This is a genomic window from Agrobacterium vitis, assembly GCF_013337045.2.
Taxonomy (GTDB): Bacteria; Pseudomonadota; Alphaproteobacteria; order Rhizobiales; family Rhizobiaceae; genus Allorhizobium; species Allorhizobium vitis_B.
On sequence record NZ_CP118259.1, the window covers coordinates 461374 to 689900 of the forward strand.

At 58.3% G+C, this 228527-nt stretch carries 215 protein-coding genes, 2 tRNA genes, 1 pseudogene and 1 riboswitch (2 of these 219 only partly in view); of the genes and pseudogenes, 106 read left to right on the forward strand and 112 right to left on the reverse strand.

Going from position 1 to position 228527, the window contains the following annotated elements:
- The 4 genes from G6L01_RS02100 to G6L01_RS02115 all read left to right on the forward strand — a co-directional run.
- Nucleotides 1-1594: the 3' portion of an acyl-CoA dehydrogenase gene (locus G6L01_RS02100; protein WP_070167615.1), read on the forward strand. 182 nt of this gene lie to the left of the window's left edge; only the last 1594 of its 1776 coding nucleotides appear in the window; the start codon falls outside the window, past its left edge; it ends in the stop codon at nucleotides 1592-1594.
- A gap of 3 nt (nucleotides 1595-1597) precedes the next feature.
- Nucleotides 1598-2362: a crotonase/enoyl-CoA hydratase family protein gene (locus tag G6L01_RS02105; RefSeq protein WP_070167616.1), complete on the forward strand. Its 765-nt coding sequence runs from the start codon at nucleotides 1598-1600 to the stop codon at nucleotides 2360-2362.
- A gap of 106 nt (nucleotides 2363-2468) precedes the next feature.
- The gene (locus G6L01_RS02110; protein WP_070167617.1) at nucleotides 2469-2912 is read left to right on the forward strand and encodes a hypothetical protein; all 444 of its coding nucleotides are present in this window, start codon (nucleotides 2469-2471) and stop codon (nucleotides 2910-2912) included.
- A gap of 109 nt (nucleotides 2913-3021) precedes the next feature.
- Nucleotides 3022-3336 carry a hypothetical protein gene (locus tag G6L01_RS02115; protein WP_156584290.1) on the forward strand — a complete coding sequence of 105 codons (315 nt, stop codon included), beginning with the start codon at nucleotides 3022-3024 and terminating at the stop codon, nucleotides 3334-3336.
- Between the two features lie 15 nt (nucleotides 3337-3351).
- Here G6L01_RS02115 and G6L01_RS02120 read toward each other — a convergent pair whose 3' ends face one another.
- Nucleotides 3352-4608 carry a class I SAM-dependent RNA methyltransferase gene (locus G6L01_RS02120; RefSeq protein WP_070167619.1) on the reverse strand — a complete coding sequence of 419 codons (1257 nt, stop codon included), beginning with the start codon at nucleotides 4606-4608 and terminating at the stop codon, nucleotides 3352-3354.
- Nucleotides 4605-5411, reverse strand: a complete 807-nt coding sequence (locus G6L01_RS02125; protein ID WP_070167620.1) for a TlyA family RNA methyltransferase — start codon at nucleotides 5409-5411, stop codon at nucleotides 4605-4607. The genes G6L01_RS02120 and G6L01_RS02125 overlap by 4 nt, the downstream gene beginning before the upstream one ends.
- 496 nt (nucleotides 5412-5907) lie before the next feature.
- Here G6L01_RS02125 and G6L01_RS02130 point away from each other — a divergent pair, with 496 nt between their 5' ends.
- Together G6L01_RS02130 and G6L01_RS02135 are read left to right on the forward strand one after the other, a co-directional pair.
- Entirely contained in the window at nucleotides 5908-7857 is a 1950-nt protein-coding gene (locus G6L01_RS02130) for a methyl-accepting chemotaxis protein (protein ID WP_070167621.1), read from the forward strand.
- A 1140-nt stretch (nucleotides 7858-8997) separates the two neighbouring features.
- Nucleotides 8998-10938, forward strand: coding sequence for a methyl-accepting chemotaxis protein (locus G6L01_RS02135; RefSeq protein ID WP_070167622.1), 1941 nt, complete (start codon nucleotides 8998-9000; stop codon nucleotides 10936-10938).
- Between the two features lie 124 nt (nucleotides 10939-11062).
- Here the strand turns inward: G6L01_RS02135 and dxs are convergent, their stop codons facing one another.
- The 3 genes from dxs to G6L01_RS02150 all read right to left on the reverse strand — a co-directional run bounded on the left by dxs (nucleotide 11063) and on the right by G6L01_RS02150 (nucleotide 14465).
- Nucleotides 11063-12982: a 1-deoxy-D-xylulose-5-phosphate synthase gene (dxs, locus tag G6L01_RS02140; RefSeq protein ID WP_070167623.1), complete on the reverse strand. Its 1920-nt coding sequence runs from the start codon at nucleotides 12980-12982 to the stop codon at nucleotides 11063-11065.
- Between the two features lie 293 nt (nucleotides 12983-13275).
- Nucleotides 13276-13527 (reverse strand): exodeoxyribonuclease VII small subunit, encoded by a 252-nt coding sequence (locus tag G6L01_RS02145; protein ID WP_070167624.1) that lies wholly within the window; start codon nucleotides 13525-13527, stop codon nucleotides 13276-13278.
- Between the two features lie 2 nt (nucleotides 13528-13529).
- The gene (locus G6L01_RS02150) at nucleotides 13530-14465 is read right to left on the reverse strand and encodes a histone deacetylase family protein (protein WP_070167625.1); all 936 of its coding nucleotides are present in this window, start codon (nucleotides 14463-14465) and stop codon (nucleotides 13530-13532) included.
- Between the two features lie 83 nt (nucleotides 14466-14548).
- On the opposite strand from G6L01_RS02150, the gene G6L01_RS02155 reads away from it, so the two are divergent.
- Nucleotides 14549-14950: an acyl-CoA thioesterase gene (locus tag G6L01_RS02155; RefSeq protein ID WP_070167626.1), complete on the forward strand. Its 402-nt coding sequence runs from the start codon at nucleotides 14549-14551 to the stop codon at nucleotides 14948-14950.
- On the opposite strand, the gene G6L01_RS02160 is transcribed toward G6L01_RS02155, so the two are convergent.
- From G6L01_RS02160 to G6L01_RS02175, 4 genes are all read right to left on the reverse strand, one after another.
- On the reverse strand, nucleotides 14935-15798 hold the full coding sequence (locus G6L01_RS02160; protein ID WP_337696142.1) for an aminoglycoside phosphotransferase family protein: 864 nt from the start codon (nucleotides 15796-15798) through the stop codon (nucleotides 14935-14937). The genes G6L01_RS02155 and G6L01_RS02160 overlap by 16 nt on opposite strands.
- 89 nt (nucleotides 15799-15887) lie before the next feature.
- The gene (locus G6L01_RS02165) at nucleotides 15888-16451 is read right to left on the reverse strand and encodes a biotin transporter BioY (RefSeq protein ID WP_070167628.1); all 564 of its coding nucleotides are present in this window, start codon (nucleotides 16449-16451) and stop codon (nucleotides 15888-15890) included.
- Between the two features lie 13 nt (nucleotides 16452-16464).
- A complete protein-coding gene (locus G6L01_RS02170) occupies nucleotides 16465-17085 on the reverse strand; it encodes an energy-coupling factor transporter transmembrane component T family protein (RefSeq protein WP_081344261.1) in 621 nt (206 codons plus the stop codon).
- Nucleotides 17079-17759 (reverse strand): energy-coupling factor ABC transporter ATP-binding protein, encoded by a 681-nt coding sequence (locus tag G6L01_RS02175; protein WP_070167629.1) that lies wholly within the window; start codon nucleotides 17757-17759, stop codon nucleotides 17079-17081. Before G6L01_RS02175 ends, G6L01_RS02170 begins: the two co-directional genes overlap by 7 nt.
- Before the next feature lie 136 nt (nucleotides 17760-17895).
- On the opposite strand from G6L01_RS02175, the gene speB reads away from it, so the two are divergent.
- On the forward strand, nucleotides 17896-18852 hold the full coding sequence (speB, locus tag G6L01_RS02180; RefSeq protein WP_070167630.1) for an agmatinase: 957 nt from the start codon (nucleotides 17896-17898) through the stop codon (nucleotides 18850-18852).
- Between the two features lie 61 nt (nucleotides 18853-18913).
- Nucleotides 18914-20107 (forward strand): winged helix-turn-helix domain-containing protein, encoded by a 1194-nt coding sequence (locus G6L01_RS02185; RefSeq protein WP_070167631.1) that lies wholly within the window; start codon nucleotides 18914-18916, stop codon nucleotides 20105-20107.
- A gap of 25 nt (nucleotides 20108-20132) precedes the next feature.
- Here G6L01_RS02185 and G6L01_RS02190 read toward each other — a convergent pair whose 3' ends face one another.
- Nucleotides 20133-20732, reverse strand: a complete 600-nt coding sequence (locus G6L01_RS02190; protein ID WP_070167632.1) for a LysE family translocator — start codon at nucleotides 20730-20732, stop codon at nucleotides 20133-20135.
- A gap of 94 nt (nucleotides 20733-20826) precedes the next feature.
- On the opposite strand from G6L01_RS02190, the gene G6L01_RS02195 reads away from it, so the two are divergent.
- Both G6L01_RS02195 and G6L01_RS02200 read left to right on the forward strand, forming a co-directional pair.
- On the forward strand, nucleotides 20827-21282 hold the full coding sequence (locus tag G6L01_RS02195) for an Lrp/AsnC family transcriptional regulator (RefSeq protein WP_070167633.1): 456 nt from the start codon (nucleotides 20827-20829) through the stop codon (nucleotides 21280-21282).
- A gap of 69 nt (nucleotides 21283-21351) precedes the next feature.
- Nucleotides 21352-21525 carry a hypothetical protein gene (locus G6L01_RS02200; protein ID WP_156584294.1) on the forward strand — a complete coding sequence of 58 codons (174 nt, stop codon included), beginning with the start codon at nucleotides 21352-21354 and terminating at the stop codon, nucleotides 21523-21525.
- On the opposite strand, the gene G6L01_RS02205 is transcribed toward G6L01_RS02200, so the two are convergent.
- The 6 genes from G6L01_RS02205 to G6L01_RS02230 form a co-directional block, all read right to left on the reverse strand.
- Nucleotides 21515-21973 (reverse strand): cupin domain-containing protein, encoded by a 459-nt coding sequence (locus G6L01_RS02205; protein ID WP_070167634.1) that lies wholly within the window; start codon nucleotides 21971-21973, stop codon nucleotides 21515-21517. The two genes, G6L01_RS02200 and G6L01_RS02205, sit on opposite strands and share 11 nt — an antisense overlap.
- Nucleotides 21974-22075: 102 nt before the next feature.
- The gene (locus tag G6L01_RS02210; RefSeq protein ID WP_070167635.1) at nucleotides 22076-22381 is read right to left on the reverse strand and encodes a hypothetical protein; all 306 of its coding nucleotides are present in this window, start codon (nucleotides 22379-22381) and stop codon (nucleotides 22076-22078) included.
- A gap of 238 nt (nucleotides 22382-22619) precedes the next feature.
- Entirely contained in the window at nucleotides 22620-23198 is a 579-nt protein-coding gene (locus tag G6L01_RS02215) for a nucleoside 2-deoxyribosyltransferase (protein WP_156584296.1), read from the reverse strand.
- A gap of 90 nt (nucleotides 23199-23288) precedes the next feature.
- Nucleotides 23289-24389 (reverse strand): 3,4-dihydroxy-2-butanone-4-phosphate synthase, encoded by a 1101-nt coding sequence (gene ribB / locus G6L01_RS02220; RefSeq protein WP_070167637.1) that lies wholly within the window; start codon nucleotides 24387-24389, stop codon nucleotides 23289-23291.
- Between the two features lie 10 nt (nucleotides 24390-24399).
- Nucleotides 24400-25494, reverse strand: a complete 1095-nt coding sequence (aroC, locus tag G6L01_RS02225; protein WP_070167638.1) for a chorismate synthase — start codon at nucleotides 25492-25494, stop codon at nucleotides 24400-24402.
- Nucleotides 25495-25636: 142 nt separating this feature from the next.
- On the reverse strand, nucleotides 25637-28762 hold the full coding sequence (locus tag G6L01_RS02230; RefSeq protein WP_234891935.1) for an EAL domain-containing protein: 3126 nt from the start codon (nucleotides 28760-28762) through the stop codon (nucleotides 25637-25639).
- Between the two features lie 716 nt (nucleotides 28763-29478).
- Here G6L01_RS02230 and G6L01_RS02235 point away from each other — a divergent pair.
- A complete protein-coding gene (locus G6L01_RS02235; RefSeq protein ID WP_070167640.1) occupies nucleotides 29479-29739 on the forward strand; it encodes a DUF1344 domain-containing protein in 261 nt (86 codons plus the stop codon).
- 10 nt (nucleotides 29740-29749) lie between these two features.
- Here G6L01_RS02235 and G6L01_RS02240 read toward each other — a convergent pair whose 3' ends face one another.
- From G6L01_RS02240 to G6L01_RS02255, 4 genes are all read right to left on the reverse strand, one after another.
- On the reverse strand, nucleotides 29750-30340 hold the full coding sequence (locus G6L01_RS02240) for a histidine phosphatase family protein (RefSeq protein WP_070167875.1): 591 nt from the start codon (nucleotides 30338-30340) through the stop codon (nucleotides 29750-29752).
- A 46-nt stretch (nucleotides 30341-30386) separates the two neighbouring features.
- Entirely contained in the window at nucleotides 30387-31205 is an 819-nt protein-coding gene (fabI, locus tag G6L01_RS02245) for an enoyl-ACP reductase FabI (RefSeq protein ID WP_070167641.1), read from the reverse strand.
- Nucleotides 31206-31395: 190 nt separating this feature from the next.
- On the reverse strand, nucleotides 31396-32673 hold the full coding sequence (locus tag G6L01_RS02250) for a DnaJ C-terminal domain-containing protein (RefSeq protein WP_071206261.1): 1278 nt from the start codon (nucleotides 32671-32673) through the stop codon (nucleotides 31396-31398).
- A gap of 399 nt (nucleotides 32674-33072) precedes the next feature.
- Nucleotides 33073-33525 carry an RT0821/Lpp0805 family surface protein gene (locus tag G6L01_RS02255; RefSeq protein ID WP_234891934.1) on the reverse strand — a complete coding sequence of 151 codons (453 nt, stop codon included), beginning with the start codon at nucleotides 33523-33525 and terminating at the stop codon, nucleotides 33073-33075.
- Between the two features lie 62 nt (nucleotides 33526-33587).
- Between G6L01_RS02255 and pdxH the strand changes: the two genes are divergently transcribed.
- Nucleotides 33588-34208 (forward strand): pyridoxamine 5'-phosphate oxidase, encoded by a 621-nt coding sequence (pdxH, locus tag G6L01_RS02260; protein WP_070167644.1) that lies wholly within the window; start codon nucleotides 33588-33590, stop codon nucleotides 34206-34208.
- A 28-nt stretch (nucleotides 34209-34236) separates the two neighbouring features.
- Here the strand turns inward: pdxH and G6L01_RS02265 are convergent, their stop codons facing one another.
- Both G6L01_RS02265 and G6L01_RS02270 read right to left on the reverse strand, forming a co-directional pair.
- Entirely contained in the window at nucleotides 34237-35286 is a 1050-nt protein-coding gene (locus G6L01_RS02265; RefSeq protein ID WP_070167645.1) for a polysaccharide deacetylase family protein, read from the reverse strand.
- Nucleotides 35287-35531: 245 nt separating this feature from the next.
- Nucleotides 35532-36986: an MFS transporter gene (locus tag G6L01_RS02270; protein ID WP_081344263.1), complete on the reverse strand. Its 1455-nt coding sequence runs from the start codon at nucleotides 36984-36986 to the stop codon at nucleotides 35532-35534.
- Nucleotides 36987-37076: 90 nt separating this feature from the next.
- On the opposite strand from G6L01_RS02270, the gene soxR reads away from it, so the two are divergent.
- The 3 genes from soxR to G6L01_RS02285 all read left to right on the forward strand — a co-directional run bounded on the left by soxR (nucleotide 37077) and on the right by G6L01_RS02285 (nucleotide 39643).
- Nucleotides 37077-37556, forward strand: a complete 480-nt coding sequence (soxR, locus tag G6L01_RS02275; protein WP_070167646.1) for a redox-sensitive transcriptional activator SoxR — start codon at nucleotides 37077-37079, stop codon at nucleotides 37554-37556.
- A gap of 180 nt (nucleotides 37557-37736) precedes the next feature.
- The gene (locus G6L01_RS02280) at nucleotides 37737-39053 is read left to right on the forward strand and encodes a D-alanyl-D-alanine carboxypeptidase (protein ID WP_070167647.1); all 1317 of its coding nucleotides are present in this window, start codon (nucleotides 37737-37739) and stop codon (nucleotides 39051-39053) included.
- 272 nt (nucleotides 39054-39325) lie between these two features.
- The gene (locus G6L01_RS02285) at nucleotides 39326-39643 is read left to right on the forward strand and encodes a pyrophosphohydrolase domain-containing protein (protein WP_070167648.1); all 318 of its coding nucleotides are present in this window, start codon (nucleotides 39326-39328) and stop codon (nucleotides 39641-39643) included.
- 76 nt (nucleotides 39644-39719) lie between these two features.
- Here the strand turns inward: G6L01_RS02285 and G6L01_RS02290 are convergent, their stop codons facing one another.
- The 5 genes from G6L01_RS02290 to G6L01_RS02310 form a co-directional block, all read right to left on the reverse strand.
- Entirely contained in the window at nucleotides 39720-40484 is a 765-nt protein-coding gene (locus tag G6L01_RS02290) for a hypothetical protein (protein ID WP_070167649.1), read from the reverse strand.
- Nucleotides 40485-40648: 164 nt separating this feature from the next.
- Complete coding sequence (locus G6L01_RS02295; RefSeq protein ID WP_070167650.1) at nucleotides 40649-41302, reverse strand: HAD family hydrolase; 654 nt, start codon at nucleotides 41300-41302, stop codon at nucleotides 40649-40651.
- 6 nt (nucleotides 41303-41308) lie between these two features.
- A complete protein-coding gene (locus tag G6L01_RS02300; protein ID WP_070167651.1) occupies nucleotides 41309-41740 on the reverse strand; it encodes a bleomycin resistance protein in 432 nt (143 codons plus the stop codon).
- Nucleotides 41740-43155: a metalloprotease TldD gene (tldD, locus tag G6L01_RS02305; RefSeq protein WP_070167652.1), complete on the reverse strand. Its 1416-nt coding sequence runs from the start codon at nucleotides 43153-43155 to the stop codon at nucleotides 41740-41742. The genes G6L01_RS02300 and tldD overlap by 1 nt, the downstream gene beginning before the upstream one ends.
- 79 nt (nucleotides 43156-43234) lie before the next feature.
- Nucleotides 43235-43774 carry an invasion associated locus B family protein gene (locus G6L01_RS02310; RefSeq protein ID WP_141747328.1) on the reverse strand — a complete coding sequence of 180 codons (540 nt, stop codon included), beginning with the start codon at nucleotides 43772-43774 and terminating at the stop codon, nucleotides 43235-43237.
- A gap of 626 nt (nucleotides 43775-44400) precedes the next feature.
- Between G6L01_RS02310 and coxB the strand changes: the two genes are divergently transcribed.
- The 10 genes from coxB (at nucleotide 44401) to ispH (ending at nucleotide 52901) form a co-directional block, all read left to right on the forward strand.
- Nucleotides 44401-45294, forward strand: a complete 894-nt coding sequence (coxB, locus tag G6L01_RS02315) for a cytochrome c oxidase subunit II (protein WP_070167877.1) — start codon at nucleotides 44401-44403, stop codon at nucleotides 45292-45294.
- A gap of 14 nt (nucleotides 45295-45308) precedes the next feature.
- Nucleotides 45309-46988, forward strand: coding sequence for a cytochrome c oxidase subunit I (gene ctaD / locus G6L01_RS02320; RefSeq protein WP_071206255.1), 1680 nt, complete (start codon nucleotides 45309-45311; stop codon nucleotides 46986-46988).
- Nucleotides 46989-47061: 73 nt separating this feature from the next.
- Nucleotides 47062-48018, forward strand: a complete 957-nt coding sequence (gene cyoE / locus G6L01_RS02325; protein ID WP_070167655.1) for a heme o synthase — start codon at nucleotides 47062-47064, stop codon at nucleotides 48016-48018.
- Nucleotides 48018-48155, forward strand: coding sequence for a hypothetical protein (locus tag G6L01_RS02330; protein ID WP_060719083.1), 138 nt, complete (start codon nucleotides 48018-48020; stop codon nucleotides 48153-48155). Before cyoE ends, G6L01_RS02330 begins: the two co-directional genes overlap by 1 nt.
- 143 nt (nucleotides 48156-48298) lie before the next feature.
- Nucleotides 48299-48916 carry a cytochrome c oxidase assembly protein gene (locus G6L01_RS02335; protein ID WP_070167656.1) on the forward strand — a complete coding sequence of 206 codons (618 nt, stop codon included), beginning with the start codon at nucleotides 48299-48301 and terminating at the stop codon, nucleotides 48914-48916.
- A 139-nt stretch (nucleotides 48917-49055) separates the two neighbouring features.
- Complete coding sequence (locus G6L01_RS02340) at nucleotides 49056-49931, forward strand: cytochrome c oxidase subunit 3 (protein ID WP_070167657.1); 876 nt, start codon at nucleotides 49056-49058, stop codon at nucleotides 49929-49931.
- Nucleotides 49932-50222: 291 nt separating this feature from the next.
- Nucleotides 50223-50603 carry a DUF983 domain-containing protein gene (locus G6L01_RS02345; protein ID WP_015915167.1) on the forward strand — a complete coding sequence of 127 codons (381 nt, stop codon included), beginning with the start codon at nucleotides 50223-50225 and terminating at the stop codon, nucleotides 50601-50603.
- 1 nt (nucleotide 50604) lies between these two features.
- Nucleotides 50605-51330, forward strand: a complete 726-nt coding sequence (locus G6L01_RS02350) for an SURF1 family protein (protein WP_081344264.1) — start codon at nucleotides 50605-50607, stop codon at nucleotides 51328-51330.
- 162 nt (nucleotides 51331-51492) lie between these two features.
- Nucleotides 51493-51864 (forward strand): DUF1304 domain-containing protein, encoded by a 372-nt coding sequence (locus G6L01_RS02355; RefSeq protein WP_070167658.1) that lies wholly within the window; start codon nucleotides 51493-51495, stop codon nucleotides 51862-51864.
- Nucleotides 51865-51878: 14 nt separating this feature from the next.
- On the forward strand, nucleotides 51879-52901 hold the full coding sequence (gene ispH / locus G6L01_RS02360; protein ID WP_070167879.1) for a 4-hydroxy-3-methylbut-2-enyl diphosphate reductase: 1023 nt from the start codon (nucleotides 51879-51881) through the stop codon (nucleotides 52899-52901).
- An 18-nt stretch (nucleotides 52902-52919) separates the two neighbouring features.
- Here the strand turns inward: ispH and blaOXA are convergent, their stop codons facing one another.
- The 5 genes from blaOXA to G6L01_RS02385 form a co-directional block, all read right to left on the reverse strand.
- Nucleotides 52920-53726, reverse strand: a complete 807-nt coding sequence (gene blaOXA / locus G6L01_RS02365; protein WP_070167880.1) for a class D beta-lactamase — start codon at nucleotides 53724-53726, stop codon at nucleotides 52920-52922.
- 136 nt (nucleotides 53727-53862) lie between these two features.
- Complete coding sequence (locus tag G6L01_RS02370; protein ID WP_070167659.1) at nucleotides 53863-55626, reverse strand: NAD(P)/FAD-dependent oxidoreductase; 1764 nt, start codon at nucleotides 55624-55626, stop codon at nucleotides 53863-53865.
- 30 nt (nucleotides 55627-55656) lie between these two features.
- Nucleotides 55657-56259, reverse strand: a complete 603-nt coding sequence (locus G6L01_RS02375) for a LysE family translocator (RefSeq protein WP_070167660.1) — start codon at nucleotides 56257-56259, stop codon at nucleotides 55657-55659.
- Nucleotides 56260-56325: 66 nt separating this feature from the next.
- A complete protein-coding gene (locus G6L01_RS02380; RefSeq protein WP_070167661.1) occupies nucleotides 56326-57528 on the reverse strand; it encodes a pyridoxal phosphate-dependent aminotransferase in 1203 nt (400 codons plus the stop codon).
- Between the two features lie 105 nt (nucleotides 57529-57633).
- A complete protein-coding gene (locus tag G6L01_RS02385; protein ID WP_081344265.1) occupies nucleotides 57634-58104 on the reverse strand; it encodes a gamma-glutamylcyclotransferase family protein in 471 nt (156 codons plus the stop codon).
- Between the two features lie 311 nt (nucleotides 58105-58415).
- Here G6L01_RS02385 and G6L01_RS02390 point away from each other — a divergent pair, with 311 nt between their 5' ends.
- Genes G6L01_RS02390 through G6L01_RS02400 form a run of 3 tightly spaced genes read left to right on the forward strand, consistent with a single transcriptional unit; the run spans nucleotide 58416 to nucleotide 60177 of the window.
- Entirely contained in the window at nucleotides 58416-59381 is a 966-nt protein-coding gene (locus G6L01_RS02390; protein WP_070167663.1) for a homoserine kinase, read from the forward strand.
- Nucleotides 59378-59842, forward strand: coding sequence for a ribonuclease HI (gene rnhA / locus G6L01_RS02395; protein WP_070151936.1), 465 nt, complete (start codon nucleotides 59378-59380; stop codon nucleotides 59840-59842). The genes G6L01_RS02390 and rnhA overlap by 4 nt, the downstream gene beginning before the upstream one ends.
- Before the next feature lie 26 nt (nucleotides 59843-59868).
- Nucleotides 59869-60177, forward strand: coding sequence for a Dabb family protein (locus G6L01_RS02400; protein ID WP_070151938.1), 309 nt, complete (start codon nucleotides 59869-59871; stop codon nucleotides 60175-60177).
- A 68-nt stretch (nucleotides 60178-60245) separates the two neighbouring features.
- Here the strand turns inward: G6L01_RS02400 and G6L01_RS02405 are convergent, their stop codons facing one another.
- The 6 genes from G6L01_RS02405 to G6L01_RS02430 form a co-directional block, all read right to left on the reverse strand.
- The gene (locus G6L01_RS02405; RefSeq protein WP_202032378.1) at nucleotides 60246-61142 is read right to left on the reverse strand and encodes a metal ABC transporter substrate-binding protein; all 897 of its coding nucleotides are present in this window, start codon (nucleotides 61140-61142) and stop codon (nucleotides 60246-60248) included.
- Nucleotides 61143-61157: 15 nt separating this feature from the next.
- On the reverse strand, nucleotides 61158-62030 hold the full coding sequence (locus tag G6L01_RS02410; RefSeq protein ID WP_070151942.1) for a metal ABC transporter permease: 873 nt from the start codon (nucleotides 62028-62030) through the stop codon (nucleotides 61158-61160).
- Nucleotides 62027-62791 carry a metal ABC transporter ATP-binding protein gene (locus G6L01_RS02415; RefSeq protein ID WP_070167664.1) on the reverse strand — a complete coding sequence of 255 codons (765 nt, stop codon included), beginning with the start codon at nucleotides 62789-62791 and terminating at the stop codon, nucleotides 62027-62029. The genes G6L01_RS02410 and G6L01_RS02415 overlap by 4 nt, the downstream gene beginning before the upstream one ends.
- Nucleotides 62788-62913: a hypothetical protein gene (locus tag G6L01_RS02420; RefSeq protein ID WP_267889551.1), complete on the reverse strand. Its 126-nt coding sequence runs from the start codon at nucleotides 62911-62913 to the stop codon at nucleotides 62788-62790. Before G6L01_RS02420 ends, G6L01_RS02415 begins: the two co-directional genes overlap by 4 nt.
- Nucleotides 62914-63129: 216 nt before the next feature.
- Nucleotides 63130-63615 carry a peroxiredoxin gene (locus G6L01_RS02425; protein WP_070151946.1) on the reverse strand — a complete coding sequence of 162 codons (486 nt, stop codon included), beginning with the start codon at nucleotides 63613-63615 and terminating at the stop codon, nucleotides 63130-63132.
- A gap of 71 nt (nucleotides 63616-63686) precedes the next feature.
- Nucleotides 63687-64568, reverse strand: a complete 882-nt coding sequence (locus G6L01_RS02430; RefSeq protein ID WP_081344266.1) for a protein-disulfide reductase DsbD domain-containing protein — start codon at nucleotides 64566-64568, stop codon at nucleotides 63687-63689.
- Between the two features lie 239 nt (nucleotides 64569-64807).
- Here G6L01_RS02430 and G6L01_RS02435 point away from each other — a divergent pair, with 239 nt between their 5' ends.
- Entirely contained in the window at nucleotides 64808-65413 is a 606-nt protein-coding gene (locus tag G6L01_RS02435; RefSeq protein WP_070167665.1) for a YqgE/AlgH family protein, read from the forward strand.
- On the opposite strand, the gene G6L01_RS02440 is transcribed toward G6L01_RS02435, so the two are convergent.
- Nucleotides 65414-66346, reverse strand: coding sequence for a DMT family transporter (locus G6L01_RS02440; RefSeq protein WP_070167666.1), 933 nt, complete (start codon nucleotides 66344-66346; stop codon nucleotides 65414-65416). It lies immediately after the preceding gene.
- Between the two features lie 149 nt (nucleotides 66347-66495).
- Between G6L01_RS02440 and G6L01_RS02445 the strand changes: the two genes are divergently transcribed.
- On the forward strand, nucleotides 66496-67179 hold the full coding sequence (locus tag G6L01_RS02445) for an ArsR/SmtB family transcription factor (protein WP_070167882.1): 684 nt from the start codon (nucleotides 66496-66498) through the stop codon (nucleotides 67177-67179).
- A 45-nt stretch (nucleotides 67180-67224) separates the two neighbouring features.
- On the opposite strand, the gene G6L01_RS02450 is transcribed toward G6L01_RS02445, so the two are convergent.
- The 4 genes from G6L01_RS02450 to thrC form a co-directional block, all read right to left on the reverse strand.
- Nucleotides 67225-70182 (reverse strand): sensor domain-containing phosphodiesterase, encoded by a 2958-nt coding sequence (locus G6L01_RS02450; RefSeq protein WP_234891933.1) that lies wholly within the window; start codon nucleotides 70180-70182, stop codon nucleotides 67225-67227.
- A complete protein-coding gene (locus G6L01_RS02455; RefSeq protein ID WP_070167667.1) occupies nucleotides 70179-70793 on the reverse strand; it encodes a GNAT family N-acetyltransferase in 615 nt (204 codons plus the stop codon). Before G6L01_RS02455 ends, G6L01_RS02450 begins: the two co-directional genes overlap by 4 nt.
- A gap of 148 nt (nucleotides 70794-70941) precedes the next feature.
- A complete protein-coding gene (locus G6L01_RS02460; RefSeq protein WP_070167668.1) occupies nucleotides 70942-72246 on the reverse strand; it encodes a M16 family metallopeptidase in 1305 nt (434 codons plus the stop codon).
- Between the two features lie 20 nt (nucleotides 72247-72266).
- Nucleotides 72267-73664 (reverse strand): threonine synthase, encoded by a 1398-nt coding sequence (gene thrC / locus G6L01_RS02465; protein ID WP_070167669.1) that lies wholly within the window; start codon nucleotides 73662-73664, stop codon nucleotides 72267-72269.
- A 248-nt stretch (nucleotides 73665-73912) separates the two neighbouring features.
- On the opposite strand from thrC, the gene G6L01_RS02470 reads away from it, so the two are divergent.
- Both G6L01_RS02470 and G6L01_RS02475 read left to right on the forward strand, forming a co-directional pair.
- Nucleotides 73913-74581: a hypothetical protein gene (locus G6L01_RS02470; protein WP_337692718.1), complete on the forward strand. Its 669-nt coding sequence runs from the start codon at nucleotides 73913-73915 to the stop codon at nucleotides 74579-74581.
- A 179-nt stretch (nucleotides 74582-74760) separates the two neighbouring features.
- The gene (locus G6L01_RS02475) at nucleotides 74761-75687 is read left to right on the forward strand and encodes a diacylglycerol/lipid kinase family protein (RefSeq protein ID WP_174089179.1); all 927 of its coding nucleotides are present in this window, start codon (nucleotides 74761-74763) and stop codon (nucleotides 75685-75687) included.
- Between the two features lie 38 nt (nucleotides 75688-75725).
- Here G6L01_RS02475 and G6L01_RS02480 read toward each other — a convergent pair whose 3' ends face one another.
- Nucleotides 75726-76415, reverse strand: a complete 690-nt coding sequence (locus G6L01_RS02480) for an HAD family hydrolase (protein ID WP_070167884.1) — start codon at nucleotides 76413-76415, stop codon at nucleotides 75726-75728.
- 154 nt (nucleotides 76416-76569) lie between these two features.
- On the opposite strand from G6L01_RS02480, the gene G6L01_RS02485 reads away from it, so the two are divergent.
- From G6L01_RS02485 to G6L01_RS02510, 6 genes are all read left to right on the forward strand, one after another.
- Nucleotides 76570-77238: a GntR family transcriptional regulator gene (locus tag G6L01_RS02485; protein WP_070167672.1), complete on the forward strand. Its 669-nt coding sequence runs from the start codon at nucleotides 76570-76572 to the stop codon at nucleotides 77236-77238.
- Nucleotides 77239-77343: 105 nt separating this feature from the next.
- Complete coding sequence (locus tag G6L01_RS02490; protein ID WP_070167673.1) at nucleotides 77344-77775, forward strand: DUF1284 domain-containing protein; 432 nt, start codon at nucleotides 77344-77346, stop codon at nucleotides 77773-77775.
- 184 nt (nucleotides 77776-77959) lie between these two features.
- Entirely contained in the window at nucleotides 77960-79093 is a 1134-nt protein-coding gene (locus tag G6L01_RS02495; RefSeq protein WP_070167674.1) for a site-specific DNA-methyltransferase, read from the forward strand.
- Between the two features lie 336 nt (nucleotides 79094-79429).
- Nucleotides 79430-81286: an O-linked N-acetylglucosamine transferase, SPINDLY family protein gene (locus tag G6L01_RS02500; protein WP_070167675.1), complete on the forward strand. Its 1857-nt coding sequence runs from the start codon at nucleotides 79430-79432 to the stop codon at nucleotides 81284-81286.
- Between the two features lie 82 nt (nucleotides 81287-81368).
- A complete protein-coding gene (locus G6L01_RS02505) occupies nucleotides 81369-81977 on the forward strand; it encodes a pyridoxamine 5'-phosphate oxidase family protein (protein ID WP_070167676.1) in 609 nt (202 codons plus the stop codon).
- A gap of 25 nt (nucleotides 81978-82002) precedes the next feature.
- Complete coding sequence (locus G6L01_RS02510; RefSeq protein WP_070167677.1) at nucleotides 82003-83703, forward strand: O-linked N-acetylglucosamine transferase, SPINDLY family protein; 1701 nt, start codon at nucleotides 82003-82005, stop codon at nucleotides 83701-83703.
- A 36-nt stretch (nucleotides 83704-83739) separates the two neighbouring features.
- Here G6L01_RS02510 and G6L01_RS02515 read toward each other — a convergent pair whose 3' ends face one another.
- The 3 genes from G6L01_RS02515 to mutY are packed head-to-tail and all read right to left on the reverse strand — an operon-like array spanning nucleotide 83740 to nucleotide 85793.
- The gene (locus G6L01_RS02515) at nucleotides 83740-84015 is read right to left on the reverse strand and encodes a putative quinol monooxygenase (protein ID WP_070167678.1); all 276 of its coding nucleotides are present in this window, start codon (nucleotides 84013-84015) and stop codon (nucleotides 83740-83742) included.
- On the reverse strand, nucleotides 84015-84623 hold the full coding sequence (locus G6L01_RS02520) for an HAD family hydrolase (protein WP_070167679.1): 609 nt from the start codon (nucleotides 84621-84623) through the stop codon (nucleotides 84015-84017). The genes G6L01_RS02515 and G6L01_RS02520 overlap by 1 nt, the downstream gene beginning before the upstream one ends.
- 12 nt (nucleotides 84624-84635) lie before the next feature.
- Nucleotides 84636-85793 (reverse strand): A/G-specific adenine glycosylase, encoded by a 1158-nt coding sequence (gene mutY, locus G6L01_RS02525; RefSeq protein WP_081344268.1) that lies wholly within the window; start codon nucleotides 85791-85793, stop codon nucleotides 84636-84638.
- A 72-nt stretch (nucleotides 85794-85865) separates the two neighbouring features.
- Between mutY and G6L01_RS02530 the strand changes: the two genes are divergently transcribed.
- The 6 genes from G6L01_RS02530 (at nucleotide 85866) to mhpT (ending at nucleotide 93480) form a co-directional block, all read left to right on the forward strand.
- Complete coding sequence (locus tag G6L01_RS02530; RefSeq protein WP_070167885.1) at nucleotides 85866-86414, forward strand: DUF721 domain-containing protein; 549 nt, start codon at nucleotides 85866-85868, stop codon at nucleotides 86412-86414.
- Nucleotides 86415-86597: 183 nt separating this feature from the next.
- Nucleotides 86598-87281, forward strand: coding sequence for a DsbA family protein (locus G6L01_RS02535; protein ID WP_060719058.1), 684 nt, complete (start codon nucleotides 86598-86600; stop codon nucleotides 87279-87281).
- Nucleotides 87282-87614: 333 nt separating this feature from the next.
- The gene (locus G6L01_RS02540; RefSeq protein WP_070167681.1) at nucleotides 87615-91076 is read left to right on the forward strand and encodes a chromosome segregation SMC family protein; all 3462 of its coding nucleotides are present in this window, start codon (nucleotides 87615-87617) and stop codon (nucleotides 91074-91076) included.
- Nucleotides 91077-91142: 66 nt separating this feature from the next.
- Nucleotides 91143-91439, forward strand: a complete 297-nt coding sequence (locus G6L01_RS02545) for a hypothetical protein (protein WP_337692719.1) — start codon at nucleotides 91143-91145, stop codon at nucleotides 91437-91439.
- Between the two features lie 87 nt (nucleotides 91440-91526).
- Nucleotides 91527-91943, forward strand: coding sequence for an Ivy family c-type lysozyme inhibitor (locus G6L01_RS02550; protein WP_070167683.1), 417 nt, complete (start codon nucleotides 91527-91529; stop codon nucleotides 91941-91943).
- A 286-nt stretch (nucleotides 91944-92229) separates the two neighbouring features.
- Complete coding sequence (gene mhpT, locus G6L01_RS02555) at nucleotides 92230-93480, forward strand: 3-(3-hydroxy-phenyl)propionate transporter MhpT (RefSeq protein WP_234891932.1); 1251 nt, start codon at nucleotides 92230-92232, stop codon at nucleotides 93478-93480.
- A 51-nt stretch (nucleotides 93481-93531) separates the two neighbouring features.
- Here the strand turns inward: mhpT and G6L01_RS02560 are convergent, their stop codons facing one another.
- Complete coding sequence (locus tag G6L01_RS02560) at nucleotides 93532-94251, reverse strand: SH3 domain-containing protein (protein ID WP_081344269.1); 720 nt, start codon at nucleotides 94249-94251, stop codon at nucleotides 93532-93534.
- Nucleotides 94252-94268: 17 nt separating this feature from the next.
- Complete coding sequence (locus G6L01_RS02565; RefSeq protein ID WP_015915210.1) at nucleotides 94269-94772, reverse strand: invasion associated locus B family protein; 504 nt, start codon at nucleotides 94770-94772, stop codon at nucleotides 94269-94271.
- A 476-nt stretch (nucleotides 94773-95248) separates the two neighbouring features.
- Between G6L01_RS02565 and ppdK the strand changes: the two genes are divergently transcribed.
- From ppdK to G6L01_RS02580, 3 genes and pseudogenes are all read left to right on the forward strand, one after another.
- Nucleotides 95249-97933 (forward strand): pyruvate, phosphate dikinase, encoded by a 2685-nt coding sequence (ppdK, locus tag G6L01_RS02570; RefSeq protein WP_174089180.1) that lies wholly within the window; start codon nucleotides 95249-95251, stop codon nucleotides 97931-97933.
- Between the two features lie 243 nt (nucleotides 97934-98176).
- A pseudogene (locus G6L01_RS28095) lies at nucleotides 98177-98224 on the forward strand (hypothetical protein); the annotation flags it as partial.
- A gap of 1508 nt (nucleotides 98225-99732) precedes the next feature.
- Nucleotides 99733-100776 (forward strand): acetyltransferase domain-containing protein, encoded by a 1044-nt coding sequence (locus G6L01_RS02580; protein WP_070167688.1) that lies wholly within the window; start codon nucleotides 99733-99735, stop codon nucleotides 100774-100776.
- A 6-nt stretch (nucleotides 100777-100782) separates the two neighbouring features.
- Here the strand turns inward: G6L01_RS02580 and G6L01_RS02585 are convergent, their stop codons facing one another.
- On the reverse strand, nucleotides 100783-101733 hold the full coding sequence (locus tag G6L01_RS02585; protein WP_234891931.1) for a LysR family transcriptional regulator: 951 nt from the start codon (nucleotides 101731-101733) through the stop codon (nucleotides 100783-100785).
- A 115-nt stretch (nucleotides 101734-101848) separates the two neighbouring features.
- Here G6L01_RS02585 and G6L01_RS02590 point away from each other — a divergent pair, with 115 nt between their 5' ends.
- From G6L01_RS02590 to thrH, 3 genes are read left to right on the forward strand one after another with little or no spacing between them, the layout of a single operon-like run.
- Nucleotides 101849-102607 (forward strand): 2OG-Fe dioxygenase family protein, encoded by a 759-nt coding sequence (locus tag G6L01_RS02590; protein ID WP_070167888.1) that lies wholly within the window; start codon nucleotides 101849-101851, stop codon nucleotides 102605-102607.
- Between the two features lie 60 nt (nucleotides 102608-102667).
- Nucleotides 102668-103297: a LysE family translocator gene (locus G6L01_RS02595; RefSeq protein WP_015915216.1), complete on the forward strand. Its 630-nt coding sequence runs from the start codon at nucleotides 102668-102670 to the stop codon at nucleotides 103295-103297.
- Nucleotides 103294-103965 carry a bifunctional phosphoserine phosphatase/homoserine phosphotransferase ThrH gene (thrH, locus tag G6L01_RS02600; protein WP_070167689.1) on the forward strand — a complete coding sequence of 224 codons (672 nt, stop codon included), beginning with the start codon at nucleotides 103294-103296 and terminating at the stop codon, nucleotides 103963-103965. Before G6L01_RS02595 ends, thrH begins: the two co-directional genes overlap by 4 nt.
- Nucleotides 103966-104081: 116 nt before the next feature.
- Here thrH and G6L01_RS02605 read toward each other — a convergent pair whose 3' ends face one another.
- The 3 genes from G6L01_RS02605 to G6L01_RS02615 form a co-directional block, all read right to left on the reverse strand.
- Nucleotides 104082-105467, reverse strand: coding sequence for an HlyD family type I secretion periplasmic adaptor subunit (locus tag G6L01_RS02605; protein WP_081344270.1), 1386 nt, complete (start codon nucleotides 105465-105467; stop codon nucleotides 104082-104084).
- Nucleotides 105468-105477: 10 nt separating this feature from the next.
- On the reverse strand, nucleotides 105478-107289 hold the full coding sequence (locus tag G6L01_RS02610) for a type I secretion system permease/ATPase (RefSeq protein WP_234892417.1): 1812 nt from the start codon (nucleotides 107287-107289) through the stop codon (nucleotides 105478-105480).
- Nucleotides 107290-107711: 422 nt separating this feature from the next.
- Nucleotides 107712-107788, reverse strand: a tRNA-Pro gene (locus G6L01_RS02615).
- Nucleotides 107789-108147: 359 nt separating this feature from the next.
- Between G6L01_RS02615 and G6L01_RS02620 the strand changes: the two genes are divergently transcribed.
- The 5 genes from G6L01_RS02620 to cysN all read left to right on the forward strand — a co-directional run bounded on the left by G6L01_RS02620 (nucleotide 108148) and on the right by cysN (nucleotide 114839).
- On the forward strand, nucleotides 108148-108567 hold the full coding sequence (locus tag G6L01_RS02620; RefSeq protein ID WP_070167690.1) for a hypothetical protein: 420 nt from the start codon (nucleotides 108148-108150) through the stop codon (nucleotides 108565-108567).
- Between the two features lie 505 nt (nucleotides 108568-109072).
- On the forward strand, nucleotides 109073-111058 hold the full coding sequence (locus G6L01_RS02625; protein WP_070167692.1) for a methyl-accepting chemotaxis protein: 1986 nt from the start codon (nucleotides 109073-109075) through the stop codon (nucleotides 111056-111058).
- Between the two features lie 377 nt (nucleotides 111059-111435).
- Entirely contained in the window at nucleotides 111436-112185 is a 750-nt protein-coding gene (locus tag G6L01_RS02630; RefSeq protein WP_070167693.1) for a phosphoadenylyl-sulfate reductase, read from the forward strand.
- Between the two features lie 157 nt (nucleotides 112186-112342).
- Entirely contained in the window at nucleotides 112343-113299 is a 957-nt protein-coding gene (gene cysD / locus G6L01_RS02635; protein WP_070167694.1) for a sulfate adenylyltransferase subunit CysD, read from the forward strand.
- Nucleotide 113300: 1 nt separating this feature from the next.
- A complete protein-coding gene (gene cysN / locus G6L01_RS02640; protein ID WP_081344271.1) occupies nucleotides 113301-114839 on the forward strand; it encodes a sulfate adenylyltransferase subunit CysN in 1539 nt (512 codons plus the stop codon).
- Between the two features lie 237 nt (nucleotides 114840-115076).
- Here the strand turns inward: cysN and G6L01_RS02645 are convergent, their stop codons facing one another.
- Nucleotides 115077-115661, reverse strand: coding sequence for a bifunctional transcriptional activator/DNA repair enzyme AdaA (locus tag G6L01_RS02645; RefSeq protein WP_070167695.1), 585 nt, complete (start codon nucleotides 115659-115661; stop codon nucleotides 115077-115079).
- A 112-nt stretch (nucleotides 115662-115773) separates the two neighbouring features.
- Between G6L01_RS02645 and G6L01_RS02650 the strand changes: the two genes are divergently transcribed.
- Both G6L01_RS02650 and G6L01_RS02655 read left to right on the forward strand, forming a co-directional pair.
- Nucleotides 115774-116706, forward strand: a complete 933-nt coding sequence (locus G6L01_RS02650; protein WP_070167696.1) for a DMT family transporter — start codon at nucleotides 115774-115776, stop codon at nucleotides 116704-116706.
- Nucleotides 116703-117209, forward strand: a complete 507-nt coding sequence (locus tag G6L01_RS02655; protein WP_070167697.1) for a methylated-DNA--[protein]-cysteine S-methyltransferase — start codon at nucleotides 116703-116705, stop codon at nucleotides 117207-117209. The genes G6L01_RS02650 and G6L01_RS02655 overlap by 4 nt, the downstream gene beginning before the upstream one ends.
- Nucleotides 117210-117411: 202 nt before the next feature.
- Here the strand turns inward: G6L01_RS02655 and G6L01_RS02660 are convergent, their stop codons facing one another.
- Entirely contained in the window at nucleotides 117412-118443 is a 1032-nt protein-coding gene (locus G6L01_RS02660; RefSeq protein ID WP_337692747.1) for a LacI family DNA-binding transcriptional regulator, read from the reverse strand.
- 837 nt (nucleotides 118444-119280) lie between these two features.
- Between G6L01_RS02660 and G6L01_RS02665 the strand changes: the two genes are divergently transcribed.
- Nucleotides 119281-120180 carry a DUF1499 domain-containing protein gene (locus G6L01_RS02665; RefSeq protein WP_070167699.1) on the forward strand — a complete coding sequence of 300 codons (900 nt, stop codon included), beginning with the start codon at nucleotides 119281-119283 and terminating at the stop codon, nucleotides 120178-120180.
- Between the two features lie 40 nt (nucleotides 120181-120220).
- On the opposite strand, the gene G6L01_RS02670 is transcribed toward G6L01_RS02665, so the two are convergent.
- The 3 genes from G6L01_RS02670 to G6L01_RS02680 all read right to left on the reverse strand — a co-directional run bounded on the left by G6L01_RS02670 (nucleotide 120221) and on the right by G6L01_RS02680 (nucleotide 122217).
- Complete coding sequence (locus G6L01_RS02670) at nucleotides 120221-121129, reverse strand: MBL fold metallo-hydrolase (protein WP_420359854.1); 909 nt, start codon at nucleotides 121127-121129, stop codon at nucleotides 120221-120223.
- Nucleotides 121130-121215: 86 nt separating this feature from the next.
- The gene (locus G6L01_RS02675) at nucleotides 121216-121512 is read right to left on the reverse strand and encodes a cupin domain-containing protein (RefSeq protein WP_070167701.1); all 297 of its coding nucleotides are present in this window, start codon (nucleotides 121510-121512) and stop codon (nucleotides 121216-121218) included.
- A gap of 144 nt (nucleotides 121513-121656) precedes the next feature.
- Nucleotides 121657-122217: a type 1 glutamine amidotransferase domain-containing protein gene (locus tag G6L01_RS02680; protein WP_070167892.1), complete on the reverse strand. Its 561-nt coding sequence runs from the start codon at nucleotides 122215-122217 to the stop codon at nucleotides 121657-121659.
- 204 nt (nucleotides 122218-122421) lie between these two features.
- Between G6L01_RS02680 and G6L01_RS02685 the strand changes: the two genes are divergently transcribed.
- Nucleotides 122422-122495: transfer RNA gene (locus G6L01_RS02685), tRNA-Gln, on the forward strand.
- 19 nt (nucleotides 122496-122514) lie between these two features.
- Nucleotides 122515-122802 carry a hypothetical protein gene (locus G6L01_RS02690; protein ID WP_345799419.1) on the forward strand — a complete coding sequence of 96 codons (288 nt, stop codon included), beginning with the start codon at nucleotides 122515-122517 and terminating at the stop codon, nucleotides 122800-122802.
- 410 nt (nucleotides 122803-123212) lie between these two features.
- Here the strand turns inward: G6L01_RS02690 and G6L01_RS02695 are convergent, their stop codons facing one another.
- Together G6L01_RS02695 and G6L01_RS02700 are read right to left on the reverse strand one after the other, a co-directional pair.
- A complete protein-coding gene (locus G6L01_RS02695) occupies nucleotides 123213-123602 on the reverse strand; it encodes an ester cyclase (protein ID WP_070167702.1) in 390 nt (129 codons plus the stop codon).
- Nucleotides 123603-123710: 108 nt separating this feature from the next.
- Nucleotides 123711-125105 carry a voltage-gated chloride channel family protein gene (locus tag G6L01_RS02700; RefSeq protein WP_070167703.1) on the reverse strand — a complete coding sequence of 465 codons (1395 nt, stop codon included), beginning with the start codon at nucleotides 125103-125105 and terminating at the stop codon, nucleotides 123711-123713.
- Nucleotides 125106-125187: 82 nt separating this feature from the next.
- Nucleotides 125188-125264, reverse strand: a riboswitch (Fluoride riboswitch).
- A 477-nt stretch (nucleotides 125265-125741) separates the two neighbouring features.
- Here G6L01_RS02700 and G6L01_RS02705 point away from each other — a divergent pair.
- Entirely contained in the window at nucleotides 125742-126707 is a 966-nt protein-coding gene (locus tag G6L01_RS02705; RefSeq protein WP_070167893.1) for a flagellin N-terminal helical domain-containing protein, read from the forward strand.
- Between the two features lie 3 nt (nucleotides 126708-126710).
- On the opposite strand, the gene G6L01_RS02710 is transcribed toward G6L01_RS02705, so the two are convergent.
- Nucleotides 126711-128057 carry a chloride channel protein gene (locus G6L01_RS02710; protein ID WP_071207213.1) on the reverse strand — a complete coding sequence of 449 codons (1347 nt, stop codon included), beginning with the start codon at nucleotides 128055-128057 and terminating at the stop codon, nucleotides 126711-126713.
- A gap of 285 nt (nucleotides 128058-128342) precedes the next feature.
- Here G6L01_RS02710 and G6L01_RS02715 point away from each other — a divergent pair, with 285 nt between their 5' ends.
- From G6L01_RS02715 to G6L01_RS02725, 3 genes are all read left to right on the forward strand, one after another.
- A complete protein-coding gene (locus G6L01_RS02715) occupies nucleotides 128343-129632 on the forward strand; it encodes a phosphatidylglycerol lysyltransferase domain-containing protein (protein WP_070167705.1) in 1290 nt (429 codons plus the stop codon).
- 69 nt (nucleotides 129633-129701) lie between these two features.
- A complete protein-coding gene (locus G6L01_RS02720; protein ID WP_234624788.1) occupies nucleotides 129702-129917 on the forward strand; it encodes a ribbon-helix-helix domain-containing protein in 216 nt (71 codons plus the stop codon).
- Nucleotides 129911-130276, forward strand: coding sequence for a type II toxin-antitoxin system VapC family toxin (locus G6L01_RS02725; RefSeq protein ID WP_070167706.1), 366 nt, complete (start codon nucleotides 129911-129913; stop codon nucleotides 130274-130276). Before G6L01_RS02720 ends, G6L01_RS02725 begins: the two co-directional genes overlap by 7 nt.
- A 4-nt stretch (nucleotides 130277-130280) precedes the next feature.
- Here the strand turns inward: G6L01_RS02725 and betA are convergent, their stop codons facing one another.
- Genes betA through betI form a run of 6 tightly spaced genes read right to left on the reverse strand, consistent with a single transcriptional unit; the run spans nucleotide 130281 to nucleotide 136633 of the window.
- Nucleotides 130281-131933 carry a choline dehydrogenase gene (gene betA / locus G6L01_RS02730; protein ID WP_070167707.1) on the reverse strand — a complete coding sequence of 551 codons (1653 nt, stop codon included), beginning with the start codon at nucleotides 131931-131933 and terminating at the stop codon, nucleotides 130281-130283.
- Nucleotides 131934-131936: 3 nt separating this feature from the next.
- A complete protein-coding gene (locus G6L01_RS02735; protein ID WP_139190250.1) occupies nucleotides 131937-132398 on the reverse strand; it encodes a hypothetical protein in 462 nt (153 codons plus the stop codon).
- An 11-nt stretch (nucleotides 132399-132409) separates the two neighbouring features.
- Nucleotides 132410-133873 carry a betaine-aldehyde dehydrogenase gene (betB, locus tag G6L01_RS02740; protein WP_071206281.1) on the reverse strand — a complete coding sequence of 488 codons (1464 nt, stop codon included), beginning with the start codon at nucleotides 133871-133873 and terminating at the stop codon, nucleotides 132410-132412.
- Nucleotides 133873-134514, reverse strand: a complete 642-nt coding sequence (locus G6L01_RS02745) for a glutathione S-transferase family protein (RefSeq protein WP_070167708.1) — start codon at nucleotides 134512-134514, stop codon at nucleotides 133873-133875. The genes betB and G6L01_RS02745 overlap by 1 nt, the downstream gene beginning before the upstream one ends.
- 2 nt (nucleotides 134515-134516) lie before the next feature.
- Nucleotides 134517-136034 carry a choline-sulfatase gene (betC, locus tag G6L01_RS02750; protein WP_070167709.1) on the reverse strand — a complete coding sequence of 506 codons (1518 nt, stop codon included), beginning with the start codon at nucleotides 136032-136034 and terminating at the stop codon, nucleotides 134517-134519.
- Nucleotides 136031-136633: a transcriptional regulator BetI gene (gene betI / locus G6L01_RS02755; protein ID WP_070167710.1), complete on the reverse strand. Its 603-nt coding sequence runs from the start codon at nucleotides 136631-136633 to the stop codon at nucleotides 136031-136033. The genes betC and betI overlap by 4 nt, the downstream gene beginning before the upstream one ends.
- A gap of 233 nt (nucleotides 136634-136866) precedes the next feature.
- Between betI and G6L01_RS02760 the strand changes: the two genes are divergently transcribed.
- Complete coding sequence (locus tag G6L01_RS02760; protein ID WP_139190249.1) at nucleotides 136867-138678, forward strand: GGDEF domain-containing protein; 1812 nt, start codon at nucleotides 136867-136869, stop codon at nucleotides 138676-138678.
- Between the two features lie 13 nt (nucleotides 138679-138691).
- On the opposite strand, the gene G6L01_RS02765 is transcribed toward G6L01_RS02760, so the two are convergent.
- Complete coding sequence (locus tag G6L01_RS02765; RefSeq protein ID WP_070167712.1) at nucleotides 138692-139822, reverse strand: DUF1963 domain-containing protein; 1131 nt, start codon at nucleotides 139820-139822, stop codon at nucleotides 138692-138694.
- 144 nt (nucleotides 139823-139966) lie between these two features.
- Here G6L01_RS02765 and G6L01_RS02770 point away from each other — a divergent pair, with 144 nt between their 5' ends.
- The 6 genes from G6L01_RS02770 (at nucleotide 139967) to G6L01_RS02795 (ending at nucleotide 150759) form a co-directional block, all read left to right on the forward strand.
- Nucleotides 139967-140965 carry an NAD(P)H-quinone oxidoreductase gene (locus tag G6L01_RS02770; protein ID WP_070167713.1) on the forward strand — a complete coding sequence of 333 codons (999 nt, stop codon included), beginning with the start codon at nucleotides 139967-139969 and terminating at the stop codon, nucleotides 140963-140965.
- 257 nt (nucleotides 140966-141222) lie between these two features.
- A complete protein-coding gene (locus G6L01_RS02775; RefSeq protein WP_070167714.1) occupies nucleotides 141223-143232 on the forward strand; it encodes a methyl-accepting chemotaxis protein in 2010 nt (669 codons plus the stop codon).
- Between the two features lie 490 nt (nucleotides 143233-143722).
- Nucleotides 143723-145660 (forward strand): O-linked N-acetylglucosamine transferase, SPINDLY family protein, encoded by a 1938-nt coding sequence (locus G6L01_RS02780; protein WP_070167715.1) that lies wholly within the window; start codon nucleotides 143723-143725, stop codon nucleotides 145658-145660.
- The gene (locus G6L01_RS02785; protein WP_070167716.1) at nucleotides 145647-147545 is read left to right on the forward strand and encodes an O-linked N-acetylglucosamine transferase, SPINDLY family protein; all 1899 of its coding nucleotides are present in this window, start codon (nucleotides 145647-145649) and stop codon (nucleotides 147543-147545) included. The genes G6L01_RS02780 and G6L01_RS02785 overlap by 14 nt, the downstream gene beginning before the upstream one ends.
- A gap of 115 nt (nucleotides 147546-147660) precedes the next feature.
- Nucleotides 147661-149574: an O-linked N-acetylglucosamine transferase, SPINDLY family protein gene (locus tag G6L01_RS02790; protein ID WP_174089181.1), complete on the forward strand. Its 1914-nt coding sequence runs from the start codon at nucleotides 147661-147663 to the stop codon at nucleotides 149572-149574.
- Between the two features lie 177 nt (nucleotides 149575-149751).
- Nucleotides 149752-150759 (forward strand): asparaginase, encoded by a 1008-nt coding sequence (locus tag G6L01_RS02795; RefSeq protein ID WP_070167896.1) that lies wholly within the window; start codon nucleotides 149752-149754, stop codon nucleotides 150757-150759.
- Between the two features lie 30 nt (nucleotides 150760-150789).
- Here G6L01_RS02795 and G6L01_RS02800 read toward each other — a convergent pair whose 3' ends face one another.
- Nucleotides 150790-151545 (reverse strand): DeoR/GlpR family DNA-binding transcription regulator, encoded by a 756-nt coding sequence (locus G6L01_RS02800; RefSeq protein ID WP_070167718.1) that lies wholly within the window; start codon nucleotides 151543-151545, stop codon nucleotides 150790-150792.
- 113 nt (nucleotides 151546-151658) lie between these two features.
- On the opposite strand from G6L01_RS02800, the gene G6L01_RS02805 reads away from it, so the two are divergent.
- Both G6L01_RS02805 and G6L01_RS02810 read left to right on the forward strand, forming a co-directional pair.
- Nucleotides 151659-152018: a DUF4406 domain-containing protein gene (locus G6L01_RS02805; RefSeq protein ID WP_070167719.1), complete on the forward strand. Its 360-nt coding sequence runs from the start codon at nucleotides 151659-151661 to the stop codon at nucleotides 152016-152018.
- A gap of 356 nt (nucleotides 152019-152374) precedes the next feature.
- Nucleotides 152375-152593, forward strand: a complete 219-nt coding sequence (locus G6L01_RS02810) for a hypothetical protein (RefSeq protein WP_234891930.1) — start codon at nucleotides 152375-152377, stop codon at nucleotides 152591-152593.
- Nucleotides 152594-152716: 123 nt separating this feature from the next.
- Here G6L01_RS02810 and G6L01_RS02815 read toward each other — a convergent pair whose 3' ends face one another.
- The 4 genes from G6L01_RS02815 to G6L01_RS02830 form a co-directional block, all read right to left on the reverse strand.
- Nucleotides 152717-153346 carry a hypothetical protein gene (locus G6L01_RS02815; protein ID WP_081344274.1) on the reverse strand — a complete coding sequence of 210 codons (630 nt, stop codon included), beginning with the start codon at nucleotides 153344-153346 and terminating at the stop codon, nucleotides 152717-152719.
- Nucleotides 153347-153600: 254 nt separating this feature from the next.
- Complete coding sequence (locus G6L01_RS02820) at nucleotides 153601-155274, reverse strand: phosphoethanolamine transferase (RefSeq protein ID WP_070167722.1); 1674 nt, start codon at nucleotides 155272-155274, stop codon at nucleotides 153601-153603.
- A 203-nt stretch (nucleotides 155275-155477) separates the two neighbouring features.
- Nucleotides 155478-155978, reverse strand: coding sequence for a GNAT family N-acetyltransferase (locus G6L01_RS02825; protein WP_070167723.1), 501 nt, complete (start codon nucleotides 155976-155978; stop codon nucleotides 155478-155480).
- A 3-nt stretch (nucleotides 155979-155981) separates the two neighbouring features.
- Entirely contained in the window at nucleotides 155982-156635 is a 654-nt protein-coding gene (locus G6L01_RS02830) for a glutathione S-transferase family protein (protein ID WP_070167724.1), read from the reverse strand.
- Between the two features lie 294 nt (nucleotides 156636-156929).
- Between G6L01_RS02830 and G6L01_RS02835 the strand changes: the two genes are divergently transcribed.
- A complete protein-coding gene (locus tag G6L01_RS02835) occupies nucleotides 156930-157454 on the forward strand; it encodes a DUF2087 domain-containing protein (RefSeq protein WP_070167897.1) in 525 nt (174 codons plus the stop codon).
- 37 nt (nucleotides 157455-157491) lie between these two features.
- Here the strand turns inward: G6L01_RS02835 and ggt are convergent, their stop codons facing one another.
- Together ggt and G6L01_RS02845 are read right to left on the reverse strand one after the other, a co-directional pair.
- The gene (gene ggt, locus G6L01_RS02840; RefSeq protein WP_420359853.1) at nucleotides 157492-159180 is read right to left on the reverse strand and encodes a gamma-glutamyltransferase; all 1689 of its coding nucleotides are present in this window, start codon (nucleotides 159178-159180) and stop codon (nucleotides 157492-157494) included.
- Nucleotides 159181-159511: 331 nt separating this feature from the next.
- On the reverse strand, nucleotides 159512-160081 hold the full coding sequence (locus G6L01_RS02845) for a MarR family winged helix-turn-helix transcriptional regulator (protein WP_234891929.1): 570 nt from the start codon (nucleotides 160079-160081) through the stop codon (nucleotides 159512-159514).
- A gap of 293 nt (nucleotides 160082-160374) precedes the next feature.
- Here G6L01_RS02845 and G6L01_RS02850 point away from each other — a divergent pair, with 293 nt between their 5' ends.
- Together G6L01_RS02850 and G6L01_RS02855 are read left to right on the forward strand one after the other, a co-directional pair.
- Nucleotides 160375-161847 carry an MDR family MFS transporter gene (locus tag G6L01_RS02850; protein WP_070167900.1) on the forward strand — a complete coding sequence of 491 codons (1473 nt, stop codon included), beginning with the start codon at nucleotides 160375-160377 and terminating at the stop codon, nucleotides 161845-161847.
- 63 nt (nucleotides 161848-161910) lie between these two features.
- The gene (locus G6L01_RS02855) at nucleotides 161911-162936 is read left to right on the forward strand and encodes a hypothetical protein (RefSeq protein WP_070167725.1); all 1026 of its coding nucleotides are present in this window, start codon (nucleotides 161911-161913) and stop codon (nucleotides 162934-162936) included.
- A gap of 15 nt (nucleotides 162937-162951) precedes the next feature.
- Here G6L01_RS02855 and G6L01_RS02860 read toward each other — a convergent pair whose 3' ends face one another.
- The gene (locus tag G6L01_RS02860; protein ID WP_070167726.1) at nucleotides 162952-163584 is read right to left on the reverse strand and encodes an NAD(P)H-dependent oxidoreductase; all 633 of its coding nucleotides are present in this window, start codon (nucleotides 163582-163584) and stop codon (nucleotides 162952-162954) included.
- A gap of 261 nt (nucleotides 163585-163845) precedes the next feature.
- Here G6L01_RS02860 and G6L01_RS02865 point away from each other — a divergent pair, with 261 nt between their 5' ends.
- The 3 genes from G6L01_RS02865 (at nucleotide 163846) to G6L01_RS02875 (ending at nucleotide 165659) form a co-directional block, all read left to right on the forward strand.
- Nucleotides 163846-164418 carry a hypothetical protein gene (locus tag G6L01_RS02865; RefSeq protein ID WP_139190247.1) on the forward strand — a complete coding sequence of 191 codons (573 nt, stop codon included), beginning with the start codon at nucleotides 163846-163848 and terminating at the stop codon, nucleotides 164416-164418.
- Complete coding sequence (locus G6L01_RS02870; protein ID WP_174089184.1) at nucleotides 164400-164810, forward strand: DUF2000 family protein; 411 nt, start codon at nucleotides 164400-164402, stop codon at nucleotides 164808-164810. Before G6L01_RS02865 ends, G6L01_RS02870 begins: the two co-directional genes overlap by 19 nt.
- Before the next feature lie 243 nt (nucleotides 164811-165053).
- Nucleotides 165054-165659 carry a LysE family translocator gene (locus G6L01_RS02875; RefSeq protein WP_337692727.1) on the forward strand — a complete coding sequence of 202 codons (606 nt, stop codon included), beginning with the start codon at nucleotides 165054-165056 and terminating at the stop codon, nucleotides 165657-165659.
- A 154-nt stretch (nucleotides 165660-165813) separates the two neighbouring features.
- Here G6L01_RS02875 and G6L01_RS02880 read toward each other — a convergent pair whose 3' ends face one another.
- From G6L01_RS02880 to G6L01_RS02890, 3 genes are all read right to left on the reverse strand, one after another.
- Nucleotides 165814-166704: a thermonuclease family protein gene (locus tag G6L01_RS02880; RefSeq protein ID WP_070167729.1), complete on the reverse strand. Its 891-nt coding sequence runs from the start codon at nucleotides 166702-166704 to the stop codon at nucleotides 165814-165816.
- A 79-nt stretch (nucleotides 166705-166783) separates the two neighbouring features.
- Nucleotides 166784-167428 (reverse strand): hypothetical protein, encoded by a 645-nt coding sequence (locus G6L01_RS02885; RefSeq protein WP_070167730.1) that lies wholly within the window; start codon nucleotides 167426-167428, stop codon nucleotides 166784-166786.
- Between the two features lie 58 nt (nucleotides 167429-167486).
- Nucleotides 167487-168068, reverse strand: coding sequence for a hypothetical protein (locus tag G6L01_RS02890; RefSeq protein WP_070167731.1), 582 nt, complete (start codon nucleotides 168066-168068; stop codon nucleotides 167487-167489).
- A 208-nt stretch (nucleotides 168069-168276) separates the two neighbouring features.
- Between G6L01_RS02890 and G6L01_RS02895 the strand changes: the two genes are divergently transcribed.
- Both G6L01_RS02895 and G6L01_RS02900 read left to right on the forward strand, forming a co-directional pair.
- Nucleotides 168277-169110: a L,D-transpeptidase gene (locus G6L01_RS02895; RefSeq protein ID WP_070167732.1), complete on the forward strand. Its 834-nt coding sequence runs from the start codon at nucleotides 168277-168279 to the stop codon at nucleotides 169108-169110.
- A gap of 192 nt (nucleotides 169111-169302) precedes the next feature.
- Nucleotides 169303-170016 carry a L,D-transpeptidase gene (locus G6L01_RS02900; protein WP_041696321.1) on the forward strand — a complete coding sequence of 238 codons (714 nt, stop codon included), beginning with the start codon at nucleotides 169303-169305 and terminating at the stop codon, nucleotides 170014-170016.
- Nucleotides 170017-170019: 3 nt separating this feature from the next.
- Here G6L01_RS02900 and G6L01_RS02905 read toward each other — a convergent pair whose 3' ends face one another.
- Nucleotides 170020-170466 carry a MarR family winged helix-turn-helix transcriptional regulator gene (locus G6L01_RS02905; RefSeq protein WP_141747330.1) on the reverse strand — a complete coding sequence of 149 codons (447 nt, stop codon included), beginning with the start codon at nucleotides 170464-170466 and terminating at the stop codon, nucleotides 170020-170022.
- A 184-nt stretch (nucleotides 170467-170650) separates the two neighbouring features.
- On the opposite strand from G6L01_RS02905, the gene G6L01_RS02910 reads away from it, so the two are divergent.
- Both G6L01_RS02910 and G6L01_RS02915 read left to right on the forward strand, forming a co-directional pair.
- On the forward strand, nucleotides 170651-171073 hold the full coding sequence (locus G6L01_RS02910) for an organic hydroperoxide resistance protein (protein WP_070167735.1): 423 nt from the start codon (nucleotides 170651-170653) through the stop codon (nucleotides 171071-171073).
- Nucleotides 171074-171456: 383 nt separating this feature from the next.
- Entirely contained in the window at nucleotides 171457-171996 is a 540-nt protein-coding gene (locus G6L01_RS02915; protein WP_070167736.1) for an NYN domain-containing protein, read from the forward strand.
- Between the two features lie 168 nt (nucleotides 171997-172164).
- Here the strand turns inward: G6L01_RS02915 and G6L01_RS02920 are convergent, their stop codons facing one another.
- Nucleotides 172165-172563: a hypothetical protein gene (locus G6L01_RS02920; RefSeq protein WP_139190245.1), complete on the reverse strand. Its 399-nt coding sequence runs from the start codon at nucleotides 172561-172563 to the stop codon at nucleotides 172165-172167.
- A 351-nt stretch (nucleotides 172564-172914) separates the two neighbouring features.
- On the opposite strand from G6L01_RS02920, the gene G6L01_RS02925 reads away from it, so the two are divergent.
- Nucleotides 172915-173967, forward strand: a complete 1053-nt coding sequence (locus G6L01_RS02925; RefSeq protein ID WP_070167738.1) for a sensor histidine kinase — start codon at nucleotides 172915-172917, stop codon at nucleotides 173965-173967.
- 167 nt (nucleotides 173968-174134) lie between these two features.
- Complete coding sequence (locus G6L01_RS02930) at nucleotides 174135-174527, forward strand: response regulator (protein ID WP_070167739.1); 393 nt, start codon at nucleotides 174135-174137, stop codon at nucleotides 174525-174527.
- On the opposite strand, the gene G6L01_RS02935 is transcribed toward G6L01_RS02930, so the two are convergent.
- A complete protein-coding gene (locus G6L01_RS02935) occupies nucleotides 174520-175053 on the reverse strand; it encodes an AAA family ATPase (protein WP_070167901.1) in 534 nt (177 codons plus the stop codon). The genes G6L01_RS02930 and G6L01_RS02935 overlap by 8 nt on opposite strands.
- A 203-nt stretch (nucleotides 175054-175256) precedes the next feature.
- Here G6L01_RS02935 and G6L01_RS02940 point away from each other — a divergent pair, with 203 nt between their 5' ends.
- The gene (locus G6L01_RS02940; RefSeq protein WP_139190244.1) at nucleotides 175257-175985 is read left to right on the forward strand and encodes a class I SAM-dependent methyltransferase; all 729 of its coding nucleotides are present in this window, start codon (nucleotides 175257-175259) and stop codon (nucleotides 175983-175985) included.
- Nucleotides 175986-176015: 30 nt separating this feature from the next.
- On the opposite strand, the gene pyrE is transcribed toward G6L01_RS02940, so the two are convergent.
- From pyrE to G6L01_RS02960, 4 genes are all read right to left on the reverse strand, one after another.
- Nucleotides 176016-176552, reverse strand: a complete 537-nt coding sequence (pyrE, locus tag G6L01_RS02945; protein WP_070167741.1) for an orotate phosphoribosyltransferase — start codon at nucleotides 176550-176552, stop codon at nucleotides 176016-176018.
- A gap of 154 nt (nucleotides 176553-176706) precedes the next feature.
- Entirely contained in the window at nucleotides 176707-178890 is a 2184-nt protein-coding gene (locus G6L01_RS02950; protein ID WP_070167742.1) for a methyl-accepting chemotaxis protein, read from the reverse strand.
- 205 nt (nucleotides 178891-179095) lie between these two features.
- Nucleotides 179096-181273, reverse strand: a complete 2178-nt coding sequence (locus G6L01_RS02955; RefSeq protein WP_070167743.1) for a methyl-accepting chemotaxis protein — start codon at nucleotides 181271-181273, stop codon at nucleotides 179096-179098.
- Between the two features lie 224 nt (nucleotides 181274-181497).
- Nucleotides 181498-181887: a hypothetical protein gene (locus tag G6L01_RS02960; protein WP_015915280.1), complete on the reverse strand. Its 390-nt coding sequence runs from the start codon at nucleotides 181885-181887 to the stop codon at nucleotides 181498-181500.
- Nucleotides 181888-182176: 289 nt separating this feature from the next.
- Between G6L01_RS02960 and G6L01_RS02965 the strand changes: the two genes are divergently transcribed.
- On the forward strand, nucleotides 182177-183760 hold the full coding sequence (locus G6L01_RS02965) for a helicase HerA-like C-terminal domain-containing protein (RefSeq protein WP_070167744.1): 1584 nt from the start codon (nucleotides 182177-182179) through the stop codon (nucleotides 183758-183760).
- A gap of 271 nt (nucleotides 183761-184031) precedes the next feature.
- Nucleotides 184032-188093 (forward strand): HigA family addiction module antitoxin, encoded by a 4062-nt coding sequence (locus G6L01_RS02970; RefSeq protein WP_139190243.1) that lies wholly within the window; start codon nucleotides 184032-184034, stop codon nucleotides 188091-188093.
- Nucleotides 188094-188312: 219 nt separating this feature from the next.
- On the opposite strand, the gene G6L01_RS28100 is transcribed toward G6L01_RS02970, so the two are convergent.
- Both G6L01_RS28100 and G6L01_RS28105 read right to left on the reverse strand, forming a co-directional pair.
- Complete coding sequence (locus tag G6L01_RS28100; RefSeq protein ID WP_420360664.1) at nucleotides 188313-189119, reverse strand: methyl-accepting chemotaxis protein; 807 nt, start codon at nucleotides 189117-189119, stop codon at nucleotides 188313-188315.
- 62 nt (nucleotides 189120-189181) lie between these two features.
- Nucleotides 189182-190129: an MCP four helix bundle domain-containing protein gene (locus tag G6L01_RS28105; protein WP_420360665.1), complete on the reverse strand. Its 948-nt coding sequence runs from the start codon at nucleotides 190127-190129 to the stop codon at nucleotides 189182-189184.
- 349 nt (nucleotides 190130-190478) lie between these two features.
- On the opposite strand from G6L01_RS28105, the gene G6L01_RS02980 reads away from it, so the two are divergent.
- A complete protein-coding gene (locus G6L01_RS02980; RefSeq protein ID WP_070149978.1) occupies nucleotides 190479-191351 on the forward strand; it encodes an undecaprenyl-diphosphate phosphatase in 873 nt (290 codons plus the stop codon).
- Between the two features lie 9 nt (nucleotides 191352-191360).
- Here G6L01_RS02980 and G6L01_RS02985 read toward each other — a convergent pair whose 3' ends face one another.
- The 3 genes from G6L01_RS02985 to xylF all read right to left on the reverse strand — a co-directional run bounded on the left by G6L01_RS02985 (nucleotide 191361) and on the right by xylF (nucleotide 194846).
- Complete coding sequence (locus tag G6L01_RS02985) at nucleotides 191361-192146, reverse strand: ATP-binding cassette domain-containing protein (protein ID WP_070167746.1); 786 nt, start codon at nucleotides 192144-192146, stop codon at nucleotides 191361-191363.
- Nucleotides 192147-192163: 17 nt separating this feature from the next.
- Entirely contained in the window at nucleotides 192164-193477 is a 1314-nt protein-coding gene (locus tag G6L01_RS02990) for a sugar ABC transporter permease (protein ID WP_070167747.1), read from the reverse strand.
- 328 nt (nucleotides 193478-193805) lie between these two features.
- Nucleotides 193806-194846, reverse strand: a complete 1041-nt coding sequence (gene xylF, locus G6L01_RS02995) for a D-xylose ABC transporter substrate-binding protein (RefSeq protein WP_070167748.1) — start codon at nucleotides 194844-194846, stop codon at nucleotides 193806-193808.
- Nucleotides 194847-195243: 397 nt separating this feature from the next.
- On the opposite strand from xylF, the gene G6L01_RS03000 reads away from it, so the two are divergent.
- Nucleotides 195244-196449, forward strand: a complete 1206-nt coding sequence (locus tag G6L01_RS03000) for an ROK family transcriptional regulator (protein ID WP_070167749.1) — start codon at nucleotides 195244-195246, stop codon at nucleotides 196447-196449.
- A 40-nt stretch (nucleotides 196450-196489) separates the two neighbouring features.
- On the opposite strand, the gene G6L01_RS03005 is transcribed toward G6L01_RS03000, so the two are convergent.
- The 7 genes from G6L01_RS03005 to G6L01_RS03035 form a co-directional block, all read right to left on the reverse strand.
- On the reverse strand, nucleotides 196490-196783 hold the full coding sequence (locus G6L01_RS03005) for a hypothetical protein (protein ID WP_234891928.1): 294 nt from the start codon (nucleotides 196781-196783) through the stop codon (nucleotides 196490-196492).
- A 113-nt stretch (nucleotides 196784-196896) separates the two neighbouring features.
- Nucleotides 196897-197145: a type II toxin-antitoxin system Phd/YefM family antitoxin gene (locus G6L01_RS03010; RefSeq protein ID WP_070167751.1), complete on the reverse strand. Its 249-nt coding sequence runs from the start codon at nucleotides 197143-197145 to the stop codon at nucleotides 196897-196899.
- Nucleotides 197146-197295: 150 nt separating this feature from the next.
- On the reverse strand, nucleotides 197296-197793 hold the full coding sequence (locus tag G6L01_RS03015) for a hypothetical protein (RefSeq protein WP_070167752.1): 498 nt from the start codon (nucleotides 197791-197793) through the stop codon (nucleotides 197296-197298).
- A gap of 179 nt (nucleotides 197794-197972) precedes the next feature.
- The gene (locus tag G6L01_RS03020; protein ID WP_070167753.1) at nucleotides 197973-198728 is read right to left on the reverse strand and encodes an ABC transporter ATP-binding protein; all 756 of its coding nucleotides are present in this window, start codon (nucleotides 198726-198728) and stop codon (nucleotides 197973-197975) included.
- The gene (locus tag G6L01_RS03025) at nucleotides 198722-199801 is read right to left on the reverse strand and encodes a FecCD family ABC transporter permease (RefSeq protein ID WP_070149987.1); all 1080 of its coding nucleotides are present in this window, start codon (nucleotides 199799-199801) and stop codon (nucleotides 198722-198724) included. Before G6L01_RS03025 ends, G6L01_RS03020 begins: the two co-directional genes overlap by 7 nt.
- Nucleotides 199801-200952, reverse strand: coding sequence for an ABC transporter substrate-binding protein (locus tag G6L01_RS03030; protein ID WP_070167754.1), 1152 nt, complete (start codon nucleotides 200950-200952; stop codon nucleotides 199801-199803). The genes G6L01_RS03025 and G6L01_RS03030 overlap by 1 nt, the downstream gene beginning before the upstream one ends.
- A 62-nt stretch (nucleotides 200953-201014) precedes the next feature.
- Nucleotides 201015-202103, reverse strand: a complete 1089-nt coding sequence (locus G6L01_RS03035; RefSeq protein ID WP_139190261.1) for an ABC transporter substrate-binding protein — start codon at nucleotides 202101-202103, stop codon at nucleotides 201015-201017.
- A 229-nt stretch (nucleotides 202104-202332) separates the two neighbouring features.
- On the opposite strand from G6L01_RS03035, the gene G6L01_RS03040 reads away from it, so the two are divergent.
- Nucleotides 202333-203151, forward strand: coding sequence for a class I SAM-dependent methyltransferase (locus G6L01_RS03040; protein WP_070167756.1), 819 nt, complete (start codon nucleotides 202333-202335; stop codon nucleotides 203149-203151).
- Nucleotides 203152-203190: 39 nt separating this feature from the next.
- On the opposite strand, the gene G6L01_RS03045 is transcribed toward G6L01_RS03040, so the two are convergent.
- Entirely contained in the window at nucleotides 203191-203787 is a 597-nt protein-coding gene (locus G6L01_RS03045) for a hypothetical protein (protein ID WP_070167757.1), read from the reverse strand.
- Between the two features lie 436 nt (nucleotides 203788-204223).
- Between G6L01_RS03045 and G6L01_RS03050 the strand changes: the two genes are divergently transcribed.
- From G6L01_RS03050 to G6L01_RS03060, 3 genes are all read left to right on the forward strand, one after another.
- Nucleotides 204224-204712: a GNAT family N-acetyltransferase gene (locus G6L01_RS03050; protein ID WP_070167758.1), complete on the forward strand. Its 489-nt coding sequence runs from the start codon at nucleotides 204224-204226 to the stop codon at nucleotides 204710-204712.
- A gap of 101 nt (nucleotides 204713-204813) precedes the next feature.
- Complete coding sequence (locus G6L01_RS03055) at nucleotides 204814-205086, forward strand: hypothetical protein (RefSeq protein WP_233741158.1); 273 nt, start codon at nucleotides 204814-204816, stop codon at nucleotides 205084-205086.
- A gap of 233 nt (nucleotides 205087-205319) precedes the next feature.
- Nucleotides 205320-205757: an NUDIX domain-containing protein gene (locus tag G6L01_RS03060; protein ID WP_070150296.1), complete on the forward strand. Its 438-nt coding sequence runs from the start codon at nucleotides 205320-205322 to the stop codon at nucleotides 205755-205757.
- 39 nt (nucleotides 205758-205796) lie between these two features.
- Here G6L01_RS03060 and G6L01_RS03065 read toward each other — a convergent pair whose 3' ends face one another.
- From G6L01_RS03065 to G6L01_RS03075, 3 genes are all read right to left on the reverse strand, one after another.
- Entirely contained in the window at nucleotides 205797-206711 is a 915-nt protein-coding gene (locus tag G6L01_RS03065) for a cytochrome c (protein ID WP_070167903.1), read from the reverse strand.
- A gap of 70 nt (nucleotides 206712-206781) precedes the next feature.
- A complete protein-coding gene (locus G6L01_RS03070; protein WP_070167759.1) occupies nucleotides 206782-207231 on the reverse strand; it encodes a c-type cytochrome in 450 nt (149 codons plus the stop codon).
- Between the two features lie 185 nt (nucleotides 207232-207416).
- Nucleotides 207417-208301, reverse strand: a complete 885-nt coding sequence (locus G6L01_RS03075; protein WP_081344277.1) for a metallophosphoesterase — start codon at nucleotides 208299-208301, stop codon at nucleotides 207417-207419.
- A gap of 91 nt (nucleotides 208302-208392) precedes the next feature.
- On the opposite strand from G6L01_RS03075, the gene G6L01_RS03080 reads away from it, so the two are divergent.
- Nucleotides 208393-208893, forward strand: a complete 501-nt coding sequence (locus tag G6L01_RS03080; RefSeq protein WP_070167760.1) for a GNAT family N-acetyltransferase — start codon at nucleotides 208393-208395, stop codon at nucleotides 208891-208893.
- A 71-nt stretch (nucleotides 208894-208964) separates the two neighbouring features.
- Here G6L01_RS03080 and G6L01_RS03085 read toward each other — a convergent pair whose 3' ends face one another.
- Nucleotides 208965-209579, reverse strand: coding sequence for an FMN-dependent NADH-azoreductase (locus G6L01_RS03085; RefSeq protein ID WP_070167761.1), 615 nt, complete (start codon nucleotides 209577-209579; stop codon nucleotides 208965-208967).
- A gap of 82 nt (nucleotides 209580-209661) precedes the next feature.
- Here G6L01_RS03085 and G6L01_RS03090 point away from each other — a divergent pair, with 82 nt between their 5' ends.
- On the forward strand, nucleotides 209662-210105 hold the full coding sequence (locus G6L01_RS03090) for a winged helix-turn-helix transcriptional regulator (RefSeq protein ID WP_081344290.1): 444 nt from the start codon (nucleotides 209662-209664) through the stop codon (nucleotides 210103-210105).
- Here G6L01_RS03090 and G6L01_RS03095 read toward each other — a convergent pair.
- The 4 genes from G6L01_RS03095 to G6L01_RS03110 all read right to left on the reverse strand — a co-directional run bounded on the left by G6L01_RS03095 (nucleotide 210092) and on the right by G6L01_RS03110 (nucleotide 212883).
- The gene (locus G6L01_RS03095) at nucleotides 210092-210562 is read right to left on the reverse strand and encodes a GNAT family N-acetyltransferase (RefSeq protein ID WP_070167762.1); all 471 of its coding nucleotides are present in this window, start codon (nucleotides 210560-210562) and stop codon (nucleotides 210092-210094) included. The genes G6L01_RS03090 and G6L01_RS03095 overlap by 14 nt on opposite strands.
- A gap of 92 nt (nucleotides 210563-210654) precedes the next feature.
- Nucleotides 210655-211257, reverse strand: a complete 603-nt coding sequence (locus G6L01_RS03100; RefSeq protein WP_070167763.1) for a superoxide dismutase — start codon at nucleotides 211255-211257, stop codon at nucleotides 210655-210657.
- A gap of 308 nt (nucleotides 211258-211565) precedes the next feature.
- Nucleotides 211566-212420, reverse strand: a complete 855-nt coding sequence (locus G6L01_RS03105; protein WP_139190240.1) for a hypothetical protein — start codon at nucleotides 212418-212420, stop codon at nucleotides 211566-211568.
- 106 nt (nucleotides 212421-212526) lie between these two features.
- Nucleotides 212527-212883 carry a YkgJ family cysteine cluster protein gene (locus G6L01_RS03110; RefSeq protein ID WP_070167765.1) on the reverse strand — a complete coding sequence of 119 codons (357 nt, stop codon included), beginning with the start codon at nucleotides 212881-212883 and terminating at the stop codon, nucleotides 212527-212529.
- A 154-nt stretch (nucleotides 212884-213037) separates the two neighbouring features.
- Here G6L01_RS03110 and G6L01_RS03115 point away from each other — a divergent pair, with 154 nt between their 5' ends.
- Entirely contained in the window at nucleotides 213038-213961 is a 924-nt protein-coding gene (locus tag G6L01_RS03115; RefSeq protein WP_071206236.1) for a GGDEF domain-containing protein, read from the forward strand.
- 108 nt (nucleotides 213962-214069) lie between these two features.
- Nucleotides 214070-214777 (forward strand): DUF3592 domain-containing protein, encoded by a 708-nt coding sequence (locus G6L01_RS03120; RefSeq protein ID WP_174089185.1) that lies wholly within the window; start codon nucleotides 214070-214072, stop codon nucleotides 214775-214777.
- 31 nt (nucleotides 214778-214808) lie between these two features.
- Here G6L01_RS03120 and G6L01_RS03125 read toward each other — a convergent pair whose 3' ends face one another.
- Nucleotides 214809-215690 carry a branched-chain amino acid aminotransferase gene (locus tag G6L01_RS03125; protein ID WP_070167768.1) on the reverse strand — a complete coding sequence of 294 codons (882 nt, stop codon included), beginning with the start codon at nucleotides 215688-215690 and terminating at the stop codon, nucleotides 214809-214811.
- A gap of 296 nt (nucleotides 215691-215986) precedes the next feature.
- On the opposite strand from G6L01_RS03125, the gene G6L01_RS03130 reads away from it, so the two are divergent.
- Nucleotides 215987-218194, forward strand: coding sequence for a multicopper oxidase family protein (locus G6L01_RS03130; protein ID WP_070167769.1), 2208 nt, complete (start codon nucleotides 215987-215989; stop codon nucleotides 218192-218194).
- A gap of 311 nt (nucleotides 218195-218505) precedes the next feature.
- A complete protein-coding gene (locus tag G6L01_RS03135) occupies nucleotides 218506-219078 on the forward strand; it encodes a suppressor of fused domain protein (protein WP_070167770.1) in 573 nt (190 codons plus the stop codon).
- A gap of 77 nt (nucleotides 219079-219155) precedes the next feature.
- Here G6L01_RS03135 and G6L01_RS03140 read toward each other — a convergent pair whose 3' ends face one another.
- On the reverse strand, nucleotides 219156-221285 hold the full coding sequence (locus G6L01_RS03140) for a S9 family peptidase (RefSeq protein WP_420359843.1): 2130 nt from the start codon (nucleotides 221283-221285) through the stop codon (nucleotides 219156-219158).
- A gap of 224 nt (nucleotides 221286-221509) precedes the next feature.
- Here G6L01_RS03140 and G6L01_RS03145 point away from each other — a divergent pair, with 224 nt between their 5' ends.
- A complete protein-coding gene (locus G6L01_RS03145; protein ID WP_070167771.1) occupies nucleotides 221510-221899 on the forward strand; it encodes a DUF930 domain-containing protein in 390 nt (129 codons plus the stop codon).
- Nucleotides 221900-221944: 45 nt separating this feature from the next.
- On the opposite strand, the gene G6L01_RS03150 is transcribed toward G6L01_RS03145, so the two are convergent.
- Complete coding sequence (locus G6L01_RS03150) at nucleotides 221945-223045, reverse strand: AI-2E family transporter (protein WP_070167772.1); 1101 nt, start codon at nucleotides 223043-223045, stop codon at nucleotides 221945-221947.
- A gap of 674 nt (nucleotides 223046-223719) precedes the next feature.
- Between G6L01_RS03150 and G6L01_RS03155 the strand changes: the two genes are divergently transcribed.
- Nucleotides 223720-225480, forward strand: coding sequence for an FAD-dependent oxidoreductase (locus G6L01_RS03155; protein ID WP_272951008.1), 1761 nt, complete (start codon nucleotides 223720-223722; stop codon nucleotides 225478-225480).
- 166 nt (nucleotides 225481-225646) lie between these two features.
- Nucleotides 225647-226426 carry a polysaccharide deacetylase family protein gene (locus tag G6L01_RS03160; RefSeq protein ID WP_070167774.1) on the forward strand — a complete coding sequence of 260 codons (780 nt, stop codon included), beginning with the start codon at nucleotides 225647-225649 and terminating at the stop codon, nucleotides 226424-226426.
- A gap of 3 nt (nucleotides 226427-226429) precedes the next feature.
- Here G6L01_RS03160 and G6L01_RS03165 read toward each other — a convergent pair whose 3' ends face one another.
- On the reverse strand, nucleotides 226430-227314 hold the full coding sequence (locus G6L01_RS03165; RefSeq protein WP_070167775.1) for a VOC family protein: 885 nt from the start codon (nucleotides 227312-227314) through the stop codon (nucleotides 226430-226432).
- Nucleotides 227315-227554: 240 nt separating this feature from the next.
- Here G6L01_RS03165 and G6L01_RS03170 point away from each other — a divergent pair, with 240 nt between their 5' ends.
- Both G6L01_RS03170 and G6L01_RS03175 read left to right on the forward strand, forming a co-directional pair.
- Nucleotides 227555-227965, forward strand: a complete 411-nt coding sequence (locus G6L01_RS03170) for a universal stress protein (protein ID WP_070167776.1) — start codon at nucleotides 227555-227557, stop codon at nucleotides 227963-227965.
- Between the two features lie 37 nt (nucleotides 227966-228002).
- Nucleotides 228003-228323 (forward strand): TraR/DksA family transcriptional regulator, encoded by a 321-nt coding sequence (locus G6L01_RS03175; protein ID WP_070167777.1) that lies wholly within the window; start codon nucleotides 228003-228005, stop codon nucleotides 228321-228323.
- A gap of 29 nt (nucleotides 228324-228352) precedes the next feature.
- On the opposite strand, the gene G6L01_RS03180 is transcribed toward G6L01_RS03175, so the two are convergent.
- Nucleotides 228353-228527, reverse strand: partial view of an MAPEG family protein gene (locus G6L01_RS03180; protein WP_070167778.1) — the final stretch only. It continues 203 nt past the right edge of the window; only the last 175 of its 378 coding nucleotides appear in the window; its start codon lies beyond the right edge, outside the window; its stop codon occupies nucleotides 228353-228355.

Here is a 228527-nt window from a genome sequence, read left to right on the forward strand (position 1 = left end):
GGGCGCGAAACTGGTGGATGGCAAGGTACAATTGCCGGATGGCTGGGCCGATCTCTATCGCCGCTGGGCTGAAGGTGGTTGGAACGGGCTGGTGGCCGAGGAACGCTATGGCGGACAAGGCCTGCCGCATCTGCTCAACGTTGCGGCGCTGGAAATGTGGAATGCTGGCTCGATGGGCTTTGCACTGGGGCCAGTTCTGACCATGGGTGCTTCAGAGGCATTGACCGCCCATGGCAGCGAGGCACTGAAGGAAAAATTCCTGCACAGAATGGTCTCCGGTGAATGGATGGCCAGCATGAATCTCACCGAGCCCCATGCAGGCTCTGATCTGGGTGTGATGAAAACCCGCGCCGAGCGCCAAAACGATGGCACCTATCGGATTTTCGGTCAGAAGATTTACATCACCTGGGGTGAACACGACGCCACAGACAATATCATCCACCTGGTTCTGGCACGGCTTCCCGATGCGCCTGCGGGTACACGCGGCATCTCGCTGTTTCTGGTGCCGAAATTCCTGGTGAATGACGATGGCTCGCTTGGCGCGCGCAATGACCTGTTTTGCCATTCGCTGGAGCATAAGCTGGGCATTCACGGCTCTCCCACCTGCACGATGATTTTTGGCGATGGCCGGTTTGGCGATGATCCGGGCGCGATTGGCTACGTGATCGGCGAGGAAAACAAGGGCCTCGCCTGCATGTTCACGATGATGAACAATGCGCGGCTGGCCGTCGGCATGCAGGGCGTGGCGATTGCCGAAGCTGCCACCCAGCTTGCCACCGCCTATGCGCGGGAGCGCACCCAAGGCAAGGCCCCCGGCTGGACCGGTGCGGGCATGAGCCCGATCATCGAGCATCCGGATGTCGCCCGCACGCTTTTGACCATGAAGGCGTTGACCCAAGGGGCGCGGGCGATCTGCTATTCCTGCGCCCATGCCATCGACATGAGCCACCATAGCGAAGGCGATGAGGCCCGCCACTGGCAGGCGCGTGCCGCGTTTTTAACGCCGATTGCCAAGAGCTTTGCCACCGACATCGGCGTCGATGTCGCCTCCATGGGCATTCAGGTGCATGGCGGCATGGGCTTTATCGAAGAGACGGGCGCTGCCCGCCTGCTGCGTGACGCCCGCATTGCGCCGATCTATGAAGGCACCAACGGTATCCAGGCGATCGATCTCGTGGTGCGCAAGCTGCCGCTGGCCGAGGGTGCGCATGTGCGTGGCTTCCTCAGCGAGTTGAAAGCCCTTGCCGTGGCTGTCGATGCCAGCAACCGGCCCGGCTTCGGCGAAACGGCGACCCGGCTGCTGGCCGCGATCCGCGATCTGGAAGATGCGACGGAATACCTGTTGGCCCGGCTAGGCGAGGGCGCCCAAGCCGAAGCGCTTGCCGGTGCAACGCCCTATCAGCGGCTGTTTGGCCTGACCCTTACCGGCGCCTATCTGGCCAAGGGGGCGTTGGCGCAGGGGGAAGACGACAAGCGCGTGGCGCTTTGCCGGTTTGTAGCGGAAAACCTCTTGGCCGAAAGTTCGGGCCTGAAACAGGCGGTGGTCGGCGGCGGGGCTAGTCTTGCTGCTGCCCGCGCTGTGCTGGAGGCCTAAATCATGAGCGAGCATATCCTTGTCGAGCGGCCCGAAACCCATCCCGGCGTGCTGGTCATCCGCTTCAACCGGCCGGATAAGAAAAATGCCATTACCGAGGCGATGTATCACCGCATCACTGACGGCCTGAATGAGGCGCATGCCGATGACACGGTGCGTGCCGTCGCATTCCTTGGCACCGAAGGTTGTTTTACCGCAGGCAATGACATGGGGGATTTCCTCGCCTATGCCCTGTCTGACGGCAGCAAACTTCCAGCCGCAGCCCTGGTGCTGCGGGCTTTGGTGGCGACGGAAAAGCCGCTGGTGTCCGGCGTCGATGGTCTGGCCATCGGCATCGGTACGACCCTCAACATGCATTGTGATTTGACGATTGCCTCCAGCCGCAGCCTGTTCAAGACGCCGTTCGTTGATCTGGCGCTGGTGCCGGAAGCGGCTTCCAGCCTGCTTGCGCCGCTTGCCATGGGCCACCAGCGCGCCTTCGCACTTCTGGCGCTGGGGGAAGGATTTTCAGCCGAGCAAGCGCGCGAGGCCGGGTTGATCTGGAAAGTGGTCGAGCCGGATGCGGTCGAGCGCGAAACCCTGGCGCTCGCCGCAAGCCTTGCCAAAAAACCGCCCCAGGCCCTGAAAATCGCCCGGGATCTGCTGCGGGGTGACCGAAGCCTGGTCCTGGCCCGCCTTGACGAAGAGCTGGCGCATTTTGCCGCCCGGCTGAAAAGCGCCGAGGCGCGCGCAGCTTTCGAGGCGTTTTTGACGAAGAAGGCCATGTAAGTAAATACGAATTCAACCTTGGATACTTCAATACATTGATTGCGTGTATTTTTTATGCAATTATTGGTGATGTATGGTGTTGATTGCAATTAGGGAGAAATTGCAAATGGTCGACTTTACATCCGTGAATCCAACGAAAAATTCGTTCAAGACCGGGACCAATATCAATCAGCCGTATGTGGCTGGCATTCTGATCGCGACAAATCCGGAGGTTGGCAAAGGTATATTGCAAACCTTTATTGCCAATCAAATTAACGCAAACGGAAATTATGATAGGCTCGGACAATCCGGCACCATCACGCTCAGCGTTACCCCTCAGGGTTCGGCATTCAATTTTACACTGGGTCTAACGGGTGGTGGTTCATCTTACAGTCGTTCCTTTCTGGCAGATGGCCGTCAAGTAGACGCAACAACGGTGCAGTTGACCCAGCAAGGAGGTGACCTTTCCGTGACCTTCAGTCAAAACAATGGCAGTATTTTTACCGACGGAAAGATCGAAATTGGAGTGAGCTGGGCTCCAATGAGGTTCTACATCGATTCCAACGTCTAATCGGTTTCGCAGAAGGTATTTGAGCCATTGCCATTGCGGTCCTCGTGGTGTTCAGCAGATCTTCACGGATTGCCCTCTATCTTTCCGCATCACTGCCCTTTGGAGGAAAATGATGCGTGGTCTGCTGATTGCAATGGTTCTGTCTATGGGCGCGGTGAACGGTTATGCTGCGGAAGGATCGTTCTCCACGCCTCTCGTCCAGCTTGCCCAGGCGCAGCCGGATACGACCAATCGGAATATTCCGCAGCAGGGCGGCCCACAGCAGGGCGGCAATGTCCGTCCGCCGCGTTATGTCTGCATCATCAAGTCACCGGCCAGCGATGCGGGTGCGGGGCGGTATTCCTGCCCCGCCAGTCCGGGCCGGGTCGGGGAAAGCTGCCGCTGCGCCAATGCGGTTGGTAGCGGCAAGCTGCGGCAGTATTGATCTCAGCCCTTCGTCTCAGGCCTTCGTCAGGGCCACCACAACTTCGACATGCGGCGACCAGAGGAATTGGTCGATGGGCGTGACGGCGGTAATGCGGTAGCCGCCAGCCATCAGGATTGACAGGTCGCGGGCCAAGGTCAGCGCATTGCAGCTGACGGCGACGATGGTTTTCACCTGCGAGCGGGCGAGTTCGGCGCATTGTTCCTCGGCTCCGGCCCGTGGCGGATCGAAGACCACGGCGTCCAGCCCCTTCAGTTCCGAAACCATCAGCGGGCGGCGAAACAGGTCGCGCTTTTCGGCCTTGATCGGCTTCAGGCCCTTGGTGTTGCGGGCGGCCAGATCCAGCGCCTTCACCGCCTTTTCGTCGGATTCGACCGCGAGAACCTGGGCCTGGCGGGCCAGTCTCAGGGCAAATGTGCCGATGCCGCAAAACAGATCCGCCACCCGCTTGGCCTTGCCGACATGGTCGAGGACCAAGGCGGTCATGGCCTCTTCGGCCTGGCGGGTTGCCTGGGTAAAGGTGCCGGGCGGCATGGCGACCAGCGCCCCGCCGAAATCCAGCATCGGCTTATGCGGTTCAATGACGATTTCGCCATTGACGGAAACGCGGGCCACGCCGCGCATTTTCAACACCACTTCGGTAATCGCCCGGCGCTCGCGGTCCGGCAGGCCGCCCCGCACGCCGTCAAGCGACACGTCCAGCCCGGTGGTGGTTTCCGTCACCGTCATGCGGAAATGATCCGATCCGGTGGCAATCGCTGCTCCAATAGCGCGTAGGTCATCCAGCCGGGCGAGAATGCCCGCGGATGTGACGGGACATTCCTCCAGCTCGACGATATGGCGGGACGCGGCCTGGTTGAAGCCGATCAACAGGCCCTTTTCGCGTTTGCGGGCCGTGAACACCAGCCGCCGCCGTTCGCCGGGAAAGGCCTCGACCAGAGGGTTTACCTCGGTCTCGATGCCCTTGGATTTCAGCGCCGCGATCAATGTTGAGCGTTTGAATTCGTTATAGGCGGATTTTTCCATGTGCTGAAGCGAACAGCCGCCGCAGGTTCCGCCGACCCCGTCAGGGCCGAAATGCCGACAGACCGGCTCGATCCGCTCCGGCGAGGCCGAGGCAATCGACATGATCGTGCCCTGGTCCTTGACGCGGGCGATAGCCACCCGCTCGCCGGGCAGGGAAAATGGCACATAGACCGGGCCGTCCGCACCATTGGCAATGCCATCGCCCTGGGCGCCGAGGCTGTTGATCGTCAGGGTTTCGGTGCTCATTCTGCGTCCTCAGGCTGTTCTTCCGGCTTTCGCCCTGCCAGCAGGAATTCCACATTGCCATCGCCCCCGGCAATCGGCGAGGGGATCAGGCCAAGGCTTGTCCAGCCCATGTCTTCGCTCAACCAGCGTTCCAGCTCGGCAGCGACCAGCGGCGCGGTTTCCGGCTCCTTCAGCAGGCCCGCCTTGCTGATGGCCTCGCGGCCCGCCTCAAATTGCGGCTTGACCAGCAGCAGGCAATGGCTGCCTGGCTCGGCCATTTCGAGAGCAGGCACCAGGGCCAGTTTCAACGAAATGAACGACACATCGGAGACCAGGAAGGTAAACTCCTGATTGCCGATATCCTCCGGCTCCAGATAGCGGGCATTCAGCCCTTCGATATTGGTGGTGCGGGGATCGCTTTCCAGCCGGGGATGAAACTGTTCATGGCCGACATCAATGGCAATCACATGGGCGGCGCCGCGATGCAGCAACACTTCGGTAAAGCCGCCGGTGGACGCACCGACGTCGAGACAGATCTGGTCCTTGGGGTCGAGCTTGAAGTGATCGAGGCCAGCCACCAGCTTCAGCGCGGCGCGCGACACGTAATCCTGGGCCGGATCGTCGATTTCGATCGTCACATCAGGGGAGAAGGTCAGGCTCGGCTTGGTCACTATGCGGCCGTTCACCTTGACGCCGCCACGCTGCACGGCGTCGCGGGCGCGCGAGCGGCTGGCGAAAAGATTGAGAGCAACCAGCAACTGGTCGAGACGTTGGGGTTCCGACGATTGGGAGCTTGGCGATTGGGGGTTTGGCGATTGGGTCATGCCCCGTCAATGCCGGTTTATGCTGCGACTTGCAAGCCTCTTGCCCTTGTCAGGCTAGGCCGTACGATCGCTGCCATCGCTTTCCGCGTTCCACAAGAGGAAAACTGCGGCAATTGGACAAGGCTTGGGCAGGGGCAGGAGGCCTACTCTGATACTTTCGGACAGGTCTTTTTTAACACTCGTCAAATCCACACAAGCCCGAGGTTCGGAATTGGTGGTCAAATGTGTACATGTGCTTATTCACGGTACAGCTGTAACACTTTTTTAGACCCACTGCGGCAATACTCGCCTCGAATGAAAGCCAGGGATGGTCTCCGGGATCTGAAAAGGTCCTGGCAAGGATGACGTCGAATAGCCGGATCGTGACATCCACGCCTGATAGGTTTGGATCGCTTTTTCGCGGCTTTGTGACGTTTCCTACCTGAGTATCGGGCTTTCACATGGCGCGCGGCAATCGCTGCCGCTCAAATGCAGTGAGAATAGGAAGCAGGCCCCCATGTCTTTTCAGGATTTGTCCCTCAGCAAAAAACTCTACCTGACCTTCGTCGCGATCATGGCGGGCTGCTTCATTGCTTCTGCCGTGGTTTTTCTCCAGGGCCGGCAGGTCAAGGCGGCGCTTGAAGAACATGCCCAGATCGAACAGGTCGGTTACGCGCTGGATTTGACGCTCCAGGCGATGCTGGAAGAGGCGGTCAATCAACGGGGCTATCTGCTTTTGGGGTCCGACAGCACCTATAAGGCCGTCTTCGACAGCCGCGACAAAATGCTGAAATCCATGGATGAGGCCCGTGCTGCCGCTGCCGGTCATCAGGCCGTTCAGTCCATGCTGGACGATATCAAGACGGCGGCCGACAGATTTCATACACAATTGGTCTTGCCCCAGCTGGAAGCCCGCAAAAGCGGGAAGATGATAGAAGAGATCACTCGTGTCTATGCATCAAAGGGCGAACTGGATGCGTTTCGCGATGCCGCCGCCAAGGCAAAGACCGTGGTGGTGTCGATGGGCAACGAGCAGCGGGAAATCCAGCGCGATGCGCAGTCGCGTCTTGAACTGGCGTTGTTGGCCGGTTGCGCGCTCGCCGGCGGATTGGCCGTCCTGCTGATCTGGCTTCTGGCGCGTTCCATTGTCAACCCGATCACCGGTATGACTGTCGCGATGAGCAAGCTGGCCTCCGGCGATCATGGTGTCGATGTTCCCGCTATCAACCGCGCCGATGAAGTGGGCCGGATGGCAAAAGCCGTGCTGGTCTTCAAGGATGCGGCGATTGAAAAACTGCGCCTGACCGAGGAAGCCGATGCCATGCGCCGCCGTTCGGAAGATGAACAGCAGGCCGCCCAGGCCCAGAAACAGCAGGAAGCCGACGAAATTTCCTTCGTTGTCGTGCAATTGGCGGAAGGGCTTTCGGCACTCGCCAACGGCAATGTCGCCCATCGCCTTACCATGCCCTTTGTCGAGCGGCTGGATGGGCTGCGGGTGAATTTCAACGAATCCCTTGCCAAGTTGCAGGCCGCATTGAAAACGGTGGGCGCCAATGCCCAGGCGATCAACGCCGGGGCGGCGGAAATCCGTGCGTCGGCCGACGATCTGGCCAAGCGGACCGAGCAACAGGCGGCCTCTGTGGAGGAAACCGCAGCCGCCCTTGAGCAGGTAACCCGCACCGTGAAAGACAGCGCCCGGCGCGCCGAAGATGTCGGCCAGCTGGTGGCCACCACCCGCACCGGTGCTGAACGCTCCGGCCAAGTGGTGAGAAACGCCGTAGCCGCCATGACCGAGATCGAGAAGTCCTCCGGCGAAATCGGCAATATCATCGGTGTCATCGAGGATATTGCCTTCCAGACCAATCTCCTGGCGCTCAATGCCGGAGTGGAAGCGGCCCGCGCCGGCGATGCAGGTAAGGGATTTGCCGTGGTGGCCCAGGAAGTGCGGGCCTTGGCAGAGCGCTCTGCCAAGGCCGTCAAGGAAATCAAGGTGCTGATCAGTGCATCCTCCGCCCAGGTTGGGGCAGGCGTGTCGCTGGTCGGAGAGACCGGCCGCGAACTGGAGCAGATCGTCACGGCTGTCCAGCACATCAGCGAAAATGTCACGGCCATCGTCACCGCTTCGCGGGAGCAATCGACGGGTCTCTCGGAGATCAACGTGGCCGTCACCGACATGGACAAGGGCACGCAGCAAAACGCCGCCATGGTGGAAGAGCAGACCGCAGCCAGCCATACGCTCGCCTCGGAAGCCGATGCGCTGATGGATCTGTTGCGCCAGTTCAAGCTGGAGGATGGTCCGGAAATGGCGAAATATACCGCCTCGGTGGGTCAGGCTCATCCTGTCTCCAGCGCTGCATCGCAGCGTCCGGTTTCCTCTCCCGCTCGCTCGCTGGTTTCCAAGCTCGGCAAGGCCTTTGGGGGCGGCACAGCGGCGGCAGCCGTCAAACAGGAATGGTCGGAATTCTAGAGTTTGTCTTGGGAAAAATGGGGCCCACGTTTCCCGAAGAGACAAACTGAACCCAAAAGATAGAGGATGACGAGTTCAACCTCCCCGCCACTCTTATACGAAGAGTCATTGAAGATGACTCTTCGTATTCCTTTTGAAAATTATGCAGCAGATATAAAGAGCTACAGCGAACCTTTGTGCGCCATATATGGCGCACAAAGGTTCGCTGTAATGCATTTGAGATATTTGCAATGCCTTCAAGGCGAGGATGCGTCAGCATGTCAGAGCCTTTATATTAGAAGGTGGAGGGGAAGCCCGAAACGCTACGGGTCTTCCTCCTTTCAGGTCGGTTCAACGCAGCATTGAGCGATGCAGCCGATGCTGTCGAGCTACCGCAATTGCCAGCGTGACAATCATCAGCATTGAAGGTTTGAAATCTTCGCTATCATTTTACAGTCGGGAGTTGATGGAGAAGGGCAAAGGCTTTTCCTTGGCTTCGACAATGAAAAGCCTTTGCCTGTCGTCCAGGAGTGTAAGCATTTTTCCCCTCGATACTCGTAGAACGTATCTTTTGATAGACGTCAATTTTACTGAGGTAGGATCACTCTCTCATTTTCCAGCGTTTTTTTAAATGATTCCAATTATTTGCTGGTCAAAAATGCAAATTATAAGCGGTTTGATATGCATCGGCACATGGAGCGCAAAATTGATTTTTGTCAAAGTTAAATTGTAAAGTGAAAGTAACTAAATGAGCATGAATAAATATTCAGCCATGAATAATATTTTATGTTTCAACTTGGGGATGCGGAAAATATGTTTCATGTATAGGGAATGCGACATATCCAAAAATTGAAATAAAAAACATTATTCGCGTCTGGGTAGATTATATACTAGGCATATTCATATGTATTTTCTTCAATGTTTAGCGGTTGTGCTTCTCGATGATGCGAATGTATTTATATTATTATAGATTTTTTAATGCATATACAATAAATCTAAAAACCGAGTGACGAGTTGCAATCAAGGGAGGGGGATTCCCAAGATTGTGTTTATCCCGGCATGATGCTGGACTGTCGCCCAAATAATCATGTTTTGAGATAGCAACGCCTCGCCTCTTGAAAGAATTCATCTCTTCAAGTTCGCGAATGAGGGAACTGGACGATGAAAATTCTGGATAATATACGGATCGTAGCAAAAATTGGTCTGACATTTGCAATCTTACTTGCTGTCAGTCTTGTTGTGAATGTGGTCAGCTGGGGTTCGCTCTCCAATCAGGAGCAATCGTCGGGATGGACGGTGCATACCTATCAAGTGCTGCAAAAGATGGACGCCATCGTTGCCGCCATGGTCAATCAGGAAACCGGTATTCGCGCCTATCTTTTGTCGGAAGCCGATGAGAAATTCCTTGATCCGCAAAAGGCAGGCTTGAAGAATTATGCCGATGCTTACGCAGCTGTTCGCAGCCTGACATCTGACAATCAGGTCCAGCAGAAGCGTCTCGCCGACCTGGATGCCATGGTTCAGGATTGGCAAGCGAAAGTCGTTGCCAAGGAACTTGCCCTGATGAAAGACCCGGCGACCCGCGATCAGGCCCGCCAGCTGGAAATTTCCGGTGCAGGCAAGACCTACATGGATGGTATACGCGCCAAGGCCAAGGACATTGCCGACGAGGAAAGCGCGCTTCTCAGCGTGCGCCAGAAAGCTGCCGACGAAGCCGCCTATGATGCGCGCCGCAATATCCTGATAGGCAGCGGGTTGCTTGTCTTGCTGATCGGTTTTTCGCTTTTGCTCCTCAACAAGGGCATGATTGCGCCACTGACCCGGATCACGGCTTCGATGCGTGCGTTGGCGACCGGCGAGACAGCAATCGACATCCCCGGCATTGGCCGCCGCGACGAAGTCGGTCATATGGCCGATGCGGTTGAAGTGTTCCGCAAAAATGCCATTGCCAATCGCCAGCTGGAAGAGCAGGCTAATGTCAGCCGCCAGGAAACGGCGCAGACCCAGGCTGCTCATCAGCAGCGTGCGGAGCAAGAAGCGGTGAATCTCCGCTTTGCGACGCAAACCCTCGGTGAAGGCCTGAAGCGGCTGGCGCAGGGCGATATTTCCTTCCAGCTCAACGATCCCTTCGCTGCTGAATATGAATCGCTGCGTCAGGATTTCAATGCATCGTTGCAACAACTCGGAACGACAATTGGCTCCGTTCTCCAGACCGTCGAAGGCATGGAAAACGGCACCCGTGAAATTGCCGATGGCACCAACGATCTGTCCAAGCGGACCGAGCAGCAGGCCGCTGCCCTGGAAGAAACAGCGGCGGCGCTTGACCAGATCACCGTCAATGTGACCAATTCCTCGCAGCGCACTGAAGAGGCCCGTTCCGTTGCAATTACCGCCACCCAGAACGCCGTGCGGTCGTCGGAAGTCGTCAATCAGGCCGAAAACGCCATGAAGCGGATTGAGGAAAGCTCGCAGCAGATTTCCAACATCATCGGCGTGATCGATGAAATCGCCTTCCAGACCAACCTTCTTGCACTGAATGCCGGTGTCGAGGCAGCGCGTGCTGGTGAAGCCGGTAAGGGCTTCGCGGTGGTTGCCCAGGAAGTGCGTGAGCTGGCGCAACGGTCTGCCCAGGCTGCCAAGGAAATCAAGGGTCTGATCCAGAACTCCTCTTCGGAAGTCGATAGCGGCGTCAAGCTGGTGCGTGAAACCGGTGTTGCCCTGAAGTCGATCGGCGATCACGTGGTCCAGATCAACCAGTTGATGGAAGCAATCGCTACATCGGCAAGGGAACAGTCCACCGGTCTTGCGGAAGTCAATTCGGCGGTCAACCAGATGGACCAGACGACGCAGCAAAATGCGGCCATGGTCGAGCAATCGACCGCCGCCGCTGCCGCTCTTGCCACCGAAGCCAACCGTCTGAAGACGCTTGTAAGCCAGTTCCAGCTTGCGGGTCGGAGGTCATTTGCCGGACATCCGGCAGTTGCCAGCCCATCGCAGCGTCCGGTTGCTTCTCCCGCCCGTGCTCTTGCCTCCAAGATCGGCAAGGCCTTCGGCGGAGGTGCATCGTCCGCCGCCGTGAAACAGGAATGGTCGGAATTCTGATCGAACTGTCCACCATGCTTGGTGGGTGTAAGTCAACAAAACGCCGCTGGCTTAATCGTCAGCGGCGTTTTGGTATTTAACACTATCCGGAGTATCGTCCGCTGAAGGGCCGCCGATGCTATCTTTAAGCCAGGCTATCCTGGGCCAAGGCATCAAGTGACAGCGCCGTGAACACCGTCGAAACGATACCCTTGGCGTCGAGGCCTGCCTTTTCATACATGACGTCAGGCTTGGCCTGATCCATCCACAGATCCGGCAGAACCAGACTGCGAACTTTGAGGCCGTGGTCGAGCAGGCCTTCATTGGCCAGCATATGCAGGACCTGAGATCCGAAACCGCCGACAGCACCTTCCTCGACCGTGATCAGCACGGCATGATGGCGGGCAAGCTGGCGGATCAGGTCGAGATCGAGCGGCTTGGCAAAACGGGCATCGGCCACAGTCGTCGGCAGGCCAGCGGCATCGAGATCTTCGGCTGCGACAAGACATTCGGCCAGCCTTGTCCCGAAGGACAGCAGCGCCACTTTCGAGCCTTCCTTGATGATCCGGCCCTTGCCAATTTGCAAAATCTCGCCACGCTCCGGCATCTGGACGCCAACGCCTTCGCCGCGTGGATAGCGGAAGGAAATCGGACCCTCATCATAGGCGGCGGCGGTGCGCACCATATGCTTCAGCTCTGCTTCATCCGCTGCCGCCATCACCACGAAACCAGGCAGGCTGGCCAGAAAACCGGTATCGAACGATCCGGCATGGGTCGGACCATCGGCGCCGACGAAACCGGCGCGGTCGATGGGAAAGCGCACTGGCAAGCCCTGAATTGCAACGTCATGGACGACCTGATCGTAGCCGCGTTGCAGGAAGGTAGAATAGAGCGCGCAGAATGGCTTATAGCCCTCGGCGGCAAGGCCTGCGGCAAAGGTCACGGCATGCTGTTCGGCAATGCCGACATCGAAGGTCCGTTCCGGGAACAGGGTTTTCAGCTTGTCGAGCCCGGTGCCGGATGGCATGGCGGCGGTAATGCCGACGATCTTATCGTCATGGCGGGCTTCTTCCACCAGCGCATCGGCAAACACGGCGGTATAGCTCGGCGCATTCGGCTTGGCCTTGGCCTGGGTGCCGGTGATGACATCGAACGTGTTGACGCCGTGATATTTGTCGGCAGCGGCCTCGGCGGGCGCATAGCCTTTGCCCTTCTGCGTCACCACATGGATCAGCACCGGCCCCTTGGCATTGTCGCGCACATTGCGCAGCACCGGCAGAAGGTGATCGAAGGAATGGCCGTCGATCGGGCCGATATGGTAAAAGCCCATTTCCTCAAACATCGTGCCGCCGGTCACATAGCCGCGTGCATGTTCGACGGCGCGGGTAATGGCCCGGTCGATATTCTTGCCGAGATAGGCGGTGAGTTTCTTGCCGATCTCGCGCATGCCCATATAGGTGCGCCCGGAGGCAAGCCGCGCCAGATAGGCGCTCATCGCGCCGGTTGGTGGGGCAATCGACATGTCATTGTCGTTGAGAATGACGATCAGCCGTGCATCCAGCGCGCCAGCATTGTTCAGCGCCTCAAAGGCCATGCCCGCCGACATGGCGCCGTCGCCGATCACAGCGATGACCTTGCGGTCGGTCTGGCCAAGCTCGGCTGCCACGGCCATGCCAAGGCCTGCGGAAATAGACGTGGAGGAATGGGCTGCGCCAAATGGATCGTATTCGCTCTCTGCTCGCTTGGTGAAGCCCGAAAGCCCATGTTCCTGGCGCAGCGTGCGGATGCGCTCACGCCGCCCGGTCAGGATCTTGTGCGGATAGCATTGGTGTCCGACATCGAAGATCAGCCGGTCTTCCGGGGTGTTGAAAACTTTGTGGATGGCGAGCGTCAGTTCCACCACGCCAAGCCCGGCGCCCAGATGCCCACCGGTCACCGACACGGCATCGATCATCTCGTCGCGCAGTTCACGCGCCACTTGCGTCATGTCCTTGTCTTCGATCTTGCGAAGGTCGGACGGAAACACGACCTGATCCAGCAACGGCGTGTTTGGCTTCGATGTCACAGGCTCCAGCCTCTTTCTCTCTTCATTCAGACTATCGGCTGCACAAGTTTCCTCCCGAATGCACTGCACGGCCTGAATGGTCCATGAATGGGGGAAATCATACAGTATTCAATGTCATTTTCCCGCAAATCCTGTTGGTTTCCCAGGCGCTGAGCGCCGCTGTCAAACAGGAGGTCCAGGTTCATGATTGGGCAGATCCAGCAAAACTGCCCTATTGATGCATATAGGACTTAAATGTCCTTCGGCAAAGGGAGAAACGCATCTTCCTTGCGGCGGGCCTGCCAGGATCAGGCCTATTCCTTGTCCAGCGGCTCGGCACCAACAGGCTTGCCGGCCCGGTCCAGCCGGATTTTCTCGATGCGGTTTTCAGCTGCCGAGAGCAATGCCTCGCAATGTTTCTTCAGCAACTCGCCGCGCTCGTAAATCGAGATGGATTCGTCGAGCGCCACATCGCCGCGCTCCAGCCGCGCCACGATGCTTTCCAGCTCGGCCACGGCCTTTTCAAAGGAATAAGCGGCAATATCGGTGGCGGCGGTGTCGGTCATACTCAACCCTTCATCAATCTCGAAATATGCATGCCAGCCGATTCGGCCAAGCCTTCCAGATCATAGCCGCCTTCCAGCAGGCTGACGACCCGGTTTTTGGCAAAGCGGTCGGCCACTTCCATCAGCCGACCAGTTGCCCAGTCGAAGTCCTCGCCAACCAGATTGATCTGCGCCAGCGGATCGCGGTGATGGGCATCAAACCCGGCGGAAATCAGGATGAGATCCGGGGAAAAATCATTGATAGCGGTCAGCACCCGCGATTTGAACGCCTCGCGGAAATGGTCCGAGCCGCTATTGGCCGACAGTGGCGCGTTGACGATGGTATTGTGCGGCCCAACCTCATCCTTCTTGCCTGTCCAGGGATAAAGCGGCATCTGGTGGGTGGAACAGAACAGCACGGATGGATCGTCCCAGAAAATATCCTGGGTGCCATTGCCGTGATGCACATCCCAATCGACGATGGCGACCCGCTCGACACCATAGACCTGCTGGGCATGGCGGGCAGCAATCGCCACCGTGTTGAACAGGCAAAAGCCCATCGCCTTGGTTTTTTCCGCATGATGGCCGGGCGGACGGCCTGCCACGAACACATTGTCGGCAGCACCGGTCATCACATCGTCCACGGCGGCCATTGCCCCGCCGATGGCGGTCAAGGCGCATTGCAGGCTTTTCTGCGAGGCATAGGTATCGGCTTCCAGCTGGTTGATGCGGTCCTCTTCCTCCGGCACCTGCCGCATGACGGCGATGAAATGCTCTTCGGGATGGGCCAGCATGACAGCATCCTCATTGGCCTGCTGGGCCTGATGGCGCTCCAGGGCGGAAAAATTCGGATGCTCCAGGGCGATATTCAGCGAGCGCAACCGGTCGGCCCGCTCAGGATGGCCCTCCGGCGTGTTGTGTTCCAGAAAGATCGGGTTTTCATAGAGCCGGGTTGTCATCACGCATCCTCCTGCCGCACCAAACTTGCGCGACCAATCTCTTTTCCATTACATGAGCGATCACGGCATGGAGGGCAAGGGCAATGGCGAAAAGAGAACGGCTGGACGTGGCCGAAACGGTGATCGGCCTGCGCGATGTCGGCATGGGTGGACGGCTGAACAACAGCGCGCTGCTGGCGCTGTGTGAAGAAGCGCTCCACCGCTTCTGGCAGGCACGGCCCGCAGAAGATCAGGAGCCGGAGTTTCGCGCCACCAAATTCGAGGCGCGGCTCTTTGAGATGCTGGGACCGGGCGATGCGCTGCGCTTCACCGTGCAGGTGGACAAGATCGGCGGCAAATCCGTCGGCTTCGCCATTGCGGTTGAAAGCGGCAAAACCCGCGCCGCCGATGTCGAGATCACCTGGACGGCTGTGAACAAAGACAGTGCCGAACCGGTGGCGCTATCGGAAGCGCTGAGGGATTGGCTGTATCAGTGGTTGCCGTGAAAATCTGATCCAAGGATGCGGTCAAGCATGGCTTGGGTTTCCGTTGCGCCCGTCTCAGGCGTTTCTATTTGTTTTTGCAAGGTAATCAGTGTTTTCCATAAGGCCCAGCCACGCGCTCGGTCCCATGTCGCCTCATCATGGCCAAGGGTTGTGCGAAAGACCTTGGCAGCCACGGAATCCATCATGGTCCAGGCAATAGCGAGATCGCAGGCCGGATCACCGGTGCCGCAGGAGCCGAAATCGATCACGGCAGAGAGCCGGTCGTTTTTGACCAGCAGGTTGCCGGGAGCGATATCGCCGTGCAGCCAGACCGGCGGTCTCTGCCAATGACTGGCAAGGGCCTGATCCCATAGCGCGGTCGCGCGGGACGTATCGATGTCGGTGCCGAGCTTGGTTATGGTCGTGCGGGTTTCTTCATCATAGGTTGCGAGCAAGCCGCCGCGATAAAAATTATGAGGTCCGGCCAGCGGGCCGTTGGCTCCGTCAAGACCATGAAGTGTTCTTAGAAATTCACCGAGATCGACCGCAAATTGCTCGCTGTTTGCGATCCATGTCGGCAAGGGCGTTTCGCCGTCAATCCATCGATAGATGCCCCAGGAGAAAGGGTAGGAATGATCCGCGCGGCCCATTGCGACTGGTTCAGTAATGGGAAGCGGCAGATGTGGCGCCAGCATTGGCAAGAAGCGCTGCTCCTTTTCCACCTGCTGTTCATAGCGCTGTGCGCTCGGCATACGGATGATCATCTCGGAGCCAAGGCGGAAACTGCGATTGTTCCAACCGCCTGGTATGATCGGCTGGATGGCCAGCAATGAAAATTGCGGGAATTGGTCAGCGATCAAACGCTGCACCAATTCCACTGAAATTGTCAGCCTGTCATCCATAACCGGAACCGCCGTTTTGCTTTGCGGATGCTATACGCGGGAAAGATGACAGAAATTTACGCCCGCTTTGGCAGCAGCGGATAGCCGACCATGACGGCGCGGGCGGCAAGGGCGGCGATGGCGGCCTTGATCAGGTCGCCGGGCAGGAAGGCCAGCGAGCCGATCAGTACCTTGTCGATCGGGGTGCCGGCCACAAAGCTCCACCAGGGCATGCCGCAGGCATAGACGACGCCGATACCGCCGAGAATGCTGGCGGCAAAGAAGCCGATTGTCTGGCCGCTGGCGGTGGACGAGGCGCGGGCAAAACGTTCAGCCGCAAGGCCGGTGACGAAAGCACCGAGAACCCAGCCGAAAATATAGCCGCCGGTGGCACCAAACAGCGCGTTCAGGCCGCCGTGACCGCCCGACAGAACCGGCAGGCCCATGGCCACCAGCAGGACGACCAGCGCATAGGCCAAGGCCCCGCGCTTGGCACCGAGGATGCAGCCGGCCAGCATTACGCCCATCGACTGGGCGGTGATCGGCACCGGAATGAAGCCGAGCGGCACGGGCGGAATAAGCCCGAGGACAACGACGATGGCGGCAAACAGTGCAATCAGAACCAGGTCTCGCGTGGTCATGGTGATCTCCTCATCAGTCTGTTCTCTTTTCGTGACGGCGAATGCCGCGGGCGTCAATGGCCTCGGCGATGGAATCGGCCTCTTTCAAGGCCAGAATAAACAGCGGTCCCAGCATCCGGTGCAGCCGCACGGGAATGCCACGTGCCTGATGCGCGGCCTTCAGCGCCTCATAACGGTCTGCGATGTCAGGCACGAAGCGCAGCGTCAGCCCCAGTGCCAGGCTGATATCGGCGGCCCGGACCAGACCCAGCCGATCAAGCGGGGCCAGCAACCGGTCAAGCGTCTCCATGAAGGCGCCAAGCGAGGTCGTCGCGGTGATGGCGCAGGCGAGAAACAGGATGGCGAGTAGCCGCAGTGTTAGCGTTGCCGAGGTGATGAGATCCAGCGCATAGATGTTGAAGAGGCCAAGCACGGCAATGCTGATCAGCATCGGGCGGATGCGCCGCAAGGCCGCCCGTGCGCCAAGCCCCAGGCTGAAATAGAGCGCGCCGGTGGCGCTGGCTGCCGTGGCCTGGAGCGGCATGGACAGGCTGAACGCCAGGCCAAGGCCAAACACCATCAGGATGGCCAGCTTCGTCCCAACCGGCATCCGATGCAGCCAGCTATTGCCCTCGACATGAAGGCTGTTCAACATGCGGCGATCTCGCGGTAACGGGCAATGGCATCGCTGGCCGGACCATCGAAGGCAAGCTTGGCGCGGTGAAACACCAGCACCCGCGAAAACCCGGCAACCAGATCGAGATCGTGGCTGATCACCAGCGCCTGTTCCTCCAGCGCCTCGATGGTGCCAGCCACCAGCGCCCGGTTTTTCAAATCGAGCTGGTTGGTCGGTTCGTCGAAAATCACCAGGTCGGGCCGGTTGACCAGAACAGCGGCCAGCGCCGCCAATTGCAGCTCGCCGCCGGATAGTTCATGCGGGCGGCGGCGCAGCAGATGGGTTATGCCGAGCCTTGCAGCAACGTTGTCCACGGCATCGTCCAGCGCCTTGCCTTTCAGGCCACGGGATTTCGGCCCCATGGCAATATCCTCACCGATCAGCGGCAGGATGATCTGGTTGGCTGGGTTCTGGAAGATAAAGCCGGTCCGCGCCTGCACGGCCTTCGCATTTTTCACCGTATCCAGCCCATCCAACGTTACATGTCCGCTGCTCGGCTTGACGAGGCCATTGATCAGACGGGCAAAGGTGGACTTGCCCGAGCCGTTCAGGCCAATCACCCCGATCCGCTGTTCGTCGAAGGTGATGGTCAGCGGCTCCAGCGCCACATGGCCATCAAAACTGGCGCCAGCTTGGTCGAAATGGATCTGCACGATGTCGATACCCTATCATTGCTGCCCTGTTCTATAGCCCGGGCGCCGGGAAAGGCAAATCCGGGTTTTCCCCATTTACAGCCGTCTTGAGATTTGCTCGGATGGGCTATCCGACCTGCACCCAAGGACCCCGCACGTGACCTCATCCTTTCACCAGCCTGTCGATGCCGCTGAAGTGCCGCGTTTTGCCGGACATGCCACTTTCATGCGGCTGCCTGCTGTCACCTCGGCTGAAGGACTTGATATCGCGCTGATCGGTATTCCCTGGGATGGCGGCACCACAAACCGGGCTGGCGCCCGCCATGGTCCGCGTGAAGTGCGCAACCAGTCCAGCCTGATGCGCCGGGTGCATCACGTCTCGAAAATCGAGCCGTTCAGCCTTGCCAATATTGCCGATGCGGGGGATGTGACCGTCAACCCCATCGACCTGATGCTGGCGCTGCAACAGATAGAAGACGGCGTGGCGGCAGTTGTGGCTGCCGGTGCTTTGCCGCTCTGCGCCGGGGGCGACCATCTGACCACGCTGCCGGTGCTGCGGGCAGTGGCCAAATCGCGGCCGGTCGGGCTCATTCATTTCGATGCCCATTCCGACACCAATGACAGCTATTTCGGCGGCCAGCGCTTTACCCACGGCACGCCCTTTCGCCGCGCCATCGAAGAGGGGCTTCTCGATCCGAAACGCATGGTGCAGATCGGCATTCGCAGTTCCAATTACGAAGTCGATGAGCATCAATGGGCCAAGGACCAGGGCATCCGCATCATCTATATGGAGGAATTCGTCGCCCGCAGCGTCGCAGACGTGATGGCAGAAGCCCGCGCCATTGCCGGTGATGGACCGACCTATGTCAGCTTCGATATCGACTGCATCGACCCCTCGATGGCGCCTGGAACCGGCACACCGGAAATCGGCGGCTTTCTGACCCGCGAAGTGCAGGCCATGGTGCGGCTGCTGGAGGGCGTCAATATCGTCGGTGCCGATGTGGTGGAAGTCGCGCCACCCTTCGATGTCGGCGGTATGACGGCGCTGGCCGGTGCCACGATGATGTTCGAATTGCTCTGTATCATGGCGAAAGCGGTGGCGGATCGGCGGTGAAAGCCTGTATTCCAACGAAAATTTCCTTGAACAAAAAGAGAACGTATCTTATCGTCAGCTCATGGCGATAGGGATAGACAACAGGACAGCACGGCGGATTTTTCTGGAGCGGCAGGGGCTTTCCCGGCCACCGGGGCGAGCGTTGAGCCGTCAGGGCCTGCTGGCGCTGATCACCGATCTCGGTTTCGTGCAGGTGGATAGTATCGGCACGGTGGAGCGGGCGCATCACCAGATCCTGTTTTCGCGCCACCAGACGTACAGGCGCGAAGATCTGACGGCTTTGCTTGAGCAGGACCGGTTGTTGTTCGAGCATTGGACCCATGATGCTTCAATCCTGCCTTCGGCTTTCTTTCCCTATTGGAAACATCGGTTCCGGCGCGAGGAAAGCCGGATTCTGGAGCGCTGGCGCACCTGGCGCGAGCCGGGCTTTGAGGCGGCTTTCGAGGAAACCTACCGGCGGATTACCGAGGGCGGCCCGGCCTTGTCGCGGGACATGAAGGAAAGCGACCATAAATCCGGCGGCTGGTGGAACTGGCATCCGTCAAAAACCGCGCTGGAATTTCTCTGGCGCACCGGCAAGCTATCGATTTCCGGCCGGGAAAATTTTCAGAAGATTTATGATCTGACGGAGCGCTGTATTCTTCAGGACCATTTGCAGGCCGAGGTGACGCATGACGCTTTCATCGATTGGGCCTGCCGCGAAGCGCTGATCCGTCTGGGTTTTGCCACGTCGGGCGAAATCGCCGCCTTCTGGAATCTGGTTAGCCCGCAGGAGGCAAAACTCTGGCTGGAGACCCATCGCGCTGATCTGGAAGAGATCGAGATCGCGCCCGCCGATGGCGGCAAGCCGCGCCCCTCGCTGGCGCTGGCAGACCGCCTGCCCACCTTGCTGGTGGCCCCGGAGCCGCCCGCCCGTATCCGGGTGCTCAGCCCTTTCGACCCGCTGATCCGCGACCGGGCCCGCACCGAGCGTCTATTCGGCTTCTTCTACCGGATCGAAGTCTTCGTACCCGAACCGAAACGGCAATATGGCTATTATGTCTTTCCGCTGCTGGAAAATGACCGGCTGATGGGCCGGATCGACATGAAAGCCAACCGCAAGGCCGGTACACTGGACGTGAAGCGGCTATGGTTGGAGCCGGGCATAAGGCCATCGACCGGACGGTTGGAAAAGCTCGACCAGGAATTGAACCGGCTTGCGCGATTTACCGGGGTGGAGGCGGTCGTTTATGGTGATGGTTGGCTCATTAGCTGAACCTTTAGGAGGCAGGTCGTTCTGCTCAAGCTCCGAGACCGAGAATTGGGTAGAGCGACGCAACTAACAAAGCGGCCATGGTGCAATTGAAAATTCGCAGTCGAGTGTTGTTCGATAGCCACCGCCGAACCACCGTCCCGAGCCACGCCCAAACCGCGATTGCGGGGAAGCAAACGGACGCAAATGAGCCGGCCACCATGACGACCGACTGCAATGAGCGGTCGGGTGCATAGAGTGTAACTGCCGAAAGACACATAGCCCATGCTTTGGGATTGACCCACTGGAATAGTGCAGCCTCAAGAAAGGTCATTGGGTTGCTGCCAGCATCCTGCTCTTCGATGGGGGCTGCGATGGCAATTTTAGCGGCTAGCCAGATCAGATAGGCGACGGATAGGATCGTCAGCACCAGGTTTAACGCGGGCACAGCATCAAACACGGCCATTAGACTCATTCCAACGAGGAATGCCATGGCCGACACGCCTCCGACGATTCCGAGCATATGCGGCATGGTCCGGCGAAAGCCGAAGTTAGCACCGGAGGCCATCAACATCAGATTATTCGGGCCCGGGGTGATAGTGGCGGCGAATGCGCAGCCGATAAGCGCCGTTAAGACAGCAAAGTTCATGAGACTTTTCCCTCTATTTGTTTGCGCAATAATAGATGGACAATTCCGCAATTTTTGACCTAAATATTCAATTTCGTGACTAAATGGACAATAAATGACAAATATAGATGCAATGGACACGAAAATATTGCGCGTACTTAGGCGTGATGGGCGGATCAGCAATGTGGCACTCGCGGAGGCGGTCAGCCTCTCGCCGTCAGCTTGTCTTAGACGTGTCCAAGAACTGGAACGGAGTGGTGTGATCCGCGGCTATCGTGTCGTCACCGACCCCGAAAGCATGGGGCGTGGCTTTGCAGCGTATGTCATGATTGGCCTTTCCTCTCATACCAAGGCAGCCTTGGAGGGCTTTGAGAGGGCAATGGCAATCGCTCCAGAAGTCGTGGAATGTCACAACATTGCCGGGGCATTCGAATATCTGCTGCGGGTGGAGAGTGCCGATCTCGCTGGTTATAAGCGTTTTCACACCGAAGTCCTCGGCACTCAGAGCCATGTAAATGCAATCACCTCCTATATCGTGATGGAAACCTCCAAAGATGATCGCGCGGGCTGAATTTGAAATTCGAACGTGAAAGATATGGGTCTGTCAGGAGAATGAGGCGATGGCGACAGGCCATGCTTGTTGCTAACAGATCAGCCTGCCCATGCTTGTGACACTGCGGAAACTGCCCGGCTGCATTCGGTGCTGAGCCCCTTCGACCTGCTGCTGGAAACGCTCGACCAGGAATTGACCCGGCTTGCGCGAGTTAAGGGCGTGGAGGCGGTCGTGTATGGTGATGGCTGGCTCAGTTCTTGATTGGCTTGCCAGCGCGATCCGTCAGGGTTTTGACGAAATTGACCTTGGTCATGACCATGTCTTTGTCGCTGTAATGGACGATCTCATCGGGCGAGCGGGTGCCGACCACCAGATAGACACAATCCGCATTGGAGCGGTTTTCCAGGCAATGGCTGAGGGGAACACCGGCCTTGAAGGTTGCGGCATCGCCCGGCATCATCTCGGTGACCACGTCGCCTTCAAGCAATGTGGCTGTTCCCTTGAGCATATAGAGGAATTCGTCTTCCTGTTCATGCCAGTGCTTATGAGATGAGCGGGAGCCGGGCGGCAATGTTTCCAGGAGCGCGCCAAATTGTGTCAGGCCGCCTGCATCGCTTAACCGCCTTGCGCTATAGGGCCCAAGTTCAGCGTTCATGCCCTCGGCGGTGCCGATATCCAACGGCGCGTTTTCGGCTTTGATAACAGGCATGGTTCCCTCAACCGTTTTGCAGCTGTTCCATACCGATAGATAACGCAAAAAAGGGTGTGCCGCCACACACCCTTCTTTCGCGTAGCCATGGCAGAGCCGTGGCTACTCCTCGTCCGTATCCATATATTCCAGATAATGCGCTTCGATCTGTTGGATCGGAGACGCCGCTTTTGCCTCGTCGATGGCCGTCGAGGTGCTGGTTTTTACGCCAGCCGTTTTCTTGGTCGAATCCAGGCTCCAGAGCGCATTGGCCAGGGAAGCTGACAACAGCGTGCTGGTGGAGTTTCCACCGGCAGAGCGCGAGCGGGGCGTGGTCGCAGACTCTACGGCAACATCCTCAACGCTTGACGCGCCATGAATGTAGCGGCTCTGATACTGTGAATTGCCAAGGCTGCTGTCGATCCTCATCGCAGGCCCTTTCTGTTCGCTTCGTTAACCCTTTATTAACGATCGAAGCTTGCGCGAGGCTTGCGTCATGTCCGGCTTTTCCGAGAAATTGTGGAGACGGGAGGCGTTTGCACTAGATCTAGTTTTATCAACATTTTCTACTGGAGAAAATAGGAATTTTCCGCCAATTCTGTTAGAATTTGTAAAGATCAATTCGAATTATACAACTATTTGGCGTTCGAGACCTACAAGACTTAAACTATACTACGGTGGGAAGCTTCGCCGACAATGCCTTCAGGCAAAGCTCGAAAGCCGTCAGATCGCTATAGAGCTGGTCTGCTTGGGCCTGATGGGTAAAAATCGGCCCGCCACGGCGTTCAACTCCCCCATGCAGCATAAGATTTTCGATCATATCGAAATCCTCCAAAGACAGACCATCCGGTCCGCGCTTGCGCTGATCAGGACCGAGCGTCACCTTGCCCTGATAAAATCCGGCGGTGCGGGCATAGTGATTGTCGACGATATTGGTATAGGCAGCGACGAGCTTGCCCTGCGCGCACATATAGCCCAGCTCGAACGCGGTGCCGGGATCGGCGGCAATGCCACGGAACGGGGTGAGATTGGCAATCACCCCATCAGCCCGATTCATCATATCCTCATCGACGGCACTGATTTTCAATCCGAACTCATGCAAGGTCGGGGCCGGTTCTATGGAAATATCGCCGGGGCAGATCGGCTCGAACCCATAGGCCCTTGTCATCTCAGCCTTGGCATCGAGCACCTCGCGGGCATCAGCGAGAAACACTTCGGGACCGGCGAGATAAAGCTTGAGTGACATGGATTGGGTTCCTGGAAAAGATCATTCTTCCGCGCAACCTCGGTCTGCGAGGCTTTATGACGATTGTAAAATCAGGGGTATGCCCAGGCCTTACGCAATTTCGGTTTCCGAGATCTTGATGCCAAAACCCTCCAGGCCGACGTAATGGCGTTCACGCGAGGCCATCAGCCGGATCGAGGTGACGCCGAGATCTTTCAGGATCTGGGCCCCAAGGCCGATTTCCAGCCATTCGCTATCGCGGGTCTGGGCTTCCTGATGGGCCTCGCGGTCATGCATGCCAGCCCTGGCCGTGGTCGAGGCGCCAACCCCGACGGAGCCTTCGCGTAGATAAACGATAATGCCGCGGCCTTTTTCTGCGATCCGTTTCAGCATGCTATCGATCTGGCGGGCGCCGCCGAACACATCAGCACCGACATTTTCCAGATGCAGACGCACCGGGATATCGACACCGTCGCGGATGTCGCCGAACACGACGGCCAGATGCTGCATCGGGTCCCAGGGCAGGGAATAGGCATGGGCTTTGGCCGGGCCGTAAGGCGTTTGGATGTCAAAGGTCGACATCAGCTGGATCAGGGTTTCCTTGCGCTGGCGATAGGCAATCAGGTCGGCGACCGAGATCTGTTTCAGCTTGTGCTTTTCGGCAAAGGCTGAGACCTGCGGGCCGCGCATGACCGTGCCATCGTCATTGACCATTTCCGAAATCACGCCGATCGGCGGCAGGTTGGCCAGCCGGCAGAGATCGACGGCTGCCTCCGTATGGCCGGAGCGCATCAACACGCCGCCTTCACGCGCCACCAGCGGGAAAATATGGCCTGGGCGGACGAAATCGGCAGGACCGACATTGGGATTGGCCAGATTGCGCACCGTCAGCGTCCGGTCATCAGAGGAAATCCCGGTTGTGGTTCCATGCTTGAAATCGACGCTGACCGTGAAGGCCGTGGTGTGGGCGCTGTCATTTTCGGCGACCATAGCCGAGAGATTCAACCGCTTGGCTTCCTCTTTCGGCATTGGCGTGCAGACGATGCCTGACGTGTGGCGGATGATGAAGGCCATTTTCTCCGACGTGCAATGCACGGCGGCAACGATCAGGTCGCCTTCGTTCTCGCGGTCGTCATCATCGGTGACGATCACGATTTCACCGGCCTCAAAAGCCCGGATAGCGTCAACGACACGGGTCTGTTCATAGCTCATGATATGTTCCTTACTTCAAACGCCCGGTCTGCCCACGGTCGCGCAGATAATGATCCGCCAGCGCACACGCCACCATGGCCTCGCCAACCGGCACGGCCCGGATGCCGACGCAGGGGTCGTGGCGGCCCTTGGTGCGAATATCGACATTGCGGCCCTGCGAATCGATTGACTGGCGCTCGGTGAGGATCGACGAAGTCGGCTTGATAGCAAACCGCGCCACAATGGGTTCGCCGGTGGAAATCCCGCCGAGAATGCCGCCGGCATGGTTGGAGAGGAAAATAGGCTGCCCGTCATTGCCCATGCGCATCTGATCGGCGTTTTCCTCGCCGGTGATTTCGGCGGCGCCAAAGCCATTGCCGATTTCAACACCCTTGACGGCATTGATCGACATCAGCAGCGCGGTAATATCCTGGTCCAGCTTGGCATAGATCGGCGCGCCCAGCCCAGCCGGCACGCCTTCGGCCACCACCTCCACCACGGCCCCCACCGAGGAGCCATGCTTGCGGATCTGGTCGAGATAGTCTTCCCAGACGGGGACGATCTTCGGGTCTGGTGCAAAGAACGGATTATTGCCGACCTCGGCCCAATCCCAATTGGCACGATCGATCTTATGCGTGCCGATCTGCACCAGCGCGCCGCGAATGGTGACGCCGGGCAGAACCAGGCGGGCAATGCCACCCGCCGCCACCCGCGCTGCCGTTTCGCGCGCCGAGGAGCGCCCGCCACCGCGATAATCGCGGATGCCATATTTCAGGTCGTAGGTATAATCGGCATGGCCGGGGCGATATTGCTGAGCGATCTCGCCGTAATCCTTGGAGCGTTGATCGGTGTTTTCGATCATCAGCGAAATCGGCGTGCCGGTGGTGATCATCGAGCCATCGTCCTGCGGCATGACGCCGGAGAGCACCTTAACCAGATCATCTTCGCGCCGCTGAGTAACGAACCGCGACTGGCCGGGCTTGCGCTTGTCGAGCCAGACCTGGAGATCTTCCAGGGTGAATTTCAAGCCGGGGGGGCAACCATCCACCACCGCGCCCAGCGCTGGACCATGGCTTTCGCCCCAGGTGGTGATACGGAAAAGGTGACCGAAACTATTATGCGACATATGCTGAAACCGGGTCCGCTTTGCCAGGGGATAAGCCCTGCCTTTTACAAGGCCCCACTCTTAGTAGAAAAGCCGCAAGCGTGAAAAGCCTTTCTTTGCGGCAATGGCGCAAAAACCGGAAAAGCTTTGCGTGAGTTGGAGCTTATGATGCCATCTGGCGGTCTGTCTGCAAGGCGAAGCGGCCGAATTCCTCGAAGGGCAGCGGTTTTGCAAAAGCGTAGCCTTGCAACAGGTCGCAGCCCAGTTCGCGCAGGATTTGTGCATGGGCAATGCTTTCGACGCCCTCGGCCACGGTTGCCACTCCCAGAGAGCGGGCAATGTCGATGATCGAGCGCACCATGGCCCGTTCCCGGCTGGAATTGAGCAGGGGCATCACCAATTGCCGGTCGATTTTCAGCCGCTTGGGTTGAAGTTTCAAAAGACTGATGATTGACGTGTGGCCCGTGCCGAAATCGTCGATCTCGATGTCGATGCCCAGCGCCTTGATCCGCTCGATATTGGTGGTGGCAATATCCTCGCTTTCATCGAGAAAGATCGATTCGACCAGTTCGAAGGAAATTTCACCGGGCGAAATGCTGAGGCCTTCCAGCGTCTCGATCAGTCCGGCATCATGCAGCCGACGGGACGAGACATTAACGGAAATCTTGGGGAGTTTCACACCCATGGCGGCCCAGCGCATCTTGTCCTTCAGCGCCAGTTCCAGCACGATCTGGTCGATACGCGCCATGACATTCAGGTCTTCCGCCACTTTCAGGAAGCTATTGCTGGGCAGGATGCCGCGGGTTGGATGCTGCCAGCGGACCAACGCCTCGGCGCCGACCAGATCCATGCTGTTGGCGCAGAATTGCGGCTGATACCAGGCGGTGATCTCGTCATTTTCCAGAGCGTGCAGCAATTCATCGGCGATACGCTTCGAGCTGACAATATTGGCCTGGAGATTTTCGGTGAAGAATTGGAAACAGTTGCGACCCTGCCGCTTGGCTTCATAGAGCGCCAGGTCGGCATTGATCAGGATCTTGCGGGCATCGGTTCGCAGTCCCTTGGCCTCGGCAATGCCGATGGAAACGCCGCAGCGACATATGAAGCCCTCGAAATCCAAGGGTATGTTGATATCCTGGATGATGCGTTCGGCAAGCTCGGCGGCGGCCTTGGCATCGATTGGCCCATGCAACAGAACCACGAATTCGTCCCCGCCAATCCGTGCCACCAGATCGCCGCTGTTCATGTGGCGCGACAGAACCCGTGCCGCATTGACCAGCATGGCATCGCCTGCGGCATGGCCCAGTGTGTCGTTGATTTCCTTGAACCGGTCCAGGTCGAGATGCAGAATGGTGAAGCGGCTTCTGTTCGCCTGGGACTGCCGCGTCAGGCTGTCCAGGGCGATGTCCAGCTTGCGACGATTGGCAAGGCCGGTCAGCGGATCATGCAAGGCATTGAATTCGATCCGGTTCTTGGTCAGTTCAAGTTCGATATTGCGCGCTTCCGCTTCGGCCTTCGCCGTGCGCAATTCTTCTGTCAGCAGCACGTCGGCCGTCACATCGAAGCTGATGCCGATCAGCTTCTTGCGTCCGTTGCGGTCGACATGCACCTGACCAACGGAGCGCACCCAGCGTGTACCGCCCTGGTCCAACAATACCCGCTGGCTGGTGTTGAGGCGCGTATGCTGCTTTAACACGTTGCGCGCGGCCTCCATCAACATGTCGTGGTCGTCTTTATGGATCTTGCTCAGCCACATGGCGTCGGTGATATGACTGCTGGTGGCCGGAATATTATAAAGATAGCACATGCGTTCGTCCCAGACGGTGTGGCCTGTGGCAAAATCATGTTCCCAGACGCCGCAGCCATAGGAATCCAGCGCCAGTTCGAACCGATAGGACAGGCTTTCCAACTGCTGCTCCCGGATGGACAATTCGTCCAGGGCCAGTTCCAGCTCCGCATTCTTGATATCGGAACTCTCCTTGGCAGCGCGTAGATCATTTTGCATGGCGACATCGGCAGTAATGTCCCAGACAAGGCCGGTCACACGGTTTTGGCCGGAGGCATCCGCATGGCTGCCGACGGAGCGCAAGGTACGGATGGCGCCGCTCTCCAGCACGACCCGGTAATCCTGGCTGTTTTCGCCTTGCTGGCAGGCCAGAACATGGGTTTGCGCCTTGGCGCGGTCTTCGGGATGCACTGTTTCCAACCAGCGGGCGATGTCCTGATCGAGATCGCCGCCGCTGCCTGCTCCATGCAATTGTGCGGCACGGCTGTCCTGGTGGAGGGTCGGATTGCCGGTTGCAAGCTCCCACATGCCGATATTGGAACTGTCCATTGCCAGTTCGAAACGCCGGGTCAAGGCCCGATACTTGTCTTCCATCTGCTGTAGCGCGCGCCGGCGTTTGGCGCGGGAGATGAAAAGCACCGCTATGCCGCAAAGCGGTGCAGCAAAAGCCAGATCCACGGCAACCAGCGTCATGACGAAATTACTGTGATCCTGCGGTTTCTGCTGCCAGCCTGCACGCGGGCGGCCATACACTTGCAGCGTCCCGCCTTGAAGCGCCATGGTCAGTATTTCCGGGCTTTCCCCGGTCATGTTCTGCTTGGCCAAATCCGGCCTGGTCAAATCCTGTGCCGCGAGTGACGGGCTACCGAAAACAGTGCGCGTACCGGATGCGGTCTGCACCATGACGGCAATCTCGATAGCTGGTCCGTTGCCGACCGGAGCCGTGGCGCCATCGGCGATGGCGGACTGGATGAATTTGGCGGTATCCAGAATGGCACGGACATGGATAGGGGAGGGCGTCGCATCGGCGGCGGTGAGATCCAGTTGCAATTGCCCGTCATCCAGCAATTGCATATCCGTGTCCGAATCAGAACCGATCGTCATGCCGGGCTTGGAGGAGAGCCCTTGCTGCGTCCACACCTGTTCTATGACAGTGCCTCGGGCCAGCGCCAAAGCTCGAAATTCCGGACGTTCCCTTAGAATACCGCGAACAAGCCCCTCCGTTTGCGGCGAGGCCAGTGCGCCTTCAAGCGGTGACAATGCATGGACAAGATGCCGAAGCGCGAAGAAATTCTCCTCGGTTCTTTGGGTCATCATTCCGCTGACCCGCTGCAGGTCCGCTTGGACTTGCCTGCGCAATTGGCTGCGGTAGTCGGTGATATTGAGATAACCGATATAGGCAAGCAGGCTTGTCAGCAGGACTAAAGCCAGGGCCAATAACACCATCGCCACATTGCTGGAACGGCGTGTTTGGACATCGGCGGGATTTGCGAATTCTGTCATTATCCTGCCATACACATTATACTGAGGCATCGAAGATGCTCACGCACCTTCGGCTTATAAGAATTTCTGATATCTCGCATGCAGCAGAGACGTTGTACTCGGCCATTTATTCTGCCTGAAACATCTGATGCTATGCTTTGATCTTAGGTAATATGATATTGTAACGGTTGTTAATTTAGCATTTATATTAGTTGAAATCAGTGGGATTTAAAAGGTATCGTCAATAAAACGTGAGTGAAGGGATGGCGCTGTTCATGACTGGAACATTGGCGCAGGACAGTCTGCTGTGTTCAGCGGTGGGAATGCTTGCATCCGCCTTTATGGACGGCTCTTGATCTGTTGTTTGCCGTTTGTGTTTTTGGAAAAAGTATGCAGTAGAATTTACGTTGTGAAGTGGATACCGGTTTTCTGGCCGATGCTGTAGAGCCTTGGGATGAAATAAAAATTCTGGGTGGGAGACGCTACCCTCGACTATCGCGCCACGCTTTAATACCAAGTCATCGAAGATGCTCGTGCATCCTCACCTGACAAGAATTTCGAATATCTTAAATGCGGCAACGGCTTGAGATATTCGAAACCGGAATCCGAGCCGCTATCCTCAATGACTCTTCTGATGAGTGCCGGGGATAAGTGCAGGCGAGGGGAAAATTCCGCCACATTCGGAGGCTTATTTGCAAGTACGTGACGATTCTAGACCGAAAGCAGGGGCAAAAACCATGCGCTTCCTTATCGCTATGCTGTTGCTGGCCGGCAGCCTGTTTGCGCCAATGGGTGCGCTTGCGCAAAGCGATGACGTGGAATCGACCATCAAGTCGATCAGCACCGAAAAGCTGACCCTGACGCTGGAGGACGGCAAAACCTATTCGGTGCCAGCAGAGTTCAATTTTGATGGCCTGACGACTGGCGTCAAGGTTGTGGTTTATTACACCATGGTCGATGGCAAGCGGGTGGTGGACGATTTGCAGGTCGTCAACTGACGCCGATCTGTCACAGCCAATTCAGGTTATTGTTTTCAAGGTCGATCAGGAGAATCCTGTCCTGGGGGATTGGCATGGCGCAGGCCTCGTTGGCATCGACATTGCCAATCAGCCGGAACAGGCTGCGGATAACGCCGCCATGGGTCACGGCCACGGTTGGCTGGCGGACCGAGGCAAGCCAGGCACCGGTGCGCCAGGACAGGATCTCATAGCTTTCAGCCCGTTGGCCAGGGGCAATGAAGTCCCATTTGCCCTGGGACCGCTGTTTGACGCGCTCCGGGTACAGCTCTTTCAATTCGCGGGTTGTATGACCTTCCCAGTCGCCAAAACAGATTTCCTTCAGCCGGTCGTCGAGCCGGTAACGATCTGGGTCGAGCCCCATTTCGGTACGGACCCGCTGCATGGTCTCGCGGGTTCGGCCAAGAGGGGAGGCGACGAAATCGAATGTATCGACTGTATCGCCCAGCACATGGCGCAGTGTTTCGCCATTGCGCATTGCCTGGCCACGGCCGGTGGCGTTCAGCGGAATATCCGTTTGGCCCTGAAACCTGCCTTCGGCGTTCCAGTCCGTCTGTCCGTGGCGAATGACGTAAAGCAGCACGGCAGACGAACCTTCCAAGCCTGTTTGCGGCCTTTTTATCCGGGACTTAATCCTTGACGACCGACATATCCGGCGCGTCCACGGCCTTCATGCCAACCGTGTGATAGCCGCAATCGACGTGATGCACTTCGCCGGTGACGCCGCTGGACAGGTCCGACAGCAGATAGAGGCCGGATGTGCCGACTTCGTCGGTGGTGACATTGCGTTTCAGCGGCGAATTATATTCGTTCCACTTCAGGATATAGCGGAAATCGCCGATGCCGGAGGCTGCCAAAGTCTTGATCGGACCGGCCGAAATGGCATTGACGCGAATGCCGCGCTTGCCCATGTCGACGGCGAGATAGCGCACACTGGCTTCCAGCGCTGCCTTGGCCACGCCCATCACATTATAATGCGGCATGACTTTTTCCGCACCGTAATAGGTCAGCGTCAGCAAAGCGCCGCCATCATTGAGGATGGCTTCCGCCCGCTTGGCGACAGCGGTAAAGGAATAAACAGAAATATCCATGGTGCGGGCGAAGTTTTCGCGGCTGGTATCCAGATAGCGACCGGTCAACTCGTCCTTGTCGGAAAAGGCGATGGCATGCACGACGAAGTCGATCTTGCCCCATTTGTCCTCGACATTCTTGAAGACGGCATCGACACTTTCCATATCGGTCACGTCGCAATCGCCTGCCATGAAGCCCTCAAGCTCCTGGGCCAGCGGCTCGACACGCTTCTTCAACGCCTCGCCCTGCCATGTCAGCGCGATCTCTGCGCCCGCATCCCGGCAGGCCTTAGCTATGCCCCATGCGATGGAACGATTATTGGCAACACCCATGATGATGCCACGTTTGCCTGCCATGAGGCCCGAAATTTGAGCCATTATTTGCTCCTTGAGACTTCTATCGAACCTGCCTATCGCATAGGCCGATCCGTGGTTCAAGCTGTGCTACACCTGTCTTCATGGGAGAGAGGCAACAAATACTGTAAGGAGCCGTAACAAAGGGTGTGGCTATCACCGTGTGATTACAGCGAAATTCGGTTTACCCCGTCATTTTTCCGGGGGGCGGAAACTACAGGAAAAGCCCGTGTTTCATCACTTTCATCAGATCCGTGACTTTTTCGTCCGGTTTTTCCCAGAGCACGACCCTGATTTCGACCACCAATGCGCCCCGTTCGTCCGGGCCGCTGGGCAGACCTTCGCCGTCGATGCGAATGCTCTGGTCCGAGCCGCTCCAGGCCGGCACGGTAATGTCGAGAGGACCTTGCGGCCCTTCGATCACCGTGTCGCATCCCAGCACGGCATCCTCAAGCTTGATCGGAACGACGCAGTGAATGTCATAGCCATCGACGCTGAAGGCGGGGCTTTTCAACACCCGCAGCGTGACCAGCACATCGCCGGTTGACATGCCCGGCACTTTCAGCCCCTTGCCGGACAGCCGGGCAATGCTGCCATCAGTGTAACCCGCCTCCAGCGGCAGCCTCACCTCGCGTCCATCGCTCAGCTGGACGGAAATGGTGTTGTGTTGCAACAGGTCGTCAATGGCAATGGTGGCCTCGACCATGATGTCGGGGGCCTTTTCGAGAACCGGCGGCGCCGGTTTGCGAATGCGGCGCACCAGCGACGAAATCAGGCCAAGAACCGGAAGTGCAAAGCCGCGTGACCGGTTGCCGTCTTCACTTGGCTCGTCTTCACCACGCCGCTGCTCGGTTTGGCGCTGCTCGGTCTGGGCGGCGCCAAAAATCTTAGAGACGGCATCGTCTGCGGCATCTGGGCTGGCGGGGCGGCTGGCGGTCGTCGTTTCGGCTGCGTCCGGGCCAGCTTTTGCGGTCTCCGGTTTTGCGGCGGTCTGGGGTTGGGCCTGCGTTTGGGCCTTGGCCGAGGCGTTGGCGCTTGCCGCTGCGTCTGCCGATGCATTGGCGGCCTGGGCTTCGGCCGATTGCGCGCGGGCGCGGGCGGCCTCGACTTTGACATTCAGCATTTCGGCGGCTTTTTCAGCCTTGGCCTTTTCTGCCTCGATTCGCGCCAGATCGGCCATGATGCGCTCCGCATTGGCCTTGGCCTGGCGGGCGCGCTCAGCGGCGGCGCGGGCTTCCTCGCGTTGTTGCATGATCGTCTGTTCGCGTTTCATGGCGTCCATCTTCGAGCGTTGCTGGTCGTAGCGGCTTCGTTTGGCGGGGTCCTTGAGAACGTCATAGGCCTGCCCGATCTCCGCAAACCGTTGGGTTGCCGTCGGATCCTCCCTGTTTTGATCGGGATGAGAGGTTTTGGCTTTCGAGCGCCAGGCAGCCTTTATCTCGTCAGTACCAGCATCGCGCTGCACGCCGAGAATGGAGTAGGGATCACGCATTTTACCACCAACCAAATACAAGAGCGGTTCAATTGAGATCTGTCCGGGTCACGACATCGCACCCGTGAGGGGAAGCAAGATGGACCGTAACACTTTCAATCTGTTGCGGAAATTCCAGAACAAAAAGCTTTTTGCTCAGCAATTCCGCAGAAAGGTGAATCATTCACGCTCATACGTGGCAAGCATTGTCTCTATTTGCTCCGCCACGGGACACAGTTATATTAGGAAGCAGATGCTAACCAGTGGTTACGGCTGGGGAATAATTCCTTGGATGATGCTTGATCCCAGAGGAATTTATGACATGGACTGCTGTCTCAGCCGATTTGATCATTATCAAGTCATCGAAAGCGGGCGCAATGCGCAGTTCCGTTGGGGTTTTTCAGCGCGGAATTGCCGATCTCAGGACTGCTTGTCGAAATTCATCAATTGCCATTGGCCATCGCCGGCCAGGCAGGTGCGGCCATAGAATTTGGCAATGCCGTCATAGGCATGGCGGCTGGTGACGAAGACCCGGCAGATCACGCCATTGCTGCGATCCTCGGAAATCGAGTTGATCACCCCAGCGCTTCCCGTTGTGGTATTGGCCCAGGGAACCGGGCTCGGACCCAATTTTTCAAGATCGGCGGAAGAAACCGCATTGCGCACCGTATCCTGGTCTGACCGTTTTTCCGGTTCGTTTGGAATGGTGCCTGTCGAAATCGACCGATCGACCTTTGGCGTATCGCCTCCGAAGTCCATGACGCCGCCGACACAGCCGCCCAACATGAGGCAAAGCGCCGCCATGGCCATAAAATGAGCGCTGGTGGCCCAGCGTCCCTTTCTGCATCGATCCGGCTTTGCTATGTCTCTCAAGACCTGTCCTGTCCTTCATGCGTCGGTGGCGGCGCGGGCATATGCGGAGCATTTAACATAATATGTCGCAAAATGAGTTAACAACCGGTGACTTTACCGAGGAGCATGAGCCTTTTGGCTTGTTCGAAACGTGGCTCACAGAGGCGAAGGCCTCGGAGATCAACGATCCCAACGCTGTCGCATTGGCGACAGTCGATGAAAGCGGCCTGCCAAATGTGCGCATGGTGCTGTTGAAGGATTTCGATCAAGCTGGATTCGTCTTCTATACCAATTTCGAGAGCCAGAAGGGTACGGAGATTCTCTCTCAAAAGAAAGCCGCGATGTGCTTTCATTGGAAATCCTTGCGACGTCAGGTGCGGTTGCGCGGCGAAGTGGAGGTGGTGTCTGACGCCGAGGCCGACGCCTATTACCAGACAAGACCGATCGGCAGCCGGATCGGCGCCTGGGCCTCGAAACAGTCGCGGCCGCTGGAGAGCCGGTTTGCGCTGGAAAAAGCGGTTGCCGAATATACGGCGCGTTACGCCCTGGGCTCTATTCCGCGTCCAGCCCATTGGTCGGGTTTCCGGATCAAGCCATTGACCATCGAATTCTGGCGCGACGGTAAATTCCGGCTGCATGATCGGATCGAGTTTCGCCGCGAGGCGCTGGACCAGCCCTGGAACAAGGTGCGCATGTATCCTTGATCTCGCAAGGGCCGCGCTTTCTCCCCTGTCACGCCGCCGGTTTGCGTGACATCAGGCGAAAAGGAATACCCGATGCCAGCGTCCGGACCGTGGCTGGCGTCTGGAAATGACCATTGAGTGAGATGCGCGGCAGGGCGTGCAAGCGCTGTCCGTCGCTCGCAAACAGTGTCGCGGGCCGGGTGGTGACTGCCAGACGGAAACCGGCCTCGCGCACCAAATCGATGGTACGGCTATCAACGCTACGGCCATCGCCATAGGGATAGGCGAAACTCACCGGACGCGTTCCGGTCAGGGTTTCGAGATAATCAGCTGAACGGTTCAATTCCTGCCGCACCGTTTCATCATCAAGCCCGGTCAAGCCTCTATGGCTGACCGAATGGGCGCCCAGGCTGACCAGCGGATGGGCGGCAAAATCGGCCAGCGCCTCCGAGGGCAGGATGGCTTTGGCAACGATGTCGCGGCTGTCTATGCCGACTTCTGCCGCCATCCGGTTCAGCCTGTCAATCATGTCTGCCTCGTCCAAGCCCGAGATCTGGCTGGCGATCTGCCGGAAGGCTGCGGCTTTGCGCAATGGTGTGTCGGTGGAGAGAATGCGCGTCCTGCCGTCGAAGTCCCATTTCAGCCGCTCAGCCTTGCGGGTCAGGGCCGCAAGGGTTTCCCACCAGAGGCCATGGCTACGCTCGCTGAGGCCCTGGCAGACAAAAACCGTGAAGGGCGCATCGAACCGCTCGAAGATCGGCAGGGCGAAGTCACGACTGCTGTAATAGGCATCATCCAGGGTAAAGGCTGCAAACGGCCTTTGACCTGGCCCTCTAGCAAGCCGTGCGGGCACATCTTCCAGGCGGATGAATTCGTAATTTTCCCGCCACAGGGCGCGAAGGGCGGTATCCAGGAACTGCGGGGTAATTTCCAGGTGCCGGTTGGGATCTGGCACCAGAGGAAGATAGGGGCGCACTTGATGCAGGGTGAAGATCGCGCCGAGCCCGCGCGCTTCCTTCCATGCACCGAACCTGCGCACAATCCCAGCCGCGACCAGTCCACCCGCGATCAGCCCATGCTTGAAGAGAGTACCATTCATACGTGATGTTCCGGCAGCCGCAGCTGCGCTATCTTTGAAAAAAGATGCTCTATAATTAGGTGTCCGAAATGGACCGGATCGGTACAATCGAAAGGGCAGTCCCATCCGGCCCAAAGGGTTATCGTCTCAATACCTGCCAGATTAATGGTACGGATTTAAGGAATTATGCATCGGCGCAGGTTTTAAGCCCGACTTCGGGGATGAAGCTGGTATTCTGGGGATAAAATCTATGGAAGGGCTGGACCTCACCGGGTTTTCTTCAGGCTTCGCACCATCCAGGGGGCCAGCAGGATTGCCGGAGCAAGGCAGGCCAAGCCAAACAGGAAGCTATTGCCGACCGCGTGGCGCAGGATTTCCGGCGATGCCGTGCCGGAAAAGCCGGAGCGATTGGCAATGAGACCGGCCAGTGCGGCCCCCATGGCATAACCGGCGGTTTGCAATGTGGGCAAAAGCGCTGAGGTCCGGTCACGGTCTTCAGGGGGGCTCGCCTCCATCATCGTCTGGCTGAGCGCTGCCCAGGCCATGCCAAAGGCCATGCCCACGCCGATGAGCGACAGGATCAGTCCTGGCAGATAACCGGTGGCAATGGCAAGCGTGGTGCCGGCAAGGCCGCCGGCCTCGGTGAAGACCCCCAGCAGGATCAGGTTTTCTCTGGCTTTTTGGGTGGAAATATTGGCGGTGATCACCGCCGTCAGGCTCCAGCTGACAGCCACCAGTGCGCTCAACGCCCCCGCTGCCATTGGCCTCATCGACCAGAGATGTTGCAGCGTATAGACGAGGTAGACGCCAAGAGCCGCCTCGGCAAGGGGCATGAGCAACACGATCCACAGACCAAGCCCGATTGGTGTTGACGCCAGAAAGGCGCCGCCGGGCAGGATCGGCTGAAGACTGTTTCTGTCAAGCGCCACAAACAGCATGAAAGCGGCAAGCGCCATGCCGATCATGGTGTTACGGGAGATCTCCAGCGCCGTCAGATTGGCCGCCAGCAACAGCAACAGCCCGACCAGCAGCAGGCTCAGCCGGCCTATCGGCAAGCCACCCGGATTGGCCGGGTTTTTGCCATTTTTCTCCCCTTTTGGAACAGCAATCCTGGCCAAGATCAGAAAGATGATACCGGCGGGAACGTTGACGAGGAAGGCTGCGCGCCACGAAATCGCCTCAGTCAACAGACCGGCCAGCACCGGTCCGCCAAAGGCCGATACCGCCCAGACGGCGGCTTCGATGCCGAAAATGCGGGCAATCAACCTGCGCGGGAAGAGCGTCGAGATCAGCATATAGCACAGCGCCAGGACAGCGCCTTCTCCAAGCCCCTGCAAGACGCGCCCGATGATGATACCTGCCATTGATCCCGCCAGACCGGCGGTCAGGGTCCCCGTCAGGAAAACCGTGGTGACGATAGCGAGCGCGCCTCGGGTGCCGACCCTGGCCTTCAGGCTGGCGCAACTTGCGCCAGCGATAATCGATGCTGCCAGATAGAGTGTGCTGGTCCAGGGCAACCACTGCGCGCCGCCAAGCTCGGCAATGGCCGAGGGCAGGGCGGTCGAGACAAGGAAAGCGTTGAAGGCATGCAGGCCAACTCCAAGGCTGACCATGACGGTTGCCGCTCTGAGGCCGGGGGTGAACAGATCGCGCCAATGCCCATTCTCCGGCATTATCGCATCAGCCGTTGTGGCTTCGGTGTTAATCTCCTGAATTTCCATGTTTTTTCAGTCCTTGCCATCTGCTCTGGTCAATTGATGATCGCCACGCTACAACCTCAACCTAAGTTGAGGTAAAGAGGAAAAACGCGGATGCAGGGTTTGAGCGTCGGTGAATTGGCTGAGCGCAGCGGCGTCGCGGTTTCGGCTTTGCATTTTTACGAGCGCAAGGGTTTGATTCGCGCCCGGCGCACCAGTGGCAATCAGCGGCGCTACGACCGGGACGTGCTGCGCCGCGTGGCGATCATCCGGGCCGCCCTGGCACTCGGCATTCCCTTGAAGGAGGTCGCGGCGATCATGGCGGATCTGCCGCAAGGCCAGACGCCGGGCCGGGAGGACTGGCGCCGGATTGCGACACGTTGGGCGCATAGTTTGGACCGGCGCATCGCCATGCTCGGTAGATTGCGCAACGATCTCGATGGCTGTATCGGCTGCGGTTGCCTTTCGATGACGCATTGCAACATCTTCAATCCCCAGGATATGGCGGGCGAGCGCGGCGAGGGGGCTGTATTTCTTCTCGATTCTGATAGGAACGAAGGGGGAAACCCTGCAGATTCCACAGAGTTGCCATAATTGGGCAACTCTTCATTAACAATATTGGGCAAGATGAAGGCGTTGCACAATTTCCTGCCCCATTTTGGGTCTAATGCCAGCACGTCCTCGTGCCGGTTCCGTGAAGTGTTCGAGGTCGTTTTCGTGAATTTGCCGATGAATTTGCCCAAGTATTTGCAGTGTAACCAGTCTGGAGGCCGAATGAGCAGGACCCTGATCGCGCTATCGTTGTTTGTGTCGATCAGCATGATGGCCAGCCCGGTTCTTGCAGGCAGCGCCCAGCTTCTGCTGGATGCACGCACCGGTCGGGTGATTGCCTCGGAAAATGCGGATATGCCCAACCATCCGGCATCGTTGACCAAAATGATGACCATTTATATGGTTTTCGATGCGATCCGCCGTGGCACGTTGAGCTGGGATAGCCCCGTGCCGTTTTCCAAATACGCCTCATCACGTCCGCCCACCAAGCTTCGCCTCAAGCCGGGTGAAGAAATTACCGTGCGCGAGGCGGTGCTGGGCATGGTAACCCTGTCAGCCAATGACGCCGCCGCCGCAATGGCCGAAAAGCTTGGTGGGACGGAAGAGAATTTCGCGGCGATGATGACGGCCAAGGCCCGCCAGCTCGGCATGCCCAATACCACATTCGTCAATGCGTCCGGCCTTCCCGACGATCGGCAGATCACCACCGCCCGCGACATGTCCACCCTCGGCGTAGCACTCCTGCGTGACTTTCCCCGCGACTACGCGCTGTTTTCCACCCGCAGCTTTGCCTTTCGTGGCCGGACCATCAACGGTCATAACAATCTCATGTACCGCTACAAGGGCATGGACGGCATCAAGACCGGTTATACCAATGCATCCGGCTATAACCTGGTCAGCGCCGTGGCCGATGGAAAGCGCCGGGTGATCGGCGTGATCATGGGCGGCCGCAGCGGCGCCAGCCGTGATAATCTGATGGCGCAACTGATCACCAAGAATATCGGCAAGGCCTCCGACGGCAATTCGCTGATCGCCAGCGCCGCTCCCACCGCTCCCATTGTCATTGCCCAGACCACTGGCAGCATTCCCCTGCCGCTCGACCGCAGCACCCCAATCGACCGCAGAGAGGTCGCCTCGGTCAGCGCGCAGGCCGATGCGCCGGTTCTTGGTTCCCGTTTTGGCAATGCTTATGCCGGTGGTGGCGCCAACAATGCCGCCGCAGCCACGGAAGCCCTGATTGCGGGTGCCCATCCGCGTCCCCTGAAGCCCATTCCGCTGCATCGTGACGGAACCTGGCAGATCCAGATCGCGGCTGCCGCCAGCGCCGAGGAAGCCATGAGCCTGCTGCAAATGGTCCGCGACAAGATCGGTGGACCGCTGGCCGACCGCGATATCTATACCGAAGCCGTCACCCGCAATGGTGCCACCGTGTACCGCGCTCGCTTCACCGGCTTTCCCAACAAAGACGATGCTCAAAGCGCCTGTGAGCGACTGGTAAAAAGTAGCTATGATTGCGTGCTGATGCCGGCCCGCGGCTAAGCGTTTCCAACGACTGCTGCAATCTCCTATCCGTATCCGTCGTGCCGTCTATCTTATCGATAGGCGGCACTATCATTTTGCAGAGGCTGGATAGGTTTCGATTATTCTCCCATCAGCATTTTCGATGCCTTGCTATAGATGAACGGCGCCCGAATGTTCTGTCGAGTTTCGGGGCCATATCCTAGGCTGTCCAATCTTCCTTAGGCTCTGTTTTCCACTCTCGACAATCTTGCGGAATCGCGCGATAAAGTCAAGAACAAACGGAGAACAATATGCTGTCTGATCTGATGGAGCGTTTTGAAAAGGCGTCGGCTACCTATGCAGCGGCCAATGGTGTCGAACGCGACGAGACCTGGTTCCTGCTGAAATTACTGGAGGAAGCGGGGGAGCTGGTTCAAGCGTCAAACCGCGTCAGCGGTCGCGGTCGCCAGAAGGGCATGAGCGAAGACGAATTGCGCCAACTGCTTGCCGATGAAACTGCTGATCTTTTCGGGCATGTTCTACTTTTTGCCCGTCATCACCGACTGGATCTGGAAAGCGCGATCCGGCGGAAGTGGCGGTTTGATCCCGAGGTTGCGGCAGCGGAATGAAAATCCGCCCCGCGCCTTACCTTGCCAGTTGCGAAGATCTCAAAGCTTCAATGTATTTGAGACCTTAGCCTTGGTATCAGAGTCTGCGAAGCGTAAAGGGCGCACCGAAGAAATGTAGCCACATGCGCTCCAGGATGTAGCCATGCGCCACTACGGGTGCCGTGGCGAAATCATAGAGCCTTGCATAGCTATCGGGTGAAACGGCTGTGACCAGATCGTTGCGAACCGCGAAAATTGCACCATAGGAAAACGTCCCCAGCAGATGCTTTTCGGCTTCGTCGGCAATGTGGTCCATGCGGCAGCGACGCAACATATGCGCGGCGATATTGATGTAAGCTTCCATACCGCCGTTCAGAAGGCGGTAGACTGTGCCCATGCCGAGGGCGCCATTGTCGATAAAGTCGACCGGACCCCAGGTGTAAAGCGAGAAATATTCCTCGCGAACCCGTGGGCCGCCCCGCAGCTTCGGGCGATAGGCATCCAGAAATTTTTGCGGCGGTACGTTTTTCTCTTCGACCCATGCCCAGGAGAGCGTCTGGATTTTTTCCCAGTCGGTCCAATTGTTCAGCAATTGGATGAAGTCAGGGCTGTGCGTGAAGGGGTCACCTTGAGCAAAGACCGTAAAATCGTGATTGCGCTGGCGCTGACCCATCATGTGATGGATATAGGTCTCAGATTCCCGCCCGACATTGGGGCGCGCAATGATATGATTGGCACGCTCAAGCACCTGCGGCGATGTGATCTCCTCGCCCTTGTTATAGATAAAAATCTCGAAATTGCTGGGGACCTGCGCGATCCATTCCAACTCTTCCGCATAACGGGCAATGACGAGTGTGTGCACCTGTGAACTCCTGGCAAGATACGGACGCAGTTTGCACCGCGCGATAACCCGATGGCATGCCGTAGGTCTAAGGCCAGAAGCTTGTCTGTGGCTTGAAGATTATGCGGAGTATCTGAAGTGCGGAACGCTACCAGAGTTATAGTATTTGGCGTTCCGAAAGCGCGTTATGCAAAAAAGCCGCAGCATTGGTGCAGATCATCGATGACCAATGTTGCCAACGCCCGAATTTCATCGGTCGGGGCCAGAAGATCGGGCACCATCACCGCCATCATGCCCGCCGAGGCTGCCGAGCGGATGCCGTTGTGGGAATCTTCCAATGCCAGACAATCGCCTGGTGCAATGCCAAGCCGCTCGGCTGCTGTCAGATAAGGGTCCGGCGCAGGCTTGCCCCTTGCGTAGTCGCCTAAAGCAACCACGTGATCGAACCGCTCTCGAATGCCAAAGCCGGAAAGGTGGTGCTGCACTTGGGAATGTGCGGAAGATGTGCAGATAGCCCGTGGAATGGCCTTGGTATCCAGCATATCGAGCAGGGCCACCACACCCGCCTTTAGCTTCAGTTCCAGGGCGGTCAACCGATCAAAATGGTCCACCCAGACTGCCCGAAAGGCTTCAGCGTCAAAATCCGGCCCATAATGGTCCTTCAGTAAATGCACGATCCCGTCCCAGGGGCGGCCCAGCATGCATTCATAGACCGATGGCCCGACATGCAGTCCTTCTTGCACACCTGCCGAAATCACCGCTTTGCGATAGAGGATTTCGCTGTCGAGGATGAGGCCATCCATGTCGAAGATAACGGCTTTAGGGATGCGGGGGAGCATGTGTCGCTATAGATCCAATGAGAGTTCTCGTTCGCCGAGATCCTGGTAAAAGCGCAGCAGATAACCGTCTGGATCGGCAACGACAAATTGTCTGTTGCCGCCCTCCATATTGCCTGTGCGATACCATTTGTCTTCCAGCGGCAGATAAAGGGCAATGGCTGCCTTTTCAAGGCGATCAAGGATGGCTTGTACATCCTCGACGCAGATCTGAACATTCAATCCGCGTCCAAATGGTCTTGTCAGCGGTGCACCGTCAATCTCGAACGTCCGGCCAAGCCCGATCTGATCGATCATCAACTGCGCGCCACTCCGTTCAAGGTAGCTGAACCCTTCTTCCGACCGCTCGTAACGCACCGAAAAGCCAAGCAGCCGAGTGTAGAACTCCCGGCTCTTATGCCAGTCCGTGACTGCAAATTCCGGAACCAGGGCATTCCCCATTACGCCCGCGTACCACCAACCGTGATCTGATCCATCCGCAGATGCGGCTGGCCAACGCCGACCGGAACCCATTGACCAGCCTTGCCGCAATTGCCGATGCCGGTGTCGAGTTTCATATCGTTGCCGATCATCGACACCCGTTTCATCGCTTCCGGTCCATTGCCGATCAGCATGGCACCCTTCACTGGTGCTCCGATCTTGCCATCCTCGATCATATAGGCCTCGGTGCAGCCGAACACGAATTTGCCCGAGGTGATATCCACCTGACCGCCGCCGAAGGACACGGCATAGATGCCCTTTTTGACCGAGGCGATGATTTCTTCCGGGCTCTTGTCGCCTGACAGCATGTAGGTATTGGTCATGCGCGGCATCGGCTGGTGGGCATAGCCCTGGCGGCGGCCATTGCCGGTTGGTGTCATGCCCATCAAGCGCGCATTCTGGCGGTCTTGCATATAGCCGACCAGCCGACCGTTTTCGATCAGCACGTTATAGGCCGACGGCGTGCCTTCGTCATCAACAGTGATCGAGCCGCGCCGGTTGTTGATCGTGCCATCATCGACCACGGTCACGCCGGGCGCGGCGACCATTTCGCCTAACAGTCCGGCGAAGGCCGAGGTTTTCTTGCGATTGAAATCGCCTTCCAGCCCATGGCCGACGGCTTCGTGCAGCATCACGCCCGGCCAGCCATTGCCGAGCACGACGTCCATGCTGCCAGCCGGAGCCTCGATGGCCTCCAGATTGACCAGCGCCTGCCGCAGCGCATCGTCAGCGCCTGCCTTCCAGCTCTCGTCGCTGAGGAAGTCGGCGAAGGACATCCGTCCGCCGGTGCCAAAAGAGCCGGATTCCTGCCGCTCGCCCTGGCCGGTCACCACGGAAATATTCATGCGGGTCATCGGGCGCACATCGCGGACCCGATGGCCATCGGCGCGCAGGATTTCCACCACCTGCCAACTGGCGGCAATCGAGGCGGAGACCTGGCGTACTTTCGGGTCCTTGGCGCGCAGATAGGCATCGATTTCTGACAGAAGCGCTACTTTTTCCTCGAAGGTCGGGCTGCCAATCGGGTTTTCATCGCCATAGAGCCGCACATTGGTGCGCTGCGGGGCGCTGGCATAGGAGCCGCTATAGCCATGGGTCACAGCCTTGACGGCATCAGCGGCGCGGCCGAGTGCCGATAGCGACAATTCGCCTGAATGGGCGTAACCCACCGCTTCGCCTGCCACTGAGCGCAGGCCAAAACCCTGGTCAGTGTTGAAACTGCCACCCTTCAGGCGTCCATTGTCAAAGGACAGCGATTCGGCCTGGGCGTGTTCAATGTAAAGTTCGCCATCATCCGATCCCTCCAAGGCCGCCGCGACGGTTTTCGACAGGGTATGCTCGTCGCAATCGAACAGGCTGATCAGATCGGTGGTCATGATTGTCTCCTTGGCTTACCCATTCCATGTAATCGGGCTTTGCGCATCGAACAAGGGCAAGGTCAATAAGCGCTAGCGCTCAGGGCAGGGCGTCATACCCTTCGCCAAAGCCGTTCAGCTCGACGGGAATACCGACCCGGTCCTGATCAGAGGATTCGCGCACTGCAAACACGGCGCTTTTGCCCGAACGCAGCACTTTCATCAGCTGATCGTCGATTTCCACTTCAACATAGCAGCCCTCGGCAAAGCAGCGGGTGAAGAAGGCGCGACCGACATTGTTATTGTCGACGTAAAGCTCCATGCCGTCCTTCAACAGCACGCCAAGCGGCGCCAGAATGCGCAGGATGCGGGCCTTGCGGTCGGCGGTCTTCAGCACCACCACGGACAGTCCTACTTCTGGGCGGTCCTCGGCAATCACATTCTGCATCAGGGCGCATTGTTCCTGCGAGGTACCGGCAGGCGTATCGCAAATGATCGACCAGGCGCCGTGATTGGAGCGCACCGTGCCTGCCTGCGGCTGTTGTGCCAGCGCTGCGCCCGCCTGCAATGTTGTTGCAAACCCTGCCGCAACGAGCCCCGCCGCGACAAGTCTAGCCCGCAACATTCTCTGGAAACCCATGGATACCTCTGGAATTCTGTTCAATCTTGTCATTCTCGCCTGCGCCGCACAAAGGATCAAGGGCCAAGGCCTTCGACATCCTTGCGCTATGCGCGCTGTATCTTCCTGTAACCTGCGATGATCGTCGAAACAAATCCAATCTGCGGTTATTGGCCCGACCGGTAAAAGGCCTGGCCCAAGACTGGACAAGACGAAAACCGGAGATGGGCTGACTATTGACAGTCTCCTTTCCAGCCGAGTGCGGCATAATTGGGGTGTTTGCCTGTGTTGCGATCAGGGTGAGACCCAGTTCAGGTCCCTGCGGTGACGAGATTTCAGGAGAATCTTCTCTGGCATTGCCCGCAAAGCGCGTACTGACATTTGCAGCGCAGGGCCGGGAGTTGCGCCAGTTCCGCCTGAATCTTTATGGCGATCTCTGTGGGATGAGCAAAAATGCCGCAGCGGCATGGACGTACGGTTGTTGCGAAATTGGCAAAATTGTGATTTTAAATTAGTATCATATCAGGGATTGTGCGTTTGCCATTGATTTGGGTCAAACGCGGGAGGGAGAGGCAACCGTGATAAAAACTCTTTTAAAAGTAATGGCCAGTTTGGCCACGGGTCTGGTCACGGGGACGGCAGGGCTGATGGCGGGTCTGGCGGGAGCCATGGTTCTCTGTCTTATGAGTGCCGTCGGTGCGATGGCGGACCAGCCGGTCGATTGGCAGCTCGACCTGCAACCCCATGCCAGCCCGGTGATGGAGCAGATCCGCTGGTTCAACCATTATACGTTGTGGTTCATCGTTCCGGTGACGCTGCTGGTTCTTGCTCTTCTGATCATCGTGGTCGTGCGGTTCAGGGCCAGCGCCAATCCGGTGCCGTCCCGCACCAGCCACAATACCGTGATCGAGATTGTCTGGACGCTGGGGCCGGTTCTTATTCTTTTCTTTCTCGCCATCCCGTCTTTCAATTTGCTCACCTATGAATTGACGATTCCGGAAAAGCCCGACCTGACCATCAAAGCCACGGCCACCCAATGGCAGTGGAACTATGAATACCAGGGTGAAAAGCAGCTGGCTTTCGACAGCTATCTGCTGAAGGACCAGGATCGCGCCAGCGCTGGCAAGGAAGATCACAAGATCTATCCGCGCCTTCTGGCTGTCGACAATGAAATGGTCTTGCCGGTCGGCAAGACAGTTCGCATGCTGGTGACGGCAGCGCCTTCCGACGTGATCCATTCCTTCGCAATGCCGTCTTTCGGCGTCAAGATCGACGCCGTGCCAGGCCGGTTGAACGAGACATGGTTCCGCGTCGACCGCGAAGGCCTGTTCTACGGCCAGTGCTCGGAGCTCTGCGGCAAGGACCATGCTTATATGCCGATCGCCATCCGTGTCGTTTCGGCTGACAAGTACAATGCCTGGATGACGGCGGCCGCAAGCGATCTTGGTGCGGCCAACAAGGCTCTGATGGCAGCAACGGATGGTCCGAAGGCCGCCAATCAGCTGGCTCAGAACGTTTCCACAATGACCGTTTCGAACTGAGGGGAGTGAGGACAATGGCTGGACATACCGGCGAGGGCGCTCATGCACCCGAACATTCACACGAACATTCACATGATCACAAGCCGGGTTTTGCCGCCCGCTGGCTGTTTTCGACCAATCATAAGGACATCGGCACGCTCTACCTGATCTTCGCCATTATCGCGGGCGTGATCGGCGGGGCGCTGTCGGTGGCCATGCGCATGGAATTGCAGGAGCCTGGCATCCAGATCTTCCACGGTCTGGCAGCTATGGTTTACGGCTTCGAGGGCGATGCCGCCATCGATGGCGGCAAGCACATGTATAACGTGTTCACCACCGCGCATGCGTTGATCATGATCTTCTTCATGGTCATGCCGGCGCTGATCGGCGGTTTTGCCAACTGGATGATCCCGATCATGATCGGCGCGCCGGATATGGCGTTTCCGCGTCTCAACAACATCTCCTTCTGGCTGATCGTTCCGGCTTTCGTGCTGCTCCTGCTCTCGATGTTCGTCGAAGGCCCGGCAGGCGCCTACGGTGTCGGCGGCGGCTGGACGATGTATCCACCCTTGTCGACCTCCGGCCAGCCTGGCCCGGCGGTGGACCTGGCGATCTTTGCTCTGCATGTGTCGGGTGCCTCGTCTATCCTTGGTGCAATCAACTTCATCACCACCATTCTCAACATGCGCGCGCCGGGCATGACCCTGCACAAGATGCCGCTGTTTGCCTGGTCGGTTCTGGTCACGGCTTTCCTGCTGCTTCTGTCCCTGCCGGTTCTGGCCGGTGGCATCACCATGCTGCTGACCGACCGCAATTTCGGCACGACATTCTTTGCCCCCGAAGGCGGTGGTGACCCGATCCTCTACCAGCACCTGTTCTGGTTCTTCGGCCATCCGGAAGTCTATATCCTGATCCTGCCCGGTTTCGGCATCGTCAGCCACATCATCTCGACCTTCTCGAAAAAGCCGGTTTTCGGCTATCTCGGCATGGCCTATGCCATGGTCGCCATCGGCGCCGTCGGGTTCGTGGTCTGGGCGCATCATATGTATACGGTCGGCCTGTCCCTGGCCGCCCAACGCTACTTCGTCTTCGCAACCATGGTGATCGCGGTGCCGACTGGCATCAAGATCTTCTCGTGGATCGCCACCATGTGGGGCGGCTCGCTGTCCTTCCGCACTCCCATGGTCTGGGCCATCGGCTTCATCTTCCTGTTCACCGTTGGCGGTGTGACAGGCGTGCAGCTGGCCAATGCCGGTCTCGACCGCTCGCTGCACGACACCTATTATGTGGTGGCCCATTTCCACTACGTTCTGTCGCTGGGTGCCGTGTTTGCAATTTTCGCCGCCTGGTATTATTGGTTCCCAAAAATGTCGGGCTATATGTATAGCGAGTTCATCGGCAAGCTGCATTTCTGGGTGATGTTCGTCGGCGTCAACATGGTGTTCTTCCCGCAGCACTTCCTGGGGTTGGCCGGCATGCCGCGCCGCTATATCGATTACCCAGATGCATTTGCAGACTGGAACCGGATTTCATCCTACGGCTCCTATCTTTCGGGCGTCGCGGTGTTGATCTTCCTGTTCGGCGTGTTCGAGGCTTTTGCCAGGAAGCGGGTGGCAGGCGACAATCCGTGGGGTGAAGGTGCGACCACACTGGAATGGCAGCTGTCTTCGCCGCCGCCATACCACCAGTGGGAACAGTTGCCCCGCATAAAATAGACATAAAAAAAGCTATCAACGCCGTGGATGAAGCCGCTGCGGCGTTGAGAACATCACAGGTCAGGACAGCATTATGGCAGCCATAGACAACAGCAACATCATCGGTCTGGACAGTGAGATCTGTCTGTCCGAAGCGGGCGCGAAGGATTTCTTCGCGCTTTTGAAGCCGCGGGTGATGTCGCTTGTGGTTTTTACTGCCTTTGCTGGCCTGGTGCTGGCACCGGGTACGATCAACCCGATTCTGGGCGTCATTGCCATCCTGTGCATTGCGGTTGGGGCTGGTGCCTCCGGCGCGCTCAACATGTGGTATGATGCCGATATCGATGCGGTGATGACCCGTACGGCGCGCCGTCCCATTCCGGCAGGCCGCATCCGTCCGCAGGAGGCGCTGGCCTTCGGCATCACGCTGTCGGTCTTTTCGGTCTCGATTCTTGGCCTCGCGGTCAACTGGTTCGCCGCCGCCTTTCTGGCCTTCACCATTCTGTTCTATGCCGTCGTCTATACGATGTGGCTGAAGCGCTCGACGCCGCAGAATATCGTCATTGGCGGCGCATCGGGTGCCTTTCCGCCGATGATCGGCTGGGCCTGCGTGACAGGTGGCGTGTCGCTGGACAGCGTCATTCTGTTCATGGTGATCTTCCTGTGGACGCCAGCGCATTTCTGGGCCTTGGCACTCTACAAGATGCGCGATTACGGTTCGGTTGGCGTGCCGATGATGCCGAATGTGGCGGGTGAGGCTTCGACCAAGCGGCAGATGTTCGTCTATGCGGTGCTGACCGGTATCTTTGCCGTGGCACCGGCTTTCACCGGGCTTGCTTCGCTCTGGTACGGGCTGGTGGCTGGCGTGCTGAGTGCCGTCTTCGTTGCCTGTTCCGTTGTTGTCTGGCGGATGCCGGAGGGCGATGAGCGCATGGCGCCGGCCCGCAAGATGTTCGCCTATTCGATTTTCTACCTGTTTGCGGTGTTTTCAGCCCTGCTGGTCGACCATTATGCGGCGAGCCTTATCGCTCATGCATCGGGAGCGCTGTGATGGAAACGGTCAAGCTGACGGAAGCCCAGAGAAAATCGAGACGCGGTCGCAATATAGCGCTGGGCCTGGTCTTGGCCGGACTTGTCGTGTTGTTTTACCTCGTGACGTTGGTGAAGATCAGCGGCATGGGACAATAAGCATGGTCTGATTGCGGATCGCTCGTCATTCGACGATGCGCAGACCGGAAATGCTCACCGTGAGAGAAGCGGATAGCCGGGTTTTGAAACGCAGACGTTGACATACGCATACCATTCAAGCAGCGGCACGGGAGGAACGAGCCATGGCAGAACCGGGAGGCACGCAAGCAGAAGAACGGCGCGGCAAGGGCAAGGACCTGACCGTGTTTTTCGCTTGCCTGGCGTTTGTCGGCGGCGTCACCGCCATGAGCTTTGCCGCTGCCCCTTTTTACCGGATGTATTGCCAGCTGACCGGCTATAACGGCACCACTCAGCGGGCCGAGCAGCCGTCATCGGTCATTCTCGACCGCAAGATGACTGTCACTTTCGATGCCAATGTCTCGCCCGGTCTGAACTGGGATTTCAAGCCGATGCAGGCCTCTGTTGCCCCAAGGATCGGCGAGACCATTCAGGCCAATTATTCTGTCACCAATCGCTCGCCCTATCCGACCAAGGGGCAGGCGGTGTTCAATGTGACTCCAATGGAAGCGGCGGTCTATTTCAACAAGATCGAGTGCTTCTGCTTTACCGAGACGGTGCTACAGCCCGGCCAGACGCTGGACATGCCGGTGGTCTTCTATATCGACCCCGACATCATGGCGCAGCCGGAAACCAAGAATATCGGAACGGTAACCTTGTCCTATACATTCTATCCGCATGGCGGCGAAAAACCGGTGGCGGGGATTGCGCAGGACAAGGCCACCGTTCAACCTAAGCTTTAGTAAGCTTTCTGCCGTATCAAAGCGGTGGACGCAGATTGGAGCCAGGGCCGGAATAAACTGCCGGAATTAAGGGATGAAGTGATCGGCGGCGAGAGGCGGCGGGTCACTTGAGGAGAGTTTTCAAGCGGGGATTGCTGACATGGCCGACGCCCATCAGAAACATCATGACTATCACATCATCGATCCGAGCCCATGGCCGATCCTGGCCTCGCTCGGGGCCTTCATCCTGACCTTTGGCGGTGTCGGCTATATGCGCTACCTGCATGGCGGCTCGTTCAAGCTGTTCGGCATGGAACTGGCGCATCCCTGGCTGTTCTACATTGGCCTCGCCATCATCCTGTTCACCATGTTCGGCTGGTGGGCCGATACGATCAAGGAAGCCCATGAGGGCAACCATACGCGGGTCGTGTCGCTGCATCTGCGCTATGGCATGATCATGTTCATCGCGTCTGAAGTGATGTTCTTCGTTGCGTGGTTCTGGGCGTTTTTCGATGCCAGCCTGTTTCCCCATGAAGCCATCCAGGCATCGCGGGTCGAGTTTACCGGCGGGCAATGGCCGCCAAAGGGCGTCGAAGTGCTCGATCCCTGGCACTTGCCGCTCTATAACACTGTGATCCTGCTGCTGTCAGGCACCTGTGTTACCTGGGCGCACCATGCTTTGCTGCACAATGACCGCAAGGGCATGATCAGCGGCCTGACGCTGACCGTGGTGCTCGGCGCGCTGTTCTCATTTGTGCAGGTCTATGAATATATGCATGCGCCTTTCGCGTTCAAAAGCTCGATTTACGGCGCGACCTTCTTCATGGCCACCGGCTTCCACGGTTTCCACGTCCTTGTTGGCACGATCTTCCTGCTGGTCTGCCTGTTTCGGGCGCTGAAGGGCGATTTCACCTCGAAGCAGCATTTCGGCTTTGAAGCAGCGGCCTGGTATTGGCACTTCGTTGACGTGGTCTGGCTGTTCCTGTTCTTCTCGATCTATATCTGGGGCGGCTGGGGCGCGCCGCTGGCCCATTAAAGCATTTCCAGCAAAAGTGCGGTGCGGTTTTGCGTCCGGAAATGCGTTAAAACAAGGAGTTAGAGTGTTTCTGCGTTTCCATGCAACACAGAAATACGTTAGCGGCCAACTGGCTGGAATTAACAAGGGCGGCGTCAAGAGCGCCGCCTTCTTGTTTGCAACAGGGCTTAGGACTGTGCCGAACGCGGAATCGGGTGTTCCCGAAAAGACAGACGAAACACGAAACGCGAGAGTTTGTGTGGTTTAATCTGAACCTCACAAACTCAGGAGTGAAAAGAGGATCTCGACGCCATGGCCAGCAATAGCGATTTCCCGCCGGTCGAACCGGTCCAGGCCGCCCTTTCGGTTTCCTGCCCGCGTTGCGGACGTGGTAAGCTTTTTCAGGGATTGACCAAGCTGAAACCCGCCTGTAGCGCATGCGGCTTCGATTACAGCAGCATCGATCCCGGCGATGGGGCGTCGATTTTCGTTATTCTGATCGCCGATTTTCTGGTGGTTGGCCTGGCGCTTTATACGGAGGTCACGTATTCGCCGGGATTGTGGGTGCATTTTCTGATCTTTGGACCTTTGGCGATCGGATTGTCGCTCTGGCTGTTGCGCACCATCAAGGCGCTGCTGATTGCCCTGCAATACAAGCACAATGCCCATCCGGGGCAGATCGACCGGGAGTAGGATGGCCGCGATGACGCGTGTAAGGCTTGCCGCAAGCGGCTTTCTGGTGCTGATCGCCCTGGCGCTGCTGGTCTCGCTTGGCACATGGCAAATGCATCGCATGGCCTGGAAGGAAGGCCTGATCGCCGATATCGAATCGCGCCGCCACCAGCCCCCTGCCAGCGTCGAGGACATCGATGCGCTGGCACGCAGTGGCGGGGATGTCGATTACCGGGCCATGACAGCCTCCGGCACCTATCTCAATGACAAGGAACGCCGTTTCCTGGCGACCTATGACGGCGATGCCGGTTTTTACATCTACACGCCGCTTCAGCTTGCCGATGGACATATTCTCTTCGTCAATCGCGGTTTTGTGCCGGAGCAGAAGAAGGAGCCTTCGACCCGCATGGGTGGGCAATTGCTGGGCCTCCAGCGCGTGACTGGTCTGGCGCGGGCGAAACTGACGGAAAAGCCCTCCCGGTTGGTGCCGGACAACGATATCGCCAAGAATGTGTTTTATTGGAAAGATCTTGATGCCATGGCTGCCAGCACCGGGATCGATGCGGCCAAGGTTCTGCCGTTCTTTCTGGATGCAGGGCCATCGCCGGTGCCCGGCGGCCTGCCGATCGGCGGTGTCACGATGATCGACCTGCCCAATAGCCACTTGCAATATGCCTTGACCTGGTACGGTCTGGCGCTTGCTCTGGCGGTGATCGCGGTTATTTCGGTTTTCAGAAAGAAAACCTGAAGTCATTTCCAGAATCAACAATAATGTGGATATTGTCAAAATGCTTGAACTGAATTGGTTCAAGCATAGATGGGCAATCCATCTGCATTTTTACTTTGTTTGCTTCAATATGGATTGCCGGAATTTTACTGCTTTCAACAGTCTCGAACGGGGGTGAGAGATATGACGATATTCTTAATTGCGACAGTTTTGGTCGTTCTTGTGATGCTGGAACATATCTACATCATGGTGCTGGAAATGTTTCTCTGGATGACACCGCGCGCCCGGAAAATTTTCCGTAAAAGCCTGCAGGGCGCCGAAACCACACGGGTGATGGCCGCCAATCAAGGCCTTTACAATGGATTTCTGGCTGCGGGCCTGTTCTGGGCGCTTTTGCATCCGCTGCCGGCCATGGGGCTCCAGCTCAAGGTATTTTTTCTTGGCGCTGTGGTGGTTGCTGGCCTATATGGGGGGAGGACCGTGTCGCGGCGGATCTTCTTCGTCCAGGCCGCGCCGGCAGCGATTGCCCTGTTTTTGGTTTTACTGGCTGGATAACAATGACGACTGCGATGGACAAAACGCTTCTGGAAACCGGCTCGGTAACCCGGTCGCCATTGACGATCCGGCTGTGCGGTCCGCGCGGTTTTTGCGCTGGCGTCGACCGGGCGATCCAGATCGTCGTCCTGGCGCTGAAGGGCTATGGCGCGCCGGTCTATGTCCGTCATGAAATCGTCCACAATCGCTATGTGGTTGAGGGGCTGGAGGCCAAGGGGGCGGTGTTTGTCGAGGAACTGGATGAAATCCCGGCGGAGCATCGCCATCAGCCCGTGGTATTTTCCGCTCATGGCGTGCCGAAATCCGTGCCGGAAGATGCGCAGAAGCGCAATCTCTTCTATCTCGATGCCACCTGTCCGCTGGTCTCGAAAGTCCATAAACAGGCCATGCGCCACCAGCGGCTCGGTCGCCATGTCATCCTGATTGGTCATGCAGGCCACCCGGAAGTGATCGGCACCATGGGGCAATTGCCCGAAGGCACCGTGTCCCTGGTGGAAACCGTTGAGGATGCCGCCGTCTATCAGCCAATCGATCCGCTCAATCTCGGCTTCGTCACCCAGACCACGCTGTCGGTGGATGATACGGCAGGCGTGATTGACAAATTGCAGGAACGCTTCCCGGAGCTGAAAGCGCCTGCTGCCGACAGTATCTGCTATGCCACCACCAACAGGCAGGAAGCGGTGAAGCAGGCTGCGCCCGGCTGCGATCTTTTCGTCACCGTCGGCGCTCCCAACTCGTCCAATTCCAAGCGGCTGGTGGAAGTGGCGCTGAAGGCTGGCGCCAAGCGCTCCATCCTCGTGCAACGCGCCAGCGAGTTGGACTGGGACGCCATCGGCGAGATCCGCAGCCTTGGCCTGTCGGCAGGCGCATCGGCGCCGGAAGTGGTGGTCAACGAAATCATCGAGGCCTTCAAGGCCCGCTTCGACGCGACAATCGAGCTGGCTGAATTTTCAATTGAGAACGAAAACTTCCTGGTTAATCGCGAATTGCGCAGCATTGAGCTAACCGCAGATGACATGGCCTTCGTGAACGGTTGACCCCGCCGGGTCAGGACATTACTTGCTGGCGAGCAGACCCGGCAGTTCTTCCAGCAAAGCGTCTCGGGCCCGAACCCCAGGGGTGATCTGGTCTTTTTTCTCATCCTGAATGAGACGGGCAAATACATAGGTCTGTTTGCCTTTGCTGGCCCAGCCGACATACCAACCCCATCCTCGGCGATAATCAAACGCGGTGTCCGACAGACGAGGGAAGGCCGCACCGGTTTTACCGTGGACGGTCCAGCCATCGGCGATCTCGCGTTGCTCAACGATGGCCATTGTCTTGTCCATGGCCTCGGGGCGAACGGGCAGTTGATGCTGCACCAGCTTTTGCAGGAACGCGACCTGTTCCAGCGGTGAAATCTTCAAGGAGGAGGCGATCCATGCCCGCTCCAGGCCATTGTTCTTGCCGGGATCGCCGGAAAAATCGGCATTGCCATAGGCAAATTTCGTCGCATAATCATGAAGCTTGTCTTGTCCAAGTGTCTTGGTGATCTGCTGGGAATACCAGACGACGGAGTATTTCATCCAGCGCACCGGACCGGTCGGCTGTTTCCAATTGTCGCCGCCCCAATCCACATAACCCTGTTTGAACGGCAGGGTCGGATTATGCTCGTCTTTCAGGTAACCTGCATCGTATCCCATGACGCTGAGGGCGACCTTGAAGGTGGAAGCCGGCGTGACCCGCTCCGCACAATTGCCGTTCTGGACCAGGGTCTTTCCGGTGTTGCTATCGGCAATGACCGTGCAAACCGTTCCGGCATGCGCCGTGGACGTGAAAACACTGGCTGCGACCAGTGTCAGAGCGATTTTCCCTAATTTCACAGCCTGTTCCTTTGCCTCGATTGCGACAGAAACCCACGATTGTCGCGGGATTGCCATGGCAATCGAAAACTTCGGCAGCATTATGGTCGGCAAGGATTGACGTCGATTGCCCAGTTTGAGTGCGTCGAACCGACGGTCAGGTCATCCAGGTGTCTGTTTGGGTCATCAGGGACAGCCGTTCGGTGTGATAATCGATATGCATCTGGTGATGGCTGTTGCGCATGGCGGCCAGAATAGCCGAGGCGATGGCCGGGGCTTGTGCAAAGCCGCCCGTATTATGTCCACCGACCAGAATCACGCAGCATGCCTTGGATTTATAGGTTTCGAACAGGCCGAGACCGGATGGGGTCCAGGGACGCACGCAGTATTTCAACGTCTCGCGCAGGCTGCCTGCTTCGACCAGGCTCTGATATTGCTCAGGAAAACAGGTGGCAGCAGTGTCGATCAGGCCGTCATAGATAGTATTGAGAAGGCTTTCGTCGATATTATTGGGGTTAAAGCCGGTAAAGCCATAGCCTGAGCCGATGATGGCGGCACGTTCACCTTGTTCGCCCCAGCCGATAGTAACATTGGCATCTTCCGTGACATGGTCCTTGCGCGCCAGTTTCAAGGAATTGCGCAACAGCCCTTGCGGGTCGGGCAGCGAGAGCCATGCACCCAGCACGCCACAAATCTGGCGGTGCGAGGCGGTCTTTGCGATGGCCGCGCCTGCATAGACCCCCGGTGAGATCACCAGATTGCCGGTCACGCGCTCGCCGGTGGACAGCACGACATGATCCACCTGACCATCAAAGCGGGTCGGCATGCTGATCATTTCGGTGTTCCAGTCAAATACCACACCGCGAGCCTCATACCGATCCAGCAAATTGGCCATGAAGCGATGCAGATTGAGCGTGAAGCCCTGAACATAAACACCACCCGAAATTTCGCCAGCCTCAATGGCCTGGCGCAGGATGGGCTGCTCGGCGGCAATCTCGTCGAGAGAGGCATTTCTCAAGGTCGCGCCGATGCGGTCCTGGCGGCTTTTGGAGCGTTGAAAATGGCTAGCATCGGAATAGACCCGCAGGATGTCGCGTTGCAAACCGGATGCGGCAAACAGCTCCGGCTCCCTGGCGATCCAGTCGTCCCAGAGGGGATGGCTCTCGCGATTGAAGCGGAAGATCGAGTCGTTATAGTTTTCGGCCAGCCAGCCCGGAACGCTCTCGAAAGAGGCGATCCAGTCGCGCTCGGCCTCCTTGAGGCTGCTGGATGGCGCAACGTTCCAACCGCGCTCGGTCACGGGCCGTGAAAATTGCCAGTTCATGTCACCATGGATGTTTCGGCAATTGTAATTGTCCATTTCCGACAGGGTAAACATGCGCGCGTCGCCACCGCCTGCACTGCATCCCAGCGATCGCCAATCGGTCTTGCGGCGCGGATCGGGCCGGGCATCGATGATCCGGACACTATAGCCCGCCTCGATGGCGTAATGGGCGGTGATCAGATTGACGATACCGGCACCGATGAACGTCACCTCTTCGCGCAGATCCGTATGGACGCCACCGCCGAACTGATCGTTGCAGATACATTGTTCGGCATCCCGGAAGGCAGCGACCACGCTGGTCGCTGGGCCGAGAACAGTGATCTGGCTGTTTGCCAATTGCCGCTGCCAGGCCTTGTCGGCTCCGGCTTCGCCGTAAACCGCGACATAGACGGGTCGGTTGGCGGCGCGCGACCATTCGGCCAGCACATCGGCGTCCACCCTGTCGGCGGTGACAATCACCGAGACAGGATTTTGCCGCAGGAAACGCGACAGATGCCGAGGCCCCTTGCGGACCAGGTCATGACGGAAAAGCAGGGTGTCCGTGGCCAGATCCTCGAGGATCTCATTGTCCACGCGCGAAAGAAGAAGAACATTCATGCTGGCCTCGGAGTGTTGGTGAGAAATTGATCAGGTCATGACGACATAGATCGCGGTGCCGATCAGCAGCGCGGCCATGGTGTAATTGAACACGCGCAGATAGGTCGGGTTGGCCAGAAGCGAGCGGATGCCGACCCCGAAACTGGCCCAGAGCGATGAAGAGACGATATTCACAGCTGTGCAGACGGTAAAAATCGCCACGCCGGAAGCAAGGATGGAGGTTCCTGTTGGCATGAAGATCGATGCGGTTGTTGTCGCCTTGACCCATGCCTTCGGGTTGATGAACTGAAACGACGCCGCCTCAATAAAGGTCAGGGGCTGCGGTGCGGATTTGGCATTGGCAACCCTGGCACCGATCAGCTTCAGGGAAAGATAGATCAGATAGGCGGCGCCCGCCCATTTCAGCAGGGTTTGCAGCGCGGGAAAATAGTCAAACAGAATACCAAAGCCGACGCACAGCAAAAACGTCTGCACCGCGCAACCCATGGCAATACCCAGAATATGCGGGCCGGTGCGCGTGAAGCCGAAGTTGACGCCCGACATTGTCAGCATGACGTTGTTGGGGCCGGGTGTGACGGACATTGTCCAGTAATAAAGGGCTAAAGCCAGGTACGAAATTCCGAGAATAGTCATGATTTTTCCAATCGCGGAGCTTCGACGAAGCCGCGTTTATAGTGTTCGATAAAAATGGGTGTCGAATTACCGAAGGTTGCCGCAGAATTCCTGAATTCGGTGGCAGGCGGCGGTAATTGCGGCTTCGTCTGTGGCATAGGACAGGCGGAAGTTTCCGGCCTGTCCGAATGCGGAACCGTGAACGGCAGCCACACCTTTTTCCTCCAGCAGTGCCGTGACGAAATCTTCATCCGTCTCGATCAGCCGACCGCCTTCCGTCGTCTTGCCGAAAGTGCTTTCGCAGGAGGGAAACACATAGAAGGCGCCTTCCGGCAGCAGGCAGGTCAAGCCATTGGCCTGATTGAGCATGGAGGTGATCAGGTGTCGGCGATTGTCGAAGGCAGTGCGAAACTGCACCAGGTGGTCCTGCGGTCCATCCATGGCGGCGACGGCTGCCCATTGGGCAATCGAGCAGGTGCCGGATGTTTGCTGGCCTTGCAGCAGCACCATGGCATCGATCAGCACTTTCGGACCTGCGGCATAGCCCAGCCGCCAGCCGGTCATGGCATAGGCCTTGGAAACGCCGTTGACGGTCAGGGTGCGGTCCTTCAGGCCGGGCTCGATCTGCGCGCCGGTGACATATTGAAAATCGCCGTAGACCAGATGCTCGTACATGTCGTCGGTCAAAAGCCAGACATGCGGATGGCGCATCAGCACATCGGTCAGCGCTTTCAACTCGTCATGGGTATAGGCGGCGCCCGATGGATTGGACGGTGAGTTCAGCAAGACCCAGCGGGTGCGCGGCGTGATCGCCTGTTCCAGATCCTCGGGCCGCAGCTTGAAGGCCGCCTTCTGCGTGGTGGCAACCCGCACCGGCACGCCGCCGCATAGCGACACCATTTCCGGGTAAGAGACCCAGTAGGGGGCGGGAATGATCACTTCGTCACCGGGATTGAGGCTGGCCCGCAGCGCATTGTAGATCACATGCTTGGCGCCCGTGCCGACGATGGTTTCATCAACGCGGTAGGAGAGCTGGTTTTCGCGCTGAAACTTGCGCACGATGGCCTCGCGCAATTCAGGAATTCCAGCCACATTGGTATATTTGGTCTCACCGCGCTGGATAGCGGCAATGGCTGCCGCCTTGATATGATCAGGCGTGTCGAAGTCCGGCTCGCCGGTCGACATGGAAATCACATCGACACCGGCCAGCTTCAGCGATCGCGCTTTCTGGCTGATGGTGATGGTCTCCGACGGACGGATTTCAGACACGGAACGGGCAACAATCGTCATGATACAGGTCTTCCTAGCGCGTGTTGCATCAGAGTGCGCAGCGGTTTGCGAAACGGGGTAGATTTAAAATGCGAGGTGGAGAAACACGGCCAGAACGCCGTGTCCTCAGTCGGGCATGACAGGCAGGGATTTCAAATAGTCGACATAGGCAACTGGCAGAACATCGGCGCCCGCCAGGATGTGGTTCATATAGCCGGTTCTCGGTTTGAGACCGTCCACATTATGCTTTAGGGAAATATAGGTGATGGCCTTGACCGTCGTATTTGTGCCCATGTCTACGACATCGACTTCAAGCTGTTCATATTGTTGGGTTTCAACATTTTCATAGATATCGAGAATGTCAAAACCAGCCTGCGGCATCAGGTTCAGGGTGCCGAAGATATGGGCAGCAGCATTGGGCTGGATATTGGCGGCACCCGCTCCCGGAAAATAGGCTGATGGCTTGTTGAACACCAATTCATACCCATCCAGTCGTCCCAGTCCACGCGAGATGGAATGGACGCCGTCTTTATTCAGGCGCTCTTTCTCAAGACGATCCACATCGAGATTGGACCCATAGGCGAAGTAATATTTCATCGAAATATATCTCTTGTATCGAGGGCGCCTAGGATCGAGTATTTTTTCAGTTTTCGGTGCTGAATATTACATTTATTCAGTATTACAAAATTCTAGTTGTTTTTAATGCTTCAAAACTAAAGCAAAAAATACGTTGTGGATTAAGTATGAGTTCACTTGAAAACTGTCAATGCAATTTATGAGTTATGTAGAAATATTTTTCACCTTTTATTGTCTGCCATTTCCTGTGCCTCCGTCCATGCCGGGGCTGGCTCTCGCGTTCGTGTCATTGTATCCCTGTGCGCCAATCAACCGGAATGCGGACCCGATCTGTGGCAGTTTATACCGATATCAACGAGGTCGATCTCAAAGACTTCCTGGCGCAATATGACACTGGCGAACTTCTGTCCTTCAAGGGCATTGCCGAGGGCGTGGAAAATTCCAATTTCCTGCTGCACACGTCGAAAGGTGCGTTGATCCTTACGCTCTATGAAAAGCGCGTCGAGAAAAACGACCTGCCGTTTTTCCTGGGCTTGATGCATCATCTGTCGGCCAAGGGCCTTAACTGCCCGCTGCCACTGCCGCGCAAGGATGGCGCTTTGCTGGGCGAATTGTCCGGGCGTCCGGCGGCGCTGATTTCCTTTCTGGAAGGCATGTGGCTTCGCAAGCCGGAAACCCAGCATTGCCGGGCCGTGGGCGAGGCCTTGGCGACCATGCATCTTGCGGCACAGGGATTTTCCCTGACACGCGATAATGCCCTGGATCTTGCGGGCTGGCAGGCGCTGTGGCCGAAGGCGCGTACCCGCGCCGATGAGGTCTCTCCCGGCCTCCAGGCGGAAATCGATGCTGAGCTGGCGCATCTGGCCGGGCAATGGCCGAAGGATCTTCCCACAGGCGTTATCCATGCCGATCTGTTTCCTGACAATGTGTTTTTCCTTGGCGACCAATTGTCGGGGTTGATCGACTTCTATTTCGCCTGCAATGACTCTCTCGCCTATGACCTGTCGATCTGCCTGAATGCCTGGTGCTTCGAAAAGGACGGCAGCTATAATATCACCAAGGGCAAGGCGATGATCGACGGTTATCTGTCGGTTCGCCCCCTCTCACCGGCAGAGGTGGCGGCTATGCCGGTTCTGTGCCGTGGTTCGGCGCTGCGCTTTCTGCTGACCCGGCTTTACGATTGGCTGACCACGCCGGAAGGCGCCATGGTGGTGAAGAAGGAACCGCTCGAATATCTGCGCAAGCTGCGCTTCCACCAGGCGGTCGAGACCGCTGCCGAATACGGGTGGCCGCAATGAAACATGTTGAAATCTTCACCGACGGCGCCTGTTCCGGCAATCCTGGACCCGGCGGCTGGGGCGCGGTGCTGCGCTATGGCGAGGTGGAAAAAGACCTGTGCGGCGGCGAGGCGGATACCACCAACAACCGCATGGAATTGCTGGCGGCGATCACCGCGCTGAACACGCTGAAGACCCCATGCGAAGTTGATCTGCATACCGACAGCAAATATGTGATGGACGGCATTTCCAAGTGGATTTTCGGCTGGAAGAAAAACGGCTGGAAAACCGCCGACAAGAAGCCGGTGAAAAATGGCGAGCTCTGGCAACAGCTCGATGCCGCCAACCAGCGTCACAAGGTGACCTGGCACTGGGTCAAGGGCCATGCCGGTCATCCCGAAAACGAGCGGGCCGACGAACTGGCCCGCAAGGGCATGGAACCCTTCAAAAAGGGCGGTGCAGGCTTGAAGCCAGGCTTATAATCGCACAATCCCACAAGGAGTTACCGATGATCTATCACTGCGTTTTTCTGCGGTTCAAGTCGGCGGTCTCTGACGCTGAGAAACAGTCGATCTATGATGCCATCACTGCATTGAAGGAGGTTGTGCCGGGTATGCTGGAGGTCCGTGCCGGTCAGAATGTGTCGCCGGAAGGTTTGAATGGCGGCTTTGTCGATGGGTTCATCGTCCGTTTCGAAGACGCCACGGTGCGCGATTATTACCTGAAACATCCCGATCATATCGCGGTTGGCGACCGTATCGTCGCCGCGACGGATGGCGGATTGTCCGGCATCATGGTCTTTGATCTCGAGGCATAAAAACAGCGGCCGTCCCGGTAGATGTAGGGTTATCGGGACGGCCCTATCAGGCTGACTGTAGGGTGACGTCAGCTTGATTTGCGCATGGCATCGGCCAGCTTGTCGACATTGTAGCGGAACATTTTCTCATAGGTTGAAGCCGGGCCCTTGGGCTTGGACAGGGCTTCCACATAAAGCTCGCCGCCGGATGTGGCGCCAGTTGCCTTGGCGATCTGCTTGACGAGACGCGGATCGTTGGAGTTTTCGAAGAAATAGCTCTTCACATGCTCGGTCTTGATCTGCTCGATCAGCTTGGCAACATCGGCGGCAGAGGCTTCGCTTTCGGTGGAAAGGCCGAGCGGCGACAGGAAGCTGATCTTGTATTCGCGGCCGAGATACCCGAAGGCGTCGTGGCTGGTCAGGATCTTGCGCTCGGATTCCGGGATGCTGTCGAACTTGGCATGGGCGTAGGCGTTCATGTCATCCAGCTTTTTCGTATAGGCGCTGGCATTGGCCTTGAAGGCTTCGGCATCGGCCGGATCGGCAGCGGTCAGCGCCTTTTCGATATTGGCGACCCAGACCTTCACATTAACAGGGCTGTTCCACACATGCGGATCGGTCACGGTCTTGCCGTCTTCTTCCATGGTGCGGGTGTTGATGCCCTCGGAGGCGACGACCGGCTTGCCCTTGTAGCCGGAGGCGGTGATCAGCCGGTCCATCCAGCCTTCCAGGCCTTCACCGGACACGAATGTCACATCGGCGGCCTTCAGCGCCTTGGCATTGGCGGGCGACGGCTCGAATTCATGGGGGTCGCCATCGGGGCCGACCAGGCTGGAGACGGCGACATGATCGCCGCCGACCTGTTTCACCACATCGGCCAGCACGGTGAAGGACGCGACGACCTTCACTGTTTTGGCAAAAGCCGGTGCGGTAGACAGGGCCATCAACAGTGGCAGGGCTGCGGACAATAACAGTTTACGGTTCATGGTGATCTCCTGTGATCAGGCTTTCAGGTGTGGACTGGGAAGAAACCGCCGGAAAACACCGGAGGGAGCAAAAAGAATCGACAGGCCGTAAAACAGCGCCGCGACCAGGATGATCGTCGGCCCGGAGGCCAGTTCCAGATGGTAGGAGGCGATCAGGCCGAGATAGCTGGCGACAATGCCGCTTGCCGCCGCCACCACCATCATGCCGGGCAGGCTGCGGCACCAGAGTTGGGCAATGGCGGCGGGCAGCATCATCAGCCCCACGGCCATCAGCGTGCCAAGCGCCTGGAAACTGGCGACCAGATTGAGCACGACGAGAAACAGGAACAGGAAGTGATAGACAGGCCCGCGACCGCCGACGGCCCGCAGGAAGCCGGGGTCGAGGCATTCGGTCACCAATGGCCGGTAGATGACGGCCAGTGCCAGCAGCGAGAAGGAGGCAATGGCGCCGATCTGCACCAGCGCATCATTGTCGATGGCCAGAATAGTCCCGAACAGCACATGCAGGAGGTCGATATTGGAACCGCGCAGCGACACGATCAGCACGCCAAGCGCCAGGGATGTCAGGTAGAAACTGGCAAAGCTGGCATCCTCCTGCAACACGGTTGAACGGGTAACAAAGCCCGACAGCAGCGCCACGGAAAGACCAGCCACCAGCCCGCCCAGCCCCATGGCGGTCAGCGACAGAGACCCGGCGATCAGGTAGCCGATGGCGGCTCCCGGCAGCACCGCATGGCTCATGGCATCGCCGACCAGGCTCATGCGCCGCAGCATCAGAAACACGCCGATCGGGCCGGAGCCGAGGCCGAGGCAAAGGGAGGCCACCAACGCCCGGCGCATGAAGCCGTAATCGGCAAACGGCGCGATCAGCAGATCGTAGGCGGTCATGCTGCGGGCCTTGTGCTTTTCATATCCGCCGGGCGGCAGACTTCGGCATCCTCGTCCCAGCGCTCAGCCATGGCGCGGGCCTTGAGCAGATTGGCTGACGACAGGGCGTCCTGGGTCGGACCCCAGCTGACCAGCTCGCGGGCCAGCAGCAAAGTCTCGGGGAAATGGCTGCGCACCTGATCGAAATCGTGCAGGACCGCAATCACCGTGCGGCCATCGCCATGCCAGCCGCGGATAATGTCGATCAGGTCGCGGGTGGTGCGCGCATCAATGGCGGTGAAAGGCTCGTCCAGCAGGATCACCTTGGCATCTTGCAACAGCAGCCGGGCAAACAGCACCCGTTGGAACTGACCGGCGGACAGCGCGCCGATATGGCGCTTCTCAAACCCTTCTAGCCCGACCATTGCCAGGGCTTGGCCAGCTTTGTCCATGTCGGATCGGGCGATGCGGCCAAAGGCGCCGCTATTGCGCCAGGCACCAAGCAGAACGGTGTCGAAAACGCTGATCGGAAACCGGCGATTGATATCGGCGGCCTGCGGCAGATAGCCGAAATCGGTCCGCTTCAGGCTATGCTCCACCGTGCCTTCGGCGGGGCGCAATTCGCCGATGATTGCCTTCAGCAGGGTGGATTTTCCGGCCCCGTTCGGTCCGGCAATTGCCGTCAGGCTGCCAGCCTCGATCACGCCGTTGACGTGATGCACAGCCGGATGCCGGTCGTAGGCGACGGTCAGATTGGTGAGCCGGATCATGGGATCGCTCATGGCAGGGCCACCGCCCATTGGATGGCAAGCCAGGTCAGGCCAATCAACGCCAAAGCAAAACCCAGCCGCATGACGGCGGACCGTGCCAGTAAACTGGGAAAGATAGGATCTTCGTCCTGCAAGGCCCGCACTCCGATAGTGGATTATATATGTAATAACGTTACGTGTAACGATATAACAATAATGGCAAATCGATGGCAAGCCTTTCTTCCCGGATGTGGAAGCCTTATCCTGAACTATCGGCATTCATAAAAAAACCCGGAAGCATGGGCCTCCGGGGTCTTTGTCTTGGTGGAACGCTAAAAGAGAGCTTTCCAGAAAACCGGTAAAAAGAAAGCTTACAGCCGTTCCAGCATGGCTTCAGCGGAGGAAACCGTGGCTTGGCCGGGATTTTCCTCGATATCGAGGCTTTTCACCATGCCATTTTCCACCAGCATGGAATAGCGCTTGGACCGAACGCCGAGCCCGCCTGCCGACAGGTCCATGTCGAGCCCGAGCGCCTTGGAGAAGCTCGCATCCCAATCGGCGAGGAAATGGATCTTGCCCATGCCGCCGCTGTGCTGCGCCCAGGCGCCCATGACATGCCAGTCATTGACAGAGAGAACGGCGATTTCATCGACGCCCTTGGCCAGCAGCGCTTCGCGTTGCTCCAGATAGCCGGGCAGGTGGTTCAGGGTGCAGGTCGGGGTAAAGGCGCCGGGCACGGCAAACAGCACGACCTTCTTACCCTTGAACAGGTCCTCGGTGCTGATTTCCACCGGGCCGTCAGCGGTCTTTTCCTTGAAAGTCGCCGCCGGAACCGTATCGCCAATTGCAATCGTCATGAAATCTCTCCTCATTGTGCTTGATGTCTCAGTCTGTTCCAAAAGCGCAGCCCGCCAGCGGCCATTGACTGTCAGGGCTGCACTATAGGGCGGCCGGTTCCGAAGGCAAGCGGGGCTTCCATGGCGCGCTTGTTGCCGGCTGCCACCAGAATGTGCCAGGTCTTGCCGCTCACCGAATAATTGCGCGGAAGTTTGGGCAGAGCGATGCGCAGCGTGCGGCTATTGCCTTTGCCTTGCACCGCCTTGTATTCGGTAAACAGATAGCCTTCCGGTCCGGTCACCAGAATACGCGGCTCGTCCTTGGAGCCATCGGGCAGGACCAGCGACACGTCGAGGCTGGAAAGATCGGGGGCCATTTCGAAGTCGGAGACGTAAAAATCCTCCGCAGCCGCCGCAGGCAGTTTGGATTTGGCCTTGTCAATCAGCTTAACCTCGCCGACATCGGTGGTTTCCTCGTGGCTGAGATCGATGCTGAGATCGGCTTGAAACGGAATGCAGATATTGCGGCACATGCCGATGAAGGCCGTCAGCTTGAGCGGGCTTTGCCAATCCTCCCCGCTGCTTTTCAGGGTGAAGGGAAATACCACGGCATGGTCATAGCCGACATCGCGTACGCTGCCGATATCCATGCGCTTGGGCACCGGGAAGCTCAGCGGCGAGGGTGTGACCTTCGCCTCCGGCGGGGCGGTCAATTGTGGTGGAATACCGCTGTCGCCGGGCTCGCGCCAATAGGTAAACCAGCCGTCGTTCGGCTCAATCTGCAGGCCCGCCTGCCGGGTTCCATCCGGAGCCGGCGGCAGGACGATCAGCCGCATCCGGCCGCCGTCGCTGGTCGCCCAGGCGGAGGTGGCGGCGTTCGCGTCGCCCAACGGCATCAATGCCAAAAGAGCAGAGAGCAGCAGAGCTGGAGAGAGGGTGAACACCTGGCGCATTGAAAAAATTGCATGGATCATGGTGGCTATTTAGACTGGCCCCATGGCTGCTGCCAATCACGCTTTTTACGGTTTTATCATTTTCGGTTGATTGATCGCCCTTCATGGCTCATCTTGGGAAACATGACTTGCGCCACATAGAACATTTCAGCATTTCACCGAAAGACTGAAACTTTGTTTGACGCATTTCCGGACACCAACCTCGCTATACGTTGGCTGGAAATGCTTTAGATCGGCACCCCGAACAGACCGGAGGCAGCATGGCTTTTTTGACCTTGAAGTCTGACCGCGAAAGAGGCTTTCTCGACGGCCATTTCCTGATCGCCATGCCCGGCATGGCTGACGGCAATTTTACCCGCAGTGTCGTCTATGTCTGCGCCCATACGACGGCTGGCGCCATGGGCTTCATCATCAACCGCACCCAGCCGGTCAAATTCGCCGATATCCTGCTGCATCTCGACCTGATCGATCAGAACGATGCGATCATGCTGCCGGACCATGCCCGCAACTTCCCCATTCAATGCGGCGGTCCGGTGGAAACCGGCCGTGGCTTTGTGCTGCATTCCGACGATTACCTCAGCGACAGCAGCATTCCGGTCAGCGACGATATTTCCCTGACCGCGACGCTCGACATCGTCCGCGCCATTTCCGATGGACGCGGCCCGGCGCGCGCCACCATGCTGCTTGGCTATGCCGGTTGGGGGCCGGGCCAGTTGGAGGCGGAGATCGCCAATAATGGCTGGCTGAATTGCCCGGCCTCAGAAGACCTGATCTTCGATCCGGTCCTTGACAATAAATATGACCGGGCGCTGGCCCTGATCGGCATCAGCCCCGCCACCCTGTCGGCAGAGGCTGGCCACGCCTGATCAGGGCTGTTGAGGCTTGCGTCGCAGCGGGCGAAAGATGCGGGGCAGACTGAGCGAAGCGGGCAGGGTCATGACGATGACACCGGCCACGACCAGGACGAGACCGGCGAGCACGGTCGGGCTATAGCGCTCCCCCAGAAAAATCGCGCCAATGCCGACCCCGATCGGCACCCGCAGATAGGCCTGGGATGTGGTGGCGACCGAGCCGAGCGTATGGACAAGCCGGAAATAGATGACAAATGCCAGCGCGGTGGAAAACACCGAGAGCGCCAGCAGGGCCGCTAGCGAAGAGGTGGAGACGGCCAGCGTCCAGGGCTTGTCCACGATCAGGCTGAGCGGAATAAGCATAGCCGCTCCGCACAAAAGCGAGCCGGCAGCGGGCATCATCGGGTCAAGTCCCTTAAAATTCCTCCCGAAAATCGCGGCCATCGCATAGCAGGCCGATGCCAGGATGACGGCGCATTGCGCAACGAGATCGGTTCCGGCGGAATGAAAAGCGTTGAAGCCGACGATCAGGCAGGTGCCAGAAATTCCCAACAAAACGCCAAGCAGTTTGGGCAGGCCGACATGTTCATGCCGGGTGAAGGCGACGGTGATCAGGAAGGTGAAGATCGGCGTCAAGGCATTGAGGATCACGGCAAGCCCGGCCTCGACATGCAGTTCCGCCCAGGCAATCAGGGTGAAGGGCAAGGCGCTGTTGAGGCAGGACTGGATGAAGAACCGCCGCCAGGTTGCGCTGTCGCGGGGCAGTGTCATGCCGCGCATCCGCAGAATGGCAAGCAACAAGCTGCCAGCCAGCAGGGTGCGGGTGGCAATCAGCGTGATCGGTGGGATGGTCTCCACCCCGATGCGGATGAAACTGTAGGCAGCGCCCCAAACGGTTGCCAAAGCCAAAAGCAGGGCAAGTTCTTTTAAAAGGACCGGTTTTTCCATGGACTATCACTTTCTATCGGGATGGTTTGATGTGCCTTGGTAGCCCAGTCGCTGATGATAATGCTTCGGCCATAGCCGAAGTGTTGCATGATGACAATTGCTGTTCAGCGGCCTATATTGAGGTCATGTCGAACATCGCATCTGGAAACATGCTGGCTGAAATTGCCGCCCTGATGGGGGACCCGGCCCGCGCCAATATGCTGATCGCCCTGATGGGCGGGCAGGCGTTGACCGCAGGCGAGTTGGCGCTGCATGGCGGTGTCAGCGCCCAGACCGCCAGCGGCCATCTGGCCAGGATGGTGGAGGGCCGTCTGCTATCGGTCGAAAAACAGGGCCGTCACCGATATTACCGTCTGGCCGGGCGCGCTGTTGCCGCGGCGATGGAAACGCTGATGTCGCTTGCCGCTGACGGGCCCCGACGCCTGCATCCGGTTGGCCCGAAGGACTTGGCGCTACGCTCGGCGCGCAGCTGTTACGATCACATCGCCGGTCGTCTCGGCGTGGCGCTTGCCGATGGCTTGCAGACCAAGGCCTATATCGAGCTAGGGGAGGAGGCTGTGACGCTGACGCCACCTGGCCAGCAGTTTTTCTGCGATTTCGGCATCGATCTTTCCCCGGCCACACCACGCGGACGGCCGTTCTGCCGCACCTGCCTCGACTGGAGCGAGCGTCGCCCGCATCTGGCCGGACGGCTGGGCGCGGCCTTGCTGGACAGAATGCTGGACCTGGGCTGGGTGGCGCGCCAGCCGCAGGGCAGGGCGCTGCGGATCACCCAGGCCGGACAGCAGGGCTTTCGGGCGCAATTCGGGGTTACGGAAGACTGGATGGCGTGAAGAGATCACGCCGTCAGGCCTGAACAGCCGCACCCTCCGGTATGATCAAGCCCGCTTTGCCCGCTGTTGCTGGTCTTTCAAAAGACGCATGACCGCTTCCGGGCCAACCGGGGCGCCGTAGAGGAAGCTCTGGCCGTAATGGCAGCCCATTTGGGCCAGTTCGTCGCCGTCATCCTCGCTGGCAATGCCTTCCGCTACGACATCCATGCCCATGTCCTTGGCCATTCCGATCACCGAGCGCAGCAGGATATTGCGCCGCTCGCTGGTATCGGTCACCAGTTCCCGGTCGAGTTTCAGCGTATCGAAGGGAAAGCGCGTCAGATAGGACAGTGAGGAATAGCCGGTGCCGAAATCATCCAAGGCGAGACTGAGCCCGATATCCTTCAGCTTTTCCAGCACCAGCCGTGCCTGTTCGGGATTTTCGACTACGACGGATTCGGTCAGCTCCAGCTTCAGCCGGGCCGGATTGCAATTGACTCGGCTGAGCAGGCTGCGGATATCGGTATAGAGCGTGTTGTTGATCAGCTGGGCGCTGGACAGGTTGACGGAGACGAAAATCGGCATTTCGCCTGTCTGCTTTTCCCATTCCACCAGATCCGTTGCCGCCCGCTCCAGCGCGAACATGCCGAGCGGCATGATCAGGTCGCAGCTTTCCGCCAGGGGTATGAATTCAGAAGGGGAGATCGTGCCGCGCTTGGGATGTTCCCAGCGCATCAGCGCTTCGAAACCGGCCAGCTCCTCGTCATCCAGCCGGACGATCGGCTGATAGACCATGGTCAACTCGCCACGCTCGACAGCGCGGGCAAGTTCGGTTTCCAGCTGCAGTTTTTCCGAGACGCTGCCCCGGAATGCCGGGCGGAACGGTTCCACCTTGTTGCCGCCGCCGCGCTTGGCGCGGTACATGGCAAGCTCGGCATCCGACAGCAGCCCGGCAGCGCTTTCCTGCTGGTCCACCCAGGAGACCAGGCCGATGGAGGCGGTCAGGTTGATCTCGCGATTGGCGAAATTGATCGGCACCATGATCGCCTTGCTCATCGCATCGGCAAAATCGGCGACCTTGGCCGGATCGCGCTCGGAAATCAGGATCAGACCGAACTGGTCACCCGAAAGCCGGGCCAGCGTATCCTGTGGCTTCAACAGGCGGCGCAGCCGCCGGGTCAGCGCGATCAGAATATTGTCTCCGGCGGAAATCCCGAGCATGTCGTTGACCCGACCGAAATTGTCGATATCGACGATCATCACAGTCGGGCGCACCGTATCGGCGGTGGCGGTCACGGTCAAAAGCGTCTGCAAACGGTCCAGAAACACTTCCCGGTTCGGCAAGCCGGTGAGATTGTCGTTGATCGCATCCTGCAACAGCCGGTCGACGGTGTTTTTCTGCTCGGTGACATCGGCAATCGTACCGATGCAGCGGATGATTTCGCCATTGGCTCCCAATACCGGCCGGGCGCGGATATGCAGCCAGTGGAAATGCCCGTCATCGGCGCGGATGCGGAATTCGTGGTTCAGCCGCCCACGCTTGTGCTCCAGAAGCACGTCCAGCGTGGCGCGAAAACGGTCGCGGTCATCGGGGTGCAGGCTGGGAATCCAGTTGCGGGCAGCCCCGTGCAGCGCGCCGTGGCTCAGGCCAAGCCGGGTGGAAATATCGGGAATGGTCACCACCCGGTCGCGGGCCACATCCCAGTCCCAGACGATGTCGCCAGCCCCGGTCAGCGCCAGGGATTGCCGTTCCAGATCGGAAAACAGGCCCTGGTTATAGCCACCGCCAGCAAAGGCATGCTGCATGACGGTAAAGCCGATCAGCAGCACGATCAGCACCAGCGCGCCGCCATGAGCGGGCTGGATGATGTCATTGGAGAGCCGACCCGTCACCGTCATCCAACCGGCAATCAGCCAGACGATAATCAGCGTCCAGGTCGGCACCAGCAGGATGGCGCGGTCATAGCGGTTGAAACCGAGATAGACGATCAGCGCGATTCCCGCCGTGGCCGTCAGCGCAAAGGACAGTCGGGCAATGCCAGCGGCAATCGACGGATCGTAGATGGCCACGCCAAACAGCAGCACCAGGCCCAAGATCCAGGCAAAGGTCGCGTAGCCAAGGTTCACATGCCAGCGATTGAGGTTGAGATAGGTAAAGAGAAAGATCACGAAGCCGGAGGCCAGGCCCACTTCGGCCCCCGCTCGCCAGATCTGCTCGCTATGGGTGGTGATGCTGATCAGCTTGCCAAGAAAGCCGAAATCGACGCAGATATAGGCGAGCACCGCCCAGGCCAGCGAGGCGGCGGCGGGCAGCATGGATGTGCCGCGCACCACGAACAGAATGGTCAGGAACACCGCCAGCAGGCCGGAAATGCCCAGCACGATGCCGCGATAAAGTGTGAACGAGTTGATCGTATCCTTATAGGCATCCGGCTCCCACAGATAGATCTGCGGCAGGTTCGGCGTTGCCAGTTCGGCCACGAATGTCACCACAGCCCCCGGATTGAGGGTGATGCGAAACACATCGGCATCGTCGCTCGGCACCCGGTCCAGCGAAAATCCTTCGCTGGGGGTGATGGAAATGATCCGCTGCGAGCCGAGATCCGGCCAGAACACCTTGGAATTGACGAGACGATAATGCGGCGCGACGATCACCCGCTCCAACTGCTCGTCGGATACATTGGCGAGCGCAAACACCGCCCAATCGCCCTGGTGCTGCGCTGACGAGGCGCGCACTTCGATGCGGCGGCGAATGCCATCGGACCCGGCGGCAGTAGAGACCTGAAATGCCTCACCCTGATTGAGATGGATTTCCGTCGTGGCGGTGAGGTCAAGCGCTGTATCGTCACGTGAAATCTTCACCGGTTCGGCGGCATGGCTGATGCCCGCTCCAAACCCGGCCAGTGCCAGGAGCACCAGCAGGAGGCCAGCGGCAAGCCGCAACAGGCCTGGATTGGATAAGGCCTGTTTCTGCTCAAAAAACCGCTGGGAACTGGCCTCGGATGAGTATCTGAATATATTCATGAATAGAGTTTTTTGCCGGAAACGGCACCAGGTTCCGCCAGAAGCGAGTAGATCGCGTGATCTCTCCACTGTCCGTTGATGTTCAAATATCCGCGCAACAGACCTTCCCGTTCAAAACCGGCCCGCTCCAGCAGCCGGATGCTTTTGTCATTGTCAGGAATACAGGCGGCTTCGATACGATGCAACTCAAGTTCCTTGAAGATATATGGTTTTGCCAATTGAAGTGCGGCAAACATATGGCCTTGGCCGGCGAAACGTTCGCCCATCCAATATCCGATCATACAAGCCTGGGAGACGCCGCGCCGGATCAGGCCGATGGTCAGCCCGCCCATCAGCACAGCGTCGCTTTCGCGAAACAGAAAAAATGGCACGGCCAATCCACAGGCATATTCCTGGGCATTGCGCATGACACGCGATCGAAAGGCGCTTTCGGTCAGCTCGTCGGGACGCCACAGCGGTTCCCAGGGCTGGAGAAAAGCCCGGCTTTCAGACCGTAGCCTGTACCATTGATTATAATCGCCATTGCGCGGCAGCCGCAGCAGACGTGCCCCGTCACGCAGCTCCGGCCGTTCCGGCTGGCGGGACAGAAACCCGAACACAGACCGCGTCATTTGTCATCCCCCACCCGAACAGTCCCTGCTTCCATTCCTTCGCATGCTGGAGGAATTGCGGTAACCTGCTGAAAGATGTGGCTTAACCCCAAAGGTCAGCCCCCCTGCCAACCTAAAGGCCAACCCAAAGACCAGATTGAGCGATGCCTCAGCCGCGCGCCGCCTTCAGCACCGTGTCGCGTGATCCCGACAGGGCCGAAAGGATGTCTTCCATGGGCGCCAACTGTTCGAGCGGGCCGATGGCTGACAATGTCGGTGGGCTGCCGTCGAAGAACAGCCGCCCAGCAAGGTCCGTCAGCCGGTCAACGGTAATGCTTTCCAACCGCTCCATCAGTTCCGGATTGGAAATCGGCCGACCATAGAGCATCATCTGCCGGGCGATCTGTCCGGCGCGCGCCGCGGGGCTTTCCTGCCCCATCAGCAATTGCGCCCGGATCTGGGTGCGGGACCGGTCGATTTCCTGTTGCTCGATTCTTTCAGCCGATTTGCGCAGCTCGCTGATGATCACAGGCACCAGTTCCGGCAGGTTTTCGCCGCCGGTCGCGGCATGAATGCCGAAAATGCCGGTATCGGAAAAGCCCCAGTGAAAGGCATAGACGGAGTAACAGAGGCCGCGAAATTCGCGTACCTCCTGAAACAGCCGCGAGGACATGCCGCCGCCGAGGATATTGGCCAGAATCTGCGAGGCGTAGAAATCGCGCGCATGATAGGCGCGGCCTTCGAAGCCGAGCAAAAGCTGGGTGTCCATCAGGTCGCGGCTTTCGCGCACCTCGCCGCCGGTATAGCGGGCAGGGGTGATCAGCGGCGAGACGGCGGGCTTGGTGCGCAGCGTGCTGAAGCGGTCTTCCACCTGGCGCACGAAGCTTTCGTGGTCGACGGCGCCAGCCGCCACCACAAACATCCGGTCGGTGGTATAGTTGCGGGCAAGATAGGCGCGAATCTGGTCGCTGGTGAAACCATCCACCGTTTGTGGCGTGCCAAGAATGCCGCGTCCGACCGTCTGGTCGCGAAAGGCGGTTTCGGCGAAACGGTCGAAGACAACGTCATCAGGCGTATCAAAGGCCGCGCCGATTTCCTGCAGGATCACATGCTTTTCACGGATCAACTCTTCGTCATCGAAGGCCGAATCAGTGAGGATGTCGGCGAGGATATCGACGGCCAGCGGCACATCGTCCTTCAGCACCCGGGCGTAATAGGAGGTGGTCTCTGTTGATGTCGCGGCATTCAGCTCGCCCCCGACATTCTCGATTTCCTCGGCAATCTGGCGGGCGGTGCGCCGTTTCGTCCCCTTGAAGGCCATGTGCTCGAGAAGATGGGCAATACCATGTTCCTCAGCGGTTTCATCGCGCGAACCGGATTTGACCCAGACGCCCAGCGCGACGCTTTCCAGATGCGGCATTTTTTCGGTAACGACCGTCAGCCCCGAAGGCAGGCGGGTGCACTCAACATTCATGGTCCATCTTTCCGCGTTTCTTAAGCACCAGCGCGCGAATGAGCGGAGATGAATGCCTCCACCACGTCGAGCTCGCCAGCAAGGACGTCGAAACGCTCCTCCCTATCCATCAGATCAGCAAGCCACGTCGGAAGCGCGGGGTCAATACCCGACGCCGATTTTACCGCCGCCGGAAATTTGGCGGGATGGGCTGTGGCCAGTGTCACCATCGGGCTTTGCGGCTTTTCGAATTTCGATGCGACCACCACGCCGCAAGCCGTATGGGGATCAAGCAGATAGCCGGTTTCAGCCAAAGTGGTGGCGATGGTCTTGGCCACCTCCGTTTCCGAGGCGCGTCCGGCCCGGAAGAGTTTCCGGATGGTTTTGAGCGTGTCCGGCTTGATTTCGAAAGCGCCGGATTGCTTCAATCCAGCCATCTGCGAACGGATCTCGCCGGCATTGCGGCCGCTGGCTTCAAACAGCAGGCGCTCGAAATTCGAGGAGATCTGAATATCCATCGACGGCGAGGTGGTGGCCATCACACCGCGCATCTCGTAGCGCCCGGTTTTCAGCGTGCGGGCCAGAATGTCGTTGTCATTGGTGGCAATCACCAGCTTGTCGATGGGCAGGCCCATTTCGCGCGCCACATAGCCTGCGAAAATATCGCCGAAATTGCCTGTTGGGACAGTGAAGGAAATCTTGCGGTCCGGTCCCCCCAGCGAAAGGGCGGCGGTGAAATAATAGACCACCTGGGCCATGATTCGCGCCCAGTTGATTGAATTGACGCCGGATAGCTGCACCTTGTCACGAAAGGCGACATGGTTGAACATCGCTTTGACCAGATCCTGACAATCGTCGAAATTGCCCTCGATGGCCACCGCCCGGACATTCCCAGCCTTGGATGTGGTCATCTGCCGCTGCTGCACCGGCGAGACCTTGCCCTTGGGAAACAGGATGAACATGTCGATATTATCAAGCCCGGCAAAGGCATCGATGGCCGCGCCGCCCGTGTCGCCCGAGGTGGCGCCGACAATGGTGGCGCGCTGTCCGCGCTCGCGCAGAACGTGATCCATCAGCCGGCCAAGCAATTGCATGGCGACATCTTTGAAGGCCAGGGTCGTGCCGTGGAACAGTTCAAGAATATAGGAATTCGGCCCGGTCTGCACCAAAGGCGCGACAGCAGGATGGCGGAAGGTGGCATAGGCGTCATGGATCATCGCCTGAAGGGCATCATCCTTGATTTCGCCGTCCACGAAGGGTTTCAGCACCGCGAACGCGACCTCCTGATAGGTCTTGCCGCGCAGCGCCCGGATGTCGCGCTTGCGCATTCTCGGCCATTCGCGGGGCAGGTAAAGGCCACCGTCACGGGCGAGGCCTGCCAGAAGCGCGTCGCAAAAATTGAGAGCGGGCGCCTCGCCGCGAGTGGAAATAAAGTCCATGCCAGTATCCTCGGTCTAAAGGTCACGCCCGGTCGAAAGTTTGATGGCCGCCACAATGATGCAGACTCTTGCTGATGCCTTGCTGAAAATTGCAACAAAGCACGTGCTAGCTGATCGATTTTTTGCCACGCCGCTGGTATAGACCATCGCCAACCGATAAGGAAAGGCTGATTACGGGAGATTTTCCTGTTTCCAGACCGCATTTTCCACGCGGTGAGACGAAGTCATGATGCAGAAGGTGTGACCCGGTGTTTCAATCTATAATGCGCGGCTCGTCCGCCTCATCTCAGGTTAATAAGTCGGCTCTGGTCATTGTTCCAGTCCTGGCCGTTTTTCTGGCCGGTTGCAATACCAGCGGCTCCGGGGCCGGTTCCAGTTCCGGCGCCAGTGGAGGCAGCCTGTTCAGCTCCAATGCCACAACATCGGTCTCCGGTGCGGCAACGGCGAGCGCCCCGGCAGCGTCTTCTGGTGCCGTGGTTCAAGCCGTCTGCCCGAAGATCTCCCTGCGCGACGGCACATCCTACTATCGCACCTATGCGAAGTCGGGTTCCAAGGACCCACAGGACGTTGTGTTCCAGGCCTCGCTTGCCGAAACCACCCGCGCCTGCACCCAGTCCGACACCACGCTGACCGTCAAGGTCCAGGTGGCGGGACGGCTGGTCGCCGGGCCTCAAGGCCATGCCGGATCGATCAACATGCCGATCCGGGTTGCCGTCGTCGATGGCGATACGGTGGTATCCTCGGAACTGGTGCCTTTTACCGCCAGCCTCGCCAGTGCCGATCAGCCAGCCCAGTTCCTGTTTAGCCGCGATATCACCATGGCTGCCAATGCCACGGCGGCGACGCAGATCTTTGTCGGCTTCGATGAAGGTCCGGCTAATGCCGCGGGCAAGCCATCCGGCAAAAAGCGTAAATAAGCCTCTCGGGCATACCAGCGCCGCGCCAGATATAGCGCACGGCGCTGTCGCTTTTTCTTGTGTGTTGAGCATTTCAGCAGAAGTGCGAAGCGGTTTTGTGTTCGCAAATACGTAAAAACAAAGATGCAGCACGCTCGTCATGTTTCCATGAGTAGCGGCGCGGCAATGGTAGGTCCGGCATGAGGGTCACGGTCATTCGCAATCCTGTGGCGGGCGGTGCTCATACATGGCCTGCCACGGCTCGTGCCCTTGCGGAGATTTTTCCCGGCTATTCGCTGGTCGAAACCGTCAAGGGCATGACGGGCTCCCAGGTGCGCGCCGCTGTCACGCCCGAAACCGATCTGGTTCTGGTGGTGGGCGGCGATGGCACGGTTGGTCAGGCCGTGGATGGGCTGCTGACGTCGCTTTGTCCACAAACCGCCTTTGCGTTCCTGCCGGGTGGCACGGGCGCGGATTTTTCCCGCAATTTCGATTGGCCCGCGACCACTGAGCGCCAATTGCAGGCGATTGCGACGGCTACCCCGCGCCGCATCGATGTCGGTGTTCTGCAAAGCCGTTTGGGCAGTGGCGAGGTCCATTCCACGCATTTCATCAATGTCGCCAGTACCGGCGTGTCGGGCGAGATCGTCGCGGCGATCGAGGCAAGCCGTGGACCCTCGCGTCTGCCGGCTTTTCTGCGCTACCGGCTGATGTCATTGGTGCGCATCGCTCGTTACAAGGGCGCGGCCCTGCGTATTTCGGTGGATGGAAGGCGCGTTTATGACGGCGCGGTTCTTGTGGCCGCCGTTACCAATGGCAGCTGGTTTGGCGCCGGTGTGCGCGCCGCGCCGCAGGCTTTGCTGGACGATGGCCAGCTCGATCTGGTCTTTGCACGCCATTGCGGCGCCATTGGCAATCTGAAGATCTTTGCCGCTTTCGCTAATGGCAGTCCGGCGAATTCGTCCGCGATCAAGACCCATCGCGGCCAGGTGATCGACATCGAGCCGCAGGGCAAGATCCCCATGGCCGAGGCCGATGGCGAAGTGATCAGGCCCGGCGCATTGCGCTTCAGCATTTTGCCGCAGGCGCTCACAGTTCGCCTTCCACCCGCTGTGGCGCCTGGGTGAATGAGCGCTGACGCTCTCCAAAAACCTGGAAACAAACTCTAGATCACATGGTCCCATTCGGCCATGGCGGCAATCACGGCTGGCAGGTCCATCATCCGGGCGATCACGGTTTCCGCACCGGCTTCAGTCAGGCGGTCGGCATGGGAGGGATAGGTGTGGGAGGCGCCGGTAAAGCCGACAACCCGCATTCCTGCGGCGCGGGCGGCATGGATGCCATGCACGCTGTCTTCCACCACCACGCAATTTTGCGGCTTGACGTTGAACTGGGCGGCGCCATGCAGATAGATATCCGGCTTCGGCTTGACGCGCTCAGCGCCGAGATCCTTGGCAGAATAGACATGCGGCGCGAAAAATTCCTTGAGGCCAACCTTGGTCAGCATCATGTCCAGCCGCTGCGACGAGGAATTGGAGCAAATGCAGCGCGGCCCCTGGAGACGGGACAGCGCATAGGTGACGCCCTCCACCAGCTTGACCTCGCGGGCCAGCCGCTGGTCCAGCAGGGCTTCCGACTTGTCGATCAGGCTGGCCGAGAGCGGAATATCCACTTCCTTTTCGATGGTCATCAGGATGTTTTTCCAGGTCATACCGGAAAAACGCTCGCCCATTTCCTCGACTGAAATCGGATAGCCTGCCTCGGTCAGCAGCTTGGACTCCACCTTGGCGGCAATGATTTCGGAATCGACGAGCACGCCGTCACAATCGAAAAGGGTGAGGTCGAAGCCAGCCATGCTCATCATATCCTGTTGTCGGGGGAAATGCCTGACTACACGATAAGGCGGTAAAGAACAATTGCGCAGATCTGCCGAATGTTCATGGCCCAGATGTTCAGGGCAGATCTGCGTCTCTCTCGACAAATTTGCCCCTTACGCCTAATCAGAAGACATGAGCAAAGCCAAGGACGACACTATAGCCGCGAGGATTGCCCGCGTATTGGCGCAACGCATCGTGCATGGAGAATTACAGCCCGGCATAAGGCTGGCACAGGACCATATTGCCGAGGAATTTTCGGTAAGCCAGGTGCCGGTGCGGGAGGCCTTCCGGCGTCTGGAGGCGCAGGGCCTGGTCGTCAGTCTGCCGCGCCGCGGGGTCCGGGTGGCGAGTTTCGATCTGAAACAGGTGCGCGAAGTGGCGGAAATGCGCGCCGCACTTGAAGTGCTGGCGCTGAAGCATGCCGCTCCGCATCTGACGCCCGCGCTGCTGGACGAAGCGGAAGCCGCGACCTGCGCCTGCGACCACGCCGACAATGTCGAGGACTGGGAGGCGGCCAATCGACGCTTTCACCGGCTGATCGTTTCCACCTGCGATATGCCGCGCCTGCTGACCGCCATCGATGACCTTCATGCGGTCAGCGCTCATTTCCTGCTGGCAGGCTGGCAAAGTGGCTGGGAGCGCCGCACCGATCACGACCATCGCGCCATCCTGGATGCCTTGCGCCGCAACGCCGTTGGTGAGGCGACAGCCATCCTGGAACGGCATGTGCAATGGATTGGCCGGGCGCCCGCGCCGCGTCGCGGCGAGCCGCAGCCGGAGCGATTTGCGATTGTCGGATGATGAGGCGTGAGCGCGCAAAAACGATCGGTAAAAATGACAAGCCTGTTGATCAGGCGGAAAAGCCCGGCGCAACCTATAAAGCCCAACGAATGAAGGATTAATGCCATGACGGTGCGGTTGCGCGGCCATCATCTGCTCTGCATGCTGACCTTTGTCGGCGAAGGCTATACTGCCGATTTCGTCGCCAATTATCACCGCGTCGCTGCGCGGTTGACCGAGGGCGAAACCATTGAGATCGTCGATGGCCCCGATGATCTCTGTCAGCCCTTAACCCATTCGCAAACGGCTCATTGTTTTCGTGACAGCGTGCTGGAACGCGACCGGAAAGCCAAGGATGCCGTGGCTCAGTTGCTGTCTCGCCCGGTGGTGACCGGCACAATCATCACCCCGGATGCCCCCCTTTTGGCGCGGCTGCGGGCCGCCTTTGCCACGGGCTCGGTGCGGTCTGCCTGTCATGACTGCGAATGGTCGTCGCTCTGCGATGGCATCGCGGCTGAGGGCTATAGCGGAGCGCTGGTGAATCCGCCCGCAGCTTGATCGCTTACCTCGGGATCATCCGTCCTCGAATTCCCTGGGCGTTGAGACCCGACAAGAGGCAATCTGGCTGGCGTCATGAAATTGCATGGAAATTTAAGCTCACCGTTCAGCATTTGGTAACCAAGTTCGGTAACCATAGGCACTGTTCAATATGTGCTGCGTCAGCGTAACCAGTGAGTATTCCATGGCCTCTGTTTTCCCGCTCGCCGACCTTCGTCGCTCCAACGATCCCTTCGCCTGGATGAACAGTATCATCAAGGGCGACTGTGTTGCGGCTTTGGAGGCTCTGCCGGATCAATCGGTGGATGCGATCTTTGCGGATCCGCCGTATAATCTGCAGTTGGGGGGCATGCTCCACCGGCCGGACCAGTCTGTTGTCGACGCCGTGGACGATGCATGGGACCAGTTTGCCTCTTTCGAGGCTTACGATGCCTTCACACGCGCCTGGCTGCTTGCCTGCCGGCGCGTGTTGAAGCCGCATGGCACCATCTGGGTCATTGGCTCCTATCACAATATTTTCCGGGTCGGCGCGACGCTTCAGGATCTGAATTTCTGGATCCTCAATGACATCGTCTGGCGCAAGACCAACCCGATGCCGAACTTCAAGGGCCGTCGGTTCCAGAACGCCCATGAAACGATGATCTGGGCTTCTCGCGATGCCAAGGCCAAGAGCTATACCTTCAATTACGACGCGCTGAAGGCGTCCAACGACGATGTGCAGATGCGCTCGGACTGGCTGTTTCCGATCTGCTCCGGTGGCGAGCGTCTGAAGGGCGAGGACGGCAAGAAGATCCATCCGACCCAGAAGCCGGAAGCCTTGCTGGCCCGCGTCATCCTGGCCTCGACCAAGCCCGGTGATGTGGTACTCGATCCGTTCTTCGGCTCCGGCACGACCGGTGCCGTTGCCAAACGGCTGGGCCGCAATTTCGTTGGTATCGAACGTGAGCAGGACTATATCGATGCCGCTTCCGCCCGCATCGACGCCGTCGAGGCCCTGGGCAAGGTAGAACTGACGGTCTTGACGGGCAAGAAGTCCGAGCCGCGCGTTGCCTTCAATACGCTTCTGGACAGTGGCCTCTTGCAGCCTGGTCAGGTGCTGACCTGCGAAAAGCGCCGCCATAGCGCCATTATCCGCGCCGATGGCACGCTGGTTTCCGGCACGGAAGCCGGTTCGATCCACCGGGTTGGTGCGAAGGTGCGTGGTCTGGATGCCTGCAATGGCTGGACCTTCTGGCACTACGAGGACGCAGGCAAGCTGAAGCCAATCGACGATCTGCGCAGCCTGGTGCGCGTCAGCATGGGCAAGCTGGCGGGATAAGCTTATCGTGCCAGGTCGGCGCAGTGTCTGCCACCGTCACGATTTCTTAATCATCGACGCCGATGCTGATTGTCTTCGTCGGTTTTTGTATTCAGTCCCGATGAAAGTGACGATGCCCGGCCCGGTCTCCGCGCCGGGCATTTCGGTCTTGCGTCAAGTAGGCAAGTTGTAATTTTTATGATGGGTCTAGTTTATGGTATCTTCAAGTTGCAGGTGTGCAGCTAATATAAATTAGATATCTAGTTATAAGCACTTAGCGGTTATTCTCGAAGCACTAAACAGGTTCGGACAAGTATGCCGCTTTATTTCCCGTCTTCATCAGATGGGAGACGGGTTTTGGCGGCTTTATACAGGCAGGCACTGGAGCAATACGGGGAGGGCGCCTATGAGGCGGCCCTGACAACCGTTTCGCGCCTGTTGCAAGCCGAACGAAGCAATGCCGAAGCCTATATTCTTGCCGCCACCGTGCATGAACGTCTCGGCAACCGACTTGAGGCCGCCGGACTGTTTGAGCGTGTGATTGCGCTTACACCGTCGCGCAAACGCGATGTCGCCTTTCGCGCCTGCTCTCACTATCTGGAAACCGGTCGCGACGATCTGGCTCTGCGTGCGTTGCTGGCGCTGCACCGCTATATGCCTGACGATGTCGATGCCAATCATTCGATTTGCAGCCTTTACCGCGAGGCGGGCCGCTATCCGGACGCGTTGCCCTATGCGCTCAAGCTGGTGACGATTGGCCGCGATTTCGACAATTGGCTGAATGCAGGCATGGTGCTGCTGGGGGCCGGTCAGGCAGAGAAAGCCTTTGTCGTGCTGAAGGCAGCCTACGAGGCCCGCCCGACAGAACGGCTGGCGCTGACGGAATTGTTCTGGTGCGCGATGAACCTCTGCGATTTCGATCTGGCCACGCGGCTACAGGGGGAGCTTGAGGCGGCCTATGCGGCGGATGGCGCGGTGCTGGACATTCGCGAAAATGTGTTCCGTGCGCTGCAATGGTCTGGCGATGAGGCCTATCATGTGCTGAGTGCGATCCGGACGGGGGAGAAGCATCGGGGCACGGTTGCTCTGCGACGGCCTTATAAGGCCCGGCCCGGGCAAAGGCTGAGGGTCGGCTATGTCTCGGCGGATTTATACCAGCATGCGACGCTGTCGCTTTTGACCGGCGTGATCGAAAACCATGATCGCGACCGTTTTGAGATTTTTGGCATTTGCCATACCGCAGCGAAGAACCGCAAGGGCATGCTGCGTCAACGTTTCCTTGAGGCCATCGATCACTATGTCGACATTCTAAACTTGGATGATGATCAGGCTGCTGCCGCCATACGGCAGCTTGATCTCGACATCCTGATCGATCTCAAGGGATTTACTTTCGAGAACCGGCTGGGGATTTTCTGTCGCCGTCCGGCTCCCGTGCAGGTGGCCTATCTCGGCTTTCCAGGCAGCGTGGTTGGTGTTGGCATCGATTATGCCATTGCCGATTCCATTGTCGCCCCGCCATCGTCGGACCAGTTCTATGCCGAGAAAATCTTCCGGCTGCCCAATAGCTACCAGTGCAATGACAATAGCCGCGAAAAGGTGATGCGCGATGGCCCCCGCAGCCTCCACGGCCTGCCGGAGCAGGGTGTGGTGTTCTGTTCTTTCAATCAAGAGGTGAAAATTCGATATCAAGTGTTCAAAACCTGGATGGAAATCCTGAAATCGGTTGATGGGTCGGTGCTTTGGCTGATTGATATGCTACCAACGACGCGCGACAATCTTCGCGCCGCAGCCGTCCGGCTAGGCGTGGCGCCGGAGAGATTGATTTTTGCGCCGAAAAAACCGCTCTCGGAGCATTTGCGTCGGGTGCCTTATGCTGATATCGCCCTTGATACGGGGCCTTGTAACGGCCATACAACAACGGCGGACGCCCTGTGGGCTGGTGTGCCTGTTCTGACGTGGAAAGGCACGAATTTTGCCGGCCGCGTCAGCGAAAGTCTTTTGAGTGCCGTTGGCCTGACCGAACTGGTCGCCGACGACCTTACCGAATTCGGCCGCCTGGCGGTCGAACTGGCGCAGGATGAGGTCCGCCAATCTCACCTGCGCCAGAACCTCCTTCAAGCCCGCGATACCGCGCCGCTGTTTGATACGCCCCGCTTCACCCGCGATTTCGAGGCGGCGTTGGTGGCGATCTGCGCGGATGCCGCCAAGGGTTGATCCGGGTAAAATGTTCGGATAAATCGATGCTGTCATGGCCCTCAACCAGACGCGGTATGAGGCACTGTAGGTCGGGAGGCGTATGATGACCATTGCCACGCTGCAACAATTGGAAGCCATCTATGGCACAGCGAGAGAGACGTCGCTTGCCAAGGAAATCGACTATCTCAACGACGATTACGCTGCCTTCGTCAAAGCCTCGCCCTTCATCCTGCTCGCCACGGTCGGCGCAGATGGCACCGATTGCTCGCCCAAGGGCGATGCGCCAGGCTTCGTGGCGATCCTTGACCGCAAAACAGTTGCTATCCCCGACCGTCCCGGCAACAACCGTATCGATAACCTGAAGAACATCATCGAAGACGGCCGGGCCTCCATGCTGTTTCTCATCCCCGGTGTCGGTGAAACACTGAGGGTCAATGGCCGGGCCACGATCAGTGCCGATCCTGACCTGCTGGCCCGTTTTGCCGTCGATGGAAAACTGCCAAAAACCGTGATCCTTCTCGCAATCGACACCGTCTATTTCCACTGCGCCAAGTCCATTCTTCGCTCAAATCTCTGGGACGCCTCCCGCCATGTAGAGCGCTCCACCCTGCCATCACCCGGCCAGATGCTGAAAAACATCGTCAACGGCTTCGATGGCGAAGCCTATGACAAGGAGTTGCCGGAGCGGTCGAGGAAAAACCTGTATTGATCCTCGGTAGAATGTCCGGAACATCATGACCGCTGACCTTACCAATACGATTCTGTCGCTTTATTCGCAGGGCCTGTTCCAGGCGGCCCTTGATGAGGTGAAGGCCTTGCCGCCGGGCCTTGCCGATGACCCCAGGATGGCGATCATCGCCGGACAATGTCTCTACAAGCTCGGCCATGCCGAAGCGGCGGCGGATCATTACGTGCGGGCGGCGGAGCGTCTTGGGGGGGAAGGGGCGCAGCTGCGCAAACTGGCTTACGATCTCTATAAAAACATGGGAAACAGAGAAAAAGCCGTCGCCCTTGCCGAGCATATCTTGCAGGATGACCCTCGCCATCTTGAAGCGGCCCTCCTGCGCCGCAACCGTCTTTTCGAACTCGCAATGCTGGATGAGCTAAAGCTGGCCAACGCCGCGGCCGCGCGCGCCATCGCGGCTGGCGATGAATTTGCGACGTCCTGCGAACTGCCGTTGAGCGCCCTTTACTGGTGCGATGATGAGAGCACGCTTGCCCGCCTATCGAACCAGGAAAAATCGGTCATCTCGCCGCAGATCAGATTGGCTCGCCGCACGACGCCGCATGTCTACGGCGACAAAGTCCGCATCGGCTATCTCTCTGGCGATTTCACCAGCAATCATGCCGTGATGGTCAACTTGCAGGGCGTCCTCGAACGTCATAATCGAAACCGGTTCGAGATCATTCTCTATTGCTATACCAAACAGGCCAAGATCGACCGCGACAACGGATCGCGGGCTCGCATGGGGACGATCAAACGAGTAGCTGACCTCTCAACGCAGGCAGCGAGTGATCTGATCAGGAGCGATGGAATCGACATTCTTGTCGATCTGCAAGGCCATACCCAGGATGCCCGGATCGATCTGGTCAATTCTGGTCTGGCGCCGATCCAGGTGGCTTGGTTGGGCTTTCCCTGCACCGGCACCGGCATTGATTGTGATTACGTCATCGGCGACCCGATCGTGACGCCGGATAGCAGCAAGCCGTTCTATCATGAGAAACTCTGCCGCTTGCCGGAGACCTATGAGCCCAATGACAATATCAACCGGCCCTTGCCGCCGCCTGCGCCGAGAACGGTTCTGGAGTTGCCAGAGGACAAATTTATCTTCGCCTCGTTCAACAATATCAGGAAAATCAGCCCGCAGACCGCCGATGCCTGGCTGTCCATCTTCCGAGAGGTGCCTGACAGTGTGATGTGTCTGTTGTGCGGGCAGGAACACGTCAGGGACAATCTGCGTGCCTATTTCACCCGGCAGGGGCTCTCGGCGGACCGGCTGATTTTCGTGCCGCCACTGGCTTATGCATCGCATCTGGCGCGTGTGCAGACCGTGGACCTCGTGCTCGATAGCTTTCCCTATTGCGGTCACACCACCACATCCGATTGCCTATGGGCCGGTGTGCCGGTTCTGGCGCTCAAGGGTCGCAGTTTCGCATCCCGAGTTTCGGAAAGTCTTTTGGCCGCGCTCGACATCCCCGAACTCGTGGCGCCAACGGTTGAGGCCTATATTGCCCAGGCGCTGGATCTCGCTCGCAACCCATCCCGCCTTTTGGCGCTGCGCGAGCGGATCGTTGCCAACAGGCACACCACGCCGCTGTTTGACACCGACCGCTTTACTCATCATCTCGAAGACGCCTACCGGATGATGGTGGCGCGCGCCAAGGCCGGGCTGGAGCCGGATCATATCGATGTCCCGGCTAGGTCGTTCCTATGACGAGATTTTGAGGTAATAGGCTGGAGATCAGCGCTATCAAGCCCTGATCGTATAATCCCTGGCGATGCCCTGCGTCACCGTGAACCAGTTCGATGCTTTCGTGCGCTGCTGATGCGCGTCGAAAGATGCCTGATCAACAAAGACTTCCGAAACAAGAAAACGCCCGGCGACAGTAGGGCAGGCTTCGACGTCGAAAGACAGGCACCCCGGCTCGGCCCGCGTCAGGGCGACATGCTCAGGCAGAGCCGCCTTTACGGCTTCCAGTCGATCCTCCGGCACGTCGATATGGCCGTCGAGAAACACTTTGGCCATCAGAGCACGCCGACGTTTGTGAGATCGGCCTTGAGCTTTTCCGGGCTCTCGAAATGCACCGCCTGCCAACCAGCAGCCTTGGCACCCACCACATTGGGCAGGCTGTCATCAATGAAAATCGAATGGGCCGGATCGAGACCAAAATCCGTGGCATGACGGTGATAAATCGCCACATCCGGCTTGATCAGGCCGATTTCGCCCGACACTGTGACGCCGCGCGGGCGGTTGAGGAAGGGAAACATCTCGCGGGCCTCAGTGAATGTGTCGGCGGCAAAATTGGTCAACATGGTCACATCGCGGCCCTTATCTATCAGGGCATTGAAGATCTCGACGGTGCCGTCATAGGCATGTGGCACCATTTCGCGCCAATGCTGGCGAAAGGCGCGGATATGCGCTTCGCGGTCGGGATACTCGGCAATCAGCAGCGCCTCGGCATCGGCCCATGTGCGGCCCCGGTCCTGTTCAATGTTCCAGTCATGGGTGCAGACGTTGTCGAAAAACCATTGCCGTTCCTTGGCATCCGGGATGATCCGGCTGAACGGTAGATTGGGGTCGTAATGGATCAATACCTTGCCGATGTCGAAAACGATATGCCGGATCTCTGCCATGCTCTATTCCATTTATCTGGCTGCGAAGGCCTCGGGTATAGCCTGGGTGATCGCCTTTTTCATCACTGTCGGCAAGGCCTGGGCTTCAAGATTGATGAGCGGCTCCCACCATCCGTGATCGGCCCAATGGTAATCGTCGGGCCGTGCCTTGACCGCATCGGCCCTAAAGATCGTCAGCCGCAGCTCGAAATGGGTAAACACATGGGTGATGACCCCGCAGGGCCGCCAGTTGGCATCCATCGGCGCACTGGCCTCGCTATCGTCGCCGTCGATGCGGGCCGTCCATTCGGTGGTCGGCACTTCGGTCATGCCACCCAGAAGTCCCTTGTCGGAGCGCTTGCGCAGCAGGATGCGGTTGCGGTCATCAAGGGCGATGAAGGCGGCGCCAAGCCGCACCGGCTTTGCCTTTTTCGCCGCCTTGACTGGAAAATGCTCGGGGTCATGGGCTTTCAGCGCCAGACAGTGGGTGTTGAACGGACAGAGCGAACAGGCAGGCCGTTTTGGTGTACAGATGGTGGCGCCCAGATCCATCATGCCTTGCGCGAAATCGCCGGGCCGATCCTTGGGGGTCAGCGCCGTTACCAGCAGTTTTATGGCCGGTTTGGCGCCGGGCAGCGGATCGGATATCGCGTATAGCCTCGAAATCACCCGCTCGACATTGCCGTCCATCACCGCCGCCTGCCGGTTAAACGCAATGGCGGCGATGGCGGCGGAGGTATAATCGCCGATGCCGGGCAGCGATTGCAGGCCTTCCTGGGTGTCGGGAAACACACCGCCATGCAGATCGGCGACGGCCTCGGCGCATTTTTTCAGGTTGCGGGCGCGGGCGTAATAGCCGAGGCCCGCCCAGGCCGCCATCACGTCCTCGGTCGGGGCGCTTGCAAGGTCGGTGACCTTCGGCCAGCGCGCCAGGAATTTCAGGAAATAGGGTTTGACCGCCTGTACCGTGGTCTGTTGCAGCATCACTTCCGACAGCCAGATGTGATATGGGTCGGGCCTCACACCGCGCGCTGCCATCGGCGGCGAAATCCGCCAAGGGAGATCACGGTGATGGCGGTCATACCAGGCGAGAAGGTCCTCAGCACTTGGCTCATCTTGGTGAGGCCCATCTTGGTGAGGCCCATCTTGGTGAAGGGTGTGTTCGGCAAGTTTTCGGGTTTTCATGCTCATACTATATATATGGTGGCGAATCACGGCGCATATCAAGCGTTCCGGATTGCAATGACGAGGCACCATCCAGCCATGGCCTTCAAAAAACGCGGCGCTGCCCAGATTTCGGAACTGGCCAACGGTATCATCGATCCGGTGATTGCGCGGCGTGCCGGGATTTCGACGGCGCTGCTGTCGTCTTGGGAGGAGATTGCCGGGGCCGATTTTGCCGATTGCACACGGCCTGAAAAGATCGTCTGGCCAAGGCGCGACTATGCCGGTCAGGATTCGGGCCAGAAATCCGGCCAGAAATCGAGTGCGCCTGCCGGTCAATCCGGCGGGTATAAGGCGGGCGTGCTGACCATTGCCTGCGAAGGGGCGCGGGCGCTGTTTCTCAACCATGCGCAGGGCGAGTTGATTGCCCGCATCAACGGGTTTTTCGGCTATCCGGCCATCGGGCAGATCCGCATCGTGCAAAAACCGGTCTCCAACACCGCCAAGCACCGGCGTGGGCCGGGCCGGCTGGATGCGGTGCAGGCGAAAAAACTCTCGGAAATGACTGAGGGTATTGAAAGCGACAAGCTCAAAAAGGCAGTCGAGCGGCTGGGCCGGGCGGTGTTGTCGCAAAAAAAGCCGAAATGACAGCTTTGTAATTTGAATTGGCAGGCCAAAACCCTCACATACAGTCTGAACCGTGCTGTGGGGCGGTGGTGTGCCTGTCTCGCGACAACTCAGTCTTGCGAGCGATGTCTTGTCAGGTTGTGAGAGACAGGTATAACCGGGCGCAGGTTTACAGCACGATCGTTACTCTATGCGGGTGAAATAATGTCGAATTCAGAACTGACCCTGACCAAGCGCCATCTTCTGGCCGGTATCGCCACGGCGGCCACAGGCCTCGCCGTTTCCGGCATGGTGAGCCCGGCCTTTGCCGCCGCCGAAATGCCCAAGCCCGACCATGATGTCGATATGGCTGAAGTGATGAAACCCGGCGCCCTGCCGGACATGGCGCTTGGCAAGCCCGATGCACCGGTCAAGATCGTTGAATATTTCTCGATGACCTGCCCGCATTGCGCTCATTTCCACGCCACGACCTTCGATACGATCAAGGAAAAATATATCGATACCGGCAAGGTCTATTTCGTCTTCCGCGAGTTTCCTTTCGACCCCGCCGCCACCGCCGCTTTCATGCTGGCGCGTTGCGCCCCGAAGGATCAATATTATCCCTTCATCACCATGTTCCTGAAGCAGCAGCGCTCCTGGGCAGCGCCTGACAATGGCGATGTGCGCGGCGCCATGCTGCAAATGTCGAAAATGGCCGGTTTCACACAGGAAAGCTTCCAGGCTTGCTTGACGAACACCAAGCTTGCCGGTGATGTAACCGCAGAGCGGGACCGCGGCGCCAAGCAATTCGGCGTCAACGCAACCCCGACCTTCCTGATCAACGGTAAAAGCTATTCTGGAGATATGTCGGTTGAATCCATGTCGGCGCTCATCGACAGCCTTCTCTGACACTGCGCATCCGATCAAGACGGGCGGTGGCGAAAGCCATGCGCCCTTTTTTTTGTGGCTGGTGGCCGGTTTTTGGCGTGATGAGCGTGGGGCCCACCCCCCTCTGTCCTGCCGGACATCTCCCCCTCAAGGGGGGAGATCGGCAAGATTAACTGCCGACGTTGCCAGGTATTGCCCGCGCGGATCTGCGCAAACGAGCCGAAATGAGGGAGTGAGGCCCATCCTCACCCGATCTCCCCCCCTGAGGGGGAGATGGCTGGCAAGCCAGAGGGGGGTACGCCTGGCCGAGGCGTTTCCTGTATCTCACGAGGCCCGTTCCCCAGAGGTCCACCCATGAAGTTCACCAAGCTTCGGGTTGTCGGCTTCAAATCCTTCGTTGAGCCCACTGAATTTATCATTGAGCGCGGATTGACCGGTGTTGTCGGGCCGAACGGCTGCGGCAAGTCCAATCTGGTCGAGGCGTTGCGCTGGGTGATGGGGGAAAACTCCTATAAGAACATGCGCGCCTCCGGCATGGATGACGTGATCTTTTCCGGCTCCGGCAATCGCCCCGCACGCAATTCGGCGGAGGTCGGGCTTTACCTCGACAATTCAGACCGCACCGCGCCTGCTGCCTTTAACGACAGCGACGAAATTCAGGTCAGCCGTCGTATCGAGCGGGAAAACGGCTCGGTCTATCGCATCAATGGCAAGGAAGCCCGCGCCAAGGATGTTCAATTGCTGTTTGCCGATGCCTCGACCGGGGCGCGATCACCGTCGATGGTTGGCCAGGGACGTATCGGCGAGCTGATCCAGGCCAAGCCGCAGGCACGTCGGCAATTGCTGGAAGAGGCCGCTGGCATTTCCGGCCTGCATTCGCGCCGCCACGAGGCGGAACTGCGGTTGCGCGCCGCCGAAACCAATCTGGAGCGGCTGGAGGACATTGTCGCCCAGTTGGAGAGCCAGATTGAGAGTTTGAAACGTCAGGCCCGTCAGGCCAATCGCTTCAAGATGCTGTCTGCCGATATCCGCGCCCGCGATGCCATGCTGCTGCATATCCGCTGGACGGAAGCGCGGCAGGCGGAGGCCGAGGCGGAAGCCTCGCTCAATGAGACGACCTCGCTGGTGGCCGCGCGGGCGCAGGAGCAGATGGAAGCGGCCAAGGCCCAAGCCATTGCCAGCCTGCAATTGCCTGCGTTGCGCGACGAAGAGGTCAAGGCCGCCGCCTCCCTGCAACGCTTGCAGATTGCCCGCAGCCAGTTGGAAGAGGATGCCGGACGGCTGTTCAAGCGCCGTGACGAACTGACCCGGCGGCTGTTGCAGCTTGAAGAGGACATTACTCGTGAGCAGCGGCTGGTCGATGACAATGCCGAAATTCTCGAGCGGCTCGCGGCCGAGGAAGCCGAGTTGGAAGAGGTGCTGACGGAAAGCGGCCAGGAGGCCGACGATCTGCGCATTGCACTGGAAGACGCATCTGCCAGTCTTGCCGACAGTGAAGCCCGCTTTGCCGCTGCCACCGCCGAACGCGCCGAGGCGGCAGCCGGGCGCAACCAGTTGGAACGGGCGCTGCGCGACCTCGCCGACAAGCGCTTGCGTTTGGAGCGTCAGGCCGATGAGGCAGGCCGTGAACTGGACGTGGTGGCGCAAAAGCTCTCAGCCCTGCCGGACCCGGAGGAAAAGCGCGAGGCGGTGGAAGCCGGTGAATATGCCGTGGAAGACGCTGAAAGCACGGTTGCGCAAGCAGAAGAGGCTTTAAGCGCCGCCCGCCGGGCCGAGGCGCTGGCCCGTGGCCCGGTGGAGGCTGCCCGCTCTACCTTGGCGGCGCTGGAAACCGAGGCGAAAACTATTGCCAAAATGCTGGCCGCTTCAGCCAGCGCCGGAGAATTTTCGCCGGTGGCCGACGCACTGACGGTGGAGCGCGGCTTTGAAACTGCGCTGGGTGCCGCCCTTGGCGATGATCTGGAAAGCCCGCTCGACGCACAGGCTCCAGCCCATTGGGCCATGCCCGGGCCGGATGGTGATGATCCGGCTTTGCCCGCTGGCATCGTGGCGCTTGCAGCCCATGTTTCCGCGCCGCAAGCGTTGTCCCGTCGCCTGAAGCAGATCGGCATCACCGATGCCGATACCGCCCAACGCCTGCAACCGGATTTGAAACCCGGCCAGCGGCTGGTGACGCGGGAGGGGGCCGTCTATCGTTGGGATGGCCATGTCACAGGCTCTGAAGCGCCGAGTGCGGCGGCCCTTCGTCTTTCCCAGAAGAACCGCCTGAAGGCATTGGAAGAAGAGGTTGACGAGGCTCGCATCGGGCTGGAAGACGCTGAAGAACAATTGACGGCAGCGCGCGAGGCGGTGACGTCGAGCGAAGCGGGTCTTTCGGAAGTGCGTGAACGTCAGCGGTTGATCCTGCGTCAGCTGTCGGAAGCCCGCGAGGCGTTGAGCGCTGCCGAACGGGCCAGCGGCGATCTGCTGCGCCGCCGCGCTGTGGTGGAAGAGGCGGTAAACGGTCTTCGCGCCCAGATCGAAGAGGCGGAAAGCCTGGCCGAGGAAGCGCAGATTGCCCTTGCCGATCAGGCCGACCTGACGGCGCTGGATGAACAATTGCGGCAATTGCAGATGGAGGTTGCCACCGGTCGCGGACTGGTGGCCGAAGCCCGCGCCCGCCATGAAGGGTTCGCCCGCGAAAACGACCAGCGCCAGCGCCGGATCATGGCGATCCGTCAGGAGCGGCAAAGCTGGGCGCAGCGGGCTGCAAGTGCCAGCCAGCATATCGCCACGCTGCGGGAGCGCGAGGCGGAAGCCCGCGACGAAATGGCCGATCTGGACGCCGCCCCCGACGAATTCGATGAAAAGCGCCGTCTGCTGATGGGCGAGCTGGACAAGGCCGAAGCCGCACGGCGCGCCGCCGCCGACCGGCTGGTGGAGGCCGAGGCCCGCCAGCGTCAAGCCGATCAGGTCGCTGCTAGCGCCCTCTCGGCGTTGGCCGAAGCGCGCGAGCGCCGGGGCAGGGCGGAAGAACGGTTGCTGTCTGGACGCGAGCGGCGCAAGGATGCCGAGGCCCGTATTCAGGAAGCGCTCAACGTAGGCCCGCATGAGGCCTTCCGCCTGACCGGACTGAAACCCGATGACGCGATCCCGGATCTGCGCGAGGTTGAGCGCGATCTGGACCGGCTGAAAATCGAGCGCGAACGGCTGGGTGCCGTCAATCTGCGCGCCGATGAAGAACAGAAGGAATTGTCCGACAAGCTCGCAGCCCTGATCAAGGAGCGCGATGACGTGATCGACGCGATCCGCAAGCTGCGTGGCGCGATACAGAGCCTAAACCGCGAGGGCCGGGAACGGCTGGTGGCGGCGTTCGACGTGGTCAATGCCCAATTCCAGCGGCTGTTCACCCACTTGTTCAACGGTGGAACGGCGGAATTGCAGCTGATCGAAAGCGACGACCCGCTGGATGCCGGCCTGGAAATCCTCGCCCGCCCGCCCGGCAAGAAGCCGCAGACCATGACGCTGCTATCGGGCGGCGAACAGGCGCTGACGGCCATGGCGCTTATCTTCGCCGTCTTTCTCACCAATCCCGCACCGATCTGCGTGCTTGACGAAGTGGACGCTCCGCTCGACGACCACAATGTCGAGCGCTATTGCAACCTGATGGACGAAATGGCCGCCTCCACGCAGACCCGTTTCGTGATCATCACCCACAATCCCATCACCATGGCCCGCATGAACCGGCTGTTCGGCGTCACCATGGCCGAACAGGGCGTTTCGCAACTGGTGTCGGTGGATTTGCAGACGGCGGAGCAGCTACGCGAGGCTGTGTGAGGGTTCACAAGGCCGATTGGAATGCTCTACGGGAGCAAGTCCGCCTTAGATACAGAGGAAAGCGTCGTGTACAATTTCAATCAGCTTGAGCGGCGTGCCAAGGACCTCATCAAAGCGGGCCGGAGCGCGGATGCGATCAAGATCTATCTGTTCATGGCCGATGGCGATCAGTCTCTGGATGGTGGATATCTTGGGGAGCGACTCGGGATCTGTTACGAGGCAATCGGCGATCTGCATGCCGCCAAATACTGGTACGGACGAGCGGTCGAAGAAAATCCGGACGTAAGGCTGGCATCTGCTGAAGCTCGTGTGCGGCTTGGCGAGGTCAGCATCCATAGCATCGTCGATTTGGCAGACAAATAGAGCATTGTTTCGAAAGGAACACCGAGGAAGGGACAGTCTGGCTGGTTCAACGTGAACCTGTCGGGCAGGCATAAACAGGAGATTTGCATGGCCCGCTGGATACCGCTGCTGACCGCACTTGCCTGCCTCTTTGCGTTTTCGGCAGCAGCCGAAAATCTTTCCGGCAATTTCCTTGCTCAGACCGTGAAAACCTCCAAGCCGCACCGCGATTCGTTGACGGGGCTTGTGCGCGGACGCCAGGGTATCCCGCTCTGGGTGCTGAACATGGTCCGCAAGGATGATTATATCGGGCTCGCTTCCGTCGAAATGCCCGTTGACGCCAAGCCCATGCAATTATTCTACGCCTGCCAGCCAAAACGCTGCGAGCAAAGCGCCGTTCGTGTGCTGTTTTCCGCCGATGGCAAGCATGCGGTCATGCGTATTCAGGACCAGGCGGAAGGCGAGATCTTCCTGGGCACGCCAAGCGAGGCGGAAAAGACCGCATTGGCACGCGCTCCCGGCTGATAGTCTGAGGGACAGCGATTTTAAATCATGCTGTCTGCGATGCATAAAAGATCACAATCCTTTGTATTTAAATAGGAAATAGAGGTCTTGCTTTGATTGGAGAGATTTTCACCTGTCCAGCAAGCCACGATTGCTAAATGCCAATTCCAATAGTATGCTCAACATACTTTACAGCATTTTGCCGCGCGGATGGCGTGGTCAGGATGGCTGTGGGATTATCCAAAAGGTCTGACCGGGCGCGAGGAGGCGAGCGGTTGAACCGTTATCGGCATCAATGGGAGGCATTATGCTGTCGACAACATCTCGACCGGGCTCGTCCCGGATCATTTTTCTGGTCTTTTTGGCGGCGATGATTGAAGGTTTCGACCTTCAGGCTGCGGGCGTGGCGGCGCCGAAACTGGCGCCGGTCTTCGGGCTGACACCCGCCCAGATGGGATTGTTCTTTTCCTCGGCGACATTTGGCCTGATCTTTGGCGCCGTTTCCGGCGGCATGATTTCCGACCGGTTCGGACGCCGTTTGGGCCTTAGCCTGGCGCTTTTCATCTTCGGGATCTTCTCGCTCGCTACGGCAGCAGTCACATCCGTGGAAGGGCTGATCGCCATGCGGTTCCTCACCGGCGTCGGCCTGGGCGGAGCGTTGCCGAACCTGGTAGCCATTGCTGTCGAGTCGACCACGCCGGAGCGCCGCGGCCGGGCCGTGTCGATCATGTATGCCGGTATTCCGTTTGGCGGGGCGATTGCCAGCGTGGTGGCCATGGCCGGCCTGCATGATGACTGGCGCACCATCTTCATTGCCGGCGGCATCATGCCGATGCTGCTCGTGCTGCCACTGTTTATGATGCTGCCGCAGCTCAAGGTCGAAAAGTCGGAAAAGACCAAGAAGGAGGGCGCCTGGCGTCAGGTGTTCTCCGCCGATACGGCGTTGCGCAGCATCCTGCTGTGGACGGGTTTCTTCTTCGGCATCATGGTGCTTTATCTTTTGCTCAACTGGTTGCCGACGCTTCTGGTCACGCGCGGGCTGGATCGCCAGCAGGCGGGCCTTATCCAGGTGATCTTCAATATTGCCGGGGCTGTGGGCGGCTTGACGGGCGGATGGTTCCTTGACGGTAAACGCAAGGTCCTCAACGGCTCGCTCTGCTTCCTTCTCCTGGTCGCGTCTCTCGTGCTGCTCGGATTGGCACCGGCCAATTTTGCCGCCAATGCCATAGCTGGCGCCTTGATCGGGGTGAGCGTCATGGCGGCCCAGTCGCTGCTCTACGGCATTGCGCCGCAATGCTACGCACCCGATGTTCGTGGCACCGGCGTGGGACTTGCCGTCGCGGTCGGACGGTTCGGTTCGGTGGTCGGCCCGCTGTTTGCCGGTGGTTTGATTGCCGCTGGACGCTCGCCGACCGAGGTATTGATGGCGATCGTGCCGGTGGCTGTTGTCGCCGGTATCGCAACCGTTCTGCTGTTGTCGCGGCTGCGCGACCTGCCGCAGGATAGCACCGCCAAGGGTGTGCCAGGACATGCAACGCCCTCCATGGTCAAGCCTTGACCGGCTGCGGATCTTGCCTGGGAAGCCGTCCGGCATTCTGATTGTAAAACCTCAATTACCGATGGTTTCACCGGGGTAGACGCCCCAGACCAGGCCCTGCCGGACAAAGCCGGAAGGGCCACCTCGTTCTACCGATACGGAACACCAATGCCCATCGCAGCCACCGATTTTCAGCCGTACCCGTGGCTGGAGTTGGGCGGTGACGGCAGCCGTGGCAAGCGGGCGGTCGCGCAGCATGACGAGATCGCCTTTCGAGCCGCGCCAGGGGGCGACAAGGCCGGTGCGCGCACCGCTGAGCATGACAGCGGACATCCAGCCGCTGGTGCCGTCGCTATCGCGAACCTGTCGCCAATTGTCGTATTCCTCAATGATTTCCACCGGCAGGCCCCGGGCCTCGTAGATAAAGCGGACCGGGTAATCGGTAGAAGGGCCAGCCCGCATCCGCACCCTGTCAGACTTCAGCGAGGCAAAGCGCGGCAGCGGATAGCCGGTAACGCGACCCTTCTGCCGCAGCATCGGCATGGCCGCAGCCGTGCCGGGCGCAAGCAGGCTTGCCGCCCCAAGCAACGGGGTCAGCAGCAGCAAGGCCAACAGGGCGCGGCGGTTCACACGGGGAGCCACCGAAAATGACGGACCGTATTCAGTTTTCTGATGTCTCAAGGCATTGATGCATTTGAGGTCGTCGAAATCTGTTGACGGCGAGGATGCGTCATCCTCCTGGAGCTTTTGTGTGAAACCGCCTTTGGCGGTCAGGGGGCGTTTCTCAGGCATTGTCGGTTTTGGACATGTCAGCGGCAAGCCTGGGCCTGTTTCAGCGCCGCCGAAACGCCCTGGAGCGAATAGGTATAGGTCGTGTGGGTGCCGCGCTTCGAGGTGGTCTTCACGGTCATCCGGCGGCCTTGCTTCATGGCGGCAATCACCTTGGCGTCCTCTGCTTCCAGCCGGGTCCAGCCGACATTGGCTTTCGGCACCATCTGGAACGTCTTGTCATCGACGTTCACGTCGATGGTAGAGCCCTGAGCGACGTTGTAGCCCATCACGGCCTGGGGGTAATAATTGACGCCCCCGGTCTTTTTCGGGGCGATCAGGAAGAAATTCTTGCCATGGTCAATGCCAACAGGATCTTCCTTCGATGGCACGGACAGCACGTAGCACACGGTCTTGCCGCCATCCTTGTAGGAAAACAGTCCCCAGTGATCGAACTGCTTGACCATCCGAGGTGCTGCCGATGCAAAGCTCGCCGAAAAGCCAAGAATGGCAAGCATCAATGCAACGGTTTGTAGTGATGACATATCTGGCAATCTCCTTTGGTTGAGTGAGTAGCGGTTCGTTCTCTACCCCAATCAGCCGGCCATGAGGTTACCGAGACGTTAATTTCTCTTCACAATTGGTTGAGCCAATTTGCGACATTTCATCGCAAATTCTTGAAATATCAATGGGTTGACAAGGAAAATCGCCCTAGAAACAGGTGTTGGCCTCTTTCCGGTTCCAGCCGTCCCACAATACCGCGCCGGGCCTCGATACATTGATCTTTAGCGTGGGATGCCGCAATTATGCTGCAATGCGGGATACGATTGATATTATGAGATTTTCAACGGATCACGAATGCGCTAAGTCTTTTGAGGGATAAAAGCATCGGACCGAAAAGTGGAAACCGGTTTTCGGATCATCCGATGCGGGAATAAAGCATCGGACCGAAAAGTGGAAACCGGTTTTCGGATCATCCGATGCGAAAACAAGAACAGTCGGGCGGAGAAAGAAAACGACCATGGGGAAGTGGGTCTACAGCTTCGGCGGCGGCAAGGCTGAGGGCGGCGCTGGCGATGTTGAACATTTGGGCGGTAAAGGTGCCAATCTCGCAGAAATGGCGGGTCTTGGCCTGCCCGTGCCGCCGGGTTTGACGATTGTCACGGATGCCTGCACGCATTTCTACGCCCATGGCCGCAGTCTGGCTGATGACATGAAGGCAGAGGTGCTGGCCGGTATCGACCTGATCGAAGCGGAGACCGGACGCACGTTCGGCAATGCCAAAAATCCCCTGCTTTTGTCGGTGCGCTCGGGTGCGCGCACCTCCATGCCCGGCATGATGGATACGGTGCTCAATCTCGGCCTGAATGACGAAACCGTGGTCGGCCTTGCCCATCGCGCCGGAGACGCCCGTTTTGCCTGGGACAGTTACCGCCGCTTCATCCAGATGTATGGCGACGTCGTTCTGGGGCTGGATCATGAAGTGTTCGAGGAAATTCTTGAGCATGAAAAGGGCCGGTTTGGCCATGAACTCGACACCGAACTCAGCGCCGACGAATGGCAGCATGTGACTGACCTCTACAAGCAATTGATCGAGGATGAGTTGGGCGAACCCTTTCCGCAGGACCCTGAGGTTCAGCTTTGGGGGGCGGTGGCAGCGGTGTTTGCCAGCTGGATGAATGCCCGCGCCATCACCTATCGTCAGCTGCACAATATTCCCGGCCATTGGGGCACGGCGGTTAATATCCAGGCCATGGTGTTTGGCAATCTCGGTTCCAGTTCGGCCACAGGGGTGGCGTTTACCCGCAACCCGTCGACGGGTGAAAACCAGCTTTACGGTGAGTTTCTGGTCAATGCCCAGGGCGAGGACGTGGTGGCGGGCATCCGCACCCCGCAATCCCTGAGTGAGCGGGCGCGGCTGGAAAGCGGCTCCGACAAGCCGTCGATGGAAAAGCTGATGCCCAAGGCCTTTGCTGAATTCAAGGCGATCTGCACCAGGCTGGAGAGCCATTACCGCGACATGCAGGATGTGGAATTCACCATCGAGCGCGGCAAGCTGTGGATGTTGCAGACCCGCTCCGGCAAGCGCACAACCAAGGCGGCCATGAAGATCGCCGTCGATATGGTGGCGGAAGGGCTGATCGATGAGGACGAAGCGGTGTCGCGCATCGAGCCCGCGTCGCTGGACCAGCTTTTGCACCCCACCATCGATCCGCGCGTGGCGCGGGATGTGATCGGCTCTGGTCTGCCGGCGTCGCCGGGGGCGGCCACCGGCGAAGTCGTCTTTACTGCCGAAGACGCGGTCAGCGCCAAGGAAGAAGGCCGCAAGGTCATTCTGGTGCGCATGGAAACCAGCCCGGAGGACATTCACGGCATGCATGCCGCCGAAGCCATCCTGACCACCCGTGGCGGCATGACCAGCCATGCGGCGGTGGTGGCACGCGGCATGGGTATTCCCTGCGTGGCCGGTGCCGGCAGCATGCGGGTCGATATCCGCAATGGCGTGCTGCTGGGCGTCGGCGTCAAGCTGAAGAAGGGCGATATCATCACGATAGATGGTTCTTCCGGACAGGTTTTGCAGGGTGCCGTGCCAATGCAGCAACCCGAATTGTCGGGGGATTTTGCCCAGCTGATGCAATGGGCCGACCGTACGCGCCGCATGACGGTGCGCACCAATGCCGATACGCCGGGCGATGCCCGTGCCGCCCGCTCGTTCGGAGCGGAAGGTATCGGCCTTTGCCGCACTGAACATATGTTTTTCGAAGGCGAGCGCATCCATGTGATGCGCGAAATGATCCTGGCCGAGGACGAGGCCGGACGACGCGCCGCGCTCGACAAGCTGTTGCCGATGCAACGCTCGGATTTTACCGAGCTGTTCACCATCATGCATGGCCTGCCGGTGACGATCCGGCTGCTCGATCCGCCATTGCATGAATTCCTGCCGAAGACCGTCAAGGAAATCGCCGAGGTGGCGGTGGCGATGGGCATGGAGCCGCGCGCTCTGGCGCAGCGGGTCGAGGCTTTGCACGAGTTCAACCCCATGCTCGGCCATCGCGGCTGCCGGTTGGCGATTTCCTATCCGGAAATAGCCGAAATGCAGGCGCGGGCAATTTTCGAAGCCGCCGTTGCCGCAGGCCTTGAGACCGGCGCGCCGGTCGTGCCTGAAATCATGGTGCCGCTGGTCGGGCTGCGCTCCGAACTGGATTATGTGAAGGGCGTGATCGACCGGATTGCCTCCGAAGTGATGCGTGAAGGCAAGCTGGAAATCTCCTATCTGGTCGGCACGATGATCGAGCTGCCGCGTGCCGCCATCCGCGCCCATGTGATTGCCGAGGCTGCCGAATTTTTCTCCTTCGGCACCAATGACCTGACCCAGACCACGTTCGGCATGTCACGCGATGATGCGGCCGCCTTCATTCCGACCTATCAGCGCAAAGGGATTATTGAGCGCGATCCGTTTATCTCGCTGGATTTCGATGGGGTCGGGGAGTTGATCCGCATGGCCGCCGAGCGCGGTCGCCAGACCCGGCCCGATATGAAGCTCGGCATTTGCGGCGAACATGGCGGCGACCCGGCCTCGATTCATTTCTGCGAGGATGTCGGGCTGGATTACGTCTCATGCTCACCCTTCCGGGTGCCGATCGCCCGCCTGTCCGCCGCCCAGGCAAGCATCAAGCAGAGGCGCCTCATGGCGAAGGAAGTTTGAAGCTACCGTATGTTTATTCGCCGTTTCGGCACAAAATTGCCTGTTGAGTTGCATTTTATCAATTAGATTTCGGCTTTGTTTTAAATGGTTTTATAAAACAGTTACCCAACAAGGATTGAAGGTCAGGACTGATGTCCCGGACGCTTCAACACATGGTTGGGTAAAATGCGCCTTAAAGATACAGTTTCAAAGCTTCTCGCCGATGACAAGGGCAATTTCGCCGTCATGTCGGCTATTTTGCTTATGCCGTTGTTTCTGGCTGTCGGTGCGGCGGTAGATTACAGTTCGGCACGCGATCATCGCAATGATATTCAGGTGACCGCCGATTCGGCTATCCTGGCTGCGGCGTCGAGCTATTCCTCGTCTTCCGGCGTCGACGCCCTTGCTGCTGGGATCGACAGCTATCTCGAGTCCAAATTGGCGGATCAGGGTTCAAGTGACGTCGATACCGCCGCGGTTCCCAAGCGGTTGAGCGGGCCAACCTTGTCGGCGGACGGCAAGGAAATCTGCATTGTCGTCGGCGAGGGTGTGCCGACCAGTTTCATGCAACTCGCTGGCGTCAAGACCGTAGACGTCTCCGCCAAATCCTGTGCAGCGCTGCCGGGCAATATTGATCTCGAAGTGTCCCTGGTGCTCGACGTCTCCAGCTCGATGATCGAGGAAGGTCGTTTTGTGCCGATGCAGACGGCGGTGAAAAGCTTTCTGACCTCCTTTGCCAATGATGCCACGGTTGCCAAGCGCAGCAAGATCGCCATCGCGCCGTTTTCCAGCCGTTTCAACATCGGCCTTCCCCATAAGGACTGGCTGAAAGCCCATGGTGGCAATGCGGCTGTGCCTAGCCGTTGGACCGATCCAAAATCCTATTATAAGGACTCGAAATATAGTTTCAGCCAGTGGATCGATAATGTCACGACGCTGGCCTATACCTCCAGTAACTATTATTGGATCGGCTGCGTCGAGCCGCGTGCCGACGTGGAAATGAAGGATAATGGTGCCATCGGCACCTACGGTCTGAGTGATGCGCCACCCAGCACCGAGGCTTTCGTGGCCCAGGATTCGAATAGCGGATCTTCCACCAGTTTTTGTCCGCCGCCCATCGTTTCCCTGACATCGAGCTTTAGCACGTTGCAAAGTGCTATCGCGGACATGACGTCGGAAGGCTCCACCCGGCTTGATGCCGGAATGCTGGCTGGCTGGTACACGCTGTCGCCGAAATGGCGCTCTGCATGGGGGGGTGGGACCTCGCCCGCCGATTATTCCGAAAAGGTCAAAAAGGTCATCGTCTTCATGACCGATGGCGAGATGAATGTGAAATTTGGACCTAACAATGGCGACAAGCTGGACTGGATTTGTGATAAAAACCGCACGAAATCCTGCAATGACACTGCCACCAGTGCGCTTTTGACCACCTGCGACTCGATCAAATCCAACAATATCGAGATTTACGCGATTTCCTATAGTTCGGAAGCCGATGTCCAGAATTTGCAGACCTGCTCCAGCGGCACCAAATATTACTTCAGCGCCTCCACCACAAATATCAAGGATGTCTATACCGCGATCTCCAAGAACATCATCGGTAGCACGGTGCGGCTGACGCACTGAACCGTACGGCTGCTGCATAATTCCTTAAGTCGGAATCGATTTAAGGAATTATGCAGCAGATTTAAAGTGTTACAGCGTCCTTTGTGCGTTTTATAAAACGCACGGCGCTGTAAAGGCAGGATGAAGAGCCGCGTGGGTGACAAATTGCCTTGATTGTGAGATAGGCCGGGTCGTCACACTCGCAAAGGCCAGGCCCGATGAACGACACGCACCGGACATCCTCCACGGCGCCCACCTCCCGCAAACGCCGCCAGAAGGGCCGCGACACGCCGCCGCCTGGCTCTCATTCTGCCAAGCCGCAACGCGAGGGGCAGGGCAAGGCCGTTCCTGCGGCTGCGTCCGGTAATGACACATGGGCGCAAGCCCGTCGCGTTATGAAGACGGATCGTTTTCGCGCCAGTGCGCTGCTGGCCGGTTTCGGCCTGTTCCTGCTGGCGGTATCGCAAAGCCTGCCGCATGATTATGGCTTTACCGAGCTTGGCGCGCTGTTCACCTTCTCGGTGTATGATCTGGTTCTGGCCATGCTGGGCATCGCGGTCGCCTGCGCGATGATGCCCAGCGCCCGGCAATTCTCCATCACCATCGGCGTGTTTCTCGGCGTGCTATCGGTCATGCTGCTGTTTTTCGACCCGATCTTCGTCGTCATCCGCGAGAGTGCGCTGGGGCAGGTGCTGTACCTGATCGCCCCGGTGGCCGTCGCCATCACCGGCGCCAGTCTCTGGCTTTCGGGGCGTTGGCGGGATCGGGCCATGCTGGCATCCGCTGCTGTTGTGGCCTTTTCTTTCTCACTGTTTCTCGGCCTGGACGATTTTGGCGTCGGTATTCCGTCCTTTGCGATTGCCTCTGTGCTTTCGGCCCTGTGGATCATCCTCACCCCGGCCTTTCTGCTGCGCTGCTTCAAAGGCCCCTGGCTGAACATTCCCTCGCGCATTCTCGGCAGCTGGCTGCTGGTCATTGCCATTATCGTCACCGTCTCGCTCTATGTGCCGCTGCCAATCAAGACCCAGCCGCCCGTCGATCTCGGTCAGCCGGACCTGTCGATCGATGGCGAGGACCCTGGTACGGCTCCCACCGATCCCTCTGGCTTGCAAGACCCCTCTGCCTTGCAGGATAAGGGCGCTTACGGCTCAATGAATTCCAATGGTACGCAGGTGCCCGATTTCCTGGAAGAGGAGCCAAAGCCCGACCCCAATGCGCCCTCCGTGTTCGAGGGGCTGAAAACGCCGAAAATTGGTGGATGAGAATGCCTATGGCAGATGCCGGGTTTCTGCGGTCGGACGCGCAGTGGATGCCTGCGCCAGATGGGCTCGCATGCGTCGTGACAGCCAGTCGGTGAACACCAACCGTCGCTCGTCAGCGGCAAAATCGCTATTGGATACGGCAAGGTAATGGGTGCCATCCTGATGAAACGCACCCAGTGCAGTCAGTCGTCCGGCGGCCATATCCGTCGTTACCATATGGATCGATGCCAGTGCGACACCCTGGCCGGCCATCGCTGCCTCAAGGGCCAGATAGAAATGCTCGTAGAAAATGTCCGAGTTGAACTTGCGGGTCCCCGGCTGGGTCTTGCACCAGTTCAGCCAGGCGTCGGGGCGCGAGCGCGTATGCAGAGCAGGCACGCTGGGGCGAGGCACTTTGTTAAGGTCAGCCGCCACCTGTGGCGTGCAGACCATGCCCATCGCTTCCGGGGCCAGTTCCCTCACATGCAGGCGGGGGTCGATGGCAAAATCGTTGCGCCGCACGGCAAGATCGACGTGATCGCGGCGAAAATCGATTTTTCCGCCCGCTGCGAGAACCTTGACATCCAGACCGGTCCTTTCTTTCAGATCGCCAAGGTTTGGGATGAGGAATTTCAGGCAGAGCGTCGGTTCGCAGGAGACGATCAGCGGCTGCGCATAGGCATTGCTGCGAAAATCCGTGACGACATTTTCCAGATCCTGGAACACGGAGGCAAGCCTGGCCGCCAATTGTCGACCGCGCTCCGTCAGGAAGACCGCCCGGTTGCGACGCAGGAACAGCGGCTCGCCCAGACTTTCCTCCAGATTCTTGACCTGCTTGCTGATTGCCCCATGTGTAACGTGCAATTCCCGGGCCGCCAGCACGAAACTTTCATACCGCGCCGCCACCGCGAAAGCCTTCAAAGCGCCCAATTGCGGCAGGCGCGCCATCCTGGATCTGAATTCGGAATTGTCGGGCATATGTGTGAATTTACCTCACGCTTTTGCTCGAAAATATATCGGTTTTCACAAAACACAACATATGATTGATAATCGTTGTCGGCGGTTTACGCCGATGAAATCGGAGCCATTTTCAATGCAAGGCAATATTTCAGTTTTAAAGCACAGCGATCCGGCCAATGTGACCAATATCGATGTCTGCCAACAGTTGCATGACTTTGATTTTGTGTTTCTTGAAGGCAACAATTTTCTCGATGTCATTCATCAAAGCCATTTTAGCAGCCAGGATATTGCTGATTTTCAGGCATCCTGGGATGATCTTAAGCCGGATACCTATATGGCCGACGGCGGCAAATATCGCCTTCGCCGGCACGCAACCCTGACGGGCGCGCCAAAAGGCGGGCCCGTCACTCTCGAAAAGCATCAGCCGCATTTCCAGACAACCTCCTACAATCCACTCAATGGCGGCATTGAGCGTCATTTCGAGCCGGTATTGGCATCGACCATTGAAAATCCGGTGATGCAGGCGATTTTCTCCTTCGCCTCTTCCACCTTTGGCGCTCTCTCGCCATTTTCCACCTGGCACATGGAATTGCATCAGTTCCGCATTGAGGCTGTGCAGACCGGTGGCAAGCCAACACCTGAAGGCGTTCACCGCGACGGTGTGGATTTCGTGCTGATGGTTCTCATCAAGCGGCAGAATATTGTCGGGGGCGAAACCTCCATCCTGGATCGGGACGGCGTCACGCTGGCGGAATTTACGCTGACGGACCCCTTCGATGCTGCCATTGTCAATGATGAACGCGTTGCCCATGGCGTAACGCCGATCACCAAGCTTGATCCCGACCAGCAGGGCCTGCGCGATGTTCTGGTCCTGACCTTCCGCCGCAAATAAATGCAGATGTCAGCCGCGCGGAACCGCGCGGCTGTTGCCGGAGCCGGAGCCCGCATATTTATGGAACAAATACTTCTGATTGCTTCGATAACCTGGCTGGCCGTCCTCAGCCCCGGCGCGGATTTCGCCATGGTGTCGCGCAACAGCTTTCTCTATGGCCGCAAATCCGGGCTTGCAGCCTCGATGGGCATTGCCATCGCCTGCTGGTTTCATGTGATTTACGCCATGTTCGGCATTGCGATCATCCAGCATATTTTCCCCAATATTCTGGATATCATCAAATTTGTCGGCGCTGCCTATCTGGTCTATGCGGGCTTGGCCACGGCCTTCAGCAAGATACGCGATGTCGAAGGCAGTCTGGTTCCCAGCGACAGATCCATGGGCCGGGAAATGATGACCGGCATTCTGACCAATGGTCTCAATCCGAAAACGTCTATTTTCGTGATCAGCCTCTACACGCAATTCATCGGCAAGGACACGCCGCTGTCTCACCAATTGCTTTGGGGCCTGTTCATTTCCCTGTCACATTTGCTGTGGTTCGCGTCCGTTTCGACCTTTCTGTCCAACCCGGCCATTCGAACCGTGGTGCTACGTCGCCAGCGTTTATTCAATATCCTGATCGGGGTTGTGCTCGCCTCGCTGGGGGCCATTCTCTTCACCGCGGGCACCTTGGGGAGTGGCGCGCAATGACCGAATCCATCTGTTCCTTCATCGATCTCGAAGGCGTTCTCGTGCCGGAAATGTGGCCGCATATCGCTAAGTCGTTCGGAATTCCCGAACTCCAGGCGACCACGCGGGAAATTCCCGATTACCGTCAATTGCTGGACCAGCGGATCAAGCATCTGGCCGATCACCACGTTACCCTGGCCGAAATCTGCGCCAGTGTTGCCGAACTCGATCTGTTCAATGGGGCGGTGGAATTCCTCGCCGCACTCAAGCAACGCGGGCGTGTGGTGATCGTCTCGGACTCTTTTAGCCCGATGAACCGGCATTTTATTGAGCAGATTGCTGCTGATCAGGTCCTCTGCCACAGTTTTCAGACCAATGACGAGGATATCATTATCGGCTTCGACTTCTGGAATGAGCTGGCCGGAAAACATCTCTGCTTCGACGCTGTCGATACCGAGGGGTGCGCTCATTTTGCAATGGGCGACGCTTTGAACGACATCTCAATGATCCGTGCGGCGACCTATGGCGTGCTGTTTCAGCCCTCGATGGCGACGCTGCTGGCCGCGCCGGATCTGCGGGCCACATCATCCTATAGCGAAGTCCTCGATATCCTCGATGAAGCCATTTATATCAATGGCAGATCGACCTCAAAGAGGGCCACGACTTTCCTGGGGAGCGCCTTCGGCTGACAGCATATACGGCGACGCGTAAAGCTAGAGTTTTCCTTACGGCACCCTGCGTTTTATAAAACGCAGGGTGTTGTGGCATGTTAACTATGCAGCAGTGTCACCACTCCCGGGTAGCGTCACCGCTCCCGGAATGCCTTGTTGAAATAACTGGCCAGCGGTTTGGTAAGGTAGGTGAAGGGCGAGCGTTCTGTGGTCTGGATAAAGGTTTCAACCGGCATTCCGGGCAGGACTTGCACATCCCCCAATCGAGCAATTTCCTTTTCATCGGGCCTGATCTTGGCCCTATAGAAGCTATTACCGGTTTTTTCATCGTTGAACACGTCGGCAGAAACCTCGATCACCGTGCCATGGATATCCGGCGTCTGGCGGCGATCGAAGGCGGCAAACACCAGATCGGCCTTCTGGCCGACATGCACCTGATCGATTTCATTGGGCGGCAAATTGGTGGTGATCACCAGCCCGACATTCTGCGGGATGATATAGAGGATCGGTTCCGCCGCTTTGACCACGGTGCGCAACGCATGCACGGTCAGGCCGAACACCACGCCGCCGGTTGGTGCGGTCACTTCGGTGCGACCAAGGGTTTCCAGGGAAGAGACCCGTTTCTGGCGCAATTCGGCAATCTGTGCTTCGGCATTGCGCAGATCGGTGATCGATTGTTCACGCAGTTCGCCACTGACGTTCAGAATAGCGATTTCGATCTCGGCGATCTTGGCGCGGCTTTCGGCAATGCTGGCCATGGACGAGGCGATCTCGCCATCCGCTTCGACCTCGGACCGTTGCAGCGTCATCACCTTGCTGGTCTGGGTCAGGCCGTCGCGCAGCAATTTCTGCTGCACGGCCAGTTCCTCGCTGATCAATTGTCTTTGCTGGCGCAGCGCATTGAGCTTGGCGTTCAAGCCCTCGATTTGCTGGGCGGTCTGGTGCTTGCGTTCCTGCAATTGCCCGACCTGTTTGTCACGGTTTTCCTGGCGCGCTTGCAACAGGTTGCGCTGACCCTCGATAATCTCGCGCACATGGCCGTCGGTCTTTGCCCGTTCAGTAAGCTCGGGGTCGAAGCTGATTTCGCTCTTGCCATCCTGCTCGGCAGTCAGCCGCCCGGCATTGCCAAGCAGCGAAAACAACTGGTTTTCAATGATCGTCAGCTCGGATTGGTCTAGCTTTTCATCCATCCTGAGCAGAACCTGGCCGGGCTGGACGACATCGCCCTCCTTGACCAGCAAGTCCTGCACAATGCCACCGGCCTGGTGCTGGACCACCTGGCGGTTGGTTTCCACCTCCACCGTGCCGCTGCCGACCACGGCGCCCTTGATGGTGGTCAGCGTGCTCCAGGCACCCAGCCCCAACACCAGGACCGCCAGCGCGCCATAGCCGAGCGCCGTGTGACCGCGGGCCTGCCAGACGGTTTCCGAGTTGGACGACAACGGCTTTGCCGAGGGAGATGAGGGCATATTGGCCGGGGAAGAGGAGGCCGGCGTCGATGTCTGGGAAAACAGGCTCATCGTCGCTCTCCTAAGGCTTACGCGGGGTGCCGGGTACGAAGCCGGTCATGGTGGTTTCCTGTTTGGCATAGGCCTGTTTGGTATTGCCCTGCGTGCCAACCACTTGCTGGGCATTGCGCAGATGGGCGCGCAGCACCTCGTCGCGCGGGCCAAAAGCGGTGCGGGCGCCATGGTCCATGATCAGTACCAGGTCGCATTCCTCAATCGCCGCCGGGCGATGCGCCATGATCACAGCAGCCCCGCCGTCGGCCTTGAGGGCGCGGATGGCCATGTTCAGCGCCACGGAGCCTTCGGCATCCAGATTGGAATTCGGTTCGTCCAGAATAAGCAGGACCGGATCGCCGTAGAGTGCGCGGGCAAGGCCGATGCGCTGCTTCTGCCCACCGGAAAGCCGCTGGCCGGTTGCGGGCAGGGGGGTGTCGTAACCCTGCGGCAGTTTCAGGATCATCTCATGGGCTGCGGCCTTGCGAGCGGCGGCAATCACCTTGTCCGGGTCGGGATCGGCGGTGAGGCGGGCGATGTTTTCGGCAATCGTCCCTTCAAACAGCACCACGTCCTGCGGCAGATAGCCGACATGGTCGGCCAGCCCGTCAGGGCCATATTGGTCCAGAGCGGCGCCGTCCAGCCGGATCTTGCCCGCCATCGGCTGCCAGACGCCGGTCAGCAGCCGGGCAAGGGTCGATTTGCCGGAGCCACTGGGGCCGATCACGCCCAGCGCATGGCCGGGGCCAAGCTCGAAGCTCATCATCCGCAGTGTCGCCACGCTTTCGCCGGGCGGCACGGCAGTAACCTGCTGGACCTGCAACAGCGCACGAGGCCTCGGTAGCGTGGTGCGGGTGTCTTCTTCGGGGATCTGTTCCAGCAGGAGTGATAGATTGCGCCAGCCTTCCTGTGCTCTCTGCATCAATTCCCATTGGGAAATGGCCGTCTCGATTGGGGCCAGCGCCCGACCGATCAGGATCGATCCGGCGATCATCGCGCCAGCCTTGATTTCGCCGCGCAGCACCAGCCAGGCGCCGAGCGCCAGAATGGCCGATTGCAGGAAAATCCGGAAGGTTTTGGACATGGCGGTGTAAAAGCCATTGGTATCCGAATAGGCAATGTTGGCGGCAAGCGCCGTATGGCGCGTCGCCCTCCAGCGTGTTGCCGCACTCTTGCGCATGCCCAGGGCCTTGACCGTTTCGGCGTCGCGGGCCAAGGCCATGGTCATCTCGTCGCTGATCCGGCTGGCATCGGCAGCTTTTGCCTGGATGCGTTTCGTCCCGCGCTGGTTCAGCAGCGTCAGCGCGATCAGCAGCAGCCCGCCCGCCAGCGCCAGATAGCCCATCCATGGATGGAAAACGAAGATCACAAACAGAAAAACCGGCGTCCAGGGAATGTCGAAAACGGCAAAAATCGCCGAGGAAGACAGCATTTTTTGCAGGGCGTCCAGATCGCGCATGCCGCGTGGTCCGGCAATACCTTTCGATGCCAGTGCGGAGCGATCGAGCAGGGCGCGAAACACCCTGATGTCGAATTCGCTCTGGAGCCGTGCCCCAATCCGGGCGGCGATGCGTGAGCGGACGTGATCGAGAATGCCCATGATCGCATAGAGCAGGATGACCAGCAGGAACAGGACCAGAAGCGTGGCTTCCGATCGCGCCGCCAGCACACGGTCATAGACCTGAAGCATGAACAAGGGTCCGGTCAGGATCAGGAGGTTGACGAAGAAACTGAACAGGGCAATGGACAGGAAGCCCGCCTTGCTGCGCGCCAGCGCTGCCCGCAATTCCTCGACGCCGCCGCGCGCGACCTGATTCCGGCTCATGGAGGTCCGGCTCATGAATGGCTCTTGATCATTGAAAACCCCTGGATCTGAGCCCGACAGAACAGCCACCCCTGGCTGAGACCTGTCTGGCCTCTGCATCATCCCCTCCGAGGGGAATGATTTTTACAAATAATGCAGAAAAAACAAATTATTATGACGACAGTTGGTGAACCTTTCCGAGTTCGCAGTCTGCAACTCAGCCTTTTATGTCTTTATGACAATCTTCTCGTTAAGGTACAATTCCCTCCACCCTGCAGGATTAAAAAAACCCTGCATATTACGATTTTTTGGCTGGTCTCAGATACAGGAGCTTCAGGCCCTTGACTGTGCCGCCCGTTAAAAACGGTCATGACATGACATCGTATAGGATGATACCACGAGAAGCAGCAGGCTTTAAATAGTGAGGAAGAAACAGCCTTCGGGAAAAGCCTTTGACCTGGTCGGAGTGGAGTGATTCGAACACTCGACCCCCACGTCCCGAACGTGGTGCGCTACCAGACTGCGCTACACTCCGTGACCAGTGGCGCCCGTATAAACCAGGGTTTCACAATAGACAAGCGGGTGGCTTTAAAAAAATCATGGCTTTTCAACAGGGGTGAGAATGCCGCACGCCGAGGGTGCCGCGTGCCTCGAACGGTTGCAGAAAAATTGAGTTAATTCTTTGTATTTAATGAATAATATTATCTTTTATCAATTTCGGTACGCGATATTTCACTGTTGCCGTTTTGAAACAAGTTGACGTGAGCAAGAAACTTGGTGATTTCCAATTTAAGGTTTTGGGGATAAAGGCGAAAGACAAAGTGGCACAGGTGTGGCCGGGGCAGGGCTCTGCCAGGCCGGGCTGCTTGAAGCGGGTTACCAAGGGACAGAATTATGAATTTTCGGATCATGCTGACGGCTGGTTTGGCGCTGGCGCTGGCTGGATGTACCACGACGACATCGGGCATCATGCCTGTACAGAAGAAAAACCTGGTGGAAGAGCGTTGGGTCGGCCAACCGGCGGGAGCCTTCTTTGCCAAATTTGGGCCGCCGATCAATGACGAACAGGCGGGCGGTGCCACCGTTTATAGCTGGCGCGGTGGCTTCAGGACCCGCACGGTCGCTCCGACCTATGCACAAACGCCCGATGGCAAGCGCGGCAAGGTCACCAAGGCCGGGCGCACCGAATATCTGCGCTGCGAAGTGCGAGTCACAGTCTCTCCAGACTATGTCATCCGTGCGATCAAGCCTGTCATCGACAGGCCTGTTGAAGGCGGCAAGACCTGGTGCGAAGAGTTTTTGGGCGGCGCATAATGCCGTTATCCACGTGATGAGAGGCCGTGTAAACGTCAGTTGACGGTGCCCGGTTTTCGAAAACGTGTCTTCTAAAGCGTACGAAGATGGATCAAGGCGAGGTTGTCAGGCGACCTCGCCTTTTTTGTTGTGTGCGGCGTTGAGCGCTTCGTGCTTTCACGCACAAACGTGCTCAAAGCGGGTTTCTTTGGAAACCCAGCCATGCGCCGGCGGCAAAATTGCGCCCCGGCGACCGGTTTTCAATGCCTGTTTATCGAATATTTCCAAGGTCTGGATGCGGGCGGAGTTTTTCGCTCCGGTTATGACCTCGACCTTTCGAATTTACCCACTCTATTTTAGGGAAATATTAAATCTTAATTGTGTTATATGAAATCTATCGTAAAGCACCCATGATGGGTCGCCTGTCGCACTCTTGCCAAGCCAAGAAAGCAGCGTCAGGTTCGTGAGAGCTTGCCTCTCCCTCTGTTCCTTCCCCACCCCCATCAGATTTAAGAGGCGAGGCATAATGTCTTTTTTGGCCAATGCGAGCATTCGCACGAAAATTCTGTCGCTCATTGTCCCGGTCTGCATGATCGGCATTGGCGGACTGGGCATCGTCGCGAGTACTTATAAGTCGACGGACACGGAATATTCCGACTTTATCGCCACGGACGCCATCGCTGCCAGCGAAATGTCTCGTTCGGTCACGTCTATGCTGGCAATGGGCTATGGCGCCTATCAGGTGATTTCCTATGATGTCAGCAAGCTTGACACATCAAGCGTCAAATCGGCCTACACGGATTCGATCTCGACACTTTTTAAGCGCTTGGACAAGGTCAAGTCCCTGACGCCGGAGAATGCTGGCGATGTCGACAGGTTTGTCGATCGCGCTCGCGCCATCCAGGCATTGACCGACAAGGCCGTTCAATTGGCTGCCGCGCGACAGCATGATGAGGCAAGAGTCCTACTGGTGACGGCAGATCCATTGATTGCCAAATGGCGCGACGATCTTCGCGACTGGAACAATGGCAATACAGCTGCTCTCCTTAAGAAAAGCGACGCCCTGACAGACCAGACGAATACAACCATTCTGACGTCTTTGACGATTGTCGGCAGCGTCATGCTCCTGGCCATTGTTTTGGCCCTGGTCGTCACCTCGCGTGGCATTATCGGTCCAATCGACAGGCTTCGCAGTCGGATGATAGCGCTAGCAAACGGTGAATCGCAGCAGGAGATACCCGGCCTGTCGCGCAAGGACGAGGTCGGGCAGATGGCTGTCGCTGTCGGCGTTTTCCGCGACAATGCCATCGAGCGCGTTCGTCTGGAGCAGGAAACCGCGGCCAATCGCAGCCTCTCGGAAAAAGAGCGTCTCGAGCGTGAGGAGCAAAAGGCCAGGGAAGCGGCGGATATCCAATTCGCGGTCGATAATCTGGCAAACGGGCTTTCGCATCTGTCCGATGGCGATGTCTCCTATCGTATCGGTCAGCCTTTCGTCGCCCATCTGGATGGCGTGCGCGCCAGCTTCAACAACTCGGCTGAAAAATTGCAGGAAGCGCTGACCCACGTTTCTCAGAATGCTAGCGCTATCGATGCGGGCGCCAATGAGATAAAGGCGGCGGCGGATGATCTGGCCAAGCGCACTGAGCAGCAGGCCGCCTCCGTCGAGGAAACGGCTGCGGCCCTGGAACAGATCACCACCACGGTAAAGGATTCGACCCGTCGTGCCCAGGAAGCGGGAACTCTGGTTTCGCGCACCAAGGCCGGAGCCGAGCAATCCGGCGAGGTGGTGCGCCGCGCCGTGATCGCCATGGAACAGATCGAAAAATCATCGGCTGAGATTTCCAACATCATCAGCGTCATCGATGAAATCGCCTTCCAGACCAATCTTCTGGCGCTGAATGCCGGCGTCGAGGCGGCTCGTGCCGGTGAAGCAGGCAAGGGCTTTGCAGTCGTTGCCCAGGAAGTGCGCGAGCTTGCCCAGCGTTCCGCCAATGCGGCCAAGGACATCAAGGCGCTGATCACCACCTCCAACAGCCAGGTCCAGTCCGGCGTGCTTCTGGTGGGAGAAACCGGTGCTGCACTGGAAACCATGGTTGCCGAAGTGCAGGAAATCAACCGTCACGTCAGCGCCATCGTTGAGGCGGCCCATGAACAATCGTCCGGCCTCCAGCAGATCAACACTGCCGTCAACCAGATGGACCAGGACACCCAGAAAAACGCGGCAATGGTGGAGGAATCCACGGCGGCAAGCCACGGTCTGGCAAGAGAAGTCGCCTCGCTGAACCAGCTTCTGTCACAATTCAAGCTGTCCGGCGGCGGGCAAAGTGGGTTCAATGCTGGATCGGCCTATGCTGCGTCGGCTCGTCCCGCCCCCGTTCGTACCACCCATGTGGCACAGGCTCCGGTGGCTTCGCCCGCCCGTGCGCTTGGCCGCAAGATCGCCAGTGCCTTCTCCGGCAAATCGTCAGCACCGGCTGCTGCTGCCGCCGATCAGTCCTGGGAAGAGTTCTGAGGCTGGCTCACCAGCTGCAACGCTCAACGGGAATATCCCTTGTTATCAAGATTATTACGCCGGGAAGCTTTGCTTTCCGGCGTTTTCGTTTGGAATGAACCGGACGGGCCGCCACAAGGGCAACGGGCAAGGGGGCGGCAAGGCAAAGGGGGGCAAGGGGGAATAAGAGCGACAAGGACGAGGCGGCAGGAATTGCGCTATATCTTTGGCTTTGAGTGATATTTGCTCCGCATTGGCGACAGCATAAAAGGCAATTCCTGTCTTTTGACGATAAAAACATCGATACTCGGCGGCATCAGAGGCTTATGCCGGGCGCAGCCAGTGAGTGGGCGTGGGCCTTGGTCGGACATTGAGTAGGCCCGCTAGGAATCAAACGAATGACATCGCAATCCAATCTTCAGGCCGTTGCCACCTTGGACGCGGCGCTCGCTGAATTAGATCTCACTGCCCGCTTGCGCCTTGTTGAGGAGCTTGGCGGTCGCTCTGTCTTCACCACAAGCCTTGGGCTTGAGGATCAGGTGATTACGGCGGCAATCGGCCTTGCCGGTCTCTCCATTGAGGTGGCAACCTTGCAAACCGGTCGCTTGTTCAAGGAAACCCTCGATCTGATTGCCGAGACCGAAGAGCGCTTCGGCATTTCCATCACGCAATATTCGCCCGATCAGGACGATATTGACGCCTATGCGGCAAAATATGGCTTGAACGGCTTTTACGAAAGCGTTGAAGCGCGCCATGCCTGCTGTCATGTGCGCAAGCTTGTTCCTCTGGCGCGGGCGCTGCAAGGCGCTTCTGTCTGGGTTACGGGCCTGCGCCGCAGCCAGTCCGGCAATCGCGCCACAACGCCGTTCGCCGAATATGACGCCGAGCGTAACCTGATCAAGGTCAACCCGCTGGCCGACTGGTCGCTGGACGATATCAACGCCTACGTAGAGAGCGAGGCTGTGCCGATCAATCCGCTGCATGCACGCGGCTATCCCTCGATTGGCTGTGAACCCTGCACCCGTGCGATCAAGCCGGGCGAGCCTGAGCGGGCCGGCCGCTGGTGGTGGGAAAACGACGAGAAGCGCGAATGCGGCCTGCATGTACCGGACGCTGCCATTCCATCACTGAATTCCAGTTCCCTTTAACAGCCGTTTTCTGGGCTTTTGGCGAGGTTTTTCTCGTTCAAGACTAGCCAAGACCAGTCATCGGCAACTAGGAATATGTTTTATGTCCGTACAGAGTCTGCCCCCGCAGCCGTCATCGCAGCCCGAATCTGGGCCGCACGCATCTGGAAATCAAGTCATGCATCTTCATCAGTCCGAGTTTGATCCGCATTCCAAGGAGGTCGTGGCGCGTGCGCCGCTCGATCCGCATTTGAAGGCGCTGGAAAACGAGGCAATCCATATTTTCCGCGAAGTGGCCGGCGAGTTCGAAAACCCCGTCATGCTCTATTCGATCGGCAAGGATTCGTCCGTGCTGCTGCACTTGGCGCGCAAGGCCTTCTATCCAGGCCGGGTGCCGTTTCCGCTGCTGCATATCGATACCGGTTGGAAATTCCGGGAAATGATTGCCTTCCGCGACGAGATGGCTAAGCGCTATGATCTGGATCTGGTCGTCCATACCAATCCGCGCGGCAAGACCGAAGGTGTCACACCCTTTTCGCACGGCTCGGCGCTCTATACCGACATCATGAAGACCGAGGCGCTGCGCCAGGCGCTGGACGCCGGCAAATATGACGCTGCCTTCGGTGGTGCGCGCCGCGATGAGGAAGCCTCGCGCGCCAAGGAGCGGATCTACTCCTTCCGCACGCCTGACCATAAATGGGACCCGCGCAACCAGCGCCCGGAACTGTGGAATGTCTATAATGGCATGATCCGCCGGGGTGAAAGCGTGCGGGCCTTCCCGCTGTCCAATTGGACGGAAGTCGATATCTGGCGCTATATTCAGGCGGAAAACATTCCGCTTGTGCCGCTGTATTTCGCCGAAAACCGACCCTTCATTGAGCGCGATGGCATGATGGTCCTGGCCGAAGATGAGCGGCTGGAACTGCTGCCGGGCGAAAAGGTTCAGCATGGATCGATCCGCTTCCGCACGCTCGGCTGCTTCCCGCTGACCGGCGCGCTCCGATCCGAGGCCCGGACCCTGGATGAAGTGATTGCCGAACTGGAAATTGCGACCGTCTCCGAGCGTCAGGGTCGCGCTATCGACCGTGACCAGTCCGGATCGATGGAAAAGAAAAAACGCGAAGGATATTTCTGAGATGACCGCAAGCGCCACCGCACTCGCCGCCAACCTGGCGTCCACATCCGATTTTTCCTCCAAAGAATCGTCGCAGGGGCTTTCCTTGGCAAATGCAGTCCCTCAGTCCGAGGTCGCCTATAGCGGTCGCGATTCCCGTCCCTTGCGTCTCATCACCTGTGGTTCGGTCGATGACGGTAAATCGACGCTGATCGGCCGGTTGCTGTGGGATACCAAGGCGGTCAAGGAAGACCAGGCCGCAACGCTGCGCCGTGATAGCGGCAAGCAGAACGATCTTGGCCTGCCGGATTTCGCGCTGCTGCTTGATGGTCTTCAGGCGGAACGCGAACAGGGCATCACCATCGATGTCGCCTATCGTTATTTTGCCACCGACAAGCGCTCCTTCATCGTCGCCGACACGCCCGGCCATGAGCAATATACCCGCAACATGGCGACCGGTGCCTCGACCGCCGATCTCGCCGTGCTGCTGGTCGATGCCCGCGCCGGTATTCTTGAACAGACCCGCCGGCATGCGACCATTGCCTCGCTGATGGGCATCAAGCAATTCGTGCTGGCCGTCAACAAGATCGACCTGACCGATTACGACAAGGCTGGTTTTGACGCCATCGTCAACGAGTTCAAGGACATCGCCCTGACGCTCGGCGTGCGCCAGACCACGGCCATTCCGATGTCGGCGCTGAAGGGCGAAAATGTCGTCTATTCCGGCCAGGAGCCGATGCCCTGGTATGACGGCCCGACGTTGGTGGAAGCATTGGAACGCGCCACCTCGCGTTCGGCACAATCGACGGGCTTCCGCCTGCCGGTACAGCGCGTGTCGCGTCCGGGTGAAAGCTTTCGCGGCTATCAGGGGACGGTGGCCGGTGGCGCGGTCAAGCCGGGCGATAGCGTCGCCATCCTGCCGTCGGGCGCCATTGCCAATGTGAAGCAGATCGTCACCTTCGATCTGGTGCGCAATGCTGCCGTGGCTGGCGATGCCATTACCCTGGTGCTCGACCGGCAGGTGGATGTGTCGCGCGGCGACATGATCGTTTCGCTCGATGCCGAGCCACAGGTTGGCCTCGCCTTCGATGCGCAGCTCGTGGCTTTGCAGCCGGACGGCATCCTGCCCAATAAGCGCTATTGGCTGAAAAGTGGATCGCGCCGCCAGCGCGTCCAGGTCAAGCCAGTGCAGCAACTGGATCTGAAAAACGGCAAATGGGGTCCGGCGGAAAGCCTTCCCATGAACGCCATCGGCAAGGTACATCTGGCCTTCGACGAAAAGGCGGTGTTTGACCCCTACGAGCAGAACCGCTCGACCGGCGCCTTCATCCTGATCGACCCCGACACCAACAACACGGTTGCCGGCGGCATGATCACCGCCAAGCGCTCGGATGTCGATGGCCTGAACACCGGTGAAGCCCGCGTGCTTCTGTCGCTGCCGGCCGATCTCGCCGACCAGCTCATGGCCACCGAACTGCTGGCCGCCCGCCGCGACGAAGTGGAACTGCGCCGGGTGACGACCGCCAAGGCACGGGACTTGCTGGACGGGATTGAGGGTTAATTTTCATCGGCTGTATTGGCCGATGAACTGATGAGTTACAGCCGTCATGTGTTGGAGAAACGCATGGCGGCTTTTGTTTTTATCAATTGCGTGGGTTCTTTATTGGTATGAGAGGCTTGGTGAGGGCGGGGATATGCTTGCTTTCGGTCCGAGACTTTCATGGATCGTGATGTAAAGCTCTCGGCGAATAATCCATTTCTGCAAAAACGGTTTGCGACGGAATTTTATTTGAAAATCCTAGGAATTTTGCGACACCAGCGTGCGCCTGATGGCAGTCGGTGGGCGTTTGTAGACCTCCTGAAAAACGGCGTTGAAGCGCCGGAGACTTCCAAAACCAGCTTGCAAAGCAATGTCGGTTATCGGTAGGTCTGTTTCTGTCAGCAGGCGCTTTGCCCGTTGCACGCGAGCCGTTTTTGCCACCTGCATCGGGCTTGCTCCGAGATGTTTTTGAAACAGCCGCGAGAGATGGCGTGCGCCAACGCCAACACGTTCCGCAAGCAAATCAACTGTTGCACCGCGCATATCAAGCGCTCCTTCTTCCCGAATGAGTCTGGCTGCCTTTTCAACGGTCGCAACGCTTCCCTTCCAGGCCGGACAGAAAGGGGCAGATTCCGGCCGACAACGCAGGCAAGGCCGATAGCCCGCCAGCTCCGCCGACGCCGCGCTGGGTAAGAACTCGACATTGCGGCGATAGGGAAGGCGGACCGGGCAGACACAACGGCAATAGATTCCAGTTGTTCGTACGCCGATGAAAAACCGACCGTCGAAACCGGGATCGCGTGCCAGCCACGCCTGCTCGCAGATGGAAATATCCAAATTCATGGCATCATTTTACACGAGTTCGATGCGCTTAGAAGGACAGAGTCCGAATCCGGCGAGCGGCCAGCAGAGAGCCGGTTCAATCTGTCGCGACGCTTTAAGGCAGGATTACACAATGCAGAAAACACAAACTTTGGGCATCTTCGACTGGGCTCTCCTAATAATTCTATCCGTTCTGTGGGGCGGCGCCTTCTTCTTCTCCAAGGTTGCCCTTGCCGAATTACCGCCCTTCATTGTCGTTCTTGCGCGGGTCGCCATTGCTGCGTTTGCGCTGTTCATCTATCTGCGCGCAACCCGACGGGCCATTCCAATAGCAATTGGCACATGGGTCGCATTTTTCGGTATGGGGCTCTTGAACAATCTCATCCCGTTCAGCCTGCTTTTCTGGGGGCAAACGCAGATAGCCAGCGGCGTGGCGTCGATCCTCAACGCAACCACGCCAATCTTCTCGATCATCGTGGCACATTTCCTCACAACAGATGAACGCATGACCCTCAATAAACTCGCTGGCATTGTCTTGGGCTTCATGGGTGTCGCGCTGCTCATGGCGGGAAATGCCTTTTCATCGCATGCACTTCCGTTCCTGGCTCTACTCGCCTGCCTGGCCGCGGCTCTGTCATATGGGTTCGCGGGCGTCTTTGGTCGGCGCTTCCGACGGATGGGCATCGCGCCTGCGACAAGCGCATTTGGCCAAACGATGGCGACAACGATCATGATGATACCGATTGTCCTGCTGATCGACCCGCCGTGGCTTTTGGTGATGCCGAGCGGTACAGTTATCGCAGCCCTTATCGGATTGGGACTATTGTCAACCGCGCTTGCCTACATCATCTTCTTTCACATCCTCGCTGTTGGCGGCGCGATCAATAGTTCGCTTGTCACGTTGCTAATCCCTGTGAGCGCCATCCTTCTTGGAAGCCTTTTTCTGGGGGAGGTACTGGCGATCAACCATTTTGTTGGCATGGCTTTGATTTCTGTTGGTCTGCTGTTGATCGACGGTCGCCTGTTGCGATCGCTTCGCAGACAGAACAATGTGAGCATTCAATGAAAGAAGTTCGTTATACATTCATGGACAGCCCGATTGGCCGCCTGCTGCTGGCAGGTGACGGCGACCATCTATCCCATCTTGGTTTTCCGACGGGGAAAGGTGCCATCACGCTACGACCGGAATGGAGGCCTGATGACAAGATCTTTGGCGACGTGAAGGGCCAGTTGCAGGCATATTTTGAAGGGACACGGCGGGAATTCGATCTGCCGCTTGATCTGCAGGGAACCAGCTTTCAGCTTACTGTCTGGCGGGAGCTGACACGAATTCCGTTTGGTGCAACGATTAGTTATGGCGAATTGGCACGCCGCATAGATAATCCAGCGGCGAACCGGGCGGTCGGTGCTGCAAACGGTAACAATCCAATCCCGATTATTATTCCGTGCCACAGGGTCATTGGAGCGAATGGAAGTCTCACCGGATTTGGCGGCGGCATCGAAACAAAGAAATGGCTTCTCGCATTGGAGCGATCCAGCACGGTTAGTGATCAACTGCGATTGCTGTGAGGCAGTCGCGCTCACATGGGCCAGGCCCTGATAGCTGTCTGAAAACCAAACAGAACGGCCACGTGATCTCGTGGCAGCAGCGTGACGTCAATCGGCCGCCCGACCCCGTTCTATAGATAACGGCGGTCGCGTTCGGGGTCTGTCTACAGGTTTTGGGCTGATATTCAAGCCCCGGTTGGCGGCTGGTGAGCCGCCGTATGGTTCATGTTTGAGTACGGCGGGTGGAGCCTCGGACGATCAGTTCGAAACCGAGATCCGTCGTGTGTTTCTGGCGGCTTTTGTCTTGGCTGCGGATGATCATGTCGGTGGCGCGGTAGCCGAGCTGATAGAGCGGGGTGCGCACCGTCGTCAGGCCAGGCACGGTGTGGGCGCAATAATCGAGGTCGGTGAAGCTGCACAGTCCGAGCTGGTCGGGGATACTGATGCCGCGCCGCTGGCATTCAAACAGCAGGCCAAGCGCCAGGTCGTCGTGGCTACACAACACGGCATCAAGATCGCGTTCGGCGGCAAACAATGTGTCGAGGGTCTTGCCCGCTGATCCGAAGCAATCGCTGGCGTCCACATTGATTTCGAGATCAGGATTGTAAAGACCTGCTTCCTTCAGCCGGTTACGATAGCTTTCAAGCCGCATCCGGACAGGAATATCCGTTCCGGTTGCGCAGAATGCGATCCGGCGATAGCCCGCATCCAGCAGATGCCGGATGGCGACATCGGCAGCGGCGGCATTGTTGATACCGATGGCCATATCGACCGGCGGATAGCTGATATCGATAAACTGCACGACAGGGCAGGGCGCCTCATGCAGCATTTCCGTCACCCGCGGATCGACCTGCACGCCGCCAATGATGATGCCCGTCGGCTTCTGCGCGAAAAACTGTCTGAGCTGGTAAAGCTCCTCGTCGGGATCGTAGCGCGTATTGACATATTGGATGCGCAGTCCCGTGCCCCGTGCCCGATCCTCGATGCCCTTCATGACCCTGGGAAAAATATTGGTGCCGAGCAGCGAGGACAAGACGCCGATCGTATTGCTGTTTCGGCTCGCCAGGGCCCGCGCGGCGTAGTCGGGCACGTAGCCAAGCTCTTCAACGATTTTCAGAATCGTTTCGCGCAGTCCCGGAGAGACTTTTTCCGGCTTGTTCAGCGCCCTTGAAATGGTAATCGGGCTGACGCCGACTTTCTCCGCCACTTCGTTCAATGTCAGGCGATTGCCCGACGTCCTGATTTTCTTCCCCACTCCGCCCCCGGTCATTTGCTTGCGCACTCATTTGCTGTCACGGCGGACATTCACGTGGATGAATGATCCGCATATCGGGATCGGCAAAGATCATGCATGCCGTTATCGCCGACTGTGTCCTCCGCTTTTGATTTCCCATCGGAAATCATTGAAAACGAGCCGTGATGGTTACTTTGAAGGTGTCTCAAGTCGTTGATAAAGCTGGACAGCTATGAGTCCAAGGCTTTTATATCGGTTCATGTCATACACCCCTCCCAAGGCTCTCCCCACCGGTTTTGTCCGTAACATAGTTCGAAGGCAATATTGATACATTCTAATAAGCCTTGAGAACAGGACAACCTGAACTCAAGAGTAAAGCAACTGAAAATTGCTGAATTTCTGGTCCTTTACATCAAAGGTGTGGATACGGCAGTCAGAAAAGATCGACATGCCAGCCTGATCGTACCGCTTCTTCATTGCATGATTGCTCGGTTCCAGTTGGCGCCACGGATGAAATTATACAATAGAAATAAGCTATTATAGCGAGTCATCATGGAGCATATATGCCGCAAGTCCTGGCACGGCGCCTTGCGTTTTATCAAATGCGCCAAGGATGTTTTGCGACATAGTTCCTGAAATCGATTCCGACCGGGGAATTTATGCGGTATGGGGTGAGGGAGACTACGGTTTCCGGCTGCAAGGCTGTAGATGCATTGAAAGCGGGCAAAGTCCGGACATCAACCGGGGCTTTTGACGCCTTTGAGAGAGTCGAAATTTTTATACCTGCTGCACAATTTCAGACCTCGCCATCGGTTTCAGACATTGTTCAGCGGAAGATCTGGAGACGGCGCATTCCGCATGACCATCCGTTTCACTCGTCCCGTTTCCATTGCCGCCCGCTGGGCCTGGCGGCTGGCGTCTTTGTCCCTGCTGCTGCTGGTGGCGGCCTGGCTTGGGTTCCGTTTCGGTCCGCTGTCCATGCCGAGCTTCGTGCTTGCGGTTCTGCTCTGCGGCGGGCTGGCGGCGCTTTCGGTGCCGTTTGCTCTCTGGGGCCTGTGGCGGCTCTGGTCGATTGGCGCCAAGGGCGGCTTGGCAGCCAGCCGGGCGCTGGTCATTGCGGCTCTGCCGCTTTCGGTGTTGGGGCTGGCTGCTGAGCGCTACCAGACCCGGCCGGAGCTTTATGAAGTGGTCAGCGACTTCACCGATCCGCCCGGCTGGATCTTGTCGCCAGCGTCGAAATCCAGCTGGCTGCCGCGCCCTCCAACCGATGCCGTTGTGCAAGCCCGTCTACAGGCCGAGGCCTATCCGACCCTGACCGTGCGCCGCTATGACGGGGCATTGGACCGGGTTTATCAGGCGGTGCGCAAAGTGGCGTCCGACGAGCGCTGGAGCGTGACGGCGACGCGCGGGGCCGCTTATGCCCGCCCGGATTTTCAGGCCCCGGCGCCAGCTTCCGGGACACCTGCCGGGCCTGCACCCGTGCCGGTGCCAACCCCGCGTCCGCAGCCGCAGGCCCAGGATCTCATTCCCGATGACGAGCCGCCCGGGGTGATCCGTATTCAGGCCACCACCCGCAATTTCATTCTGGGCTTCCCCTTCGATATTCTCATTCGGCTGCGGGAAGAAGAGGAGACGGTGCTGGTCGATATCCGGGTTTCCAGCCGCTACGGTCCCCACGATCTCGGCTTTGCCGCCGCCATCGCCAATGGCTACCTGACCGCGCTGGATGGCGAATTGCTGGGCATCGCCAGCCAGTGATAGCTGATCGGACCGGTGATATCTTCAGCTCATATGCCGATCAAGCCGGATGAAACCGGCCGTCTGCCAAGGCTGGCCCCTCGCATCGAACGGCGCCCCTTGCCACCAGATCTTCCAGATGCGCCAAAATCGACAGGACAGCGGGCTTGTAGAGATCCGGGCTGATATTGTGGTAAATGGCGGCCAGCATCTCGTCTATCGTCCTGTCTCCGGACTGAACACGGGCCAGAATGGCCTCTTCGCGGTTCAGTCGATGGCCTTTCAGCCTGGAGACATGGTCGAGGGGAGACAGGACCGGCCCGCCATGGCCGGGCAGATAGGCCAGGTCGTCGCGCGCCAGCAAAACATCCAGCGAGGCCATGTAATCGCGCATCGATCCGTCGGGTGGCGCAATCACCGTTGACGCCCAGGCCATGACATGATCGCCGGAAAACAGGATGCCGGTTCCAACAAGTGCAAAGGCGGCATGGTTGGCGGCGTGGCCGGGGGTTAGCACAGTTTCCAGAGCCCAGCCGTCCCCGTCCAGACGCTCGGTATCGCCAAGGGTGATGTCGGGGGTGAAATCCCGGTCGCCGCTTTCGGTAAAGGCTGCCGTTTCGCCAGGGTGCAGCGGGCGCGCCAGCCGGTGGCGGCCCTCGGCCACCAGCTTCGCGCCGGTCTGCTCTTGCAACCGCAGGGCAAGGCCGGAATGGTCGCGGTGGGTATGGGTGATGATGATATGGCTGACTTCGCGACCGCGCAGCGCCAATTGCAACGCATGGAAATGCGCAGGGTTATCGGGGCCGGGATCGATCACACAAACGGATTTTTCGCCGATGATATAGGTGTTCGTACCCATATAGGTCATGGCGGAAGGATTATTGGCGGTGACCCGTTCGACGCCATTGATAATGGGCACGCGGCGTCCATGGTCGGCACGATAATCGGTGCTGATGTGTGGCTGGCTGATATGTGGCTGGATTGTCATGATCTATCAGATCCCAAGGGCAAGCGGCGTCAGGAACACACATGGTAGGGAACAGACATGGCAGCCCCTCATTTATATTCGATTTCGATAAAGCTCATCGGTTGCGTGCCGCCATTGACGACATTGTGCTCCACGCCTGCATCGCGCCGGTAAGCCTCGCCAGCACGGCTGGTGACGCGTCGTTCGCCAGCTTTGTCCTCGATCAGGAAGTCGCAATCCGTCATCGGCACCACGACATAACCAAGTCCATGGACATGATGGCCGGTGGCGGCACCGGGCTCGAAATCCCAGCGCGTCACCCGCACCACGGCATCGTCGATCAAAAGCGTGGAAATGGCAGGCGGGCGAGCGGAATATCCGGGCATGTCGAAATCCTTGTCACACAAGCGTGTCTCGAAGACATTCTATGATAAGCATGCTGGTTGTGGAGTAAAGCTGTTGACGCGCAAAAAGAAAGCACCCCGTTCCAGGGGAAGGGGTGCTTCGTTTTTCAGATGGGAAAAAAGAGATCAGGCGGCGCGCCGTTCATGGCGGCCTTCTTCGACCTCCTCGACGATTTTTGCGACGAACGCATCGAGATCGCCGGGGTTTCGCGAGGTGATAATGCCCTGATCGGCAACCACAGTCTGGTCAACCCAGCGCGCACCGGCATTTTTCACATCGGTGCGGATCGAAGCATAGGAGGTTGCCTGACGGCCGCGCAACGCATCAGCTTCGACCAGCAGCCAAGGCCCATGGCAGACCGCGGCAACGACCTTGCCGGAAGCGACGAAATCACGCACCAGCTGAACGGCCTTGGCATCGGCCCGCAGGATATCCGGATTGATCTGGCCACCTGGAATGACTAGCGCATCGTAATTGTTGGCAGAAGCCTCTTCGACTGTGAGGTCGACATCGACCGTGTCACCCCAATTCTTGTCGTCCCAGCTTTTGATCGGCTGTTTCTTCAAGGAGGCGATGGTCACTGACGCACCTTTGGCCTTCAATTGATCCAGCGGAACTCGCAATTCCGAACGCTCATAGCCATCAGTGGCAAGAATAAGGATCTTTGCTTCGTTAATCTTTGTCATCTCTAAGTCCTTTTCTGTTTCGTGGTGGTTCATCATCACAACAGATGGAGCCGGGGATCGTTCCGTAATTTCTTAACCTTTGAATGACGATGTTCCTCGACGCTTTCCACGGAAAATATCAAATCAGCGATTGCAGCCCGTGCGCGCTTTTGCTAATGACCGGCATGCCAAACGCGCGGCATCATTGATCCGTGCGCTTTGTGATGGGGCGTAGCCAAGCGGTAAGGCAGTGGTTTTTGGTACCGCCATCCCTGGTTCGAATCCAGGCGCCCCAGCCACTCTTCCGAATCCAGATCCGTGACCTCGACATCCGAAGATTTATGTTCGGAAACGTCAGTGGATTGTTTGCGCAAACGGGCAAGACTTTTTCTGGACGAGCGCCTGAAACGGGCTTTTGAAAGCCCGCTCTCTCAAAATATAAGCTTGAGCAGCAAGACGACGACGATCAGGCCGATCAGGAAAATCGCACCGATTGTGCCACCAATGAATTTCAGCATTTTTCTACTCCTTCGATTGTGGGCAACCGATAAAGATGCAATCCGCAACCGCTTGCTCCAGGTCTCTCAACGATTCTGGCTGATTTGAGTTCCCAACCCGGCCAGGTTGCGGCGTGCCAGATCGATTACCTATGCCGCCGAAACGCATGCTTTGAAGGTTCCGAGCCGTGAATGTAGATTTTCAGGATATCGTCAATCACGGCATATCCTTCAAATATTCCCCGACATCGTTATCTCCCCTGACGCTGAATGAATTGCGACATCTGATTTTCGAGCTGAATGCGCTTTCCGAACAGCTGGGCTGCGTGGTTTTCGAGGGAGACGGATCGAGCAAGACCGATCTGGTGATTTTCGGCGGAAATCTTGAGCGATTTTCGATGCTGTCGGTGGCCCGAGGCCTCGGATCAAGGGTTTTTTATTTTCAGAGCCCTCGGACGCGCCGGACGAGTAAATCATACTCTGTCGAAAACAACCACTTCAAGCGTTGGCGCCAGATGGCTATCGAAGTTGAGCCTCGATGGCGACCTTGTCTATGACCGACCAGACATTGGCGATTTTCGATCCGTTGAATTCATAAAAGACGTTTTCGGTAAAAGCCACCCGGCGCCCATGGACGGGCACTCCCAGAAAAAGACCTTTGGGAGAGCAATCAAAGCAGAGGCGTGCGGCAATTTGCGGTGGTTCGCAGACGATCCGTTGAATGTCGAACCGCAGGTCCGGTATATCGATAAAGTCTTGAACCAACATTTCGCGGTAGCCATGAAGCTTGAGCAAGCACTCGTTATGGCGAACCTCGGCATCGACAAAAAGGCCCAATTCGTCCCAGGCTTGGCGGTTGAGGCAATCGATATAGGCGCGGTACTGGTCTACAAGCTGTTTTACCGGCATTTTGGCCCTCCTTGTTGGTGGTCATCGCAAAATGCCTGATCCAGGGGTTGGCTGCTCCGGCCTTCCTCTGAGCCCGACTGACACAATGACATAGGAACCATAGCAGCTTCAGCTATCGTTGCGGCTTTTGTTGTTGTCTTCCTGGCTAGGCGCCGATCGCGTTAGGCGCAGATGGCGCACCGCGATGCCGACGGGGATTTGACCGGCGGCATGTTTTGGCACGCCGATGCGCTGCGAAAGGTAGATGCTGGAATGGCCGCTGGTGAGATAGGCGGTGAAACAGGCGACTGCGAGATAGACGGCATGGGTGGCGCCGAACAGCTCCAGGCCCATGATCATGCAGGCAAGCGGCGTGTTGGTGGCCCCGGCAAACACAGCGACGAAGCCGAGGCCGGCAAACAGGTCGGTCGGCGCGCCGGTCAGTCCGGCCAGTGCATTGCCGAGGCCCGCCCCTATAAAGAACAGCGGCGTGACTTCACCGCCCTTGAAACCGGCGCTGAGGGTGACGACGGTAAACAGTGCCTTCCAGGCCCAGCTCCAGTCATCCACATGATCCGGGCGGAAAAAGCTGAGAATGGTGACATCGCCCGGATTGGGCGACCAGACGCCCAGCCCCAGATAATCGCGGGTGCCAAGCAACCAGACCAGGGCAAGCAGAATGGCGCTGGCCAGCACCGGGCGCAGGGGCGCAGAGGGAAGCAAGGCTTTGTAAGCAGCCCCTGCCAGATGCGACATCTCGGCAAAACCATGTGCCGCCAGCCCGAACACCGCTCCGGCAAACACCACCTTGAGCATGATCAGTGCATCGAGGTGAAACCCGCCGCTATCCGGCATGTTCTTGAGATAGGCGATGACGTAATGCGTATGGCTCGCCCCCCAGGCCTGGCAGGTCCAGTCGGCCACCACGGCGGCCAGCAGAGCCGGGAGCAGGGCCTCATATTGCATCCGGCCAATGGTCAGCACTTCCAGGGCAAACACCGCGCCGGCAATCGGCGTGCCGAAGACGGCGCCGAAGCCCGCGGCAATTCCGGCCATCAGCAGGATGCGGACATCGCCGGGCGCCAGCCGGAAGAGCTTTGCAAAGGCGCTGGCAAGGCTGCCGCCGAGTTGCACCGCCGTGCCTTCCCGGCCCGCAGAACCGCCGACCAGATGGGTCAGCACCGTGCTGACCAGAATAAACGGCGCCATGCGCAACGGCACGCCGCCGCCCGGCTCGTGGATCTGCTCGACAATCAGGTTGTTGCCGCCTTCTGCCGATTTGCCAAAGCGCTGATAGGTCCAGACCATGGCAAACCCGGCAATCGGCATGGCATAGATCAGATCGGGATAGGCAAACCGTAGCCGCGTTGCCTCATCCAGGCTCCACAGAAACAGGGCGACAAGCGAGCCCACTGTGACGGCCATTGGCACCGTAACGGCGATCCATTTTGTCAGGCTGCGGATCTGGTGCAAACGAAGACCAATAAACAAACGAAGGTCAGCAAATTCTGGGACCGTCCTCATTGTGACGCTCCCGAAACAGCAAATTCAATTGGAAAAAACAGTCTGGAAATTCTGGACATGACTCTACTCCTTCGCCTTGGCGCGTTGAGTAGGAGTCATCGGCTTCATCAAGGAAGCGGTTCGGCGTCGTGCCCGGCAGAATCCATTGCCGTTACAATCGAATATCGATTGACACCCATGAAAGTCAATGGGGAGAAGAAGGCGGGCGCGCCTTTTTTCACCGTTGATAGCATGGTTCTGTTTCCGTTTTGCCGCACGATGCTCTCGTCGCTGCGGTGTCTGCAACGAAGGGCAACATCCAGAAAGTTAATTGCAAGCGCGCGTTCTTTATCTTCCGTTCACCATCTTCCTTGGGTGGGACTTAACCTTAACGGCCCTATAAATCACCCATCCGCTTTTGGAAAATTCGGTCTTTTGGGGACGTCTGGCGGAGGCGTCTGGTTGGGGAAAATTCGGACTTTGGAGCCGTTGAACGTGGTTGCCTGCGCATCCACGAACGGGTTCCTGTTGTTGTCGGGTGACTGGGCGGTTCCAGCCCTCGCGACAGCACGCGATATGCTGTCCAGTATTGCGGGCGGCCTGTATTTCGCTTGTTTTGTATTGAGCCTGTTTTGTACTGAGTATGTGAGTGAGCGTATGACGAGTAAAAACACCAATGTTGCGGCTTACACCGCGCTTCAAAGCCTGCGCCATACGGTGTCCAGCCGCGATGATAGCCAGACGCGGGTCACGACCGGTTACCGGGTCGCCACTGCGGCTGACGATGCCGCCTATTGGTCGATTGCCACGACGATGCGCTCTGACAATCGCTCCTTGTCTTCGGTGCAGGATGCCTTGTCCATGGCGGCTGGCGTGCTGGATACGGCGCAGAGCGGCATGAGCACATCGACAGACCTGATGATGGATGTGAAGGCACGTCTGGTGCTGGCGCGTGAAGGCGGCACCTCACGCGACAAGATCAATACGGAACTGGACGAGATCCGTGATCAGTTCCGCTCCATTGCTGAATCCTCCTCCTTTTCCAAGGAAAACTGGCTGTTGCGCGATGCCGACAGTGACAAGGACAATCGCAACCTCGTCGGCTCCTTCGTGCGCGATGGCGCTGGCCGGATCAGCATCAATACGATTGATTACAATGTCGGCGGCGAGCCGGGAACGTCCAAGGTCAATTACCTGATCGACGATGTCGATGGGGAAGGGGGCATCCTCACGGGGTCCGGTTTTGCGACCGAGCTTGGCACCGCAAAGACCTGGGTGATGTTCAACGGCACCAAGGCGTCGACGACCTATGACGAGATCAGGTTGGAAGACAGTACCACGAATGCCGATATTGATGACATGATCAAGGTCGTCGATGCCATGGCCGAACGGATGAATGGCGTGGCGAGCACGCTGGGCGCGATGAGCAACCGGGTGGACATGCAGTATGAATTCTCCAAGGACTTGCAGGGTTCGATCAGCAAGGGCGTCGGTAACATGGTCGATACCGATATGAACCTGGAATCGAGCCGGCTGAAAGCCCTCCAGGCGAGAGAACAGCTTGGGGTCAAATCCCTGTCGATCGTCAATACCAGCGTGCAATCTCTATCGCAGCTCTTGTAGCCGTCAGTTGGTGCTGCGCTCCGCCGCCCGGCTGGCGCGGATGGCTTCGGCGAGGAATGGGCGCGACAGGCCGTGATAGAGTGGCTCGCGTGACAGAAGCCGCGACGTCGCATAGCCCAGCATGGCGGCGGTCATGATGGCGATGGCGCTGTCATGGCTGGCGGTCATTTCCATAATGATCACGAAGGCGGTCATTGGCGCCTGCACGACACCGGCGAAATAGCCGGCCATGCCGAGAATGGCGCCAAGCGCAATGCTGGAGCCAGTCAGGCTGGCGGCGGTGCTGCCGAGCCCAGCCCCAACCGATAGGGAGGGTGCGAAAATCCCGCCCGGAATGCCGGAAATCATCGTCAGGAACGAGGCCGCCAGCTTTTGCGCGAAAAACAGCAGCGGCAGGGCCTCGCCCTCCACCGCGCCGCGCGCCTGTTCATAGCCGGTGCCGTAGGTGGCACCTCCGGTCAGGATGCCGATCAGCGCCACGCCCAGTCCGCAAACGGCGGCGAGCAGAACGGCACGCCGCAAGGGCATTGCCGACAGCTGCGTCCAGCGGCGTATCCGGCGCATCAAGGTCAGCGCCCCCGCACTGAACAGCGCGCCGAAAGCGCCGCCGCCAATGCCGCACAGGCCGACCAGCATCCAATCGCGCAAGCCGGAGACGGTGGGATTGGCGGTGCCGAAATAGGTATAGCTGCCGACGAGACCGAGGGCGGCAAGGCCGGAAACGATCACAGCGATCAGAACCAGGCTGTTGACGCGGGAGTGATAGGTCTTGCTCATTTCCTCGATGGCAAAGACGATCCCGGCCAGCGGCGTATTGAACGCAGCGGCAATACCGGCGGCCGATCCGGCCAGGATCAGCCCATCTGCCCGCGCCATCCCGCCAATGCGGGCGCAAAACAGCATGATGGAGGCCCCGACCTGTACGGTCGGTCCCTCCCGGCCGATCGATCCGCCGCAGAGCAGACCGATTGCGGTCAAAAGCACCTTGCCGATAGCGATCCGCATTGACAGCAACCGGCTGCGCCCAGCCGGATCATCGATATGGCGGGCCGCAATCGCCTGCGGAATGCCGGAGCCTTGTGAGGCCGGGAAAACCTTGCCCGCCAGAAGCGCGCAAAGCGCAAAGCCTGCCGGTGTCAGCAGAAGCGGAAGGAGAAAGGTCCATTGCGTGGCGTGGGTGATGGTGTGAAACAGCCCTTGGGCGCGGTCCGCCAGCCAGGCAAAGCCGACGCTGACCACGCCGATGGCACCGGCACCGGCCCAGAAGACCAGCCGCATTTTCCACATGCGCCAGGAACCGCTGAGCGCGCGCGAGCGCCGCAGCATTTTCGAGGGCGTGGAACGCGGCATGAGGCAACTCCCAGATGGATACTGCATCATTCCTTAAATCGAAATCGATGAAATCCCAAGAGATTTAGAAAGTTGAAGATTTAGCGATTTGGGACCAACATTGGCGACGGGTTTTCAAAAATCGTCACTTGAACATAGTGGCGGCAATGGCCTTTGCGCCTGCATGGGTCTGGTATTTTACCGATTGTTCATGTATCCGCTTCACGACATGTTTACCGGGCGCTGCCATAAGCATGGCAGAGTGAATAATCCCTAATATTTCTCGGGCGAAGGACGTCGGGGCTGATGGTGAATGCATTGGAAACCGACGTTTCAATCAAGCCCGGACGATTTTTCCTGGTTGCCGGGATAGGTCTTGGCTGGCATGCGGCCAGCAAGCTCCTGCGCCTGATATTGGCGCTTGGCCTTGCGGCTTTGTCGCTACTGTCGATTGAATTTCTGCTGGAGCCCCTTGCTGAGCTTGGCCTCGTTTACAAACTGCATCAGGATATTGGCGGCGCTAGTCTGGCGACGCTGTCATTGCTGGGTGCCATCGCGGCTGGCCGTGTCGTCCAGCAACAGATCAAGCCGGTCCGGGCGGGCGCATCACCTGTTCACACTCAATTGGCTGGGCGCATCGTGCGGGAAAACTCCCGGGCGGCGGCAGGCCTGGTGGCCCTGGGTGACAAGCAGGTGCTGTTTTCCGACGCGGGTGACGCTTTCCTGATGTATGCGCGCCGCGGCCGTCGGTTTGTCGTGCTGTTCGACCCGGTTGGACCACGGGCTGCCTGGCCGCAGCTGGTGACGAAATTGCTGAAGGAGGCAAAGGCTTGCGGCTGCCGTGTCGCCTTCTACCAGGTCTCCCCGGACTTTCTGCCTGTCGCGGCGGATGCGGGCCTGCGGCTGTTCAAGCTGGGCGATCAGGCGATTGTCGATCTGCACCGTTTCGACCTGAAGGGCGGCGACTGGCTGAAACTGCGCCGCTCGATCAACCGCGCCGAGCGCGACGGGTTGGAATTTTCCATCGTGCCGCCAACTGAGGTAGCGGGATTGCTGGATGAACTGGCTTACGTGTCGGATGTCTGGTTGGCCCATCACAAGGCTGGAGAAAAGGGCTTTTCGCTCGGCACGTTTCAGCGCTGCTATCTCTGCGCCCATCCGGTTGCCATCATTCGCCTCGAAGGCCGGATTGTCGCCTTTGCCAATATTCTGACCACCGAGACAAAACAGGATGCCTTTATCGACCTGATGCGGCATCTGCCCGGCACGCATCGTGGCATGATGGACCTGCTGTTTGTGAAGATCATGCTGCATCTGAAAGCGGAAGGTTATCGCCAGCTCGACATGGGTATGGCCCCGCTGTCCGGCCTGTCGGCCCGGCCTACCGCCCCGCTCTGGCACCGCCTTGGCCGTCTGGTCTATGAGAACGGCGAGCGGCTCTATAATTTCAAGGGCGTCCACGCCTTCAAGGCCAAGTTCGACCCCGACTGGCAACCCCGCTACCTCGCCGTCAGCGGCAAGCGCGAAGCCTTGCCAGCCGTAGTCGATACCGCGCTGTTGATCAGCGGCGGGGTAAGGCGGCTGGTGCGGCGATAGCGGTGTCTCGCGTCGGCTTGATCATAACCATGGGTCGGTGTATATCATATAGCGATATATGATAGGTGTATGATGAGAACATTGATCGACCTTGATGACGATGCCGTTGTGGAGCTGGACCGGATTGCCCGCCAGGAAAAAATTTCCCGGGCAGCGTTGATCCGCCAAGCCGTGGCATCTTTGCTGGAAGAACGGCAGCAGCCCGATCTGGATCACGGCTTTGGTCTCTGGAAAAACCAGCCGGATGGCCTTGCTTATCAGCAAGCCCTGCGCGACGAATGGTAAAAGCGCTCTTTGATACCAATATTTTGATCGATTTCCTGAATGGCAAGGAACCGGCCAGACAGGAGCTTTCGCTTTACGAGGAAAAGGCGATCAGCATGGTGACCTGGATGGAGGTCATGGTTGGTGCATCCGATGAGAATGGGCAGGCAACCGCTGCCTTTCTGCGCAGTTTTCGCTGCATCGCCATCGATCAGGCCGTGGCCGAGCGTGCAGTGTCTTTGAGGCGTGCGCATCGGCTGAAACTGCCTGACGCGATTGTCTGGGCAAGTGCTCTGGCCCATGACATGGTGCTGGTAACCCGCGATACCAAGGATTTGCCGGGCAACCATCCCGGCATCCGCATTCCCTATCGGCTGTGATGTCTTACCGATCACTTAACTCCCAATTCGGATTAATCCATGGTTCCTGATTGCTGCGGGGTAGGGGATCACGGCCCAGAATATGATCGGACGCCTTTTCGCCGGTCATGATCGAGGGGCCGTTGAGATTGCCATAGGTGACATGCGGGAAGATCGATGAATCCGCCACCCGCAGGCCTTCGACGCCAATCACCTTGCAGGTCGGATCGACAACCGCCATCGGATCATCTATGCGCCCCATTTTGGCGGTGCCGCAGGGGTGGTAGGCCCCTTCCAGATGTTCGCGCAGGAAGGCGTCGATTTCGTCGTTGGTTTGCACTTTCGATCCCGGAGCGATTTCGGATTCCCGATAGGGATCAAAGGCTTTTTGGGCAAAAATCTCGCGGGTGATCCGCACGGCATGGCGGAATTTCACCCAGTCTTCAGGGTCGCTCATATAGTTGAAGCGCAGCACCGGCGCATCCTTCACGTCGTGTGAGCGCAGGGTGACGGAGCCGCGGGATTTCGACATGTTATAGCCGACATGGGCCTGAAAACCGTGGCCTTCCGCCGATGACTTGCCATCGTAAGACACGGCAATCGGCAGGAAGTGGTATTGCAGGTCTGGCCATTTCACGCCTGCGCCTGAGCGGATAAACGCCGCCGCTTCAAACTGGTTGGAGGTGCCAAGGCCTTGTTTGAAGAACAGCCATTGTGCCCCCACCACGCCTTTCCAGAACCAGTTGTTTTTGGAATGCAGGGTGATCGGCAATTTCGATTTGAACTGGTGGTAATATTCCAGATGGTCTTGCAGGTTCTGGCCAACGCCGGGCCGATCCGCCACCACATTAATCCCCATCTCTTGTAGATGGGCCGCCGGACCAATGCCGGACAGCAACAGCAGTTTGGGCGAGTTGAAGGCGGATGCGGCAACAATCACCTCGCGGTTGGCGCGGATCACCTCGATCTTGCCACCAATCTCCACTTCGACGCCCACGGCGCGGCGGCCTTCCAGCACGATCTTGCGGGCAAAGCAGCGTATTAGGCGACAATTGTCACGCTTCAGCGCGGGTTTCAGATAGGCATTGGCGGTGGACCAGCGGCGACCTTGCCAGCTGGTTTGTTCCATCAGGCCAAAGCCTTCCTGTTGGCGGCCATTGTAATCCTCGGTGACGGGGAATTCGGCCTGCCGACCCGCCTCAATAAAGGCCTGATATAGCGGATTTTTCACCTCGCCCCGGCGTACATGCAGGGGACCATCGGTGCCGCGCCAGCCGTCTTCTCCGCCGTGGCTATGCTCCATGCGCTTGAAATAGGGCAGCACATCGGCATAGGCCCAACCAGTAGCTCCCAGCTCATCCCAACGGTTAAAATCCTCCGCATGGCCACGCACATAGACCATGCCATTGATAGAAGACGAGCCACCCACCACCTTGCCACGCGGCGCAATCATGCGGCGATTGTTGAGGTGTGGTTCCGGCTCGGTCACATAGCCCCAATTGTAGCGATCCATATTCATCGGAAAGGCAAGGGCGGCTGGCATTTGCACGAAGGGGCCGATGTCCGAGCCGCCGAATTCCAGCACGATCACCGTGTGCTTGCCGTCTTCTGACAGGCGGTAAGCCATGGCCGCGCCTGCCGAGCCGGAACCGATGATGATGAAATCTGCCTGTTGCATATCCTACGCAAGCTCTCTGATAATGTATTCCCAGTCTTCCGCATCAATTGCTGAAGTAGTGAATGCAAGGTTGCCTTGGACTTTGAGATAATGGATGTAATTCGTTATACTTTCTCTTGCTGCACCAGGTAACTTACTAATATCTGATCCGGGCATTCTGCTTTTTGGATTTCCTAAAGCTTTAAACCGGAATGGCAGCATCCACGTACCGTCCCAAATTTCTTCTTCATTTTTATCAAGATCTGGTGCTGAAATTGTAACAAAAGGAACAGTGAAGGCTTTCCATGGTTCACAGTAAAGAATACCGAACGACCCAACCGTCATCCTTTTGCTTTTGGTCTTTTTTCCCGCATTATTGGATGCATCTTCTCCAATTGAAACGGCCCAAGTTTGAGCACCGTATCCGGCCCATATGTTGGTTATCGATTTTGAAGAAAAAACATATATATTTACTTTGCTAGACATCGATGTACCCCTCAATACGGCGCTTCACATTTCCCCATACCCACATAAACCGTCTTCAGCTCCGAATAATGCTCCAGCGCCGCCAGCGAATTTTCGCGGCCAAAGCCTGACTGTTTGGAGCCACCAAACGGCATTTCCACCGGGCAGAGGTTATAAGTGTTGATCCACAGCGTTCCGGCTTCCAGCTGATCCACCACGCGGTGGGCGCGGGTGATATCAGCGGTGAACACGCCGCCTGCGAGACCAAATTCCGAGGCATTGGCGCGAGCAATCACGTCAGTCTCGTCATCAAAATCCAGCACGCACATGACAGGGCCAAAAATCTCTTCGCGGGCGATGGTCATGCTATCTGTCACTTCGGCAAACACCGTGGGCTGAATAAACGCACCAGCTCCGGACGCACTGTTGGGAATTCCACCACCGGTTATCAGCGTTGCCCCCTCGGCCTTGCCCTTGTCGATATAGGACAGCACCTTTTCCCGCTGCGCCATCGACACCAAAGGCCCCATCTGGGTGGCCTCATCTTGCGGATCACCAATCACAATGGCCTCAGCTCGGGCTTTCAAACGCTCAAGGAAGACCTGCTTGATGGCCGTGTGCACAAACACCCGCGTACCGTTGGAGCAGACCTGTCCCGTGGAGTAAAAATTCGCCAGCATCGCCCCGGAAATGGCGCTGTCCACATCCGCATCATCAAACACGATCAGAGGCGATTTGCCGCCAAGTTCCATGGTCACATGCTTCAAGTGGCCAGCCGCAGCAGCCGCAACCTTGCGCCCCGTTGGCACTGAGCCAGTCAAAGACACCTTGGCCACATCGGGATGATTGACCAGCAATGGCCCTGTCTCCCGATCGCCCTGAATGACGTTAAACACGCCCTTTGGCGCACCCGCCTCGATCAAAATCTCGGCAATTTTCAACGCCCCCAGCGGTGTCATTTCCGATGGCTTGAACACCATGGCATTGCCAGCGGCCAGAGCCGGGGCCGATTTCCAGCAGGCGATCTGCTGCGGATAATTCCACGCGCCAATGCCCACACAGACGCCAAGGGGAACCCGTTTGGTATAGGCAAAATCATTGCCCAGCGGAATGTGGCTGCCGTTGAGTCCTACCGCTGCGATACCGCCAAAAAACTCAAAACTATCCGCGCCCGATGTCGGGTCTGCCACGATGGTTTCCTGTATAGGCTTGCCCGTGTCCAGCGTTTCCAGCTCCGACAGTTCGCGGTTGCGCTCGCGCATAATCTCGGCGGCTTTTTTCAGTACCCGGCCACGGGCAGTAGGGCTAAGGGCTGCCCACTCCTTCTGCGCCCGCTTGGCCGATGCAATGGCCCGCTCCACAATCGCAGGCGTGGCCGCATGGAGGCGCGCAATCACCTCACCCGTGGCGGGGTAGATGCTGTCAATCACGGTGCCGCTTGCGTCTTCAACGTATTCGCCATCAATGAAGTGAGAGGCTTTGGGTTGGGCTTTCATCATAAAACTCGCAATTCTTCGTAAGACACCATCACATGCTCGCGAAATGCGGGGCGCGTGGTCAGGTTTTGATAATAGCGGTGAAGGGCGGGGCGCTCTGGGCGGGTGATGTCGATATCGAAATAGCGAAACAGCACATGGCCGAATTGAATATCGGCCAAGGTTAGCGCATCACCCGCCAGATAGGCGTGCTTTGCCAGTCGTTGTTCTGCAATATCCAGCTTTGCGCCCAGCACACCCATGGCTTTTGTAATGGCGGCGGGATCGCGATCTTTTGGCGCAGTGCGCACCACGCGCCAGAATATGGGAGAGGTAAACTCTTGCGCAATATTCACTTTCGACCATTCAGCCCACATGTCCACACGGGTGCGACCCGCCAGATCATCGGGCCAGAACGGAGACGATGCATAACGGCTGGCGAGATAGCGAAGGATCGCTCCCGTCTCAAACAAAAAGTCACCATTACCGTCTTGCAAAACCGGCACGGTGCCATTCGGGTTCATCGCCAAAAACTCTGGCGTGTCATTGCCACCATAGCGATGGCCAATGTCATGGCGCACATAGTCGAGACCAAGTTCACCAACGCACCACATCAGCGCCTGCACATTCGAGGATGTTTTACGGCCCCAGATCGTTAGCATCGTCACTCTCCCCTCGGATAGCGTTTGCTTTCTTCCAATACGTTCAAGTCCATATGGTTGCGCATGTAGCGCTCGGATGCCTTTTGCAGCGGTTGGTGGTCCCATGGGTAGTAGGAGCCGTTGCGAAGCGCCTCATAGACCACCCAGCGCCGGGCCTGGCTTTCGCGCACCGCCGCATCAAAGCGGGCCATGTCCCAGCGGGCCTCGCGCTTGGCGGTGAAATCGGCCAGAACATCGGCATAAGCCGGATCAGCTGCCAGATTGGTCAGTTCTTGCGGATCATTTTCAAGATCAAACAATTGGTCGGGATCGAGCGTACAATGCACATATTTCCATTGGCCCTCGCGGATGCACACCATGGGCGCATAGGAGCCTTCGGCGGCATATTCCATCAGCACAGGCGCGGTGCGGGCCTCGCCACCGATCATGCCTTTCAGGCTGATGCCATCGGTCCAGGGCATGATCTCATCCATCGAAATTCCGGCCAGATCACACAGCGTTGGCGTCACATCCAGATTGGAGGTTGGAGCCAGATGCAGACCGGAGGCAATGCCGGGGCCTGCCACCATCAAAGGCACACGGGCCGAGCCTTCATAAAAATTCATCTTGAACCACAGACCCCGCTCGCCCAGCATATCGCCGTGGTCTGAGCAGAACAGGATGGTGGTGTTGTCCAGCATCCTTGTGCGGGTCAGCGTGTCGATCAACTCGCCAACCTTGTCATCAATATAGGAGATATTGGCGAAATAGGCGCGGCGCGAGCGGCGGATGTCTTCTTCGGTCACATTGAAATTGTCATAATCGCAGGCATGGATCAGCCGTTTGGAATGCGGGTCTTGATCCGCTAGAGCACCGACGTCTGGCAGAAGATGGGTGCAATCCTCATAGAGATCCCAGTATTGTTTGCGGGCCACATACGGGTCATGCGGATGGGTGAAGGAGACGGTGAGGCACCACGGGCGACGCTCCGCATCATCATTCTCACGACTTAACTGATAGAGCTTCTGGTTGGCCAGAAATGCCACCTCATCATCATATTCCATCTGGTTGGTAATCTCGGCCACGCCAGCGCCCGTCACCGAGCCGAGATTGTGATACCACCAGTCAATCCGCTCGCCGGGTTTGCGGTAATCCGGCGTCCAGCCGAAATCGGCGGGGTAAATGTCGGTGGTCAGCCGTTCTTCAAAGCCGTGCAATTGATCCGGCCCCACAAAATGCATCTTGCCCGAAAGCGCTGTGTAATAGCCTGCGCGGCGTAAATGATGGGCGTAAGTGGGAATGGACGACACATATTCCGCCGCATTGTCATAAACCTGCGTGCGGCTGGGCAATTGTCCGGCCATGAAGGAAGCGCGGGCAGGGGCGCAGAGCGGCGAGGATGTGTAATTGTTTTGAAACCGGGCAGAGCGGGCCGCCAGCGCTTTCAAATGCGGTGCATGCAGCCAATCTGCCGGGCCATCGGGAAACAGCGTGCCGTTGAGCTGATCGACCATGATGATGAGAATATTGGGCTTGCTCATAGGCTGCGGGTCTCCCGATCAATGGCGTGCAACTGGCTGTTCACATAATCCTCCACCAGCGTGACAGAGGCATCAATGGACAGTGGCGCTGCCCGCAGGCTTTGGCGAATATATAGGCCGTCAATCATCGCCGCTGTGCCTTCGGCAATGCGCTCGGCGTCGGACCGGCTGGCCAGGTGTAGCAGGGCATCGACCAGATTGGAGCGCAACCGCCGTGCATAGATCACCAGCAGGCGGCGGGTTGCTTCCGAGCGTTGCGCCTCGGAATAGAAGGCAAGCCAGGCCGCCACGGTATCGGGTGCAAACTGGTCGGCCTGGAAGCTGATCCGGATCACGGCGCTAATCCGCTGGCGCGGGGTGCTTGCCGTGGCAAGCGCGCTTGCGGCATCGGCTTGCAATTGTCTCAATAGTGAGCGGATTGTTTCGATCAACAATTGCTGCTTGGAGCCGAAATAATGATGGGCCAAAGCGGGAGAGACCCCGGCGGTGCGGGCAATTTCAGACATGGTGACCGTCAGCGAGCCATGCGTGCCGATGGCTTTCAAGGCCGCATCGACAAGGGCTTTTCGTCTGAGCGGCTCCATTCCCAGTTTCGGCATGGCCTATCCTTTCTGATGATCATCAATCTATTCTTGATTGACTGATCAATCAATAAAAATCAGCCAGCGGGATGCCGGTCCGAGGTCCAGATGATTGCCGAGCGTGGGCTGACACCCGGCTTACTCAGCCAGCTGGGGCTGTCACAAAACTTTCATCCCCGGTAAAGATTTCCTTCAGGCTTTGCCGTCACCGTGCCGTAAACTTAAACAATTTGGGCGCAGGGATATTTTCAATGGTAGCGATTGCGACGGAACGCGGAGTATTGCGCCGCTATGCCAGCGATCAATTGCTGACGCTGGCGAAAGTCGTAATGGAAAATGCCATGCAGCCGATTGTCGAGGTTCAGACCGGGGCGGTCTTCGGCTATGAAACGCTGATGCGCGGTCAGGAACGGATCGGTTTCGAGACCCCGCTCGATATTCTCGATCAGGCCCATGAAACGGGTCAATTGCTGGCCCTGGAGCAGATGGTGGCGAGCAGGGCGCTGGCCAAATTTGCCAGCCTGCCCGATCATGCCGCCTATACGCTGTTTCTCAATCTCGATGTCCGGTTGATTGCGCAAGGAGAGGCGATCATCGACGGGCTTTTGGCGCATTTGCGCGCCGCCGGGATTGCGCCGTCGTCTGTGTGTTTTGAATTATCGGAGCGGTTCAACAATACCGAAGTGCCGGAGTTTGCCGGTCTGATGGTGCGGCTACGCAGCGCTGGCTTCAAGATTGCCATTGACGATTTCGGCGTTGGCCATGCCGAGATGAAGCTGCTCTGTGATTTCCCGATCGACTATTTGAAGATTGACCGGCATTTCATCTCAGGGCTGGACAGTCATTCGCGCAAACGCCATCTGGTGAAAAACATCGTCCAGACCGCCCATGTGCTTGGTGTGCGGGTGATTGCTGAGGGGATCGAGACGGAAGGCGAGTTCATCGCCTGTCGCGAGCTTGGTGTGGATCTCGTCCAGGGCTGGTACATTGCGAGGCCTACCACCCATCTGGCCGAGCTGAAATCCCACTATCGGCATTTGAAGGATATCGGCCAGTCACGGCGCTCCAGCCAGTCGCTGGACGAAATCCTGATCCGCAAGCAGATCGAGCGCCTGCCGACGGTCTATGAAAATGACAGTGTGGATAGCGTGTTCGACCTGTTTCGCCGCAATCCGCGCCAGTCGTTCTTTCCGGTGCTGAACGCCAATGGCGAACCACGCGGCATTATTCACGAAGTGCACTTGAAGGAATATATCTATCAGCCCTTCGGGCGCGACCTTCTGAAGAACAAGGTCTATGAGCGGACCATCTCGCAATTCGTCGATCACGCGCCTGTTGTCGGGCTCGATGCCGATGCCGACCGGCTGATGGCGATCTTCTCCAATACCGAGGGCAGCGATTGCGTGCTGCTGACCGAAAACCTGCGCTATGCGGGCGTGGTCTCGGCGGCTTCGCTGGTGCGCATCATCAATGAAAAGCAGTTGAAGACCGCCCAGGAACAGAACCCGCTGACCGGCCTGCCGGGCAATCGCGCCATTCGCGATTTCATGCAGGACAGCGGTCGAGACAGCGATGACCTTCGCCATTTCTGCTACTGTGATTTTGATAGTTTCAAGCCCTTCAACGATCACTACGGCTTTCACCTGGGCGACCACGCGATTTCGCTGTTTGCCGCGCTGATGCGTCGTTATTTCTTCGCCGATGGCGTGTTTCTCGGCCATGTCGGCGGCGATGATTTCTTCATTGGCCTCATCGGCTGGACCGGCGAGGAGGTGCTGGAAATCCTCAACCGGCTGCTCTCGGATTTCCACGGCGATGTCGCCGCTCTCTATTCGCCGGAAGACCGCGCTGAAGGCCGAATTCGTGGCACCGACCGTCACGGTATCGACCGCGATTTTCCACTGATGCGCTGCTCCATCGGTGTTCTGGAATTGCCGCAGGGGCTGGTTGTCGATGATGTCAGCCGCCTGTCGTCGGAAATCGCCAGCGTCAAGAAAAGTGCCAAGGATAGCGATAGCGGCCTTTTTGTCTCCGGCATCCGTTCGCCGCAGCCGATCGGGTGAGGTGGCTTTTGGCTCAATCGGTCTGATAAACGATGACGGCCTTTGAAAAATCCTTGTTGCGCAGATCCGTGCGGCGGATCATGACATAATAACCGCCGTTGAAATCGACGCCATCGCTGGCATAGCCGGTGATCGTCAGCAGGGGGATCCAGTTCTCAATAGGCCCCGCAAGTCCGCTTATGGTGCGGATGTAATCGTCATTGCGTGGCAGATCGAATTTCACGTCTTCGGCACCGAGATCGATGCCCGGGTCGGATTGAACGAAGTTCGGCCAACCGTAGAGTTGGCAACCATCGCCGGGGCCACTGGTCAGCGCATCCAGCCAGGCCCGATGCGGCGGCTCCTGCGGATAGGGATAGCGGGTCAGCATCGGATAGGACCCATCGCCCGGCAGCGTAAAGGAAAATGTCGGATCGATCCGCGCAGACGGCAATCGCATCGCCTGCTCGTCGGTGTCTCCCTCATGCCGCTCGCCCCAAAGGGCCATGCCAAGATCAGGGACGGGACGCCGTTTCAACTCGGTCTGCGCGGCGGGAAGATAGAGAAGGGAAAAGGCCTTTTCCTCCTGCTGTTCGCCAAACCAGGGCAGCAGCACCAGGTCGAAAAACACCAGAAGCCGTCCGTCGGTGGGAATGTCGGGATCTACAGGGCCGGCTGCGGCGGCAGCGGCAAGATCGAGTTGCAGGACGAAGGCAAGCGGAGCATCCCGATTGGCAAGCGGTTCTTTGGCGGCAATCATCTGTTGGTAGTAGGGGCTGGGGTTCTCGGCATTCAGCTTGCGCAGGACTTCGACGTCCCGCTTGCCGCTTGAGGAGGGCTTGCGCATCGGCCAGTCTGTTTCCTCAGGCATGTCCGGCGCGCCGCCGATCTTGCTTGCACCGAGCGGAATGTCCTTATCCTCCAGCGCTGTCGAGCTGAGAATGGTTGTTGGCCGGGCCTGTTTCAGCAGGCTGCTTCGATCCCAGGACCCGACGCCGAAGGCCTTCAACGACTGGTCGAGTTCGTCTTTGGACTTGAAATAAGGGCCAGCCTTGCGCTGCTGCGCGAAGGTTCCTGTGGCGTTACCGAAAGCCAAGAAGCCCGCTGCCCCGGCAAGAAGGCTGCGGCGGTAAAAGAGACGCGGGGCAAGTGGCTTGGTGTGCATTCAAATGGTCCTGAACTCTCGGGATTCCGGGTCATTCGTTCGGTATTAGAAGGACTTATGTCGCCCCGCGTCGATCCGTCTTCTTTTCTTTTCACCTGTGCGTCTCTAGATAAGGTCGAGGTACATTTAGTCCAGAGGCAAAAAATGACGCTTCCCACGCGCATGCGCTATGTCGATACCCCATCCTTCGGCGGGCCTGAGGTCATGACAATTGCCCATGGTCCGCTGCCAGCCCCAGCAGCCGGTGAAATCCTTGTCAAGGTTGAGGCAGCAGGCGTCAATCGACCGGATGTGGCGCAGCGCCAGGGCAGCTATCCGCCGCCGAAGGGTGCAAGCCCTGTTCTCGGCCTGGAAGTAGCCGGCACGGTGGTGGCGCTGGGCGAAGGGGTGAGCGACTTTGTCCTTGGCGACAAGATCTGCGGATTGGCCAATGGCGGCGGTTATGCCGAGTTCTGCGTCCTGCCGGAAGGCCAGAGCCTGCCATGGCCTAGGGGATTCGATGCGGTGAAAGCAGCGGCGGTGCCGGAAACCTTCTTCACCGTCTGGGCCAACCTGTTCCAGATGGCGGGGCTGACCGAAGGCGAAACCGTGCTGATCCACGGTGGCTCGTCAGGCATCGGCACCACGGCCATCCAGCTTGCCCGCGCTTTCGGCGCCGATGTGCTGACCACGGTTGGTTCGGCTGAAAAGGCCGAGGCCTGCCTGAAGCTCGGCGCTCGCCGCGCCATCAATTACCGGAGTGAGGATTTCGCCGAGGTGGTGAAGTCTGAGACGGACGGCAAAGGTGTCGATATCATCCTCGATATGATCGGCGCATCCTATTTCGAAAAGAATATCGCGTCGCTGGCCAAGGACGGCTGCCTGTCAATCATTGCTTTTCTGGGCGGTGCCGTGGCTGAAAAGGTCAATCTCGGCCCGATCATGGTCAAGCGCCTGACGGTGACGGGATCAACGATGCGCCCGCGCACGGCGGAAGAAAAACGCGCTATCCGCGACGACCTGCTGGCCAGCGCCTGGCCACTTCTGGAACAAGGCACCGTCGCCCCAGTCATTCATACCGTTCTGCCGTTCGACAAGGTGGCGGATGCGCATCGGCTGATGGAAGACAGCACGCATATCGGCAAGATTGTGCTGACCCTTTGAAGCTTATTGCCAGTGACGCCCGGAACCGATGATTTCCATCTTGTTTAACTGTACTTTTTGAATAGGGGCTCATTAAAATACGTTTGTCACAAAAAATTCACAATAAGCTTCATGCAATTGTTTTTTAAGCGCTTATTAAAGCTATTCGTACACAGTGGTTTAGCTTTGCTAATGCGGTTTTCCAGTCCAGCAAATGATTTGCCCAGTCCGCCTTGAAGAAAGCATGACAACTCTTTTATTTGTCAGGGTCAATCTTCATGGCATTTGGCGTAACACGTATCAGTAGCAAACTCTCTGTCATGTCCGGCGCGGGCATTGTCCTTGTCATTATCATTTCGGTTGCTGGATGGCTTTTGTCGCAAGCGGTCGATAGGGCGGTGACCCAGGGTCAGGTCCAGGCCGGGATCGCCCGCAATATCATTGATATGAAAGCGTCCCTGCGCGGCATGGACATCGGCGTGAACGAGTTGCGTCTAGCAACGACCCAGCAGCAGCGACAGGCCGCGGTCGAGTATTTTCAGCAACGACGTAGCTCCGCTGAGAAATATCTAAACCTCGCCAGGGCTGACATGCAATTGCCCGCCAATCAGGAGCGTGCTCGCCGTATTGGTGAACTGCTGGCCAATTACACCGGGGCTGCGAACCAGTTGGCATCTGCCATCGCCAACTCTTCGGCGGATATCTCCGCCAGCCTGCCGCCACTGCACAAAATGAGCGAGCAACTGGCCGCGCTTGTCGACGAGACTGTGATTGCCGTCAAGCAGAAGGTCGATGAGGCGAACAACGACCGCCTTCATTTGCAAAATACCACCTCAGTGATCACTCTATGCCTCTCGGTTTTGCTGGTGATGCTGATGATTGGCTCGGCCCTGTTCGGACGCCGGGCGATTGCAACGCCCATCCAGCGTATCACCGATTGCATGGCAGACCTGGCCAAAGGCGATCTGTCCAAAACCATTCCCTATGCCGAAAACAAGGATGAGATCGGCGACATGGCCCGCGCCGTGCTGGTGTTCAAGCAGAATGCGGAAAAGGTCCGTGATCTCAATGCGCAGGAAGTCGCCCTTCAGGCTCAGAATGCGGACTTACAGAGCAATATTTCCCACGTCGTGTCATCGGCTGTTGCGGGCGATTTTTCCGTACGCATTCAGAAGCGCTATGAAAACGAGGATTTGAACCGCTTTGCTGCCAGCGTCAACCAGTTGGTGACATCTGTCGATCTGGGCGTGGCTGAAACCAATCGCGTGGTCGCGGCTCTGGCCGACGGCGATCTGACAGAAGCCATGCGCGGTGAGTTCAAAGGGGTGTTCCTCAATTTGCAGAAAAACATGAACGCGACCATGGAGAGCCTGCGGGTGGTGATGACGGAAGTCCGCGCCGCCATCGACATGATCAATAGCGGAGCGGGCGAGTTGCGCCATGCCTCTTCCGATCTGTCCAAACGTTCAGAGCAGCAGGCGGCCTCTCTGGAGGAAACCGCAGCAGCACTCGAGGAGATCACCTCCGCCGTCACGAGTTCCACGGACCGTTCGGCTGAGGCCGCCGAGATGGTTGCCCAGGCGCGTCAAAGTACCGAACAGTCCCGCGAGGTGGTGAGAAATACGGTTGCCGCCATGGAGCGCATCGAGCAGGCATCCAACGAGATCGGCACCATCATCAATGTCATCGACGAAATCGCTTTCCAGACCAACCTTCTGGCGCTGAATGCCGGTGTGGAAGCGGCCCGTGCCGGCGAGGCTGGCAAGGGCTTTGCCGTGGTCGCCCAGGAAGTGCGCGAACTGGCGCAACGCTCTGCAGGTGCCGCCAAGGACATCAAGACGCTCATCACCCGTTCCCGCAACGAGGTGGCCGGCGGCGTTGCCCTGGTGACGGAGACGGGCGACGTTCTGGGCACTATCGGTAGCCATGTCGTGAAGATCAACGAACATGTCCATTCCATCGCGCAGGCCGCCAGGGAGCAATCGACCGGTCTGGGCGAGGTCAATACAGCCATCAACCAGATGGACCAGACGACACAGCAGAATGCGGCCATGGTCGAGGAGTCGACCGCCGCGACCAGCAAGCTGGCCGACGAGGCGAACAATCTCTCCACGCTGGTGGCGCGTTTCAAGGTACACGCCGGTAAGCAGGTCTCGCCCCGCCCGACTTCGTCCCATTCGGCCTCGTCACGGACGGCAATGGCCTCGGACCGTGCGGTGCGGCGGCCTGCGTCTGCCAGCCGTGGCAATGCCGCCCTGGCGACAGAAAACGATTGGGAGGAGTTCTGAGACGCGTCGTGACGCTGGCTCAGCCTGTCGGAACTTTGTCTCTTTTCGACCTTTTGCAAGGCGCGCTTGAAATTCCGCAAAATCGGGCCTATCTTCATTGCAACGTCAACAGAAAGAAAGGAAGGTGATCCAATGTCTAATGAGATTTCGGTCTGCGTAGAGGGCTTTGGAATGGTGATGGTCGGAAAGGGGCAGCCCTCGATCTGATCCCATCTTCCTTCGGCGGCAGCTGTGCCGCCGGGTCTTAAGTCAGGCCAAACTCATGCAAAATTCATGGCCGCAAGGTCAGGAGGAAAGGGTCGCGAAAGCGGCCCTTTTTGCTGTCCGGTTGATCGTCCCGCTTTATCCCCTGATGCCTGCTCCAGCCCCGCGCAAACTCTTGTTTTTATGAATGAGAGGGTCGGGCGATCTGTATCCGGCGTTGGAACCCGGTGTTGCCGTTTGAATTCGATAATTCCGGTGACATGGGTATTGAGTGTTGGAGCATCGCGTGGCTACCTTGGAACTGGTACTTTCGGCCTATCAAAACGGCGATCTGGCTGAGGCGCTGGTGCTGGTCGATGCGACGCAGGAGACAGACCCGGACAGGATGGCCGATCTGGATTTTCTCACCGGCGGCATCCGGTTGAAGCAAGGCGACAAGGCCGGGGCAGCCAAGGCTTTCCTGAAAGTGGCGCAGAGCACATCGGTCAAGGCGAGTGACTGCCTGGTGATTGCCATTGATCTGCTGTTTTCCGAGGGCCAGTTCGAGGCGCTGGCCGGGCTTGTCGATCTCGTTGCAAAACGGCTTGCCGATCATCAGACGGCGCTCTTCAAGGTCGTGACCGCCTTGTCCACGCTTGGGCGGCTCGGCGAGGCCCATCCGATCATCGGCGGCCTGGATTGCGAAAAGCGCCCGCATCTCAACCTTCTCATCGCTTTTCTCGCCACATCGACGAACAGGGACGGGTTATATGCCGTTCTGCTGGCCAATGCCGTGCGCTACCCCAACAATGCTTTTCTGCTTGCCGCCCTGGCGCAACGCGCCCAGGAGCGCTGCGATTTCGCTGTGACGGATCATTTTGCGGCCAGGTTGCAAGAACCGGGTTTCGGGGAGCGTCTGGCGGCTTTTGAGCTGGGTTTGGCAAGGATCATCCGCACCGATGACGAGCGTGAGGCGGCAAAGCCGTTTTTCGGAGCGCTCGAAGTCATGCGTCACCGCGCGCAAGTGGCAGAACCTCTATCGCGTCGGGTGATCCGCCCGCAGGGCCGGCTTCGCATCGCCTATTTTTCCAGCGATTTTCGCCTTCATCCGATGATGACGCTGATCTATGACGCCCTGTTGCAGCATGACCGTTCGCGGTTCGATATTATCCTGTTGTGCAATTCTCCCGCTGGTTCCGAGGCTTATCAATCGACGTGGCCGGAGCAATTGCGTAGCGAAGTCGTCCGGGTTCGCGATCTGTCCAGCGCGGCCATCATCGAATGGATACGCCAAAATGAGGTCGATATCCTGGTGGATCTGAATGGGCATACGGCGCGGGCAAGGCTCGATGTCATCGACCTTTGTGACGCACCGATCAAAGTTACCTATATGGGATTTCCCGGTGCGGTGGTTGGGGTCGATCTGGACTATGCGATCAGCGATCCGATCATCACGCCCGATAGCAGCAAGCCCCATTATCAGGAAAAGCTCTGCCGCTTGCCGGAAACCTATATGGCCAACAGCATATCAGGCCGGACCTGGCAAAAGAAGGCAAGCCGCGAGGTGGTTGGCTTGCCATCCGGTCGGTTCGTGTTCGGCTCGTTCAACGGGTCGCAGAAGATCGACCGCCAGGCAATCCGTCTCTGGTCGCAGATTCTGAAGCGTGTGCCTGAAGCCGTCCTCTCCATAAGCTGCGCGCGACCTGCGGTGGCCGACAATCTTCGCGTCGCCTTCGCGCAACAGGGCATCGATGCCGGGCGATTGATCTTCTTCGATAGTTGCCCGCTTGCGGAGTTTCTGGCCCGGATGTCGGCAACCGATCTGGTGCTCGACACCTTTATCTACAACGGCCACACCACCACATCCGATGCGCTGTGGGCAGGCGTTCCTGTTCTGACGAAGAAAGGCAAGGCATTCGCGGGCCGGGTCTCCGAAAGCCTGCTGAAGGCTGTTGGCTTGCCGGAACTGGTGGCGCAGGATGCGGATGATTTTGTCGCCCGCGCTGTGGAGTTTGCCGAACATCCAGACCGGCTGGAAGAGCTTCGGATGCGTCTGCGCACCCAGATTTTAACCGCGCCGCTGTTTGATGCCGAGCGCTTCACGCGTCATCTGGAGTGCGGCTACGAGATGATGGCGGAGCGGGCGCGGGCGGGCCTTGCGCCCGATCATCTCGATGTTCCGGCCTTGCCTGCGCGCAAGGAACCGTTTTTTACGCCGCAAGAGGCAGGACATGGCAACGTTTGATACGGCGGTAAAGGCCTATCAGGCCGGGGATTTCGACGCCGCGCTGGGTGCGGCGCGTTCTGTGATTGCCAAACAAGCGCCCAACCATGCGATGGCGCAGGCCCTGGTCGGTAATATCCTGCTGAAGCGCGGCGATAAGCCAGCTGCCGCCACCGCTTTTGTCCAGGCGGCACAGGCCAATCGCGCCGAGGCCCCTGCCTTTTTGAAGCTGGCGGCGACGCTGTTTCTCCAGGCCGGACAGGCGGATGAAGCGCGCCGGATCGGGTTGGAGGCGGGACTTCTTAACCGCGTCGATCCGGCCTTCGTGCTGGTTATGGCGCAGACCCTGCTGGCCCCCTGGGACAATGCTGCCCGCCAGGCCGTGACGCAACTGATCCCTTATCTTGACCGGGCGAGCGGCCCGGCGATGTTTTTTGCCGCCAGTTTCTACCGCGCCAATTGGCAGTTGCCGGAGCTGAAAGCGCTGCTGGACGAGGCCCGCGAAACCGTGCCTGACGATGCCGCCATCGAAGGCCTGCGCTTTGCCAGCGCCCATGATCTGGTCGATCTCGCCACCATTGCCCGCCATCAGGCGTTGATGGCAGCCCCGGACGAGCCTTACGCGCGTGCTGTCTTGCAGGTCGAGCAGGCGCTGTCCCGTGTGCTCTGGTGCGAAGACGAGAGTGTGCAGGCCAAGCCCGTGCGCGAGCATCGGGCCCTGTCGCAAAGCTTTGCCGCCCGCCAGCCCCGGCGGAAAATCGGAATGGCTGAACAACCCCTGCATATCGGCTATCTCTCCAGCGACTTTCACGCCCATGCAACCATGACGCTGTTTCTCGACAGCCTGCTGGCCCATGATCGCAGCCGGTTCAGGATCACGCTGTTCTGCTATACTGCAAAGACCTACAGCGCCGATCAGCAGGCGATGCCGGAGCAGCTGCGCCGCGAACTTGTCAGCCTGCGCGATCTTTCCGACGAGGCGGCGGCTGGCGAAATCGACCGTCAACAGGTCGATATTCTGGTCGATCTGAAAGGCCATACGCCGGGTGCCAGGCTCGGCATCGTCAATCTGTCGTCGGCGCCAGTTAAAGCAACCTATCTCGGCTTTCCCGGCCCGGTGTCCGGCGTCGATCTGGATTATGCCATCACCGATCCGGTGGTGACGCCTGATAGTGCCGAGGCTTTTTACCAGGAAAAATTCTGCCGCCTGCCGGAGTGCTATCAGGCCAACAGCGCAGCCAGCCGTCCGCAACCAAGGCCGTCGCGGCGTGCTGATCACGGGGTGCCGGAGCATGCCTTCGTTTTCGCTTCCTTCAACGGCGTCCACAAGATCACGCCGCAGACCATGTCCCTGTGGGCTAGAGTATTGCGGGCCGCACCCGATAGCCTGTTGTGGATGCTTTGCCCGGATGCCCTTGCAAGAACCAACCTGGAGGCGGGGTTTGTGGCTGAAGGTATCGATCCGGCTCGCATCCTGTTTGCCGCCAAGCAGGATTATGGCGACCATGTCCACCGGCTGCCGCTGGCCGATCTGGCGCTCGATACCTTCCCCTGCAACGGCCACACGACGACCTCCGATATGCTTTGGGGTGGGCTGCCGGTCTTGACCAAACGTGGGCATTGTTTTGCCGGGCGGGTGTCGGAAAGCCTGTTGAAGGCTGTCGGCCTCGAGCAACTGGTGGCTGATGATGAGGAGGCTTTCGTCCGTCTGGCCGCAGAGCTGGCCCGGCAACCGGACAAGATCGCGGCGCTGAAAAACCACCTTGCCGCCAGTCGCCAAGCCGCGCCGCTGTTTGATACGCTTCGCTTCACCCGGCATCTGGAGCGAGCCTATGAGATGATGGCGGAGCGCGCCCGTGCTGGCCTTGCGCCCGCCCGGATCGACGTTCCGGCCTTGCCGGGGTAAGTGTTTAACGCTGTGTGCGGGCAAGCCTCGGGCAATGGTTTTCCTCTATCCGACATGACGCTACGGCATTTTTCTGCCGTCGCATGGATTGAACATGCAGGTGGCTTGGCGGATCATGGCTCAAGATATGGATTTGGCGCTTAATGCCTATCGGCAGGGCGCGTTTGATAAGGCTCTGGGCCATGCGCAGGCGGCAGCCAGGCAATTGGCGCGGGCCGGAAACGCCGGGCAGGCCGAAATGCTCGCCGCTAATATCCATCTGAAGCTCGGCCAGAAGATCGAGGCGGGGCAAGCCTTTGCCCGGTCGGCAGCAGCTTTGCCGGAAAAACGCGCCGAATTCCTGAAATTCGCCGCCAAGCTCTATCTGGCCGAGCGGCGGGCCGATCTTCTGGAAGGTATTGCTGTTGCGGCAGCGCGCGCCAATGCAGACGATGCGGGTTTTGTCAGCGAGATCGCCAATATGCTGCTGGGTGCGGGCATGCATCCGCCACTGGATGAATTAGTGCCGCTTCTCGATCTGACCAGTAACTGGCATTTGCAGATCATCATCAACCACTATCAATTGACCCGCAAACCGGAAAAACTGAAGCCGATCATCGAAAAGCGCTATGCGGAAAGCCCCGAGGACAGTTTTATCGCGGTGAATTATTTCAAGTTCTGCCGCTCCAGCCTGTTCTTTCCGATCTCAAGGCAATGGCTTGAGATGATGAAGACACCTGAGGATCCGCTGACGGCGGAAATTCTCTATCGCGACCAGCCTCTGTCGCGCTGCTATTGGAGCGATGACCCGGCGGTCATCAATGGTCCTTGCGGGGGCACCGACCTGCTTCAGCGCAATGTGAGCGACGCCATGCCCCGGCGCGCCGTTCGTGCTTTGGGCGAAAAACTCAAGATCGGTTATCTCTCCTCGGATCTGACCATCCATGCCACCATGTATCTCCTCTATGACGTCTTCCTGGCCCATGACCGCAGCCGGTTCGACATTACCTTCTTTTGCCACACCCCGCCTGGCCAGGCGGCGATCCAAAAGACCTGGGACCCTGTGCTGCAATCGGAAATTATCACCGTCGGCCAGATGGATCATAACGGGATCGCCCAGGACATCAGCCGGCGCGGTATCGATATTCTCATCGACCTGAAGGGACACACGGCGGGCAACCGGCTTGCCGCCGTTGCTCTTTCGGATGCGCCGGTCAAGGCCAGCTGGATCGGCTATCCCGGCTCGGTGCGTGGTGCAGGGCTGGATTATCACATTACCGACCCCATCGTCACACCCGACGATGCCAAGCCCTGGTTTGAGGAAAAGCTCTGCCGCTTGCCGGAAACCTATCAGGGTAATTGCAGCCTGACCAAGCCGCGCCCCAAACTCATGAAGCGGTCCGATCACGGGCTGCCTGACGAGGCCTTGGTTTTTGCTTCCTTCAATTCTCCCGCCAAGATCAGTCCGCAAAGCATCTCGCTATGGGCCTCCATCATGAAAACCGTGCCGGACAGCCTGCTTTGGATATTGTGCAGCGGGCCGCAATTGCAGGCCAATTTCGCCGAGGAATTCGCCCGGCTCGGCATTGGCCGTGAGCGTATCGTCTTTGCCGAGGGGGCGGATTATCCCGATCATCTGAGCCGGGTGGGGCTTGCCGATCTGGCGCTCGACACCTTCCCCTATAACGGTCATACCACCACGTCGGACCTCCTCTGGGGTGGCCTGCCGGTCTTGACGAAAAAGGGCCGTAGCTTTGCTTCACGGGTATCAGAGAGCCTGCTCACGGCCATCGGACTGCACGAACTGGTGGCGCGGGATGACGCGGATTTTATCGAAAGAGCCGTAGATTTTGCTGCTCACCCGGAAAAGATCGTCGCCCTGAAACAAAAGCTCGAAGCGAACCGCCGCAAGGAGCCTTTGTTCGACACCGAGCGCTTCACCCGGCATCTGGAAAGCGCCTATGAGATGATGGCGGCTCGGGCCAGGGCAGGGCTTGCGCCTGACCATATCGACGTGCCGGTCCTGCCGATCCGGGCAACGCCGTTCTAGAGTTTGCGAGGTTGAGATTGAAGCGGGCAGATTTGCGGTCCATCGTCGTGCCCGGATATTTGTGCTTTTTATAAAACGCACGGCGCCGTAAAAATCTCGCCAGCTTGTTTAGGGATGCGCCCTGTCGCATTCTGCGCTAATCAAACAGGATCGCCAAACATCGAAGGCTTCGCCATCATGACCAATCCCATTACCGTTGAAGTCACCCGCGGAAATCGCCTCGAAAGCCGCCATCATGGCGTGGCCGTGGTGGTGGATGGCGATGGCCAGGTGGTGTTTTCCGCTGGAGATATCGAGGCCGGTGTGTTTCCGCGCTCAGCCTGCAAGGCCATGCAGGCCCTGCCTTTGGTGGAAAGCGGTGCTGCGGATGCTTATGGATTTGGTGATAAGGAACTGGCGCTGGCCTGTTCCTCTCATTCCGGCGAGGATGAGCATGTGGTGCTGGCGGCGCTGATGCTGGCCAGGGCCGGACTGGATGTGGATGCGCTGGAATGCGGCGCCCATTGGTCATTCGACCAGAAAACCCTGATCCATCAGGCCCGCACATTGGAAAAGCCGCAGGCGCTGCACAATAATTGCTCCGGTAAACATGCCGGTTTCGTCTGCGCCTGCGTGCATGCTGGCTATCAGGTCGAAGGCTATGTGGAATACGATCATCCCCTGCAACGCGATATCCGTGCGACGATGGAAAGTCTGACGGGTGCCGTGCTGGACCGCGACCATTGCGGCACCGACGGCTGCTCGATCCCCACCTATGCGGTGCCGCTGAAGGCGCTGGCCCATGGTTTTGCCAGGATGGCAACAGGGCAGGGGCTGGAGCCGCTGCGCGCCAAGGCCTCCAGACGGCTGATCGATGCCTGCATGGCGGAGCCTTATTACGTGGCGGGTACCGCACGCGCCTGCACGAAGATGATGCAGGTCGCCCCGGGGCAGATCTTCGCCAAGACCGGTGCCGAAGGGGTGTTCTGCGCCATTCTGCCGCAACAGGGCCTGTCGATTGCGGTCAAGGTGGATGACGGCACGACACGCGCCGCCGAGGCGATGGTGACGGCGCTGCTGGCCCGCTATTTCGAAAAGGACAGTCCCGAGCGGCTGGCGCTGCTTGCCATGGCCAACAAGCCGATGCACAACTGGACAAGCCGCCATGTCGGCGATGTCAGGGTGACGGACGTGTTGTTTTCCTGATCCGACGCATCTTCATATCCTGACGACGGGTCACGCCTGAAAAAGCGCGATCCCTGTCGCCTGATAGGGGGTAAGGCGCGCGGCCTCCACGCTGGGTCCAACGATCAATCCCGCCAGGGCCGGCAGTGGCATGATCTGGCAGGGCGATAGCGTGTCGAGCTTTTCTGCGGTCAGGCAAAGATAGGTTTCCGCGCTGACCGATGCGATCAGCCGTTTGATCGCCGCTTCCTCGGCTTCGCCGGTGGTGACGCCATGCTGTGGGTGGATGGCGGTAGCACCCAGGAAGAACAGATGCGGGCGCAGCCTTGCAATTGCTTCCGCCGCCACCGCACCCACCGCCACCATCGAATGCCGGTAGAGCCGCCCGCCGATCAGGATGACCTCGATATCGCTGCGCCTTTCCAGCTCGACGGCAATGGTCGGGCTATGGGTGATCACCGTCAGGCCAAGATTTTGCGGCAGCAACCGGGCAATTTCAGCATTGGTGGTGCCACCATCCAGAAAGATCATCTGCCCCGGCTGGACCAATGCCACCGCACGGGTTGCCAAAGCCTGCTTCTCACTGCCCGCCCGGCTTTTTCGGGTCGAAAAATCCGGCAGGTCAGGCGAAAGCGGCAGCGCACCGCCATGCACGCGGGCCAGCAATCCCACTGCTGCCATGTCGCGCATATCGCGGCGAATGGTGTCTTCCGACAGGTCGAGTTCAGCGGCGAAATCCTTGGCAATCACCCGCCCGTCGCGTTGTAGCCGGGAGAGAATGAGAGCCTTGCGTTGATGAGTCAGCATTGCACGAAATTACCTGAAAATTTACATAATCATCTATGTCAACAATTTTGACTCGACTATCAAGAAGAATCGTGCAGATTTGGGGATATTCGTGCAGTTTAATGGAGAGACAAATGCTGATTTTGATTGCAGGCCCTTATCGCTCGGGCACCGGTGACGACCCAGTGAAAATGGCGGCCAACCTGAGGGCATTGGAGGCCCCGTCCTATGCGCTGTTTCAGGCCGGACATGTGCCGATGATCGGGGAATGGGTGGCACTGCCGATCTGGCACGCAGCGGGTGGAACGGCTGTCGGCGATGCGCTCTATGAGGAGATTTTCCACCCGGTCGCGGGTCGGCTGCTGGCGCTTTGCGATGGTGTCTTGCGCTTGCCCGGTGCTTCCAAAGGCGCGGACAACGATGTGCGGATTGCCAACGAACGCGGCATTCCCGTATGGACCCGGCTGGAGGATGTGCCCGATGTGGTCTTGTAATATGAGGATGCGCGATAGCGAACCTTCGTAGAACAGACGAGCCGACGCCGGGCATTTTCCCGGTTTTGGCCGGTGATCATAAAGGAGGCGCGGTTGCAAATCCAATAGAACACATGAGCTAATGGATTCCCTCTATCTCCCATGCCACTGGATGATCCGGCATCACCCCGCAGGGTTGCGGCGGTGACCGGCAGGAGCGATCAAATCGCAGTTTCTGCCAGGATTGTGGCCAGGATTGTGGAGAGAATAGGGGACAGATGTTGATGAGAAGAGTTTTGCACGGGCTTTTTAGTCTGATGATTTTGTCTGGTCTGGTTTCATGCCAGACACCTCAGGAATCTGCCAGCAACGCGGAAATGACCTGTAGCGCACAAGGCCTGAAGCCGGGGACAACGCGCTACCAGAAATGTGTTGGGGCGACCTATCAGAGCAATCGCATGCAGGCCAAGCAGGCCGAAAGCAATGTGGCTGCCGGTGCGGCGATCGGCGTACTTGGAGGTGCTGTTCTTGGTGCCAGCCTGGACAACCGGCACCATTATTATCGTCGCTGCGGGCCTTTGGGTTGCTATTACTAAAAGCATTTCCAGCAAAAGTGTGTAGCGGTTTTGGCAATCGGAAATGCGTGGAGAGCAAAACCATTTCCAGCAAAAGTGCGTAAGCGGTTTTGCTGGAAATCTCCCAAGTGCGAGAGCTTAGTATCACATCGGCGGCACGACGCCCTTGGTGCCGACCACGACGCGGCTTGAGGCGATTGTGCCGTCCTCGGCTTTTTCGGCATTCACGAACACGGTGGCGCCGCTCTTCAGGTCGGCTTCGACGGCGGGGGCGAAGGTGACGATGGGCGTGCCTTCGGGAATGGAGATGGTTTTTTCACCGCCCTTATAGGTCAGGGTCAGGGTCGGGCCATCGACGGCTTTGACAGCGTTGGCCACGGTGGCATTGGTCATTGTGCTGCCGGGCTGAAGATCCCAGGGGCGGCTGCCTTCGCCGGTGCCTTTCATGGCGGCGGGAAAGATCACCACTTCCAGTGCATTATTGCCACCATCCGATTTGGGAGCCGAGGCAATACCGACAAAATCGCCGGGCTTGATCTCATCGGCGGAGGCCTTGGCGACGCTGGAGATTTTCCAGCCGTCCTTCAGTGCAATCTTCGCCGTCTCCCCCTCGCGGGTCTTGACGGTCAGCACCTTGCCCTCAAAGCTTTCGACCGTGCCGCGAATGCGCAACGCTTCCGCCGCCTCGGCACTCATGCCAATACCCAGCGCCAGAAGGCTGCCTGCGAGAAGGGAGAGGGTGGTTTTCGATCGTACCATTGTCGTGCAAAGCATGGTGCTGCTCTTTCTGTTAAACCTGTCGCCATATCCTAACAGTCCGTCCAATAATCGCCGCTGGCCGTCTGCAAATGGCAATTTCTGCGCTTCCGGTACTCACGTACGTTAAGTACGCTCCGTTCCGGTTCTCGAAATCACCATTTTCGCCAGGCCAGCAGCAATTCTTGAACAGACTGTAACAGATCTGACTGCTGCCGCTGCTCTTTCAAGCAGTGGACACGAATAGTTGAGAGCACAGACTTTGGTGTCGGTCACTTGACCGGCTCAGCCGCCGCCACTGTTCCCGGCGCACGACGGCAGCCGGAAAACACGTCGAGCGCGGGATTATAGACTTTGGTCGCCACATCCATCAGGCCCAGCACGCTGTGGAACAGATTGTCGTGGGAGCGCGGTTCGGCTGTGGTCTTTGCCAGGCAGGCCCGGTCATAGCCGCCATCCTGGGCGAGATCGTCGGCCAGCCAGAACAGCATCGGCACATGGGTCTGTTCGGTTGGCGCCACCATATAGGGCATGCCATGCAGATAGATACCGTTTTCGCCAAGCGACTCGCCATGGTCGGACAGATAAACGACGGCGCCAGCCAGCGTGGCGGACCGCTGTTTCAGCGTGTCGATCACCTCAGCAACAATATGGTCGGTATAGAGTATCGTGTTGTCGTAGGCATTGCGGATTTCCTGCGGGCTGCATTTGCCAAAATCATTGGCGCGGCAATCCGGCTGGAATCTGCGAAATTCCTCCGGATAGCGCGCGTAATAGGCAGGCCCATGGCTGCCAAGCTGATGCAGCACCAGCACGCTGTCGCCCTTGATCCCGTCCAGCCAGCCGTTCAGCTTGTCGGTCAGGATGCCATCCAGACATTCGCCATCCTTGCAAAAGCGCGGATCGGCAGACGGTGGCAGAAACGTATAGGGCACCCGGTCGGCGACATTGTAATGGCCGGTGTCATTGTCCAGCCAGGTCACGGAGACCTTGGCATAGCCCAGCACATCCAGCAGGTTTTGCCGCTCGGCGGCCTTGCGGTGGCTATAGCTCGCCCGCGTCAGGTCGGAGAACATGCAAGGGATGGAGACGGCGGTTGCCGTGCCGCAACTGGTCGTGTTGGTGAAATAGGTGACGCCCCGGGCTTTCAGCTGCGGATTGGTGTCGCGCTGATAGCCGCCCAGCGAGAAATTCGCTGCCCGTGCGGTTTCCCCGGCAACGATGACAGTGACGCGCGGCTTGGTGATGGCGGCGGTATTGATCCGGTGGGCGTCGGTGCCGATCGGCCCTGCCACGATATTCCGGTCCCGGTTGGCGTCGATGGTATAGCGTACGGCATTGGCAATCGGCAGGAATGGGTTCAGCCGGTCGAGAATATCGTTATGGGCGCGCCCGACGCCTGCAAAGGTTCGGTAATCGCTGAAGGCGGCGGCGGCAAACACCGCGACACAGGCGATGATGACGCCAGCATTATGGGCAACTTTGCTGAGGAAAGGCCGGTGGCGGACCCGCAGCCAGACGATCAGCAGCGAGGGCAAAACACCGGTCAGAACCACATGCATCAGAAAACGGGGCGTCAGCAGATGGGCCGTTTCCGCCCCGGTTGAAACCGCAGCATTGCGGATCATTTCGCGGTCGATGATCGTGCCGAACTGGTCGGTAAACCATGACGATAGCGAGGCGGTGATCACCAGGAAGATCAGCACCGGCTTTACCAGATATTTTGCCGAGAACAGCGTGAGGATCGCCAGGCACATGGCGGAAATGCCGAGTGCAAACAGGCCGAAAGCCAGTGGCGAGGTATCGGCCAGATAGCCATGCGCCTTGATCCAGAACGTGGTGTTGGTCACCGCCAGCAGATAGGCTGTGGTCAGGATGCACAGCGTCACGCTGCCGATCTGTGGTCTGAACGTGAAGACGCTGGTTTTTCCGGCACGATAATTCAAGCAACGTCCTCCACATGACCGTTTTATGTCGGTCGCATGGCACGCAGTCCTGACAGGAAGCTGAATATCGGAAAATGTTAAAAACCGAATTCAGACGTTAAAAGCCGACCTTTCCACAGAATGTATTGGTATAAAAAGCAATTTCAGGTTGTTTTTAGGGGTGTAGGCTGGCCCAGCCTGCCGGTGAACCGCTATTGGATCGATCAAAGGTCCAGCCGCATCAGCACCTGCGGCCCGGCCTTGCCGCCGAGATAGGTCTGGCCGGTATTCTGCCAGCCGCTTTTTGTGTAGAGGCCAATTGCCGTGGGATTGCGCAGGTTGACGGTGAGGAAACAGTGTCTGGCCGGATAATGGCGGGCGAGATAGGCGGGAAGGGCGACCATGGCTGCCTTGCCAAAGCCTTTTCCCTGAAATTGGCTGCCGACGATCAGCGCCCGCAGGCCGAGATCGCCGGGCTGGAAACCGTGCTCTGCCAAATCAAACCCTGCGAGCCGGGTGTCATAGCCCCGGTCAATCTTGAAGAAGCAGACAGGCTCCTCACAGACACTGCCGATGTGAAAATCCACCGCCGGATCAGCGTCTTCGACGGCTTCTGCAATCGAACCGGCAAAGACCTGCTGCGCGGGCGGCAAGGCCAGATGCAGTACGCGGGCGCAGTCTTCGCGCGCCAGCGGTGCCAGGGTCAGCGTCGGAGCTGGATGCATCGGTTACTCCGCAACCCGTCTTTCCCACATGGCCTTGAAGGCCGGGCGGCTCTGGCAGCGGTCAAGCCAGGCACTGACGCTCGGATGGGCGTCCATCACCGGCGTATAAGGCTGGGCGTAGCGAACGATTTCGGCAAGATTGATGTCAGCCACCGTGAAGCGGTCGGACACGGCGAATTCCTTGGCCGAGAAATGCTTTTCCAGCACGGCCATCGGCCGCTTCAACAACCGGGCGGCAGCGGCTGCTTCCGATTGACCGGCTTCACTGTCCAGCCGACCGTCCATGGAGATCCGGGAGATTTTCAGCGCATTGCCTTCGATTTCGGTGGCAGCAAACAGCGACCACTGCATCATCAGCGCATCTTCCTCCAGATCCCTCGGACCGATCTCGCCGCCATATTGCTTGGCGAGGTAGAGGGTGATGGCGAGCGATTCGGAGAGCACTAGCCCGTCATCCTCGATTACCGGGATCGCGCCGAAGGGATTGATGGCCAGAAAGGCTGGCGACTGCGTGTTGATCGGCGCATCCGGCGCCAGCGGATTGTCCAGCTTCACCGCCTGCAGAACCGGGATATGATCGAAGGCCAGTTCCAGCTCTTCCGCAAGCCATATGACGCGCGTGGCGCGGGATTTATAGCAGCCATAGACTTTCAACATGGAGGGGCTCCCTGAGATGATGTTGGTGCAGAGGCTATCCTTGAAATGCAGCCTTGGGAAGCGCGGGATTGACAGTGAAAACAGTTTGCGCCTATCAATCTTAACAGGGTCCGCAGTTCACCCAGACGCTACCGCTCCTGCAAAGGAGAGCTAAACCTGCATCATACCTACAGCGAACCTTTGTGGGCCATATATGGCGCACGGCGCTGTAGACCCACGGCACGCTTTATTGCGCCCGCTGGCAGGACGGTGGCTACCGGCATGGCATGGGCGCATCTATCGAAGGATAAAGCGATGTCGCGTCTGACTTACTCTTATGAAATTGCAGATATTTCCGATCTTGCCCGCCGTCTTGGCCGCGAACTTCAAAAGCATGAGAGAGCACCCGGCCATGTCGAGCTTCTCAATATGCTCGCCCGCGCCTCAGGCCACGCCAATTTCCAGCACTGGAAAGCCTCACGCGCCGCCCAGGCAAGACTGGCTCTGCCAAAGGCGGCCGATCCGCCGGTTGATTACCGGCTTGTCGAGGCCGTCGCACGCTGCTTCGATGGCAAGGGCGTGCTGATCCGCTGGCCATCCAAAACCAGCCATCAGCGGCTGGGTCTGTGGAAGCTCTGGGCGGCCTTTCCCGCCGATAGGGACATGCCGGAAACAGAGGTCAATGCGCTGCTCCGAAGCTTGAATGGCTTTGGCGATCATGTCCTGCTGCGCCGGGAAATGGTCAATAACAGGCTGTTGTCGCGCACGCTGGATTGCCGCCTCTACCGAAGGGTGGAAAGCCGTCCGCCGCCGGACGCCCTGGCCTTGATCGAACTGTGACGGCGGCCCCGGCCACCGTCTTCGTCGGCAAGCCTCGTCAATAACCCTTGGCGGAACCGGCGACAGCTCGGCTGTCGATGGCGCCGAAATAGCCGGATGCCTTGTCTGCGGCCTTGGCAATGTCAGAGACGCTCTTGCCTCCAACCAGAATGCCGGCGGCCTGGCCCCAGACCGGGCCGTCATTGCCGCCATCAAGGGTATAGCCCATGTCCTTCAGCTTCTGGAGCGTATCGGGCGATAGCGCGTAGGGCTCGTAATAGATCTTGTCCGGCTGCCATTGATGGTGAATGCGCGGCGCATTGACGGCGGCGGAAATGTCCATGCCGAAATCCACCACATTGAGGATCGCTTCCAGCGTGATGGTGATGATGCGTGAGCCGCCGGGGCTGCCGATCACCATGAACGGCTTGCCATCCTTGGTGACGATGGTCGGGCTCATCGAGGAGAGCGGCGTTTTCTTCGGCGCAATCGCATTGGCCTCGCCCTGCACCAACCCGTAGAGATTGGCCACACCGGGCTTGGAGGTGAAATCGTCCATCTCGTTGTTGAGGAGAATGCCGGTGCCGGGGGCGACCACGCCCGCGCCGAACGAGCCGTTCAGCGTATAGGTGACGGAAACCGCGTTGCCGTCACCGTCGATGATTGAATATTGCGTGGTCTCGGTGCTTTCCTTGCCCCCGAACGGCTTCAGATTGGCGGATTGACCGGCTTTATCAGGAGTGATCTTAGCGCGGATTTCGGCGGCATAGGCCTTGTCCAGCATTTTTGGCAGCGGATTGTTGACAAAGTCCGGATCGCCCAGCGCCGCATTGCGATCAACATAGGCATAGCGCATCGCCTCGACCATCTGATGCACGGTGGTGGCCGCGCCGTAGCCTTGCTCGGCCAGCGGATAGGCCTCCAGAATATTGAGGATTTCGCAGATGATCACCCCGCCCGATGATGGCGGCGGCGAGGAGATGATATGGTAGCCGCGATAATCGCATTCGACCGGCTTCAACTCACGCACCGCATAGGTCTCAAAATCTGAGGCGGTCAAGATGCCCTTGCCATCGGCGCTGGCCTTGGCAATCGCCTGGGCAGGCATGCCCTTGTAGAAGGCATCAGGGCCTTTTTCGGCAATGCTGGCCAGCACATTGGCCAGATCTGGCTGTTTCAGCACTTCGCCTGCGCCATAGGGCGCGCCATCGGCTTTCAGGAAGATTTTTGCCGCTGCCGGGTCTTTTGCCAGTCGCTTGGCACCACCGGCCAGAATGGCGGCATCGCCCTGGTTGAGCGTGAACCCGTCACGGGCCAGCGCAATCGCCGGGGCAAGCAGGGTGGCGCGGTCCTTGGCGCCGTATTTTTCCCGCGCCAGTTCCAGGCCCTTGACGGTACCGGGCACGCCGACGGCCAGATAGCCATCCAGGCTGGCACGCGGCACGATCTCGCCCTTGTCGTCGAGATACATGTCCTTCTTGGCGGCCAGCGGCGCCTTTTCACGGAAATCGATGAAATCGGTACTGCCATCTTTCAGCCGAATGGTCATGAAGCCGCCGCCGCCGATATTTCCGGCGGTCGGATAGGTCACCGCCAGCGCATAGCCGACAGCCACGGCGGCATCGACCGCATTGCCGCCGGATTTCAGAACCTGCACGCCGATATCGGTCGCCAGATGCTGGGCCGTGACCACCATGCCGTTTCGGCCTTCGACCGGAGCAGGCGAGGCGGCATGAAGCGATGTCATCGGCGCAAGCACCAGTGCCAGCGCTGTCAACAGGCCTGAGGATGGGAACAGCAAGGATCTACAGCGGAACATAATCATCAAAACGACCTCTGGAGCACAACAGGTTTTCGTTTGTCTTTTCGGAAAAATCGGATTTCCCTTTTCCGGGACAATCATTGGCCGAAAGAGAATACGGTCATCCGGCGAGGTCGAAAGGTATCACCCATAACGGATCTTGCAACCACGGCAGCGGCAAGATCAATCCGATTTTCCGGTCCATCGTTTCATGCGCACCCGATGTCATGCAAAACCGGCGGCAATCTGAAGTATGAATGGAAGGCGGCCCTTGGTATTAAATCTTATCTCCGGCCTCTTTGGCCAGCATCGTTCCCCGGCATTCCAGCCCACAGATGAAGCGATCGAACAGGGTTTCGAATGTGATGATGTCGTCAGCGCTCCAGTCTTCCACGGTCTGGCCAATCACCTCGCGGCGCACAGTGTCGAAGTGATGCAGCAATTCCTCGCCGACTGGCGTCAGGGTGACGATGGTGCGCCGGGCATCGGCCTGTGAGGCCTCCCGCCGCAGGGCGCCGCGCCGGACGAGATCGGCCACGACGCGGCTTGCCCGCGACGGATCGATACGCATCTGCTCGGCAATCACCCCGACGGTCACTTCCTGGCCACGCGCGGCATGGGAAACCACCTTCACCACATCGAAGTGGGAAAGTTCCATGCCGTGGCCCTCGCTCATCCGGCTGAGCGCAATGCGCGACATGAAGCGGCGGCCCATCATCATGCGCAGCCGGGCCATGGTCTGTGAAATGCCGTCCAAGGCCGTTTCGACGCCCGCAGGGGCTTGCTCACCAGCAAGATCGGCGCCCGGGGCGGGCAGATGTTCGGCGCGGTCTTGAGGTTGGGTCATGCGAAAGCCAGTGCAGATGGGAGTTCACGAAAATATGTGCTTTTATCATATATGTGCTGATTGACAATAAAACACAATATATGCTTTTATCACATATATGACAAGAGCAATGAACGTTCCGTTCTCCGCTCGTTCAGGCCATCGCACCCCAGACAATCGCGCCTTTCCAGCTCCTTCTGCCTTGCAACCAAAGAGATTTCTGCATGGATACTGCCCTGTCCGATCCGGCCGTCGCTCCCAAGACGGTGGAGCCGCCACCCTTCCAGTCACTGGTGCCGGACCCGCGCCTGCGGATGATGTTGTTTCTGTTCCTGATGACGGCGCTGTTCATGGCGACGCTGGACAATCAGATTGTCTCCACGGCATTGCCGACCATCGTTGGCGAGTTCGGCCAGCTGGAGCGGTTCGGGTGGGTGGGGTCCGCCTATCTTCTGGCCACCAGCGCGGTCATGCCGCTCTATGGCAAGCTGGGCGATCTGTTCGGCCGCAAATATGTGATGATGACGGCCATCGCGATTTTCACCGTCGGCTCGCTGATCTGCGGCTCGGCGGTCTCGATGAACACGCTGATTGCAGCACGGGTTCTACAAGGGCTTGGTGGCGGCGGCATCATGGTGTCGATTTTTTCCATCAATGCCGACCTGTTCGAGCCGCGGGTGCGGGCTCGTTATCAGAGCTATTCCAGCCTGGTGCTGATGGCATCAGGCGCGGTCGGTCCCACCCTGGGCGGCACGATGAGCGACCTGTTCGGCTGGCGGTCGATCTTTCTCGTCAATTTGCCGATCGGCATTCTGGTGCTGGTTGGTCTTGGCCTCTATCTGCCCTATCGCAAGCCGCATCGGCGTCCGAAAATCGACTATGCCGGGGCGCTGCTGCTGGCCTGCGCTGTGACCAGCGTGGTGTTCTGGGCCGATAGCGGCCAGATCTTTGGTTCGTTGGTAGCACCGGCAAGCCTCGGCGTCGTTGCCTTCGGTCTGGTCTGCGCCGTCGTGTTCGTGCAGGTGGAAAAGCGGGCTGCAGAACCGATGGTGCCGATCAGCCTGATGCGCAATTCCACCGCCCGGCTGCTGTGGATCATATCGCTGGCCAGCGGTGCTGTCGGTATCGGCTCTGTCAATTATGTTGCGCTCTATCTGCAAACCACCACCGGGCTGTCGCCGACACTGGCTGGTCTGTTGTTCATTGCTGTGACGGGCGGCATCGCCATTGGTTCGCTCAGCAGCGGACGGCTGATTTCCTCGACAGGTCGCTACAAGATCTTCGGGGTGATCGGCGGCGCGGGCAGCTGCATTGCTTTTACCCTGTTCAGCCAATTGCCGGTTGGCACGCCGATTGCGGTGATTGGCGCCCTGATGCTGATGCATGGCATCAGCGTCGGTATCGGCCAGCAGATCCCGGTAATCGGCGTGCAGAATGCCGTGGCCCAGAAGGATGTCGGGGCTGCCACCGGCACGGTGACGCTGACCCGCATGGGTGGCGCCTCCATCGCCATTTCCATCTATGGCGCGGTGCTATCCGCCTTCATGACCGGCGGTGCAGCAATCCCCGGCGTCGGCAATATCGAAAGCCTGACACCGGCGGCCATTGCGGCGCTGGACCCGGCAGCCCGTGCGGCGGTCTCGGCCACCTATGCCCATGCATTCGGGCCGGTGTTTATCAGCATGGCGCTGATTATTGGCTGCGGCTTCATCGCGTCCTGCTGCTTGAAAAACGTCCGCTTGCCGACCGGCGGTGCCCCGAAACCGGTGGAGGCCGTGGCGGAGTGATTTGCCCGGCATAGCGAGGCTGTGCTAACCAAAGGGAAAAGCATCCCTTTGTTGAAGGCGAGCATGGCCCCGGTATACCGCATAATTTTCGCCCTTGCTGCCGCTGCCTTGTCCGGCCTGTTTGCTGCCGTCTCCACCATGGCAGCAGAGCCGTTCACCGCCCGTGATCCGGGCTTTCTGGGCGATCAGGATGCGACGCGGATCGTCGAAAAAGTCGGCGACATGGAAAAGGCGCTGGGGGATGAAGCGGTTCTGGCCGGGCATTTCGCCGGTCTGGTTTCCCCGCCGGAAGAAACGGCCAGCCTGCACCAATTAACAGGCAATGTGCCGGGCCTGGTCTATGTCCTGCCGGTCGTTCATGACGAGGTGCGCGGCACGCTGATCGACATGCGCTTTACCGGCAAGGCGGCAGTGGATGGTTTTCGCCAGAAGCTCGATCAAACCTTCGGCCCATCCGATCCCGCCTGTAGCGATGACATTCAAGCCTATTGGGCGGTTCATAAGGACCGTTCGCTGGCCTTGCGGGTCGATGTCTACGAGACGGAAGCCACCGCGCAACTGACATTGTTTGCGTCCGCCCCTCCGGATGCCAATTGCAAGATCAATTCCGCGCCGCCCAATGCGCTGTTGGACAAGGTGGCATTGACGGCATTGCTCGCCCGGCTGAAGACCGAACCGCCGCCATGGAATGATGCGGATGCCACGGAGGCCTGGCTGAAGTCTTATGGCGAAGTCGCCGTTGAAAGGCCGGACAATTGCTCGGCGCAACTGGACATCGCCAAACCGCAGCAACAGCTTGGCGGCATCGGCACGTTCTCGGCCAGCCTGCGCCTTTGCATCGTCTCCAGGTTTGGCAAGCCGTCCAGCCTGTTTCTTTACGCCGGTGAAAACGATCTGTTCGGTTTTCGCAAGACGGAACAATCGCTGGAAGCAGCCCTTGGCCCCCGCCATGCGCAATGCAGTGGCGAGGGCCGGGAGGTCTGGGTGGTTAGTCCCGAAGTGACGGCGGTTCTGAGCCGGCTCTATCCCTCGTTCGGGGTGCTGATCGTCAACGCGCCGGTGACGGCGCTGGCCGATTGCCGGGAGTGAGGAGGAAAGATCCTCTCACTTCACCTCGATAACGAAGTCTTCACGAGCGCGGCGGACTTTTTTCAGGTTGACCAGCCAGTCGCCGTCCGGCTGACGATAGCCGAGCGGCAGGATGGCGACGGAGCGCAGGCCCTTGGCGCGCAGATCGAGAATTTCATCAAGCGCCGCCGGATCGAAGCCTTCCATCGGGGTGGAATCCACCTCTTCGAAGGCGGCAGCCGTCAGCGACAGCCCAAGCGCGATATAGGCCTGGCGGGCCGCATGTTCGAAATTCACTTCGGCGTCGCGTGGTGGATAGGTATCCAGCAGCATCTTGCGATAGTTTTCCCAGCCTTCATTGGTGAAATTGCGCTCGGCATTGGTGAGATCAAACATCGTGTTGATCCGTTCCGCCGTGTAATTGTCCCAGGCGGCAAACACCAGCAGATGCGAGCAATCGGTGATCTGGCCCTGGTTCCAGGCGATCGGCTTGATCCGCTCGCGGATCTCCTTGTTGGTCACGACAAGCACGGAAAACGGCTGCAAGCCGCTGGAGGTCGGCGCCAGCCGGGCCGCCTCGACAATACGCTCGACCTTGTCTTCGGCAACAGTCTTTGACGGGTCCATTTTCTTGGCGGCATAACGCCAGTTCAATTTATCAAGCAGCACGATACTATCCTTATGGGAGGAGAATTGCCTGCCCGATGTAGGCGGGCAGGGGCTGTTTCACAACCGAGCGAAAGAGAAATGCAGTGTTCATGATTGGGTGACACTGCGGATCGGTGTTGTAGGCCCTTCAACAGCGACTTGGGCGCGCGGTAGGCGAGTGTGTTCGGAAAAGAGCGTTTAGGATGATGGTTTGCAATCTATGATTGACATAACTTGTGACGCAGTCCTATAAACAGCCAAGTCTATCTGAGGTGTTTTTAGATGATATTGAATGAATTTAACTATAGGCGATTTCGCGGTCGAATTCACACCCTTGGCAATGTTGAGACGGCAATAACGTGTTCGATATTTGCGGCAAAAAAACTATTCGAAAATTCAAATATATTTGGATACCCTTCATTTGAAGAGGCCGCAGCCGGTTTGCGCGGTGAGGCCGATGATTTGCTGCTGGTGCCTGCTGCTTACCCTGGTGTAGGTTCCTTTCTTATGGATGAGCGGCTTGCTTTAAGAGGCGCGACGACGTTCGAAATTCCTGCCTTGGTTGCTTGTGGCCGGCTAGGTGCGCATCGTTATGAAAAACTGTTTCACCATCCAGCGACCGCAAGCCTCCTTCCATGCATTTCTTGCTTCACGTATGGCGAAACAGTAGAAGTTTCTAGTAACGAAGTCGCTGCGCATTGCATGAATGAAGATGATTTGCGGTTCGCGGCGGTCACGAATCAGCTAGTTGCTGAGCATTTTAATCTGCCGATATGTCAAGTATTGCGCCGTCAACGGGATATGGCTTGGCTATTGTTTGCATCGGAGGCATCGGAATGCAAAGAGTCGCCATAGTCGTAACAAAAGCGCTATCAGGCGGATTGGCTGCGAATGCCGCCGCGATTTTAAGTGGGCAATTGGCAGCCTGCCGTCAGGGTTTCTTCGCGCCATCTCCGGTTGTTGACCTTGATGGCCTTCCCCATGCGACCGTCAACCAGAATATCGTGCTGCTGAAGGCAAGCGGTGGACAGCAGATATTGAATACGGCAAAGACATTGTGCCAGCGTGAGGATTTGGTTGTTCTTGTCTTCTCTGGTGAGGGGCAGGCGACGAGCAATGACGTTCAAGCGTATTCCGGGGCTGTTGCATCCAGCACGGCTGAAAGGCTTGGTTTGATTGCCATGCTGATCGCGGGGCCGGATCAGCAGGTAAGGCAGGCCACGAAAAAATTTTCTATCTTTGAATAATCAGATAAGGCTGCTGCATAATGCTTTAAACCGGAATCGGTTTAAAGCGAAAATTATGTAGCATATATAAAGAGCGACAGCGAACCTTTGTGCGCCATATAGGGCGCACGGCGCTGTAGAGCACGTCCGCGTTTCGTTGAATCGCGTAAGGTCTCTAAGTTTTTGTTTACACATTTCCGGACCGAAAGCCGGTTTCCACTTTTCCCTGACAAACCCTAGAAAAGTAGATAGAGCGAGACGACTGTGAATTTTCCGTTACTTCTGTCAATGACAGCTTTCGCCTTGGCGGCGTCCATTTCTCCCGGCCCGGTCAATATTGTCGCTCTCGCCTCGGGCATGCGGTACGGCCTGCGGAAGTCGCAGTCTCATGTGCTTGGGGCAAGCCTCGGCTTCGTATTGCTGCTTCTCATCGTGGGCTATTGCTTGGAAGAGAGCGTCCGGGAATTCCCCTTGATGCTGCTGATCGTGAAATGGGCTGGGGTGGGGTTCCTGCTTTATATGGCCTATGGCTTGGCGGTCGATCATGGGGCTCTCGCTGGTGAAGAGGAAGCAAGGCCACCCTCCCTGCTGCAAGCTGCCTCTATGCAATGGCTTAATCCCAAGGCGTGGCTCGCCAGCATGGCTGGCGTCGGTGCGTTTGCGCTTGACGGGGTTCCGTTCGCCCTTCCGATCTTCGCGCTTGTCTATGGTCTTGTGTGCTACGTCTCGATTGCCGTATGGGCCGCAGCCGGGGCTCGTATGGGGACGTGGGTGCAAAGCCCCGGCGCGTTGAAAGTGCTCAACAGAGTTTTAGCAACACTGCTTGTGACAAGTGCATTCTATCTGATGTTTGAAAACCTTCGGGGCTGATACCACAGGTCTGTTTCATGAGGCGTCGCCTTATGCCAAGTCTCGAAGATGCGAACCGCATCCTCGACTTGAAAAATTGAAAATATATCAAAATTATCAGAGGCTTGAAATATTTTCAAAAGGAATACGAAGCGTCATTTTCTAAACCTCCGTATTACTTTTCGACAAACACCGCCTGTGTCAGATCGGCATCGAAACGGTAGCGGTCGTTTTCCCGGCGCAGCAATTGCGAGAGCGGCACTTCCGTTCGGTTGTCGATAATCACCTTGTCGTTTTCGCTCTCCGTCTTGCGCAGCCACTCGACCAGATCGGTCTCACCGGATTTGAGAAAATCGCAGCCGCGGCGGAAGAGTTTCGGAAAGATCAGTTGGGCCTTGCCGGTGCCGTCTTCCTCTTCCTCGCCCGGCTTGCTGCCGCTCGCCCAGCCAAGATCGCTGAGATCGGTGAGGGCAAACCGTTCCGTCTTATCCACCGCCCAGACGCCAAGGTCCGCATCCCGCGCCTGTCTTGCGGCCTCGGAAATCGTCTCGCGTTGGTCCACCGGCGCGGAACTATAGAGCATGGGATAGGCCATGCCGCTGGAAATCAACCGGTAATTGGCGCTGGCCTCCAGGGTCTTGGTTGAAATCGCGCCGGTATCGCCGGAGGAAAACGGATTGCCGTTAAACGTCAGATAGCAGATCGGCCGCCCGTGAACATCGGCGGAGGCCGTCAGAATCCCGGCCTGGATGGTTTGCGGCTCGGCAGCGGTGACGGTTTCTTTCGTGAGCGAAAAGGAGGAAAAGCCGATGAGATCGCGCAGCAGATAATCCCGCGCCACCCCGCCGCGCGGCTGTGCCTTGCTCTCGTAATGGGTTTCGGGCGTATCGATCCCTTCCAGCCGCAGTTGATGGCTGCCATCCTTGGCGGGTCGCAGCAGATGGGCGCGGTAGATATCGGCAAGCAGGTTTTCATCATCCGGGCGAAACCGCACCGAATCGCCATCCGGCTGCTTGCCGATGATGATGATCGTGCCGGGAACGTAGCGATAATTCTGCAAGGCCATGGGCGATCCTCCGTTGCCATCAATGGTTGGGTATCAGCAAACCGCAGATCTGTGTCATGGGTGAGACAGAGGAGGCCGATCAGACGGCTGCGGCCAGCCCCTGCACCGCCAACAACTCGCTGGCCGCCGCAGAGGTGGAGGCCGGAGACGGTGCAGCGTCCGCGCCTTGATCCGTCGCCGTATCTTCATCCGTCTCGGCCAAATCGTCCTGAATATTTTCACCGGTATCGGTCAGGAACATCCTGTTGACCATGGCATCGCTGCTGAACATCCTGCTCATCAGCTCTGTCTTAAGGCTCTTGTCGCCGCTCTCGAAATCGTCTGCGGTGAGCTTGCCGCTATATTCAGCTATGATCGCAGCGGTGCGTTCTTCCGGCGTGTCGAGATTGTCCCAGTCGATACTGTTTCTAAACTGTTCCATGACATCGGCACTTCCTTCTCCTTGCTCATAAGGAGTAAACATCCAGGCGCCCTCGTTGTAGATGGTAACCGTTCCGATGCTGATTTCCATCTTTGAATAGATTGTTGCCGGCTTGCTCTCGGCTTCAATCTTGGCCTGCTCCGCCGCAGCCTCCGTCCACATCGCTTCCATTTCCACCTGCAAGGCGGTCTTGGGTTGGCTATCGTCAGGCAAACTCGCCATAAACTCGGTATCGGCCTCCGCAGCCTTGGTTGAGGAATAGCCATAGGCATACGCTATGCCGGGTGTAACTGTAGTGCTCATGTGACCCCTCCTATGAGCATGGAAATGAAAAACCCCGGTGCCGCAATGCGGCGCTCGATCAGGCGGCTGTGGATTGCGCTTGCGGTGCGCTGGTGGCTGAGGTGGCCGAAGCACTCGCTTGCGCCCCATCCGCGTCTTCGTCTGAGGGCAGCAAGCCCTCTTGCAGGCTTTCGCCGGAGCTGGTCATCAACATCCGGTCCACCAGCGCATCGCTGCTGAACATCTTGCTCATCAGTTCGCTGGTCAGGCTCTTGTCGCCGCTTTCGACAGAGCTTGCTGTGAGTTTGCCGCCGTATTTGGACATGATGGCGTCGGCGATCTCTTCCGGCGTATCGAGGTTGTCCCAGTCGAGATCGAAGCCTTTGCCTTCTCCGAGAAAGTCTTCGGCTTCCGGATTGACCGAGTATGCAACCCCACCGGATGCGCCGATTCTCACCGTTTGGCCGCCAATATGTAATACCCCCCAGAGGTTAGCATCGAAGTCCTCCGATGTTTCAGTCTCCGTGCTTGCTTCTGCGGGAAGATCTTCCAGCGTTGTGTATTCGGTTTCGTAAAAATCGTCTGGCAGCTTCGGCGTCTGCTTTGTTTGATAAACGCTGGTGGATGATGTCGTGGTGGTGGATGAAATTGTTGCGCTCAACTCGACCTCCGGCTTTAATTTTTAATCGAATTATCAATCAAAACTTGCGTGTAACTTTCTATCTTTGATTGCATATTGATGTTTCTCCATGGTGATTGAGGCGGCGGCCTCATCGTTTTCGTTTTGCTCAAAGCTCACCCCTTCACCAGCTTCGCGCCAGCCGCGTCTGTCAGTCTTGTGGCAATCTCGAACCAGGCCAGGTTGCGCAATGTCGTCTACTGTTTTTGTCCGCCCGTTTTCCCGTGTTGCTCGTGCCCTGTTGGCAGGGCTTGTCTGCCTGTCGCTGTCTGTGCTTGGCGGCTGCTATTTCGTGACGGATACGCAGCGGATGAATACGGAAGTGTTTGCGGCCCAGACCGCGCCGACCTGGAACCAGCCGATGGCTGCGCCGCCAGCGGAAAAGCCCAATAAATTCCTCGGCCTGTTCAAGACGCCCTTCCACCAGACCTATGGCATGCCAGCAGCCGAGCCCTATGTTTCGCCATTTGCGACGCCAATGCAGAAGGCGATTTACGGGCAGATGAGCGATGACGGTCACACGCTGACTGCCATTCCGCTCGACCGGGTGGACAAGCGCTTCCTGCGGCAGGAGGTTGATTATCCGACCACGGAACGGCCCGGCACCATCGTGGTCGATACCAAGGCGCATTATCTCTATCTGGTTGAGGCCAATGGCCGGGCAATGCGCTATGGCGTTGGCCTCGGCAAGCAGGGCTTTGCCTGGCAGGGTAGGGGCGTTATCCAGTTCAAGAAGACCTGGCCGCGCTGGACGCCAAGCGACGACATGGTCGAGCGCCAGCCCGACATGCGCCAGTTTGCCGCCGCGCAAGGCGGTCTGGAGCCGGGACTGCGCAATCCGCTCGGCGCGCGCGCGATGTATATCTTCCAGAATGGCCGCGACACGCTCTACCGCATCCATGGCACGCCCGATTGGCAGTCCGTCGGCAAGGCCGTTTCGTCAGGTTGCGTGCGGATGTTCAATCAGGACGTGATTGATCTTTATGCCCGTGTGCGGGACAAAGCGGAGATCGTGGTTATGTAAGGTGTAGGCAGCCACGGTCGAGGCTCCGCCTACCGGCCTGTTGCCTGAACGACACGCAATGGCGCAAATGTGAACGTGTGTGTGCGCTATTGGCGGTGAAATTCGGGTAAATCGCTGTAGATAGGATCTTGCGGAACAAAACCGTGCAGCGTGCGTTTGTGCGCTGCTGACCAGCAGGATGTACCACCGTATATGACAAGCCCCGATTTTTCCCGCCGTGCCTTTCTCTCTTTTTCCGGCCTTGGAGCGGCAGCGCTTCTGTCCAGTTGCGCCTCGTCCTATCGCCCCCCGGTGTATGAACAGGGGTCGCTGGGCGGTATGGTGCAGCCCACGGGACCCATGGCGCCATCCACGCCGGAGCTGGACGCCATGTATGGCGAAGTGGTCGATGGCGGCTTCGTCATTCCGGCCATTCCCTACCAGCAGATTCCGCCGCGCTACTATCGCCAGCGGGTCAGCGATCCCACCGGCTATCCGGCTGGCTCCATCGTGGTCGATACGCCCAACCGCTTCCTCTATCTGGTGGAACAGGGCGGCACCGCCATGCGCTACGGCGTCGGCATTGGCCGTGAGGGCTTTGCCTGGCAGGGCGAAGGCGTGATCCAATGGCGTCAGAAATGGCCAAAATGGACGCCGCCGGATGAAATGGTTGCCCGCCAGCCGCAGCTGGCCAAATATTCTTCCGCCAATGGTGGCATGGCACCGGGCCTGATGAACCCGCTGGGCGCACGCGCTCTCTACATCTTCCAGAACGGTCAGGACACGCTCTACCGTCTGCATGGCTCGCCGGAATGGAACTCCATCGGCAAGGCGATGTCGTCGGGCTGTGTGCGGTTGATGAACCAGGACATTATCGACCTCTATGACCGCGTGCCGAACAAGGCGCGGATCATCGTCCTGCAATAGGGATCAAGAGTCCTGCGCGGCGGCATTCAGCTTGCCGCGCAAATCCTGCAATTGATCGCGCAGCGCCGCGATTTCTTCCAGGCTACAGCCGGTGGCCGTACCAATTGCCGCCATAACGCCGAGAGCCTTGTTCTGCACGGCGGCACCTGTGGGGGTGAGCGAGACAGTCACCTGCCGCTCATCCTGGCTTTGGCGCTGGCGGGTGACGTAGCCGGTCTGTTCCAACCGTTTCAACAGTGGCGATAGCGTGCCGCTATCCAGCCCCAGCCGCTCCCCCAGCGCCTTGACCGCCAGATGGTCGGTTTCCCACAGCACCATCATCACAAGATATTGCGGATAGGTCAGGCCCAAAGGCTCCAGCAGCGGCTTGTAAGTGCGCGTCAGCGCCAGCGATGCGCCGTAAAGCGCAAAGCAAAGCTGCTTGTCCAGCACCAGATCCGTCTTGTCCATGTCGCGTGTCCTTTGGGGCATTTCAGACTGCCATTCTCCCAGCCTTGTCATAAAAATGCAATGTGCAAAAAACAATTGCGTACAATTGAATTGCGTGATACCAAGAATGCAGACGCAGCGGCTGGCACGATGTTCCGGCCTTCAACCAACCAAGACGACCAGTTTTCAAAAAGGAGAGACTCTCATGGCTATTCTCTACACAACCAAGGCATCTGCAATCGGTGGTCGCGAAGGCCGCGCGGTCAGCGAAAACGGCGTTCTGGATGTAACGCTGACGACGCCGAAGGAGTTAGGCGGCAATGGCGCCACCGGTACCAATCCCGAGCAGCTGTTTGCTGCCGGCTATTCCGCTTGCTTCCTCGGCGCGCTGAAGTTTGCCGCTGGCCAGCAGAAGGTCAAGGTGCCTGAAGACGCCAAGGTCACCGCCACGGTTGGCATCGGCCCCCGCGAAGACGGCACCGGCTTCGGCATCGAAGTCTCCATCAGCGTTGATCTGCCGGGCATCGACCGCGAAACCGGCGAAAAACTCGTCGCCGCCGCCCACATCGTCTGCCCCTACAGCCACGCCATGCGCACAGCAACGGAAGTATCCGCTACGCTGGCCTGAGGCTGGGGTTAAGGATAGGCGAAAGGCCGGTCTGGCGGGACCGGCCTTTTGTCGTTTGGGGGAGGGGTAAGCGTGTCACTCTCTTGAGGTCCGTTTTGCGACAAGAGGAGGCATCTAGCGCTTTGAGGTTGGAGGCTGGACCGGGGCTAGATGCAGTTAAATCCAACTGGTTCTCACTTAAAGGTCGTATTGGAAGCCGAATAGTTCCATATAGCCGTTGCTCTCGGCATAAATCATCCTCCTAGTGGCGAAGACACTTACGCAAGCTTGGGTTGTTTGATAAGAGGGTGGGATATGGGGAGCCAATGAGCAAAGTTCCATTTCTCGGAAGTCAAACCCTATTCACTCCGCCTTTACCAACAGGCACATCGTCAGGAGATCGCATGGCTGACTGGATTTACGTCGACAATTCTAATGTTTTTATTGAGGGCAAGCGCGTCAGCGCGGTAAAGCTGGGGCTGGCTCTCGATATCTGGGATGCGTTCGACAATCGCATCCTTGACAACAACTATCGGATGAGTTTCGGAAGGCTCTACGAATTTGTTGCTGGCGCTAACAAGTCCGAGACAGCCCGTGCCATGCTGTTCGGCTCGCGACCGCCTGAAAACGACGCGATCTGGGGGGTTGCCAAGCGTGCTGGATTCGAGGTCATTACTCACGACCGCAACATCGCAAACAAGGAGAAAAAGATCGATACTGGCTTGGTCGCGGCGCTCACTCGCGATGCCTATCGGAACGCCAAAACAGGCGATATCTTCACAATTGTGTCAGGCGACAACGACTATGTCCCCGCGGTACAGCAGCTCCGCGAGGACGGTTTTCAAGTCGATGTCGTCTTTTGGAGCCACGCCGGTAAAGAACTGCAGCAGGCTGCGTCGAACTTCATCTCACTTGACGACCATCTCGATAACCTTAGGGCTTAGCTTCAGCAGTCATGTTGAGTGGCGTTGTCGCTCAAAAGCTATCTGTTATTGAGATTATCTCAGTGTTGCGAAAACGCCTGAAATGGAGGCGGGCTGTTGGCCGTCGGTTTTCGCCCTCTGATGACCGCTTCGGGCCGGAAGCGGCTAACTAGGTCAAGTCAAACCAACCTATTCGGTGTTGGAATTGACCAAGCAGAAGCGAGGTTCTTCTCTTGTAATTACGTCGACGCAGTCGCCTCCCGTGACAAAAAGGTAGTGGGTAGCTTCCGGGAGCAATACTTCGAAGACTTCGCGTTGCGCTGCCCAGAAGGAGCTTCCCTCGACTTTGTAAGCAAAGTGGTTGGAGAGATGCCCCACTATTTCCATCCCTTGCTCTTCCAGCGGCCGGTGCATCTCATCGATGACCCGGAACATGTCTACGTGCGAAAAGAACACTCTCAGATGCTTGTCCTGCCCGCTCACAGAAAAATACGCGCTCAGTTCCTTCGCACCTGAGTCAGGGTGGTAAGTCATCTCAAGACGAGCAAGGTCCGCCGCCGTCGCTCCCGCCCCGAGATCGAATCCCATGGGTTCGTATCTAATCATTGATTCGCCGACCTTTCGAAAGCATCTTCGCGTATGGTTCCATGTCGTTAGCTTCTGTGTACTATGTCCGCAACAGGCCAGTGACTGACACACGACCCCACCACACCGGAGCAGCTAGGCTCCTATCAACGGACCAGCCAATATCGCATGGCCGAAAAGCGCGCTTATCCCTAACCCTTTGGCAGTGTTGCGCTCACGTTGGGCGATTTGATGCAACAACCACGCGTCTGGCGTGTTACAGTGACAGCGTTGGACTTGACCTCATCGATTTTCCGACGCTGCCTGCCGAGTCATGGCTTGCTCCGCAAGTCTTCGGCCCTAGAGGGCCTTTTCATGCCACTGATGCCGACAGTCCATTTCGAAGCGGCGAGCACGCTTGCCGTGGTGGTGTCTTCCAACGAACCATTGTTGTTTCTGTCTGACGATCTTAGAATCATTGCAGCAAGCACATCGTTCTGCCGGGCTTTTGAGATCGATCCCACGTCCGTCGCCGGCAAGCGCCTCGGCGAACTTGGCAGCGGGGAATGGGCGATGCCCAGGCTTCAGTCGCTGCTGATGGCGACTGCCACCGGCAGTGTAAACGTCGATGCCTACGAGCTCGACCTGAAGCGACCAAACCAGAAAACGCGGCGGTTGGTCGTCAATGCACGAACGCTCGACGATGGCGACCTCGACCATATTCGTCTGCTTCTCGCCATAACCGACGTGACCGACATGCGCGCTGAAGCGCGCTTGAAAGACGATCTGGTTCGCGACAAGGCCATCCTGTTGCAGGAGGTCCAGCATAGGGTCGCCAACAGTTTGCAGATCATCGCCAGCGTCCTGATGCAGAGCGCACGTCGCGTTCAGTCGGAGGAGGCACGCGGACATCTCCACGATGCCCGTCAACGCATCATGTCTATCGCAGCGCTGCAACGGCAGCTTTCCGCATCTCCCGGCGGCAGCGTTGAACTCAGTGCCTACTTCACGCAACTGTGCCAAAGCCTCGGCGCATCGATGATCGCCGACCCCGAGAGGCTATCGATCCAGGTGACGGTTGACGATAGTACTGTGGATGCGGACGTCTCGATAAGTCTGGGGCTCATCGTAACCGAACTGGTGATCAATGCTCTTAAACATGCCTTTCCAGACGGGCGGGCCGGGACGATCGTCATCGACTATCGGTCGGCGGGCAAGGACTGGACGCTTACCATTACCGACAACGGCATAGGAATGCCGGTGGGCAGCGATGCGCCCAAGGCGGGATTGGGGACGGGTATTGTGGAGGCGCTCGTGAAGAATATGAACGGTGAGATTACGTTGAGCAGCGCAGAGCCAGGTACGGTGATTACGATCAGTCATCGGGACGCATCGGACCTCCAGGCCGACTTTTCTCCAGCGGCATAGGAACAAAACGGCTCCCCAAAACGCTAACGGTGTTGTGCGGAAAAAACGGCATTGTAGGACGCATAAAATTTTGTTTTCGCATCGGTTTTTTCGAAAACTGCTTTCCACTTTTCCGAAAAACTCTAAAGGCCGCGGCATTGTGGCTAGCCTCATAGATCGAGTGAACAATGAAGAACGGCAGACCGGTTATCCTGGTCGTGGAAGATAGCCCGTTGATCCGAATGGGTGCCATCGATCTTGTCCTATCGGCGGGCTACGACGTGCTGGAGGCTGGCGACGCTGACGAGGCAATCCGCATCCTGGAATCGCGAGACGACATTGACCTTGTGTTCACCGATGTTCAGATGCCGGGGGCGATGGACGGTATCAAATTGTCCCACTCCATCCGTGATCGGTGGCCGCCGGTGAAGCTGATCGTCACATCCGGTGCTGCCATTATCGAGGAAAGTATGTTGCCTGGTGGAAGTCGCTTCTTCTCAAAACCCTATGACGAACGCACCATCATCGAGGCAATGGCACGTCTGCTTTCAAGTGAAAACCCGCCCGCCCGTATCACCTGAAGCCTTTCTCTAGCCTCACTAAAATGGCCTCGACAACCGCATCAACCGGCATTGTCGCATCAATAACTGTGGCATTTGCGGGAATGTCTTCCTTCGTCGCATGCAGTCGCATAATCAGATCCCGCTCGGCTGGCTTTCCGCCGAACTCGTCTTCGGGTCTTCCGGCCAGCCGGTTTTTAAGGGTGTGCTGATCGACGTCGAGAACGAAGACGTCGTCAAACAGCTCGATAAACCGAGGGAAATTGCGGGAGCCGCCGCAGAAGAAGGAGATCGGGTGGCTGTGGTCAGCGATCAGCGCTTTGACCCTATCGATATCCCACAGGTGGTGTTTGTGCCCGAAGGCCACATCCAGAAGATCCTGCGTTGGCACAGAGCCATCCAGCGGTTCACCGGTTTCGGGGTCGCCCTGGTAGGCAAGCTCACGATCACCGTGGATGACGTGGTAGCCGCGCCGTTGCAGTTCGGTGGCGACAGAGGTCTTGCCGGTTCCTGAAACGCCTTCGATCAGAATATTGCGTAGGCCCATGCTTGCATCCCTTCGTTCATCAATGTGGCTCGTCCGGCGGTGATTGTTTTGAAACATCGCCCGGCTGCCGCTTCGGTTCAGTTTCATACAAGCCAAGGCTGGCACATCAGGTTGTGCAATTTATTGGCTCTTCCATGACAGCAAAGCGGAGAGAGTCAGTCTTGGCCTGGATCGGGCCATCTCCAGGCGAGGAAATTGAAAACATGTTCAGACGCAATCATCAAGGCCCTGCCTACCGTGACTTCATTGCCGCGATTGCTGGCAAGAAACAGGCGCGTGGCTATCTCGAGGTCGGGGTCCGGGATGGCGGCACGCTGTCAGGGGTCGGATGCGAGGCCATCGGCGTCGATCCGGAGTTCAAGATCCGCTACGACATACTCGCCAACAAGAATGCGGTTCATCTCTACAGCATGACCAGCGACGTATTTTTCCGCGATCACGATCCGCGCGTGATCCTGGGCCGATCGCCGGACGTGATTTTTCTAGATGGCCTGCACCAGTTCGAATATCTGCTGCGCGATTTCATCAACAGCGAGCGGATCGCCCACCGCGATACGGTGATCCTGCTGGACGATTGCCTGCCGATCAATGCGGAAATGACCGAGCGCGTCTATAATCTGGCTGGCCGGCGTGACCGCGACAATGCACCGTCCTGGACCGGCGACGTCTGGAAAATCATCCCGATCCTCAAGACCTATCGGCCAGACCTGCACATCACCCTCGTCGATACCCAGCCGACCGGCACCGTTTGCGTCACCAATCTCGATCCGGATTCAACCGTGCTGCGGGACCACTACTACCAGATCATCCAGGCGTATATTTTAGAGATGATGGACGATGCGGCAATCGAGCGGTTTTATGAAAGCAACCCGGTGGCCTCGGGCGAAGTGATTTTGAGCGAATTCAACGCCTCTATCTTCGTCGGGCCCTGAATCGGGCCTTGACCGGTCCAAGGTCCGGGATCACTTCTCCAGATCAGCCATGGTGAAAACCGGGAATACCGGAAGGTCAGGCGCGTTTGTGATATGAGGACTGCCGTTTCCGCGCCAGATTGCGCAAACGACGGCAAGAATGTCTGCTTGCTCCGCCACAGCCAATCGATGCGCGTCGGCGACGGCGCCGCCTGTGGTGATCACGTCTTCTATGAAGGTGATGCGGCGGCCCCTGATGTCCTGTCCTTCGATGGCGCGGCAGGTTCCATAGGTTTTTGCCTCTTTACGAACGAAGGCGGCGGGAAGTCCTGTTTCCAACGAAATCGCGGTGACAAGCGGAATACCGCCGAGTTCCAGGCCAGCAAGGATTTCGGTCGTCGGCGGAAGCAGGGAGGCCATGGCCTTGGCCAGCTCTCTCAAAAGAACCGGGTTTCCCTCAAAGCGATATTTATCGAAATAACGGTTGGAAACCTGGCCGGAGCGCAACACGAATTCGCCCTCAAGGGTCGCCGTGGCTGCTATCTGTCTGGCGAGTTCCGCCAACGGGGAGGGCACATTTCCGATCATTTTCGGCCTCTTTGAACCTATCGCAAATGCCGGATCGCTACACCAATTGAGCGCATGCAACAAGCGGAAGTCGATAGATACGCGCGCCCTTTATCACTTCAATATTGTGTGCGAGGCAGGGCAGGGGGCAGCGCAGCCGCCCCCTTGTTTAATCTTACGACGCCATCGCATATCGCTGCTGTCCATAGCCTCCGGCATTGGTGCGGAAGCGCTGGACCATCTGGGCGAGCTGTTCGGTTTCCTGGGTCAGGCTCTGGGCCGCTGCGGTGGTTTGTTCCACCATGGCGGCGTTCTGCTGGGTGACCTTGTCCATCTGGTCGCCAGCGGCGGTGACTTCGCGCAGCGAGGTCGCCTGTTCGCGGGCGGCGTTGGCGATGTCGGTGATGGTGGTGCTCATCTCGACCACCTGCTCGACGATTTCCTTCAGCGAAGTGCCGGATGCGGTGACGAGGCCGACGCCGGTCTCGACTTGCGCACTGGAGGTGGAAATCAGTGCCTTGATCTCCTTGGCGGCATTGGCCGAACGCTGGGCGAGTTCGCGCACTTCCTGGGCAACCACCGCAAAGCCCTTACCGGCTTCACCAGCGCGGGCAGCTTCCACACCGGCGTTCAGGGCCAGAAGATTGGTCTGGAAGGCGATCTCATCGATGACGCCGATAATGTTGCCGATCTTTTCCGATGAGCCCTGGATGGCAGTCATCGCTTCCACGGCCCGGGCGACGATGTCGCCACCCTTGGCGGCATTGTCACGGGCGGCGGTAACGGCATGTTGGGCGCGGCCTGCGCCTTCGGCGGTGCCGTTGACGCCGCGCGACACATCGCCCAGTGCGGCAATGGTTTCTTCCAGCGAGGCGGCCTGCTGCTCGGTGCGGCGTGCCAGATCGTTGGAGGCGGCGGAGATTTCGCCAAGGCCGGAACGGATCGTGCTGACGGTGGAAACCACCGAGCCCATCGCGTCTTCAAGCGCTGCGACCGAGGTGTTGAAATTCTGGCGGATCGCCTCGAATTCCGGTGCGACATGGGTGTTCATCCGCACGGTCAGGTCGCCCGCGGCCAGCGCGTCGAAGCCTGCCTGCACCTGCTGGACGAAATGGCGCAGATCTTCCGCCTTGGCCAGTTCCAGTGCGGTCTGGCGCTCGCGGTCGCTCTCGACGCTGGCCCTGAGCTTTTCCTGTTCCGCCTGCACGGACCGGCCATTGGCGAGATCAAGGCGGAAACTGTCGAGTGCCGAAGCCAGCATGCCGAATTCGTCGCTGCGGGTCTTGCCGGTCACGTCCGTCTGGTAATCGCCACTGCCCATGCGGCGCACGGCTGCCACCACGTCGCCCAGCGGGCGGCGCACGATGAGGATGGAAACGCCGTAGATCATCACCAGGGCAATGACCAGCAGGATCAGCCCGCTGATGGCGGTGGAGGTTACCTGTGCGACAACAGGTTCGGAAAAGGTTTTGGCCGGTACATCGAGAACGGCGGCCCAGGTCTTGTTCATGCCCGGCGCTGTGAAAGGAAAGACCAGCCGCGTCGCACCATCAGGCAGGCCTTGAAGGATGCGCATCCTGCCATCGGCAAGGGCGGCCTTGACATCGGCAGCACCCGTGTCGCCATAGGGCTTCATCAGCGTGTCCTTGTCGGGATGAACCAGCCAGTTGCCGTTGTCTGCCACCAGCATCACCCGGCCGCCGTCAAACGGGGTCATGGCGCTGATCGAGGCGGAAAGATCGCCCAGCTGCACATCCACACCGGCAAGACCGATGATCTTGCCCTTGACGACGACGGGGGTTGAAACCGAGGTCAACAGCTTGCCCGTGGTGGAGATATACGGTTGGGTAATCAACCCCTTGCCGGTTGACAAGGGTTCGGCATACCATTGGTCGGCGGTCTTGGTGACCCAGGTGGAAAATTCCAGGTTACCGCTATCATCCTTGGTCCAGTAAGCCGCAAAAATCCCCACCTTGTTGCTGCCCTCGGTGCCTTGCAGCTTCAGCTCCTGCGGGGCTTCCGGCACTTCGGTCATCCAGGCGCCGAACATGGTTTTGTAATGGGTCGGAACGCCTTTCAACAGCGCAATCACATCGGTGCGGTTGCGTGAGCCGTTTTCGATCAGGCCGGACAGGCTGCCAGCCACACTGGTTCCGGCCGACACCACATCGGTGATCTGCACGGCCACCTGATTGGCGACCGAGGCCGCCTTTTCGGAGGCGAGCGCCACCACCTGATCATTGACGCGCTTGCTGGTTTCCCAACCGCTCAATGCCGTATAGGAGGCGATGAGCGCCGCCATCGCGGCACCTGCCGCCAGCATCAGTTTTCCTGAAACAGTCCCTACCTGTATACTCATTGCAACCAGCCCCTCGGTTTGCCGAATTTTGTCTAAGGTTGCATAGAGATTCTAACGAAAGTCTAAGGCTGCACCCCGATTGCTGGGCCGCACCCACCTTTTTGTGAAAAAAATATTCCACTGGCGAAACCATGAAAGCGAAATGCCGCCGAGCAATCAGGCGGCATTTATCTTCATGCAGATGATCGAAGACCCGATGCCGATCTCACGACGCCTTGGCGTAGCGCTGGGGCTGGCCGGAATTGGTCCGGAAACGCCGGACCATATGGGCGAGGTTTTCGGTTTCCTGGGCAAGGCTCTGGGCCGCGGCGGTGGTTTCTTCCACCATGGCGGCGTTCTGCTGGGTGACCTTGTCCATGACATCGCCCGCATTGGTGACTTCGCGCAGCGATGTGGCCTGTTCGCGGGCCGAATTGGCAATGTCTGTTATTGTCGAGCTCATGTTGGCGACCTGATCGACAATCTGTTGCAGCGAGGACCCCGAGGCACTGACGAGATGGACACCCGTTTCAACCTGGGCACTGGAGGTGGAGATCAGCGCTTTGATTTCGCGGGCTGCATTGGCGGAGCGCTGGGCGAGTTCGCGCACTTCCTGCGCCACCACGGCAAAACCCTTGCCCGATTCCCCGGCGCGGGCCGCTTCAACCCCGGCATTCAGGGCCAAAAGATTGGTCTGGAAGGCGATCTCGTCGATAACGCCGATGATATTGCCGATCTTTTCGGATGAGCCCTGGATGGCGGTCATCGCCTCGATGGCGCGGGAGACGATATCTCCGCCCTTGGCGGCATTGTCGCGGGTGGCGGTAACGACCGACTGCGCCCGGCCAGCCCCGTCGGCCGTGCCGTCGATGGCGCGTGACACATCGCCGAGTGCTGCAATGGTTTCTTCCAGCGATGCGGCCTGCTGTTCGGTGCGCCGCGCCAGGTCGTTGGAGGCGGCGGAAATTTCGCCAAGACCGGACCGGATCGTGCCGATTGCGTGGACAACGGCGCCGATCGCCTCCTCAAGGCTTGCCACCGATGTGTTGAAATTCTGGCGGATTGCGTCGAATTCCGGTGCGACATTGTCCTGCATGCGCACGGTCAGATCGCCTGCGGCCAGGGCATCGAAGCCAGCCTGGACCTGCTGGACAAACTGTAGCAAATCTTCGGCTTTGGCCTTTTCCAGCGCGCTCTGGCGTTCCCGGTCCTGTTCCACGCTTTTGCGCAAGGAATCCTGTTCCTGCTGCACGCGCAGGCCATTGGCGAGTTCGCGGCGGAACTGGTCGAGCGCTGTCGCCAAGGTGCCAAATTCATCGGGACGGCCTGTTCCGGCAATCGGTTTATCGTAATCGCCACCGGCCATCACACGCACGCCTGCCACCACATTGGCCAAGGGACGACGCACGATCAGCGTCGAGACAAAGTAAATCAGGCAAAGACCAATCGTCAGCATGATCAGGCAACTGGATGATATGGCGATGATCTGTTCCTTGATCGGACCTGTGAAGGTCTTGTCCGGAATGTCCAGAACGGTGGCCCAGGTCTTGTTCATACCGGGGCTGGTAAAGGGAAAGACAATCCGTGTCGCGCCATCCCGCAGGCCATGGATGATGCGCGTCTTGCCATCGGCAAGCGCCGCCTTGACCTCGGCGGCCCCGGTATCGGCATAGTCTTTCATCATCAGGGACTTGTCGGTATTAACGAGCCATTTGCCGTTATCGGCCAGCAGCATGATGCGGCCATCTTCGAAGGGCCGCAAAGCGCTGATTGTCGCGGCGAGATCGTCCAGCTTGATATCGACGCCCGCCAGACCGACAATCTTGCCATTCACTCTTACCGGCAAGGATATCGATGTCAGCAACTGGCCGGTGGTTGAGATATAAGGCTGGGTAATCAGGCTCTTGCCGGTTGCCAGAGGTTCGGCATACCATTGTTCGGTGGTTTTGATGTCCCAGGTGGAAAATCCCAGCTTGCCGCTGTCATCCTTGGTCCAATAGGCCGTGAACAGACCTTGTTTATTGGTGCCCTCAGCGCCTTGCAGTTTGAGATCCGCGGGGACATCAGGCAATTCGGTCATCCATGCGCCGAACATGCTTGGATATTGTGGTGGAATGTTTTTCAGCGCGGCGATGACATCGGCGCGGCTGCCGGCGCCGTTTTCAATCAATCCTGACAGGCTTGCCGCGACGCTGTTCGCAGAGGAAACCACATTGGTAATATCTGCCGTTACCTGCCTGGAGGCAAGCTCGGCCTTTTGCGTCGCCACGGCGACAATATTGTCGCTCAGTTGCGTTTTGGTGGCAAATATGCCGACAATCGAGAAGCCGCCCAGAGATATCGTTATCACGACCCCTGCTGCCAGCAGAAGCTTTGCTGAAACCGATTGCACTGGCATTTTCATCAAATGACTCCGACTGGTTGTAAGTCCTACGGAACCGTATCTTTGATTTTCTAAATAAATGCTAATGTTCGGTGTTAAAATCCAAATAGCCTGCGAATACCACCATGTATGGCAAGCACACCTGCGTCCAACCTTCAACGCGTTGCAAATATCTCAAATGCATCAGGTGCTTGAGATATTTGCAAGGTTTGAGATATTTGAAAGGAGAGTCTGACTGGTGCGTGTTAGACGAACTGGCTAAGGCCCGGTACGGATGCCACGACCTTGTCCACGACTTCGTCACCAGCATGTTCGCGGGCAATGGCCATGGTTTCCTTGGCAAGCGCCGAAATTTCTCCCATGCCTAGTCCAAGGCTCATCAATTGCTGCCCGAGACCCATGATGCCGCCGCCGCCGATGGCGCTCATCAGGCCACCCAGCAGGCCGCCGCTCTTGCCTTCGCCATTGTGCATAGCCACCAGTTCAGGTGCGCCGGGCATGGCTTCGATCATCCGGGCAACCGCGCCGTCATCGGCTTCGCGCTGCAAAAAGCCCAGCATCATGCCAAGCGCCTTTTCCGCCGTGTCCGGGGCGATGCCGACATTGTCGGAAATGCGGGTGACCAATTCGCTCATGGGATGCTCCTCAAAGGTTTTTTGACGTTCACGTCAACGTAATTTACTCAGGCCGCAAACTCAAGCGGCAAGCGCCTTCAATCTGCTCAAAGCCGTGTGAAACCGCTGACGGAGTTGAGGATGTTCCATATTCTGCTAAGAACAACAAGTGCATGACCGAAGGGGCATTCGGCGATTGTACACGTCCTTCAATCGAAACCGGTTGAGGGAGAAGACCATGCAGCGCTTATGTGTTTGATAAAACGCCCGGTGCTGTTGTCGCGAAGGCGTGTCGAGGGGATGTGACGCGATGCTTGAAGATGGAAAATTGTTTCTCGGCGCCAGCCGCAAGCCGGATGATGCGTTTAACGCACCGGAATATCTGGATCTGAAACTGGCCAACCGCCACGGGCTGATCACCGGCGCCACCGGCACCGGCAAGACCGTGACGCTGCAAATCCTGGCGGAAGGTTTCGCCAGTGCGGGTGTGCCGGTGTTCTGCGCCGATATCAAGGGTGATCTGTCGGGCATCGCCGCGCCGGGGGAGGCCAAGGATTTCCTGCTGAAGCGCGCTGAGGAGATCGGGCTTTCGCCCTATCCCTTCGCGGAATTTCCGGTCACCTTCTGGGATCTCTACGGCGAAAAGGGTCACAGGGTCCGCACCACCATCGCCGAAATGGGGCCGCTTCTGCTGGCCCGGCTGATGGAGGCCTCGGAAGCCCAGGAAGGCGTGCTGAACATTGCCTTCAAAATCGCCGATAAGGGCGGGTTGGCGCTGCTGGATCTCAAGGATTTGCAGGCGCTGCTGACCTATATGGCGGAAAATTCCAGTGAACTATCGGGCCAGTTCGGGCTGGTGTCCAAGTCCTCGGTCGGCTCGCTGCAACGGGCGTTGCTGCTGCTGGAAAGCCAGGGCGCCGACCAGTTCTTTGGTGAGCCGGCGCTGTCTATCCAGGATATCATGCGGGTCGCGCCGGATGGGCGAGGGACGATTTCGGTGCTGGCCGCCGACCGGCTGATGATGAACCCACGGCTTTACGCCACATTCCTGCTCTGGCTACTTTCGGAACTGTTCGAGGAACTGCCTGAGGTTGGCGATCTGGCTCAGCCCAAACTGGTGTTCTTCTTTGATGAGGCGCATCTGCTGTTTCGCGATGCGCCAAGCGTTCTTGTCGAGCGGGTGGAGCAGGTGGTGCGGTTGATCCGCTCCAAAGGCGTCGGCGTTTATTTCGTCACGCAAAATCCGCTGGATGTGCCGGAAACCATCCTGGCGCAATTGGGCAACCGGGTGCAGCATGCGTTGCGTGCCTATACGCCCCGCGAACAGAAGGCGGTAAAGACCGCCGCCGAAACCTTCCGGCCCAATCCGGCCTTTTCCTGCGAAGAGGTGATTACGGCACTTGGCACCGGTGAAGCGCTGGTCTCGACCCTTCAGGGCAAGGGCGTACCCTCAATGGTCGAGCGCACCCTGATCCGCCCGCCCTCCGCCCGCATCGGCCCGCTGACCGACAGCGAACGGGCGACAATCATCGGCGCCAGCCCCATGGCGACCCTCTATGATCGCACCATCGACCGGCACTCGGCCTTCGAAATCCTCGCGGAACGGGCCGAAAAAGCCGCAGGCCGCAGCGGGGCCGACGATAGGACCGATGACGGCGCCGAAGACAGCAGCGCCGCCAGCCGCTGGAAATTGCCGGGCTTTGGCGATGAAGCACCAGACCAAAAAACCACCACCACCCGCCAAGCGCCTGACCGCACCGCACCCCCCGGCCGCCAACGCCAAACGGTGATCGAGGCCGCGATGAAAAGCGCCGCCCGCTCACTCGCTAGCCAAGTCGCCAACCAGCTCGGCCGGGCGCTGGTGCGGGGCATTTTGGGGAGTTTGAAGCGGTAGGGGTGGGGTATTTGGTGGGGGCTTTTGGGCCGGAGTGGACAAAAAATCGACCACTGGAAGACAGCTTTGTGCTCTCGGTTCGGTCATTTGGAGCTACTTGACCGTACCCGAAAAGCAGTCGTCCGTCGAGGCTCGACATAACGAATCCATCACAGCGCCATCCGCGCCGTTTGCTGGGGTTCTTGTACAATTATCTCTCACCCAAGTTGACGTCTGTATTGTGTAGCGCTACACTACTGCGACTTTTGGATCGTGCCGTTAGGATTTTAACGTGAACAATGAAATTCAACACCCCGGCATTTACGTGCGCGAGCAAGTCATCCCCGCTGGGATGAGCGTTACGAAGGCAGCGGCGCAGCTCGAAATCGGTCGCCCCGCACTTTCCAATTTCTTGAACGGCAACGCCGATCTGTCCCCCGAAATGGCGGCTAGGCTTGAGGCTGCGTTCGGCGCATCCGCTCGTGACCTTCTCGACCGTCAGAGCGCATGGAGCGCTGCTCGCGCGAAGCGCTCAACTGAGACGTCAGCCATCAAATCCTACGTGCCGCCATTTCTACAAATCAAGGCGGCTCGCATTGAGGCATGGGCTTCGTCGGGCATCGCCGCGCGGCATCGACTCTCGGTGTTTTTGCGAACCCTCGTCAACTCAACCGCCTCCAACCTCTCAAAGGTTGATTTCCCCGGCAACGATGACAGCGAGCAACCGGGCTGGGACGGTGAGATCATTTCGGAACAGGCAACGCCGTGGATTCCAGCGGGCCACTCTGGTTGGGAGTTCGGGGTTAACCAAAACATCAAGACGAAGGCGGATCACGACTACGGAAAAAGCGTTGGCGGAACGGTGGACGCTGTCCGTAAAAACATGACGTTCGTGTTTGTCACGCCTCGCGATTGGTCCGGCAAGGCCGCGTGGATCAAGGAGCAGAAGGCGAAGAAACACTGGAAGGACGTGCGCGCTTACGATGCCAGCGACCTTGAGCAATGGCTGGAACAGTCGCTCCCCGGCCAGACTTGGTTCGCCAACGAAACTGGGCAGGACTCAGATGGTGCGCTCTCGCTCGACGAGGCGTGGAAGGTCTGGAGCGCGGATTGTAAACCTGAGCTGACGCCTGCCCTGTTCACCGATGCTGTGCGGTCAGCGGAAGCCACCGTGCGTCGTGGTCTGACCGAAACGCCCTATCGCCCTCTTGTTGTCACCGCCGATTCCAAGGATGAAGCACTCGGTTTCCTCAGCTCCGTTTTTGCGCTCGATAGCAAAGAATTCAGCGTTTACCGTGACCGCGTGATTGTCTTTCGCAAGCCTGGTGCGTTGAGTAAGCTGGCGTCGCAGGTTTCAAACTTCATCCCGGTGATCGCATCGCGCGAGGTCGAAAAGGAATTTGCACCGTTCAGCGCATCAATGCCATCCTTCGTTATCTACACGCGTAACGCGCTGGCCGAACAGCCCGACATCGAACTTGAAACCCTGAACTGGCAGTCGTTCGAAGCGGCCTTGCAGACAATGGGTCTGGACCGCGACCGCATTGATCAACTCAACCGTGAATCCGGCCGGTCGCCGACCGTCTTGCGACGCCGCCTTTCCCAGCTGCCAGCAATTAACCGCCCCGATTGGGCATCGGATGCTGTCTTGGCAGCTAGCCTGATTCCTTTCTTTTTCGGGGGGACTTGGAAGGCCGACAACAAGACCGATCAGGCGATGCTGGAATTGCTGGCCGGAGACGTGCCGTTCGCCGAGCTAGAACGCCGCCTGTTGGCGTTGCTGCCGCTCGACGGTTCGCCGGTCTGGTCGGTTGGTTCGCTGCGCGGCGTCGTTTCGAAAATCGACCTGTTATTCGCAATCCGCGACGCCATCACGGCTGTCGATCTGGAACGGTTCTTCGCTGTCGCAGAGGTCGTTCTGAGCGAGGATGATCCAAGGCTTGAGTTGGCTGAGAAGGACCGTTGGGCTGCGAACATCTACGGCAAGCAGCGCGAAATTTCGGGAGCACTGCGCAACGGCCTCGGCGAGACGCTGGTGCTGCTATCTGTCTACGGTCACAGCCTGTTCAAAACACGTATCGACTTCGACGCGGCGGTGCGCGCGTCCGTCCTCGTGCGGACGCTGCTGATGCCAATGACTCCGCATCTTCTGGAATCGCAGATCGACAATGTGGGGGTGTACGCCGAGGCCGCCCCTGAGACCTTCCTGTCGATCATTGAAGCCGATTTGAAGACAGACGACTCCGCCGCCATGGCGATGATCCGACCCAATAGTGACGCGATGTTCGGGAGCACCCCCCGCACCAGCTTGCTGTGGGCGCTAGAAGGGCTGGGTTGGTCTCAGCAACTGTTCATGCGGACGGTGTTGGTGCTTGGCAAGCTTGCCGAACGGCCACTTCACGACAATCTAATTAACAAGCCCTCCAATAGCCTCGCGGCGATGTTCAGGGCCTGGATGCCGCAGACGAGCGCGCCATTGGCGGCACGAAAGGCTGCGTTTAAGAAGCTGGCTGTAGAGTATCCCATGGTGGCGTGGCCGATCTGTCTCGACCAGTTTGCGCCGCATTCGAGGTTCGGCGGTTATAGCCATAAGCCGCGCTGGCGCCCGGACGGTCATGGCCTTGGCGATCCCATTTCGGGAAGCGAAGCGAATGATTTCGCGTTGTTCGCCTTTGACATGGCGATCAACTGGCCTTCGCTGACGTGCGGCATGATATGTGACTTGGTAGATAATCTGAGTGGTGTCGCGGAGGAACTCCAATTTAAAGTCTGGGACTTGATCGATGCGTGGACGGCGACGGCCACTGATGAGGACAAGGCTGCGGTGCGCGAGCGCATCCGCGTGACCACCATGACTAGGCGGGCAATCCTGCAAAAAGGCGGGCGCAAGGCGATTAAGACAGATTCGCGCGCGAGGGCAGCGTACGACCGGCTCGAACCGAAAGACCCTGTGCAGCGGAATGCGTGGCTGTTTAGCAAGTCTTGGGTCGATGAGTCGGCTGACGAGATCCAGGATGAGGCTTTCGATTATCACGCCCGCGACGAGCGCATTACTCGCCTGCGCGAAAACGCTGCACAGGAAGTATTTCAGACAGGCGGCGTCGCTGCCGTGATGAAGTTGGCCGAGACTGGTGATGCCGGTTATAATCTGGGCTGGGCGTTCGCGGCTACCATGAGCGATGAAGCTGCGTTGATCGAAGCCGTGCTGAAATTCATCGGGGGCGGCGATCTCGACGGTGCCCGGCGGGCGGTGGTCATGGGGATTCTGGCCCAAGGATCTGGACGTAATATTCTCGATAAGGCGGCGCATCGGGTATCGGACGAAAAGGTGGTGCCGTTGCTGACAAGCGCTCCGTTCGACCGGGCGACATGGGCGGTTTTAGACTCGTTTGATGACGATATTCGCACAGCTTATTGGCGCGAGGTCCCTCCCAACTGGAATCGCGACGAGGACGACCTGTTGGTCGGCGTAATGAATTTGTTGAAAGCCAATCGCCCGCGCGCGGCCTTCCGGTTCGCACACTTCTCGATGAATGAACTGCCGCCGCTGGTGCTATTTGATCTACTCGCTGCCATTGCCCGCGGATCGGACGAACCGGCAAATACCTATCAGCTCGACCGGCATGATCTGCGCAAGGCATTCCGTCGACTGAGTGGGAGCGCTGACGTGAAAACCGACGCGATGGCAGGCCTAGAATTCGCGTTCATCGACATTTTCGACGACGGGGAAGGTAACCCGGAAAACCTCGAAAAGGAAATCGCGCGCAACCCCGAACTGTTCGTTCAGGCGGTCGGCTTCTCGTTCAAGCGAAGCGACGGTAACGAAGACCCAGCCGAGCTGCGGTCGGATCACAGCGAGCAAAAATCCACCCGCGCACACGCCGCCTACAAGCTGCTCGATGTCATTGCTCTCATTCCCGGAAGTAAGGATGACAGGACGATCGACAGCGCTGATCTGGTGCGTTGGATCGAGAATGCCCGCACCGGTTGCGCCGCAATCGCGCGTGAACACGTGGGCGACCAGATGCTCGGTAAGCTTTTATCACATGCGCCGGTAGACGAGGACGGCGTCTGGCCATGTATCCCCGTCCGCGATGCTCTTGAGAAGGTAATGACGGAGCATATCGGTCGCGGCCTTCAAATGGCGCTCTTTAATTCGCGTGGCGCGACCTGGCGCGGCCATGGCGGCGATCAAGAACGTGAGCTTGCGACGAAATACGCGCTGTGGGCGGACGCGATGGAATACACCCACCCGCGTGTGGCGGCGGTGCATCGCGATATGGAGCGCAGGTATCTCTACCATGCGGAACGTGAGGACACTGACGCCAAGGCCAACCGGCGACTGATGCGCTGACCTCCGCAGAGGGGCGCGAGTATCGACTGTTTGCGAATAGCAACCATAATGGCGCTTGCAACCTCATTCCCCAAATAGATCCAACCCACGGCACTCTTCACCCAAGCTTCGCCTCCTCATCCGCCTGCTGCACCTTCTCCCCCCATTTTTCAAAACGGGAGGGAGAAATGCCAGGAGCCCTCCGCGCCCCGCCAACCAGCTTCGCCCCCTCACGCCTGCTTACGCCGCATAACGGTTGTCGACGCTTCTTGATCCGCCGGGAACGATGAAGCGGGAGACGAGTTGTTGCAAGCGCACGCTTTCCTGCGCAAGGTTGGCGCTGGCGGCGCTGGTTTCTTCTACCATGGCGGCGTTCTGCTGGGTGACCTGGTCCATCTGGTTGACGGCGGTATTGACCTCTGACAGGCCGACCGATTGTTCACGCGAGGAGGTGGCGATGGCGTCCATCAGGCCGTTGATCGTCGTGACGTGCTGCTCGATGGCTTTCAGAACCTCGCCGGTTTCTTGCACCTGACGCACGCCGTTTTCCACTTCCTGGGTGGATTTGTTGATCAGTTCCTTGATTTCGCGTGCGGCCTTGGCCGAGCGTTGCGCCAGTTCCCGCACTTCTGTGGCGACCACCGCAAAGCCACGGCCCGCTTCGCCCGCACGGGCGGCTTCGACACCGGCATTCAGGGCGAGAAGATTGGTCTGGAAGGCAATCTCGTCAATCACGGTGATGATGTTGGAGATCTGGTTAGAGGAGTGCTCGATACGCTGCATGGCGCTGATGGCTTCGCCAACCACCTGGCCGGAATGCACCGCGCTGCTATTGGCTTCCTTGGCCACGCCGCGCGCTTCTTCCACCCGGCGAGAGGAATTGCTGACATTGACGGTGATCTGGTCGAGGGCGGCGGCTGTCTCTTCCAGCGATGCGGCCTGCTGTTCCGTGCGCTTGGAAAGGTCGTCCGCACTCTGGCTGACTTCGCGTGAGCCGTCGCTGATAGCATTAGCAGAGGTGGCAACGGTGGAAATCGTGCTGCCCAATTGGGCGACAGCGGTATTCAGGTCGAGGCGCAGAGCGTCGAATTCCGGGGCAAACGGTTCTTTCAGTTCAAAGCCGAGATCGCCTGCCGCCAGCGCTTCAGGCCAGATGCAAGACCTGCGGTGGCTTCCTGCAATTTCTTCTGTGCCGCTGCTTCGGCCTCCTGCTGAAGGCGCAGCTTGTCTGCTTCGGCCTTCTGGCGGTTGCTGGCGGCTTCGGCTTCCAGGGCACGGCTGTGGAGAATGCCGTCCTTGAACACCTGAAGCGCGGCGGCCATGGCGCCGATTTCGTCCTTGCGGCTCATGTAAGGCACGCTGCCGCTGGTATCGCCGGAAGACAAGGTCCGCATATTGTCCGTCATATGCTTCAAGGGGCGCACGACCCGCAGGCTGCTGACCAGTGCCGCACCGATGCCGATGCTGAACGCTAAGGCAAGAGCGATATAGGTCACGGTCGTGGCCAGGGAGATTTGCTCGGCGTTGGAGGCGCCCTCGTCTTTAACGTTGTTGGCCAGATCGTCAACAGCGGCCTGGATATCGTCACCGGCCTTGGCATAGGTCGCCAGGGACTCTCCCAGAAACAGCTGTTTTGCCTCATCCGCATTGCCGCTGTCCGTTAAGGTCTTGACCTTCTGCCACAATTGCTCGGCCTTGGCCCAGTCCCTGGAGAAGGTGTCGTAAAGCTCCTGGTCTTCTTTGTCGACGATCAGCGGCTCATACTGCTTTCTAGCCTTCGCGAGTGCTTCATAGCCATTGTTCAGCGATCCCAGAAACACAGCCCGCTGTTCAGGTGTGGTGGCGCTGCGATAATTGCTCTGCGCAACGCGGATATCGCCCAGATCAGCATTGATCTGCCCCATAAGGATGAAGGAAGGAACCCGCTTATCGACGATCTTGTTGGTCCCATCCGATATGGTGTTCAGCGACGTCACCGCATAAATGCCCTGGCCAACTACCACCAGAAGAATGACCGCGAACAGGGATATGAGAAGTTGGCCAAGAGAGATGCGCATTTTTAATCTCCAGAGCCGGACGGCCCGCTTTCTTGCAGAGTTACCATTATGGTGTTGCTAATCCTCAGTTTAATGGCAAATAGGTTTAAACATTAATAATGTTGAATAATATCAAGAAAACCCAGCCAACCTTTTGATTTTCCTGTAAAAACAGAAGAGGAGGAGTGCGCTCGTCTTGAGAGACTAGCGCCAGCGCAAATCGCGGACTTGCTGTACTGTTTTTGGTATTCTGTCACGATCCGGCAATATACTGTCTTGCTTATGCCATGGTCGCGGTTTCAAAACACCTGGCGTTTGATGCCAGAACAAGCAATGAACGAGCAATGAGCGGCTAGGCAAAGGGTATAAGATGGCGGATGCATGCGTGGTGGGTTCGGCAACGGGTTTTGTCGATCTGAGTTTTATCCAGACCGCGTTTCTAGGCGTGGTGCAGGGGGTGACGGAACTGGTGCCGGTTTCCTCCTCGGCCCATATGCGGGTGGTGCCAGCGCTGCTGGGCTGGCCTGATCCGGGCGCCGCCTTTTCGGCTGCCATGCAGATGGCGGCGCTGGTTGGCGTCATCAGCTATTTCTGGCGCGACATTTACGGACTGGCCAGCGGTTCGATCAGCGCCGTCAAACGCCGTGACTTTGAGAATTTCGATTTCCAGCTGGTGCTGTGGATTTTGATCGCCACGCTGCCGATTATCGTCGCCGGGCTGGCGCTGTCGCATACGCTGAACAGCTGCGGTTCACCGCTGCGCAGCCTCTGGGCCGTGGGGCTGGCCTGTCTGGTCATGGGCGGGCTGCTGGCCGCCACCGAGCTTCTAGCCAAACATCGCCGTGACCTGCCCAGTATTCGCCCGCTGGATATTCTTCTCGTCGGCATCGCCCAGGTCGGCGCGCTGATTCCCGGCGTGTCACGCTCCGGCGCGACGATGACGGCGGCCTTGGCGTTGGGCTTCAAGCGGGAGGAAGCAGCGCGCTTTTCCTTCCTGCTTGGCTTGCCGGCCATTCTTCTGGCCGGTCTCAAGGAGGTCTGGGAATTGCACAAGCTGGCGCTGGACAGCCATGGCTGGGCGCTGCTCGGGGTCGGCCTGGTGGCGGGCGGCATCTCCTCGCTCATCGCCATCTGGGGCCTGATGCGCTTTCTGGAGCGTTTCTCCACCTGGCCCTTCGTGATCTACCGGATCATTCTGGGCGTGGTGCTGCTGGCGGCTGCCGCCTCCGGCATGGCTTCGTAAACCTGGGTCTCAAACCACCTGCATCGCGCCGGGGCCAGGCACGGCACCGGGCGGCACCTTGCCCATGATGATCATGCCCAGCACTTCATCCTTGGTGACATCCTGCGTGCGGGCGTGGCCGACCACCTTGCCGTTCTTCATCACAAACACCCGGTCGGCGAGATCGAAGACATCGTGGATGTCGTGGCTGATCAGGAAAATGCCGATACCTTCCTTTTTCAGTTGCAGGATCAGTTCCCCCACCTGAGCGGTTTCCTGGGGGCCGAGCGCTGCGGTCGGCTCATCCATGATCAGGATGCGGGCATCGAACAGGATGGCGCGGGCGATGGCCACCGATTGCCGCTGGCCGCCTGACAACGCTTTCACCGGCTCCTTGAAGCGCTGGAAATTCGGATTGAGCCGCCCCATCACCTCACGCGCCTTGGCCTCCATGGCCACATCATCCAGCGTCCCCCAGGGGGTGCGCAACTCGCGTCCCAGATAAAGATTGGCGGCGGCATCGACATTGTCGGCGACGGCCAGTGTCTGGTAGATGGTCTCGATGCCGTGGCGCTTGGCATCACGCGGATTGCTGATGTCGACAGGTTGACCATTGATCAGGATCTCGCCGGTATCGCGTTTATAGGCGCCCGACAGGATCTTGATCAGCGTCGATTTGCCCGCACCGTTATGGCCGAGCAGGGCGACGACCTCACCTGCATGAAGATCCACCGAGGCATTATCGACGGCGTGAATACCGCCGAAGGAGATGGAGATATTCTTCATTTCCACAAGAGGCGTGTTCTGTTGTGTCATAACGTTTCTCCTGCTTTTTATCGGGTGCGGGCGCGGTAAACCGTATCCAGCCAGACCGCGACGACCAGCACCATGCCGATGACGATGCTTTGCAGCGGTGTATCCATGCCCAGCAGCACCATGCCCGAATTCAGCGATTGCATGACGATGGCACCCAGGACCGCACCGGCAATGGTGCCGGCACCACCGGCCAGCGATGTGCCGCCAATCACGGCTGCGGCAATGGTATAAAGCTCGTCCAGCGTGCCTTGCGCATTGGTGGCGGCATTGAGACGGGCGGTGGAAATCGCTGCGGCAATGGCGCAAAGTGCGCCCATCAGCGCGAAGATCCGCACTGTTACCCAGCGGGTCTTGATGCCCGCCAGCACGGCAGCTTCCGGATTGCCGCCAATGGCAAACACATAGCGGCCAAACCGGGTGCGGTTGGTGATGAAATTCATGACCATGGCAATGCCAAGCGCGATCAGCACCGGAATGGCGATGCCCAGCGAAATATCCAGCCCGCTGTCCGGCCAGGCGATATTGTTGGCCTCGGCATATTTGCGGGCCAGGTTGACGGGCATGTAATAGCTGTTGAGTACGCTGACGGAGCCGAGCACCGCGCCACAGCCGATCAGCCCCATGAAAGATTCGGCCCAGATGGGCTTTAGCGGAAAGCCGAACCGCTTGCGCTGACGGCGAGAATGCAGGATGGACAACACGATGAACACGCAGGCGATGACCCCGACCACCCAACTGGCGGTGGCCCCGATCGAGCCATCCGCGCCGCCGCCCATCAGGCGAAAACGGGTATCCATCGGCGCGACCGTCGCGCCGCTCGTCACCATCCAGGCGCAGCCGCGCCAGACCAGCAGACCACCGAGCGTGACGATGAAGGACGGCACGTTGAGAAAGGCGATGATCGCGCCCTGAAACGCCCCGATTGCCGCGCCGATGACAATGCCGAGCGAGAGCGCCAGCACCCACATCAGCGGATGATCGTAGCCGAGCAGAACCGGCAAAAACTTGGTCTGCGTCACCGCCATCATCATGCCGACAAAGCCAAGGATTGATCCGACCGATAGATCGATATTACGGGTAACGATAACCAGCACCATCCCGGTGGCCATGACAGAGACCGACGCGGCCTGAACCGACAGGTTCCACAGGTTGCGCGGCGTCAGAAACAACCCATCCGACAGGATATGGAAGCCGAACCAGATGAGCAGCAGCGCGACCACCATGCCCATCAGCCGGGTGTCGATTTCGGTGGCATTCAAAAACCGCCGCCAGGGACTGACCGTTGACGGACGCGCACTGCTGGATGCTGCGCCAAGTGTGTGATCCACCATGGATCGGTTACTCCTCTATGATCTTAAAGATCTGCGCTAAGGGGCCGCTTTCGTGCCAGCTTTGGTGGCGCGTATGGGATGCGTTTGAGGGGCGGCGGGGTTACCCCCCTCTGTCCTGCCGGACATCTCCCCCTCAAGGGGAGAGATCGACTCGCGGTTTATCCCTAGCAGTTCATTTCAGCGTTTCGGGTTCAGCGACGGGTGATGGGAGAGGAGCATTTAACTCTATCCAATCTCCCCCCATGAGGGGGAGATGCCCGGCAGGGCAGAGGGGGGTAAGCCACACACAGCAGCGCATGTTTCCGCTGCTGCGGCTCCCCACCAGCCCTTACTTGCAGACTGCTACCGCGCCGGCTTTCACGCCCTGGCACAACTCGCTCTTGGTGATCCACTTGGCATCGAGAACAACGTTGAGATTGTCCTTGGTGATGGCCTGCGGCATCAGGAATTGCGATTCCATTTCCACGCCCTTGGTGCCGCCTTTGAACTTGGCGGTGCCGGGGATTTCGCTCATCTTCTTGCCACCGGCCAGCGCCACGGCCACATCACCGGCTTTCTTGCCCAGCATGCGGCTGTCTTTCCAGACGGAGACGGTCTGGGTGCCAAGTGCCACGCGGTTCAGCGCTGCCTTGTCGCCATCCTGACCGGAAACCGGCACGGAACCGGCAAGCCCCTGTGCTTCCAGCGCTGCGACAACGCCGCCCGCCATGCCGTCATTGGAAGAGACGACCGCATCGACCTTGTTGTTGTTGGCGGTCAAAAACTGCTCCATGTTCTTCTGGGCAATTTCCGGCTTCCAGCCATCGGTATAGGCTTCGCCAACATTCTTGATCTTGCCGCTGGCCATGGCGTCTTTCAGCACTTCCATCTGGCCGGAAAACACGAAATCGGCGTTCGGATCGGTCGAGCCGCCCTTGATGAACACGTAATTGCCTGTGGGCTTGACCTTCATCACGTCCTTGGCCTGCAAGCGGCCGACTTCCTTGTTGTCGAAGGTGATATAATAGGTGTTGGGGTTCTCGATCAGGCGGTCGTAGCCGATGACGGGAATGCCCTCAGCCGCAGCCTTTTCGATGGCCGGGCCGATGGCGCTTGAATCCTGCGCCAGTACGATCAGCGCATTGGCGCCCTGGGCAATCAGGCTTTCGATATCGGTCAGCTGCTTGGCGGCGGATGTCTGGGCGTCGGCGGAAATATACTTGGCGCCATGCGCCTTCAGCGCTTCCTTGATGGCGGCTTCATCAGTCTTCCAGCGCTCTTCCTGGAAGTTGGACCAGGACACGCCAACCACCAGATCCTTGGCATGAACAGGAGCATAGGCAGACGTCATGACGGCAGCCACTGCCATCAGTTTCAAAACGGATTTCATTGTAAACCTCCCCAGGTGAAGGCAGCGCGGGCAGACCTCCTCGTCCGCCGCCACGCTGCCAGAAAACTGCCTCTGTTCCCCAATCATCAGGCTCTTACAAGCCGGCGATTGTTTTTCTCGACAGTCGAGAAAATAACTGGCAGAAGAATTAGACCCTGTCAATATGCCTGTGGGGACCATAAACGGGTGATGGGTCGAGAACTGCAACACCTGTGAGTTTACCCAGGGGGTAAGGAAGAGTGCTTTTCCCGAAATGAGAAATGGGTCATAGAGAAATCAGACCTTGCTGGTTCAGGATGACCCAGAAGAACAGGGGCGTTGCAGTGAAACAGATGCTTTGGGAGGGGCATGTGGTTCAGGAAGAGATAACAGAAGATAGGAATAGGTCGGCGCATCGATGCTGATGAAATCCAGCACCGAACAGGTCCGCCGCCAGAATTCAGCCCTGGTTCTCGCCGCTTTGCGGATAGAGCAGGCCATGTCCCATACCCAAATCGCTGCCGTGACCGGTCTTGCCTCGGCAACGGTCACCGCCATTACCAGTGAGCTGGAACAGGCCGGCGTGATCGAGCGACATGAGCAGCAGGTCGCTGGCGCACGGGGCAGGCCGCGTGTCGCACTGTCGCGCCGCCGGGATTTCGCCTATGTGATGTCGGTCAGGATTTCCTCCGACCGGCTGAATTACACCCTGTCGGATTATCGCGGCACGCTGATGGACCGTTTCGAGGAGCCGCGCCCGCTTGATGTGTCGGCGGTGGGCTTTGTCGACGGACTTGGCCGCAACCTTGCCCGTCTGGCCAGCCGCTCGAAACTGGAGCCGGAAAAGGTCGCCGTTCTCTCCGTTAGTTCCAAAGGCATTGTCGGTGCGGGCGGCGCAAGACTGCTCTGGACACCGGTATTCGGTCGGCAACCGCTCGACATCAAGGCGGGCCTTGGTGATTTCGATGGGGCCATGGCTCTGCTCAGCAACGAGACATTGCTGGTGGCCCACGGTCTTAGCCGCCGCATGGACGCTCAAGATGGCACGTTTCGCGGCCTGATTGCGCTATCGCTCGGCCACAGCATCGGGCTTGGCATTGCAAGGCCGGTGCCGGATGGCACGGTGGCGGTCAGCGCCCCGAATTTCGGCCATATGCTCAATACCGCTGACAGCAAATTGTGCGGTTGCGGCGCGAGCGGCTGTATCGAGGCCTCCGCTGGCTTCTACGGCATCCTGCGCATGGCGTTTGAAGTGCGGCCCGATACCATTCCCGCCAAGTTAGTGCCGATTGCCGAGATGGACAAGATCGCGCTCTCGGCCCGCCAGGGCAATCGTATGGCCCAATATGCCTTCCGCCAGGCGGGGCTGGCGTTGGGCCAAGGCCTGTCACGGGTGTTCAGCCTCCACGAAACGCTCCCCGTCATCATCACCGGCCCCGGCACCCGCTATTATGACCTGCTGGCGCAGGGCATAGAGGAGGGCCTTGCCCAATCCCTGCAAGTACGGTTGGACGGTATGCCCTCGATCACTCTGGTTGGAGACGAGGCCGATCTGGTGCAGGAGGGGCATGTGGACCATGCGCTGAGGGCGATTGATGAGCGGTTGTTTGGGGTTGGGGGATGACGCAACTGCTCTGCGATCCTGTCATGCGAGCCATCATGGATCAATCGACTTTGAGGGCTTTCATCCGCTTCGCTCTGACGATTTCCGCGAGTTTCTTGCGAATCTCAACAAAGAAGCTCTCCGGAACCATGCCATAGTCGCAACGGGTTTGATCGTGCGGCAAGGGAGCCAGCCGATCAGAGGGCCACGTGAACTGATTGATTTCAGATACGCGGACGTAATTAGCCTCCTGATCCAATCCGATAGCCTTACAGATGTCCTCTGGGATAAGAATGGATTGGTCTTCTTCCCCGACTTCTGGATAGGAATGGGTGATTGGAACCACTGTTACCATGCCTGACTCCTGAGACGTCAGCACGATCGCGCAGGGCCTATCCTTCCTGAAGCGGTCTTTATGCCAGGTGTAGCCAAAACGGATCACAAGACCCGGAACAGGATCCGGCAGATTCACTTGGAAATCACGCCATATTGTGCGTTTTCAATTTCGCCCAGGAGATCGTCATCAATTTCGCTCGCGTGCAAAACCCGAACTTCCTGGCTCTTCAATCTCCTGAAATGCTCAAGTTCTCTAGGGCTAATGTAAGCACCCACAACACGGTCATGAGATGTGACTTCAATCACGCCGACGTCGTAGACTTCCTCGCGGATTTTGCCAAATTGCCGGGAAAAAGCACTGGCGGGAACTTGAATTGCCATGACCGGTCTCCTTTAATCAGTGTGTAAAATACGTAATTTGCGCAAAATGTCAATAAGAGTCGATGGAACTTTGGTCGATCATCGGCTTATTTTAAACCTGACTTGTGTCCCAGAGAACCTCCAGTGCAGCACTCTTTCGGTGCAAATGATTTACCGAATTTCAAACCCAGTGACTGGAGGGGTGATCTCTCTGTTCGCCACCGCATGTTGCGTGTAACTGAATGAGGTGAACTGGACGCTGAATTCCTGGCTGAGGCCATCCGACAAACGGACACTGCGCGGCACCAGCAAAAGGCTATGCGACAGCCGATCGCTGTTGGAGAAGAACTCATCATACCATATTTCCGAGGGATGCTCATGCAGGGCCTCGGCCAGGATCTCCCTCCCTATGAGTGTCGCATCGGTGTATTGGATTTTCGTCCGCCAATAGCCAATTTGAAGATCTCCGGTCAGGAGAACCAGCTTGAAGCTCTTCGAAGCCTGCTCGAAAACGGCATGTTCAATAATCGCGTCATTCAAACTGACCGATGTCGCGAATGTGTAAACAGCGCTGTCTTTGTCCAGGGTGCTTAGAAACCGGGTGTATTCTGCCACCGGATCACCGTCATCCTGATCGCCTGTCGCCCATTCTGAGGTGAAAAACTGCATTTCCGCTCCTGGGTAAGGCCGCCAAAGCCTCAACCTCGATACTGTCACCGAAACAGACCGATAACAGACGTCGGATAAAAGCACGAGCACGGTTTTACCACCAGCGAATGAAGGCGTGACGGCCTCATTAGCCGTAGCGCTTTATATTTGCTGTATAATTCCGTGCGATCGTTGAATTGTCACACCAACGCCCCATCAACAATCACCTGCAACCGCCCCTGGCTGCATGCCTCAATGCGTGCATCGACGCGGTAGACGTCGCGCAGCAGGGTAGGGGTGATGACGTCTTCGGTTGGGCCTGAGGCGATCAGCTTGCCGCCGCCGATGACAAGGGTGCGGCTGCAATAGCGAAGCGCATGGTTGAGGTCGTGTAGCGCGATCAGTACGGCAATGCCTTCGCGGGTGGCGATCTTGCGCATGAATTCCAGCACTTCGATCTGCCGGAAGAGATCGAGCGCCGAGGTCGGCTCATCCATCAGCAGCACTTCCGGCTTGCGCACCAAGGCCTGGGCAATCGCCACCAATTGCCGCTGACCGCCCGAGAGCGCACCGAGATCGCGGAAGGCGAGATCGGAGATGCGCAGAGCGGCCAGAATCCGGTCGATATCGTTGAGTTCGCCATCGGCCACCCGCCAGCCGCCGCCTTGCTTGGCGGCCAGCAGCACGCTTTCGTAGACGGTCAGCACCGCATTGGCGCCGGTATCCTGTGGCATGTAACAGATCGGGCGGTGGCCCTCGCGCACGTCTTCCACGGCAACCACGCCGGGGCCGGAAATCAGCCCGGCAATGCGCTTGAACAGCGTGGATTTGCCCGCCGCATTCGGGCCGATCAGCGCGGTCATTTCACCGCCGGTCAGCCAATCGGTGCTGATGTCTTCAAAAACCTGGGCGCGGCCATAGCGGGCGCCGACGCGGTCGAGCTTCAGGCTTACCATGCGCGCCTCCTGTTGGTGAAAATCAGTGAGAAGAAGAACGGAACGCCGACCAGTGCGGTGATCACCCCGATGGGGAGAATGGCGCCGGGGATCAGCATTTTCGACACGACCGAGGTGACGGACAGCAGCAAGGCCCCGCAGATGACCGAGCCGGGCAGGAAGAACCGCTGGTCTTCACCAACCAGCATGCGGGCGATATGTGGCCCGACCAGACCGACAAAGCCGATGGTGCCGACAAAGGACACTGGAATGGCGGCCAGCAGGCTGACCAGCATCATGGTTTCCAGCCGCAGAGCGCGGACATTGACGCCAAGGCTGGCTGCCTTGTCATCACCAAGCCGCAGCGCCGTCAGCGCCCAGGCGCGGCGCGCAAACAGCGGTACGGAGATGACCAGCACGGCCAGCGTCACGCCAACCTTCATCCAGGTCGCCTTGGTCAGGCTGCCCATGGTCCAGAACACCACGGCGGCCAGCGCCTGTTCCGAGGCCAGATATTCGAGCAGCGACAACAGCGCGTTGAAGGTGAAAACCAGCGCAATGCCGAGCAGCACGATGGTTTCCACCGTCACACCGCGCATGGTGGACACGCCATAGATGAACAGCGAGGCGAGCATGGCCATCAGGAAGGCATTGATCGGCACCATGAACTCAATGGCGGCGGGAAACACCGCGACGCCGCCCACCAGTGCCAGAGCCGCGCCAAAACCGGCTGCGGCCGAAATGCCGAGGGTAAACGGGCTTGCCAGCGGATTGGCGAGAATGGTCTGCATCTGCGCACCCGCCAGCGACAGACAGGCGCCGACGGTGACCGCCATCAGCGCAATCGGCATGCGGATATCCCAGATCACCACCCGGATCTGGTTGGAGACGCTATCGGGGGTGAAAATCGCCGAAAGCACCTGCGATAGTGTGTAGCGGGCCGGGCCAAGCGCCATATCAACGGCAACGCTTGTGGCCAGAGCCGCCAGCAGGCACAGGAGAATGGTGACGCGCCGGGCGGTCAGCGCGCGGTACTGGCTGCGCCCCTTTCCTTCACCCTGCACCTCAGCGGCGCTCTCAATGGCAACAGTCATCAGTTTGATCCTTTTTCGTCATCCGACGGGTTCATTGAGACGAAATAGCCCGGCTTATAGGCGACCGGCAGGAATTTCTGGTGAAACTCCCGGAAGGTGCGGTCAGGGTCAAGATCCGCAAACAGCTCCGGGTGAAACCACTTGGCAAATTGCTGGATGGGAACAAATTCATAGGGCACGCCGTAGAACTGGTGCCACGCGGCATGGACCTGACGGTTGCGCACGGCGGCAAGCCCGTCGAAGCCGGTGCGCTCGATCAAGGTTTGCAGCTTGGCGCGGGCCTTTGCGGGATCGGCGCCGCGGCCGACATGCACGAAACGGTTGGTCTTGGATTCCGCCAGCCAATTGGAGCCGGTGACGATGATCTGGGCCGGATCGGAGGCGATCAACTGTTCGATGCTGATTTCGCCAAAGGTGGTTGAGATGATGTCGGAGGCAATATTATGCCCACCGGCGATCTCGATCATCTGGCCGAAATTGGCCGGGCCGAACGTGCGGCAGCAGCCGCCTTCGGCATCATTGCCCGGCGCGCGTTCCATGAAGACAGCAGGGCGTTTCAGGTCCTTCACAGCGGCCAGCCGGTCGGTGACAACTGCGATCTGCTGACGGCGATAGGCGATCAGCTCTTTCGCCTTGTCCTCTGCGCCAAAAATCTGGCCGAGGATTTCGATGGATTTCTCGGTATTCTTGTCGGGGTCGAGACGGAAATCGACATAGACGACCTGAATGCCCGCCGCTGCCGCCTTTTCCTCCAACCCGCTTTCCCGCGCTGCCTGCAACACTTCCAGATTAAGCGTCATCACATCAGGATGCAGCGCAATTGCTGCTTCCAGACTGAAACCGCCCTGCGGCAGATAGCCGAATTGGGGGAGCTTGGCGATCTCAGGGAAGCGCTCGACATAAGCGGCGTAGCTGTCGGGGTCCTTTTTCACCATGTCATCGCGCCAGCCGACAATGGTATCGAAGGTCTTGTCCCCGGCCAGCGCCGCGATGGTGTGGATCTGCCGGGCCTCGCCGACCAGAACCCGTTTGGCTGGGAGGTCTAGCGTCACGGTGCGGCCAGCGACATCGGTGATCTCGGCGGCGAATGCGGGAGCGGCCATAAACGGCAAAAGAGCGACAAGCGCCCGCATGATAATCCTGAAAGTCATCAACAAACCTCTTGATATAAGTCCGGCGGCAAGTCCACGCCGCCGGATGCCTTTATAAAATCTCAGAGCCCCGTATTCAGCGAGACGAAATAGCCGGAACGGTAGGCAACCGGCAGGAAGCGCTCATGCAGCTCCTTGAAAGTCGCTTCCGGGTCCAGATCTTTAAACAGCTCGGGATGCAGCCATTTGGCAATCTGCTGCACGGCGACGAACTGGTAGGGATTGTTGTAGAACTGGTGCCAGATGGCGTGGACATTGCCATCCTTCACCGCCTTGATATCGGTAAAGGCGGGGCGTTTCATCAGGTCGGCCAGCTTCTTGGTCGCCAGCGCCTTGTCGGCACCGGGGCCGACGCCCACCCATTTGCCGCCGGGAACATACAGTTCCCAATTGGCGCCCGTGACGATCACCTGATCGGGGTTAGAGGCGATGATCTGCTCCGGATTGACGGTGCCGAACGTGCCGGGAATGATCTTTCCGGCCATGTTGACGCCCCCGGCCAGCTCGACCATCTTGCCGAAATTCTCATTGCCGAACGACATGCAGCAATCGTCGCTATAGCCACCGGCCCGTTCCATGAACACGAGCGGCTTTTTCAGGTCTTTTGCTTTGGTGAGGGTCTCGGTGACGCGCTTGATCTGCGTATCGTGGAACTCAACGAACTCCTCGGCGCGCTTTTCCTTGCCGTAGAGCTTGCCGATCAGCCGCATCGACGGATCGGTGTTTTCCATGGCCTTTTCGCGGAAGTCGACATAAACCAAGGGGATGCCGACCTTCGCAAGCTTTTCGATATAGCCGCTTTCCTCGGTCGCCGATTTGGCGTCGATATTCATGATGATCACGTCAGGCTTCAGCGTCACGGCCTGTTCGATATCGAACGTGCCGTCCTTCATGCCACCAAAGGTCGGGATTTTTGCCATCTCCGGGAATTTTTCGAGATAGGCATTGTAGCCGTCCAGATCGGCCTTCTGGAAATCGTCGCGCCAGCCAACGATGCGCTTGAACGGTGTTTCCGTGTCCAGAGCGGCGGTGAAATAGATCTGGCGGCCTTCGCCCAGGATTACCCGCTCCACGGGCACGCTGACCTCGACCTCACGGCCGGTAATATCCTTGATCTTCACCATCTCACCGGCGACTGCCACGCCGGACATCAGCGTGAGCGAAAATGCGGCTGCGCAAGCCACCCCATGAACGTTGAACACGTTTGCCTCCAAATATAATTTTCTGTTGTGTGAGCACGAAAGCGGAATGGCGTCCCCACCTGGTTCTTGTTTTCGTGACCCACACAGTGTTTCGCCGTGGATTTATGTTTTTATGACTTTAACAGTCAAGAAATATCTTTTAGAAGAATTCCAGAGATTTTGAGGGGTTTTTGCGGGCATGACGCAGACGGCAATGCAACAGAATTACAACCTGAAAGACGAGATCAAGGCCTATTGGTCGGCCCGCGCCGAAACCTTTGACAGCCAGCCCGGCCACGAAATCTTTTCCGAAGACGAGCGCGCCGCCTGGCATGCGCTGATCCGTAAACATCTGGGGGTGGGCAACGTTGGCGCTGGCGAGGGTCGCAAGGTGCTGGATCTGGCGTCGGGCACCGGTGTCGTCTCGCATCTGCTGGATGATCTCGGGTTTTCAGTGACCGGCATGGACTGGGCCGAACCGATGCTGGAACGCGCCCGCGCCAAGGCCAAATCCCGAGGCCGCAATATCCGCTTCCTGATCGGCGATGCCGAAAACACCATGGAGGCGGAGGCAAGCTACGACGCCATCACCAACCGCCATCTGGTCTGGACGCTGGTCGATCCGCTCGCAGCTTTCAAGGAATGGCACCGCGTGCTGAAACCCGGCGGCAAGCTGCTGATCGTCGATGGCGATTTCGTCAATCCGAGCCCGCTTGCCAAACTTACCGGCCTGCTGGCCAGGCTGGCAACACGCCTTGGCCTCGGTAAATCGCTTGCCCATCATGGCCCGGCATCGTCGCTGGTGGAAACCCACAGGAGCATTCTCTCACGGGTCTATTTTTCCCAAGGCGCCAGGGCGGACGCCGTTGTGGCCCTGCTGAAAGAGGCAGGATTTTCCTCCGTAACGGTGGATACGGACCTGCGCGCCATCAACCGGGCGCAACGCGCCAATTTCGGATTTTTGAAAGGTCTGGAGCGGGCAACCCAGCATCGCTATGCGATTTGCGCGGTGCGGTGAGGCGGTGATCGGTGTTGTCGGGGCAGTCACTCAGGAGGACTAGGCAAAATCCTTCTCGAAGGCCTCGAGAACCTGTTCGCAGGTCTTCTTCATGTCCAGCAGGGTAAACCGGATCAGCGGCGAAATTTCAGGAACGCCCAGTGGTTTGAAAACCGCGAAATGACCCTTTGGTGCGTCGCAGATGAAGATATCGAATAGGTCGTTATAATATTTCTGTTCGTTTTTCTCGCTCAGGTAGCTGACGAACCCGTACCGCTTGAACACCGTGAATGTGGGTCCAAAATATAGTTTTCCTCTTTTATTGTCGCCAATTTTTGCTTGATAGGGTCGGCTGACGTAATAGGATCCGGTCTCGATGTCGTCGCGGAGTATTTTGATCTTCTCGATCAGAAGTTTCATATGCTGTGGCTTGATCCGACGGGAGAAATAGCCGTCGAATTCACCAGAGAGAGTATAGATCAATTTGCCCTTTTTCGTCGTAGACATATTGAGATAGAAGGAAAAACCCCACTTGCCCCTGAACAGGCAGACCCGTTTGCAGAGCGTCTGCCCCCAGCTGTCAACAAAGGGCTGCACCAGGAGATAGACAGCAAAGGATGCCATGAGGAAGAGGATGACTTGCTGAAAGCCTGTCATAGAGATTGGATCCGCTTGCTGTTTACGACAGACATTTCTTCAAATTTGGCTTTTCGATGTCTGAGATAGGGTGGTGTCTCCAGCGGCTTAGCGGCAAAGTCGATACAAACACAAGAAATCTATTTAAGATTGCAATAATGAATGAAGCAATCTAAAGAAGCGCGTCTGGAAGGCCAAAAGAATGGCATGAGATGGTGCTACCGGCTCGCGGGCATTACAGCTGCGGAACGAAGACACGGTCCAAGGTTGACATTTGCCCTAAGCAAGCGCTTTAATGGCAACATGATCGACACGCGCACAATCATCTCCTGCACGTATTTTTGGGCCTACCGGTAGCCGGCGGCCTGACAGATCATTGTGTCAACAGGCCGCCGTCAGGCGGCCTTGTTGTTTGAACGAGCTTCCCTGACGGCGGTATTTCAAGAGGGAAGCAGCCATGACTGAAGATAGCGACATTACCCTGCCAAGACCAACGATGGTCAGCATTCGCAATGCCCAGCCCGGCGATCTGCCGGAGTTGAACGAGATGATCGCGGCCTTGGCCGCCCATCACGGCGATGCCTCGGACATGACCCCGCAAACGTTGAAGCGCGACCTGTTCGGCCCCATGCCGTGGATCACAGCACTTGTGGCCGATGGTGGTGAACAGTTGATCGGCTATGCCATCCTGATGCCGCTTTACAGGGCCAATGAAGGCAAGCGCGGCATGGAAATGCTGCATCTCTATGTGCGTGACGGTCAGCGGGGCAATGGCATCGGCCATCACCTGATTGCCCGCGCCCGTGACGTGGCGCGTCAGTCCGGTTGCGATTACCTTTCGGTGTCCGCTGCCACCGGCAATTTCGCCGCCCATCGCTTCTACGAGCAGATGGATTTCTCCGCCCGGCCTGTGACCGGCATGCGCTACATTCAGGCGCTGGCCTGACAGCCGTTACCCGACATTCATAGGCCGAAAAGGGCATGCCTGGGGCAAGCCCGGCCTTCTATATTAGACCTTCTTGAAGAAGGTGAAAGTGACGATATCGCATGACTTCGGCAATGCTCAAAAAGACGGACCAAACCAGGGTCCAGACACTCGCCATGGAAAATCGGCGGATAGAAAGCGCCATCCGCAGCCTGCTGGATCGGCATTCCGACCCCGCCCTGCATCGCTGGGTGCGAGAAACCGTGAGGACATTTGAGGCGCGGCTTGCCGGTATTGTCGATCCGTCCGAGCGCGATCAGGCTCGCCATGCGGCGCTGGTGCTGATCAGGACAACGTTGCAGGAATGGTCGAGAAACCCGGTTTCGCAGCACTAAAGCTAAAGCCGCCGCGTAAAAGTGTATCTCGGTTTTCCGATAACGACACGCAATTAAACAGAGATCACAAAATGTGCGAGCGGCTATAAAACATCGCGCCCCGTTTTGTTCATCATACGGTTTTTCCTAGTTTTGATGCTGGTGATAGTTAAGTTAGGACCCTGGAGGCTCGTCCTTTTTCGCCAGTGTGGAATGTGTTTTAAGTGAACGTTCCCCATCAAAGTGAGTGCCCAATGACATCATATCTTATGGACCTTCGCGGTTTGATCGGAAACCGCTTAATTTTACTCCCTTCTGTTGCGGGCGTCATTCATGACCATACCGGCAAGTTGCTTTTGCAAGAGAAGGCATCAGGGGAGGGGTGGAGCCTCCCTTCTGGCGCAATCGAACCCGGCGAAACGCCGCAGGACGCCGTCATCCGGGAGGTAAAGGAAGAGACTGGCCTCGTCGTCTCCTCAACCGGCATTCTGGGCGTTTTTGGTGGACGTGAGTTTCGGTACGTCTACCCGAATGGCCATCAAGTCGAGTATGTGGTGACGTTGTTTAAGTGCCGGGTGCATGAAGGCGGGGGCAAGTGGACGGATACTGAGACAAAATCACTTCGATATTTTGCCATCGATGACATGCCGTCCCTCGCGTTGCCTTATCCTCTTCCGGCTCTGTTCTCGTAGATAGTGCAGCTTAGCGGAAATCACATTTCCAAACGAATCTCACTTCGCCGGAATGGCCTTGAGATAGGCGGCAATCGCTGCGCGGTCTTCGGCGGGCAGTTCGGCCAGATTTTTCTGTACCTCGACCATCGAGCCGCCGACACTGTCGAAATCGGGGGTGAAGCCGGTTTCCAGATAGCTGGCGATTTCGTCTTTTGACCATTTGCCCATGCTGTCGGAGCCGGGGGTGATATCGGGGATGCGGCCTTCGCCTTCCGGGTTCGGTCCGCCGGCCAGCCATTGATCCACCTTCAGCCCGCCGATCACGTTGCGGGGCGTATGACATTCGCCACAATGGCCGGGGCCTTCGACCAGATATTGGCCGCGCTGGATTTGCCCATCCGCAGAGGCCAGGGTGACGCGTGGTTTATCGTTTAGAAACAGCAGCTTCCAGCCGGTCAGCGCAAGACGCTGATTGAAGGGAAAGCCAAGCTCATGCGGCGGCGCGACATTGCCGCTGACGGGCAAGGTTTTCAGATAGCCATAGAGATCGGCCACATCCTGCGGCTTCATCCGCGCATAGGATGTATAGGGAAAGGCCGGATAAAGATTTTCGCCGGAAGGACCGATGCCACGGGTGACGGCATCGCCAAATTCGGCCAGCGTCCATTGGCCGATCCCGGCTTTCGGGTCTGGCGAAATATTGGGAACATGAAACGTGCCGAACTGGGTTTTCAGCGCCACGCCGCCAGTCAGCAGCAGGCGCGCGTCGCCGGTTGCACCGGGTGCCGCATGGCAGCTGGAACAGCCGCCAGCAAAAAACATCCGTTTGCCATTGGTAAGGTCGGGCGCCGTGGTCGCGGCCCAGACGGTGGCGGGCTGGCGGTGCGGTGCCACGGCAAACACATAGGTGCCGACCAGTGCTACACCCACGACGAGTGCCGCCGCGATGCCGAATTTTGCCGTTCCAGCCATGCTCATCCCCAATTTCTTTATATATCAAACCCGCCCGGGTGGCCCGGACGAGTCTCTACATGGGATGCAATTATTTCTTCAGCCTGAACGTCTGGTGGCAATCGCCACAGGTGCCGCCAATGCTTTTCAGCGCCGCACCAACGCCAGCCTGATCAGCGGGCAGGGTGGCGAGCTGGGTGGCGGCGGCGGTTTCAAGCGCCTTGGCCTTGGTCTTGAAGGTGGCCGGGTCTTCCCAGATCTTCGGGCTGGCTTCCGTGTTGAAGCCGGTCTCGGAGCCCTTGGGGAACTGTTCCGGGAAGGCCTTGGCAACCTCTTCCATCGTGGTCAGCGAGGTCTTGACCACGGCTGCGTCATAGGGCTTTTCGCCCTTGGCGATAGCGGCCAGCTGGCCCATGGCACCGCCGACTTTCTTCATCATTCCGGCGCGCACCACCTGCGGCTCATCAGCGGCGCTGACCGCGCTGCTGAGGCCGGCGCCAAGACAGAGGCCAATGGCGGCCATGGTTGCAAGCTTCCTCATGCCAAGCCCTAGTGTCATCGTCATTCTCCTCTTGATGGCCGATATCGCGGCGGTTTTCAGTCGTTGCATCGTCTTGAATTTCGGTCAGTGCATTTTGATGGTAAATCAAAATGCAAATAAAGTCACAAGAGAGTGATGTTTGTGACGGTTAAATATCTGATATAACGATCATATCAGTAAAGCTTTCAAAAGCTGTGCTGCCTGATCGGCAAGAGCCTGTCTTCCTCGCGGCCAAAGCCTTGAAGCCCAAGCGCTTCTGTCTCAAGGGTCAGAATTGAAAAGGCGGTGTCCTCTTCGCCATCCACCATGCCTTTCAGGGTAATGAAATGGGTATCGTCGATCAGGCCATAGCCGCCACGGTGGTCATGCCCGTTGATATAGGCGATGGCAGCGGGTGCTGCGGCAATCACGTCAGCCACCTCCTGTGCATTCCACAGGGCATGGTCGGTGAAGGGATGGAGCGGATAATGGCCGAAGACGATGGCCTTTTCCCCTGCGGCATGCGCTAGCGTCAGGCGGCTCTCCAGCCAGTCGATCTGCGGCTGGCTGATGGCGGCGTTCCAGTCCTGGGCATTGGCCGCATCTTTTGCCTTCAGCGCGAGGAGCTGGCGCACCGCCACTTCCCTGGCAGGATCGTCGCGCGCCACCGAGAAAGTGGAGATTTCACAGCCATCGGTGAAAATCAGCCTGATACCGTTGATCACCCGGTCGAAGTAAGGAGCGGGCATGCCCAGCGCGTCGCGCACCATCGGTTTTTGAGCGTCGGAGACCGCGAAATCATGGTTACCGGGCAGGGCGATCAGCGGATGGCGCAGGCCTTCCAGCACTTTCAGGGCTGGGGCAAAGTTGCGGAAGTCCCGGTCGATCAGGTCGCCCAGCAGCAGCACGGCATCCAGCGTCTGTTCGTTGAACACGTCGATGGCCGCCTGCATCTTGGCGAGGCTCAAGGCATAATAGCGGTTGGCGGTCAGGTTGGGCGGCAGATCGGCATATTGCGGATCGGCGATAAGCCCGAGGCGGAGTTGGGGCATGGTTTGCGCGTCACGGTCGGTTGCATCCGCCGTGGACATAGGCCCCGGCTATAACAGCAGCGTGACGGCAACAGACTTGCGCTGTGGATGACGGGAGAATACATCGGCGCACTTTCATTGGAGTGCTCTTATGTCATCGATCATAGTCTCCCGCATCTGCCGTGCCGACGGCCCGGATCTGGTGGCGGCCAATCTGGCCAGTCGCGATTACCATGCGCCCTGGACGGCGCCCTTCACCGATCTCGATGGTTTCGAGGCCTATCTCAGCCAGACGATCAGCGGTGCCAATATTGGTTTGATTGCCCGAGAGTCAGACAGTCACGGTGTGGTCGGGGTCTTTACCCTGAGTCAGATCGTGCTGGGCAATTTCAGAAGCTGCTATCTCGGTTATTACGGCATGGCTGCCTTTGGCGGGCGCGGATTGATGACGGACGCGCTGAACGCGGTCATCGCCCATGCCTTCACAGAGGTGGGCCTGAACCGGATCGAGGCCAATATCCAGCCGGAAAACCTGCGTTCGATTGCGCTTGTCGCGCGGTGCGGCTTTGAGAAGGAAGGTTTTTCCAGGCGCTATCTGAAAATCGGCGGGGAATGGCGCGATCATGAGCGCTGGGCCAAGGTGTCAGGATAAAGCGTGGCATCATAAACAAAGGCGCAGCGGGGATGCCGCTGCGCCTTTCATTTGACCTTATGTCAAGCGGATCAAGCGGCCTTCAGGGTCGCGATCGAATCCTTGGCGCCCTTGACGGCAGCGGCCTTGGCTTCTTCGCCCATGTTGACGCCTTCGGCGATCACGAAGTCCAGATCGGTGATGCCGAGGAAGCTGAAGACGCCCTTCAGATAGGTTTCGGCATGTTCGAGCGGAGCCGCAGGGCCCTGGCTGTAGATGCCGCCGCGCGAGATGGCAACGATGACGCGCTTGCCGCCGCACAGGCCTTCAGGACCGGCAGCGCCGTATTTGAAGGTCTTGCCGGCAACGCTGATACGGTCGATCCAGGCCTTGAGCTGGCTCGGAATGCCGAAATTGTAGAAGCCGACGCCAATGACCACCACGTCGGAGGTGAGGAACTGTTCCAGCACTTCGCCGCCCAGCGCCAGATCGGCCTTGGTGGCTTCGTCATTGCTGGCATCGTAATTGCCCATGGCAGCCGCCAGCGTCAGGCCGGACAGATGCGGAAGCGGATTGGCGGCCAGATCGCGGTAGGTCACGTCCAGGCCCGGGGTCTTTTCGCCCAGCGTCTTCACAATCGACGCCGAGAGGTCGCGGCTGACGGAATAGGGGCCAAGCACGCTGGAATCGAGATGCAGAAGTTTCATGGTCATCGACCTTTCCTTGTGGTATAAAATCAATACTGACACACTTATGGTAACTGCCAATCGGGCGCAAGGAGGCACAGACTTGGAACTCGGGCACATCAATGTAACCACATCCGAACCGACTGCCGCGCCAGAAGTATCCATGGCGGCCGTCAACCAGCGCAGCAGCTGCGAGGCTGTTAACAGCGTGCTGACCCGCATCGGCGACAAATGGAGCGTGCTGATTGTCATGATGCTGGCCCAAGGCCCGCAACGCTTCAACGAATTGAAGCGGCGGATCGGTAGTATTTCCCAGCGCATGCTGACCTTGACCCTGCGTGGGCTGGAGCGCGATGGGCTGGTGAAGCGCACCGTGTTTCCCACCATTCCGCCCCGGGTGGATTACGAATTGACCGATCTCGGCCAGTCGCTGCGCCAGCCGATCGAGGCGCTTGGCCACTGGGCCTTCGACAATTACGCATGCATCGCAAAGGCCCGTGACAGTTTTGATAAGGCGGCAAAGAAGCAAGGCGTCAGGAAGCCCTGATCTGCTTTGCCATGTTGACGCCGGTGACACGAAAGCCACCATATTCATAGATATGCCGGGCGCGGTCGTTGTCGGCAGCAACCCGCAGCTTGATTTCGCGGTATCCTTCCTCCGCCAACAGGGTTTCCAGGGCGGCAAGAGCTTGTTTGCCCTGGCCTGTGCCGCGATGGGCCTGAAAGACATAGAAATCGAGGATGAACACGGATTTTGCCGTTTCGTCGAAGCGATACCAGAGGTAACCGATCGTCTGCTGCTGCTTGTCAACAATGTTAAGCAACGCATGATCAGGAGTTTTCGGGCCGTGCGGCAGGCTTTGAGCGATCTCGTGTTCTGCCCGTTTTAACGCCTCGCCCTCAGTGACATTATAATTGAGGGCGATTTCGGCAGCGTAATCCGCAATGAAATAGTTGAGGTAGTGACTGTAGTCCTCGTCGGACATCCCTGTGAATTTAATCATTTTCCCCTGCGCCGCTTGGGTCTGCTCAATGAAAAAGGCCCGGAGCAACGAGCCGCCGGGCCTTATTATCGTCGGTAATCTGGTATCGCCGATTACTTGGTGGCGGCTTCGTAAAGCTCGGCCACATAATCCCAGTTGATCAGGCTATCAACGAAGGCTTCCAGGTATTTCGGGCGGGCGTTGCGGTAGTCGATATAGTAGGAATGTTCCCAGACATCGACACCGAGGATTGGCGATGCGCCATGGATCAGCGGGTTTTCGCCATTCGGGGTCTTGGAAATTTCCAGCTTGCCGTCCTTGACGGAGAGCCAAGCCCAGCCGGAGCCGAACTGGGTGGTGCCAGCGGCGACGAAATCGGCCTTGAACTTGTCGTAGCCGCCAAGATCGGAGGCAATTGCTGCTTCCAGCTTGCCAGGCAACTTGGTGCCGCCGCCGTCTTTCTTCATCCAGTTCCAGAAATGCACGTGGTTGTAATGCTGGCCGGCATTGTTGAACAGACCGGCATTCTTGCCATAGGACTGCTTGACGACTTCCTCCAGCGAAAGCCCTTCAAGACCCGAATCCTTCAGCAGATTATTGCCGTTGGTGACATAGGCCTGATGATGCTTGTCGTGGTGGAATTCCAGCGTTTCGGCCGACATGAACGGGCCGAGTGCATCGTAAGCGTAGGGAAGTGCGGGAAGTTCGAAAGCCATGATGAAACTCCTCTGGCATCGCTTAATTGAAATCGCGAGATGACGGGAACATAGGAGGGCGTTGTTAAAGAGGCAACCTTCCAAATGAGAAATTGTTCCTCATCGCGCTGTTGCGAACGGCCTGAAAATTGCCTGGCCTGTTGCATATGCCTGAAGCCGAAAATGCTTGAGGAAGAAATGATGCCACAGACATCAAACACGGACACGAGTTGAGATATTTAAAAGTATAATACGAACGATCACTTTCAGCGGCTCTTCGTATGATCCAAAAACCGGTTCTTACCCCTTGGTCCGATGCCCTATAACGCTTATTGAACGAGGGCTGAAAATGTCCGGTTGGTGTTGGACGCGGTGGCGCAAAGCCATGCCGTTTTGGCAAAGCTGATGGTGGGAATGTTAAAGCTGAAATCAAATGGTCCGATAAAGAAGGTTTTGTCGGGATTTTTGCTGAGATTGAATTTTACATCCAGATAGTTCTTCTCGACGATCGTCTCGGGCGAAAAACGAGTTGAGGGCTGTCCATGAACCAGTGCAAAATGACAGAGATTCAAAGAGATCGTGGTGATTTCCAGATCTCGGGGAATGGGCTCTCCCGGTCCATTAATGGCTGACAAACTGCCGCGATTGACATGTCCAATCACCCGGCCGTTGATCACTTCTACATTGCCGGAAATCTCAAAGCGGATATTGGGCCGAATTGTCTGGCTGAGCGCAAAGGATTTGCGAGCTACATTCTTTTCCGCAACGTTCAACGGCGTGGTTTGCGGGGGATTTTGAAAGAACCTCTCCAGGGGGTTGGGGGCCATGACCACAGCGGCCCCAATGAAGAGTAGCGCGAAAGCCGTGCAGCCCAAAGTATAGAAAATGCAGGATGCGGCGCTGATCTGGGGGCTGCCACGTCCGTTGATCAGTGAGGTCAGCCCCGCCAATCCACCCGCGGTGAGCAAGGTATAGAGCGATATGTAAGAGTTCTTGATAAAATCTGGCAAACGCTCGAAATTTTCATCACCTAAAAACTTGCCGGCCATAGTGACGATGAAAATCACCATGGCAACGGAAAGCAGAAGAATAATTGTCGCCTCCAGCAATCCTCCCGACTCGCGTCGTCGAACGGCATGAATGCTTGGTAGTTTACTACCTTTGGCTGAATCAACTTGCGCCATCACACATCCTCGGCTGTGCCCGAGAAACAAAAAGGTTATATATATAGCTAACATACAATTTATATTTAAGCAACATGATTAAAACCTATGCGCGAACATTCAGAAATCAGTCATCATAAATATCGGTGTCGGGCAAATTATCTATGGCAAATCCGCGTGCTTCTCGGGCGATGCGACATTCAGGGTCGCCGGGCATGCAATCGCGGCAGACCTGCGGACGAACGTCGTAAACTCCACAGCCGACATGCTTGCCAAGTTCGCCGGTCAGTGCCGCGCAGCGGCCTTTGCCCGCCGCATCGACGTCAAATTTCATGCCGCTCAGATCCGCCGCCACGAATTCATCAGGGATCTTTGCCAATTGCTCGTCGCTCTCCAGCGAAAATCGTGGCCAATCAGCCTGATAGGCGCAACAGGCACCGCAGGTCTGACAATCGAAAATTTCGGGTGGTGAGGTCTCCAACATGGTTTGTCATAGCGCAAAATCATTCCGAGCGAAATTAATTCGTGACATAAGCAGGGTTAAACTATGCCGTGTTCTGCGAAAATTGACACACGCCAAGACAACCAAAGGTTAGTAAATGGCCGTTAACATGGGGAATGAGTTTCGAGGGTGATCAATGGAAGATAATGCAGCGAGGCGACGGGTCGACATCGGAGACTATGAGGCGATGACACTCGCCATGGAGAATATGGGGGTGGCCGTCGCCCTGATGCGATTGGACGGGAGCCTGTTGTTTGCCAACAAGCCGTTTCGAACATTGCACGATTATGCCGCGCATCTGGCACCGGCTGGTGGCTTCAGCGATCTTGTCCAGTCCGGGGCGCTCGCCCATTGGAATATCGATCCGGCCCGGTATTTTCAAACCCTGGTCGAGCGTCTTGTCGATAATGGCGGTCTATGCCGGGATCAGCTCGAAATCGGCGACCGGATCATTGCGGTGGAAGACCGGCTGATCGAAGACCGGATGATCCTTTCGGTGCAGCAGGATATTACCGAGCAGATCGTCGGGGCGCGTCGGCTGGCCTATCTTGCCAGCCACGATATTCTCACCGGCCTTGCCAACCGCGCCAGCGTCGAGGCCCAGCTTGATCGGTTGACGGCCATCAAGGGCGAGGGCAGGGGCCGGTTTGCTGTGCTGATTGGCGATCTCGATCTGTTCAAGGTCATTAACGATACCTATGGCCATGCGGCTGGCGATGCGGTGTTGCAGGAAATGGCCTGCCGCTTCCGAGCTGTCCTCGGCCGCAACGATTTTGCCGCCCGGCTTGGTGGCGACGAATTTCTGTTTCTTTGCAATGATGATGATGCGCCGGACGCCAACGCCGAAAGGCTTGCGCAACAGCTGATCACCTGCGCGGACCAGCCAGTGTTCTTCGAAGGCAAGTCCTTGCCCGTCGGCATCAGCCTTGGTTATAGCCTGTTTCCAGACCATGGAACACAGACGGCGCAATTGACGCGCGCCGCCGATATTGCCCTTTACCGCGCCAAGAGCCAGGGCCGTGGCCGCCTGTGCTGTTACAGTAAGACTGAGGCTAACTGATCCGAGCTACCGCAAGCATTAAACTTTTATCCCGGCCCGCAACCGGGGCTTGCCGAAATGGCGTCTCCTCCTATCTCCTCTCAGATTGGGTCTTTGGGGGATTTCAGCATGGAAAAGGTTATAAAGTGGGGTGGCGTCTTCTTTTTGATGACCGGTCTGACATTTGTCGCGGTTGACGGTGGTATTTATTACTATGACCGCCAATTCGAAGCGCGGGCGCTGCATGCCGAAGGTGTGGTTACTGATCTTATCCGTAACCGAAACCTTGATAATAAACACAACTCCTATACCGCCATCGTTCGCTTTACCGATGCAAATGGCGAGCAGCAGGAAATGGCCGACCGGGTGTGGTCTAATCCGCCACGTTTTGGCAAAGGCGATCAGGTGGATGTACTCTATGATCCGCAATCGCCAAGACATGCGATCATCAATGACGCCTGGGGCCGATATTTCATTCCCGCTATGTTTTCGGGCCTCGGATTGCTCTGTGCCGTGCTTGGTGGAGTCTTCCTGATCGTTTTGATTGCCAAGAGCCGGAAAAATGCCTGGTTGAGGCGCTTTGGCAAGCCGATCGAAGCCGAATTCCTGCAGGTAATTCAGGATCAGAAGCTGAACGTTAACGGCGTGTTTCCGTTTCGGGTCGTGGCCCAAGGACCCGACCCGAAAACCGGGCAGTTGCGGCGCTACCGAAGCGGTCCTATCTGGGTCGATCCGACGGAGCAGTTGAAGGGCCGCAAGCTGCGGGTGCTGGTCGATCCGGCCAAGCCGAAACGCCATTTGATCGACCTGTCCGGCATCCTTGCCGAACCGGCCTGATAGAAAAGACGGGCTAAGCCTTCGCCGACCCTCACATGTCGCTGCCGGACCGTGCCCAGTCCATATAGAGATCCAGTGCCTTGCGGGTCACGGGGCCTTCCTGATAATCGCGGCCGTCAAGCCTGGAGACCGGGGCGATCTTCGAATAATTTCCGCTGGTGAACACTTCGTCGGCTCCGAGGAAATCGGCGACGCTGAGCGTGACTTCCTGCACGTCGAAGCCCGCCTGGCGCAGCAGGGTGATGACACGCGAACGGGTGATACCGGCCAGGAACGTCCGGTTGGGGATCGGAGTCAGCACCACGCCGTCCTTGACCATGAAGATATTGGAGGAGGCGGTTTCCGCCACATTGCCATTCATGTCCAGCGCCAGCGCATTGTCAAAACCACGGGCGCGGGCCTCGAGAATCATCCGGCCGGAATTGGGGTAGAGGCTACCGGCCTTGGCATCGGTCATCGCGCATTCGGGCGAGGGGCGACGGAAGGGAGACACGGTCAGCGTGTGCGGCGTGGCTGTGTGCATCGGCGCCTCGAACAGGCAGAGCGCAAAGCGGGTGGAGGCAGCATCCGGGGCAACGACCGAGCCCGGCGCGCCATGTTCAGCCCAATACATCGGCTTGATATAGATCGCGGTCTTGCCATCGAACTTGGCAACCCCTTCGCGCGCCAGCCGCTCGATGTCCTCGGCGCTCATGGTTGGCTGCATATGCATGGCCAAAGCTGAACGGTTGATCCGCTGGCAATGCAGGTCGAGGTCGGGCGCGATCCCGTCGAACCAGCGCGCGCCGTCAAACACCGTCGAGCCCAGCCACATGGCATGGGATGTCGGCCCGATCAGCGGTGGATTGCCCGACAGCCATTCGCCATCGACATAGGTCCAGGTAGGGGTGCGCGGGGTGGTATCGACGGCCATTCTCAGTCTCCGGATCGTATTTGGCGGCAAAAGACAAGCTGCACCGCGCAACGTCAAGGAGAAAATGCAAAGGGCATGCAGCACTTACCCCCAAAAATGGCCGGTCGGCCACCCTGGTCTCGCACAGACGGCGCGTCGTTCGAAATGTCTCCATGAATACAGTGGGATGACGATCAGTCGTTGCAGAGTTCACTGATGGCTTCGGTGTTTTGCCATTAAAGTTGTGGTTGATTTTTTTACTACCTAAGGAAAGTGTAGCCTTTTCGCGATTCCCTTGCTTTTCTTAAGGAGATTTCATGCAAAGTGCTCGATGGCGTTGCCTTGTGGCCGCCGCTTTCCTTGGCCCGATATGCCCAGCCCTGGCGCAGGATGCCGCTCAGGTTGCAAACCCCGCTGCCGCAGAAGAAGCATTTGGCAATCCGCCGGTGCTGGGGCAATCGGCTGTTGCACCCAAGGGCACGCTTTACCGGGCGCTGCCATCCGCCGTACCGCTGCCCCATGCCGGGCGCGAACAGGTGCTCGACCTCAAGGTCGTCTATACGGAAGGCAGGATCCGCAAACCGGGTGGGTCGCCGGATAACCCTTTCGATCGCGTGCGCCTGCGCAGTTATCAAGGCACCAATGTCGATCCCGACCACCCCTTCGTCGCGCCAACCATCGAGGCCATGCCGGGCGATACCATTCGGGTCCGGCTGGACAACCAGCTGCCGGCAGACCCGTCTTGCACATCCAGCGATACATCGGTGGATACGCCCCATTGCTTCAACGGCACCAATCTTCACAGCCACGGCCTGTGGGTCAGCCCGACCGGCAATAGCGACAATGTGCTGCTGTCGATCAATCCGGGCATGAAGTTCGAATATGAATATAATATCCCGGTTGATCATCCGGCGGGCACGTTCTGGTATCACCCGCATCGCCATGGCTCCACCGCCTTGCAGGTCGGCAGCGGCATGGCGGGCGCGCTGATCATTCGCGGCGACCGTCCGCCGACAGGCAAGACCAATGGCGACCTCGACACCTTGGTCAAGCCGTTTCCAGAACGGCTGCTGGTGTTCGAACAGATCCCCTATGCCTGCCTGCAGGATGGCAAGCTGAAGCAGAAATTTGTCCCCGATTCCAACGACCCGAAAAAGGGAAAATATGTCATCGACTGGACCTGCGAGAAGGGTGAAGTGGGCGAGGTGATTTCCTACGACCAGTTCACGCCCTCAAGCTGGGATGATTCCGGCCGCTTCACGACGGTCAATGGCCGGGTGCGACCGGTGTTTGCCAATGCTGAAACTGGTAAGACCGAGCGCTGGCGTCTGGTGCATGCAGGCGTGCGCGACACAATCCAGGTCGAGTTCCGCAAAATGAACACCACGGATTTCTTCAAGCGGGAGCGCAGCACCGATGCGGCTGGAGAAGACCGGTTCGCCAACGACCTGTGTACCGGCCAGCAGGTGCCTTACGTCGTGGCGGCTTCCGACGGGTTGACCATGGAGCAGGGCCAGGTGCGCAAGGCTATTACCCTGCAACCCGGCTATCGCAACGACCTGCTGGTGAATTTCCCGGAAGACGGCATCTACTGCATCGTCAACCCACCAATTGACGGTGCCAATTCCGTCACGCGCACGCAGCAGGCCCGCTCAGTTCTCGGCTTCGTCCGGGTCAAAGGGGGCAAGGGCGCGCCAGCATCGGGTGATCCAATTGCCGAGATCAAAAAACAGCTGATTGCCAATGCCAAGGCGTTCTACACGCCAGAGGTCGCCAATACGGTGGTCACTGATCTGCAAGAGGGGCTGAAGCTGACGAAATTCATTCCTCATCCGACAGTCACTGACGAAGAAGTTGCCGGCCAGCCAAAGCAGGATCTGGTGTTCTTCATCAATCTCGGTCCGGGTGGTAAAGGGCCAAATGGCTTCCAGGTCGGTAATAATTTCAATGTCGTGCAAAACGATGTCGGTGTCTATGTGCCAGCTGGCGCCAAGCCTTACGATCCCGATGTGGTTGACCGCAAACTGGTGTTGGGGACGGCGCAGGAATGGGAATTACGCTCCTATTTCGTCAGCCATCCCTTCCATATCCACGTCAATCCCTTCCAGATCGTCCGCATTCTCGATCCTGCTGGCAACGATGTCAGCGGGCCGGTCACTGACGGAAAGGAGAATTCGGATTCCCAATATGCCGGACTGAGAGGTGTGTGGAAGGATACGCTCTGGATCAAAAGCAATGTCAACAACCCGCTGACAGCGGTTGATGCCGCCTGGCTGAACGGCGATCTCAGCCGCAAGTCGATTCCCGATGCCCCCGATACCCCCGATGCCGCAAAGCCGCAAGGCGTCTACCGCATCTTCATCCGCACCCGTTATGAACGCTATATCGGCGAATTCGTCCTGCATTGCCACATCCTTGACCACGAGGACCAGGGCATGATGCAAAATGTCTCCATCGGCCTGCCGGATGGTGCCGGCGGATTGGCAAACGCCCATCATCACGGAAGTTCACCAGAGAGTAAGTAGACCTTTGCTCTGGTAACCGGAATTGATCCGACAAACTGTTTCCGCCGTCCTCCGGGATGGCGGAAATGGTCCATTTCAGTAGCGCGCGCGTCGTAAAGCTGATCCTTCGCCTCCAATCAGACGGTCTAATAGCTGAGCCGCTATTCTTTACCTGCGGGAATTGATGGTGTTGGCGGTGAAGGCAGGGGACGGCCAACCTATATTGTAGCGCGGAGTGTAGGTAGCGAAATAGGAATAAAGATGGATTGTCGGTCCATCTATCATTAACCTGCCAGCATAATGCATGCTCATTTATGCCATAGGAGCAATGATTGGTCGAAAGCAGATCGGTCCCGGATCATCTCGAACGCTATCTCGGCGCAATTGATGCTGGTTGGTCTGACGAGACCACACCTCATGGGCTCAAAGTCGTCAGTTTCAAAAATCAGCCAACAGATCAGATCACGACCTATTCGACGCTCGGCATGAGCGAATTTGCTTTGGCCCTGCCCGGGGATCGAAGCATACGGCAGGAACTGGTCATGTCCGTCCATGAGAACAGTTCTGCGGGAGACATCGCAAATATCTTGCTGAATTGCGCTGATTATATCCTGGAGAGAAAGAGAGCCGTTCTCCGAGGTGAGGTCATCAATTTTCGCCGTCCTCTCGTTCCAGGGGGGACAGTAACAGCGGCCTATGCCACCAATCCCACGCCGTTTGAGAGGGAGTTTTCTGAGCTTTCCTGTTTTGAGCCACCGGTTCTATTTGTACTTTTAATCCCTATCACTGAGCGAGAAAGTGACCTGATTAGACAGGAAGGGTGGAGCTGTTACGAGGACCTGCTGGAAAAACAAGATCCCGATATTTGGGACCTGAAACGCTCAGAAGACGTTTACATCGCGTAAAACCATGTCCGCCTTCAAAGCCAAAGCGGACATGGTTGAGATAATCCATATTGGAAACAACAGCCGGGAAGCTGCTCTCACATCTTCCCCGCCACCTTCACCGCGAAGGCATATTCAAACGCCACCTCTTCCAACCGCTGGAAGCGCCCGGATTTGCCGCCATGGCCGGCGGACATATTGGTCTTCAGCAGATATGGCCCGGCATCGGGTGCGTTTTCGCGCAGTTTGGCCACCCATTTGGTCGGTTCCCAATAGGTGACGCGGGGGTCGGTCAGGCCGGAGAGGGCCAGAATGGGTGGATAGGATTTTTTGCCTACGTTGTCATAGGGGCTATAGGCGGCGATCCAGCGGTATTCTTCTTCTGACTCGATCGGGTTGCCCCATTCCGGCCATTCCGGTGGGGTCAGCGGCAGGGTATCATCCAGCATGGTGTTGAGCACGTCGACAAAGGGGACGGCGGCGATGATGCCGGCGAATTTTTCCGGTGCCATATTGGCGACGGCGCCCATCAGCATGCCACCAGCCGAACCGCCTTCGGCGATGATCTTGTCGTAGGCGGTGAAGCCCTCTTTTACCAGATGATCGGCGGCGGAGACGAAGTCCTTGAAAGTATTGACCTTATTCTCCATCTTGCCGTCTTCATACCATTGAAAGCCCTTGTCCTTGCCGCCGCGAATATGGGCGATGGCATAGACGAAGCCTCGGTCGGCCAGTGACAGGCAATTGGTGTTGAAACCAGCCGGAATGGTCACGCCGTAAGCGCCGTAGCCATAAAGCAGGCAGGGGGCGGAACCATCCAGCGCCGTGTCCTTGCGATAGAGCAGCGTGACCGGCACATCGACGCCATCATGGGCCTTGGCGAACACCCTTCGGGTGACATAGTCCTCGGCCTTATGGCCCGAGGGGACTTCCTGAGTTTTCAGCAGCACCCGCTCACGGCTCACCATATCGTAATCGTAGAGCTGGCTGGGTGTCGTCATCGACGAATAGGAGAAACGGATGACCGTGGCATCATATTCGGCAGCGCCTGACAGGCCGAGCGAATAGGCCTCCTCGGCAAAATCGATGGCGTGTTCTTCACCGGTCTTGCGGTCGCGGATCATGATGCGCGGCAGGCCATCGCGGCGTTCCAGCCACAGCAGATGTCCGGCAAAGGCCATATGCGAGAGGATGAGACGGCCCGGCACATGGGGAACGAGGTCTTTCCAGTTCTCCTTGCCCGGCGCGCTGACCGGCGCTTCCATGATCTTGAAATCCTTGGCACCGTCAGCATTGGTCAGGATGTAGAACACATCGCCGCCCTCGGTCATCGAATATTCGACGCCTTCCTCGCGCTCGGCCACCAGCATCGGTTCCGCCGTCAGATCCTTGGTGGACAGCAGCCGGTATTCCGAGGTCTCATGGTCGTGGATGTCGATATAGATAAAGTCATCGAGCAGCGACCCGCCGACGCCCATGAAGAAGCCGGGGTCCTTTTCCTCATAAACCAGCCGGTCGGAGGATTGTGGCTCGCCGATAATATGGTGGAAGACTTTGGACGGACGGTGGTTTTCATCCTGAAGCGTATAGAAAAAGCTCTTGCCATCGGGCGCCCAGACGCCGCCACCAGCGGTATTGTCCAGCACGTCGGCCAGATCTTCGCCGGTTTTGAGATCGCGGATGCGAAGCGTGTAATATTCCGACCCCTTGTCGTCATAGCCCCAGATGCCACGGGCATGATCATTGCTATGGTCGATGCCGGACAGGCGGAAATAATCCTTGCCCACAGCCTCCTTGTCACCATCCAGCAGCAATTCGCGCAGGCTCTCGTCCTTCGGGTCGCCGTCGCGTGGAATGCGGAAATAGCGCGGCTGTTCGCCACCGGTCACGAACGCCGAACCGTAAGCATAAGGGCCGTCCTTCATCGGGATGGAGCTGTCATCCTCCTTGATCCGGCCTTTCATCTCGGCAAACAGCTGTTGTTGCAGCGCCTTGGTATCGGCCATGGCTGCGTCCATATAGGTGTTTTCCGCCTCCAGAACCGCGCGGATCTCAGGGTCGAGGATCGAGGTATCCTTGAACATCTGTTGCCAGTTGTCGGCCCTGAGCCAGGCATAGTCATCTATGCGGGTGATGCCGTGGCGGGTGTCACTCAGCGGTTTTTTCTGAACCTTGGTGGCTGCGGGCAGGTTGGCAAACAGGGACTTTGAGGATGAAGACAAGAGCAATCTCGCTTTTTTCGCATAAGGCGGGGTTTGGCGTAAGGCATGTGTTGCATGAGAGATAGGCGTCCGCCCAGCACCGATCAAGCAGAAATCCGTGATCCCGGCCATGACCGGGACCCGCCATAGAGTGAGCCGATCACAAATGCGGGATGCACGTTTTGAGTGCTGGCTTCGCCAGAAGTCAGGCAATACATTCCGCCGAATCGGTATCTGTTAGGAAATTCTATATGCGATTGATGATTTTAGGGGGTGGTTTGGCGATGGTTTTTGCGCAATCGGCCTTTGCGCTTGACGCCGCAGCCACCCGCCAGCTCAAGTCGCTGTCGCCGGCCGAGCGGCTGGAACAGCGCTGCGACATGGAGGCGATGAGCCGGATTGGCAAGGATAGCAAAACTTATTCGCCCGACAAGGTGATCGCCTATACGTTCGCCCAGACCAAGGCCGATGGCAACCGGCTGAAGGCGCCGGGCGCGGTGTTTCGCAGCAAGGGCCACTGGTATCGGCTGAAATACCAGTGCGAGACCGGCAACCAGCGCCTGGACGTGAAAAATTTCAGCTATCAGGTCGGCGCCGAGGTGCCCAAGGAAAGCTGGGGCAAATATTACTTGTATAATTGACGAGCAACAAGCCGTGGGGTGACGCCTGTCACCCTTTTTGCCCTGTCACCCTGGCAGTTTTGGCTTCGGTGCCGCATGGGGCGCCAGTTCGGTGAAGATCGCCTTGCCGATCAGCGCCAGAGGCACGGCCAGCATGGCACCCGCCGCGCCCCAGACCCAGGTCCAGAAGATAATGGCGACGAACACGCCAAAGGCGTTGATCTCCATACGCCGTCCCATCACGGCTGGCGTCACCAGATTTTCGACCAGCGCATGGACAGTGAAGAAAGCAATGGCGGGAAGCAGGCCAAACAGAAGGCTGCTATGGGTCAGCATTCCGGCCACGGCCAGCGCAAAGGTCATGGCGGTTACGCCGAGAAAAGGCACGAAGCTGGAGAGAAAGGCGAAAAAGCCCCAGAGTACCGGCAGCGTCAGCCCGCCAACCCAGGCAATCAGCAGCGCGCAGCAGCCGACACCCGCGTAGATTACTGACGCGGTGGCAAAGTAGAAGCCCAGCGCCGTTTCAATCGCATTGATGCTGCGGATGGCCGAGAGCCGGCGAGCGCGGTCGCGGAAAGAGACGATCAGAGTTTTGCGGATCGACACCCTCCCGGCCAGAAATAGCACCAATGCGGCAAAGAAAATCAATGTCTGGACGATGGCGGGCGTCACCTGGCTTGCCACTGTCGAGAGAATGCCGCCGCCATTTTCCAGCATCTTGTCGAGGTTGATAGGGCCGTTGCCGCTGGCAAGCCTGTCCAGATGCAGCCAGTGAAAGCGTTGAAAATAGGGTGTGAACCGATCCATCATGGTCTGGCCAATGCTGGGGATGTCCTGCGCCAGTTCCATCAGTGGCCCGGCCAGCGTGTTGGCAATGATCGTCACCAGCGTGAAAAGCGCCGTGGTGAGCAGCACGGCGCTCATCATCGGCGGAACGCCCAGCGCTTCCAGCCGGTCGGCAGCCAGGCCCAGAATGAGGCCCACCACAACCGCAAGCGTCAGGGGCATCAGGATGGTGCCTGCGTAATGCAGCGCGGCAATGGCGACAATCAGGAAGAGCCCAATGACCGCCCAGGCCTGCGTCAGTTCCAGCGCCGTCTTGCGGTGCCGCCCCAACCGCGTTTCCGCCGGCTGCAAAATCCGGCGTTTGACCGTGTCATCCATCATGTCCGTTTACGTCCCCTCGGTGCCATCATTGAATGCGTCCAAGCTGGCACCATGAGGGTGCTAGGCCGCAACACGTTATATTTACAACATAATTTTTTCGGATTGCCAGCGCGTCGATGTCCGGCTCGCCATTTGATGCGGCTATCGGACGCTCTCCCCGAGAGCGCCACTGAGGGGCGCCTTGACAAGCAATCCCGAATTAACGCGCAGAACGGGCAGTGGTTCCGCCCAGATTTTGCCTTGCTTGCGCCACTTTGGTGCGAATGGGCGGATTCCGAGGCTGTCTCAATTTGGGGCAGGCGTTCGGAACAGGGCGAGTCTCTGCACCACATACGCGCTAAATCATGGGTTGCAGCGGCGAGAGTGAAGCTGTTTACGCGAAATCCACTATCATTACAGGGGTCTACGAAATATTGGCGTTTTGAGCCTGCATCCATGGGGATATGGAGGTTTTTGTAACTATCCGAAACAAAAAACCCCTGGCGCCAACATGTAACTGCTCCAAAAAAATAGAGATGCACCCAATAAAAGTGTCTGAAAAGTGTAAAAACCAAGATTTGTATTAGGGTTGGAAAAACAAAAAATGCAACTGAAAATATGTGTTTTTTGGCGCGGTTTCCAATACATTGATAGAGTAAATAATATGTACAAGGCGGATGACTATGCGTTTCATTATGGGTCGTCGAGTGTTTGTTGCTGGAGCGGCTAGTCTTTTTGCGTTGAGACCAAGTTTTGCACAGCAAGCGATCTATGATGTTATTGTCTATGGAATGACCAGTGGTGGGATTACAGCTGCCATCCAGGCAAAAGTCATGGGAAGAACCGTGGCAATTGTTGGTGGCTGGCGTGAGCGTCATCCCGGTGGGATGATGTCTGGCGGGCTTGGCGGCACAGATGTCGAGGCAGGCAGTGCCTTCGGCGGTCTGGCGCGCCATGTGATTTCCAGGATCAATCAAGAGGCCCAGGTGGCTGATGACCGGTTCTCCTTCGAGCCTCGCTTTGCCCAGACCGTGTTTGAAAAACTGCTGCGCGAATATGATATTCCGGTATTTCAAAGCCGTGGCGTGCTGCGGGTCGCCAAGACCGGTTCCCGCATCGAAGCACTGGAAACGGTTGACCGTCAGGTGTTCAATGGCCGTGTGTTCATCGACGCCAGCTATGAAGGCGACCTGATGGCCGCGTCAGGCGTTTCCTGGACGGTCGGCCGCGAACCGCAGGACGGCGACAATGTGCTGAATGGTTTTCGCGGCACCCGGACGGATTCCTGGGGCGACAATCATAATTTCCAGCTGCATCGCCGTTTCGAGCGGGTGATCGGTCAGGTCGGCGTCGATCCTTTCGTCACCGAGGGCGTGGCCGCCAGCGGGCTGTTGCCGGGCATCCGCAATTATCCGTCCCCGGAAGTCGGTGCGGGCGACCGGGCCGTGCAGGCCTATAATTTCCGCATGACCATGACGCGCGATCCGGCCCGCCGGGTGGATCTGCCCTCGACACCGCCGCCGGGTTTTGATCCGACCCGTTACGAATTGCTGTTCCGCTGGATCAAGGCGCTTGACGAGCGCGGCCAGCTCACGGACGCGGAAAACGCCGTGAAGATGCAGTTTCTGCTGCATAACGATCTCGGCAACGGCATTTTCGACATCAACAATCGCGGAGCCGTTTCCACCGATTATATCGGGGGCTCCTGGGGCTATCCCCAGGCCGATTACGGCATGCGTGAAAAGATCTGGAAAGCCCATGAGCGCTGGACGCGGGGCCTGTTCTACGCGCTGCAACACCATAAGGACCCGCGGATGCCGGGTGCTCTGCGTGATGTCTTCCTTGATTATGGACTGGATGGCCAGCATTATCAGGACCCGCACGAAAATGATGAGGCACACTGGCCCTATCAGCTCTATGTGCGGGAAGCCCGGCGCATGGTGTCCGACCATCAGATGACCGGCCATGACGTCACTGCTGCCGACGACCAGGAATTGCGCGACAACAACACGATTTCCACCGGGTCCTACAAGCGTGACAGCCATCATACCCAGCGGATCGTCCGTACCACGGTCAACATGCTCGGCACGCCGACGCTGAGTGTCTGGAACGAGGGCAATTTCGAGGCCGAGGCTGGCGGTGCTGACCGGATCTTCACCATTCCGCTGTCGGCCATCGTGCCGCGCCGGGTGGAATGTACCAATCTGATGTCGATCTTCGCGCTTAGCGCCACCCATGAGGCCTTCGGGGCGATCCGCATGGAAATGAGCCTGATGCAAACCGGACAGTCAGCAGGCGCTGCTGCCGCGCTGGTCGCCGTCAGCCGGGCCGATATTCAGGACGTGTCCTATGATGAACTGATTTCCAGCCTCTACGTCCCACCTGGCGCCAAGCCCTCGGTTCTGCCGCGTGATCCCAACAGCCAGGCGCTGGCCTTCAACCTGCAAAGGTCGTGAAGGAAGGCCGCCGAGCCGCATCTATCGATAGAATTCTCTTGACGGCAGCGTGATAGAAGCGTTTCTCCCGAAACGCTTTCTTCAAGGCAGGGATGTGGCATCCCAGATCTTGGTATCAGACCCTTGGTATCACGGCCAACTGGCTGGCAGGCGCGAAAAGAGTGTCATGGTTGTTATGGATATCCGCCGGATCGGTATTTACTTGTCATCACTGCTGCTGGGGGCGCTGCTTCTGAATGGAGCAGCACGACCTGCTCTTGCCGCTGCGGATGGCTTGATCGAGCCGAAACTGCATATTCATGCCGCTCCGAAAGGGTTGGTGCAGGTGGCGGTGACGCTGGATGCCTGCATGGGCAAGACCGATATGCGCATTCTCTCCACCCTGCTGGATGACAATATCAAGGCGACGATTTTCGTCACTGGTCGCTGGATAAGGTCCAATCCGCAGGCCGTTGCGGTGCTGAAATCCAGGCCGGACCTGTTTGAGGTGGAAAACCACGGCGAAAACCACATCCCGGCGGTCGACTATCCGGCGACCGTCTATGGCATCGCCGCCGCTGGATCGCCAGAAGCGGTTGCCAGGGAAGTGACCGGCGGCGCGGACGCCATGCGGGCCGCAGGGTTTTCTCCGCCACGCTGGTATCGGGATGCCACGGCCGAATATTCACCCTCCGCCATCGCAGAGATCAAGGCGATGGGCTACCAGATCGGCGGCTTTTCCATCAATGGCGATTCAGGCTCACTTTTGGGCGCCAAACAGACCGAGCAGCAATTTGCCCGCGCCAAAAACGGTGACGTGCTGATCGCCCATATCAACCAGCCCACCCATGCCGCTGGTGAAGGCGTGGTGGCAGGTTTAAAGGCATTGAAGGCGAGGGGCGTGGTGTTTGTGCATCTGAGCGAGGCCGGTCCGGTTGAGGCAGTCAAAGGCCCGCCGGTCAACTGACATTCATCCGGATATGGACGGCGCCGAATTCAAAGTCAGACCAATTCCCCAGGGATCGGTCAGCCGGTAGCCTTCGGCACCCAGGGTCACAGGAATCTCCAGCGCCTCCAGCGTCGCTAGCGCCTTTTGCAGTGCTTCCCCGTCGTTAAACGTCAGGGAGTAATCGGCAAGCCCGGTCATTGCCGCAAGGCGAGGGCCTGCGCCCCGGCTGTTCCAGATATTGGCGGCGACATGGTGGTGGTACTGGCCGGAACCGAAGAAGCTGGCGCCGGGATAGGACGCCATTTTCTTCAAACCCAGCACGCCCTCATAAAACCGGTCTGCCTCCGGCACATTGCCGACCTGCAAATGCATATGGCCGATGCTGGAGCCTTCGGGCAGGCCTGTCCATGCTTCATCAGTGGCGCTGTCGTAAAGCTCTTGCAGGCTGAGGGGCAGGGTGGCCATGCCAACCGTACCATCGGATTGATAAGTCCATTCCAGCGGGCTGCGGTCGCGGTAAATCTCGATGCCATTGCCTTCCGGGTCAGACAGGTAGATCGCCTCGCTGACCAGATGGTCTGAGGCGCCGTCCAACTGGACGCCGGAATGGGCGGCATGGCGTAGCCACTGCGCCAGTGCCTTGCGGCTCGGCAAAAGAAAAGCGGTGTGGAACAGCCCGGCTGCCGTGGGCGGCGCAATAGCTGCATCGCTGCGGGTGGTCAGCGTCAGCAATGGCGTCGTGCCAACCCCAAGCACCATGCCGCTGGGGTTGCTCTCCAGCACGGCAAGGCCAATGATCTGCCGATAGAAGCTGGAGACCGTGGCCAGATCGCCGACCACCAGATGCGCCCGTCCGATATGGATCGGTCGGGTCAGGGCAAAGCTTGGGGAATGATGGGCATTCATGACGGCAGGTCCGATAGGTTGGCGCGAGGGCGCTGGGAACGTCTTGCTCCCTAGATAGAGCCTGCCGATCGTTTCATGTAGAGCACATATACAGGAAAGTTCGTTCGATAATACTGAACAGTGGGGCGTTTATTGTTCAATCTGAGCCCTTTTCAGGCTTGATCGGGATCAATGCGGGCGGAGCTTGGCGCGCGCAGGTTGTTATCAGCAAAGTCGTTCAGCAGCCGAGAGGAGAGGGCCATGTATAGAAAGATTATTGTTCCCGTGGACATCGCGCAATGGGAAAAGGGCGACAAGGTCCTGCGAAAGGCCCAGAGCCTGCTGGATGCCGGTGGCGAGATCGTGCTGCTGACCGTGGTCGAACATCTGCCATCCTATCTCGCCATCGATATTCCGCATGACATCCTCGACGGAGCGGTTGAGGAGGGGCGCACCAAACTGGCTGCGCTGGCGGCTTCGGTTGGGCCTGGCGTGACGACGCTATTGCGGGTCGGTTCGCCCGCCCATGAGATTCTGGCGGTAGCAGTGGAGCAAAAGGCCGACTTGATCATTATCGCTTCGCATATCCCGGATTTTTCCAACTACCTGATCGGGGCGACTGCCGACCGCGTCGTGCGCCACGCCCGATGCGCGGTGCTTGTTGACCGCTAATCGTATCCGGGAGGCGTTTCACATTTTGAGGAGATCGATGATGGACATGGATGGATATAAGCAGACTTTGCTCGGACGGCGGCTGGAGCTGACCAGCCGACTAGGAAAAATTTCCGGTGACCTGTCAGAGCAACGCAGCGCCGAAAGCGCCGAGCGCGCTATCGAATCGGAAAATGACGAAGTGTTGGAAAGCCTGGGGCAGGCGGGCGAAAACGAGCTGCGCGGCATCGAGGCGGCATTGGCCCGCATGGAGGCCGGTTCCTATGGACGCTGCGTGACCTGCGATGCGGCAATTGCACCCGAACGCCTCGCCCTTTTGCCGGCCACGCCGTTTTGCCAGGATTGCGCCCCAGCCTGACCAGAGGGGCAAACAAGCGCGCGGTCCGGCTATTGCAGCAGTGCCGCCACCGTGCCGCCCATCAGCAGCACAAAGGCAATGACCCAGGAAATCAGCGCGCCGGGACCGCGCTTTTTAGCATCCGCATAATATTCAGCGGCATAGAGCACCCGTGCGCCTGTCCAGCATAGGCCCAGCAACCCAGCGAACTGGTCGGACAGGTAA

Coding starts and splice junctions, on each gene's coding strand:
- G6L01_RS02105 (WP_070167616.1), top strand. CDS start 1,598: ATGAGCGAGCATATCCTTGTCGAGCGGCCCGAAACCCATCCCGGCGTG.
- G6L01_RS02110 (WP_070167617.1), top strand. CDS start 2,469: ATGGTCGACTTTACATCCGTGAATCCAACGAAAAATTCGTTCAAGACC.
- G6L01_RS02115 (WP_156584290.1), top strand. CDS start 3,022: ATGATGCGTGGTCTGCTGATTGCAATGGTTCTGTCTATGGGCGCGGTG.
- G6L01_RS02120 (WP_070167619.1), bottom strand. CDS start 4,608: ATGAGCACCGAAACCCTGACGATCAACAGCCTCGGCGCCCAGGGCGAT.
- G6L01_RS02125 (WP_070167620.1), bottom strand. CDS start 5,411: ATGACCCAATCGCCAAACCCCCAATCGCCAAGCTCCCAATCGTCGGAA.
- G6L01_RS02130 (WP_070167621.1), top strand. CDS start 5,908: ATGTCTTTTCAGGATTTGTCCCTCAGCAAAAAACTCTACCTGACCTTC.
- G6L01_RS02135 (WP_070167622.1), top strand. CDS start 8,998: ATGAAAATTCTGGATAATATACGGATCGTAGCAAAAATTGGTCTGACA.
- G6L01_RS02145 (WP_070167624.1), bottom strand. CDS start 13,527: ATGACCGACACCGCCGCCACCGATATTGCCGCTTATTCCTTTGAAAAG.
- G6L01_RS02150 (WP_070167625.1), bottom strand. CDS start 14,465: ATGACAACCCGGCTCTATGAAAACCCGATCTTTCTGGAACACAACACG.
- G6L01_RS02155 (WP_070167626.1), top strand. CDS start 14,549: ATGGCGAAAAGAGAACGGCTGGACGTGGCCGAAACGGTGATCGGCCTG.
- G6L01_RS02165 (WP_070167628.1), bottom strand. CDS start 16,451: ATGACCACGCGAGACCTGGTTCTGATTGCACTGTTTGCCGCCATCGTC.
- G6L01_RS02170 (WP_081344261.1), bottom strand. CDS start 17,085: ATGTTGAACAGCCTTCATGTCGAGGGCAATAGCTGGCTGCATCGGATG.
- G6L01_RS02185 (WP_070167631.1), top strand. CDS start 18,914: ATGGCGATAGGGATAGACAACAGGACAGCACGGCGGATTTTTCTGGAG.
- G6L01_RS02190 (WP_070167632.1), bottom strand. CDS start 20,732: ATGAACTTTGCTGTCTTAACGGCGCTTATCGGCTGCGCATTCGCCGCC.
- G6L01_RS02195 (WP_070167633.1), top strand. CDS start 20,827: ATGACAAATATAGATGCAATGGACACGAAAATATTGCGCGTACTTAGG.
- G6L01_RS02205 (WP_070167634.1), bottom strand. CDS start 21,973: ATGCCTGTTATCAAAGCCGAAAACGCGCCGTTGGATATCGGCACCGCC.
- G6L01_RS02210 (WP_070167635.1), bottom strand. CDS start 22,381: ATGAGGATCGACAGCAGCCTTGGCAATTCACAGTATCAGAGCCGCTAC.
- G6L01_RS02215 (WP_156584296.1), bottom strand. CDS start 23,198: ATGTCACTCAAGCTTTATCTCGCCGGTCCCGAAGTGTTTCTCGCTGAT.
- ribB (WP_070167637.1), bottom strand. CDS start 24,389: ATGAGCTATGAACAGACCCGTGTCGTTGACGCTATCCGGGCTTTTGAG.
- aroC (WP_070167638.1), bottom strand. CDS start 25,494: ATGTCGCATAATAGTTTCGGTCACCTTTTCCGTATCACCACCTGGGGC.
- G6L01_RS02230 (WP_234891935.1), bottom strand. CDS start 28,762: ATGACAGAATTCGCAAATCCCGCCGATGTCCAAACACGCCGTTCCAGC.
- G6L01_RS02235 (WP_070167640.1), top strand. CDS start 29,479: ATGCGCTTCCTTATCGCTATGCTGTTGCTGGCCGGCAGCCTGTTTGCG.
- fabI (WP_070167641.1), bottom strand. CDS start 31,205: ATGGCTCAAATTTCGGGCCTCATGGCAGGCAAACGTGGCATCATCATG.
- G6L01_RS02250 (WP_071206261.1), bottom strand. CDS start 32,673: ATGCGTGATCCCTACTCCATTCTCGGCGTGCAGCGCGATGCTGGTACT.
- pdxH (WP_070167644.1), top strand. CDS start 33,588: ATGTCGCAAAATGAGTTAACAACCGGTGACTTTACCGAGGAGCATGAG.
- G6L01_RS02265 (WP_070167645.1), bottom strand. CDS start 35,286: ATGAATGGTACTCTCTTCAAGCATGGGCTGATCGCGGGTGGACTGGTC.
- G6L01_RS02270 (WP_081344263.1), bottom strand. CDS start 36,986: ATGGAAATTCAGGAGATTAACACCGAAGCCACAACGGCTGATGCGATA.
- soxR (WP_070167646.1), top strand. CDS start 37,077: ATGCAGGGTTTGAGCGTCGGTGAATTGGCTGAGCGCAGCGGCGTCGCG.
- G6L01_RS02280 (WP_070167647.1), top strand. CDS start 37,737: ATGAGCAGGACCCTGATCGCGCTATCGTTGTTTGTGTCGATCAGCATG.
- G6L01_RS02285 (WP_070167648.1), top strand. CDS start 39,326: ATGCTGTCTGATCTGATGGAGCGTTTTGAAAAGGCGTCGGCTACCTAT.
- G6L01_RS02295 (WP_070167650.1), bottom strand. CDS start 41,302: ATGCTCCCCCGCATCCCTAAAGCCGTTATCTTCGACATGGATGGCCTC.
- G6L01_RS02300 (WP_070167651.1), bottom strand. CDS start 41,740: ATGGGGAATGCCCTGGTTCCGGAATTTGCAGTCACGGACTGGCATAAG.
- tldD (WP_070167652.1), bottom strand. CDS start 43,155: ATGACCACCGATCTGATCAGCCTGTTCGATTGCGACGAGCATACCCTG.
- G6L01_RS02310 (WP_141747328.1), bottom strand. CDS start 43,774: ATGGGTTTCCAGAGAATGTTGCGGGCTAGACTTGTCGCGGCGGGGCTC.
- coxB (WP_070167877.1), top strand. CDS start 44,401: ATGGCGGGTCTGGCGGGAGCCATGGTTCTCTGTCTTATGAGTGCCGTC.
- ctaD (WP_071206255.1), top strand. CDS start 45,309: ATGGCTGGACATACCGGCGAGGGCGCTCATGCACCCGAACATTCACAC.
- cyoE (WP_070167655.1), top strand. CDS start 47,062: ATGGCAGCCATAGACAACAGCAACATCATCGGTCTGGACAGTGAGATC.
- G6L01_RS02330 (WP_060719083.1), top strand. CDS start 48,018: ATGGAAACGGTCAAGCTGACGGAAGCCCAGAGAAAATCGAGACGCGGT.
- G6L01_RS02335 (WP_070167656.1), top strand. CDS start 48,299: ATGGCAGAACCGGGAGGCACGCAAGCAGAAGAACGGCGCGGCAAGGGC.
- G6L01_RS02340 (WP_070167657.1), top strand. CDS start 49,056: ATGGCCGACGCCCATCAGAAACATCATGACTATCACATCATCGATCCG.
- G6L01_RS02345 (WP_015915167.1), top strand. CDS start 50,223: ATGGCCAGCAATAGCGATTTCCCGCCGGTCGAACCGGTCCAGGCCGCC.
- G6L01_RS02350 (WP_081344264.1), top strand. CDS start 50,605: ATGGCCGCGATGACGCGTGTAAGGCTTGCCGCAAGCGGCTTTCTGGTG.
- G6L01_RS02355 (WP_070167658.1), top strand. CDS start 51,493: ATGACGATATTCTTAATTGCGACAGTTTTGGTCGTTCTTGTGATGCTG.
- ispH (WP_070167879.1), top strand. CDS start 51,879: ATGGACAAAACGCTTCTGGAAACCGGCTCGGTAACCCGGTCGCCATTG.
- G6L01_RS02370 (WP_070167659.1), bottom strand. CDS start 55,626: ATGAATGTTCTTCTTCTTTCGCGCGTGGACAATGAGATCCTCGAGGAT.
- G6L01_RS02375 (WP_070167660.1), bottom strand. CDS start 56,259: ATGACTATTCTCGGAATTTCGTACCTGGCTTTAGCCCTTTATTACTGG.
- G6L01_RS02380 (WP_070167661.1), bottom strand. CDS start 57,528: ATGACGATTGTTGCCCGTTCCGTGTCTGAAATCCGTCCGTCGGAGACC.
- G6L01_RS02385 (WP_081344265.1), bottom strand. CDS start 58,104: ATGAAATATTACTTCGCCTATGGGTCCAATCTCGATGTGGATCGTCTT.
- rnhA (WP_070151936.1), top strand. CDS start 59,378: ATGAAACATGTTGAAATCTTCACCGACGGCGCCTGTTCCGGCAATCCT.
- G6L01_RS02400 (WP_070151938.1), top strand. CDS start 59,869: ATGATCTATCACTGCGTTTTTCTGCGGTTCAAGTCGGCGGTCTCTGAC.
- G6L01_RS02405 (WP_202032378.1), bottom strand. CDS start 61,142: ATGAACCGTAAACTGTTATTGTCCGCAGCCCTGCCACTGTTGATGGCC.
- G6L01_RS02410 (WP_070151942.1), bottom strand. CDS start 62,030: ATGACCGCCTACGATCTGCTGATCGCGCCGTTTGCCGATTACGGCTTC.
- G6L01_RS02415 (WP_070167664.1), bottom strand. CDS start 62,791: ATGAGCGATCCCATGATCCGGCTCACCAATCTGACCGTCGCCTACGAC.
- G6L01_RS02425 (WP_070151946.1), bottom strand. CDS start 63,615: ATGACGATTGCAATTGGCGATACGGTTCCGGCGGCGACTTTCAAGGAA.
- G6L01_RS02430 (WP_081344266.1), bottom strand. CDS start 64,568: ATGATCCATGCAATTTTTTCAATGCGCCAGGTGTTCACCCTCTCTCCA.
- G6L01_RS02435 (WP_070167665.1), top strand. CDS start 64,808: ATGGCTTTTTTGACCTTGAAGTCTGACCGCGAAAGAGGCTTTCTCGAC.
- G6L01_RS02440 (WP_070167666.1), bottom strand. CDS start 66,346: ATGGAAAAACCGGTCCTTTTAAAAGAACTTGCCCTGCTTTTGGCTTTG.
- G6L01_RS02445 (WP_070167882.1), top strand. CDS start 66,496: ATGCTGGCTGAAATTGCCGCCCTGATGGGGGACCCGGCCCGCGCCAAT.
- G6L01_RS02450 (WP_234891933.1), bottom strand. CDS start 70,182: ATGAATATATTCAGATACTCATCCGAGGCCAGTTCCCAGCGGTTTTTT.
- G6L01_RS02455 (WP_070167667.1), bottom strand. CDS start 70,793: ATGACGCGGTCTGTGTTCGGGTTTCTGTCCCGCCAGCCGGAACGGCCG.
- G6L01_RS02460 (WP_070167668.1), bottom strand. CDS start 72,246: ATGAATGTTGAGTGCACCCGCCTGCCTTCGGGGCTGACGGTCGTTACC.
- thrC (WP_070167669.1), bottom strand. CDS start 73,664: ATGGACTTTATTTCCACTCGCGGCGAGGCGCCCGCTCTCAATTTTTGC.
- G6L01_RS02475 (WP_174089179.1), top strand. CDS start 74,761: ATGAGGGTCACGGTCATTCGCAATCCTGTGGCGGGCGGTGCTCATACA.
- G6L01_RS02480 (WP_070167884.1), bottom strand. CDS start 76,415: ATGGCTGGCTTCGACCTCACCCTTTTCGATTGTGACGGCGTGCTCGTC.
- G6L01_RS02485 (WP_070167672.1), top strand. CDS start 76,570: ATGAGCAAAGCCAAGGACGACACTATAGCCGCGAGGATTGCCCGCGTA.
- G6L01_RS02490 (WP_070167673.1), top strand. CDS start 77,344: ATGACGGTGCGGTTGCGCGGCCATCATCTGCTCTGCATGCTGACCTTT.
- G6L01_RS02495 (WP_070167674.1), top strand. CDS start 77,960: ATGGCCTCTGTTTTCCCGCTCGCCGACCTTCGTCGCTCCAACGATCCC.
- G6L01_RS02505 (WP_070167676.1), top strand. CDS start 81,369: ATGATGACCATTGCCACGCTGCAACAATTGGAAGCCATCTATGGCACA.
- G6L01_RS02510 (WP_070167677.1), top strand. CDS start 82,003: ATGACCGCTGACCTTACCAATACGATTCTGTCGCTTTATTCGCAGGGC.
- G6L01_RS02515 (WP_070167678.1), bottom strand. CDS start 84,015: ATGGCCAAAGTGTTTCTCGACGGCCATATCGACGTGCCGGAGGATCGA.
- G6L01_RS02520 (WP_070167679.1), bottom strand. CDS start 84,623: ATGGCAGAGATCCGGCATATCGTTTTCGACATCGGCAAGGTATTGATC.
- mutY (WP_081344268.1), bottom strand. CDS start 85,793: ATGAGCATGAAAACCCGAAAACTTGCCGAACACACCCTTCACCAAGAT.
- G6L01_RS02530 (WP_070167885.1), top strand. CDS start 85,866: ATGGCCTTCAAAAAACGCGGCGCTGCCCAGATTTCGGAACTGGCCAAC.
- G6L01_RS02535 (WP_060719058.1), top strand. CDS start 86,598: ATGTCGAATTCAGAACTGACCCTGACCAAGCGCCATCTTCTGGCCGGT.
- G6L01_RS02540 (WP_070167681.1), top strand. CDS start 87,615: ATGAAGTTCACCAAGCTTCGGGTTGTCGGCTTCAAATCCTTCGTTGAG.
- G6L01_RS02550 (WP_070167683.1), top strand. CDS start 91,527: ATGGCCCGCTGGATACCGCTGCTGACCGCACTTGCCTGCCTCTTTGCG.
- mhpT (WP_234891932.1), top strand. CDS start 92,230: ATGCTGTCGACAACATCTCGACCGGGCTCGTCCCGGATCATTTTTCTG.
- G6L01_RS02560 (WP_081344269.1), bottom strand. CDS start 94,251: ATGCCTGAGAAACGCCCCCTGACCGCCAAAGGCGGTTTCACACAAAAG.
- G6L01_RS02565 (WP_015915210.1), bottom strand. CDS start 94,772: ATGTCATCACTACAAACCGTTGCATTGATGCTTGCCATTCTTGGCTTT.
- ppdK (WP_174089180.1), top strand. CDS start 95,249: ATGGGGAAGTGGGTCTACAGCTTCGGCGGCGGCAAGGCTGAGGGCGGC.
- G6L01_RS02580 (WP_070167688.1), top strand. CDS start 99,733: ATGAACGACACGCACCGGACATCCTCCACGGCGCCCACCTCCCGCAAA.
- G6L01_RS02585 (WP_234891931.1), bottom strand. CDS start 101,733: ATGCCCGACAATTCCGAATTCAGATCCAGGATGGCGCGCCTGCCGCAA.
- G6L01_RS02590 (WP_070167888.1), top strand. CDS start 101,849: ATGCAAGGCAATATTTCAGTTTTAAAGCACAGCGATCCGGCCAATGTG.
- G6L01_RS02595 (WP_015915216.1), top strand. CDS start 102,668: ATGGAACAAATACTTCTGATTGCTTCGATAACCTGGCTGGCCGTCCTC.
- thrH (WP_070167689.1), top strand. CDS start 103,294: ATGACCGAATCCATCTGTTCCTTCATCGATCTCGAAGGCGTTCTCGTG.
- G6L01_RS02605 (WP_081344270.1), bottom strand. CDS start 105,467: ATGAGCCTGTTTTCCCAGACATCGACGCCGGCCTCCTCTTCCCCGGCC.
- G6L01_RS02610 (WP_234892417.1), bottom strand. CDS start 107,289: ATGAGCCGGACCTCCATGAGCCGGAATCAGGTCGCGCGCGGCGGCGTC.
- G6L01_RS02620 (WP_070167690.1), top strand. CDS start 108,148: ATGAATTTTCGGATCATGCTGACGGCTGGTTTGGCGCTGGCGCTGGCT.
- G6L01_RS02625 (WP_070167692.1), top strand. CDS start 109,073: ATGTCTTTTTTGGCCAATGCGAGCATTCGCACGAAAATTCTGTCGCTC.
- G6L01_RS02630 (WP_070167693.1), top strand. CDS start 111,436: ATGACATCGCAATCCAATCTTCAGGCCGTTGCCACCTTGGACGCGGCG.
- cysD (WP_070167694.1), top strand. CDS start 112,343: ATGCATCTTCATCAGTCCGAGTTTGATCCGCATTCCAAGGAGGTCGTG.
- cysN (WP_081344271.1), top strand. CDS start 113,301: ATGACCGCAAGCGCCACCGCACTCGCCGCCAACCTGGCGTCCACATCC.
- G6L01_RS02645 (WP_070167695.1), bottom strand. CDS start 115,661: ATGAATTTGGATATTTCCATCTGCGAGCAGGCGTGGCTGGCACGCGAT.
- G6L01_RS02650 (WP_070167696.1), top strand. CDS start 115,774: ATGCAGAAAACACAAACTTTGGGCATCTTCGACTGGGCTCTCCTAATA.
- G6L01_RS02655 (WP_070167697.1), top strand. CDS start 116,703: ATGAAAGAAGTTCGTTATACATTCATGGACAGCCCGATTGGCCGCCTG.
- G6L01_RS02665 (WP_070167699.1), top strand. CDS start 119,281: ATGACCATCCGTTTCACTCGTCCCGTTTCCATTGCCGCCCGCTGGGCC.
- G6L01_RS02675 (WP_070167701.1), bottom strand. CDS start 121,512: ATGCCCGGATATTCCGCTCGCCCGCCTGCCATTTCCACGCTTTTGATC.
- G6L01_RS02680 (WP_070167892.1), bottom strand. CDS start 122,217: ATGACAAAGATTAACGAAGCAAAGATCCTTATTCTTGCCACTGATGGC.
- G6L01_RS02695 (WP_070167702.1), bottom strand. CDS start 123,602: ATGCCGGTAAAACAGCTTGTAGACCAGTACCGCGCCTATATCGATTGC.
- G6L01_RS02700 (WP_070167703.1), bottom strand. CDS start 125,105: ATGAGGACGGTCCCAGAATTTGCTGACCTTCGTTTGTTTATTGGTCTT.
- G6L01_RS02705 (WP_070167893.1), top strand. CDS start 125,742: ATGACGAGTAAAAACACCAATGTTGCGGCTTACACCGCGCTTCAAAGC.
- G6L01_RS02710 (WP_071207213.1), bottom strand. CDS start 128,057: ATGCCGCGTTCCACGCCCTCGAAAATGCTGCGGCGCTCGCGCGCGCTC.
- G6L01_RS02715 (WP_070167705.1), top strand. CDS start 128,343: ATGGTGAATGCATTGGAAACCGACGTTTCAATCAAGCCCGGACGATTT.
- G6L01_RS02720 (WP_234624788.1), top strand. CDS start 129,702: ATGATGAGAACATTGATCGACCTTGATGACGATGCCGTTGTGGAGCTG.
- G6L01_RS02725 (WP_070167706.1), top strand. CDS start 129,911: ATGGTAAAAGCGCTCTTTGATACCAATATTTTGATCGATTTCCTGAAT.
- betA (WP_070167707.1), bottom strand. CDS start 131,933: ATGCAACAGGCAGATTTCATCATCATCGGTTCCGGCTCGGCAGGCGCG.
- G6L01_RS02735 (WP_139190250.1), bottom strand. CDS start 132,398: ATGTCTAGCAAAGTAAATATATATGTTTTTTCTTCAAAATCGATAACC.
- betB (WP_071206281.1), bottom strand. CDS start 133,873: ATGAAAGCCCAACCCAAAGCCTCTCACTTCATTGATGGCGAATACGTT.
- G6L01_RS02745 (WP_070167708.1), bottom strand. CDS start 134,514: ATGCTAACGATCTGGGGCCGTAAAACATCCTCGAATGTGCAGGCGCTG.
- betC (WP_070167709.1), bottom strand. CDS start 136,034: ATGAGCAAGCCCAATATTCTCATCATCATGGTCGATCAGCTCAACGGC.
- betI (WP_070167710.1), bottom strand. CDS start 136,633: ATGCCGAAACTGGGAATGGAGCCGCTCAGACGAAAAGCCCTTGTCGAT.
- G6L01_RS02760 (WP_139190249.1), top strand. CDS start 136,867: ATGGTAGCGATTGCGACGGAACGCGGAGTATTGCGCCGCTATGCCAGC.
- G6L01_RS02765 (WP_070167712.1), bottom strand. CDS start 139,822: ATGCACACCAAGCCACTTGCCCCGCGTCTCTTTTACCGCCGCAGCCTT.
- G6L01_RS02770 (WP_070167713.1), top strand. CDS start 139,967: ATGACGCTTCCCACGCGCATGCGCTATGTCGATACCCCATCCTTCGGC.
- G6L01_RS02775 (WP_070167714.1), top strand. CDS start 141,223: ATGGCATTTGGCGTAACACGTATCAGTAGCAAACTCTCTGTCATGTCC.
- G6L01_RS02785 (WP_070167716.1), top strand. CDS start 145,647: ATGGCAACGTTTGATACGGCGGTAAAGGCCTATCAGGCCGGGGATTTC.
- G6L01_RS02790 (WP_174089181.1), top strand. CDS start 147,661: ATGGCTCAAGATATGGATTTGGCGCTTAATGCCTATCGGCAGGGCGCG.
- G6L01_RS02795 (WP_070167896.1), top strand. CDS start 149,752: ATGACCAATCCCATTACCGTTGAAGTCACCCGCGGAAATCGCCTCGAA.
- G6L01_RS02800 (WP_070167718.1), bottom strand. CDS start 151,545: ATGCTGACTCATCAACGCAAGGCTCTCATTCTCTCCCGGCTACAACGC.
- G6L01_RS02805 (WP_070167719.1), top strand. CDS start 151,659: ATGCTGATTTTGATTGCAGGCCCTTATCGCTCGGGCACCGGTGACGAC.
- G6L01_RS02810 (WP_234891930.1), top strand. CDS start 152,375: ATGACCTGTAGCGCACAAGGCCTGAAGCCGGGGACAACGCGCTACCAG.
- G6L01_RS02815 (WP_081344274.1), bottom strand. CDS start 153,346: ATGCTTTGCACGACAATGGTACGATCGAAAACCACCCTCTCCCTTCTC.
- G6L01_RS02825 (WP_070167723.1), bottom strand. CDS start 155,978: ATGCATCCAGCTCCGACGCTGACCCTGGCACCGCTGGCGCGCGAAGAC.
- G6L01_RS02830 (WP_070167724.1), bottom strand. CDS start 156,635: ATGTTGAAAGTCTATGGCTGCTATAAATCCCGCGCCACGCGCGTCATA.
- G6L01_RS02835 (WP_070167897.1), top strand. CDS start 156,930: ATGTCGCGTCTGACTTACTCTTATGAAATTGCAGATATTTCCGATCTT.
- ggt (WP_420359853.1), bottom strand. CDS start 159,180: ATGACATCGCTTCATGCCGCCTCGCCTGCTCCGGTCGAAGGCCGAAAC.
- G6L01_RS02845 (WP_234891929.1), bottom strand. CDS start 160,081: ATGACCCAACCTCAAGACCGCGCCGAACATCTGCCCGCCCCGGGCGCC.
- G6L01_RS02850 (WP_070167900.1), top strand. CDS start 160,375: ATGATGTTGTTTCTGTTCCTGATGACGGCGCTGTTCATGGCGACGCTG.
- G6L01_RS02855 (WP_070167725.1), top strand. CDS start 161,911: ATGGCCCCGGTATACCGCATAATTTTCGCCCTTGCTGCCGCTGCCTTG.
- G6L01_RS02865 (WP_139190247.1), top strand. CDS start 163,846: ATGATATTGAATGAATTTAACTATAGGCGATTTCGCGGTCGAATTCAC.
- G6L01_RS02870 (WP_174089184.1), top strand. CDS start 164,400: ATGCAAAGAGTCGCCATAGTCGTAACAAAAGCGCTATCAGGCGGATTG.
- G6L01_RS02880 (WP_070167729.1), bottom strand. CDS start 166,704: ATGGCCTTGCAGAATTATCGCTACGTTCCCGGCACGATCATCATCATC.
- G6L01_RS02885 (WP_070167730.1), bottom strand. CDS start 167,428: ATGAGCACTACAGTTACACCCGGCATAGCGTATGCCTATGGCTATTCC.
- G6L01_RS02895 (WP_070167732.1), top strand. CDS start 168,277: ATGTCGTCTACTGTTTTTGTCCGCCCGTTTTCCCGTGTTGCTCGTGCC.
- G6L01_RS02900 (WP_041696321.1), top strand. CDS start 169,303: ATGACAAGCCCCGATTTTTCCCGCCGTGCCTTTCTCTCTTTTTCCGGC.
- G6L01_RS02905 (WP_141747330.1), bottom strand. CDS start 170,466: ATGGACAAGACGGATCTGGTGCTGGACAAGCAGCTTTGCTTTGCGCTT.
- G6L01_RS02910 (WP_070167735.1), top strand. CDS start 170,651: ATGGCTATTCTCTACACAACCAAGGCATCTGCAATCGGTGGTCGCGAA.
- G6L01_RS02915 (WP_070167736.1), top strand. CDS start 171,457: ATGGCTGACTGGATTTACGTCGACAATTCTAATGTTTTTATTGAGGGC.
- G6L01_RS02920 (WP_139190245.1), bottom strand. CDS start 172,563: ATGGGATTCGATCTCGGGGCGGGAGCGACGGCGGCGGACCTTGCTCGT.
- G6L01_RS02925 (WP_070167738.1), top strand. CDS start 172,915: ATGCCACTGATGCCGACAGTCCATTTCGAAGCGGCGAGCACGCTTGCC.
- G6L01_RS02930 (WP_070167739.1), top strand. CDS start 174,135: ATGAAGAACGGCAGACCGGTTATCCTGGTCGTGGAAGATAGCCCGTTG.
- G6L01_RS02935 (WP_070167901.1), bottom strand. CDS start 175,053: ATGGGCCTACGCAATATTCTGATCGAAGGCGTTTCAGGAACCGGCAAG.
- G6L01_RS02940 (WP_139190244.1), top strand. CDS start 175,257: ATGTTCAGACGCAATCATCAAGGCCCTGCCTACCGTGACTTCATTGCC.
- pyrE (WP_070167741.1), bottom strand. CDS start 176,552: ATGATCGGAAATGTGCCCTCCCCGTTGGCGGAACTCGCCAGACAGATA.
- G6L01_RS02950 (WP_070167742.1), bottom strand. CDS start 178,890: ATGAGTATACAGGTAGGGACTGTTTCAGGAAAACTGATGCTGGCGGCA.
- G6L01_RS02955 (WP_070167743.1), bottom strand. CDS start 181,273: ATGAAAATGCCAGTGCAATCGGTTTCAGCAAAGCTTCTGCTGGCAGCA.
- G6L01_RS02960 (WP_015915280.1), bottom strand. CDS start 181,887: ATGAGCGAATTGGTCACCCGCATTTCCGACAATGTCGGCATCGCCCCG.
- G6L01_RS02965 (WP_070167744.1), top strand. CDS start 182,177: ATGCTTGAAGATGGAAAATTGTTTCTCGGCGCCAGCCGCAAGCCGGAT.
- G6L01_RS28105 (WP_420360665.1), bottom strand. CDS start 190,129: ATGCGCATCTCTCTTGGCCAACTTCTCATATCCCTGTTCGCGGTCATT.
- G6L01_RS02980 (WP_070149978.1), top strand. CDS start 190,479: ATGGCGGATGCATGCGTGGTGGGTTCGGCAACGGGTTTTGTCGATCTG.
- G6L01_RS02985 (WP_070167746.1), bottom strand. CDS start 192,146: ATGACACAACAGAACACGCCTCTTGTGGAAATGAAGAATATCTCCATC.
- G6L01_RS02990 (WP_070167747.1), bottom strand. CDS start 193,477: ATGGTGGATCACACACTTGGCGCAGCATCCAGCAGTGCGCGTCCGTCA.
- xylF (WP_070167748.1), bottom strand. CDS start 194,846: ATGAAATCCGTTTTGAAACTGATGGCAGTGGCTGCCGTCATGACGTCT.
- G6L01_RS03000 (WP_070167749.1), top strand. CDS start 195,244: ATGCTGATGAAATCCAGCACCGAACAGGTCCGCCGCCAGAATTCAGCC.
- G6L01_RS03005 (WP_234891928.1), bottom strand. CDS start 196,783: ATGGTAACAGTGGTTCCAATCACCCATTCCTATCCAGAAGTCGGGGAA.
- G6L01_RS03010 (WP_070167751.1), bottom strand. CDS start 197,145: ATGGCAATTCAAGTTCCCGCCAGTGCTTTTTCCCGGCAATTTGGCAAA.
- G6L01_RS03015 (WP_070167752.1), bottom strand. CDS start 197,793: ATGCAGTTTTTCACCTCAGAATGGGCGACAGGCGATCAGGATGACGGT.
- G6L01_RS03020 (WP_070167753.1), bottom strand. CDS start 198,728: ATGGTAAGCCTGAAGCTCGACCGCGTCGGCGCCCGCTATGGCCGCGCC.
- G6L01_RS03025 (WP_070149987.1), bottom strand. CDS start 199,801: ATGACTGTTGCCATTGAGAGCGCCGCTGAGGTGCAGGGTGAAGGAAAG.
- G6L01_RS03030 (WP_070167754.1), bottom strand. CDS start 200,952: ATGACTTTCAGGATTATCATGCGGGCGCTTGTCGCTCTTTTGCCGTTT.
- G6L01_RS03035 (WP_139190261.1), bottom strand. CDS start 202,103: ATGTCCGGCGTGGCAGTCGCCGGTGAGATGGTGAAGATCAAGGATATT.
- G6L01_RS03040 (WP_070167756.1), top strand. CDS start 202,333: ATGACGCAGACGGCAATGCAACAGAATTACAACCTGAAAGACGAGATC.
- G6L01_RS03045 (WP_070167757.1), bottom strand. CDS start 203,787: ATGACAGGCTTTCAGCAAGTCATCCTCTTCCTCATGGCATCCTTTGCT.
- G6L01_RS03050 (WP_070167758.1), top strand. CDS start 204,224: ATGACTGAAGATAGCGACATTACCCTGCCAAGACCAACGATGGTCAGC.
- G6L01_RS03055 (WP_233741158.1), top strand. CDS start 204,814: ATGACTTCGGCAATGCTCAAAAAGACGGACCAAACCAGGGTCCAGACA.
- G6L01_RS03060 (WP_070150296.1), top strand. CDS start 205,320: ATGACATCATATCTTATGGACCTTCGCGGTTTGATCGGAAACCGCTTA.
- G6L01_RS03065 (WP_070167903.1), bottom strand. CDS start 206,711: ATGGCTGGAACGGCAAAATTCGGCATCGCGGCGGCACTCGTCGTGGGT.
- G6L01_RS03070 (WP_070167759.1), bottom strand. CDS start 207,231: ATGAGGAAGCTTGCAACCATGGCCGCCATTGGCCTCTGTCTTGGCGCC.
- G6L01_RS03075 (WP_081344277.1), bottom strand. CDS start 208,301: ATGTCCACGGCGGATGCAACCGACCGTGACGCGCAAACCATGCCCCAA.
- G6L01_RS03080 (WP_070167760.1), top strand. CDS start 208,393: ATGTCATCGATCATAGTCTCCCGCATCTGCCGTGCCGACGGCCCGGAT.
- G6L01_RS03085 (WP_070167761.1), bottom strand. CDS start 209,579: ATGAAACTTCTGCATCTCGATTCCAGCGTGCTTGGCCCCTATTCCGTC.
- G6L01_RS03095 (WP_070167762.1), bottom strand. CDS start 210,562: ATGATTAAATTCACAGGGATGTCCGACGAGGACTACAGTCACTACCTC.
- G6L01_RS03100 (WP_070167763.1), bottom strand. CDS start 211,257: ATGGCTTTCGAACTTCCCGCACTTCCCTACGCTTACGATGCACTCGGC.
- G6L01_RS03105 (WP_139190240.1), bottom strand. CDS start 212,420: ATGGCGCAAGTTGATTCAGCCAAAGGTAGTAAACTACCAAGCATTCAT.
- G6L01_RS03110 (WP_070167765.1), bottom strand. CDS start 212,883: ATGTTGGAGACCTCACCACCCGAAATTTTCGATTGTCAGACCTGCGGT.
- G6L01_RS03115 (WP_071206236.1), top strand. CDS start 213,038: ATGGAAGATAATGCAGCGAGGCGACGGGTCGACATCGGAGACTATGAG.
- G6L01_RS03120 (WP_174089185.1), top strand. CDS start 214,070: ATGGAAAAGGTTATAAAGTGGGGTGGCGTCTTCTTTTTGATGACCGGT.
- G6L01_RS03125 (WP_070167768.1), bottom strand. CDS start 215,690: ATGGCCGTCGATACCACCCCGCGCACCCCTACCTGGACCTATGTCGAT.
- G6L01_RS03130 (WP_070167769.1), top strand. CDS start 215,987: ATGCAAAGTGCTCGATGGCGTTGCCTTGTGGCCGCCGCTTTCCTTGGC.
- G6L01_RS03145 (WP_070167771.1), top strand. CDS start 221,510: ATGCGATTGATGATTTTAGGGGGTGGTTTGGCGATGGTTTTTGCGCAA.
- G6L01_RS03150 (WP_070167772.1), bottom strand. CDS start 223,045: ATGATGGATGACACGGTCAAACGCCGGATTTTGCAGCCGGCGGAAACG.
- G6L01_RS03155 (WP_272951008.1), top strand. CDS start 223,720: ATGGGTCGTCGAGTGTTTGTTGCTGGAGCGGCTAGTCTTTTTGCGTTG.
- G6L01_RS03160 (WP_070167774.1), top strand. CDS start 225,647: ATGGTTGTTATGGATATCCGCCGGATCGGTATTTACTTGTCATCACTG.
- G6L01_RS03165 (WP_070167775.1), bottom strand. CDS start 227,314: ATGAATGCCCATCATTCCCCAAGCTTTGCCCTGACCCGACCGATCCAT.
- G6L01_RS03170 (WP_070167776.1), top strand. CDS start 227,555: ATGTATAGAAAGATTATTGTTCCCGTGGACATCGCGCAATGGGAAAAG.
- G6L01_RS03175 (WP_070167777.1), top strand. CDS start 228,003: ATGATGGACATGGATGGATATAAGCAGACTTTGCTCGGACGGCGGCTG.